This window comes from Candidatus Nitrososphaera gargensis Ga9.2 (assembly GCF_000303155.1).
Classification (GTDB): domain Archaea; phylum Thermoproteota; class Nitrososphaeria; order Nitrososphaerales; family Nitrososphaeraceae; genus Nitrososphaera; species Nitrososphaera gargensis.
This window is the reverse complement of sequence record NC_018719.1, coordinates 2257415-2481382: the sequence shown is the minus strand read 5'-3', so window position 1 is coordinate 2481382 and position 223968 is coordinate 2257415. Positions and strand designations below refer to the sequence as shown.

General features: G+C 48.0%; 269 protein-coding genes, 5 tRNA genes and 9 pseudogenes (2 of these 283 only partly in view). 149 read left to right on the top strand and 134 right to left on the bottom strand.

Going from position 1 to position 223968, the window contains the following annotated elements; all coding sequences use genetic code 11:
- Positions 1 to 199, top strand: the 3' portion of a protein-coding gene (locus NGAR_RS14845; protein ID WP_148681560.1) for a hypothetical protein. The gene continues 41 nt to the left of window position 1, outside the view; the window shows 199 of its 240 coding nt (coding positions 42-240); its start codon lies off the left edge, out of view; its stop codon occupies positions 197 to 199.
- Between the two features lie 396 nt (positions 200 to 595).
- On the top strand, positions 596 to 1018 hold the full coding sequence (locus tag NGAR_RS14840; protein ID WP_148681559.1) for a hypothetical protein: 423 nt from the start codon (positions 596 to 598) through the stop codon (positions 1016 to 1018).
- Positions 1019 to 1128: 110 nt separating this feature from the next.
- Here the strand turns inward: NGAR_RS14840 and NGAR_RS14835 are convergent, their stop codons facing one another.
- Positions 1129 to 1437, bottom strand: a complete 309-nt coding sequence (locus NGAR_RS14835; RefSeq protein ID WP_015020610.1) for a hypothetical protein — start codon at positions 1435 to 1437, stop codon at positions 1129 to 1131.
- Between the two features lie 729 nt (positions 1438 to 2166).
- Between NGAR_RS14835 and NGAR_RS14830 the strand changes: the two genes are divergently transcribed.
- The 4 genes from NGAR_RS14830 (at position 2167) to NGAR_RS14825 (ending at position 4055) form a co-directional block, all read left to right on the top strand.
- Positions 2167 to 2418, top strand: a complete 252-nt coding sequence (locus tag NGAR_RS14830) for a hypothetical protein (protein WP_148681558.1) — start codon at positions 2167 to 2169, stop codon at positions 2416 to 2418.
- 614 nt (positions 2419 to 3032) lie between these two features.
- The gene (locus NGAR_RS17955; RefSeq protein WP_187147547.1) at positions 3033 to 3194 is read left to right on the top strand and encodes a hypothetical protein; all 162 of its coding nucleotides are present in this window, start codon (positions 3033 to 3035) and stop codon (positions 3192 to 3194) included.
- Between the two features lie 422 nt (positions 3195 to 3616).
- Positions 3617 to 3787, top strand: coding sequence for a hypothetical protein (locus tag NGAR_RS17950; RefSeq protein WP_015020608.1), 171 nt, complete (start codon positions 3617 to 3619; stop codon positions 3785 to 3787).
- On the top strand, positions 3777 to 4055 hold the full coding sequence (locus tag NGAR_RS14825; RefSeq protein WP_015020607.1) for a hypothetical protein: 279 nt from the start codon (positions 3777 to 3779) through the stop codon (positions 4053 to 4055). The genes NGAR_RS17950 and NGAR_RS14825 overlap by 11 nt, the downstream gene beginning before the upstream one ends.
- A gap of 7 nt (positions 4056 to 4062) precedes the next feature.
- Here NGAR_RS14825 and NGAR_RS18575 read toward each other — a convergent pair.
- Positions 4063 to 4191: pseudogene (locus NGAR_RS18575) on the bottom strand (dodecin domain-containing protein); the annotation flags it as partial.
- A gap of 15 nt (positions 4192 to 4206) precedes the next feature.
- On the bottom strand, positions 4207 to 4308 hold the full coding sequence (locus NGAR_RS18570) for a dodecin family protein (RefSeq protein WP_228369209.1): 102 nt from the start codon (positions 4306 to 4308) through the stop codon (positions 4207 to 4209).
- Positions 4309 to 4623: 315 nt separating this feature from the next.
- On the opposite strand from NGAR_RS18570, the gene NGAR_RS14815 reads away from it, so the two are divergent.
- Positions 4624 to 4830, top strand: coding sequence for a hypothetical protein (locus tag NGAR_RS14815; RefSeq protein WP_148681557.1), 207 nt, complete (start codon positions 4624 to 4626; stop codon positions 4828 to 4830).
- An 84-nt stretch (positions 4831 to 4914) separates the two neighbouring features.
- Here the strand turns inward: NGAR_RS14815 and thiC are convergent, their stop codons facing one another.
- From thiC to NGAR_RS14795, 4 genes and pseudogenes are all read right to left on the bottom strand, one after another.
- A complete protein-coding gene (thiC, locus tag NGAR_RS14810; RefSeq protein WP_015020606.1) occupies positions 4915 to 6252 on the bottom strand; it encodes a phosphomethylpyrimidine synthase ThiC in 1338 nt (445 codons plus the stop codon).
- Between the two features lie 135 nt (positions 6253 to 6387).
- Entirely contained in the window at positions 6388 to 6573 is a 186-nt protein-coding gene (locus NGAR_RS14805) for a hypothetical protein (RefSeq protein WP_015020605.1), read from the bottom strand.
- Between the two features lie 309 nt (positions 6574 to 6882).
- Positions 6883 to 7194 (bottom strand): annotated as a pseudogene (locus NGAR_RS14800) (HEPN domain-containing protein); the annotation flags it as partial.
- A gap of 76 nt (positions 7195 to 7270) precedes the next feature.
- Positions 7271 to 7888: a nucleotidyltransferase domain-containing protein gene (locus tag NGAR_RS14795; protein WP_228369208.1), complete on the bottom strand. Its 618-nt coding sequence runs from the start codon at positions 7886 to 7888 to the stop codon at positions 7271 to 7273.
- Positions 7889 to 8273: 385 nt separating this feature from the next.
- On the opposite strand from NGAR_RS14795, the gene NGAR_RS14790 reads away from it, so the two are divergent.
- Together NGAR_RS14790 and NGAR_RS14785 are read left to right on the top strand one after the other, a co-directional pair.
- On the top strand, positions 8274 to 8828 hold the full coding sequence (locus NGAR_RS14790) for a histidine kinase (RefSeq protein WP_148681555.1): 555 nt from the start codon (positions 8274 to 8276) through the stop codon (positions 8826 to 8828).
- Between the two features lie 109 nt (positions 8829 to 8937).
- Positions 8938 to 9303 carry a hypothetical protein gene (locus NGAR_RS14785; RefSeq protein WP_015020601.1) on the top strand — a complete coding sequence of 122 codons (366 nt, stop codon included), beginning with the start codon at positions 8938 to 8940 and terminating at the stop codon, positions 9301 to 9303.
- A gap of 2 nt (positions 9304 to 9305) precedes the next feature.
- Here the strand turns inward: NGAR_RS14785 and NGAR_RS14780 are convergent, their stop codons facing one another.
- Complete coding sequence (locus NGAR_RS14780) at positions 9306 to 10184, bottom strand: ParB/RepB/Spo0J family partition protein (protein WP_015020600.1); 879 nt, start codon at positions 10182 to 10184, stop codon at positions 9306 to 9308.
- A gap of 139 nt (positions 10185 to 10323) precedes the next feature.
- Between NGAR_RS14780 and NGAR_RS18975 the strand changes: the two genes are divergently transcribed.
- Together NGAR_RS18975 and NGAR_RS14775 are read left to right on the top strand one after the other, a co-directional pair.
- A complete protein-coding gene (locus NGAR_RS18975; protein WP_266190300.1) occupies positions 10324 to 10458 on the top strand; it encodes a hypothetical protein in 135 nt (44 codons plus the stop codon).
- 94 nt (positions 10459 to 10552) lie between these two features.
- Complete coding sequence (locus NGAR_RS14775) at positions 10553 to 11383, top strand: SHOCT domain-containing protein (protein WP_015020598.1); 831 nt, start codon at positions 10553 to 10555, stop codon at positions 11381 to 11383.
- A 37-nt stretch (positions 11384 to 11420) separates the two neighbouring features.
- Here the strand turns inward: NGAR_RS14775 and NGAR_RS14770 are convergent, their stop codons facing one another.
- Positions 11421 to 11912 (bottom strand): cyanase, encoded by a 492-nt coding sequence (locus NGAR_RS14770; RefSeq protein ID WP_015020597.1) that lies wholly within the window; start codon positions 11910 to 11912, stop codon positions 11421 to 11423.
- Positions 11913 to 12168: 256 nt separating this feature from the next.
- Between NGAR_RS14770 and NGAR_RS14765 the strand changes: the two genes are divergently transcribed.
- The gene (locus NGAR_RS14765) at positions 12169 to 13110 is read left to right on the top strand and encodes a lamin tail domain-containing protein (protein WP_148681553.1); all 942 of its coding nucleotides are present in this window, start codon (positions 12169 to 12171) and stop codon (positions 13108 to 13110) included.
- A gap of 107 nt (positions 13111 to 13217) precedes the next feature.
- Here the strand turns inward: NGAR_RS14765 and NGAR_RS17940 are convergent, their stop codons facing one another.
- Positions 13218 to 13436: a hypothetical protein gene (locus tag NGAR_RS17940; RefSeq protein ID WP_187147544.1), complete on the bottom strand. Its 219-nt coding sequence runs from the start codon at positions 13434 to 13436 to the stop codon at positions 13218 to 13220.
- Positions 13437 to 13443: 7 nt separating this feature from the next.
- On the opposite strand from NGAR_RS17940, the gene NGAR_RS14760 reads away from it, so the two are divergent.
- A complete protein-coding gene (locus NGAR_RS14760; RefSeq protein ID WP_015020594.1) occupies positions 13444 to 14511 on the top strand; it encodes a formate/nitrite transporter family protein in 1068 nt (355 codons plus the stop codon).
- 21 nt (positions 14512 to 14532) lie between these two features.
- Complete coding sequence (locus NGAR_RS14755; RefSeq protein WP_015020593.1) at positions 14533 to 14973, top strand: hypothetical protein; 441 nt, start codon at positions 14533 to 14535, stop codon at positions 14971 to 14973.
- Between the two features lie 73 nt (positions 14974 to 15046).
- On the opposite strand, the gene NGAR_RS14750 is transcribed toward NGAR_RS14755, so the two are convergent.
- The 10 genes from NGAR_RS14750 to NGAR_RS14705 form a co-directional block, all read right to left on the bottom strand.
- Positions 15047 to 15295, bottom strand: coding sequence for an Lrp/AsnC family transcriptional regulator (locus NGAR_RS14750; RefSeq protein ID WP_015020592.1), 249 nt, complete (start codon positions 15293 to 15295; stop codon positions 15047 to 15049).
- A gap of 185 nt (positions 15296 to 15480) precedes the next feature.
- A complete protein-coding gene (locus NGAR_RS14745) occupies positions 15481 to 16983 on the bottom strand; it encodes a carboxypeptidase M32 (protein WP_015020591.1) in 1503 nt (500 codons plus the stop codon).
- Positions 16984 to 17205: 222 nt separating this feature from the next.
- Positions 17206 to 17505, bottom strand: a complete 300-nt coding sequence (locus NGAR_RS14740; protein ID WP_015020590.1) for a hypothetical protein — start codon at positions 17503 to 17505, stop codon at positions 17206 to 17208.
- Positions 17506 to 17520: 15 nt separating this feature from the next.
- Entirely contained in the window at positions 17521 to 17973 is a 453-nt protein-coding gene (locus NGAR_RS14735) for an AAA-associated domain-containing protein (RefSeq protein WP_148681551.1), read from the bottom strand.
- Between the two features lies 1 nt (position 17974).
- Positions 17975 to 18529, bottom strand: a complete 555-nt coding sequence (locus tag NGAR_RS14730; protein WP_015020588.1) for a hypothetical protein — start codon at positions 18527 to 18529, stop codon at positions 17975 to 17977.
- Positions 18530 to 18670: 141 nt separating this feature from the next.
- On the bottom strand, positions 18671 to 20017 hold the full coding sequence (locus tag NGAR_RS14725; RefSeq protein ID WP_015020587.1) for a hypothetical protein: 1347 nt from the start codon (positions 20015 to 20017) through the stop codon (positions 18671 to 18673).
- A gap of 150 nt (positions 20018 to 20167) precedes the next feature.
- Positions 20168 to 20782, bottom strand: coding sequence for a Cdc6/Cdc18 family protein (locus NGAR_RS14720; RefSeq protein ID WP_015020586.1), 615 nt, complete (start codon positions 20780 to 20782; stop codon positions 20168 to 20170).
- 163 nt (positions 20783 to 20945) lie between these two features.
- Entirely contained in the window at positions 20946 to 22481 is a 1536-nt protein-coding gene (gene guaA / locus NGAR_RS14715; protein WP_015020585.1) for a glutamine-hydrolyzing GMP synthase, read from the bottom strand.
- 362 nt (positions 22482 to 22843) lie between these two features.
- Complete coding sequence (locus NGAR_RS14710) at positions 22844 to 23488, bottom strand: hypothetical protein (protein ID WP_015020584.1); 645 nt, start codon at positions 23486 to 23488, stop codon at positions 22844 to 22846.
- A 241-nt stretch (positions 23489 to 23729) separates the two neighbouring features.
- Entirely contained in the window at positions 23730 to 25010 is a 1281-nt protein-coding gene (locus NGAR_RS14705) for a hemolysin family protein (protein ID WP_015020583.1), read from the bottom strand.
- A 324-nt stretch (positions 25011 to 25334) separates the two neighbouring features.
- Between NGAR_RS14705 and NGAR_RS14700 the strand changes: the two genes are divergently transcribed.
- Both NGAR_RS14700 and NGAR_RS14695 read left to right on the top strand, forming a co-directional pair.
- A complete protein-coding gene (locus tag NGAR_RS14700) occupies positions 25335 to 26477 on the top strand; it encodes a ring-cleaving dioxygenase (RefSeq protein ID WP_148681550.1) in 1143 nt (380 codons plus the stop codon).
- Positions 26478 to 26479: 2 nt separating this feature from the next.
- Complete coding sequence (locus tag NGAR_RS14695; RefSeq protein ID WP_015020581.1) at positions 26480 to 27145, top strand: alpha/beta hydrolase; 666 nt, start codon at positions 26480 to 26482, stop codon at positions 27143 to 27145.
- Between the two features lie 45 nt (positions 27146 to 27190).
- On the opposite strand, the gene NGAR_RS14690 is transcribed toward NGAR_RS14695, so the two are convergent.
- From NGAR_RS14690 to NGAR_RS14670, 6 genes are all read right to left on the bottom strand, one after another.
- On the bottom strand, positions 27191 to 27529 hold the full coding sequence (locus NGAR_RS14690) for an antibiotic biosynthesis monooxygenase family protein (protein ID WP_015020580.1): 339 nt from the start codon (positions 27527 to 27529) through the stop codon (positions 27191 to 27193).
- A gap of 1194 nt (positions 27530 to 28723) precedes the next feature.
- A complete protein-coding gene (locus tag NGAR_RS18970) occupies positions 28724 to 28921 on the bottom strand; it encodes a DUF892 family protein (RefSeq protein ID WP_015020577.1) in 198 nt (65 codons plus the stop codon).
- Complete coding sequence (locus NGAR_RS14680) at positions 28918 to 29304, bottom strand: DUF892 family protein (RefSeq protein ID WP_187147543.1); 387 nt, start codon at positions 29302 to 29304, stop codon at positions 28918 to 28920. The genes NGAR_RS18970 and NGAR_RS14680 overlap by 4 nt, the downstream gene beginning before the upstream one ends.
- Positions 29298 to 29444, bottom strand: coding sequence for a hypothetical protein (locus NGAR_RS17935; RefSeq protein WP_187147542.1), 147 nt, complete (start codon positions 29442 to 29444; stop codon positions 29298 to 29300). The genes NGAR_RS14680 and NGAR_RS17935 overlap by 7 nt, the downstream gene beginning before the upstream one ends.
- Positions 29445 to 30161: 717 nt before the next feature.
- Positions 30162 to 31502, bottom strand: a complete 1341-nt coding sequence (locus NGAR_RS14675; protein WP_187147541.1) for an ATP-binding protein — start codon at positions 31500 to 31502, stop codon at positions 30162 to 30164.
- A 1497-nt stretch (positions 31503 to 32999) separates the two neighbouring features.
- Positions 33000 to 33233 carry a winged helix-turn-helix domain-containing protein gene (locus tag NGAR_RS14670; RefSeq protein WP_228369369.1) on the bottom strand — a complete coding sequence of 78 codons (234 nt, stop codon included), beginning with the start codon at positions 33231 to 33233 and terminating at the stop codon, positions 33000 to 33002.
- 631 nt (positions 33234 to 33864) lie between these two features.
- On the opposite strand from NGAR_RS14670, the gene NGAR_RS14665 reads away from it, so the two are divergent.
- From NGAR_RS14665 to NGAR_RS14650, 4 genes are all read left to right on the top strand, one after another.
- Positions 33865 to 34530, top strand: a complete 666-nt coding sequence (locus NGAR_RS14665; RefSeq protein WP_015020572.1) for a hypothetical protein — start codon at positions 33865 to 33867, stop codon at positions 34528 to 34530.
- A gap of 48 nt (positions 34531 to 34578) precedes the next feature.
- The gene (locus tag NGAR_RS14660; RefSeq protein WP_015017779.1) at positions 34579 to 35796 is read left to right on the top strand and encodes a hypothetical protein; all 1218 of its coding nucleotides are present in this window, start codon (positions 34579 to 34581) and stop codon (positions 35794 to 35796) included.
- 92 nt (positions 35797 to 35888) lie between these two features.
- Complete coding sequence (locus tag NGAR_RS14655) at positions 35889 to 36434, top strand: hypothetical protein (RefSeq protein WP_015020571.1); 546 nt, start codon at positions 35889 to 35891, stop codon at positions 36432 to 36434.
- Between the two features lie 706 nt (positions 36435 to 37140).
- Entirely contained in the window at positions 37141 to 37566 is a 426-nt protein-coding gene (locus NGAR_RS14650) for a hypothetical protein (RefSeq protein ID WP_015020569.1), read from the top strand.
- A gap of 831 nt (positions 37567 to 38397) precedes the next feature.
- Here the strand turns inward: NGAR_RS14650 and NGAR_RS17930 are convergent.
- Together NGAR_RS17930 and NGAR_RS14645 are read right to left on the bottom strand one after the other, a co-directional pair.
- Positions 38398 to 38559, bottom strand: a complete 162-nt coding sequence (locus tag NGAR_RS17930; RefSeq protein WP_187147539.1) for a hypothetical protein — start codon at positions 38557 to 38559, stop codon at positions 38398 to 38400.
- A complete protein-coding gene (locus NGAR_RS14645; RefSeq protein ID WP_015020568.1) occupies positions 38556 to 39293 on the bottom strand; it encodes a 6-hydroxymethylpterin diphosphokinase MptE-like protein in 738 nt (245 codons plus the stop codon). Before NGAR_RS14645 ends, NGAR_RS17930 begins: the two co-directional genes overlap by 4 nt.
- Positions 39294 to 39388: 95 nt before the next feature.
- Between NGAR_RS14645 and NGAR_RS14640 the strand changes: the two genes are divergently transcribed.
- Positions 39389 to 39997 carry a hypothetical protein gene (locus tag NGAR_RS14640; RefSeq protein ID WP_015020567.1) on the top strand — a complete coding sequence of 203 codons (609 nt, stop codon included), beginning with the start codon at positions 39389 to 39391 and terminating at the stop codon, positions 39995 to 39997.
- Between the two features lie 89 nt (positions 39998 to 40086).
- Here NGAR_RS14640 and NGAR_RS14635 read toward each other — a convergent pair whose 3' ends face one another.
- Entirely contained in the window at positions 40087 to 40755 is a 669-nt protein-coding gene (locus NGAR_RS14635) for a hypothetical protein (RefSeq protein ID WP_015020566.1), read from the bottom strand.
- 284 nt (positions 40756 to 41039) lie between these two features.
- Here NGAR_RS14635 and NGAR_RS14630 point away from each other — a divergent pair, with 284 nt between their 5' ends.
- The 3 genes from NGAR_RS14630 (at position 41040) to NGAR_RS14620 (ending at position 45363) form a co-directional block, all read left to right on the top strand.
- Positions 41040 to 43391: a valine--tRNA ligase gene (locus tag NGAR_RS14630; RefSeq protein ID WP_015020565.1), complete on the top strand. Its 2352-nt coding sequence runs from the start codon at positions 41040 to 41042 to the stop codon at positions 43389 to 43391.
- Positions 43388 to 44398, top strand: a complete 1011-nt coding sequence (locus NGAR_RS14625; protein WP_015020564.1) for a zinc-binding dehydrogenase — start codon at positions 43388 to 43390, stop codon at positions 44396 to 44398. Before NGAR_RS14630 ends, NGAR_RS14625 begins: the two co-directional genes overlap by 4 nt.
- 131 nt (positions 44399 to 44529) lie before the next feature.
- Positions 44530 to 45363, top strand: a complete 834-nt coding sequence (locus NGAR_RS14620; RefSeq protein WP_015020563.1) for a VOC family protein — start codon at positions 44530 to 44532, stop codon at positions 45361 to 45363.
- Between the two features lie 81 nt (positions 45364 to 45444).
- Here the strand turns inward: NGAR_RS14620 and NGAR_RS17925 are convergent, their stop codons facing one another.
- Together NGAR_RS17925 and NGAR_RS17920 are read right to left on the bottom strand one after the other, a co-directional pair.
- Positions 45445 to 45591, bottom strand: coding sequence for a C2H2-type zinc finger protein (locus NGAR_RS17925; protein WP_187147538.1), 147 nt, complete (start codon positions 45589 to 45591; stop codon positions 45445 to 45447).
- A 54-nt stretch (positions 45592 to 45645) separates the two neighbouring features.
- Positions 45646 to 45789, bottom strand: coding sequence for a hypothetical protein (locus NGAR_RS17920; RefSeq protein WP_187147537.1), 144 nt, complete (start codon positions 45787 to 45789; stop codon positions 45646 to 45648).
- Between the two features lie 206 nt (positions 45790 to 45995).
- Here NGAR_RS17920 and NGAR_RS14615 point away from each other — a divergent pair, with 206 nt between their 5' ends.
- On the top strand, positions 45996 to 46178 hold the full coding sequence (locus tag NGAR_RS14615; RefSeq protein WP_015020562.1) for a hypothetical protein: 183 nt from the start codon (positions 45996 to 45998) through the stop codon (positions 46176 to 46178).
- Positions 46179 to 46271: 93 nt separating this feature from the next.
- Here the strand turns inward: NGAR_RS14615 and NGAR_RS18965 are convergent, their stop codons facing one another.
- Positions 46272 to 46397, bottom strand: a complete 126-nt coding sequence (locus NGAR_RS18965) for a hypothetical protein (protein ID WP_266190299.1) — start codon at positions 46395 to 46397, stop codon at positions 46272 to 46274.
- A 287-nt stretch (positions 46398 to 46684) separates the two neighbouring features.
- Here NGAR_RS18965 and NGAR_RS17915 point away from each other — a divergent pair, with 287 nt between their 5' ends.
- Positions 46685 to 46849: a hypothetical protein gene (locus NGAR_RS17915; protein WP_015020560.1), complete on the top strand. Its 165-nt coding sequence runs from the start codon at positions 46685 to 46687 to the stop codon at positions 46847 to 46849.
- Between the two features lie 7 nt (positions 46850 to 46856).
- Here NGAR_RS17915 and NGAR_RS14610 read toward each other — a convergent pair whose 3' ends face one another.
- Complete coding sequence (locus tag NGAR_RS14610; RefSeq protein WP_015020559.1) at positions 46857 to 47219, bottom strand: DUF6659 family protein; 363 nt, start codon at positions 47217 to 47219, stop codon at positions 46857 to 46859.
- Between the two features lie 430 nt (positions 47220 to 47649).
- On the opposite strand from NGAR_RS14610, the gene NGAR_RS17910 reads away from it, so the two are divergent.
- Together NGAR_RS17910 and NGAR_RS14605 are read left to right on the top strand one after the other, a co-directional pair.
- On the top strand, positions 47650 to 47808 hold the full coding sequence (locus NGAR_RS17910) for a hypothetical protein (RefSeq protein ID WP_015020557.1): 159 nt from the start codon (positions 47650 to 47652) through the stop codon (positions 47806 to 47808).
- Between the two features lie 523 nt (positions 47809 to 48331).
- Entirely contained in the window at positions 48332 to 48637 is a 306-nt protein-coding gene (locus NGAR_RS14605) for a hypothetical protein (protein WP_148681546.1), read from the top strand.
- 4 nt (positions 48638 to 48641) lie between these two features.
- Here NGAR_RS14605 and NGAR_RS17905 read toward each other — a convergent pair whose 3' ends face one another.
- On the bottom strand, positions 48642 to 48800 hold the full coding sequence (locus tag NGAR_RS17905) for a hypothetical protein (RefSeq protein ID WP_187147536.1): 159 nt from the start codon (positions 48798 to 48800) through the stop codon (positions 48642 to 48644).
- A gap of 92 nt (positions 48801 to 48892) precedes the next feature.
- Positions 48893 to 49536, bottom strand: a pseudogene (locus NGAR_RS14600) (DUF1326 domain-containing protein).
- 82 nt (positions 49537 to 49618) lie between these two features.
- On the opposite strand from NGAR_RS14600, the gene NGAR_RS14595 reads away from it, so the two are divergent.
- From NGAR_RS14595 to NGAR_RS14580, 6 genes are all read left to right on the top strand, one after another.
- Positions 49619 to 50392, top strand: a complete 774-nt coding sequence (locus NGAR_RS14595) for an FprA family A-type flavoprotein (protein ID WP_148681545.1) — start codon at positions 49619 to 49621, stop codon at positions 50390 to 50392.
- Positions 50393 to 50457: 65 nt separating this feature from the next.
- On the top strand, positions 50458 to 50643 hold the full coding sequence (locus tag NGAR_RS18565; RefSeq protein WP_015020553.1) for a hypothetical protein: 186 nt from the start codon (positions 50458 to 50460) through the stop codon (positions 50641 to 50643).
- A gap of 177 nt (positions 50644 to 50820) precedes the next feature.
- Positions 50821 to 51051: a hypothetical protein gene (locus NGAR_RS18560; RefSeq protein WP_228369207.1), complete on the top strand. Its 231-nt coding sequence runs from the start codon at positions 50821 to 50823 to the stop codon at positions 51049 to 51051.
- Between the two features lie 116 nt (positions 51052 to 51167).
- On the top strand, positions 51168 to 51359 hold the full coding sequence (locus NGAR_RS18555) for a hypothetical protein (protein WP_228369206.1): 192 nt from the start codon (positions 51168 to 51170) through the stop codon (positions 51357 to 51359).
- 204 nt (positions 51360 to 51563) lie between these two features.
- On the top strand, positions 51564 to 51767 hold the full coding sequence (locus NGAR_RS14585; protein WP_148681544.1) for a hypothetical protein: 204 nt from the start codon (positions 51564 to 51566) through the stop codon (positions 51765 to 51767).
- 472 nt (positions 51768 to 52239) lie between these two features.
- Complete coding sequence (locus tag NGAR_RS14580; protein WP_015020550.1) at positions 52240 to 53427, top strand: site-2 protease family protein; 1188 nt, start codon at positions 52240 to 52242, stop codon at positions 53425 to 53427.
- Positions 53428 to 53453: 26 nt separating this feature from the next.
- Here NGAR_RS14580 and NGAR_RS14575 read toward each other — a convergent pair whose 3' ends face one another.
- Positions 53454 to 53987 (bottom strand): Dps family protein, encoded by a 534-nt coding sequence (locus NGAR_RS14575; protein WP_148681543.1) that lies wholly within the window; start codon positions 53985 to 53987, stop codon positions 53454 to 53456.
- A 259-nt stretch (positions 53988 to 54246) separates the two neighbouring features.
- Here NGAR_RS14575 and NGAR_RS18960 point away from each other — a divergent pair, with 259 nt between their 5' ends.
- The 4 genes from NGAR_RS18960 (at position 54247) to NGAR_RS14565 (ending at position 55768) form a co-directional block, all read left to right on the top strand.
- On the top strand, positions 54247 to 54369 hold the full coding sequence (locus NGAR_RS18960; RefSeq protein ID WP_266190298.1) for a hypothetical protein: 123 nt from the start codon (positions 54247 to 54249) through the stop codon (positions 54367 to 54369).
- A 129-nt stretch (positions 54370 to 54498) separates the two neighbouring features.
- Complete coding sequence (locus NGAR_RS17900; protein WP_015020548.1) at positions 54499 to 54660, top strand: hypothetical protein; 162 nt, start codon at positions 54499 to 54501, stop codon at positions 54658 to 54660.
- A gap of 43 nt (positions 54661 to 54703) precedes the next feature.
- Complete coding sequence (locus NGAR_RS14570) at positions 54704 to 55108, top strand: DUF4760 domain-containing protein (RefSeq protein WP_015020547.1); 405 nt, start codon at positions 54704 to 54706, stop codon at positions 55106 to 55108.
- 81 nt (positions 55109 to 55189) lie between these two features.
- Positions 55190 to 55768: a YciE/YciF ferroxidase family protein gene (locus NGAR_RS14565; RefSeq protein WP_015020546.1), complete on the top strand. Its 579-nt coding sequence runs from the start codon at positions 55190 to 55192 to the stop codon at positions 55766 to 55768.
- An 8-nt stretch (positions 55769 to 55776) separates the two neighbouring features.
- Here the strand turns inward: NGAR_RS14565 and NGAR_RS14560 are convergent, their stop codons facing one another.
- Complete coding sequence (locus NGAR_RS14560; RefSeq protein WP_015020545.1) at positions 55777 to 56901, bottom strand: zinc-dependent alcohol dehydrogenase; 1125 nt, start codon at positions 56899 to 56901, stop codon at positions 55777 to 55779.
- A 142-nt stretch (positions 56902 to 57043) separates the two neighbouring features.
- Here NGAR_RS14560 and NGAR_RS14555 point away from each other — a divergent pair, with 142 nt between their 5' ends.
- Positions 57044 to 57364: a hypothetical protein gene (locus tag NGAR_RS14555; protein ID WP_148681542.1), complete on the top strand. Its 321-nt coding sequence runs from the start codon at positions 57044 to 57046 to the stop codon at positions 57362 to 57364.
- Here NGAR_RS14555 and NGAR_RS18955 read toward each other — a convergent pair.
- Positions 57361 to 57483, bottom strand: a complete 123-nt coding sequence (locus tag NGAR_RS18955) for a hypothetical protein (RefSeq protein ID WP_266190296.1) — start codon at positions 57481 to 57483, stop codon at positions 57361 to 57363. The genes NGAR_RS14555 and NGAR_RS18955 overlap by 4 nt on opposite strands.
- Positions 57484 to 57574: 91 nt before the next feature.
- Between NGAR_RS18955 and NGAR_RS14550 the strand changes: the two genes are divergently transcribed.
- Positions 57575 to 58087: a hypothetical protein gene (locus NGAR_RS14550; RefSeq protein WP_015020543.1), complete on the top strand. Its 513-nt coding sequence runs from the start codon at positions 57575 to 57577 to the stop codon at positions 58085 to 58087.
- Here the strand turns inward: NGAR_RS14550 and NGAR_RS14545 are convergent.
- The gene (locus NGAR_RS14545; RefSeq protein WP_148681541.1) at positions 58077 to 58658 is read right to left on the bottom strand and encodes a pyruvoyl-dependent arginine decarboxylase; all 582 of its coding nucleotides are present in this window, start codon (positions 58656 to 58658) and stop codon (positions 58077 to 58079) included. The genes NGAR_RS14550 and NGAR_RS14545 overlap by 11 nt on opposite strands.
- A gap of 109 nt (positions 58659 to 58767) precedes the next feature.
- Here NGAR_RS14545 and NGAR_RS14540 point away from each other — a divergent pair, with 109 nt between their 5' ends.
- The 3 genes from NGAR_RS14540 (at position 58768) to guaB (ending at position 62014) form a co-directional block, all read left to right on the top strand.
- Positions 58768 to 59601 carry an alpha/beta fold hydrolase gene (locus NGAR_RS14540; protein ID WP_015020541.1) on the top strand — a complete coding sequence of 278 codons (834 nt, stop codon included), beginning with the start codon at positions 58768 to 58770 and terminating at the stop codon, positions 59599 to 59601.
- Positions 59602 to 59692: 91 nt separating this feature from the next.
- Positions 59693 to 60532, top strand: a complete 840-nt coding sequence (folP, locus tag NGAR_RS14535) for a dihydropteroate synthase (protein WP_015020540.1) — start codon at positions 59693 to 59695, stop codon at positions 60530 to 60532.
- Positions 60533 to 60580: 48 nt separating this feature from the next.
- Positions 60581 to 62014: an IMP dehydrogenase gene (guaB, locus tag NGAR_RS14530; RefSeq protein WP_015020539.1), complete on the top strand. Its 1434-nt coding sequence runs from the start codon at positions 60581 to 60583 to the stop codon at positions 62012 to 62014.
- Positions 62015 to 62028: 14 nt separating this feature from the next.
- On the opposite strand, the gene NGAR_RS14525 is transcribed toward guaB, so the two are convergent.
- On the bottom strand, positions 62029 to 62238 hold the full coding sequence (locus NGAR_RS14525) for a hypothetical protein (RefSeq protein ID WP_228369205.1): 210 nt from the start codon (positions 62236 to 62238) through the stop codon (positions 62029 to 62031).
- A gap of 341 nt (positions 62239 to 62579) precedes the next feature.
- On the opposite strand from NGAR_RS14525, the gene NGAR_RS14520 reads away from it, so the two are divergent.
- The 3 genes from NGAR_RS14520 (at position 62580) to NGAR_RS14510 (ending at position 65960) form a co-directional block, all read left to right on the top strand.
- Positions 62580 to 64967, top strand: coding sequence for a sialidase family protein (locus NGAR_RS14520; RefSeq protein WP_015020537.1), 2388 nt, complete (start codon positions 62580 to 62582; stop codon positions 64965 to 64967).
- Positions 64968 to 65008: 41 nt separating this feature from the next.
- On the top strand, positions 65009 to 65461 hold the full coding sequence (locus NGAR_RS14515; RefSeq protein WP_015020536.1) for a hypothetical protein: 453 nt from the start codon (positions 65009 to 65011) through the stop codon (positions 65459 to 65461).
- Positions 65462 to 65594: 133 nt separating this feature from the next.
- Complete coding sequence (locus tag NGAR_RS14510) at positions 65595 to 65960, top strand: hypothetical protein (RefSeq protein ID WP_015020535.1); 366 nt, start codon at positions 65595 to 65597, stop codon at positions 65958 to 65960.
- Between the two features lie 38 nt (positions 65961 to 65998).
- Here the strand turns inward: NGAR_RS14510 and NGAR_RS14505 are convergent, their stop codons facing one another.
- The 3 genes from NGAR_RS14505 to NGAR_RS14495 form a co-directional block, all read right to left on the bottom strand.
- Complete coding sequence (locus tag NGAR_RS14505; protein ID WP_015020534.1) at positions 65999 to 66742, bottom strand: cupredoxin domain-containing protein; 744 nt, start codon at positions 66740 to 66742, stop codon at positions 65999 to 66001.
- A gap of 139 nt (positions 66743 to 66881) precedes the next feature.
- Positions 66882 to 67724, bottom strand: a complete 843-nt coding sequence (gene pheA / locus NGAR_RS14500) for a prephenate dehydratase (protein ID WP_015020533.1) — start codon at positions 67722 to 67724, stop codon at positions 66882 to 66884.
- A gap of 5 nt (positions 67725 to 67729) precedes the next feature.
- Positions 67730 to 68332, bottom strand: coding sequence for an exosome complex RNA-binding protein Csl4 (locus tag NGAR_RS14495; protein ID WP_015020532.1), 603 nt, complete (start codon positions 68330 to 68332; stop codon positions 67730 to 67732).
- Between the two features lie 154 nt (positions 68333 to 68486).
- Between NGAR_RS14495 and NGAR_RS14490 the strand changes: the two genes are divergently transcribed.
- The 3 genes from NGAR_RS14490 to NGAR_RS14480 all read left to right on the top strand — a co-directional run bounded on the left by NGAR_RS14490 (position 68487) and on the right by NGAR_RS14480 (position 72470).
- Complete coding sequence (locus tag NGAR_RS14490; RefSeq protein ID WP_015020531.1) at positions 68487 to 70652, top strand: CDC48 family AAA ATPase; 2166 nt, start codon at positions 68487 to 68489, stop codon at positions 70650 to 70652.
- A gap of 105 nt (positions 70653 to 70757) precedes the next feature.
- Positions 70758 to 72110, top strand: coding sequence for a diaminopimelate decarboxylase family protein (locus NGAR_RS14485; protein ID WP_015020530.1), 1353 nt, complete (start codon positions 70758 to 70760; stop codon positions 72108 to 72110).
- A 75-nt stretch (positions 72111 to 72185) separates the two neighbouring features.
- Positions 72186 to 72470 (top strand): acylphosphatase, encoded by a 285-nt coding sequence (locus NGAR_RS14480; RefSeq protein ID WP_015020529.1) that lies wholly within the window; start codon positions 72186 to 72188, stop codon positions 72468 to 72470.
- Here the strand turns inward: NGAR_RS14480 and NGAR_RS14475 are convergent.
- From NGAR_RS14475 to NGAR_RS14465, 3 genes are read right to left on the bottom strand one after another with little or no spacing between them, the layout of a single operon-like run.
- Positions 72464 to 72790: a hypothetical protein gene (locus NGAR_RS14475; protein WP_015020528.1), complete on the bottom strand. Its 327-nt coding sequence runs from the start codon at positions 72788 to 72790 to the stop codon at positions 72464 to 72466. The genes NGAR_RS14480 and NGAR_RS14475 overlap by 7 nt on opposite strands.
- A 32-nt stretch (positions 72791 to 72822) precedes the next feature.
- Complete coding sequence (locus NGAR_RS14470) at positions 72823 to 73110, bottom strand: hypothetical protein (RefSeq protein ID WP_015020527.1); 288 nt, start codon at positions 73108 to 73110, stop codon at positions 72823 to 72825.
- A gap of 56 nt (positions 73111 to 73166) precedes the next feature.
- A complete protein-coding gene (locus NGAR_RS14465) occupies positions 73167 to 73550 on the bottom strand; it encodes a plastocyanin/azurin family copper-binding protein (RefSeq protein WP_228369204.1) in 384 nt (127 codons plus the stop codon).
- Positions 73551 to 73841: 291 nt separating this feature from the next.
- On the opposite strand from NGAR_RS14465, the gene NGAR_RS14460 reads away from it, so the two are divergent.
- Both NGAR_RS14460 and NGAR_RS14455 read left to right on the top strand, forming a co-directional pair.
- The gene (locus NGAR_RS14460) at positions 73842 to 74102 is read left to right on the top strand and encodes a hypothetical protein (protein WP_228369203.1); all 261 of its coding nucleotides are present in this window, start codon (positions 73842 to 73844) and stop codon (positions 74100 to 74102) included.
- Between the two features lie 44 nt (positions 74103 to 74146).
- Positions 74147 to 74512, top strand: coding sequence for a flagellar type III secretion system protein FlhB (locus NGAR_RS14455; protein ID WP_015020524.1), 366 nt, complete (start codon positions 74147 to 74149; stop codon positions 74510 to 74512).
- A 2-nt stretch (positions 74513 to 74514) separates the two neighbouring features.
- Here the strand turns inward: NGAR_RS14455 and hisF are convergent, their stop codons facing one another.
- The 4 genes from hisF to NGAR_RS14435 are packed head-to-tail and all read right to left on the bottom strand — an operon-like array spanning position 74515 to position 77239.
- Positions 74515 to 75321 (bottom strand): imidazole glycerol phosphate synthase subunit HisF, encoded by an 807-nt coding sequence (gene hisF, locus NGAR_RS14450; protein ID WP_015020523.1) that lies wholly within the window; start codon positions 75319 to 75321, stop codon positions 74515 to 74517.
- Positions 75318 to 76019: a 1-(5-phosphoribosyl)-5-[(5-phosphoribosylamino)methylideneamino]imidazole-4-carboxamide isomerase gene (gene hisA, locus NGAR_RS14445; protein WP_015020522.1), complete on the bottom strand. Its 702-nt coding sequence runs from the start codon at positions 76017 to 76019 to the stop codon at positions 75318 to 75320. The genes hisF and hisA overlap by 4 nt, the downstream gene beginning before the upstream one ends.
- Positions 76016 to 76645, bottom strand: a complete 630-nt coding sequence (hisH, locus tag NGAR_RS14440) for an imidazole glycerol phosphate synthase subunit HisH (protein WP_015020521.1) — start codon at positions 76643 to 76645, stop codon at positions 76016 to 76018. The genes hisA and hisH overlap by 4 nt, the downstream gene beginning before the upstream one ends.
- A 3-nt stretch (positions 76646 to 76648) precedes the next feature.
- Positions 76649 to 77239, bottom strand: coding sequence for an imidazoleglycerol-phosphate dehydratase (locus NGAR_RS14435; RefSeq protein ID WP_015020520.1), 591 nt, complete (start codon positions 77237 to 77239; stop codon positions 76649 to 76651).
- Between the two features lie 120 nt (positions 77240 to 77359).
- Between NGAR_RS14435 and hsp20 (NGAR_RS14430) the strand changes: the two genes are divergently transcribed.
- Positions 77360 to 77980, top strand: coding sequence for an archaeal heat shock protein Hsp20 (gene hsp20 / locus NGAR_RS14430; protein ID WP_228369202.1), 621 nt, complete (start codon positions 77360 to 77362; stop codon positions 77978 to 77980).
- A 60-nt stretch (positions 77981 to 78040) separates the two neighbouring features.
- Here hsp20 (NGAR_RS14430) and NGAR_RS14425 read toward each other — a convergent pair whose 3' ends face one another.
- The 6 genes from NGAR_RS14425 to NGAR_RS14400 are packed head-to-tail and all read right to left on the bottom strand — an operon-like array spanning position 78041 to position 84621.
- Positions 78041 to 78979, bottom strand: coding sequence for an HAD family hydrolase (locus tag NGAR_RS14425; protein WP_148681539.1), 939 nt, complete (start codon positions 78977 to 78979; stop codon positions 78041 to 78043).
- A 1-nt stretch (position 78980) separates the two neighbouring features.
- Complete coding sequence (gene hisC, locus NGAR_RS14420; protein WP_148681538.1) at positions 78981 to 80066, bottom strand: histidinol-phosphate transaminase; 1086 nt, start codon at positions 80064 to 80066, stop codon at positions 78981 to 78983.
- A complete protein-coding gene (gene hisD / locus NGAR_RS14415) occupies positions 80050 to 81342 on the bottom strand; it encodes a histidinol dehydrogenase (protein WP_015020516.1) in 1293 nt (430 codons plus the stop codon). The genes hisC and hisD overlap by 17 nt, the downstream gene beginning before the upstream one ends.
- Before the next feature lies 1 nt (position 81343).
- Positions 81344 to 82321: an ATP phosphoribosyltransferase gene (gene hisG, locus NGAR_RS14410; RefSeq protein ID WP_015020515.1), complete on the bottom strand. Its 978-nt coding sequence runs from the start codon at positions 82319 to 82321 to the stop codon at positions 81344 to 81346.
- A 40-nt stretch (positions 82322 to 82361) separates the two neighbouring features.
- The gene (locus NGAR_RS14405) at positions 82362 to 83495 is read right to left on the bottom strand and encodes a hydroxymethylglutaryl-CoA reductase, degradative (protein ID WP_015020514.1); all 1134 of its coding nucleotides are present in this window, start codon (positions 83493 to 83495) and stop codon (positions 82362 to 82364) included.
- A 10-nt stretch (positions 83496 to 83505) separates the two neighbouring features.
- Positions 83506 to 84621 carry a PQQ-dependent sugar dehydrogenase gene (locus tag NGAR_RS14400; protein ID WP_015020513.1) on the bottom strand — a complete coding sequence of 372 codons (1116 nt, stop codon included), beginning with the start codon at positions 84619 to 84621 and terminating at the stop codon, positions 83506 to 83508.
- A 101-nt stretch (positions 84622 to 84722) separates the two neighbouring features.
- Here NGAR_RS14400 and NGAR_RS14395 point away from each other — a divergent pair, with 101 nt between their 5' ends.
- On the top strand, positions 84723 to 85820 hold the full coding sequence (locus NGAR_RS14395; RefSeq protein ID WP_148681537.1) for a CBS domain-containing protein: 1098 nt from the start codon (positions 84723 to 84725) through the stop codon (positions 85818 to 85820).
- Between the two features lie 14 nt (positions 85821 to 85834).
- On the opposite strand, the gene NGAR_RS14390 is transcribed toward NGAR_RS14395, so the two are convergent.
- The 3 genes from NGAR_RS14390 to NGAR_RS14380 all read right to left on the bottom strand — a co-directional run bounded on the left by NGAR_RS14390 (position 85835) and on the right by NGAR_RS14380 (position 86870).
- A tRNA-Ser gene (locus NGAR_RS14390) sits at positions 85835 to 85945 on the bottom strand.
- A gap of 115 nt (positions 85946 to 86060) precedes the next feature.
- On the bottom strand, positions 86061 to 86261 hold the full coding sequence (locus NGAR_RS14385; protein WP_148681536.1) for a hypothetical protein: 201 nt from the start codon (positions 86259 to 86261) through the stop codon (positions 86061 to 86063).
- Between the two features lie 162 nt (positions 86262 to 86423).
- Positions 86424 to 86870, bottom strand: a complete 447-nt coding sequence (locus NGAR_RS14380) for a CBS domain-containing protein (RefSeq protein ID WP_015020511.1) — start codon at positions 86868 to 86870, stop codon at positions 86424 to 86426.
- A gap of 114 nt (positions 86871 to 86984) precedes the next feature.
- Between NGAR_RS14380 and NGAR_RS14375 the strand changes: the two genes are divergently transcribed.
- From NGAR_RS14375 to NGAR_RS14365, 4 genes are all read left to right on the top strand, one after another.
- Entirely contained in the window at positions 86985 to 87116 is a 132-nt protein-coding gene (locus NGAR_RS14375; RefSeq protein WP_148681534.1) for a hypothetical protein, read from the top strand.
- 64 nt (positions 87117 to 87180) lie between these two features.
- On the top strand, positions 87181 to 87387 hold the full coding sequence (locus NGAR_RS14370) for a C2H2-type zinc finger protein (protein ID WP_015020510.1): 207 nt from the start codon (positions 87181 to 87183) through the stop codon (positions 87385 to 87387).
- Between the two features lie 152 nt (positions 87388 to 87539).
- On the top strand, positions 87540 to 87677 hold the full coding sequence (locus tag NGAR_RS17895) for a hypothetical protein (protein ID WP_187147535.1): 138 nt from the start codon (positions 87540 to 87542) through the stop codon (positions 87675 to 87677).
- A gap of 90 nt (positions 87678 to 87767) precedes the next feature.
- Positions 87768 to 88106: a hypothetical protein gene (locus NGAR_RS14365; protein WP_148681533.1), complete on the top strand. Its 339-nt coding sequence runs from the start codon at positions 87768 to 87770 to the stop codon at positions 88104 to 88106.
- A 676-nt stretch (positions 88107 to 88782) separates the two neighbouring features.
- Here the strand turns inward: NGAR_RS14365 and NGAR_RS14360 are convergent.
- A complete protein-coding gene (locus NGAR_RS14360; RefSeq protein ID WP_015020508.1) occupies positions 88783 to 90978 on the bottom strand; it encodes a CDC48 family AAA ATPase in 2196 nt (731 codons plus the stop codon).
- A gap of 278 nt (positions 90979 to 91256) precedes the next feature.
- On the opposite strand from NGAR_RS14360, the gene NGAR_RS17890 reads away from it, so the two are divergent.
- The 3 genes from NGAR_RS17890 to NGAR_RS14350 all read left to right on the top strand — a co-directional run bounded on the left by NGAR_RS17890 (position 91257) and on the right by NGAR_RS14350 (position 92444).
- Positions 91257 to 91427 (top strand): hypothetical protein, encoded by a 171-nt coding sequence (locus NGAR_RS17890; protein ID WP_015020507.1) that lies wholly within the window; start codon positions 91257 to 91259, stop codon positions 91425 to 91427.
- A gap of 185 nt (positions 91428 to 91612) precedes the next feature.
- Complete coding sequence (locus NGAR_RS14355) at positions 91613 to 91882, top strand: hypothetical protein (protein WP_015020506.1); 270 nt, start codon at positions 91613 to 91615, stop codon at positions 91880 to 91882.
- 7 nt (positions 91883 to 91889) lie between these two features.
- Complete coding sequence (locus NGAR_RS14350; RefSeq protein WP_015020505.1) at positions 91890 to 92444, top strand: hypothetical protein; 555 nt, start codon at positions 91890 to 91892, stop codon at positions 92442 to 92444.
- Here NGAR_RS14350 and NGAR_RS14345 read toward each other — a convergent pair.
- The 5 genes from NGAR_RS14345 to NGAR_RS14325 form a co-directional block, all read right to left on the bottom strand.
- Positions 92433 to 93008 carry a hypothetical protein gene (locus NGAR_RS14345; RefSeq protein WP_148681532.1) on the bottom strand — a complete coding sequence of 192 codons (576 nt, stop codon included), beginning with the start codon at positions 93006 to 93008 and terminating at the stop codon, positions 92433 to 92435. The genes NGAR_RS14350 and NGAR_RS14345 overlap by 12 nt on opposite strands.
- A 67-nt stretch (positions 93009 to 93075) precedes the next feature.
- The gene (locus tag NGAR_RS19140; RefSeq protein WP_015020503.1) at positions 93076 to 93612 is read right to left on the bottom strand and encodes a 4Fe-4S dicluster domain-containing protein; all 537 of its coding nucleotides are present in this window, start codon (positions 93610 to 93612) and stop codon (positions 93076 to 93078) included.
- 278 nt (positions 93613 to 93890) lie between these two features.
- Positions 93891 to 95075 carry an ArsA family ATPase gene (locus tag NGAR_RS14335; RefSeq protein WP_187147534.1) on the bottom strand — a complete coding sequence of 395 codons (1185 nt, stop codon included), beginning with the start codon at positions 95073 to 95075 and terminating at the stop codon, positions 93891 to 93893.
- 132 nt (positions 95076 to 95207) lie between these two features.
- Positions 95208 to 96434: an ammonium transporter gene (locus NGAR_RS14330; protein WP_015020501.1), complete on the bottom strand. Its 1227-nt coding sequence runs from the start codon at positions 96432 to 96434 to the stop codon at positions 95208 to 95210.
- 74 nt (positions 96435 to 96508) lie between these two features.
- Positions 96509 to 97666 carry a DegT/DnrJ/EryC1/StrS family aminotransferase gene (locus NGAR_RS14325; RefSeq protein ID WP_015020500.1) on the bottom strand — a complete coding sequence of 386 codons (1158 nt, stop codon included), beginning with the start codon at positions 97664 to 97666 and terminating at the stop codon, positions 96509 to 96511.
- 276 nt (positions 97667 to 97942) lie between these two features.
- Between NGAR_RS14325 and agl3 the strand changes: the two genes are divergently transcribed.
- The 8 genes from agl3 (at position 97943) to NGAR_RS14285 (ending at position 105043) form a co-directional block, all read left to right on the top strand.
- Positions 97943 to 99145, top strand: a complete 1203-nt coding sequence (agl3, locus tag NGAR_RS14320) for a UDP-sulfoquinovose synthase (RefSeq protein ID WP_015020499.1) — start codon at positions 97943 to 97945, stop codon at positions 99143 to 99145.
- Between the two features lie 33 nt (positions 99146 to 99178).
- Positions 99179 to 99919: a polysaccharide deacetylase family protein gene (locus NGAR_RS14315; protein ID WP_015020498.1), complete on the top strand. Its 741-nt coding sequence runs from the start codon at positions 99179 to 99181 to the stop codon at positions 99917 to 99919.
- A 1-nt stretch (position 99920) separates the two neighbouring features.
- Complete coding sequence (locus tag NGAR_RS14310) at positions 99921 to 101324, top strand: glycosyltransferase family 2 protein (protein ID WP_148681530.1); 1404 nt, start codon at positions 99921 to 99923, stop codon at positions 101322 to 101324.
- An 898-nt stretch (positions 101325 to 102222) separates the two neighbouring features.
- Positions 102223 to 102645 (top strand): hypothetical protein, encoded by a 423-nt coding sequence (locus tag NGAR_RS14305; protein ID WP_015020496.1) that lies wholly within the window; start codon positions 102223 to 102225, stop codon positions 102643 to 102645.
- Complete coding sequence (locus tag NGAR_RS14300) at positions 102642 to 102944, top strand: hypothetical protein (protein ID WP_015020495.1); 303 nt, start codon at positions 102642 to 102644, stop codon at positions 102942 to 102944. Before NGAR_RS14305 ends, NGAR_RS14300 begins: the two co-directional genes overlap by 4 nt.
- A gap of 23 nt (positions 102945 to 102967) precedes the next feature.
- Entirely contained in the window at positions 102968 to 103243 is a 276-nt protein-coding gene (locus tag NGAR_RS14295) for a hypothetical protein (protein WP_228369200.1), read from the top strand.
- A gap of 273 nt (positions 103244 to 103516) precedes the next feature.
- A complete protein-coding gene (locus NGAR_RS14290) occupies positions 103517 to 104581 on the top strand; it encodes a site-specific DNA-methyltransferase (protein WP_015020493.1) in 1065 nt (354 codons plus the stop codon).
- Positions 104582 to 104608: 27 nt separating this feature from the next.
- Positions 104609 to 105043, top strand: coding sequence for a translation initiation factor IF-2 subunit beta (locus NGAR_RS14285; RefSeq protein ID WP_015020492.1), 435 nt, complete (start codon positions 104609 to 104611; stop codon positions 105041 to 105043).
- Between the two features lie 233 nt (positions 105044 to 105276).
- Here the strand turns inward: NGAR_RS14285 and NGAR_RS14280 are convergent, their stop codons facing one another.
- From NGAR_RS14280 to NGAR_RS14270, 3 genes are all read right to left on the bottom strand, one after another.
- On the bottom strand, positions 105277 to 105582 hold the full coding sequence (locus NGAR_RS14280) for a DUF6438 domain-containing protein (protein ID WP_228369368.1): 306 nt from the start codon (positions 105580 to 105582) through the stop codon (positions 105277 to 105279).
- 37 nt (positions 105583 to 105619) lie between these two features.
- Positions 105620 to 105835, bottom strand: coding sequence for a hypothetical protein (locus NGAR_RS14275; RefSeq protein ID WP_015020490.1), 216 nt, complete (start codon positions 105833 to 105835; stop codon positions 105620 to 105622).
- Between the two features lie 71 nt (positions 105836 to 105906).
- Positions 105907 to 106407: a hypothetical protein gene (locus tag NGAR_RS14270; protein WP_015020489.1), complete on the bottom strand. Its 501-nt coding sequence runs from the start codon at positions 106405 to 106407 to the stop codon at positions 105907 to 105909.
- Positions 106408 to 106621: 214 nt separating this feature from the next.
- On the opposite strand from NGAR_RS14270, the gene NGAR_RS14265 reads away from it, so the two are divergent.
- Positions 106622 to 106828, top strand: a complete 207-nt coding sequence (locus tag NGAR_RS14265; protein ID WP_015020488.1) for a hypothetical protein — start codon at positions 106622 to 106624, stop codon at positions 106826 to 106828.
- Positions 106829 to 106857: 29 nt separating this feature from the next.
- On the opposite strand, the gene trxA is transcribed toward NGAR_RS14265, so the two are convergent.
- The gene (gene trxA / locus NGAR_RS14260; protein WP_015020487.1) at positions 106858 to 107298 is read right to left on the bottom strand and encodes a thioredoxin; all 441 of its coding nucleotides are present in this window, start codon (positions 107296 to 107298) and stop codon (positions 106858 to 106860) included.
- Positions 107299 to 107384: 86 nt separating this feature from the next.
- Between trxA and NGAR_RS14255 the strand changes: the two genes are divergently transcribed.
- From NGAR_RS14255 to NGAR_RS14235, 5 genes are all read left to right on the top strand, one after another.
- Complete coding sequence (locus NGAR_RS14255) at positions 107385 to 107990, top strand: nucleotide exchange factor GrpE (protein WP_015020486.1); 606 nt, start codon at positions 107385 to 107387, stop codon at positions 107988 to 107990.
- Between the two features lies 1 nt (position 107991).
- Positions 107992 to 109863, top strand: a complete 1872-nt coding sequence (gene dnaK, locus NGAR_RS14250; RefSeq protein WP_015020485.1) for a molecular chaperone DnaK — start codon at positions 107992 to 107994, stop codon at positions 109861 to 109863.
- A gap of 47 nt (positions 109864 to 109910) precedes the next feature.
- Positions 109911 to 111023 (top strand): molecular chaperone DnaJ, encoded by a 1113-nt coding sequence (gene dnaJ, locus NGAR_RS14245; RefSeq protein WP_015020484.1) that lies wholly within the window; start codon positions 109911 to 109913, stop codon positions 111021 to 111023.
- A gap of 43 nt (positions 111024 to 111066) precedes the next feature.
- The gene (gene hsp20, locus NGAR_RS14240; protein ID WP_148681526.1) at positions 111067 to 111654 is read left to right on the top strand and encodes an archaeal heat shock protein Hsp20; all 588 of its coding nucleotides are present in this window, start codon (positions 111067 to 111069) and stop codon (positions 111652 to 111654) included.
- A gap of 45 nt (positions 111655 to 111699) precedes the next feature.
- Positions 111700 to 111822: transfer RNA gene (locus NGAR_RS14235), tRNA-Leu, on the top strand.
- A gap of 402 nt (positions 111823 to 112224) precedes the next feature.
- Here NGAR_RS14235 and NGAR_RS14230 read toward each other — a convergent pair.
- The 3 genes from NGAR_RS14230 to NGAR_RS14220 all read right to left on the bottom strand — a co-directional run bounded on the left by NGAR_RS14230 (position 112225) and on the right by NGAR_RS14220 (position 117857).
- A complete protein-coding gene (locus NGAR_RS14230; RefSeq protein ID WP_015020482.1) occupies positions 112225 to 113382 on the bottom strand; it encodes a glycosyltransferase in 1158 nt (385 codons plus the stop codon).
- A gap of 246 nt (positions 113383 to 113628) precedes the next feature.
- On the bottom strand, positions 113629 to 114843 hold the full coding sequence (locus NGAR_RS14225; protein ID WP_228369199.1) for a glycosyltransferase family protein: 1215 nt from the start codon (positions 114841 to 114843) through the stop codon (positions 113629 to 113631).
- A gap of 161 nt (positions 114844 to 115004) precedes the next feature.
- Positions 115005 to 117857 carry an autotransporter outer membrane beta-barrel domain-containing protein gene (locus NGAR_RS14220; protein WP_148681524.1) on the bottom strand — a complete coding sequence of 951 codons (2853 nt, stop codon included), beginning with the start codon at positions 117855 to 117857 and terminating at the stop codon, positions 115005 to 115007.
- A 305-nt stretch (positions 117858 to 118162) separates the two neighbouring features.
- On the opposite strand from NGAR_RS14220, the gene NGAR_RS14215 reads away from it, so the two are divergent.
- Both NGAR_RS14215 and NGAR_RS14210 read left to right on the top strand, forming a co-directional pair.
- The gene (locus tag NGAR_RS14215; RefSeq protein WP_015020479.1) at positions 118163 to 118399 is read left to right on the top strand and encodes a hypothetical protein; all 237 of its coding nucleotides are present in this window, start codon (positions 118163 to 118165) and stop codon (positions 118397 to 118399) included.
- 96 nt (positions 118400 to 118495) lie between these two features.
- Positions 118496 to 118759 (top strand): winged helix-turn-helix domain-containing protein, encoded by a 264-nt coding sequence (locus NGAR_RS14210; protein WP_148681523.1) that lies wholly within the window; start codon positions 118496 to 118498, stop codon positions 118757 to 118759.
- A 193-nt stretch (positions 118760 to 118952) separates the two neighbouring features.
- On the opposite strand, the gene NGAR_RS14205 is transcribed toward NGAR_RS14210, so the two are convergent.
- Positions 118953 to 119330, bottom strand: a complete 378-nt coding sequence (locus tag NGAR_RS14205; RefSeq protein ID WP_148681522.1) for a hypothetical protein — start codon at positions 119328 to 119330, stop codon at positions 118953 to 118955.
- 484 nt (positions 119331 to 119814) lie between these two features.
- Here NGAR_RS14205 and NGAR_RS14200 point away from each other — a divergent pair, with 484 nt between their 5' ends.
- The 3 genes from NGAR_RS14200 (at position 119815) to NGAR_RS14190 (ending at position 120913) form a co-directional block, all read left to right on the top strand.
- Positions 119815 to 120171: a hypothetical protein gene (locus tag NGAR_RS14200; protein ID WP_015020476.1), complete on the top strand. Its 357-nt coding sequence runs from the start codon at positions 119815 to 119817 to the stop codon at positions 120169 to 120171.
- 180 nt (positions 120172 to 120351) lie between these two features.
- A complete protein-coding gene (locus NGAR_RS14195; protein ID WP_015020475.1) occupies positions 120352 to 120606 on the top strand; it encodes a hypothetical protein in 255 nt (84 codons plus the stop codon).
- 121 nt (positions 120607 to 120727) lie between these two features.
- Entirely contained in the window at positions 120728 to 120913 is a 186-nt protein-coding gene (locus NGAR_RS14190) for a hypothetical protein (RefSeq protein ID WP_148681521.1), read from the top strand.
- Here NGAR_RS14190 and NGAR_RS14185 read toward each other — a convergent pair.
- Complete coding sequence (locus NGAR_RS14185) at positions 120906 to 121151, bottom strand: hypothetical protein (RefSeq protein WP_148681520.1); 246 nt, start codon at positions 121149 to 121151, stop codon at positions 120906 to 120908. The two genes, NGAR_RS14190 and NGAR_RS14185, sit on opposite strands and share 8 nt — an antisense overlap.
- A gap of 67 nt (positions 121152 to 121218) precedes the next feature.
- Between NGAR_RS14185 and NGAR_RS14180 the strand changes: the two genes are divergently transcribed.
- Positions 121219 to 121554 carry a hypothetical protein gene (locus tag NGAR_RS14180; protein ID WP_148681519.1) on the top strand — a complete coding sequence of 112 codons (336 nt, stop codon included), beginning with the start codon at positions 121219 to 121221 and terminating at the stop codon, positions 121552 to 121554.
- A gap of 4 nt (positions 121555 to 121558) precedes the next feature.
- Here NGAR_RS14180 and NGAR_RS14175 read toward each other — a convergent pair whose 3' ends face one another.
- From NGAR_RS14175 to NGAR_RS14155, 6 genes and pseudogenes are all read right to left on the bottom strand, one after another.
- Positions 121559 to 122596, bottom strand: coding sequence for a carbohydrate kinase family protein (locus NGAR_RS14175; protein ID WP_015020471.1), 1038 nt, complete (start codon positions 122594 to 122596; stop codon positions 121559 to 121561).
- A gap of 193 nt (positions 122597 to 122789) precedes the next feature.
- Positions 122790 to 123104, bottom strand: coding sequence for a 50S ribosomal protein P1 (gene rpl12p / locus NGAR_RS14170; RefSeq protein ID WP_015020470.1), 315 nt, complete (start codon positions 123102 to 123104; stop codon positions 122790 to 122792).
- 52 nt (positions 123105 to 123156) lie between these two features.
- Positions 123157 to 123863: pseudogene (locus NGAR_RS19470) on the bottom strand (DNA alkylation repair protein).
- A 39-nt stretch (positions 123864 to 123902) separates the two neighbouring features.
- Positions 123903 to 124004, bottom strand: a tRNA-Ala gene (locus NGAR_RS14160).
- Between the two features lie 35 nt (positions 124005 to 124039).
- Positions 124040 to 124201 carry a hypothetical protein gene (locus NGAR_RS17885; RefSeq protein ID WP_228369198.1) on the bottom strand — a complete coding sequence of 54 codons (162 nt, stop codon included), beginning with the start codon at positions 124199 to 124201 and terminating at the stop codon, positions 124040 to 124042.
- A gap of 63 nt (positions 124202 to 124264) precedes the next feature.
- Complete coding sequence (locus tag NGAR_RS14155) at positions 124265 to 124573, bottom strand: translation initiation factor aIF-1A (protein WP_148681518.1); 309 nt, start codon at positions 124571 to 124573, stop codon at positions 124265 to 124267.
- Positions 124574 to 124657: 84 nt separating this feature from the next.
- Here NGAR_RS14155 and NGAR_RS14150 point away from each other — a divergent pair.
- Positions 124658 to 124731 (top strand) — tRNA-Ile (locus NGAR_RS14150).
- Positions 124732 to 124802: 71 nt separating this feature from the next.
- Here the strand turns inward: NGAR_RS14150 and NGAR_RS17880 are convergent.
- The gene (locus NGAR_RS17880; RefSeq protein WP_187147532.1) at positions 124803 to 124958 is read right to left on the bottom strand and encodes a hypothetical protein; all 156 of its coding nucleotides are present in this window, start codon (positions 124956 to 124958) and stop codon (positions 124803 to 124805) included.
- On the bottom strand, positions 124924 to 125115 hold the full coding sequence (locus NGAR_RS19465) for a ferritin family protein (RefSeq protein WP_015020465.1): 192 nt from the start codon (positions 125113 to 125115) through the stop codon (positions 124924 to 124926). Before NGAR_RS19465 ends, NGAR_RS17880 begins: the two co-directional genes overlap by 35 nt.
- A gap of 671 nt (positions 125116 to 125786) precedes the next feature.
- Between NGAR_RS19465 and NGAR_RS14140 the strand changes: the two genes are divergently transcribed.
- Positions 125787 to 126329, top strand: coding sequence for a hypothetical protein (locus NGAR_RS14140; RefSeq protein WP_015020463.1), 543 nt, complete (start codon positions 125787 to 125789; stop codon positions 126327 to 126329).
- Between the two features lie 31 nt (positions 126330 to 126360).
- On the opposite strand, the gene NGAR_RS14135 is transcribed toward NGAR_RS14140, so the two are convergent.
- Genes NGAR_RS14135 through NGAR_RS14125 form a run of 3 tightly spaced genes read right to left on the bottom strand, consistent with a single transcriptional unit; the run spans position 126361 to position 128399 of the window.
- Positions 126361 to 126921, bottom strand: coding sequence for a low molecular weight phosphatase family protein (locus NGAR_RS14135; RefSeq protein WP_228369197.1), 561 nt, complete (start codon positions 126919 to 126921; stop codon positions 126361 to 126363).
- Positions 126922 to 126935: 14 nt separating this feature from the next.
- A complete protein-coding gene (locus NGAR_RS14130; protein WP_015020461.1) occupies positions 126936 to 127331 on the bottom strand; it encodes a carbonic anhydrase in 396 nt (131 codons plus the stop codon).
- Positions 127332 to 127349: 18 nt separating this feature from the next.
- Positions 127350 to 128399, bottom strand: coding sequence for a zinc-binding dehydrogenase (locus NGAR_RS14125; protein ID WP_015020460.1), 1050 nt, complete (start codon positions 128397 to 128399; stop codon positions 127350 to 127352).
- Between the two features lie 837 nt (positions 128400 to 129236).
- Here NGAR_RS14125 and NGAR_RS14115 point away from each other — a divergent pair.
- A pseudogene (locus NGAR_RS14115) lies at positions 129237 to 129908 on the top strand (manganese catalase family protein); the annotation flags it as partial.
- A 314-nt stretch (positions 129909 to 130222) separates the two neighbouring features.
- On the opposite strand, the gene NGAR_RS14110 reads toward NGAR_RS14115, so the two are convergent.
- Positions 130223 to 130480 (bottom strand): hypothetical protein, encoded by a 258-nt coding sequence (locus NGAR_RS14110; protein ID WP_015020457.1) that lies wholly within the window; start codon positions 130478 to 130480, stop codon positions 130223 to 130225.
- Positions 130481 to 130534: 54 nt separating this feature from the next.
- The gene (locus NGAR_RS14105; protein ID WP_148681516.1) at positions 130535 to 130720 is read right to left on the bottom strand and encodes a hypothetical protein; all 186 of its coding nucleotides are present in this window, start codon (positions 130718 to 130720) and stop codon (positions 130535 to 130537) included.
- Positions 130721 to 130955: 235 nt separating this feature from the next.
- Between NGAR_RS14105 and NGAR_RS14100 the strand changes: the two genes are divergently transcribed.
- Together NGAR_RS14100 and NGAR_RS14095 are read left to right on the top strand one after the other, a co-directional pair.
- On the top strand, positions 130956 to 131165 hold the full coding sequence (locus NGAR_RS14100) for a dodecin family protein (RefSeq protein WP_015020456.1): 210 nt from the start codon (positions 130956 to 130958) through the stop codon (positions 131163 to 131165).
- 50 nt (positions 131166 to 131215) lie between these two features.
- Positions 131216 to 131674, top strand: coding sequence for a hypothetical protein (locus tag NGAR_RS14095; RefSeq protein ID WP_015020455.1), 459 nt, complete (start codon positions 131216 to 131218; stop codon positions 131672 to 131674).
- A gap of 15 nt (positions 131675 to 131689) precedes the next feature.
- Here NGAR_RS14095 and NGAR_RS14090 read toward each other — a convergent pair whose 3' ends face one another.
- Complete coding sequence (locus tag NGAR_RS14090) at positions 131690 to 132598, bottom strand: helix-turn-helix transcriptional regulator (RefSeq protein WP_015020454.1); 909 nt, start codon at positions 132596 to 132598, stop codon at positions 131690 to 131692.
- Between the two features lie 133 nt (positions 132599 to 132731).
- Between NGAR_RS14090 and NGAR_RS14085 the strand changes: the two genes are divergently transcribed.
- A complete protein-coding gene (locus tag NGAR_RS14085) occupies positions 132732 to 135161 on the top strand; it encodes a spermine/spermidine synthase domain-containing protein (protein ID WP_148681515.1) in 2430 nt (809 codons plus the stop codon).
- A 3-nt stretch (positions 135162 to 135164) separates the two neighbouring features.
- Here NGAR_RS14085 and NGAR_RS14080 read toward each other — a convergent pair whose 3' ends face one another.
- On the bottom strand, positions 135165 to 135857 hold the full coding sequence (locus NGAR_RS14080; protein WP_015020452.1) for an ACT domain-containing protein: 693 nt from the start codon (positions 135855 to 135857) through the stop codon (positions 135165 to 135167).
- Positions 135858 to 135933: 76 nt separating this feature from the next.
- On the opposite strand from NGAR_RS14080, the gene NGAR_RS14075 reads away from it, so the two are divergent.
- From NGAR_RS14075 to NGAR_RS14025, 12 genes are all read left to right on the top strand, one after another.
- Positions 135934 to 137169: an argininosuccinate synthase gene (locus tag NGAR_RS14075; protein ID WP_015020451.1), complete on the top strand. Its 1236-nt coding sequence runs from the start codon at positions 135934 to 135936 to the stop codon at positions 137167 to 137169.
- Entirely contained in the window at positions 137166 to 137345 is a 180-nt protein-coding gene (lysW/argW, locus tag NGAR_RS14070) for an alpha-aminoadipate/glutamate carrier protein LysW (protein ID WP_015020450.1), read from the top strand. The genes NGAR_RS14075 and lysW/argW overlap by 4 nt, the downstream gene beginning before the upstream one ends.
- Complete coding sequence (gene lysX, locus NGAR_RS14065; RefSeq protein ID WP_015020449.1) at positions 137345 to 138208, top strand: lysine biosynthesis protein LysX; 864 nt, start codon at positions 137345 to 137347, stop codon at positions 138206 to 138208. Before lysW/argW ends, lysX begins: the two co-directional genes overlap by 1 nt.
- A 130-nt stretch (positions 138209 to 138338) precedes the next feature.
- On the top strand, positions 138339 to 139391 hold the full coding sequence (gene argC, locus NGAR_RS14060; RefSeq protein WP_015020448.1) for an N-acetyl-gamma-glutamyl-phosphate reductase: 1053 nt from the start codon (positions 138339 to 138341) through the stop codon (positions 139389 to 139391).
- Positions 139388 to 140191: a [LysW]-aminoadipate/[LysW]-glutamate kinase gene (locus NGAR_RS14055; protein ID WP_015020447.1), complete on the top strand. Its 804-nt coding sequence runs from the start codon at positions 139388 to 139390 to the stop codon at positions 140189 to 140191. Before argC ends, NGAR_RS14055 begins: the two co-directional genes overlap by 4 nt.
- Positions 140188 to 141372, top strand: a complete 1185-nt coding sequence (locus NGAR_RS14050; RefSeq protein ID WP_015020446.1) for an aspartate aminotransferase family protein — start codon at positions 140188 to 140190, stop codon at positions 141370 to 141372. Before NGAR_RS14055 ends, NGAR_RS14050 begins: the two co-directional genes overlap by 4 nt.
- Positions 141359 to 141787 carry an HTH-type transcriptional regulator LysM gene (lysM, locus tag NGAR_RS14045; protein WP_015020445.1) on the top strand — a complete coding sequence of 143 codons (429 nt, stop codon included), beginning with the start codon at positions 141359 to 141361 and terminating at the stop codon, positions 141785 to 141787. The genes NGAR_RS14050 and lysM overlap by 14 nt, the downstream gene beginning before the upstream one ends.
- Before the next feature lie 110 nt (positions 141788 to 141897).
- Positions 141898 to 142617: a hypothetical protein gene (locus NGAR_RS14040; RefSeq protein ID WP_015020444.1), complete on the top strand. Its 720-nt coding sequence runs from the start codon at positions 141898 to 141900 to the stop codon at positions 142615 to 142617.
- A gap of 171 nt (positions 142618 to 142788) precedes the next feature.
- Complete coding sequence (locus NGAR_RS18935) at positions 142789 to 142917, top strand: MFS transporter (RefSeq protein WP_148681514.1); 129 nt, start codon at positions 142789 to 142791, stop codon at positions 142915 to 142917.
- Entirely contained in the window at positions 142896 to 143165 is a 270-nt protein-coding gene (locus NGAR_RS14030) for an MFS transporter (RefSeq protein ID WP_015020443.1), read from the top strand. Before NGAR_RS18935 ends, NGAR_RS14030 begins: the two co-directional genes overlap by 22 nt.
- A 64-nt stretch (positions 143166 to 143229) precedes the next feature.
- Positions 143230 to 143400: a hypothetical protein gene (locus NGAR_RS17875; protein WP_015020442.1), complete on the top strand. Its 171-nt coding sequence runs from the start codon at positions 143230 to 143232 to the stop codon at positions 143398 to 143400.
- 37 nt (positions 143401 to 143437) lie between these two features.
- Positions 143438 to 143824: a DUF6659 family protein gene (locus NGAR_RS14025; RefSeq protein WP_015020441.1), complete on the top strand. Its 387-nt coding sequence runs from the start codon at positions 143438 to 143440 to the stop codon at positions 143822 to 143824.
- Here the strand turns inward: NGAR_RS14025 and NGAR_RS14020 are convergent.
- Positions 143817 to 144866 (bottom strand): tyrosine--tRNA ligase, encoded by a 1050-nt coding sequence (locus NGAR_RS14020; RefSeq protein ID WP_015020440.1) that lies wholly within the window; start codon positions 144864 to 144866, stop codon positions 143817 to 143819. The two genes, NGAR_RS14025 and NGAR_RS14020, sit on opposite strands and share 8 nt — an antisense overlap.
- A 108-nt stretch (positions 144867 to 144974) precedes the next feature.
- Here NGAR_RS14020 and NGAR_RS14015 point away from each other — a divergent pair, with 108 nt between their 5' ends.
- Together NGAR_RS14015 and NGAR_RS14010 are read left to right on the top strand one after the other, a co-directional pair.
- Positions 144975 to 145700 carry a hypothetical protein gene (locus NGAR_RS14015; protein ID WP_148681513.1) on the top strand — a complete coding sequence of 242 codons (726 nt, stop codon included), beginning with the start codon at positions 144975 to 144977 and terminating at the stop codon, positions 145698 to 145700.
- A 54-nt stretch (positions 145701 to 145754) separates the two neighbouring features.
- Entirely contained in the window at positions 145755 to 146876 is a 1122-nt protein-coding gene (locus NGAR_RS14010; RefSeq protein WP_015020438.1) for a hypothetical protein, read from the top strand.
- Here NGAR_RS14010 and NGAR_RS14005 read toward each other — a convergent pair.
- Positions 146873 to 147574 (bottom strand): M48 family metallopeptidase, encoded by a 702-nt coding sequence (locus NGAR_RS14005; protein ID WP_015020437.1) that lies wholly within the window; start codon positions 147572 to 147574, stop codon positions 146873 to 146875. The two genes, NGAR_RS14010 and NGAR_RS14005, sit on opposite strands and share 4 nt — an antisense overlap.
- A 298-nt stretch (positions 147575 to 147872) precedes the next feature.
- Here NGAR_RS14005 and NGAR_RS14000 point away from each other — a divergent pair, with 298 nt between their 5' ends.
- From NGAR_RS14000 to NGAR_RS13980, 5 genes are all read left to right on the top strand, one after another.
- Positions 147873 to 148742 carry an MBL fold metallo-hydrolase gene (locus tag NGAR_RS14000; protein WP_187147531.1) on the top strand — a complete coding sequence of 290 codons (870 nt, stop codon included), beginning with the start codon at positions 147873 to 147875 and terminating at the stop codon, positions 148740 to 148742.
- 122 nt (positions 148743 to 148864) lie between these two features.
- Positions 148865 to 149149 (top strand): DUF1697 domain-containing protein, encoded by a 285-nt coding sequence (locus tag NGAR_RS19460; protein ID WP_148681510.1) that lies wholly within the window; start codon positions 148865 to 148867, stop codon positions 149147 to 149149.
- Positions 149119 to 149466, top strand: coding sequence for a hypothetical protein (locus NGAR_RS13990; protein WP_015020435.1), 348 nt, complete (start codon positions 149119 to 149121; stop codon positions 149464 to 149466). The genes NGAR_RS19460 and NGAR_RS13990 overlap by 31 nt, the downstream gene beginning before the upstream one ends.
- A gap of 65 nt (positions 149467 to 149531) precedes the next feature.
- Positions 149532 to 149789: a hypothetical protein gene (locus NGAR_RS13985; RefSeq protein ID WP_015020434.1), complete on the top strand. Its 258-nt coding sequence runs from the start codon at positions 149532 to 149534 to the stop codon at positions 149787 to 149789.
- 69 nt (positions 149790 to 149858) lie between these two features.
- Positions 149859 to 150404 (top strand): hypothetical protein, encoded by a 546-nt coding sequence (locus NGAR_RS13980; RefSeq protein WP_015020433.1) that lies wholly within the window; start codon positions 149859 to 149861, stop codon positions 150402 to 150404.
- 4 nt (positions 150405 to 150408) lie between these two features.
- Here NGAR_RS13980 and NGAR_RS13975 read toward each other — a convergent pair whose 3' ends face one another.
- The 4 genes from NGAR_RS13975 to NGAR_RS17870 all read right to left on the bottom strand — a co-directional run bounded on the left by NGAR_RS13975 (position 150409) and on the right by NGAR_RS17870 (position 154660).
- Positions 150409 to 151215 (bottom strand): MEDS domain-containing protein, encoded by an 807-nt coding sequence (locus NGAR_RS13975; protein WP_148681508.1) that lies wholly within the window; start codon positions 151213 to 151215, stop codon positions 150409 to 150411.
- 65 nt (positions 151216 to 151280) lie between these two features.
- The gene (locus NGAR_RS13970; protein ID WP_015020431.1) at positions 151281 to 152387 is read right to left on the bottom strand and encodes a DNA topoisomerase IV subunit A; all 1107 of its coding nucleotides are present in this window, start codon (positions 152385 to 152387) and stop codon (positions 151281 to 151283) included.
- Positions 152374 to 154419: a DNA topoisomerase VI subunit B gene (locus NGAR_RS13965; protein WP_015020430.1), complete on the bottom strand. Its 2046-nt coding sequence runs from the start codon at positions 154417 to 154419 to the stop codon at positions 152374 to 152376. The genes NGAR_RS13970 and NGAR_RS13965 overlap by 14 nt, the downstream gene beginning before the upstream one ends.
- Positions 154420 to 154498: 79 nt before the next feature.
- Positions 154499 to 154660: a hypothetical protein gene (locus NGAR_RS17870; RefSeq protein WP_015020429.1), complete on the bottom strand. Its 162-nt coding sequence runs from the start codon at positions 154658 to 154660 to the stop codon at positions 154499 to 154501.
- A 76-nt stretch (positions 154661 to 154736) separates the two neighbouring features.
- Here NGAR_RS17870 and NGAR_RS13960 point away from each other — a divergent pair, with 76 nt between their 5' ends.
- A complete protein-coding gene (locus NGAR_RS13960) occupies positions 154737 to 155045 on the top strand; it encodes a SemiSWEET family sugar transporter (RefSeq protein WP_228369195.1) in 309 nt (102 codons plus the stop codon).
- Here NGAR_RS13960 and NGAR_RS13955 read toward each other — a convergent pair.
- Positions 155042 to 155236, bottom strand: a complete 195-nt coding sequence (locus tag NGAR_RS13955; protein WP_015020427.1) for a hypothetical protein — start codon at positions 155234 to 155236, stop codon at positions 155042 to 155044. The two genes, NGAR_RS13960 and NGAR_RS13955, sit on opposite strands and share 4 nt — an antisense overlap.
- Before the next feature lie 71 nt (positions 155237 to 155307).
- Here NGAR_RS13955 and NGAR_RS13950 point away from each other — a divergent pair, with 71 nt between their 5' ends.
- Genes NGAR_RS13950 through NGAR_RS13940 form a run of 3 tightly spaced genes read left to right on the top strand, consistent with a single transcriptional unit; the run spans position 155308 to position 157153 of the window.
- A complete protein-coding gene (locus NGAR_RS13950; RefSeq protein ID WP_015020426.1) occupies positions 155308 to 155682 on the top strand; it encodes a phosphomannose isomerase type II C-terminal cupin domain in 375 nt (124 codons plus the stop codon).
- 35 nt (positions 155683 to 155717) lie between these two features.
- Complete coding sequence (locus tag NGAR_RS13945; RefSeq protein ID WP_015020425.1) at positions 155718 to 155933, top strand: hypothetical protein; 216 nt, start codon at positions 155718 to 155720, stop codon at positions 155931 to 155933.
- A gap of 38 nt (positions 155934 to 155971) precedes the next feature.
- A complete protein-coding gene (locus tag NGAR_RS13940; protein WP_148681506.1) occupies positions 155972 to 157153 on the top strand; it encodes a dihydroorotate dehydrogenase in 1182 nt (393 codons plus the stop codon).
- Positions 157154 to 157197: 44 nt separating this feature from the next.
- Here the strand turns inward: NGAR_RS13940 and NGAR_RS13935 are convergent, their stop codons facing one another.
- On the bottom strand, positions 157198 to 158004 hold the full coding sequence (locus NGAR_RS13935; protein WP_015020423.1) for an MEDS domain-containing protein: 807 nt from the start codon (positions 158002 to 158004) through the stop codon (positions 157198 to 157200).
- A gap of 653 nt (positions 158005 to 158657) precedes the next feature.
- Here NGAR_RS13935 and NGAR_RS13930 point away from each other — a divergent pair.
- Positions 158658 to 159527, top strand: coding sequence for a UbiA prenyltransferase family protein (locus NGAR_RS13930; RefSeq protein WP_323444725.1), 870 nt, complete (start codon positions 158658 to 158660; stop codon positions 159525 to 159527).
- Between the two features lie 13 nt (positions 159528 to 159540).
- Here NGAR_RS13930 and NGAR_RS13925 read toward each other — a convergent pair whose 3' ends face one another.
- Entirely contained in the window at positions 159541 to 160440 is a 900-nt protein-coding gene (locus tag NGAR_RS13925; RefSeq protein WP_148681505.1) for a hypothetical protein, read from the bottom strand.
- Positions 160441 to 160913: 473 nt separating this feature from the next.
- On the opposite strand from NGAR_RS13925, the gene NGAR_RS13920 reads away from it, so the two are divergent.
- The 8 genes and pseudogenes from NGAR_RS13920 to NGAR_RS13895 all read left to right on the top strand — a co-directional run bounded on the left by NGAR_RS13920 (position 160914) and on the right by NGAR_RS13895 (position 165761).
- Positions 160914 to 162596 (top strand): B12-binding domain-containing radical SAM protein, encoded by a 1683-nt coding sequence (locus NGAR_RS13920; protein WP_228369194.1) that lies wholly within the window; start codon positions 160914 to 160916, stop codon positions 162594 to 162596.
- Positions 162590 to 162796 (top strand): NAD(P)-binding domain-containing protein, encoded by a 207-nt coding sequence (locus NGAR_RS19135; protein WP_323444724.1) that lies wholly within the window; start codon positions 162590 to 162592, stop codon positions 162794 to 162796. Before NGAR_RS13920 ends, NGAR_RS19135 begins: the two co-directional genes overlap by 7 nt.
- A 250-nt stretch (positions 162797 to 163046) precedes the next feature.
- A complete protein-coding gene (locus NGAR_RS13910) occupies positions 163047 to 163289 on the top strand; it encodes an NAD(P)-binding domain-containing protein (RefSeq protein ID WP_015020418.1) in 243 nt (80 codons plus the stop codon).
- A gap of 191 nt (positions 163290 to 163480) precedes the next feature.
- Positions 163481 to 164560, top strand: coding sequence for a cell division protein FtsZ (gene ftsZ, locus NGAR_RS13905; protein ID WP_228369193.1), 1080 nt, complete (start codon positions 163481 to 163483; stop codon positions 164558 to 164560).
- A gap of 124 nt (positions 164561 to 164684) precedes the next feature.
- Entirely contained in the window at positions 164685 to 164852 is a 168-nt protein-coding gene (locus NGAR_RS17865) for a hypothetical protein (protein ID WP_015020416.1), read from the top strand.
- Positions 164849 to 164899 (top strand): annotated as a pseudogene (locus tag NGAR_RS19455) (hypothetical protein); the annotation flags it as partial. The gene NGAR_RS17865 and the pseudogene NGAR_RS19455, both read left to right, overlap by 4 nt.
- 11 nt (positions 164900 to 164910) lie before the next feature.
- Positions 164911 to 165228, top strand: coding sequence for a type VI secretion system tube protein Hcp (locus NGAR_RS13900; RefSeq protein ID WP_266190282.1), 318 nt, complete (start codon positions 164911 to 164913; stop codon positions 165226 to 165228).
- A 227-nt stretch (positions 165229 to 165455) separates the two neighbouring features.
- Complete coding sequence (locus tag NGAR_RS13895; RefSeq protein WP_148681503.1) at positions 165456 to 165761, top strand: hypothetical protein; 306 nt, start codon at positions 165456 to 165458, stop codon at positions 165759 to 165761.
- Here NGAR_RS13895 and NGAR_RS13890 read toward each other — a convergent pair.
- Positions 165758 to 166381 (bottom strand): HD domain-containing protein, encoded by a 624-nt coding sequence (locus NGAR_RS13890; RefSeq protein ID WP_015020413.1) that lies wholly within the window; start codon positions 166379 to 166381, stop codon positions 165758 to 165760. The genes NGAR_RS13895 and NGAR_RS13890 overlap by 4 nt on opposite strands.
- A gap of 1191 nt (positions 166382 to 167572) precedes the next feature.
- Here NGAR_RS13890 and NGAR_RS13885 point away from each other — a divergent pair.
- Complete coding sequence (locus NGAR_RS13885) at positions 167573 to 167767, top strand: hypothetical protein (protein WP_148681501.1); 195 nt, start codon at positions 167573 to 167575, stop codon at positions 167765 to 167767.
- A 539-nt stretch (positions 167768 to 168306) separates the two neighbouring features.
- Here the strand turns inward: NGAR_RS13885 and NGAR_RS18550 are convergent.
- The gene (locus NGAR_RS18550; RefSeq protein WP_015020409.1) at positions 168307 to 168699 is read right to left on the bottom strand and encodes a hypothetical protein; all 393 of its coding nucleotides are present in this window, start codon (positions 168697 to 168699) and stop codon (positions 168307 to 168309) included.
- A 108-nt stretch (positions 168700 to 168807) separates the two neighbouring features.
- Here NGAR_RS18550 and NGAR_RS13875 point away from each other — a divergent pair, with 108 nt between their 5' ends.
- Positions 168808 to 169173: a hypothetical protein gene (locus tag NGAR_RS13875; RefSeq protein ID WP_015020408.1), complete on the top strand. Its 366-nt coding sequence runs from the start codon at positions 168808 to 168810 to the stop codon at positions 169171 to 169173.
- A 10-nt stretch (positions 169174 to 169183) separates the two neighbouring features.
- On the opposite strand, the gene NGAR_RS13870 is transcribed toward NGAR_RS13875, so the two are convergent.
- Together NGAR_RS13870 and NGAR_RS13865 are read right to left on the bottom strand one after the other, a co-directional pair.
- Positions 169184 to 169417, bottom strand: a complete 234-nt coding sequence (locus NGAR_RS13870) for a hypothetical protein (RefSeq protein ID WP_015020407.1) — start codon at positions 169415 to 169417, stop codon at positions 169184 to 169186.
- Positions 169404 to 169781: a hypothetical protein gene (locus NGAR_RS13865; protein ID WP_015020406.1), complete on the bottom strand. Its 378-nt coding sequence runs from the start codon at positions 169779 to 169781 to the stop codon at positions 169404 to 169406. The genes NGAR_RS13870 and NGAR_RS13865 overlap by 14 nt, the downstream gene beginning before the upstream one ends.
- A gap of 276 nt (positions 169782 to 170057) precedes the next feature.
- Here NGAR_RS13865 and NGAR_RS13860 point away from each other — a divergent pair, with 276 nt between their 5' ends.
- The 5 genes from NGAR_RS13860 (at position 170058) to NGAR_RS13840 (ending at position 175583) form a co-directional block, all read left to right on the top strand.
- Complete coding sequence (locus tag NGAR_RS13860; RefSeq protein WP_015020405.1) at positions 170058 to 170876, top strand: DUF72 domain-containing protein; 819 nt, start codon at positions 170058 to 170060, stop codon at positions 170874 to 170876.
- A gap of 436 nt (positions 170877 to 171312) precedes the next feature.
- The gene (locus tag NGAR_RS13855) at positions 171313 to 171642 is read left to right on the top strand and encodes a winged helix-turn-helix domain-containing protein (RefSeq protein WP_015020404.1); all 330 of its coding nucleotides are present in this window, start codon (positions 171313 to 171315) and stop codon (positions 171640 to 171642) included.
- A gap of 424 nt (positions 171643 to 172066) precedes the next feature.
- The gene (locus NGAR_RS13850; RefSeq protein WP_015020403.1) at positions 172067 to 173854 is read left to right on the top strand and encodes a hypothetical protein; all 1788 of its coding nucleotides are present in this window, start codon (positions 172067 to 172069) and stop codon (positions 173852 to 173854) included.
- 47 nt (positions 173855 to 173901) lie between these two features.
- A complete protein-coding gene (locus tag NGAR_RS13845) occupies positions 173902 to 174837 on the top strand; it encodes a hypothetical protein (protein WP_148681500.1) in 936 nt (311 codons plus the stop codon).
- Positions 174798 to 175583, top strand: coding sequence for a hypothetical protein (locus NGAR_RS13840; protein WP_228369192.1), 786 nt, complete (start codon positions 174798 to 174800; stop codon positions 175581 to 175583). The genes NGAR_RS13845 and NGAR_RS13840 overlap by 40 nt, the downstream gene beginning before the upstream one ends.
- 57 nt (positions 175584 to 175640) lie before the next feature.
- On the opposite strand, the gene NGAR_RS13835 is transcribed toward NGAR_RS13840, so the two are convergent.
- The gene (locus NGAR_RS13835; protein WP_015020400.1) at positions 175641 to 176162 is read right to left on the bottom strand and encodes an ATPase AAA; all 522 of its coding nucleotides are present in this window, start codon (positions 176160 to 176162) and stop codon (positions 175641 to 175643) included.
- A 55-nt stretch (positions 176163 to 176217) separates the two neighbouring features.
- On the opposite strand from NGAR_RS13835, the pseudogene NGAR_RS19450 reads away from it, so the two are divergent.
- A pseudogene (locus NGAR_RS19450) lies at positions 176218 to 176349 on the top strand (zinc ribbon domain-containing protein); the annotation flags it as partial.
- A gap of 98 nt (positions 176350 to 176447) precedes the next feature.
- On the opposite strand, the gene NGAR_RS13825 reads toward NGAR_RS19450, so the two are convergent.
- Positions 176448 to 178790 carry an amino acid permease gene (locus tag NGAR_RS13825; protein WP_148681499.1) on the bottom strand — a complete coding sequence of 781 codons (2343 nt, stop codon included), beginning with the start codon at positions 178788 to 178790 and terminating at the stop codon, positions 176448 to 176450.
- A 113-nt stretch (positions 178791 to 178903) separates the two neighbouring features.
- On the opposite strand from NGAR_RS13825, the gene NGAR_RS13820 reads away from it, so the two are divergent.
- A complete protein-coding gene (locus NGAR_RS13820; RefSeq protein WP_148681498.1) occupies positions 178904 to 180001 on the top strand; it encodes a Clp1/GlmU family protein in 1098 nt (365 codons plus the stop codon).
- On the opposite strand, the gene NGAR_RS13815 is transcribed toward NGAR_RS13820, so the two are convergent.
- Both NGAR_RS13815 and NGAR_RS13810 read right to left on the bottom strand, forming a co-directional pair.
- The gene (locus NGAR_RS13815; protein ID WP_148681497.1) at positions 179988 to 180644 is read right to left on the bottom strand and encodes a 7-cyano-7-deazaguanine synthase; all 657 of its coding nucleotides are present in this window, start codon (positions 180642 to 180644) and stop codon (positions 179988 to 179990) included. The two genes, NGAR_RS13820 and NGAR_RS13815, sit on opposite strands and share 14 nt — an antisense overlap.
- On the bottom strand, positions 180645 to 181472 hold the full coding sequence (locus NGAR_RS13810; protein ID WP_015020396.1) for a 6-carboxytetrahydropterin synthase: 828 nt from the start codon (positions 181470 to 181472) through the stop codon (positions 180645 to 180647).
- A gap of 224 nt (positions 181473 to 181696) precedes the next feature.
- On the opposite strand from NGAR_RS13810, the gene NGAR_RS13805 reads away from it, so the two are divergent.
- A complete protein-coding gene (locus NGAR_RS13805) occupies positions 181697 to 181933 on the top strand; it encodes a helix-turn-helix domain-containing protein (RefSeq protein ID WP_015020395.1) in 237 nt (78 codons plus the stop codon).
- 551 nt (positions 181934 to 182484) lie between these two features.
- Here NGAR_RS13805 and NGAR_RS19445 read toward each other — a convergent pair.
- The 6 genes and pseudogenes from NGAR_RS19445 to vapB all read right to left on the bottom strand — a co-directional run bounded on the left by NGAR_RS19445 (position 182485) and on the right by vapB (position 184252).
- A complete protein-coding gene (locus NGAR_RS19445) occupies positions 182485 to 182574 on the bottom strand; it encodes a CRISPR-associated endonuclease Cas2 (RefSeq protein ID WP_407637209.1) in 90 nt (29 codons plus the stop codon).
- A 170-nt stretch (positions 182575 to 182744) separates the two neighbouring features.
- A complete protein-coding gene (locus NGAR_RS18930; protein WP_015020394.1) occupies positions 182745 to 182885 on the bottom strand; it encodes a CRISPR-associated endonuclease Cas1 in 141 nt (46 codons plus the stop codon).
- 11 nt (positions 182886 to 182896) lie between these two features.
- Positions 182897 to 183031, bottom strand: coding sequence for a hypothetical protein (locus NGAR_RS19440; RefSeq protein ID WP_407637208.1), 135 nt, complete (start codon positions 183029 to 183031; stop codon positions 182897 to 182899).
- Between the two features lie 47 nt (positions 183032 to 183078).
- A pseudogene (locus NGAR_RS18925) lies at positions 183079 to 183458 on the bottom strand (CRISPR-associated endonuclease Cas1).
- 135 nt (positions 183459 to 183593) lie between these two features.
- The gene (locus tag NGAR_RS13790; protein WP_228369367.1) at positions 183594 to 184007 is read right to left on the bottom strand and encodes a type II toxin-antitoxin system VapC family toxin; all 414 of its coding nucleotides are present in this window, start codon (positions 184005 to 184007) and stop codon (positions 183594 to 183596) included.
- A gap of 14 nt (positions 184008 to 184021) precedes the next feature.
- A complete protein-coding gene (gene vapB, locus NGAR_RS13785) occupies positions 184022 to 184252 on the bottom strand; it encodes a type II toxin-antitoxin system VapB family antitoxin (RefSeq protein ID WP_015020391.1) in 231 nt (76 codons plus the stop codon).
- Between the two features lie 240 nt (positions 184253 to 184492).
- Here vapB and NGAR_RS13780 point away from each other — a divergent pair, with 240 nt between their 5' ends.
- Together NGAR_RS13780 and NGAR_RS13775 are read left to right on the top strand one after the other, a co-directional pair.
- Complete coding sequence (locus NGAR_RS13780; protein WP_228369191.1) at positions 184493 to 185242, top strand: asparagine synthase C-terminal domain-containing protein; 750 nt, start codon at positions 184493 to 184495, stop codon at positions 185240 to 185242.
- An 87-nt stretch (positions 185243 to 185329) separates the two neighbouring features.
- Positions 185330 to 185722 carry a hypothetical protein gene (locus NGAR_RS13775; protein WP_148681496.1) on the top strand — a complete coding sequence of 131 codons (393 nt, stop codon included), beginning with the start codon at positions 185330 to 185332 and terminating at the stop codon, positions 185720 to 185722.
- Between the two features lie 181 nt (positions 185723 to 185903).
- Here the strand turns inward: NGAR_RS13775 and NGAR_RS13770 are convergent, their stop codons facing one another.
- The 3 genes from NGAR_RS13770 to NGAR_RS13760 are packed head-to-tail and all read right to left on the bottom strand — an operon-like array spanning position 185904 to position 189706.
- Entirely contained in the window at positions 185904 to 187463 is a 1560-nt protein-coding gene (locus NGAR_RS13770) for a type II secretion system F family protein (RefSeq protein ID WP_015020388.1), read from the bottom strand.
- Positions 187463 to 189130 (bottom strand): type II/IV secretion system ATPase subunit, encoded by a 1668-nt coding sequence (locus NGAR_RS13765; RefSeq protein WP_015020387.1) that lies wholly within the window; start codon positions 189128 to 189130, stop codon positions 187463 to 187465. Before NGAR_RS13765 ends, NGAR_RS13770 begins: the two co-directional genes overlap by 1 nt.
- A 36-nt stretch (positions 189131 to 189166) precedes the next feature.
- Positions 189167 to 189706: a hypothetical protein gene (locus NGAR_RS13760; protein WP_015020386.1), complete on the bottom strand. Its 540-nt coding sequence runs from the start codon at positions 189704 to 189706 to the stop codon at positions 189167 to 189169.
- 138 nt (positions 189707 to 189844) lie between these two features.
- On the opposite strand from NGAR_RS13760, the gene NGAR_RS13755 reads away from it, so the two are divergent.
- Positions 189845 to 190354, top strand: a complete 510-nt coding sequence (locus NGAR_RS13755; RefSeq protein WP_015020385.1) for a hypothetical protein — start codon at positions 189845 to 189847, stop codon at positions 190352 to 190354.
- 2 nt (positions 190355 to 190356) lie between these two features.
- Entirely contained in the window at positions 190357 to 191028 is a 672-nt protein-coding gene (locus tag NGAR_RS13750; RefSeq protein ID WP_015020384.1) for a hypothetical protein, read from the top strand.
- Positions 191029 to 191300: 272 nt separating this feature from the next.
- Here NGAR_RS13750 and NGAR_RS13745 read toward each other — a convergent pair whose 3' ends face one another.
- Positions 191301 to 191507, bottom strand: a complete 207-nt coding sequence (locus NGAR_RS13745; protein ID WP_015020383.1) for a hypothetical protein — start codon at positions 191505 to 191507, stop codon at positions 191301 to 191303.
- A gap of 162 nt (positions 191508 to 191669) precedes the next feature.
- Positions 191670 to 192317, bottom strand: a complete 648-nt coding sequence (locus tag NGAR_RS13740) for a hypothetical protein (RefSeq protein ID WP_015020382.1) — start codon at positions 192315 to 192317, stop codon at positions 191670 to 191672.
- A gap of 103 nt (positions 192318 to 192420) precedes the next feature.
- Between NGAR_RS13740 and NGAR_RS13735 the strand changes: the two genes are divergently transcribed.
- The 4 genes from NGAR_RS13735 to NGAR_RS13720 all read left to right on the top strand — a co-directional run bounded on the left by NGAR_RS13735 (position 192421) and on the right by NGAR_RS13720 (position 197068).
- Positions 192421 to 193488 (top strand): AAA family ATPase, encoded by a 1068-nt coding sequence (locus tag NGAR_RS13735; RefSeq protein ID WP_015020381.1) that lies wholly within the window; start codon positions 192421 to 192423, stop codon positions 193486 to 193488.
- Positions 193488 to 195242 carry a vWA domain-containing protein gene (locus NGAR_RS13730; RefSeq protein ID WP_015020380.1) on the top strand — a complete coding sequence of 585 codons (1755 nt, stop codon included), beginning with the start codon at positions 193488 to 193490 and terminating at the stop codon, positions 195240 to 195242. Before NGAR_RS13735 ends, NGAR_RS13730 begins: the two co-directional genes overlap by 1 nt.
- A 212-nt stretch (positions 195243 to 195454) precedes the next feature.
- Entirely contained in the window at positions 195455 to 196276 is an 822-nt protein-coding gene (locus NGAR_RS13725) for a TrmB family transcriptional regulator (RefSeq protein ID WP_015020379.1), read from the top strand.
- 21 nt (positions 196277 to 196297) lie between these two features.
- The gene (locus NGAR_RS13720) at positions 196298 to 197068 is read left to right on the top strand and encodes a hypothetical protein (RefSeq protein ID WP_148681494.1); all 771 of its coding nucleotides are present in this window, start codon (positions 196298 to 196300) and stop codon (positions 197066 to 197068) included.
- A 114-nt stretch (positions 197069 to 197182) separates the two neighbouring features.
- Here NGAR_RS13720 and NGAR_RS17860 read toward each other — a convergent pair whose 3' ends face one another.
- Entirely contained in the window at positions 197183 to 197359 is a 177-nt protein-coding gene (locus NGAR_RS17860) for a hypothetical protein (protein ID WP_187147526.1), read from the bottom strand.
- A gap of 490 nt (positions 197360 to 197849) precedes the next feature.
- Here NGAR_RS17860 and NGAR_RS13715 point away from each other — a divergent pair, with 490 nt between their 5' ends.
- The gene (locus NGAR_RS13715; RefSeq protein WP_015020376.1) at positions 197850 to 198227 is read left to right on the top strand and encodes a hypothetical protein; all 378 of its coding nucleotides are present in this window, start codon (positions 197850 to 197852) and stop codon (positions 198225 to 198227) included.
- A 29-nt stretch (positions 198228 to 198256) separates the two neighbouring features.
- On the opposite strand, the gene NGAR_RS17855 is transcribed toward NGAR_RS13715, so the two are convergent.
- Entirely contained in the window at positions 198257 to 198412 is a 156-nt protein-coding gene (locus tag NGAR_RS17855; protein WP_015020375.1) for a hypothetical protein, read from the bottom strand.
- 334 nt (positions 198413 to 198746) lie between these two features.
- Between NGAR_RS17855 and NGAR_RS13710 the strand changes: the two genes are divergently transcribed.
- From NGAR_RS13710 to NGAR_RS13690, 6 genes are all read left to right on the top strand, one after another.
- Positions 198747 to 198830, top strand: a tRNA-Ser gene (locus tag NGAR_RS13710).
- 124 nt (positions 198831 to 198954) lie between these two features.
- The gene (locus tag NGAR_RS13705; protein WP_015020374.1) at positions 198955 to 200319 is read left to right on the top strand and encodes a tyrosine-type recombinase/integrase; all 1365 of its coding nucleotides are present in this window, start codon (positions 198955 to 198957) and stop codon (positions 200317 to 200319) included.
- Between the two features lie 109 nt (positions 200320 to 200428).
- On the top strand, positions 200429 to 201421 hold the full coding sequence (locus tag NGAR_RS13700) for a hypothetical protein (RefSeq protein ID WP_015020373.1): 993 nt from the start codon (positions 200429 to 200431) through the stop codon (positions 201419 to 201421).
- 148 nt (positions 201422 to 201569) lie between these two features.
- Complete coding sequence (locus NGAR_RS17850) at positions 201570 to 201707, top strand: hypothetical protein (RefSeq protein ID WP_187147525.1); 138 nt, start codon at positions 201570 to 201572, stop codon at positions 201705 to 201707.
- A gap of 156 nt (positions 201708 to 201863) precedes the next feature.
- On the top strand, positions 201864 to 203447 hold the full coding sequence (locus tag NGAR_RS13695) for a helix-turn-helix domain-containing protein (protein ID WP_015020371.1): 1584 nt from the start codon (positions 201864 to 201866) through the stop codon (positions 203445 to 203447).
- A 56-nt stretch (positions 203448 to 203503) separates the two neighbouring features.
- Positions 203504 to 204112, top strand: a complete 609-nt coding sequence (locus NGAR_RS13690; protein ID WP_015020370.1) for a DUF4349 domain-containing protein — start codon at positions 203504 to 203506, stop codon at positions 204110 to 204112.
- Between the two features lie 337 nt (positions 204113 to 204449).
- Here NGAR_RS13690 and NGAR_RS13685 read toward each other — a convergent pair whose 3' ends face one another.
- From NGAR_RS13685 to NGAR_RS13655, 7 genes are all read right to left on the bottom strand, one after another.
- The gene (locus NGAR_RS13685; RefSeq protein WP_015020368.1) at positions 204450 to 207554 is read right to left on the bottom strand and encodes a type I restriction endonuclease subunit R; all 3105 of its coding nucleotides are present in this window, start codon (positions 207552 to 207554) and stop codon (positions 204450 to 204452) included.
- 1 nt (position 207555) lies between these two features.
- The gene (locus tag NGAR_RS13680) at positions 207556 to 208866 is read right to left on the bottom strand and encodes a restriction endonuclease subunit S (protein WP_015020367.1); all 1311 of its coding nucleotides are present in this window, start codon (positions 208864 to 208866) and stop codon (positions 207556 to 207558) included.
- The gene (locus NGAR_RS13675; protein WP_015020366.1) at positions 208863 to 210401 is read right to left on the bottom strand and encodes a class I SAM-dependent DNA methyltransferase; all 1539 of its coding nucleotides are present in this window, start codon (positions 210399 to 210401) and stop codon (positions 208863 to 208865) included. Before NGAR_RS13675 ends, NGAR_RS13680 begins: the two co-directional genes overlap by 4 nt.
- A gap of 100 nt (positions 210402 to 210501) precedes the next feature.
- Positions 210502 to 211626 (bottom strand): HEPN domain-containing protein, encoded by a 1125-nt coding sequence (locus tag NGAR_RS13670; protein WP_148681492.1) that lies wholly within the window; start codon positions 211624 to 211626, stop codon positions 210502 to 210504.
- An 82-nt stretch (positions 211627 to 211708) separates the two neighbouring features.
- The gene (locus tag NGAR_RS13665; protein ID WP_187147524.1) at positions 211709 to 212896 is read right to left on the bottom strand and encodes an AlbA family DNA-binding domain-containing protein; all 1188 of its coding nucleotides are present in this window, start codon (positions 212894 to 212896) and stop codon (positions 211709 to 211711) included.
- A 357-nt stretch (positions 212897 to 213253) separates the two neighbouring features.
- Positions 213254 to 214318, bottom strand: a complete 1065-nt coding sequence (locus tag NGAR_RS13660; RefSeq protein WP_015020363.1) for a hypothetical protein — start codon at positions 214316 to 214318, stop codon at positions 213254 to 213256.
- Positions 214319 to 214324: 6 nt separating this feature from the next.
- Positions 214325 to 215212, bottom strand: a complete 888-nt coding sequence (locus NGAR_RS13655) for a helix-turn-helix transcriptional regulator (RefSeq protein ID WP_015020362.1) — start codon at positions 215210 to 215212, stop codon at positions 214325 to 214327.
- Between the two features lie 167 nt (positions 215213 to 215379).
- Between NGAR_RS13655 and NGAR_RS13650 the strand changes: the two genes are divergently transcribed.
- The 3 genes from NGAR_RS13650 to NGAR_RS13640 all read left to right on the top strand — a co-directional run bounded on the left by NGAR_RS13650 (position 215380) and on the right by NGAR_RS13640 (position 217395).
- Positions 215380 to 215583: a hypothetical protein gene (locus NGAR_RS13650; protein WP_148681491.1), complete on the top strand. Its 204-nt coding sequence runs from the start codon at positions 215380 to 215382 to the stop codon at positions 215581 to 215583.
- Between the two features lie 81 nt (positions 215584 to 215664).
- Complete coding sequence (locus NGAR_RS13645; protein ID WP_015020361.1) at positions 215665 to 216399, top strand: class I SAM-dependent methyltransferase; 735 nt, start codon at positions 215665 to 215667, stop codon at positions 216397 to 216399.
- A gap of 342 nt (positions 216400 to 216741) precedes the next feature.
- A complete protein-coding gene (locus NGAR_RS13640; RefSeq protein ID WP_015020360.1) occupies positions 216742 to 217395 on the top strand; it encodes a hypothetical protein in 654 nt (217 codons plus the stop codon).
- A gap of 285 nt (positions 217396 to 217680) precedes the next feature.
- Here NGAR_RS13640 and NGAR_RS13635 read toward each other — a convergent pair whose 3' ends face one another.
- The 4 genes from NGAR_RS13635 to NGAR_RS13620 all read right to left on the bottom strand — a co-directional run bounded on the left by NGAR_RS13635 (position 217681) and on the right by NGAR_RS13620 (position 219941).
- Positions 217681 to 218361, bottom strand: a complete 681-nt coding sequence (locus tag NGAR_RS13635) for a hypothetical protein (protein WP_148681490.1) — start codon at positions 218359 to 218361, stop codon at positions 217681 to 217683.
- A 167-nt stretch (positions 218362 to 218528) separates the two neighbouring features.
- A complete protein-coding gene (locus NGAR_RS13630) occupies positions 218529 to 218738 on the bottom strand; it encodes a hypothetical protein (protein ID WP_015020358.1) in 210 nt (69 codons plus the stop codon).
- 81 nt (positions 218739 to 218819) lie between these two features.
- On the bottom strand, positions 218820 to 219302 hold the full coding sequence (locus NGAR_RS13625) for a hypothetical protein (RefSeq protein ID WP_148681489.1): 483 nt from the start codon (positions 219300 to 219302) through the stop codon (positions 218820 to 218822).
- An 84-nt stretch (positions 219303 to 219386) separates the two neighbouring features.
- Positions 219387 to 219941, bottom strand: coding sequence for a hypothetical protein (locus NGAR_RS13620; RefSeq protein ID WP_148681488.1), 555 nt, complete (start codon positions 219939 to 219941; stop codon positions 219387 to 219389).
- 108 nt (positions 219942 to 220049) lie between these two features.
- Between NGAR_RS13620 and NGAR_RS13615 the strand changes: the two genes are divergently transcribed.
- Positions 220050 to 220535 (top strand): MarR family winged helix-turn-helix transcriptional regulator, encoded by a 486-nt coding sequence (locus NGAR_RS13615; RefSeq protein ID WP_015020355.1) that lies wholly within the window; start codon positions 220050 to 220052, stop codon positions 220533 to 220535.
- A 12-nt stretch (positions 220536 to 220547) separates the two neighbouring features.
- On the opposite strand, the gene NGAR_RS13610 is transcribed toward NGAR_RS13615, so the two are convergent.
- The 4 genes and pseudogenes from NGAR_RS13610 to NGAR_RS17845 all read right to left on the bottom strand — a co-directional run bounded on the left by NGAR_RS13610 (position 220548) and on the right by NGAR_RS17845 (position 222567).
- Positions 220548 to 221267, bottom strand: a complete 720-nt coding sequence (locus tag NGAR_RS13610) for a hypothetical protein (RefSeq protein WP_148681487.1) — start codon at positions 221265 to 221267, stop codon at positions 220548 to 220550.
- 81 nt (positions 221268 to 221348) lie between these two features.
- A pseudogene (locus NGAR_RS18920) lies at positions 221349 to 221867 on the bottom strand (SIMPL domain-containing protein); the annotation flags it as partial.
- Between the two features lie 31 nt (positions 221868 to 221898).
- A complete protein-coding gene (locus NGAR_RS18915; RefSeq protein WP_015020352.1) occupies positions 221899 to 222348 on the bottom strand; it encodes an SIMPL domain-containing protein in 450 nt (149 codons plus the stop codon).
- Positions 222349 to 222411: 63 nt separating this feature from the next.
- Positions 222412 to 222567: a hypothetical protein gene (locus NGAR_RS17845; RefSeq protein ID WP_187147523.1), complete on the bottom strand. Its 156-nt coding sequence runs from the start codon at positions 222565 to 222567 to the stop codon at positions 222412 to 222414.
- A gap of 476 nt (positions 222568 to 223043) precedes the next feature.
- Between NGAR_RS17845 and NGAR_RS13595 the strand changes: the two genes are divergently transcribed.
- Together NGAR_RS13595 and NGAR_RS19130 are read left to right on the top strand one after the other, a co-directional pair.
- Positions 223044 to 223325, top strand: a complete 282-nt coding sequence (locus tag NGAR_RS13595; protein ID WP_015020351.1) for a hypothetical protein — start codon at positions 223044 to 223046, stop codon at positions 223323 to 223325.
- 117 nt (positions 223326 to 223442) lie between these two features.
- Positions 223443 to 223968, top strand: partial view of a 4Fe-4S dicluster domain-containing protein gene (locus NGAR_RS19130; RefSeq protein WP_015020350.1) — the 5' portion only. It continues 14 nt past the right edge of the window; only the first 526 of its 540 coding nucleotides appear in the window; it begins with the start codon at positions 223443 to 223445; the stop codon falls past the right edge of the window.

The window sequence follows — 223968 nt, the reverse complement described above, 5'->3', positions numbered from 1 at the left end:
ACCACAAATGCCGACAGAATGGGCTACATTCGTCCACAACATAGTGACTCAGCTGACCCAAGAAAACGTAGCATTGACATACGATCTAAACAATGTAAAGATAGCAGTTCCTGGATCTCCCAATGATAACGGAGCAGAGAAGGCACAATGGGTGATTGATGGCAGCATTACAGTTAGAGGAACTAGGGGCTCAAGGTAGCCCTTGTATTAGATGCGACCGTCATTCTTCTACATTATTTTTTCATAAGTTGTATCTTAGCATTTGGCAGGTTCTAAGAATAAGTAAGCATTGAACGCTGCTGTCTCAGGTTGCAAGTCTCTGGCGTTATGAATAGTAGCCTTTCTGAATATGGCATTGTAGTATTGCAAGTGGTATTGGAAGCAAACTTTGCTGCCCGAAGTGATTTAAGAAGCCTCTTCGCTATTGACAAACCTGATGGTATACTCTCCAGTTGAAGATGATAGGCTGTCTCGTTTCCTATCAGACAGGCCAAAATTCAAGCTCTATGCCGCAACCCAGCATCTAAACAATCTAAAGTCGATTGAAGCAAGGCATGAAAGTTTGGTTGCTCCTAAGGCTCGGATACCGGCCGAAATGGAGATCGACAGTTTTTTGGATAAGATGCTTGGAGCAGTAGACTCTCTTTTCGTCCAAATTAATGAAAAACTTGATCTTGGAATACCGATTGACCAGCTAGATTTTGGCCATGTGCAGAGTGCGCTGTCAGCAAAAACAAAAAGGATCGACCTTTTGTCAGATCTTGACAAGGCTAGGCAGTACGGCAACTGGTACCGGCAACTAATTGAGTTGAGAAATTCCTCTATGCGTGAGTCTTTATCAAAGCTAGTCATAGTAGGGCCAGACTCCATGAAGGCGTACTTCAAGAAAAATTCCAAGGATCCGGACAATTCTCCTCCCATGGAATTGGAAGTTATACCATATTTTGAGCAGTGCTTATCCAGTATGGAGCGGTTGATTGAAATGATTAGAAACAGTGACCCTAGATTCTCCGAGTAGGACATTTTTTAAGATACTAAAGTCAACGGGCGATGATCGATAACCAGATTTTTGCCAGTACCCACCCACAAAGTTGACACTGCCGTCATGGCAGTACTTGATTTGTCAGCCTAAGCTCTCGAGCTGAAGTGCATCTGCTCTGCGCATATCGCAAAACCGACATGAGCGCAGTCATTCGTTCTGCACTCATTGCAAATAGGAACCCCTTCCACAATTCCAACACTCACATCTTTTTGCAGAACGTTGTCATGCAAGACAACCTCTCTGTTCTGGTCAAATTTCTTCATAGTGATAGGGACAGCGGGCGAGTCTTTTCCTTCAAAATTGAGCCACAGTCCAAATGCAATCACCCCTTCGTCTACATTGTTGTTTCTTACTACCAGAGTGCTGCTTGAAACTGGTTGCGTTGATTTTCTCATATTGAACACACCCGCACGGCCATACGACGATACATTATGTCGCTTGTTAAACATGGTGTGAGATTATTCTAACCTCTGTGTAAGCTGTCGCAAGATCAATTAATCAACGTATGCAATATGCGATCTTGGCGCCTTTATATGCCAATATTGAATGAAAAACATAGAAGCGCAGTAATTTCAAAAATTTCGCATGATTTTGTCTGCCGCATTTTATATAGATGTCAGTTTCACATTGTTGGTCAATTATCGATGCTCCTTAAATGATGGCTACTAGTTTGGTTGTAGTGTTCAGTTCACAATTGCCTTGATTCTATGCTGACACTAGGAGCCTTTCTTCGATCATGTCTAGAGCCTTCCGAACATAGGCATTGGTGATAAGCGAAGGCATATCCAACCTCATATCATTAGGCAGGGAATCATTGAGCTGTTGAAGCATCCTTAATCGTTTTTCTGTATTGGGTTCATTTCTGATGGCAGAAACGCGATTTAGTAATAGCTTTGATTTGTTGTAGCTCATAACATCCTCTATCCAGTGATCACATAAAAGTCCGTATGGAGCTGTCTTATAGAATATCAAACCGGCGATGCTCTAGTACATAGAATTGCGAACTTCATAAACCTTGGAGGATAATACTTGAGACCTGAAGCAAAACTATAAAGCCGGTTGTTTTGGCATTAATGCCGAAGACTATCTCGCTGTTGTGATGGTTTTTGACTGGAGGAATCAAAATGGAAACTACAACTACTGTAAAAGGAAAGTCGAGTTCGACTAGGATTTCAAGGAATGTGCAATTTACCTTATGCGGCTCTTGCTATTGGTGTGCATCATACCTTGATGGAAGAGGAATAGAAAAATGCCCTGCTTGCGGTGAACAAAGAGTAGAGCTAATGCCTTTAGCTGGGAATGAAATGTACACATTTGACTATGAAGAGAAGCGGGGAGTAACCGTAGACTTTCTTCCTCTAAAGATAGCTGCCTAAGAGTCCTTCCATCTTTTATTGGAAAGATCCGGGGAATGTTAACTATCGTCACTCTATGATGACTTGAACATTTACGCTATCCTAGTCTTTTTTGTCCCACCGGCTGAGTTGGCACTGCCTAGACCGATAATCTTCTTCGATTTTTGCATGACAGCGAATAGCGTTAAGTCTGTTCTTCTCTAAAATATCCGCACTCACAGATCAATACTTTAGCACAACGCCCTGTATCTGCTACACTCAGTTTGACCAGATAATTGGCTTGCGTCAGCAGCCTGTTACACCTTGGACATATCTCGGACAGCATCCCAAGAGCAATATCTCTTGCCGAATCGGCTAATTAAGGAACGTGGACGATTGTTATGGGGAATATCGAGTGAGAAAAGCAGGCACTGTTATCTATTCGTCAGTTCATATATCGTTTCAATATTACACGGGCCGATGATAAATTATCATGCAGTTGTCAGAACTTGATAAATGTGCCTGTATGTCAACACTTCATACATCCTAAAGCGGTTCTTGCGAAAGTATCAGACAATAACATACAAGTGTTAATTGGATGCCAGCACTGATGTTGTTATGAATTGCAGTCAAGACAGTTACCGTGCGGATGCCACTTGAAGTGGGATGAGAAAGAGACGAGGGTTCTCGTCTGTGTGTTCCATCAGCTTCAATATGTGGTCTGGCGCGGAACAGACGTCGACTTCATCAGGAGGATAGCAACTCCCTCCATAAACAGGTTAGATATCGATGAGATCAATGCGATAAGACTACCTTGAATGGAATGATTATTGCGATGGGTGAGCCATATTCTGCGAATCTTGATCAACTAAATGTTATGACAAATCAAATTACATAACCACTTTGCTCTATGCTTTATTCGCCAAAGCTCTTTTGCTTCAGACGACAAAAGAGATCATCGACCATGCAAATATATCCGAAAGTTGTATCTGTGCTAGGATCCGAACCGCCAGCCAGTCCCTTTGCTGAAGCTTCCTTTATGCGTAGATTTTGCTGTCGGATGTAAATCGGAATTCCGATCTAGTTGTATCCTGTTTGCAATAGTTAGAAATCTGATAGGAATGCCTACCTCTTTTCATTCGATCTAATCTAGCTAGATACGTAGGAATAATAGTTCTCTATCAAAGGTGTACAATGTTTTCATTAAAAGCGTATATCTAACTTTGTTGTATAATTAACAATGAGGGAGAGCAATACGATCCTCATCGAAAGAGAAATCAGAGAAGAAGAAACCGAAGGAGTTCCTGTCTGCGGCCATAATCTTTCCAGGCCTGTAATTGACCGGGTCAGATACATCGAAGAAATCCATTACAAGATTGGAAGCAGGGAATACATCGAAAATGAGGACTAGCAATAACGAAACCTCTAGTGGAGCTGCTGCTATTGAAACGGAAGATCGAGACATAGAACTAGAGAACATTATTGGCAATCTTTTGATAGCAGAATATCAGGTAGATAAACTCCGCAATAGGCTGGTCGATAAGATTAGCCCCTCTTACTCTAGTGCAGGAGCAAAAGATCATTCTGCATATAGCTTCAAGATTGGCAGCAAGTGGTACCGTGTTTCTATAAAGGTGGAGGAGCAGAGGCTTGCGCTTGAAACAGCGGGAAAAGAATAAGAATCCTTCATCTATTTACTCCTAATGATAGTTTAACGCACGCCTTGTATCTGGTAATTCTGCCTGTGTCAGGGTCTACATCTGCAGTCATGCCTTGAACCTTTATCCTATGGATGTTATGTATCGTCTTTTTAGCTTCCTCTAATGCAACTCAAGCTGCAGCCTCCCAGCCTTCATTTGACGTGCCAATTATTTCTATAACTGTAGCGACTCGAGATGATGTCGTTTCTGGCTCCTCTCTTGTTGTTGCCATAGCCGAAGCAGCTGATAACATAACAATACACACTTCTGCCTGCTCGTAGAAAAACGAATAGGCAATCAAGCAAAGAACAAAAGCTTAATAGCATTTGGATAATAACTTGATATGACAGTGGCGCGATAAAACAACTTCAATAAATACAACTTGTTGCATATTTACACAAGCCTATGGCCCAAGTGTCAGACGAGAAGAGGGCAATACTTGAACTAAGACATCGCTAAGTGGTCAGACATTCAAGAAGAAAAGAAAGCTGCTATAAAACGACTGTCAGCGCACGGTGAGAACGCTATTTCTGCACTGCAAGAAATTTTGGATGTTACGGTCTATGATGAAATAAAAGCTGTCTGCATAGAAGCGATCAAAGCAGCTAAGGTTTTGCTTCTTCAAATATTACTAGCCATAGCAGTAGTACTAAAAAAAGACAAAGAGGAGGAAAAGGCGAAGAAAAGGGGAGTAGCAATAGTACAGTCCGCCTGGCTGACCTGCCCCCTTGAATTATTTCTCCCTGCTGTATAGTCTAGAGCAAAACAGAGAGATCTGATTGCAGCCATAAAACAAGAAGAGGGCTAGTCAGGTTACTAGATTTTGATTGCTTCATTATTATTTGACTTTTGCTTGTGTGTTATCCTTATCCTTATCCTTCGGCTTCCTCCGCTGCGGCAGCATTATATATACATAGGCAGAGCCACACATGGTACATGGAACATTATTGCCCTCATGCTGCCCGGAGCTTCTATAGTGAATTCTTGCCGCTTCTTCTGGGTTGATTGATAGCGCTATCTGCTTCTCCCAGTTCAACGTGCGCCTAGCTTCAGTGATATCTCTGTCCCACTTGATTGCCTTGTCTCTTATCTTTACCAAATCGCCAGCGTGTGCAGCTATTCTGTAGGCAATCAATCCCTCTTTCACCTCTTCAGCCGTTGGCAGCCCCAAGTGTTCTGCTGGCGTCAAATAGCACAGCAGGTCAACGCCTTCAGCTGCTGAAACAGCTGCGCCTATGGCGCTTGCGATATGGTCGTATCCAGCCGCAACGTCTGTGACTAGCGGGCCCAACACATAGTATGGGATATCGCCAATCAGAGATTTCGCCAATCTCACGTTTGCAGCAACTTCATTTAGAGGTACATGTCCCGGACCCTCGATCATTACTTGGACATCTTTGTCATGAGCACGCTTTGCCAGCCTTGCTACGTTTATCATCTCTGCAACTTGCAATTCATCATGCGAATCCAGTATAGAGCCAGGTCTCAACGCGTCACCCAGACTGAATGTAACATCGTATTTCCTTGCAATTTCGCACAGATAATCAAAGTGCTCATAGTATGGGTTCTCTTTATCGTATTTGAGCATCCAAGCGGCTGTTATTGTTCCTCCTTTTGATACAATGCCGCCATGCCTCCGCTCTTCTAGCATACGCTTTGCCAGTTCTTTTGTGATGCCTGAATGAATTGTTGTATAGTCAACACCATCTTTTGCATTCTTTTCAAACGCATTTAGAAAGTCATCCTCTGTAATATTGAGGGGATTTTTGTACTTTTCAACTCCATGACAGTATGCCTGATAAACTGGCACAGTGCCAAAAGTTATCGGCGCAGCTTCTAGCAATGTCTGACGGATAAGGTTGAGATTGCCGCCATCAGACAAATCCATGATAGTGTCAGCGCCATACTTTACGGCAACTTTGGCCTTTGAGACCTCCTCGTCTAGGTTCTGGTGTAATGTAGATGTCCCGATATTGACATTGACCTTTGTACGAAGGCCCTTGCCAATTCCTGTAACTTTGATCTTCTGCTTTCTTGCATTATTCCTTGGGATAATGATAGAGCCGTTTGCAACCCTCTGAACTATTACACTTACATCAATATCTTCTTGTTTTGCAACATCAATCATCTCCTCTGTAGCGATCCCACGCCTTGCAGAACCCATTTGGGTAGGCATTTTTGTATCGCTAGACAGATGCAAAGTCTACCCTTAAAAGAGTAGCTCTTAAGGTGTCTTATGAGAAAATCGAGTCTGTATAACATAGAAGAGAGAGCCAAGAAGTTTTGGTACTGTAAGCAGGCACATCGTGGCTTATCCCAGAGACGATCCTTTGCGATACTCGGCCAGGAACGCGTCTTTGATGCTCTTGACCAAGCCGTGCAATTCTTTGTTGTCGTTGAACTCGTTCACCTGCACACTGGTCAAGCCCAGAGATTCCAGCTCGCTTATGAGGTAACTTTGCTCATGCGCCTTCTCATTTAGAATATCTCTGGCCATGGTTCCCCGATACAAATTGGGACGATATAGAAGATATGGTGCTGACCACCAGAAGAATCTTCTATCGCTTCAGGCGAGCTCGTGTATTTTGTGAAATTTTGAATCCTGACGAATATGACACCGGAGTTCTTGTAACTTGGCGGGACATGAATAGAAGCATATGCAGGGAATTCGAGCCTATGTCCCTTCAAGTTACCCGAACTGGCTTGGGCATACCGGGAATGCCTGAATCAGCTTTGTCATGCAATAATCTGGTCAGCGCTTGATATAAATGGACATCCTGTAGGCGAAAATAGTTTATTTTTACTGTCATTCTAATCCTTTCAGTTTCTCTTTTGCTTTGCCAATTATGCGTTCAGCCCACTTTACTGCTTTTTCCGCCTCCTCATTGCCCATCAAATCAGGTTGGTACTCGGACGCATTTTTCAGATTCCGCAGAGATGTGAACTGCTTTTGAACATCTTGGTATTCGCTGGCATTAAAAATGCCTTTTAGTAACGATAGTACGTCGGTATGGGCGCCCGAGGCCCTTTTGCCGAAATATGACGTGGTTAGGGCGTCAAGCACATTGATTGTGGCGTGAATGGCATTCATCGCAGCGCTATCATATCTGCCCTCTCGGCAATTTTTGCTAAATACAGCGAGTCCTCAGCTTTTTTCAAGTAGTTCTTGGCCTTCTTTTGATCTACTGGACGAGTCATTTGTTTTCAATGATCATCTCCTTTAGGTCCCTGCCTGCAACGACAACATAACTATTAAGAATCGAATTTATCAGCCGGTCGTTTTTCTTGCTTGTCAGTTCCGTTCCATTCATTATTATAGGCGAAAGGCGGCTGTTGAAAACCAATGAAATTTCGTCTCCAGCCTTCGACACAATGGAGCTTGCAGCCTCAAAGTCATTGGAAATGACAAGCAGATCAACGTCGCTGTCTTTGCGTTCTCTACCGATGGCAACACTGCCAAACAGAACTGCAGACATTATGCTTTTATCAGTCATCAGATGCCTCTTGAGTATAGAAACAAGTTCATGAAGCGTATCCTCTTCGGCCTTCACCGTTGGCCTTAGGATCCTGTTCAGGATGTAGCTCTTGTCATTTAGCGATATGAGGTATGATCTGCCAACTGGCTGAATTGTCAGTATGCCAAACTTCTCTAGCTCTTGGACTGCCAGAGCGGCTTCGCTTGGTGAAACGCCGGCTACCTCGGCAAGCTTGCGTACCGTAAAGATCTTGTCGGGGTATTTGACAAGAGCTCGAATCAGGCGTATTGAAACCTTGCTACCAAGCAATGGCTCGAGATAGGTGTGAAGTTGCATGTCCTGACAGGCGAACATATGTATGGTATATCGGGCATCTAAACATATTTCAGGACATGCCACGAGCGAGGGTAACAAGCCGTTGGTGGCTTGGGCGGCTCGGAGCGAGTGCGAGACCATTTAAGAGTCGAATTGGCAGAGGACAGGAATAAAGGCCCGTTCTTGAAAGCCATAATGATGCATGGAGTCGAAATGGAACGAACATGCACACCATCCTATCTGTGCGGTGTGCGGAGAGGAATTTGCATCTGCCGAGCAACTAGGCAGGCATGTTGATCAGGTGCACAGGGAAAAATAGACAAATGGAATGGAGGTCGTCCAGACAAAGGTTTCCCAAATTAGCCCTCTATCGGTATCGACTCGCTATATAGGCGTAAATAGATGCTTGTACAAAGTGACATCGATGTCCAGCGAGGCCGAGGAAATAAATGAAGTTATCCTCTCTTGTCTTATTGAAAATGCGAGAATGTCTTCGCAAGAGATCCATAAGAGGCTGAAGTCTCGTGGCATCAACAGGACGCCACGGGCTGTACTGGAACGCATCAGCAAGCTTGAAAAAGAGGGGAGAATAGCTGGCTACACGCTTAAACCCCAGCCAAAGAACTTTGAAGGCTTTGTCATCAGGTTGATTTTAATCTCATTCAAAACGTCTTCAGTTTTCAACGAAAGGGTAGCCATGTTTACAAGCTACCTTCAAAATGCACCCTTTGCTGCCTTTGCAGGTAGAACAAGGGGAGAATACGATTGGATAAACATCAAGATATTTCCAAATACAAAAATAGCAAACCAAGAGAGCGATATGTACAGGACAGTCTTTGGAGACATTATTGAGAAGTATACAGCATTTGATGTCACCGTGGTAAAGGCACCCAGGTTCATTCAGGCGACAAACTACTCAATTGACAACTTTTACGAGTTCTGCCAAAAGTGGATGAAATAACCCAGTTCCTTTAAGGAAGAATCCCGATAGGCAAAATGCGGAAACAGAAGCGGGTGCTTCCTGAAGAGTAAAACCTATTATATTCTGCTTCTAATGTAATGTACATAGAATGCAGAGTCAGAAGGCGAGAGAGTATGTGGCTCTTTCGGACAATTTGTTTTCTGTAAACGACAAAGTTCAGTATGTTGCTATTGCAAATGTTTTAGGTGAAATAATTGACATTTACCATAACAATGGTGCGAACAGCCCCTCAGTTCTCTCAAAAGGGAGGCTTTCAGAGGATCTCCGCAAGATCACGCTAGCCACGAACGTGTTAACTTTTGAAAATATCAGACTGATGGTTCTCGATACAGCTAGCTCAAAGGCACTCATTATCAATCTGGCCGAGGACACCATAATAGTGGGGATGAGCAAAGACGGGGTGCTGCCAGATTTGGCCCGCGTCTTGAGCTGCATCTCTAGACTGGGCTTTTAAGGTCACGCTTTCTTTAGAAGAGATATCTTCTTCAGGTCGTCATCGATCATCGAGTGAAGCTTTAGCCTAAACTGCATTAACTCGCTTACAACTTCGGCCCTTTCTTCAGAGCGCAACTTGCCGTTGGCCTCCTCTATTATCATGTCAAGCCTTGCAAGAGACATACGGAGAACCAACAGTGCCCTTTTCAACAGTTTAATTTCTGCCGATTTGGAGCCGTCTTTTGTTTCCTTGGCAGCAATTCCGTCATCCATGGTTCCATCAAAACCAAAAATCTGTTCTACCTTTGCACCATTCTTTATCTGTCGCCTTATTTCCCTTACTGCATGAACAGAAAGGCCGCCGTTCATGATTTCTTCAGCAATCAACTTCTGCTTATCCTCTCCGATGTTGACCAATTCCAGAGCGTGTGAGGGCTTTAGTTTTTTCTGCGCTACTTGTTCCATAATCTCTTTTGGCAACCTAAGAAGCTGAATCCTGCTGGAAATATACTGCTCGCTTTTCGATATGACACGACCCAATTGGGACACTCCTCCCCAGCCATAATCAAGAATATACGCCTTGAATGCTTCAGCCTCTTCGATAGGATCCATGGTCATCCGGTGCATGTTTTCAATCAATTGAATTTCAAATGCATCTTTGTCTGATAAGGCACGAATCCTAGCAGGTATTACTCTCCACCTTAACAGCTTGCAAGCTTGGTATCGCCTGTGACCTGCCACTATTTCAAATCCAGAATCCACTGGTCTGACCGTTATAGGTTGGATCAGACCATGCTGGCGTATGCTATCTGCCAGTTCCTTGATCGCCTGTCTATCAAACGAAGAATTGCATGTGCGCACCTGAATTGCTGCCGGTCTAATGCCGCGCAACTCGAGCATCTCCTCAATAACCTGATCATTAGACATGGCGAAGATTGTAGATGGATGGAACTATATAAGTAAATTAATTATTTCTTTAAAAACTTTGTTAGCAGAATAGTATTAAATTCCTTGGAAGATGGAATTTTTGATGCGCAGTTTGATACCAAAGAACATAAAGGACAATGCAGCCAACAAAGTGGAGCCGCAATCAACAAGAAAAAGAAAGTATGTCACGGCGGCTTTCTTTGCATCAGTAACCCTTATCCTGTACCTGCTCGGCTGGGTCCTTTGAGACATGATTTGTGATTATTCTGAGAAGGCACACTCGCAGCAGCGCTAGCAAGAACTTTTGAAGGCTTATAAATTAACATTAGCACAATTCATTGATGGGAGAAGCTATTGGGCAATCTGCTCAGGACCACGAAGTTCTGTGGGAGGGCATTGTAAAGATAGACCCCAGCATTTCTGCACATATGCCCGAAGCCATAGAAGCAGGAGGTAGCCTGAAACTTTTCACTATAACAGACACTTCTTTTCCCTACGGCGACAACGCCCAGCTTGACAATCATGATCTGCTTGCTGACTTTCCAAATGAGATCTCTGTCTACGTAGTGGGGGGAAAAATGCTGGAATACATGAAATGCTCGGTGATCAAGCAATATCAGTTTTCCAAAGTGCAAAAAAGTTCCTATTTCAAAAGGAAAAAACAAGACACCAACGACAATTATTCTGCCAAGAAAATTGTTGCAAAAAAAGGCTTCCTACTGTCTCCAGTAGATGCCCCTGCTAGTCAGCATCCTGTCGGCTGCCTAGCTTCTGTCAAGGTAAGTAACGAATACGGTGAATCTCTTATTTTTGAAAAAACTGGCTTGGTCATCTTTGCATCCGGCTCAAAGACTTCTGAAATAACGTTCACGAACCAAAAAAGGTCTGTTACAGTGGTGTTTGTGGCTTCAAATGAAAAACCCTTCCTTGCATACATGCGGTCAAAACCGCTGCTGGTCAAGCTGCTGTGCGACAGCAATGGGATAAAAACAGAAAAGATTTTGCAGGAAGAAGGCCAAGACATGCCAAGCCGGCAGAAGGTTGAAGATCCGTTGAAAATCCTCAAGGTAAGACTAGCGAAAGGCGAAATATCGGCTGAAGAGTACAACAAACTGAGAAAGTTGATTGCAGACGATGAAGAAAAGGTAGGCCAAGGTTCAAACTGGATTTAGCAGTAAGAAAAAATGAAAAAAGAGAGGCGGCACGGATCTAGAATTCTTTGTACTCTAGATATTTGCCATCAAGCGTTATCCTGCAGCGCGGCTCTCCGTGGCTCCCGGTAATTTTTTCCATCTTTATTGAAAAGTCGATGGCGCTCATAATTCCGTCACCGCCTCTTCCTGTCTTGTCTGAGAAAAGCTCGTTGAACATTTCCCTCATTGCATCGCCATATACACCAATTATTTCCAAGAGCCTGTAGTTGAACGGGTCGATTGTGGCCGGAAAATTTCTTCTATTAGGGTAGACAGCAAGTTCTTTCCTTGCAGCTCCGTCAAGTCCTAGCAGGCTAGTTACCTTGTCAATGTCTGCGTGGTTAAGTTTCTGCTGTCCGTGCAATGCGGCGGCAACGAACATCGGGTCTTTTCCAATTGTCTCTGCAAGCTTTGTGTAGTTGAGACCCTTCTCCCTCATCTTCGATCTGACGGCTGCCAATATAGCCTCTCTTTCACTTTGTGGTGGAACCAATTCTGTCGTAGTCATGCCATATCCACTTCACCAGGTGCTCACATTAAGTATTATTGCAAAAAAGTGATTTAAATAGCAAAAACAAAAACCATGTGCGCGAATTTACCCGGCAATTAACCCGATGTCTGGTAGAATGATGAGCTTCGTGGCAAAATTATGTTGTTAAATACATAACGTCAAAAGCAAGTAATTCCGTATGAAGAATGCCTTGTGGCCAAAGAGATGGCAGCTGCCACTACTATTGGCGGTAGCTAGCTTGTCATTTCATCTATTGTCTTTTACATCTGTTGTAAATGCAAATGATCAAGCAAACTCATCTCCCATTATCATTAATGAGGTAGAGATCGACGCTCCCTCTAATGCTGATGACCCATTAGCTTGGGTTGAGCTTTTGAATACAGGCGGTACCCCAGTTCCCCTCTCTAGACTAAATCTAACGATCATTACTGGGGATAAAGAAGGCGACAATGTGACCCACGTGTCGCTCAAGCCTGACAATGGCGATCCCACCATGCCTGCCCATAGCCATCATGTTGTCCCTGTGCGAACCAATCTGGATCACTATTTGGTCGGACTGCAGCTTTTTGAAGATGGAGTGTTGCTAGACGAAGTACAAGGGCTAAACGATGCCCTTGCTGACGATCGAACGTGGCAAAGGTATCCTGACGGCGAGGATACCGGGTCCTTTGAGGACTGGGTTTTTGCAGAATCTACCAAGGGAGAGGATAATGGGAATCTGGGAAAGGCAATTGCTGAATGCTATTTGAATCCATTGTGCATGAGCCTTGACACGCCGGCGCATAAGTCACATGTACTGAACGTAGACGAAACTGCCTTTACTGTCGACACCTTTTCTACATCCTCAGTTACCGGGATGGATCTGGATCAAGAGGAAAAGAAACTTGTAGTGAGATTGTCAAAATCAAGTGAAGAATCAGACCTCTCATTTATTCATATTAGCTTTCCAAAAACACTCCTAAGTGGCGATTTTATAGTCAATATTGACCAGGGGGAATCGCAACAGCCATTTTTTGCCGTGGAAAATAACACGCATTCTAGGTTGATAATAGAATTTGGGCCAGGAGATAGGACCGTGGAAATTGTTGGCACCAATGTAGCCCCAGAGTTTGGCGGTGCCTCCATATTGCTGGCCATCGCTTCAACAACGTTAGCTTTGATCATAGTAGCAAGGCGATACCTTGCAGTAAAATAGCGAACACCGCCCTAACGCTAGTGCGTGAATTGAACCGGCGCGCCCATGAATTTCCAATATAAGCTATAATGGAACAATTAAGGATATGAAGTGCACAGGAAAGATTGCTATCTGATGAGTTCATCGTCAGATGGTAAAGTGTCAGCTCCGGGATTCGGTATTCCCTCCGGTCCGGCTGAAGGGGCATCACCACCTTCCACATCTTCAAATCCGTTGCCGGGACATTCTTCAATGAACCCTCCACCACCGTCTTCGCCGCCTGCCCAGGTTGTTCCGCCATCGCCAGAAGCAGAGACGCCGCCTTCCCCTCGGCTTTTGGCAGGCATCTTTGGTTTGCCAGACACGCTAAAGACACTGAGCAACCTGGGCGTTGCAAAATGCAAGGTGAATCCTGCCCAAGGCATTCTAATGGGCTGGCAGGCCATGAGCTATCTTGCGTTTGCTGCATTGTTTGCCTTTGTGATCATGGCTGCTGTTGCGCCGGATCTGTCGCCTGGACTGGGCAGATTCCTCATGTTCGTTGTCTTTCCCGGAACGTCGCTGGTAGCTGTAATCATCCTGGGAGCCAATCTTGTGACTGGAGACTACATGACCTCGGGCATATCTCTGATGACAGGTCAGGCCAAATGGAGAGAAGTATTTTACCAGTGGAGCATCACGCATGCCGGTCACTGGATATCCGGAGTGGTCATTGGGTGGATGATAATTGTAGGGGCTCTCATGTTGGCAGGCCCGGGTTATGGCGAGGCTTTTACAAACTTCCTTGTAAACGTAGGAAATCTAAAGGTCAACGTTTTGACGTGGGACCAGCTGTTCTGGAGGGCGATATTTGCCAACTGGATGGTGACTATGGCTGTATGGGGAGCATTCAGGACGCAGGAGGTTATCGCAAAGATTCTGTTGATATCGTTCCCATTGGGCACGTTCTTTGCCACAGGGTTTGAACACAGCATCGTAAACCACTGGGTACTGTCTGCTGCAATATGGCAAGGCGCGGACTATACATGGGGTCAGGCCATGTGGAACAACCTAGTCCCAGTTACCCTTGGCAACATCATTGGTGCGACATTCTTTATGGGCATGGTTTACTGGTACACAGGGGGCATGCAAAAGTGGCTTGCAGCAGATAAGTGGAGGCAACCCCATGGCACCTACCGCGATTTGGCAAGGGCATTCAAAGATGCGATAACACTGATGATAGCGTTTACGGCTATCATGCCTGCTGCCATAGGTGCGATCCTGCTCTTTGGTCTTGAGCCGGCCATGGGGATACAACCTGGGACCAACAATCCAAACTGGATAGAGCCAATAATAGTCATAGGCTGGTTCGTTGGAATTTCGCTGATAGTGAAATGGTTCCTCTGGCCAAGGAGGCCGTGGTACAAGATCCCTGCGACCTAGGTGCGAATGGGATGATGCCATTTGGCGGGCCACAGAAATCAAAGACACGGCAAGAGAAAGAAAAAGAAGGCTGCAGAAGCAAACCCAACAAAGAATGGAGCACGGGTTGGATACCATTCAGAAGCCGCAAACCCGCCGGAATTGATCAGTGAAACAGGGGCAAATGAAGGGATGGAAATTGGTTACCATTCAGAAGTGGCAAATACAAGCAAAACAGAAGAAGATGTCGCTGGCATGCAAGTTGGCTATCACTCCGAGCGCGCAAATCCCCAAAGGCCCAATCAAAATGACGGCATGAAGATTGGCTACCACTCGGAAGTGGCAAATCCTCCAAGAGAAGGGCAAGATGGGATGAATATAGGCTACCATTCAGAAGCAGTCAACATTGGCTCTCATAGCAAGCGATTGCATGGTGCCAAAGGCTCTTTGGAAGAGAGAGCTGATGATGCAAGCAACCGGTAGTAGAAGAAGATAAAACATCTTGAGCAGGAAGGACATGATGCTACAGGATTTTCATGTCATTGCCTTATTGCTTTTAGGCAGAAGCTTCATGGGCGCTGTATACTATGTTCGTAATAGCAGACATTACCCCGCTGACACTCTTTATGCTCGCAATTATGGCTTGCAATTTTGTTTCGTCATCTGCTGACACCTTCACTATCAAGTCATAGACGCCAGTCGTAGAATAGACTTCAAGAACGCCCTGCACCTCTCTTAATGCTCTCCCGATGGATGCAGAGTGCTGGTGTTGCGCACAATCAACAAATACGAAGGCAAGCGTCATGCATGAGAATTTTTGGCATGCTATTAAAGACTTGTTACTTTATCAATGTTTTATTTAAGGTGCAAATGACATGGCAATACGTGGTTCTAGAGGGCGGCGCTTGCTCCTGCTTCTTTTCCCAGCCAAACATCGCATGCTAAGAGACTGCTCATATTTTTACCCACAGCTATCTTTTTTCAAGCCATTTAAGACCCAAGGTATTTGGTCTCTAAATAGGTCACGAAGTAATCTGGATTATATTCTTCATTGAAGGTATTCTTAAGAAGCATTTTTGGTGCATAAACAGATCCGTGTTGATGTATTTTTAGTCTTAACCATTCTTTGATGGGCTCAAAATCTCCCTTCCTGATGTTTTCCTCGTAATTCTTCAGGTCTTTGCGCAGCTTTGCAGCAATGATCGCAGAAACCAAATTCCCTAAAGTGTAAGTAGGGAAATAGCCAAAGAGGCCACTGCTCCAATGAGTATCTTGAAGTACGCCCTGCGAGTCCTCGGTTGGTCTCACTCCAAGCAGCTGCTCCATTCTATCGTTCCAGAATCCAGGAATTTCAGAGATGTTTAGCTCATCTCCAAATATTTTCTTCTCTATCTCGTACCTTATTGCTATATGGAGATTGTAAGTAACTTCGTCGGCGTCGACTCGTATGTAATCAGGCTTGACATTATTGAAATACAGGTACAGGTCCCCATCTGTAGCTTGGTTTGCAAAACTTACTTGCTTTCTAATCAAGGGAGCTATCAATTGAACAAAAGGCCGGCTTCTGCCTACAATGTTCTCCCAAAACCTTGACTGAGATTCATGAAGTCCTAGCGAAGATCCACCTTCAACAGGAGTGACAGAGAATGACTGATCGCACTGCAGATGGTACAAGGCATGACCGGCTTCATGGATAGTACTAGATATCGACCTTTTGAAATCAGTTCCCTCATATCGAGTAGTTATTCTGACGTCATTGAGACCCATAGCTTCAGTAAAAGGATGGGTGGATACATCCATTCTGAAACGTTCCATATCATATTGCAGGAGATTCAAAAGTTCACGATTGAGCTCATCAACTTTTTGAACGTCATATTTTGATTTTCCAAGGTTGCTCTCCTTGCAAAACGGGCTGCCTGAATCTACGAGCTTTTTCAATATTTTCTGAATTTGCGGAGTCAGCACTCCGAATACCTTGTCCAAATCATCTACTGTAAGCTCTTCTTCAAATGTATCCAAAAGCACGTCATATGGATGCTTTTCATAGCCTATCTTGTCAGCGACTTGCTTCTTTATTTCTATCATCTTTTTGAGATAGGGCTCATACATCTTGAAATCAGATTTTTCTCTCGCCTGCCTCCAGACCATGTTGCCCCTTATTCTTTCCAAAGACTCTGCTTCGGTCAACTCTTTTGGTATCTTTAACTGCCTGGTTATGTCCCTGTCAAGCACTCGTACGATTCCCTTCTCTACATCGTTAAGGCCATCCTGCTGTTTCTTTGCTAATTCGACAAGATCAACAAAATCTTTGCTTAGCAAAAGCTGCTTATGCAGCAGGTGAAGTTGAGAATCGGCCACTCCTCTTTCTTCAGTGCCTTTCCTGGGCATATAGGTCTCAAAGTCCCAGCCCATTAGAGAAGTGGCGTGATTTATGGACCATACAGGTTTGTAAGCATCGAGAATCTGGTTTATGACAGGGTTATTGGATTTCATGTCGCCACACACTTTTCAGGGATTCAAGCAGATCAGTCTATTAATCATTGCTGGGCATATCTGATATGATGTTTTGGAAGTGATATCACAGAAAACACAGATTTTATTCTTCAAGCAACCATATAACGACGTTCTACTCTGAAACAAGCTTGTAATGGTGGGGTGCTGCTAACTTGTCGTCTGTTCAAGGATATATGAGACAAATGCTCAGCCGACGGTAAGTTAACAGTGCCTATCCGCAAGCTCTTGTATCCCCTTGCAAGGCGTCATGTCTACGCCCTTATCCGTGTCGATGCGTCGCAAGACATCTTCAAAAGCCTGTCCCGCTTCACCCACTGATGTTCTCGGATCCGCCTTATGCTTTGCAATGGCCGACACAAAGAGCTCTACCTCATCGTGCTTCAGGAAGCCGAAGACGTCTGTCCCGAGTTTGTTGGATATGTAGAGCCGCGCGGTCACATCGTTCTGCATCGCCTCCAAGAGACTCCTCATGCTTTCGCCCGGCAGCCCCTCTGCAGGCACCTTAAGGACTATGTTTCATTCTGATTCCTCGATTATACCAGCATACCTTCCCCATTCCAAGAACATGTTCTCTATGTTGTCCTTACCGTTGTTAATCGCATATATCACGCCAACCTTTCTCGCAGCGACCTCAGGATTATTGCCCTTTGAGAGAAGCGAGATGAAAATTATGATTGGCTCATAACGCTGGAGATACTTTCTGAAGATGATGCGTTTTTGTTCCTCGTCAGCCTTTGCCACATTCTCTACGTCTGGTGCCAGCGAATATGTGCCGCTTGACTCTACCGGCATGCCAAATTGGGTCGCGATGTCCACGGCTCGACGCGCATATTCGACTGAAACGCCTACATACTCCGCAGCGTCCTTCACGCTCAGACCAGAATGTGAGCATCCTTCGACGACCTCCATAATCACCTTTGCAGTGACTTTCTGTACCCTGTATTCCTGTGCAGTCTGCGCTTTGGTCACTTTAGCCACCCACAGAATTGACGTTCGTGTCTACGGTCTTGCCGTTGGCCTTGACAAAGTCCCTCAGTGCCTCTACCTCTACGACGTAAGTATCGCCACCGATTCTCACCTGAGCCATCTGCTTGCTGTCATCGACGACCATGTTAGTTCCTGTAGATTGCCTTGACGCTATGTCAGGATTTAGAGTATACCTGCCATCATCGCCAGGAATCAGGATTTTGGATATGTTCAGGAGCTGAATCAGATTCTTCAACGGCTTCTCCACCTTCTCCCTATCGGGGAGCTTGGACGTCAAGCCGAGCGTGTTAAGGATCTCGTCTTCGCTCAGTGACTTTTTCAGTCTGAAGGCAACAGCCAGACTTGATACAAACCACGAGCTGCCTATTGCGTCTCTGAACAGTTTCCAGCCGTCATCATCAGAGCCCCATTCCATCTTTTGCACTATTGCTGTCAAGGTTTGTGATGGCTTACTTTTCCCATCTTGGTCCTCAAGCATGCCGAGGCTCTTCCAGAACTTCAGGCATTCGCTCACGTTTGACAGGCTCGCGTTTACCACGGACGCAATGTCCTTGTACGAAGCGCCTGTGCCGTGCTTCTCATAATAAAAGACTTAGCCCTTGATGACTTCAATCTGTTTTTCCATCTTCAGATTTTTGACCGGGTAGGACTATTTCCTGAATTGTCTTCAATTGCTCCGTCATAGCGACACCTCCATTGCTTCGAGCTTCATGCGCTCCTTGATCTTCTGCCGTACGAAGTCCAGATTTGTTTTGAATATGGACGGGTTGTTTGATGCGATTGCAAGCTCGTAATTGGTCTTGAGCATGTCAATAAGCATGCCCAGATCAGGATGATCCTGCAACAACAGTTTCAGGCCAGCGACCTTGTCAGAGAAAGACTTGCTCCTGTCATCCTCGGCCAACGCTTCTAAGGCGCCCAGATGTCGCCCGATTTCGAAGATAGGCAGGTAGTCGATCTTTTCGGTCTTTGGCTGGCTTACCTCGGCAGCCACAATAGTCGCGGCCTCGTCGCTCTTGACCCTGTATAACCCTCTCTGACTTTTTACCGCAAGGTTGGCGGCATTGAGCCATGTCAAAAACTTCTTCCCATAGATTTCCTTTGTGTCTGGCGACCAATCCCTTTTGAGATGGAATGTCAGAATCCCGCCTATGTCATTGGCTGTGAGGTCCCTGTCAGCAGATGCCATTTTGCGAATGACATCAGCATAATGGCTGCCATAGAGGCATGCCCTGAATATGTCAGATTTCTTGTCTGCTGACAGAGTGGGGTCCAGAAGCTTCCTTCCAGTCTCGGTAATGCGATACGATCCGCTCAGATCCTTCTCCACGAGACCCAAAGCCCCGCAAATGGCCAAGTGGGCCCACAATGACCGATCTCCAGTGCCCAACTTCTGAGATAGCTCCGAGAGCTTTGCCCTCTCGTAGCCGTTCAGCACAGTCAACAGACTGATCATCGGGTTATACCCTATCTCTGGCGGATAGATGTCTGACTTCGCCTTCTTTGTCACGGCATTTAGCGACAGAACGCCGTTGCCAAAGTAGCCATACCCGGCGAACGAAATGATCGAAGCACAACTGTTTCCAAATGCGCGGTATGTCCTCACATCTTTCCAGTTCTTCTTGAACCGATCCATCAGCGCGCGGCCTATCTCTTCGCCTGAGATTTCAGAGCGCGCCTCTAGCAGTGACTTTACAAATTTCAAAACTTCAGACTTGCCGACAGCGGCTTTGATTATCTGCTTTGCCTTCTCTTCCTCATTTGAAGCCATTGCCTGCGCAAAGACCATACCTTCGCTAGTTAGTACGATTTTTCCATTTACTGTCTCTGATAACCCCGGAAGACCCATGGCTAGGCTCACGTCATTGATGTTGCTCACTTTGCAGTCTATCAGGGTAGCGAGCTCTGATATTCCTATTTCCCGGGCATGTGCCTTGTATAATGCTTGAACTGTTTCAATGACCCTGTCCACGCCCACATAGGGGATAATTGTCCTAGAATCATTGTCTTCATCCACTTCGCTCATAGTTCATGTTATGTTCACCTCTAGCTTAAAGACTTCTGGCAAATGGAGGTGACAGGGATGTAAATGCTATATGAGGCTAAGCTTGGGTCATTTAATACGCCTCTTGGTTGCGAGCTATCATTTTTACATTGGGTTTGCACATCCTTCTGACTATGAAACTGCCTCGTAGCGTTTCCAGCGCCCGGAACCTTCCTCCTTTACAAGCCCGAGTTGTATCATGCGCTGCATGTGGCGGCGATACGCTCGGTCAACCAGAGGCTTTGGAGTAGACCTGCGATATTCTTTGTATAGATCGGCAGACGTGATCCGGATTCTCTTTTTCATGATGTCGTATAGCACTCGCTGATGCTCGTTCAACTTCAATAGATACGACACGCGAAGTCTCCTTGCTCCCTTCAACGACGTTTTCACATCGTCCAGCGTTATGTTGTCTGCACTTCGTGCCTCGGCGTTTTTTGCAGACGCCTTCAGCATCAACAACCCCACTCTGGCGTCGCCTTCGGCCATGACAGAGACTGCCCTGATCAAATGAGGCTCAATCCTCCTTGGCCTGAGCGCAAACGATACGCGCTGATTGATGATGTCATACAACTCCTCTTTGGAATAGGGCTTAAACTCCACTTCGTTCAGAATCAAACTTGACTTTATTCTGCCGTCCAGATCCCAGTTGATGAAGCTGTGGTTAGATATCATGAGCAGGCCGAAGCCGTATCTCGCCAGAGTGTATAGTACCTGGGGCTGTCTTATCTGGTCTACTTCATCCAAGAAGCATTAGTATGCATCCTCTTTATTGATACCAACATCCTTGCGAGTTCGTATATGCAGATTCGCGCTCATGCACTATCATGCCGAGCTGCAAAAATACTTGGAGGATTTTGTGTTCTATACACTTGCAAAAAGATTAGAATAAAAATATTAAACAAGATCCCTACTGCGGCTCTATCGTTGCCGGCGGCTTGCTTGACACAGCATAAGTGACCCATGTTGCACCCTCAACTTCATTTGTTATCCTGCTGCTCATTCGCTCAATCAACTCATAGGGCAGGCGCGACCAGTCTGCAGTCATTGCGTCTACCGACTCTACAACCCTTATCATTATAATGTGCCCATATACCCGTTCGTCGCCTAATACTCCGACAGCCCTGTCGTCGCCCACAGCTGCATATGCCTGCCACACCTTATCATACCATCCTGCAGCCTTTAGCTCGTCTTCCACTATCTTGCTTGCATGCTTGCAAATCCTAGTTTTTTCAGGAGTGATCTCGCCTATTATCCTGACAGCCAACCCTGGCCCAGGGAATGGGTGCCTCTTTAGCAAGTCATCTGGAACCCCAAGCAGCCTGGCGACTTTCCTCACTTCGTCCTTGTACAAATATCTCAATGGCTCTATCACCTTGAGGTCAAGCCACTTTGGCAGCCCTCCTACGTTGTGGTGTGTCTTTATCACAGCAGCAGGCCCCTTTGAAACCCCACTTTCAATCACGTCCGGATACAGCGTGCCCTGTGCAAGCCACTGAAACGGCCCATTCTTTTTTACAACATCAACAAACACGTTGGCAAACTCTTCACCAATTATCTTGCGCTTTTTCTCTGGGTCTGTCACACCTTTCAGTTTGCCAAGGAACTGCTTTTCTGCATTGATGTAAATGAGATCGATATCCATCTGGTCTTTGAACAGCTTCACTACATCCTTTTCCTCGTCCTGCCGCAGCAATCCGTGGTTGATAAACACACAGCGCAGTTGGTCGCCTATCGCCTTGTGCATGAGTGCTGCCACTGTAGTCGAGTCAATGCCACCGCTTACCGCTGCCAGCACCTTCTCCTTGCCTACCTGGTTGCGAATGTCTTTGATTGTTGACTCGATAAAGCTCTCCATGTCCCACTCTGGTTTCGCACCGCTTATCTCCTGAGCAAAGTTCCTCAATATCTGAACGCCCCGCTCGGTGTGCACTACCTCAGGGTGGAACTGGATTCCATAGAACTTTTTCTCCTTGTTGCCAATTGCTGCTGAGTGCGAGTTCTCTGTATGAGCAAGCACCTTGAACCCTTCTGGCAGCTTTTCTGCCGCATCACCGTGGCTCATCCAGCAATTGATGCTACTCTGGCCCAAGTTCTTGAACAGGTCTGCCTTGTCATCAATGACAAGCCCTGCCCTGCCATACTCGCGGCTATTCGCTCGCTTTACCTTGCCTCCAAAATTGTCAACAAGCACTTGGTGCCCATAGCAAATGCCAAGGATTGGCTTGCCCATCTGGAATATCTGCTTGTCAGGCTTGGGCGCGTCCTTTGCATAGACGCTTGCCGGCCCACCAGAGAAAATGATCCCTTTTGGGTCTATCTCCTTGATTACCTTTGCAGGTGTGTTGTATGGCAATAATTCACAATACACGTTGGCTTCGCGGATTCGCCGGCAGATAAGGTGGCTGTACTGCGATCCAAAATCCAGAACCACTATCTTGTCCATTCGTATCTGCTAAGTTTAGAATTAATGGGCTTTATTAGGTACTAGCCTCATTCTTTTCTATAGAAGCCATCAATCGATGAGGACTGCGCGCAAAGCAGAGGACGGAAGTGGAATACTTGATGCCAAGTAGTCTGCTGTGGGCGGGTTTTAGGGCGCGTTGCGTGATCAGCGTAAAAAACTCAAAGGGCAATGGTCAAGCTCAACCGGTGCATTGCTCCGAAGGGCCGTGATATGTTCTACGGTTCAAAAGGCTTTTGGCAGGTGAAGCAATGATGCGGAACGTGGGACTGAAGCTAATCCGCAGAGTAGATGCCAAGAAGTCAAGGAGTCAACGGACACTTTGACAGAACCTCGATCTTCTTCTATTTTCCGCCGCTCTTTTCCAGCATCCTTGTAAATACCCATGTAGAAGTGTTGAATATTTCCTGCAGGCGATCTTTATCGCGGTAGTTGTTTATCACGATACGTTTGATTTCGCCGTTGTCCTCATCAACTTTGTAATTGAGGGCATTAGGCTCCTTTATGCCCTGGCTGGCATCCTTGTTCTTCATCCCATCGAGTATCCTGTTTAGGAAGAATGACCGGAAAGGTGGTGTGTTGACATTTAGGTTGACGTTAGGTGCTGGCACAAGCACAACTGCGTTTGGCGACACCTCTGCGTTTGCAAGCCAGAAATCGTCCTTGGCTCGCTTGAGTGGCCTGATATCTCTGTTGTCAGACGATTTGAGCGTCGGGGCTACTGCCTGCTGCCTTGGTGATGATGGTGACTGCCTGGTTTGCTGTACCTGTGCTGTAGTGGCTGTAGGTCCTCCTCCTCCTGCTGCCGTGGCAAAGCCAATGCTAGCTGCTGCCTTGAAGCTTCCTTGCTTTAGCAGGTTGTCAATGATGGCCAAAGTCGTGCGCAAGCGCTCGACTTCCTCCTGCTTGTCTTCTATCTGCTTGATCAGCCACTCGCGTATGTCTGCCGCGCGCCTGATATCGTCCTCGGAATAGCCTGATGATGACATTATGTTATAGCATGCCCTCTACAACATAAAAGATATAATAGCTTTTAGTCTGGGCGGAAACTTCTGTAGAACATATCCGTCTCACCTCAAGCAGGTGAGCTTTTACTATCTTTTTGTGATATTGTCAGAAGGTTTAAGGTTCAATTTCTTTCACGCTCCATAATGTTACGACGGGACATCATATATATACAGAAGTCACAAAAGCATCATGAAAAAAGCCTTTTAGCTCAGCCTTCTTCTTTTATTTTCGTGTCTCTTCATCTTCTTCTTCGCTTACCTTGCGTACGGTAATTCTTAATGGAACGTTCTTTCCTATTTCTTCTACAGCAATTATCACGTTCCCTATAGTAGCTTTATCGCCTTCCCTTGGTATCCTTTGCAGGTGCTCATGCAGCAACCCGCTTATAGTAGAGTAATCCTTGCCCTTTGGCAGGTTGACGTTGAGCGCTTCGTTAACATCGTCAATTTCCACATCTCCCTGAAGAACCACAGTCTGCCTATCCACTTTTCTCAACATCTGGAGTTCAATGTCCTTTTCATCTGTTATCTCACCTACAAGCTCTTCAATAACATCTTCCAGAGTCACAAGCCCCTCAGTGCTACCAAATTCATCGACCACTATTGCGATCTGAAGGTGCCTTGCCTGAAACTCTTTCAATAACTTGCTTATCGGCATATCCTTGGAGACAAAAAGTGGTTTTCTTGCAATGTCCTTTAGCATCATGTAGCTTGTCTTTGTTTCAACAACTTTTAGGACATCCCTTGTGTGAACAATGCCCAATACATTGTCCTTGTTATTTTCATCAACTATTGGAATTCTGGAAAATCCGCTATTGTTTATCAATGGTAATGCGTCCCAAATCAGCAACCGCGCACTTAGCACAAACATGGCATTTCTGGGGGTCATTATGGCTCTTACCGCGGTATCATGGAACTCTAGAACCTCCTTCATCATTTCACGCTCTTCTTTCATGAGCACCTTCTCCTCGACACCAATATCCAAAATGGCGCGTACCTCTGCCTCACTCAATCTCTTGGGCTTTTCTTCAATTTTGACAGCTCTGAACATCCCTTTTGTTATCAGTTCCAAAAGAATTACCAGAGGATATAGAATATACTGTATTGCCAGAATAACGCGCGCAAATGTGAGCGATATCTTTTCTGCATGCGCGTAGCAATATGCCTTTGGAGTAATATCACCAAATACAAGCAGGATAAATGTCATTATTCCTGTTGCAATACCCAGTCCCAGACTACCAAATGTGCCAATTGCAACATCTGTTGCTACAGCTGCTGCTCCTATGTTAGCCAAATTAACTCCAAGCAAAATCGTAATGAGCATCCTCTTTGGATTGGACTTGAGTTTTGCAAGGGAGTTTGCACCGGACCTCTTTTCGTTTACCAATCGCCTTAGCTGTCCCCTTTCTAGGGAGACAAGTGCAACTTCAAGGCCGCTGAAAAAAGCAGATAATGCGACCAACGCTCCTAAGGCTGGGATAGCAAACTGTAGCTCTACTACCATACTTTATTAAATTTCATCAAAATGTTACGGGCTTGGCAGTAAAAAAGGCTCTGGTGGCTGTTGTTAAGTTATAGGTCAAAGCCGATGAAGCCTAAGGAGGCTCTCTCTTTTCTAACGATTGAATCTCTCTGTTACAGTTTTTATCTGAATATTCTTCTTCTGCTGCTGTTATGTTATTACTATTACCGCGATTTAATTCCCATTTCATTTGTGTGTGTCTTTTGAGTCTCTACTATTTTTGTCCCTATCTTCTTAATTGTTCAACTACAGTCTTCAGCCTCGATTAAACCTGTATATATAAGGTCATCCCAGGTGCAAACGTATATGGCGGCCAGTAGAGTAACAAAAAAGGATCAAAAGAAAAAGGGCGCCGCAACAGCAGCAACGGGAGGCGGAGTTCTTGGCATCCATCACATCACTGCAATCACAAGAAATGCCCAGCGCAACATTGACTTTTACTCTGGCACCCTAGGTCTAAGGCCAGTGAAAATTACAGTTAATTTTGACGATCCAACTTCATATCATCTCTATTACGGCGACTATATGGGCCATCCAGGAACCTTGCTGACATTCTTTGTGTGGCCGGATATACACAAGGGAACTCGTGGAACAGGACAGGTTACCACAGTTGCATTTCTTATTCCACCAAAATCACTGGAATACTGGGTAGATAGACTTCGTCGCAATGGCGTCTCAGTTGTAGGCCCATCTACGCGCTTTAATGACGCCGAGCAATTCATCTCTTTTCATGACCCGGATGGGATGATGCTAGAGCTGGTCGCTCCTTCAAGTGTTTCATCGTATGTTCATTCAAAGAAAAAAATTCAGAACGAAGACGTCTCCGCAATTAATTATTACAACGTCTGGAAAGAAGGGCCAGTCGATGCGCAGCATGCGCTAAGGGCTTTTCATTCAGCTGCCATCTCAGAAGAAGGGTACGAGCATACTGCCTCACTCCTGACAGATACTATGAAGTTTCAGCTTGTAGCAAAAGATGAGAGGGAAGGGCGCTTTCGTTTCAAGGCTATAAACAACAGAAAACTAGGCGAGGTTCCAGAGGCAATAGGCTCAGTAGTTGACGTGGTATGCCAGCCAGATATCACAAGGGGCATTGTAGGGATAGGCAGCGTGCATCACATTGCCTGGCGGGCTTCTGATGATAGCCACCAGCTTGACTTGCGCCGACGTATCATCAAGCAGGCTCACCTTGATCCAACACCCGTAATTGATCGCAAGTATTTTCATTCTGTTTACTTTCGTGAGCCGGGAGGTGTTCTTTTTGAGATTGCCACCGATCCGCCTGGAATGACGATAGACCAAAAGCCTGAGGAGCTAGGAACAAAGTTAACGTTGCCAGAATGGTACGAGCCTCTTCGCAGTAAGTTAGAGCAGGAGGTGCTTCCTCCTGTAAATCTGCCGCCAAGAAATATGACGAAGCAGCATAAAGAAGAGAGTAGCGTTGCATAGCAATGGCACCTCCAGAAATCCCGCGAAGGCTTGGTTTTGTTCATCGGTATGTGCCGCCAGCCAAGGGGACTGCTGCCAGAAAACAAACAACAACTACTCTGCTTCTTTTGCATGGAACCGGAGGAAATGAAGATGACATGTTGCCTTTAGGACAAGCACTTGATCCAGATGCTGCATTGCTAAGCCCAAGGGGCAAAATACTTGAGGCCGGCATGACGCCACGCTTCTTTCGCCGGCTAGCTGAAGGCGTATTTGACATCGACGATCTGAAGTACCGAACACACGAGCTGGCAGATTTTGTTGAAGCGGCTTCATGTGCCTATGGTTTTGATGAAGGCAACGTGTTGGCAGTAGGGTATTCCAATGGTGCGAACATTGCGGCAAGTACACTTTTGCTCAGACCAAAGACGCTATCAGGCGCAATACTTTTCAGGGCAATGGTGCCCCTTGTTCCTGACAAGCTGCCAGACCTCTCTGGCAAGCGCATTTTCATGTCATCTGGGTTGCGCGACCCCATAGTTCCAAGACAGGAAGCAGAAAAGCTATCAAAGCTGTTTGAGCAATCTGGTGCTACTATTGTTACCTTGAAGTGGCAAAAAAACGCCGGTCATGAGCTAACAGATGACGACATACAGTCAGCCAGACAGTGGTTGCTGCAACAGCATTAGTGTTTATGAATCATCTTCAGCAGCAGGTGTAAATAATAATAATGATCATGATAATAATACTGCTGCCGACAGAGTATAATCGGATCTCTCTGGCATTGTTTCAAATAGTGGCTTTACTCGCTCAACAAGGTCGGCTAATAATTTGTTATCTGGAGAGTAGAATTTATCCATCTCCTCCTTTGTTTCCCAGAATGTAAGAACAATTGACTCATTTGGATTGCTTATACTTTGAAGTATCATGTGCCCTTTCATTTCTCTCCCTGCTTGGACCTTTGCTGCTATTATATCGCGGAAAAATTCAATGAATATGCTAGTACCCTTTTCTCTGTCTAGAGAAGATTTAAAATATACAATATTTTTCTTGACGTATCTGATATTTGGCATTTATCAGCCAATAATAATAGATTTACAGGGCACTGTAAATTTAACGGATCTCACTTCCTGTTTTATTTTTAGAGTATTTTGTAATGCTCTATTTTGAGCTGTATGGAAGTTAGCTAGCTATCTAGCTTGTTTAGCTGATGTGGATCAAATGTTTGGAGCTTTAGAAGTCTTAAGCTTTTTCATATCAATCATATATGAAAAATATGTTCAAAGTGATGAGTCTTATGGCTGCAGGAGTAGTTTTGATGAGTTTTTGGCCTCTATTCTCCCAGCATCACCGAGATTCCAACACTTCAATTGCCAGCGGTCAATTGGGTCCTAGTAGGAGTCATCATGATGGCAGCAAGCGTGGCTACTTTAAGTTCAGCATTTGTAGTTAGTAGGTTGAGTCAAAGAAGGATGATGATAATAATGATCCAACCATCTGTTTTCGCCGCGCAAAAACCGACAGAAAAATCAATTGTAATAGTTCTTTTGATTTTCAAGCATTGAAAGCAGTATTGAAAAATTTTGACAAGCAAATGACGAATACTATTCTCTATTAAGGGTTATTATTTGATGGATAGCAAAAACGCGGAACACAAATCAAGAGAAGTAAAGAATCAAAAGATCAGCTGGCTATCATAACCTGCAATGGTGGCATTTTCCATAATGAAATGGAAATAAGCATTTGTTGTTGGAACTGGTGATGTCACAATTGTAAATAAATCCGCAACGAGTGCATTGATGCCCATGGCATTGGTGGTGGTGCCGCTCCTCTGGTTGGGACAGCAATTTTTTACATACACACAAGCATGGCAGGATTATTTATTCTAATGAGAAAAATCTGTTACGACGATAGACTGAATCTCTTTCTTTATTGTTCTATTATCATCTGTTTGATTGCAGGAAGGCCATAGATTCTAACAAACTTGATGCACCATCTGATTCCATCGGCTTGCTGTCAAAGACTCCAGTATCAGTCAAGAAATCAACATCGCCCTTGTCAAGTCCTACTGTCATTCTATATGCTTTTTGTGCCCATAAACCAAAATTAGTAGAGGTGCATTATTGCACTAAGTTCTGCAAGAGCCTGCCGCATTATTATTATCATCAATCGCGCATTAATAATGAAAGACTACTTTCTATAAATTTACGCTGTAGTTGCAGCAGACGGGGACCTTTCTCTTCTAACTTCCTCTTCACTCTTTCCTGTTAATGATGCTTCAATCTTTTTGACCAATGATAATCAAGTATTGATGGAGAATTATCCATTAGCCATTGTGCCATTCTCTCTTCTTCACGTAGTGTCTGCTTTAGAGGAGATATGATAGCATCATCCTTAATTCCGAACCACTCGGCAGTTTTTATTATCATTTTGTAGGATACCACTTCAGCATCCTCTATTATCATATCATTTTTGTCTTCATTAGCTCCATTTCCTCAAATGTTAGTCTACTACCTGTGTCAGTACCACCGCCGGTAGCAGCTTCCTTTACCGTCTCTCTTACTGTGTCTTTCACAGTTTTAGCTGTCAATGAGGTCGCTGGAGGAACCAGGCTTGGCAAATGACCTTTGGAATCCGTTGGAGTTCCGCTCAAGTTTCTGATAAGCTGTTGAAGCCTACGCTGATGCTCGTATGTTTCATCTAAATGGTTTGCAAGTCGCTTTCTTACATCTTCTATTGGTGTTTCTCTTATTCTATTTTGCAGACGTTCTGTAGCAGCATTTTCAGCCTTTATTTTCGAAGATATGGCGTCTAGTATCTCCTTTTTATCTGGGAATATGATCACCACTGCATGTCCTTCAAAGCCTTTGGAATGTTGCCATAGATGTTCGAGGAACCAAGTTCGAAGTTTATTGCAACATTTGCTGATGGTATCTGTATGTCTGGCCCTACTTTCTCTGCTCTACAGACAAAGCCTTTCTCTGCCAATTGCTGTATTAGCTAATGGACATAGAACTCATGCTTAATTGATGGCTTGCTTCCTGCCAGTTGGTAAAGCACCTTAGGACGACCGAGGCCGAGCTGACGTTCAGCTTCTCAATGACCTCTTTATTAACCTTCAAACTATTTCGCTGTACCTGTCCTCGTCCCAACCAAGCATTAAGCGAGGCTCTGTCACAGAAAGGGAAGGCAGACAGGGCATCACATGGCTAGGGGATATGAGTTAATTTATAGCATTTGAGAAGGTCTCCGATCTTATAGATTATGAATTGTTCTGTCCAACCAAGATATCAAGAAGACCGATGCATGCTATCATGCAGCTGATTTCAATATTCTAGAAAAGAGTCAGCGGGATAAATTAATACAGCGTCATTTCAAAAGCATCTTTGTGAAGCAAGACGGGTTTCTATAAGAGCGACAAACTCCTAACCTGAAGCACCTAGCATCCATAATGAAGCAGGCTTCGAAAACTCTCGAAGCAGAACTATATAATCTATTATATATTGAAAAGAAGAAGGATGGAAAAGCCTTGGTTCTTATTTTACTGTCGATGATGAAAAGGATATTTTAAAGCTTGCCGGGAAGTCGGCTTTGTTTAAAAAGTCAACAATCCATGCTTGGATAGCTGTTTGATTGCATGACTTTGTTTAAAAAGTAATAACTCATAAAAACAAAGCCCTGGAAGTCTGGAGGACTCTCTTTTGCTTACGACAGGGTTTTAAAACCAGTAACATTCTCTTGAGAACTTGCGTAGCTGGCGGCTTTGTCGTCTTTAGCAGAGGAAATTTCTTCCTCGGGTATTTCAGGAAGGAGGTCTGTCGGCAATGTAAATGTAAAGATGGCGCCCCCTTTTTCTTTATTTTGAGTGGCCCATATCCTACCGCCATGCGCTTCGACAATCTTCTTGGATACAAAGAGTCCAAGACCTGTCCCACCGTTAGACTTGGATGCGAATTTCTCGAATAGGCGGTCCATTATTTCGGGGTCTATCCCCTTCCCTGAATCTTGCACTTGGATCATAACCTCACCTTTGAAAACCGAAGCAGAAATACCGACTTCACCGGATTCAGTAAACTTGACAGCGTTGTCAATCAGGTTATAAAGGGTTTGCCATATCTTTGGTCCGTCGCAGTAAATCTTAGTTCCATTCTCACTACTACTCCCACTACTGCTACTATCGGCTATATCCAATTTGGAATCAAAGATTATTCTCACGTCGTCTCTTTCTCCTAGGTACTTTTTCTCTATGTCCGCTATTACCGTGTTAACAAGCTTTTCTAGGTCAACCTCCTCTAAATTTAGAGATAGAACTCCGCTTTCTATCCTGCTTACCTGTAAAATATCCTCGGATAGTTTCATTAATTTTGACGCATTACGTATTACCAAGGACGCGCTGGAAAATAACTCTTCGAAATCTTCTTTCCTGAACTTGTCTTTGTGCTTCATTAATCCTTGCTGAATCAGATCCGCACCATTAAGAATAGGCATTATAGGGTTTCGCAGTTCATGCGCGGCAATATTCACAAACTCGCCTTTTATCCTCTCTGCATCTCGACTCTTCTCATAAAGGTATGTTTCTCTCCACAAGCTTTCAAAAATTGAAGCGCACGGCACCACTGTTGCCTTGCTGTTAGAATATAGAGCAAGCCCTATTGCCTGACTGAATATTCTTCTTGCATCATCCTTTGTTTCTACTACCAGCAAGACCTTTTTGTCAACAATGATCATGTTAAGCTTTGTTTCTGTGGGAGTTTCAATCCTTCTAATGACAACCCCGCTCGACCTCAATTCATCCAGTTTGTCTTTTATAAAGTCGTCTTCTGGAGATAGAATTCTAATTTGTACACCACGTTTAACTGCTTTCTTTAATTCATCCACAATACCGATCTCGCGTTCCCGGTGAATTGTGTTTACAGTTGGGAATGTTAGAAGAATTTCAGACCTTGCGATCCTGACTAGATTAAGGTAGTGCCGTTTTACCCTGTCAGGCGTAGATAAGACCTGAATTGTCTCATGCTCTGAAGCCGCAAACCCTGCTTCTGCCAAAAAAGAAGTCATGAAACTTCGCTTGTATTATTACTATTAAACAGTAAGATAGACTCTTCTAGGAGATTGTTTTAACTTGATTCTGCCCGCTAAATGAACTATATCTACTTGCCAAGTTCAAACATGAGTTGAATATATGTACTGCGCAATGAACTCATTTCTAAATTCTAACGTGTATTTCTTGCCACCTTTTTCAGTCATTACCTTCTTGCGAAGAAAGCTTCCTACAGGGGGTCTCTATTCAGAGCTCTGCTAAATGCTGATTATGATGATGATAATATGCAAACAAATGCCTGTGCCTGAAAGTCGGGAAACAAGAAACCTGAAGATCATCGGCCAACAATAACAAAACATTGCAGAGCTGGTCCGCAGGGAAAAAAGAGAGGAACTCTGGAGGAAGTACAAAGCATGAAGCCCGTGTTTTTTGGCTGCAAAAATACTGTGGGGTGTCAGGCACAGCGTAATGCCCGTTTTCCTCGGAAATAATGACGAAACTAGGTGTGTGGCACACCTGTGTATAAACCATGCAACAGAGATCAGCTGATAAAAATGGTCACCGCTAGCGATGGATTATTATTTCCATTCCAGGAGAAGAAGGAAAAAAGGGTAGTAGCAGCTGTTCAGCTGCCGTTTCGGAGATGAACCCTTGAACTCTGGTTCTAGTAATAGTGGTGGTATTTTTTGCCTACCTGTTGTGGCGCTGTTCATTATTATGGTTATGCAAGCAGGCGATCTTTGTGCAAATTCCTTTTATCCAGAGGGAGCCGCCGTCATCATCTTTTATCCATCTCTTTAACCTAGGCTACACATACACACACTATCTTTAGAAGCACATAGACGACAAACCGCAAAAGCTAGTCATTAACACCAAGGGCGGGCAATGCAACCCTGCGACGACCACATTATTATCTACCTCTCAGCTCGCTATCGGCGAAATTCATATAGAGTAAGAGCAAAAGGCCCTACTCACTACCAGTGAAGACCTTCTTCTTCTTTTTAATTTGAAGCAGCTTTCAGGCCTCTTGTGACACGCGGTTGCTGGTCTTTCTTGGGCTTAGATTGGCTAAACCCTAAGCGACTGCATTAGCAGCCACCTTGTCTACTATCGGTATGATGATTTTAAAGAGTTTATTTTTGACCAAAATGCAAGCAAGCCCTACTTGCCGTCAAACAATGTCTGTTAAGCACTAGAACTGACGGCTTTCGGGCTTGATTGGTATTTACGGCCTTGCAGGTACAACTACGCTCGCCCTGCGTGGTTGCATATCATTCTTCAACACCATTATTTTAAAGAGTTTATTTTCCTTTTTATCAAGAGAAGCAATTTGTGTAGTAATAATAAACCAAGCCCTACTTGCCATAAATGCACCTCTGGCTTTCAGGCTTGGTTTGGTGACGCATTACCCAGCAACCACACACATGGTGTGGATGTATGGTTGCTTGTTTGGCTTCAAAAGCAAAATTTTAAAGAGTTTTGTTAACCAAGACACACACATGCTATATTTGTAGCTGTGTGCTTAAACTATTTTGCATCGTATCAAGCCATTTTCGACCCTTTTGTGTAATACGGTAAAGCTTTGTGCCGGGCTCTCTTGCCAGCAATTCTTCGTTGATAAGCTCTTGAATTACTGCCTTTGCGACATCAGCCGTGGTAAAGGCCTTATGCATGATTTGCAGCATTGTAATTGGGCTTGCCACAGCTCGCAATACTGCTACTACTTTGAGCCGAATTTTGGTTCTAGCAATAGTAGATCCTCTTGTCGATGTTGGAATTTTAAAGAATTTATATTATATTATAAAGAAACAGTCCTTACCTGCTTGCTGGCGGCACATCATTCGCGGCAGCAGCTTTTGGGCCGACTGTATGTATACATATGGTCTGAACTGGTGCACAACCACCTGACGATTATGAAGAAGATGTAGCTCATCATGTATTTACACGACGAAGATAGATAAAAAAAATCAAATCAAATGCAAGCGTAATCTGATAGTTGTGGTAGCAGTTATCAAGCACAAACCCCTCAAAGCGATGTCTGCATTTTTGTCGTAGGAGTACCTGACCCTATAGAGAGAGATGCTTGGCTGCGCTATTCGCAGAGCTTGATTGTGTGAAAATAGGGGAAGAGGAGGTGATCATCAGTGGTATATACAAAAGGTCAGAGATAGCTCTGTTGGTAGATTTGGTGTCCCTCTTTTTGGCAAGTATGGATCGTTGATTGGAGCTTCAGAGGAAGTAAACTAGAACAAGCAGTTTTTCAGCAACTTGCACACGCGGCGCAACGCTGCATTGACAATATGTTACCAGATTTGAGAATCAAATTATATACTTTTTTAAATTTTTAGTTATGTACCATATATAACAATGGCAAAACAGTTAGTTCCGCTTTCAGACCGCAGCAGCGCTTTCTTTCTGCTTGCCTCTGCTCTCCTTATTGGCACTTTTGTGCCTATAGCCGATATTATTATTATGCTAGATGAATCCGCTGTTGCCATCAAGAAAGTATACGCTCAGACAGACGACCTCTGGTACGTGGGAGAAGGCGTCAAGCAGGGTATGTGGGTAAAGTACAGAATTGAAGAGCTTGACACCAACAATGGCAGACCATATGAAATGACAATTCACTTTAGAGAGCAGCAGCAAGATGGAGAATGGATTGCACCGGTTTATGTTGTGTTTCAAGGAAAGGTGTTGCAAGGTACTCTTAGGCTTGGAAACAATTTGGCTGCTTTAGGTGGGTCTGACATTCCTGAAGCAATGGAACCATTCATAGATGGATACCGAGGATCAATTCAATGGCTTGAATCATTTACCCAGCAATCAAGCCCGCTATCACTCAGGCAGCCATCCTGGGGCAAGATAGCCGCAATAGGTGGTGAGGAAGTAAGGCCACTAGGAGAAGAGCAGGTGACCGTGGCAGGTGGTACTTTTGATGCCACCGTTATTGGATGGCACAGGGGCCAAGTAGATAATAGAATATCAGTACTTGGCAATAACGAGTTTGTGAGCAGCTTTTTAGTCGATTGTTGAAGGGCGTCCCTGGCAACAGCTAAAGCTGCCACCAGAGACGCATGGTTTGTGAGAACCCTGCCAATCCAGTGCGGTACATTTACCCAAGAACCTACCGACAAACATTTTTTGACACATGAGAGAGTACTTGGTAATGCAGTAAACGTACTGCTGCCAGTCTTCAGGCCAGCCGATTTCAGAAAAAGGCGGTATTCAGTAGTCGATATAGCAAATTCTGTGGTCTATGCCTGTACCGGTGGGACATCCATAACACAAGCCTGCTGTACTCTGGCCAGCACCCCGTCCAGGAGGGATGTCCAGTACCACGTGTCCAAGATTGACATTTCGTGGATTCAGTCGGCCGCCAACAGGCTGCTGCAGAAAAGGGTGGCGGAGACCCTGCACAATCGAGCTGTCGACATAGCCATCGACATGACAGACGTTCCCTACCACGGCGAGCCTGAGAATGAGGGGGATGTCAGACGCGGCAGGGCCAGGAGCGGCACGACCCACTTTTTCACGTACGCCAGCGCCTACGTGATGCTCCATGGAAGGAGGTTCACCTTGGCCACCAGGTACATCCGGGAGGGGGAAGCACTGGTTGGAGTAGTCAGGTACCTGCTTGCAGAGGTACAGAAGGCGAGCATCGTGATAAAATGCCTGTTCCTTGACAAGGGGTTCTTTACAGCAGCTGTAATGAGCTACCTCAATTCCATGCGTATCCCGTACATCATAGCCGCTTTTCCAAGAGGCAGGAAAGGCGGCACGTTATCCAGACTGACCCGGAAAAGAAGGGATAGTTTCGTCGTACCGGACTGCGAAATGACAGATTCTGCCACCGGCGAGAAATGCACATTCAGGCTGTATGCCGTTGCCAAATACCGGAAGAAAAGGTACAGGAAGAAACGCGGCGTCCAGTACATGTACTATGCCGCAGGCCTTGTCAATATCCCGGTAGGGCGGATGTTTGACGAGTACCGGAGGAGATTTGGCATAGAATCGTCATACAGGGCGATGGGAAAGAGCAGGGCCAGGACGTCATCCAGGAGTCCAGCACTGCGCTTCCTCTATGTTCTGGCATCGCTTGTTATACAGAATGAGTGGGTGTACATCAAGTGGCAGTACCTCAGCAAGGCGACGCGCGGAAGGTACGGGAGAAGATACGATGCAGAATTTACGTACTTTCATATGCTGCTTTTTCTGCGGCTGGGACTGGAGCAGAAATACGGCGCGGTGTACTCGGTACAGATCAAAAACAGCAGGTCAGTTATAATTGATGGTGGCTAATTGCCAGGTACTGAATATGGATTGTTAATGAATTTCCATATCCTGTAAGAGCAGAAACATATGCAGATATTACCACAGGCCAGCCGCCTATTTTGTTTAGGTTTGAGCTGCTAGACACAGGGACAGGCCAGCCGCCAGTTCCAGAAGGAGAGGCATTTGTACCTACTCCTCCACTTAGCCAGACCACAGGAAGAGGCACCTATATTGTAAAGCTAGATTGGTCTCCGGAAGCCATTGAGCCGGGACAGCAAGTGACATTTGAAGTCACTTTTGAGGATAACACAGGCTTTCCACTAAATAGGGTAAACTATGACTTGATAGTGCAAAATGCGAACGGCAGCACGATTGAAGAGTTTACAGTGCAGAATACAGATGCTACAGGAACTGGAACGCACCAAATAATATTTGAGAATGCAGGATCAATTAGTGTAGCAGTAGTTATCAATACAGTTGAAGGCAGGCAACCTGGAGGAGGACAATTTATCGAGCGAGCTGACTTTAACGTTGTTGCTGTGCCTGAATTTCCGATGGGAGGGATAACTACTACCACCATCATCTCTGCTACAGCCATAGGTCTTGTGGTTATTGTATTGCGATTAAAGGCAAACAGAAATGCCCAAGGATATCCTGTAATGTAGCAAAAAATAGATGGAGGAGGTGCGGTGTGCTGTCACGTTTTCGTCAGAACAGAGATCTGATCCGACGATAAGTTGGATCATATTTTGGAAGCTCATGTAGCCGCATGCAAGCAATTATGCATGTATGCATGCTGATCCTAGTTTACTTTTCGAGCTTGCTTTCGAAAGAAAATTGTCCTTCTGAGCCTGCCAAACTTGTTGCTTGCGCCGTGCAGTTTTATTGAACTGTTGCAGTGGATACAGACCTTCCTCCTTTTTGAAATTGTTAGATCTGTCAGCGGATATGTTCTTCGACAGCTCAAACACCAGAAATAAAGCAGACCTCTTGCTTGATGGAGGTCTAATGCGTCAAAATCCAAACCCTCGTTTGTACAAACCTCTTTGGCAATTTTTACCAGTGAAGGGCTACAATCAGTAAGAGTTTTTGGAACCATTATAGTATTATTATTGAAAGCATGTAGATAAATCTAATTGTGCTGATACATCTAATCATTAAAGTAAATAATATTGTTTATTACATCGATAGGCAGAGAATGTTATTGATATCAAAATGCGAGCGGTTTACATAGTAGACAAAGTTTCGATTGCCAAAGTGCTTGTTGACCCAATGAGGAGGGCGATATTGAACCTGCTCAGAGAAAAGCCAATGACATAGGCCCAACTTGCACAGGAGCTTGGTTTATCAAATGCCTCTTTGAATTATCATATGAAAATTCTCCATCATAACAAGCTTGTAGATGTGACAAAGAGTATTGCAGAGGAGCATGGGATTATTCAAAAGTTCTTTTCTTCGGCAGCGTATCTCTTTGTATACGATTTAGACGCCATGCCTAAGGATGTGGCTCGTTATTTTTATCCAATCAGCCTAGAAAGAGCAAGAACGCTCGTTTCTGTCATCATGGCTGATACTCAATCTCCATCATCATTTTCTTCTGCAAAGGGAAGCTTGAACCGTGGCGATATCGATGAGATATCAGCTGTCCTGTCAAGATTGCTTGTCTTGGTGGCAAAGCAGTATTCTCGCCAGAGGGCTTCATATGGGGATGAGTCAATCGTATACGAAATATACACAAAAGTATTCAATCTTTTCCTAAAGCAACTAGAGCTTCCTGCAGGTAATAAAAGCGGCTAATAAAGAGGTAATTGGCACAAATCAAATAACACTTTTCATAAATAAATAAAAACCGGGGCAAAAAGATGTCTATAATAACTCTTTAAAATAATGGTCGCTGTCTCGTCTTCTTCCGTAAGATAGCACATACAAACCAGTCGGGACATCATCAACAACAGCTTAAGTCGGCAGCAGAATACCTGTAAGCTGGACCTAGAAGATATCCTGAGCCATTTTTTATCCAGCAGCTAGTGACGAACTTGCCTTTCATTTAGAAATCTCCTTTTGTGTTTTGATGGTCTAGGAGACAGCCTCAACCTGTGATGACAGCATGGGCACATGTTTCCCTCTACATACATGAAGAGGCTGCAGTGTTGGCACCTTTTTTGCCCTGAAAGGTAGTGAAGGTTGTCAGACGAATTTGTTGCACGAAATTGCTCGCATATTCCCTTACAGGCCAATATTGTTTCCTCCTTTTCTAACCGCTTTGATATTATGTACAGGTTTTATCTGAATTGCAGGATTTTAAAGAGTTATTATCGGTCCTAATCGGCAGTTTCAGTTTCAGCATCATGACAGGCAAGCCCTACTTGCTGGTGGCATTATTCGCAACAGCAGCTTTCGGGCTTGGCGACGTGTGTGTATGATTTCTTCGGCTACGTTCACAGCCATGATGGCGGTTGGCTGCATCGCTATTTTGAAAGCCATTATTTTAAAGAGTTTTTATCTTGATTAAGAAGCATCCTGAGGTGGAGATGCAAGCCCTAATCACTGGACAATCGCTGGCAACTTGACAAAGAAAGAAAAGTACTGTTGTTGTCTGCACATCAAACTTTTACTCCCGGGATACTGTCAGCGACGCCTTCGCCGATTCAGGCTCATCAATATGACTACAGCGCCGCCCCACGCAATGGCTGCCGGAATGTATAGCTGAAAGAACCATGCCACGCCACCTAGCACGGCAAGACCCATGCCCGCGATGCCCTTGGCCTGCCTCCTGCGCCTAGGATTCATGCCTTGTTGGCTGCAAGCGGTGCAAATCCTCTGATGGGCTTTTTGGATATATCTGCTAGCTCGGAGCGGGATTGCTTGGCAAGCATCTCAAGCAGGCGTTTGCCAGCCTCCATCTTTTGCTTCTTAAGCTCGGCGTCCTTGCCCTTTTTCTTTGAATACTTGCCGATGCTCTCTCCAAAGTCCATTCCTACAAGGACTATTTTCTTGGCGCCAAACTCCTCTGCCAGAAACACACCTCTGTCGCCATCGGTAAAGCCGCCAAAATTATAGACGTTTTCAACTGGCATAACCTGCGTGGACCCGACTAGCTTTTTGAATTTCGGAACTAGCTTTTTGAGCATGGCCGTGTTATCGCCGTGGGCGTGCACCACCATAATTGCGCCGCCCTTTTCTGCCTTTTGCAAAGATGCTGCGTCGCCGTCAAGGTCGGTGACAACAATGTCTGGCTTTATCTTGTTTTCAATCAAAAACTGCACAGCGCCGTCAGCAGCTATCTTCACAGACTTCTTATTCTTCTTGATAAACTTTAGCGTTTTTTCATCCTCTAGGCTTGGGCCGGCCCCTACCACAATGATGTTCTTGCCCTTGATCTTTTTCTGTAGCACCTTTGGGTCAAGCGCCTTGCTCTTTATCATCTCTGATAGGATTCTTGCAGCCTCCTGATCTTTTTCGGTGCTGTATCCAAATTCTGCGCGGATTCCTTGGTAATACGGGAACCAGTCGGCGAACTTCACAGGAAGAGGGTGCGTGGACGTTGCTATTAATATCTTCTGCCATGAGGGGTAGTGGACTACCTTTAATTATGCGGCGCCAGCATAGTGGGCATGGGATGGTTTGGCTTGGCACGAGGGGCTTTGCATTGAAAAAAAGCACCCATCGTCGCCAGCGCATCGAGCTTCAGCACAAGACACTCGTCTTTATGGCAAGCATGATTGCCAAAGCGTTCCTGATGGCCATGGTTTCAAGCCAGGTCTTTTGCAGAAGCATCGACCCAACCATCGTTTTCATGCAATGTGGGCCAAATGCGGCATTTATGGGCGGCAGCGTGGCGGCGGTAGCGCTCATGGGAATTGTCTTTGGCTACTATATCGTCCGGCTCAAATCATTCAATGACATATTTCCCCAAGTCATGAAGGCTGACTTTATCGTAACGGCAATGTACCTTGGCGTGGCGTTTTTCGCTCCAGATACAATTGCGGCCAGAGTCATGATGTGGCTCTTTGGAATGTGGATAATTGGCATGGTGCTTGCGCCCTTTAGCAAAGAAAGGACTTTGTTCAAAAAGATAACCGAGTACGGGTCAATTGCAGCGCTTGGTGGATTCCTTGCCTTGCAGGTTATTCCAGTTCCTATTTTTGAAGGCTATGACTCGTCATCCACGATTGGCATGATTCTCAGTAGCGTCCTTGCACCATTTGGCGGTGGAAGGGGGAAGTAAAGGCAAAAAATTTCAGCCTATAATTATTTTGTTGACAAGACATCATATTACCAATATATTCAAACACAAAGCAATACACTACTAGTTTGTTAGGTAGCGTTTGATTCAAAGAATGGAAATTCTGCAATTTTCTTGTGGGATGTTGCTGTCTTGTGATCCTCTGCGTCATCTGCATAAATAAAGACAGAGCGGCATGCCTCGCAAACATAGAACCTATCAATGATCGTTTTCTTTTGTTCTTTTACAACGGCCTGATCTGACATGATGCGCATGCTGTCAAGACTATCGTGTCTTCTTCCCATTTCGAGCTGGTCAATCCTTTCCTCGGCAGGAATTGCATTATCCCATAATGTCTGAAATACATATCGCTCTTGCTTCAGCATCTTGCCCATACTGCTGTAAAATCCCTGCGTGATTGGATTCCTAGGCGAAATATCGTGGGAGGCAATAAACTCGCTATCGTTCATTATGAAATTGCCCCTTATTCGGTCCAAATGGCGCAATTCATCCACCAAACCCAACTGCCTCTTGCAATAAGAAATGTTATCGTTGGTTATCTCTGTGATATATCGAAACTTTACTCCCCTTTTTCTGGCGGCACGTTTTGGAATCTGGAATACTTCATTATCTGTTGTTATTGTGAACACATAGGCGTTGAAAAAACCAAGAACTTCTGTTTTTGCGTTTTCAAGCAGCTTTACTACTCTATCAAACATTTGTTTCTGGTTCCATATTATTAATACAGAATCTTGGCTCATGGCTCGTTCCTACTGCTCCGTCTTGAACGGAGGCATGCATAGAGCCAACGGAGATATTGCATATACGGGTTCAGAAGTAGAATACCATGCGATAGATATGGTTTAGATTTATGGCATGAGAGGGCCTCTACTGAAATTGAGCGAGCGAGCACACAAATCTTGGACAAGAAAAATATTCATCTATAGATGACTGATGCTGTGTTTCATGACCTTAAATATACCGTAATTTTGCGGGCTAAGTATTATTAACGGTAACCGGCTAGACATGACGAAGAAGCAGGACAATGGAACCAAAAATCCAGTCAACGTCATGGAACCCACAGATAGAGAAGACCATCCTCAAGAAATGGGAAGAGCAGGATATCTACCGCTTTGAGATAAACGACAAAAAGCCTGCGTTTGTTATTGATACGCCGCCTCCGTATCCTTCCGGCCGCCCATGGCACATCGGCGCAGCAGCGCACTATGCCCAGATTGACATGATTGCGCGCACTGCCCGGATGAACGGCAAAAATGTGCTGTTCCCAATAGGCATTGATCGAAACGGCCTGCCAGTTGAAATTTACACAGAGAAAAAGCACAAGGTGCGTATGCGCCAAATGGACAGGGAAAAGTTCCTCGAGCTCTGCAGGATGGCTCTGGACGATCTGGAAGCTGAAATGATCCAGATAATGAAGGGTATGGGGCTCTCTGGGAATTTCAAAGAGCACTACAGAACCGACTCTGACAGCTACCGCGCGCTGACCCAGAGCACTTTTATCGAGCTGTGGAATCGGGGTCTTGTCTATCTCGCAAATAGACCCAACAACTACTGCCCGGACTGTGGCACCACAATAGCCGATGCCGAGATAATCTATGACGAGATCCCGACAAAGCTGGTCTACATGAAGTTCAAAATCAAAGAGACTGGCAGCAACATCATTATCGCATCGACAAGACCAGAGCTGCTCTTTGCATGCCAGGCAGTGATCGTAAACCCGGAGGACAACAGATACAAAAGTCTGCAGGGCGCACACGCCATCTTGCCGCTGTTCAACCGTGAAGTGCAGATAATGCCGCACCACTCTGTCAAGCCAGAGTTTGGCTCTGGCGCTGTGATGGTCTGCAGCTACGGCGACCAGAACGACGTGCAGGTCTTCCGCGAGCTTGGCTTGAAGGAAATAGTCGCACTGAACGAGAACGGCTTTACTACCGATGCGGCAGGCCCGTATGCCGGCCTTAGAATAAACCAAGCAAGGACAAAGATAATTGAAGATTTGAAGAATTCTGGATTGATGGAAAAGGAGGAGAGCATCATGCACCGGACCCCATTGTGCGAGCGGAGCAAGACTCCAATCGAAATAATCCCATTACACGACTATTACGTCAAGCAGCTTGACTTGGTGCCGCAGCTGCGCGAGCTCGCGCACAAACTAAAGTTCCACCCGGAGATGCACCGGCAGGTACTGCTCAACTGGCTTGACTCGATTGCAATCGACTGGCCGGTGTCAAGGCGCCGGTTTTACGGCACTGAGATCCCAATATGGTACTGCAATTCATGCAAGGCGCCGAACCTGCCGCCGCCCGGCAAATACTACCGGCCATGGAAGGAGAAGCCGCCATTTGACAAATGTGAGAAGTGCGGCGGCACAGAGTTCATCGGCGAGGATCGCACCTTTGACACGTGGATGGACTCGAGCATCAGCCCGCTCTATGTCACGAAATATGGCAAGGACAAGAAAATGTTTGAATACGCTTATCCAACCGCAATCAGACCACAGGCAAAGGACATTATACGCACGTGGCTTCACTATACGATGCTCCGGTGCGTGCAGCTGACCGGCAGGATGCCGTGGAATGAGGCTTGGATAATGGGCTACGGGGTCGATGAAAAAGGGGAAAAGATGAGCAAAAGCAAGGGCAACGTAATAGACCCTTTCCCAGTCATACAGAAATACGGAGCCGATACGTTCCGGTTCTGGTCAGCAAGCGAGGCGAATTTGGGCTATGACTTCCGCTGCTCGGAGCAGAGGATAGCAGGCTCTCAAAAGTTTCTTTCCAAGATGTGGAACCTTGGAAGGTTCCTGTCGTCGTTTGAAGTAGTGGAGCAGCAGCCAGAGGAGGAGCTGGAAGCCACTGACAGATGGATGCTTGCAGAGCTTGCCCGGCTGGTTGATGAGTGCAAGAAGGGCTATGACGAGTACAACTTTTTCATCCCTGCAAACGCTATCCGTGACTTTACATGGAACCTCTTTGCGGCGCACTATGTAGAGATGGTGAAGGGACGCGCCTATGCCACTGGCCAGAACGACGCGGCCAAGAAGTCCGCGCTCTATACCCTGCACAGGTGCTTCTCTACTATCCTGCTCCTGATGGCCCCGATAACGCCCTTTATCTCCGAAGAGCTCTGGACAAAGATTTACTCTCCGGCGAGCATACACCTCCAGCCGATGTTCCGAGAAGAAAAGGCAGACGACGATATGGCAAAATTCACAAAGCAGATAACTGATTTCAATTCGATGGTCTGGAACAAAAAGAAAGAGACGATAAAAGAAGATGGCAAGCCGCTCTCGCTCAAGGACCCAATAAGTATCCAAGTGCCACCAGAGCTGGCGCCGTTTGCTAAGGACTTGAAGGAAATGCACAACCTGATATGAAGGCGGTAGCGTTTTACGAGCACGGGGGTCTAGACGTTTTGCAGTACAGAGATTTTCCAGATCCCGTGGCTGCGGGCAAGGACACCGTAGTAGTTGATGTCGAGTACTGCGGCGTGAACCACCTTGACATCTGGACAAGGATGGGCATAGCCGGCAAAAAGATCAAGCTGCCGCACATTTGTGGCTGCGACATAGTCGGCACTGTCAAGGGCCAGCGAGTGATGGTCTACCCCGGTGCTTCATGCAGAAAATGCCCGCAGTGCAAGGCCGGGCGCGAGACGCTCTGCAGCGAGTTTGCGATCATTGGCGGCATGAGCGATTGGAACGGAGGCTATGCGGAAAAGGTCGCAGTGCCGGCAAGAAATGTGATAAAATTGCCACCCGTATTAAAGAGCGAGACAGCAGCCACCCTCGCAGTGTCGTACCTTGTGGCTTGGAACATGCTCAAGGCAAACGGTGCCGGCCGAGGCAAAACAATTCTTGTTTATGGCGCAACAAGCGGAGTTGGGATGGCAACTATACAGCTTGCAAAGGCGCTTGGTGCAAAAAAGGTCATAACGACAGTGTCTGGCAAAGAAAAGCATGATTTTGCCAAAAAGCTGGGCGCTCATCACGTCATCGACAGGTCGAACCAGAATATTGCCGAAGAGGTAAAAAGGATCGCGCCAGCAGGAGTTGATATCGTCATTGATCACGTGGGCGCGGCGACTTGGCCCACCAGCATTTCTATGCTCAAGCAGGGCGGCAGGATGGCAGTATGTGGCATGACGTCTGGCAATGACGCGACAGTCCCTGTGAGGATGTTTTACAGCAAGCAGATAGTGATGACAGGCGCGCTCTTGGGAACGCGGGCGCAGCTGCAAGAGCTGATAAAGTTTGTAGTCAGGAACAAGATCCAGCCAGTGATCGATTCTATCTTTCCGCTGCAAGACGCCAGAGAAGCGCAGAGCAAGATGGAAGCCGGCCTCCATGCAGGCAAAATCATCCTTGATTGCAAACCAGCTTGATTGATATCTTGCGAAAAGACTGCCAGGCTTATTAGGCAATCCAGCGTAATAAAGATCAGCACTATGGATAACAATGATAATACGATTTCTGCACGCCCTGATTTTAGCATCCATCCAACCACGAGAATTGGCTGAGCCTGAATGTTTCCGATATCGACAGGTCGCTTGACTTCTACCAAAGGATTCTTGGGTTCAAGATGGTGGACAGGTCTTCTAATGAAAGGGCGTTCCTTTCCGTGGAGAGACATTCGTCACACCTTGTAGAACTCTGGCATGCAAAGGCCGGCAGGTCTGATACCAGACGGGCAGGGCTGTACCACTTTGCAATATTGCTTCCAGAGAGAAAGTATCTGGCTGACATGTTTCAACATCTGAGCGAAAGGGGAGGCGAGGTACGATTTGACGGCTTTGCTGACCATCTGGTGTCAGAGTCGATCTATATTCGTGATCCTGACGACATTGGCATAGAAGTCTATTGCGACAGGCCCTCCTCACAGTGGAAATGGTATGAAGATAGGGTAAGGATGGCAACAGAAAGGCTAGACACGGAAAACCTGCTGAGAGAGTCGACAGCTTCAGGATGGAAAGCGATGCCTGCCAAGACGGTCATCGGTCACGTCCACCTTCACGTTCGGAACCTCGCAAAGGCTATGAAGTTCTATCGCGAGGCCCTTGGGCTGAATTTTACGGCTACTTATCCTAGCGCTTACTTTTTCGCCGCAGGCAAGTACCACCACCATGTTGCAACAAACATCTGGCTTGGAACCAGCATTCAGCCAGCTTCGCCAGAGCATGCCGGATTGAACCATTTTGGAATCGAACTGCCAAGCAAGGAAGAATATGAAAAGACAGCAGGGCGGCTGGAACAATACAAGAGCGAGGAGATGCCACAACAACATGGACAACCGGAATCTGTTTTCCTGCGCGACATGGATGGCATAACTATCCGGCTTTATGCTAGATAGCACAGAGTCTTTTTGGGAGCACAGGCTTTATGCTCGGCGCTTTCCAGCAATAAGTGAATGATTTTTCCAACCAGTTGAAAACTACTGCTGGCTGCTGCCTACGGGCGGAGCGGCGTCGCGATGCATTCTTCTCCTGTGCTCCTCCATCGATTCCAGATCCTTGAACTTTTCATTGCAGATATCGCACTGGAAGGATTTTGCCCGGCGTATTCCAAAGAATCCTCGCACATCTTATAGTGGCGGTACTGGTTTTAAAAATTTGTGGATCGTCTGAATGGATTATTACTCGTAGATCGGCTTGCCTTCCGACGTGTACCTCTTGACCCTCTTGCCTGTTGACGACGACGGAGACTGGCTCGATTCCTTTTTGTCCTTGGCCTCAGGCTGCTCCTCTTTCTTTTTCTTAAACCTGTCTAGAAATCCCATTGAGAGTGTATAGCGTGAGCATCCTATATAACCTCGATGCCATTGATGCTTGTATACTACTATCTATCTCTAATACTCTTGTACGAGATCTTGAGATTGGTATGCGCATTTCCCAATATCTTAAGATTTTCTGCTCAGTGTATGGAGGATTTTATGACGACTCTAGTTTTATTACATATAGGCGATAACTAGCCTTCCTAGCAACCATGGCATGCAATTCATGCGGACACCCAAATGATGCGCACCAGTACGTTACCTCTTCGCTGTTTTACTGTAGCGAGTGCAAGGTTCTGGAATCGCACATCGCTTTTTCTCAGGAGCAGGCAAAGGGCAATCCCCCAAAGTCTGATGATGTCCTGTCAGACGTGTACAATGCCTTCAGGAAATAGGCTATTGATGCAAAAACAGAGAGTGCTTCTTTGAAAAATAAGAAGGCTGGCGTAACACCAGCAGTTTCAACTACAAACTAGGGCTAGAAAAGATCAGGTTCTCTTTTGTTGCTTCCGTCTGGCTTCTTTTGTGCTTTTGCGCTGCTTCTTGCCTGCGCTGATCGAATTACTACTTGATGATGATATTATTGCAGGCGCGGGCTCTGGCTCTCTTGGCATATGGACTTTCTTGTGATCCTCCAGATTGTTTTCAAACAGGAAAGGAGCCTGGCACATGTCGCATCTTAAGACCTTTAGCTGATGCATCAGCACCAGACATCGTACTTATGTGGCTTAAGCTTAGGCATGTAAATTCAAATGACAGACATGTTATATCTGTCTCCACAATTTGGGAAAAGTGAGCGCCAGATACCCAGTTTTATCATGGCGATCGCAACTCTTTTGCTGACGGTCAGTGGAGCTACATAACTTCTAATATTAATAACAGGTAACATGATAAAAAGGGTGTGTCGATCCCTGTACCGGGGTACTGCGCCAACTGCGGCGGCCTGATAAAGATGCTGGTAAGGCTGACCCGCCGAGGAGTTCCTAGCAGGCTACCACTGTTCTGCTCTGAAGAGTGCGCAAGAGAATACCTGCTAAGAGGCGAGGCAAACTCCCTCCGATGGTAGAAGTGCTTTATCCTTTGCCCAGAAGCTTCATCGTGTCGTCTGCAATGTCCATGGCTGTGTGGGACTCGATGTTTGGCTCGAGCGTCACGAGCAGAATCTTGTCCTCCATGTAGAAGGTCAATATCGATATCTTTTCGCGCTCGACATAGGCGAACCTTGCTCTGCCCATAGCGTCGTCGAAGCGTTCCCTCATCGACTTGCGCAGCGCAGTCTGGGTGAGGAAGAGCTCCTCATCTGTCTCGCTCACTATCGAGTCGATGCCGTTTCGCATGCCTCCTGCTATGGGGGAGCCCGTGCTGTCGATCACACCAGCGTACCTGATGCCGTCGTTAAGCGCAAACACCTGCATGCAAAGCTTCTCAAAATCCATACTATTATTTTGGTATCATCTCTGTTGTTTATAGAGTTTTTATTTGCATATATGATGCCTGCGTTTCCAGCGGAGCACATGTATGTACGTGTGTAGAGAAAAAATGATGCAGCATTAGCATTTTTACGCACAAAAAATGCTACAATTTCCGTAGATGCATACATGTACGTTTTCGGTGGAAAAATGGTGCAGTCTGCAAAACATACGTGTACATGCGCGCTTCTAATCCAGAAAGCAATTAGTTCTTTTATAGTAGTATCTATCTGCTAGATGGCGCCGCTGCTGCCTGCCCTTTTTTGCATGCTAAAGGAGAAGAGAATTACAGAAGAGTCAGCTAAATCAAGAATTGGTAGATTTACGAAGATACTATTGGTAGGTAAGATGGGTGTGCACCCGATAAATCCTATTGTGCGCTGTATAGAGGGCATATATGTCTGAAGCTAAAGGCAAGTTCACGTGTGAAGCGTGCGGCGCGTCATTCTACCTGCATGAAGATCTGGTAAGGCACAATGCCAACGTCCACGGCGCGGCTATAGGCACCCAGCTGAGGCAGAGCGAGGAAATACAAAAGCAGAGGGAACACGAATAACCAGTTGAAAAGCAGCATTAGCCATGGTGCCCTAGCTATGGTATATGAGTGCAGAGAGGAAGAACCCTTGGAAGCGCGACTAGGCGCTGAACGATGCGGCCTCCGGCCAGCTCGGGGAGAGCCTAGACCAGATCCTTTTCCATATGCAGAATAGGATCCACGTAAAGAAGCAGCCCACAGGAAATCAAGATAGATCTGGCATTTTTTCTTCTATTTGTTTAACCATTTCTGCATTTTCGATTGATACTCTGCAATAATTGTGGCTATGAGTAACATCCTCAATACTTTCACACTTGTTGCAAATCCATGTAATGTACTCTTTGCATACTGTACAGTGCGAAGTTGGTATTAGATACGCACCACAAGATCTGCAGCAAGTCCTAGTCATTTGACTTTATTTTGCATGACGAGCGTTTGAACATTCTTGTGCATCATTGTTGATAGTTTGCATGGTTGTTTATTACTCAATTACGCTGACTAGCGAAGCGAATTGCTTTAACTCATGCTGCTATCATATTTTGTGATGGCACTATATTTAGTCAGGGCAAAACCACGAAAAGACCTGATGAAAAGCCTGCGGCAGGAGCTCGACTCTGGCAGTATATCGAGGCTGAAGCCCTTTGGAGAGGAGCTGCACCACGGGCTGGACAACGCAAGGGCCGACGGCAGCTATGCATACTGGGTCGAAGAGGACTATTGCTCGCCACCATTGGCGATGGAAAGGGCAAGCATGCTTGACCGATATTTCGACGAAATCACAGTCGATCCCGTCGGCTCAGAGGACGAAGGATGGAACAAAATAAAGGACAAGCCAAGCATCTGGCAATAACATTTCAGCTGAGCTGTAGGACATAGTCGCTGTCGTATTCGCTAGTCATGATATCTGTCCAGCACCTTCTGCAAAAGAAGGTATCATTTACCAGCAGCTGCTCAAACGTAGCGTCTGACGGATCAAATTCTGATGAACACATCACGCAATAATAATTTGCCATTAAACGTTCAACAACTATGGTTCTTGCTTATCAATCTGGCGCAGGTTTGTTCTGTATGATTCAGAAATAATAACTAACTTTGTAAATTCTCCTCACGGCCCGGCCCAATTAAACGGGATGTGCTTGCTTGACTTGCCCTCCCAATCCCACTTGAAACCCATTGTGTTCACATCGTTGCTTGATACCCTGCCCCACGTCGCGACGGTGCCCTGCCCAACCTCGCTACCCAGGGCGTTGTGCAGCTGGACCCGCTTGCCCGGAGGCGTCATAGGCCCGGTCAGCGCTTCGGCTCTTGCGGCAACCCTTCCTGGGATTTCCGCACTCCAATAAGCAAGGTCCTTTGCTATCTCAAACTTGACAGGGACAAACTCGATTCCCCGAATATCTCCGACGAGCCTTGCAAATTCTGCCATGAAGCCCCTGCCTTTCCCAGGAATATCATCTGCAGAGCCTCCCGCTGCTTTTCGTTACCTCGCTCGTCAAAAAAGAAGGCTGCTGCGGCATCCTTCGCTTCGTCAGCCCAAATGTTGCCCTTAAAGCCGCCTACCATTAGCACGTTCAACCCATTAAGAGGCGTTTCACCATAGTTACCGTTATTGATGTGATATGCAAGCACGCCTTCGCATTTGCCGTTGGTCGGGGTCTGCGCAAATATGCATGGGCACGGGACGTCGCAGCTGCAAACATTAAACCAGTCGCCAGAAACCTTCCAGTCTGGAATAATAGTCGCCGCCATGCAATGTAATGCATGCAGTTTTATTTACGCTTTCGCCGTAGCGCAGAAATACTACTGGGTGCGCTATAGCCGTGTATATAGCATGCCTGAAGTCAGCAGGACTTTTTACTTTCCGAAAACCGCCAAGACAGAGATTCACGAGATCAAGGACGGGATATACCGGATATCCGGCTTTGTGAACGAGTATGGCATAAGCTTCAGCCAGTTCCTTGTCAACGACGAGCAGCCGACGCTCATCCACACCGGCCCCATTGGAATGTACAAACAGATAGAGGAGAAGGTCAAGGAGGTTATACCTCTTGAAAAGCTGAGCTATGTCGCGTTCCTGCACTTTGAGAGCGACGAGTGGGGCGGCATGGAATTCCTGAAGGCTCCAAAGGCAAAACTTGTGTGCAGCGACCTGAGCTCAAAGCTGAACCTGACAGGCTGGTACAACATGCCTGCTGACCACATTTCGTTCTGGGACAACGAAACTTTGAGCACCGGCAGGCGGAAATTCAAGTTCATAATGACACCGCACGTGCACCACTGGGACAGCATGATGATCTTTGAAGAGACCACAAAATCGCTCTTTACGTCTGACCTGTTCATCCAGCCGGGCGATAACAAGCCAGTGAGCTCTGACGACCTGTCGGAGAGCATGGTCAAATTGTACCAGGCAGTCGGCATCTTTGCAAGCGAGCAGCCAGTAAGGCAGACGGTGCAGAGGCTGGCAAGGCTCAAGCCAGAGATGGTCTATCCGATGCACGGCTCTTGCTTTGACAGCTCGATGTTTCCAAAATATGAAGATGCGCTGATGAAGAACCAGTTCGCGTTTACAAACATGCTTCTTGGGCAAAAGCTAGAGGTCAGCTGATGATCGTAAATGAAAGTTCTGGTAAGGCCTAGCTAGGAGACGATCTGGACGAAGCATGCAGGATCATGAGGCTGGCGTTTGGGACCTTCCTCGGCTTGCCTGACCCTGTGAAATTCATGGGAGATGCCAGCTACGTCGACACGAGGTACAGGGTCGACCCGCCGGCAGCGCTGACAGCTGAAGTTGACTGCAGGATCGTAGGATCCAATTTTGCGCTGGACTGGGGAGCATGGGAGTTTTTGGGCCGCTGACCATCCACCCTGAATACTGGGATAAGAGTGTCGCGAGAGGGCTGCTCGACCACACGATGAAGATCTTTGAAAGATGGGGGAACAAGGCGCATCGGGATCTTTACGTTTGCGCAGAGCACCAAGCACGTCCGCCTCTACCAAAAGTACGGGCTGTGACCCAGGTGTCTGACCGCGGTCATGTCCAAGCAGGTCGGAAAAGTGGAGGAAGATGCAGGTCTTTTTCAGGAAATCAATTATTCAAAGCTGAATCCTGAAGGGCAAAATGATATGCTGCAGGAATGTGCAAAGTTGACCGGCTCAATAATGGAGGGAGTTGAACCTGAGAAAAGAGATCACTTCTGTCGAGAGGCAAAAGACTCGGTGACACGATCCTGCTCAAGGATGCCAGTGGGCTGGTGGCAGCAATAGCGATATGCCACTGCAGGCCAGGGACAGAGGCGGAAAGCGGAAAACTGCTACGTAAAGTTCGGTGCTATCAGGCCCTCGCCAGACACTGCCAAGGTCTTTGGCAGCCTCTTGGATGCGTGCGAGCGCTACGCCAGATCGCAGAACGCCTCGCGCCTTGTAGCTGGCGTCAACACTGGCCGGCACATGCCTACAAAAAGATGATCGAGCGGGGCTTTCGCACCGACATGCAGGGCGTTGCGATGCAGAGGCCAAACGAGCTGGGCTACAACCTGCCAGATATTTCTTACCTGATCGACGACTGGAGGTAATAATAAAATCGGTAAATACGATAGAGCACGGTAAATCCGCATATGAATGCATCTTGCAGGAGCACGAGTGCAAGGTGTGCGGCGTGGTGCTCAGCTCGGCCGACCAGCTGTCCGAGCATGTTGTTGATACGCATGACAAAGACAGGACGCAGCAGCAACAGCAAGAGCTATAACCCGTATAGCCTTTGGCGCGCACTGGTATCCATGAGCGAACCAGAAACTGTCGCATCAGACTTTATATGCTATGTGTGCGGCGCAGTCTTTACGACAGAGCAGGACCGCCGGCAGCATCTGGAAAAGGAGCTGGCCGGCAAGGCTCACGACGAAACCACGAGCAAAGATATCGAGATAGCCAAAGAACAGACCGAACTGAGCGAAACCCGCCGGCAGCCATATGAATACCCATAATAGTTCTATTATTAGGCAGAAAGCCCAATTGCTGCCATGGCTAGAGGGAAAAAGTCCAGATCGATACAGGGTCAGAGGAAGACCAAATCTGCAAAAGTGACGCAGCATCGCCGCAAGGGCTAGCTCTTCACAAGAGCACAAGCGCGAAAAAAGTGCGCCCACAAAGAAGCGAAAGGGTGGCAGATGCGACCCGCTCCTAGGCCGTTTCTGTGAACTGTCTCTTTTGTTCCCTGCGCGATTCTTCTTCCATATTTTTCCTAATCTTGTAAAGGTTCTCGTCAACCTGCTCTGCCCCAAAGTCTGGCCCGGAATAGACCGTGCCCTAAGTTCTATCTTGCTCTACCTTGTGGACTCCATTCTTTGCCTTCCTCTTGCCGGTGCGCCTCATTAGATAAAAATGCACCAGATCGTTAAAAAAGGATCATACTATAAGGCATAGAATGCAACTCTGATCGGCGATTTGTCGTTTCAGGTGGCACGCGTTAGAGGAATACCGGTAAGACTGCACTTTACTATGGTTATAGCATTCTTGCTGATTGCCTGGACGCTAGCCGGCGGCCTGATGCAGGTGTATGTGCCCGGACTGACGGCTGCGCAATACTGGCTGATGGGGGCTGCAGGCGCGGTGGTGCTGTTTTTCTCTGTCTTTCTCCACGAGCTGATGCACTCGATAGTCGCCATGCGCTATGGGATCAAGGTCAGGCAGATTACTCTCTTTATCTTTGGTGGCGTTTCAGAAATAACCGAAGAGACCCGGGATTTTAGGAAGGAATTCAATATTGCAATAGCGGGGCCGGTGACCAGCTTTGCAGTAGCCAGCGTGCTTGCCACAATCTGGTGGCCGATATCGTCATTCATTACGGACGCCAGCCCGCTCGCGCTTCCAAAGCAGATGGCAGAAGGCGTCCTGCTCTACGGTGCCATAGTCAATGCCCTTGTCGGCGGGTTCAACCTGATCCCTGCCTTTCCGCTCGATGGCGGCAGAGTGCTCCGCGCTGCCCTCATCAGGCAAAAGAGGAGCTACGATGACGCGACAAGGATTGCAGCAAGGGTGGGCGTCGCCATATCGTACGGGTTCATGGGACTCGGGTTCTTTATCATGCTGGCCGGCTCGTTTATCAGCGGCATCTGGCTCTTGCTGATAGGCTGGTTCCTGAACAGCGGTGCGCAGTCATATCTGGTGCAGCACGAGCTGTCGTCGGCGCTGTCAGGCGTGAGGCTGAGGGACATCATGAACACACGCGTGATAACCGTAAGGGAAGACATTGCCGTGGACCAGCTGCTGAGGGACTACTTTGGAGCATACATGAAAAGCGCGTTTCCAGTGGTGGACGCATCTGGCCGGCTCTTGGGAATGGTCATGCTAAAGAGCGTGACCGGGGTCGCAGACGAAAGGAGGCAGCACATCAGGGCCGGCGACATCATGATCCCGGCCGGCGACCTTGCCGTCATGGCGCCAGACAGGAGGGCAGACGAAGCCCTGCAGCAGATGACCCGTACGCGCGTCGGCAAGGTGTTTGTATGCGATGCCGGCGGCAGACTGCTTGGGCTCGTGAGCAAGACCGACATCATGAACGTTGCAAGCGAAAGGGAGGAGTACAGGAAGGAGCTGGGAGCGCAGCGCCGGCCGGCGGCAGACTCGACAACCGAAGCAGCGTGACAAAGAAAAGAAAAAGGAAAGAAGGGTCAGAGGACGTCCTTGCCTTCAAGGTGCGCCCTCAGCATCCACGCCATCTTTTCATGCTTTTGCACGGCTTCGAGGAAAAAGTCGTTGGTAGCCATGTCGTCGTATTGCTCGTCGGCCTCGTCCGCGTTCTTCCTCAGGGTCTTGATTATCGTTTCGTGATCTTTGAGCAGGTTCGATATCATTGTCTGCGGATCGGGGTACTGACCAGGCTGCTCGCTTATGCTTGAATGCCGGGCAAACTCCTCCAAGGTTCCAAGGGACTTGCCGCCAAGCTGCCTTGTCCTTTCTGCTATCTCGTCTACCATCTCGTCTAGAATCTCATACTGCTCTTCAAAGAACTTGTGCAGCTGCGAAAAGCGTGGGCCTATCACGTTCCAATGATAGTTCCTGGTCTTTGTATACAGCACGTACTCATCAGACAGCCGCATGTTAAGCGTTTCAACCAGCTTTTTGCGGGCGTCATCCTTTACCCCGATGTCCACCTTGACATCCTTTTCCATTATCGCTGTTTCAGTGCTACTTTTTGACGCCATACTGACACTAGCGCACGAAATTATTTATGCGATTCATAACAACATTCTTTCCCTAGATTAGCCCAAACAGCACCCTGAGCAGTATCAGGAGGACAATAATCCCAAGGACTATCCATATGATTGTCCATATCATGCATGACTGGCGCGCTAAAAAGAAAATAAACCCTATGAATGTCTTTTATCAGTTCAGACCAGTTACAAATCAAGAAGTAAGATTCTCTACAATTGCTTTAAGTCATGTTTCAGGATATAGGCTACAATGTCTGAAAGAGAATACAAGGAAAAGGTCAAGCACGACGACGATGAATTCAAAATCGAGCGCGAAGCAAAAGACGAGTTTGGCAATAAGGTAAAGGAAAAGCACGAAATCAAGACAGACTAGGCGCGCAGCAGAAAAAGAATAAGACGCGCCTCTCAGGGCTTATCGTCATCATATTATTGAGAGAGGCGCCGCGCCATTTTTGTCAACGGGATCACATATATTGCAAGATTGCATCATGAAGAGCGCAATATGACCGCCGAGCCAAAGCCTCTGGTCAAGTGCCAACTCTGCTTCGAAGACATTGACCCGGCGCTGCGCGAGCACCACCTGAAGGAGGTGCACAAGATATCTGCGGCAGCCATAGGCGACAGCAAGCCCCTGACGCACTGGTTCAAGCCCGTTACAAAGTAAGCTGGACAGTTTTATTACGTTTAGACACCAACTTGTAGTATATATGGCTAAGAGGACGACTGCGCAGGACATAGACATCTTGTTCCGGCTTGCAGAGCTCTACAACACCGACTATGACTTTCAGTCGATAGAGTGGTTCTGGGGCCGGTTCCATGAAAGGACGATAGAGGAGTTCACAAGCAAGTACGCACACGGAAGCCGCGAGTACCAGTTCTTTGAGCGGTTCACAAGCAAGTTCGAGCTTGCCGGCCTACTGGTCGAAAAAGGCTTTCTCAACGAAGACCTGTTCTTTGACCGGTACGGGTCGCTGCAGGCAGAGTGGAACAAGTGCAAGCCCATAGTCTACGGCTTGCGAGAAAAGTGGAACGAGCCGCGGCACCGCGAAAATTTTGAGCTTTTGGCCGAGCGGGGCAAAAAATGGCAGGACAAGCATCCGCCCAAAGTGTGAAGAGGACAAGTTTTACAGCATCGAATTATGCAATATCTCTGACCAACCCTTAAAGCAGATGCAGAGACACGTGTAGCATATATGATAAATTCGGCTTTGAACGACAAGCTTATGCAGTTTTTCAACGAGGCCCTTGCGATGGAGCATGCTGCAGAAGACCGTATACATGCAAGGGTAAACGAGACACCAGTGGAGCAGACCCGCCAGCAATTGCAGTACCACCTTGAGGAGACACGCCAGCAGCAGGGCAGGCTCAGGGAGCTCGTCACAAACATGGGCGGCAGCCCCACCACAGCCAATGCCAGCCTGCCATCTATCAAGCCGGCCACTGCCGACACCATAACCGGCATGGTAAAAGAGACTGCCAAGTCGGTGGCAAGTGAAGAGAGCAGGCAGACACTTGACGCAGAAAAGGAGCTGATGAGGATAAAGGAGGATGCGATAATCGAGAACGCCGAGATCGTGTCGTACAAACTATTGATGGAAATGACCGACAAGGCCGGCCTGAAAGACGCGTCGGCAAAGCTGCAGCAGAGCCTTCAGGAGGAAGTAGCGATGGCCAACTTTATAGCTTGCAACGCGCCGCTCATCCTGTCGCTCCTCTGGCCAAAGCTAGAAGCGCCAGCTCACGGCAAGCAGGAAAGGATAGCCAAAGTCTGAGCTTAAGCTTAGGGCGTCAGCACTATTTTTGTGGCCTCTCCCTTTTTGTCAAATATGTCATAGGCTCGCTTTGCCTCGTCCAGTTTCATCCTGTGGCTTATCAGCTGGGTAGGGTCTATTCTGCCCACTTCGATCAGGTGCAATAGCTGCTCGTTGTACAGCTTGACAGGGCACTGGCCCATCTTGATCTGGAGCTCGCGCTGGAAGAACTGGCCAAACGGAAAGTTTGCAAACTCGGTCATGTATACTCCTGGTATCCCGACAGTGGAAAACTTGTGCGCCACCTGCACTATCCAGTTTATCACCTGCAGCGAGTTCTGCGGTATGTATGCCGGGTTAGAGCTTGCGTCGTGGCTGTGGTGCCCTACCGCTTCATAGCCAACCGCGTCTATGCACACTGCTCCCTTGCCCATAGCCTCCTTCTTGATGCGCTCCACTGGGTCTTCCTTGTCAAAGTTTATCGGCTCGGCCCCTATCTTGGCCACCTTGTCCAACCTTGTTGGCCAGTGGTCGACCACGAACACCCTTGCAGCCCCTCTCAGGAGCGAGCTCATTGCGGAAAAGTAGCCGACTGGCCCGGCACCAAACACAGCAACGTCGTCACCCGGCTGGACGTTGGCAATGTCTGCCCCGAAATATCCTGTAGCCAGCACGTCTGTCAGAAACAGTGCCTGATCATCACTCACATTATCCGGGATCTTTAACGGGTCGGTGTTGGCATAAGGGACTCTGACGTACTCAGCCTGACCACCGTCGTAGCCTCCCATCATCTGGCCGTAGCCATACACTGCGCCAAGCTCGCCCTTTGGGTTCGACCTGTCACACTGGGACCAGAACTGGTGCCGGCAGAACCAGCAGCGGCCACAGCTGATGTTGAACGGTATGACCACCCTGTCGCCTGCCTTTACTTCGTCGACGCTGTCACCCACCTGTTCGACGACGCCGGCAAACTCGTGGCCAAGCGTCTGCCCCGGCTCCATCCCCTTGACATTTCCGTGGTAAAGGTGCAGGTCAGAGCCGCAGATGGTGGTTCTGGTCACCTTGAGAACGATATCTTCCTGATGCTCTATCTTTGGTTTGGGTTTGTCGTCAACCCTCACGTCCATCGGGCCATGATAAACAACAGCCTTCATACATGTTCTGGGAAATACCATTTCTTAAAACAGTTGGTAACATAATATCTGCAATGGTTTACAAGATTCAAGTCTGGCATCCTTTTTCAGAAACATTATTCTTCAAAGCGTGATTTATTACGCAGGCAATGCTGTACAGGGCATGCAACAACCATCAGATGGCATTGACGTGCTACCGCCGGAAAAGATAGCCTTCATTGCCTACAATGTGGGCATGTTTGAATCAGTACAAAAGTTCGGTGCCCTCATAACGTCCGGCAAGATAACCGGAGGGATGGACCCAGCCAAGGTGGCAGAGCTACTTGAGAATACCCCGGCGTTTTACGATTCAGAGATGATAGCGCAGCTCGTCAACGGCATGCTGGCGCAGAGCTCGGGCATGACGGTCGGCAGGGTGACAGCAGCTCAGGTCGACAACGTCATCAGGCAGCTAAAGGCTGCCGGCGTCCGGCTGAGCCGCTAGGAAGAGTACTGGTCTTCGCCGCCAAGCGACTCTAGGTACGCGGCGTGGCACGCCTTGCACTGGTTCCCGACAAACTCGCTTTCATCAAACTCTTCTTTGCATGTATTGCATCTTTTCATTTTCGAAACGGGCAGGTGCGGCGGCTACTGATAATCGTTTGCCTAAAATTGTACTAGAGCAGGAACCCAAAATGGTTAAGGCGTTTGTCGATTGGCAATAGCTGTGGGCTTTGTAACGTGGGTGGCGATCATTGCAATAGTGCTCGTTGCCATCGGGCTTGGAGTGGGCGTTTTTTTCTCTGGGCTGATAAGGGGTGCCGAAATAGTCGGGGAGAGAATTAGCGAGAGCGCTGTTGTCAGGGAGGCGCAAGATTTTGTAGAAGACAGGGTTGACGCTGGAAGCAGCGACAGGATCTTAGTGGTGACCACCGACGAGGCAACGTACGACGCCGGCGAGCCGGTGACGATCACGGTCAAGAACATCGGCGACAGGACGCTCGCCTTTCCAGACACGTCTCTTGGCCTAGAGATAGTGCATGCGGGCAGCGGCCAGAAATACAACGTGCCCTCGGCCAAGATGATAACCGAGCTTGCGCCAGGCGAGTCAAAAGAGATAACATGGGACGAAGAAGGCGCGCCAGCAGGCGACTATATCGCCACCGTGCACACTACGCCGGAAGAGGAGGACGTCTCTGCTCAGGTCAGATTTATGATCACAGGATGAGAACTGCCGCGCTGACGACCGTGGTCCAGAGGCCGTCCTTGTTGCCCTCTGCCGACTGGGTAAAGTTCTGCGTCCTGTAGATCTTACCTGACAGCTTCCATTGCTCCTCCCTTTCGTTCCACGTGAGGCTCGGGTCGTTTGGTAGCCCGAACGTTGTCGCGAGCATCTCCATTGCCATATCCTCCGCGTAGTCGCCAGCCTTTTGCGCAGTTTCGCCTGTAGGATGGTGCTCTGACAAGTACCCGTGCTGGCTTTCGTCAGCCGGCCTTGCAAGTCCTATAGACGCGGCGATCAGCCTGTTGGGCTCGTTAGTGGCGGCCCTTGCCATTATAGCAAACACTACCTGCCCGGGCCGCAAATACTTCCTCCCCTCCTGCCTGCTCACTATCTTGCAGCGGGGTGGCAGTATGCTTGACACAGACACCAAGTTGAGGTCAGCGATCTCTGCATCTCTCAATGCAAGCTCAAAGCTTGTAAGATAGTCCTTGTGCATGCCCTTGCCCTTTGTGAAGAACATCATTTTTGGGACGTAAAATGCAAGGTTTGCATTAGCAAGATCCTGTCGTTCCATATGCATAGCATTGGCGGACAAGGCAGATTAGGGTTATAACAAATCGACTAGATCTGCTTCCAGAATTCTTAATTAGCCTGCAGGATTGATCGATATCCTGTAATATCATATGCCTTTTCTATCCTCGCCTTCCAATTCTGTCAGTACATACTACGAAGATCACGGCGACGCCCGCTCGTATCCGCTCGTCCTGATACATCCCATAGGGGGGAACATCCTGATCTGGGACTATGAGATCCAGCTGCTCTTAAAGAGCGGGTTCAGGGTAATCGCATACGAGCTCAGAGGGCACCACAGGACTAACATGGGCAAAACCGGGGCGTATACCATGCAGGACCTTATTGATGACCTCCGCCGGCTGTTGGAACACCTGAATATAGGCAAGTGCACCATCATCGGCCATTCTATAGGCGGCATAATCTCTTCAATGTATGCAGCTCAACATCCCGGAAAAGTTGACGCCATAATCATGATCAATGGCTCTCCCAAAAAGTTTCAAGAAAAAGATCTAGAGAAGCACTTTAGGACGCGCGAGGTTGCGATCACGCAAGGGATGAAAGCTCTGGCAGAGCATAAACTCGTAAGCCTTGACGAAGCAAGAGACCTGTTTGCAGACAAGAGGCACGCAGATTTCTTCAGGGAAGTTTTCACAAAAACCTCTGTTGAAGGATTCGTGGCGGCCACGGTCGCACTGTACACCATACCCGGAAATGTAGTGCAGGGTCTACGCGCTTCGGGCTGCAAGGTGTTTGCCATTGTGGGTAGCGACGATGATGTGTTTATGCGCCTCATAAAGGAAACAAAGGAAGAGATACCTGAAATGGAATTGAGGGTCCTGCAGGGGAGCGACCACTGGGTCGTCATAGAAAAGCCAAAAGAAATGTATGACATCCTGATGGGATTTCTGGCAATTGTGACAAAGGATGTAAAGCCTGTTGGGTAGTGCAAAGCCAGAACACCGCCTGCTGCAGCCAAGCTAGCTACATGCAGCAGAGACTACTAGTTTAATATCTTCTATCCCGTAGAGTTGGGCGTTGAAGATCGGGCAGGTGCAAATAGGTAAGAAGCTTGCGCCCAAGGTGCTTGGCATAATCAATGCAAGCCCCGAGTCGTTCTACAAGGGCTCGGTCAAGACTAGCGAGCAAGAGATCGCCACCGCTGCAAGGCAGATGCAGGAACACGGCGCAAGCATCATCGACGTAGGAGCCATGTCCACCGCGCCATACCTTGAAACGGTGATCCCAATCGACGAGGAAATACGCAGGATGAAGAAGGCTATCAGGGCAGTGAAGAGCGCGTGCGACCTGCCCGTCTCTGCAGACACGCCCCGCGCAGCCGTCGCAGAAGAGGCGGTGGCGGCCGGCGCTGACGCGATAAATGACGTGACCGGCCTGAAATATGATGAGAAGATGTCCGACGTCATGACAAAGGCAGGCGTGCCGGCGATTATTGGCGCCTACAGCAAGGCCCCTGCTACAGGCAGGCTTGCAGGCACAGTAAAGGCATTGAAGGAAAGCCTTGTCATTGCAAAGCAAGCCGGCATAAAGGACGTGATAGTCGACCCGTCGATAGGGTTTTTCAGGGAGGAAGGCAAGAACCCATTCTTTACCAAGATGACGGACGTTCCATGGTATGCCCGGGATATCGAAGTCCTGTCGAACTTGGATAAGCTTGCCGCGCTCGGGCCAGTGTGCGTCTCTGTGTCCAGAAAGTCGTTCATCGGGCACCTGCTTAATGTGCAGGCAGAGGACCGCCTTGTACCATCTATAATATGCGAGGCAGTGGCAGTCCTCAACGGGGCAAGCATTATAAGAACTCACAATGTCCGAGAAACTGTGCGAGCGCTGACGATGCTACAATTGTTGAAGCCCTGATGGCAAACGCTTATAATCCTACAAGGCGACTAGACAGCAAGGGAATAGTTGGACATTAGAGAAGGTCTGACATTTGACGATGTACTTCTCGTTCCTAAACGGTCGCCCATAGTTTCCAGATCCCAGACTGACCTGCGCACGAAACTTTCACGCAACATCACGCTCAACATACCTATCATCAGCGCCAACATGGACACCGTCACAGAATCGGGAATGGCTATAGCCCTTGCAAGGGAAGGCGGAATCGGCATCATCCACCGCTTCATGACAATCGAGGATCAGGTAGACGAGATCCTCAAGGTCAAGCGCTCCGAATCAGTCATGATAGAGCAGCCGTACACCATCAAGCCAGACGTGACCGTCGCGGAGGCGAAAAAGGCGATGGCCGAGTACGGCGTTTCAGGGCTCTTGGTCGAAGAAGGGGGCAAGCTCGCCGGCATCATTACAAGACGCGACATCACTTTTGAAAACAACAACCGGCGCAAGGTGTCCGAGCTGATGACAAAAGAAGTCATTACGGCCAAGGCCGGGCTGACGATAGATCAGGCCAAGGAGATCCTGCACAAGCAGCGGATTGAAAAGCTGCCAGTGATAGACGACAAGCGCAGGATAGTCGGGCTCATCACCAGCAAGGACATTTTAAAGATGGAGCAGTATCCGCACGCATCAAAGGACAAGAAGGGCAGGCTGCTAGTCGGGGCGGCAGTTGGCGTCAAGGGCGACTATCTAGAGCGCGCCGAGGCGCTGCTTGAGGCAGGCGCGGACGTCCTAGTAGTGGACATTGCCCACGGCCACAGCGATAATGCTATCAACACCGTCCACATGATCAAGAAGGCGTTCCCAAGCTGCGAGCTTATTGCAGGAAATGTCGCGACGGGCGAGGGGGCAAGGGATCTTATCAAAGCCGGTGTGGACGCAGTCAAGGTAGGCGTAGGATCAGGCTCGATATGTATAACAAGGGTGGTCACAGGCTCAGGCGTGCCGCAGCTGACGGCGGTCATTGACAGCGTGAGTGTCGCCCGCGATTATGATATCCCGGTAATTTCCGATGGCGGCATCCGCAACTCTGGCGACATCACCAAGGCTCTTGCGGCAGGCGCGTCGTCTGTCATGGTAGGCAGCCTCTTTGGCGGCACGGACGAAAGCCCTGGCAAGACGCTTGTCAAGAACGGCAAGAAATTCAAGATGTACAGGGGCATGGCGTCGTTCTACGCATCGCTCGGCAGGAAATACCGCGAGGAAGGCCCGCAGGTAGTAGACTCTGACGACCTGAACGACTATGTGCCAGAAGGCGTCGAGGCGATGGTGCCATACAAGGGGAGCGTCGTCGAGATTGTAAGGCAGCTGGCCGGCGGGCTTCGCTCTGGGCTCTCTTACTGCGGCGCCAAGACGATAGCGGAGATGCAAAAGAACGCCGAGTTCATCAGGATGACGTCAGCCGGCTACACCGAGAGCCAGCCGCATGATGTCGACGTGATGTAATAGCAGAAGACGGATCACAGCACAATGTACTTGCCGATCAGCTTTAGCACCTTGCGCATAATGTCCTGAAAGTTCCTTGCGCTAGTGTCAACGGTTACCAGCACAAGGTCATTGTCGGCAAGTGGCATCGACGCCAGTATGACTTTTTCATAAAACATGACTACGCACTGCGCCCTGCCAAGCTTTTCTTCCAGTACCGTTCTGGTCCTGTGGCGTATGGACACAAACAGCACGCACTTATCAGCTCTTCTCTGGTTAGAGAGGGCTGCAGATCAGCCCTTGCCTCTGAATCGACAATGTACCCAAACCCCTCGACAATGGCGTAAAAGCGAATGGATTTGTCTAGCCGGAGGATCCTCTTTGGGATGCTAGAGTACAGAGCTTTTAGCTCTATTATTTATTAATCGTCTAACATGCGGATGAATTTAAGATTTCAGGATGAGATTATAGCTAAAGCAGGCCGAGCTGTCCCAGACAAATGCGAGAAATTTCTTCTAGAGCAAAGACATATTTTCTTTATTGGAACTCGATATCTCGTAAATATCGAGCCGGCGTCTGGTTTGCGGTGAGCAGGAAAAAAGGAGCTGCCGTCGCGGTAATTATTGTGGTCGTCGCAGCCATAGGAGGATTTGCGGCATATTCTGCCATGCCAAGGCAGCAGGAGGATGCCGGCCCCGAGCCAGTCTTGACTACCATAGACAGACGGAACGAATCGGACAGCGACAGCAGCACTACTACCATAGCTGAAAATGCCAGCGGCCAGCAGCCACAACAACAACAGCAGAATAACAACACCGGCACCGTTATTGCAAACAATACTGTAGTGATAAACAAGCCGGTCTACCGCAACAATACAATAATCTACCAGCCAGTCACGATAAACTTGGAGAATTACCGCACCACTATCAACCACCACATCGAGCTTGAAAATGATGATGACAGTGCCACCAAGCCGGCGGACAAGAGCCACAGCATAACGATCCGCGCAAAGAGGATCCAGTCTGAAGGCTGGAGCGAAAAGTTCACTGACGACGGAGTCGGCATGTTCACGGCAGTCTATGACATCAACGGCAACATCATAAAGACAGGCTATGCGGACGAGCGGGGCTTTACGGTAAGCGGGCTTGAAGACAAGCTCTATTTCGTCTACCCTGCAGACTGTAACGACTGTGGCAACTCAAAGAAGAATGACATCGTGTTCATGCAGTGGGAGGACGGAAGCAAGAATAGGCCGCGGCTAGTGCCGGCGGACTCGAACGTTACCGCAAGCTATGGGCTGGTCGTGCCGGAAAGGCCAAAGCAGGTGCCGCTCATCCCGCCCGGCGAAACCGGGACTGCAGCCGAGCCGGAAATGACGCTTAAGGCGCACAACTCGACGTACATCTATGGATGGGTGCAGGTCAGCGTGCAGCTGAAGAACAAGGTGGAGAGCTATGATGAAATACTGGTCAGCATCTATGCACCAGATGGCACGCTGCAGGACAGCTTTAGCTACCCCGAGCAGCAGGGCTTTTTCGCATCAAGAGAAACAGGCGAGGGCGACTACAGAATAGTTGTGACGTACGAGTACGACAAAGGCACGGCAAGAGCCGAGATCACGCATCCTATCAAATTTGCAACTCCCAAATTTGTCAACCTCTCAGCGACAGAGGACAATAACACCGGCACCATGCGCGTGGATGGTATGCTGGAGGGAGGGCTTGCAGGAGAAAACATAACCATAGCGCTCAATGACCCTGACGATCAGACAATTAAAAAATACGCTATGAGCTTTGGCACAAGGCCGATCTTTACGCTCTTTATACCCGGTGAAGAAGCAAGAGCTATCTTCAACGAGACTGGCAACTACACCTTTGTCGTGACGCACCTGCCGACTGGCGTGCAAGGCAGCGTCACCCTGTCTCACAATAACAACGCCAACGAAACTGAAGAAGCCAGCACCACTCCCATGAACGTGAGCGGCAACGCCGGCAGGTCCGAGCGCGCCGACATGGCGGTGCAAGGCAGCGATGTCTATGTGGTGTGGCAGGACGATACTTCTGGCCATCATGAAATCATGTTTGCAAAGAGCAGCGACTCCGGCGCGACATTCAGCGAGCCAGTCGCCATAGGCAGGTCAGAGCAGGGCGGGTCCTCGCTTGTGCCAGACATTGTAGTCTCGGGCAACAGTGTCTACGTTGTGTGGGCCGACTATAACTCTCAGAACCAGTCAGCGATAGCACTCAGATCAAGCAATGACAGCGGCAAGACCTTTGGTGATACGTTGATACTTGGTGGCAACTATACCGGCGAAAACTCGGATCCACATGTAGCAATATTCAAGGGCAATATCTATGTGCTATGGGTTGCTGCAGGCGCAGTAGAAGGGTCTGCCGGCGACCTCATGCTTGCCCGCAGCTCTGATGGAGTTGAGTTTGAGGCGGCAGTTGTCGGCAGCAACGCCACCAATCCCGCGATGACCAGCTCTGACAGCGCCCTGTACCTGGCATGGCAACAACAACTGTCGGGCAACGCCACTGAAGGAAGAGGGGAAGGCGTGAACGTTTTTGCCTCAAGCTCTGACGGCACCAATTTTGAAACAGCTGAGATGTTGCCGGAAATGACGATACAGACGATGGCCGCGTCAGCCGATGCGGTCTACATCGCAGGCGTTACAAATAATAACACGGTAACGATTGCCCGGAGCAACGGTAGCGCCAGCTTTGGCGATGCCCTGGAGATTGGCAACGGCGCTTCGTCCCATGTGGCCGCATCAGGCGCCGGCGTCTACGTGGCATGGGTGCAGGACGGCAAGGTATTACTTGCGTCAAGCTCTGACGGAGGGGAAACATTTGAAGTGGCAAGCGTAGTAGGCGACGACGAGGGCTCTTGGCCCAAGGTTGCAGCAGACGGCAACGTCTACATGGCGTGGACAGAGGGCTCGGACATTATGGTTGTTGTTGCTGCAAAGTAGAGGCCGGTAAAGCGCTATATAGCGCCGCGCTGGGACTCTGTATGTTGGCTGGCAAGATGTTCTATGCCGCAATTGCGGCAGGGATAGCGTTCATTGCAATAGGCGCGGCGTCCAGCATCTACTCTGGCACAGTGATAGACGTGCCGCTCGATGGCACGGTCAGGCCGGGGGCACAGGACATCATAACGCCTGACATGAACGTTGGGAACACTGCCAGCTTCACTGTGAGCGGTTCGATGTATAACATTACCATTCGAGAGCCTGATGGGCAGGTGATAAGATCGGAAGGCAACGCCCGATCTGGCAGCTACGACTTGACCGCGTCAAAAGCTGGCGAATATAGGATCGAGATCGTGAATGTCGGTGATACCGACCTCACGATCACGGGGCACGCACAGACAAAGTCAAACCCGCTCGGGCTGAGTGGCGCGCTAATGCTCGTAATTACGGGCGTGATAGTGATAGGCCTTGGCCTGCGCTTCAGAAAGCACTAGGTTGTTATTATCGGTTCATCATTGGGCGCATGACTCTCCATGTGTCATGGGACACAAAGGCAATAGCGCCATTACTCGTCAGCCAACTAGCTAGCTGGTTTGAAAATCTATTTAAGTAGATGGCAGCGATCATTTGACAAAGAAAATGGCCAAGGCATCACGATCCGCAGTCAAGACGCTCACCCTAGTAAAGAGCAGGGACATCGTAGTCGACAAGCTGCTCAAGCCGTGCGAAGAAGGCAATCATTCCAAATGCACTGGCTGGGCGGTGCTCAGGAGGGAAGTTTCGCCGATCGATGCAAACTACTTTCTTAAATGCACCTGCGCATGCCACCACCAAAAGAAGAAGGAGCGGAAAAAGGTTGTCAGAAAGCAACAGCACCAGCAGATCAGGAAAAAGCTGCTGAAAAAGAAGATAAAGAAAAAGGCGAAAAAGAAGCAGCAAAAAGCAGTAGTAGCTAGGAAAAGCAAAAGGAGCAAGAAGGCAAGGCGCCGCTAGTAGTCCTTTGCCTCTTGGCGCATGAGAGAAAGGTTATGTCAGCTCACGCTAACCGTTCCAACCATATTTGGGTGGAGGGTGCAAAAGTAGGGGTATTCGCCTGCTTCTTCAAATGTGAAGCTAAAGCTCGCACCCTGCTGCAGAATGCCAGAGTCAAAGGTGCCATCCGGCGTTGCATTCTGCCCTGATGTTGCCGTGTGCGGGACGGAATCATCATTGGTCCAAGTCACGGCGCTGCCTGCACTGATCTGAGCAGGATTTGGATTGTATGCATCATTTGTTTTGCTCGACGCGCCTTGCACTATGGATACTGCAGCAGTACCGCCGGCTGGCGCAGCCGCGGTAGCGTTGCCAGTGGCGGCCGTCTGGTTCGTCTGGTTGCCTGGCGCAGCAGAAGTTTGATTGCCGATGCCTGTTGCATTGCCTGCTGCCGTCTGGTTTCCTACTATAGTAGTAGTCTGGTTGCTGCCAGTAGCGTTGGAAGAAGTTGCTAAAGAAGTTGCATTGTCCGTCGCATTTTCCAAACCACGCAATGAAGGAGGAGTTTCAAGCTGTGCAGCGGTGAGCGTTTCCTCTGGTGGCAATCCGTACTGTTCCCTCAAGCTGGCCTGCTGCTCCTGCATTACCTCTGCTGAATAGTCTGGATCAACTCCAATCGCCATCCACGCGATAATAACCAGAAGAAGGGATATTCCCATCGCCAGTATTGCTAATCCGACAGTCTTCATGTCCGGGCTATAGCCGCCTTTCTGAGCATCATCCTTTTTGGGCTCGGGTGCCATGCGATTGCAGCTTCAGCTGTGATAACATTGTATAAGAGAAGTTCCGTCAATTGTCACATCCGTTGTATCAAGAGGCATTCTCAAAAGCAAAAAGGAATTGTATCATTGCAGTCGATCGATATCAGGGAAGAATAGGCGCTTAGCGAAAATCCGCCTTTCTGTACGAGCCCAGTATCTTGACATACGACGTCTTTGGCTTTATTGACCTGAGTGCCTCCTGCACCGACTTGTCTTGGACGTGGCCTTCAAAGTCCACGTAAAAGTTGTACTCCCACGGTGTCTCTTTTGTCGGGCGCGATTCTATCTTGGTCAGGTTTATCCCGCGGACAGCAAACTCGCCAATTATCCCAAAGAGCGCACCGGGGACGTGCTTTACTGAAAATATTATGGACGTCTTGTAGTGGTGATAGTACTTGCCCGCCTTGGCGTCGCCCTTACCGCTGACCTTCTTGGGCGATAGCACGAGGAATCTTGTATAGTTGTTCTTTCTGTCTTCAATGCCTTCGTCTAGGATCTGCATGTCGTACAGCTCTGCAGCCCTCCTGCTTGCGATTGCCGCAGAGTCTATCATCTTGTTTTCCTTTATCATCTTGACTGCGCCAGCGGTGTCGTAGGCTGGAACAGGCTCAAGCTTTTTCTTCTGCACGTATCCTCTGCACTGGGCAAGCGCCTGCGGGTGCGAGTAGACATGTTTGATCTTTTTTGCGCCCTTGTTTGCGATAAGGCAGTGCCTGACGCGCTGGTAGACCTCACCTATCACGCTCATCTTTGTCTGGAGCAAGAGATCGTAAATTTCGTTGACGCTTCCCTCTATCGAGTTTTCCACCGGCACGACGACATAGTCGGCGCTGCCGCTGTTTTCTGCCGCGTCAAAGACGTCCTGAAAAGATTTTTTTGGAGCCAGCCTTGCCTTTGGAAAATACTGGAGAGCGGCCATTTCACCATAAGCTCCCCGCTCACCTTGGAAGGCAACTCTGGCCATGACTATTACTTGCCTGCTTTGAGTACCAGCCGGAACGACTCTTTGCCGTAATCGTGCGCAAGCTTGCGGTTCTCAAAAGCGCCGCACTCGACGCATTTTATCGTGCTCTCGCTGGTGCGGACAGTGTCGCCGCCGCATATGAAGCACAGTGCATACAGCAATCCGTACTCTTTTTCTGTAAGCGTGAGGTGTATCGTGGAATTGAGCAGGCTGATCACCCTGCCCCTCACAATGTCGCCGTTGTGGAATGTCGCGCGCCTGTCGCCTCTTCTCTCGACATCGGCGCGGCTTCCTATCCTTGCAGACGCGATCGCGGAGAAACCCGCCTCGGACCACTTGTCGTTTATGTACAACACTTTGATCGATACCATGCTGCTGAACATCATCTCGACGTATCCCACGATGATGTCGCCCACCTTGGGGAGCATCGGGGAGTTCTTTTGCTCAATCTTGACAATCCTGCGTTTTAGATCGTAAACTGTTGTGCCGACTGTTGCAGAGCGCACCGTCCCGTCGGGAGTCATGTAGGTGTTCTTGCCTCCCTCAAATTCCTCAATTGACGCGACGCGCTCACCTGGCAGCGTCAGCTTATTGTCTTCTCTACTCATTCAATAATTGGAATCCGAAGGAAAGTTATAACTGTTTAGCGAGTAGATTTTTAGAAATTTTTTGCAATTTGCTGGCAAACCTGTGCGTTTGTAGTATTAGATTCTGGGCGAAAGATAATAAAGGTATAAAGAGCAGTAATTACAAGGTGTTAATGTGAGCCAGAATACCTTATCCCTAAAGGTACTTGAGGCGTATACCAGGGACGTCGGTCGCGGCGTAGCAAGGATAGACTATGACTCGATGGACTCACTGGGAGCGTCCACTGGAGATGTTATTGAAATTAGAGGCAAGCGCCGGACCGTTGCAAAATGTTTGCCACTTTACCCTTCAGACGAAGGCAAGGGCATCATTCGCGTTGACGGCCTTGTCAGGAACAACGCAGGCATTGCAATAGGTGACACTGTAATTGTAAAGAAGATCAAGGCAGTTCCAGCTGAAAAGGTAATAGTTGCACCGCTTGAAGCGATACCGCCAATCGATGAGCGCTACCTCGCAGACGCACTGGAAAGCGTGCCGCTCATCAAGGGCGACAATGTGATGGTCCCTTACTTCGGCGGCAGGCTGACGTTCCAAGTCATCGGAGTGACGCCGGCAGCTGACGCTGTACTGGTAACCCAAAAGACAATATTCCACATTGCTGAGAAAGGTGAGACCCTGAGAGGAGTCCCGCAGGTAACATACGAAGACATTGGCGGCCTAAAGGAAGAGATTCAAAAAGTCAGAGAAATGATAGAGCTTCCGCTGCGCCATCCAGAGATATTTGAAAAACTGGGAATTGAAGCTCCAAAAGGCGTACTGCTGTACGGTCCCCCAGGCACTGGCAAGACATTATTGGCAAAAGCAGTAGCTAACGAGAGCAATGCTCACTTTATCAGCATATCTGGACCAGAAATAATGAGCAAGTTTTACGGAGAATCGGAAGCTAGGCTCAGAGAGATATTCAAGGAGGCAAAGGAAAAGGCTCCTTCAATCATATTCATAGACGAAATTGATTCTATTGCTCCCAAGAGGGAAGAAGTAACAGGAGAAGTTGAAAGAAGGGTAGTTTCACAGCTTCTGTCATTGATGGATGGTTTGGAAGCAAGGGGTAAGGTCATTGTAATTGCAGCTACTAACAGGCCAAACGCAATCGACCCAGCTCTTAGGAGGCCCGGACGCTTTGACAGGGAGATCGAGATCAAGGTACCAGACAAGCGCGGCCGCTTGGAGATATTGCAGATACATACACGCAACATGCCACTCGACACCGATGTCGATCAGGACAAGATTGCTGCAGTGACGCACGGTTTTGTGGGCGCAGACTTGGAGTACCTTTGCAAAGAGGCTGCAATGAAGTGCTTGAGGCGCGTACTGCCAGAGCTCAATCTGGAAGATGAAAAGCTCTCGCCCGAAGTGCTCAACAAGCTGGTTGTCACCATGAGCGACTTTGAAAACGCGGTCAAGGAAGTCATGCCATCTGCCATGAGAGAAGTCTACCTAGAATCACCCGACATCCCTTGGTCTGCTATCGGCGGCCTCGAAGAGGTCAAGCGCGAGCTGCAGGAAGCAGTCGAGTGGCCATTGAGATATCCAGACCTTTACACAAAGCTTGGACACACGATGCCAAAGGGCGTGTTGATGCATGGGCCGTCAGGAACAGGCAAGACGCTACTCGCAAAAGCTGTTGCCACAGAGTCAGAGGCCAACTTTATCAGCGTAAGAGGGCCGGAACTCTTGTCAAAATGGGTCGGAGAGTCAGAGCGCGGCATCAGGGAGATATTCCGCAGGGCAAGGCAGGCAGCGCCGTGCGTCGTGTTCTTTGACGAGATCGACTCGATCGCTCCAACAAGGGGGATGGGAGGCGACAGCATGGTCACAGAACGCGTAGTGTCGCAATTGCTGACAGAGCTGGACGGCATTCAGGCGCTTTCAGGAGTTGTAGTAATCGCCGCAACAAACAGGGCAGACATGATTGATCCTGCGCTCTTGCGCCCCGGCAGATTCGACAAGATTGTGTTCGTCCCTATGCCAGACAAGGCAGCAAGGCAGAGAATCTTGGAAATCCACGCAAAGGGCAAGCCGATGGGCCCAGACGTGGACTTTGCCAAGGTTGCCGAGCTCACAGAAGGCTTTAGCGGTGCAGACACAAGCGCAGTCGCCAACACGGCAGTGTCGCTTGTGCTGCATGAGTACCTCGCGAAATATCCTACGCCGGAAGAAGCGGCCAAGCACGCGTCAGAAGCGCACGTGATGCTCCGCCACTTTGAAGAAGCGGTAAGGAAGATCAAGACACAGAGGGAGGGCAAGCCGACAGAAAAAGCGGTCCCGTATTACCGCTAACTCTTTTCCTTTCTTTCTTCTTTTTGTTGTCTGAAATTTTCCGGACATACTGCTGGGCAAATGTTTTTAAGCAATTGGTTTTATGATAACCCTAACTAAAAGAAATTGGCTGAAAATTCCCAAGTCCAACTCGTACAAAAGCCCATTGCAGCCGCTCTAAACCGCTTTGTCAAACCCGTTGACATCAGCAAACTGGTCGAACAGTACGGCACGCCGCTCTATCTGGTAGACGAAGACACGCTGCACGCAAAGGCCCGGGAACTGCACAGCGCTTATTCAAAGTTCAAGGGCCCTGTCAAGGTAGCATACTCGATCAAGGCCAACTTTACGCCGGCAATCATCAAGGCCTTCATGAAGGATGGCGTTACCTTCGACCTGACGTCGCTAGGCGAGCTCCACTTTATCAAACAGTGCCGAGCAGACCCTGAGAACGTCATCTACACAAGCGTGACAGAGGAGCCAGAAGAGTACGTCGAAGTGCTTCAGAGCGGGGTTAGAAGGGTTGTCGTCAGTTCTTTTAACGGGATGACAAACCTTGCAAAAGCTGCAAGCAAGGTAGGAGGAGCAAGACCGCTGACAATGATACGCGTGAACCCCGAAGTCGGCGTCAAGGCCGAAGTTCGCGCGTCATACAGAAACGGCAAGTTCGGAGTCCCATTCAACGGCGGCACCATCGACAGCGCCGCCAAGATGGTCAAGCACCTGATGGGGAGCGACCTACTAAAGTTTGAAGGATTCCACTTCCATCTCGGGTCGCAGATCACCGACTTTTCGTGCTATACCCACGCGCTGGACAAGATGGACGCGTTCATGACCAAGATGAAGAAGGAGCACCCTGCCTTCCAGGTCAACACGTTTGACATTGGCGGCGGGACGCCGGTGTTCTACAACGACCCTGTTCCGACGCCGGCGCAGATGGCCGAGAACCACGTCGGCAAGCTGAACCAGCTTGCAGAGACGCACGGCACCTTCACCCTCATGATCGAAAGCGGCCGCTTCCTCGTGGCAGAGTCGTCCATGCTAGTATCGAGGATAGTGAACACAAAGGAGTACAACGAGCACAAGATAGTGATAGTCGATGCGGGCTACCACATCCTGCTCGATGCTGCCCTGCTCAAGCAGGAATACCCGCAGGAGGTCGTGCCGTTGGTGAACAGCAAGGACAGGACGACCGCGCTGGCGCCGGTGGCAGTAAAGAACACACACCTTGCAGGAAGGCTGTGCGACACGTACGACGTGTTTCCACTTTCAAAGGTGTCTGATCTGAACGAGTCAGAGGTGGGCAGGTACATCTCGTTCTACAACGTGGGCGCATACTCGGTCGTGTTCAACATGCCTTTCCACTGTCAGACAAAGCCGCCAATAGTAATGAAGGATAGCGACGGCAAGTTCAGGCTCGTGAGGAAGGGAACGACGTACGAGCACCTCTTCCGCGAAGAAGGCGGAGATCTGACCTAGTAGTAGAGTCTTTCCGCCATTTTTACGGCGGGAACAACATTTTTTAAATCAATAATAATATAGCATCACTGCCAAGTGAGTGACAAAAAGACCCGCGCCCATGTCCTTGTAAGCGGCAAGGTTCAGGGCGTCTACTTTAGGCAGAACACAAAGCAGGTGGCCACACAACACAAGGTCGCAGGCTGGGTGCGTAACCTGCCAGATGGCAGGGTGGAAGCAATCCTTGAAGGCGACGAGGCAGCAGTTAACGAAGTGATCAAGTGGTGCCACGTCGGCCCGCCAAAGGCAAGCGTACAGGATGTCAACGTGAAATTTGAAAAATACACTGGCGAGTTTGCTGGCTTTGACATCAGCTACTGAATCTTGCTGTACGCATCAGCTATCTGCTTTTTCACACTTTCGGCGTCCTGTGTAGTCCTGATAGTTGCAGTTACCGGTGGCGCGGCCCTGCCATACCTTATCGAGAGCACAAGCGAGTCGCCGGCCGGCTCGATGTCAAGGAACGTCCGAAAGTTCATCGTCTTGGCATAGACCACCCTGTGCGGCCTCACCTCTTCAATAACGTTGGTGCCAAGCGATCTTGTAAAGTTGCGCAGGTCGACCATTATCGTTCTTGCCGGCTCTTTCAACCTTTCGAGGTGGCTTTCAAATGGGGTGCGGCCGGGTTGCTCGCTGAACATTCTCTCATCCTTTGGTGTGGCAAGGGTTATTATTATTTTAAACTAATCGATGACTTTTTTGTTGCTGTTATCACGCTTTTTGCTATTCCAAGTGCAAGCACTATCAGGGCAAAGATAAAGCCGATGGCAGGCCCCAGAAAGTAAACAACGGTCAAGTTCCTTGTGACTATCAGCCCGTCTATAGTAAGGATCAATCCACTGATAACCAGCAAGGCAGACACAAGAACTGATTTTTGCCTTACTACGACTGTAAATGCTGCTATCGACAGAATCAGCCAGCTTGTAGCGAAAATAAAAGTCCTTGTTTCCTGCCTTGGCATGATCCCTTCGCCAAAAACATAGATCCAGCCCAGCTATCGCCAGATCTTGTGCTACTTTAAGCTTCTGGCTCGCCATCTTGTGTCACAACCATGACTGTGCCTACCATGTTAGGATGGATGTCGCAAAAGTACGGATATTCGCCCTCTTCGTCGAAGGTATAGCTGAACGATTGCCCTTCGAATAAAACGTCGGAATTAAAAATGCCATCGTTCGAGGTCGCAGTGTATATATTAGAGTCGTCATTCACCCATGTTACGGTTTCTCCGACCTTGACCTCGACAGGGTTCAGGTTGTATGAATTGCTTCCTGCGTTGTCGATTATGCTCACTACTACTGTTCCATTGCCAGGGATAGGCGCAGGATCTTGTACAGAGTCTCTGGGCCCTTTACCTCCAATATCGCCGACGTTCAAGTTCTCCGATAGAACCTGAGTAGCCACAATGGCACTGGCTATGACGAATGATGCAATCACTATGGCTATTGAGAGTATTACGCTTTTCCAGACTATATAGGAATGATGATCCGATTTTTGTTTTAACCCTTGTTTACCTGTCCTACGTAACTGAGTTACCTGAATGCTTATTTGTCCAACCGATAGTTAATTACTGGCTGGAAAATGATGGCAGCAGCTACTGTTCTGGTCAGACAACAATAACATACATGCCTATGGCGATTGAGTCAAATTGGTACATGCGCATCGAGAGAGGATTTACATTAGGAAGGCATCATATTGAAACTAAGTGATTATGGAGAGCTCAACCAGAGCCAATTGATGAGCTACTGCGGCCTTAACAACGTCAAGCACAAACCCATTATCGACGAGCTGGTAGAAAAGGGCCTGATAATCAGGTTCGAAGAGTCATGGGGCGAGCAGAACAGGATAATCAAGTATAGGGTTTCGGAGAAAGGAAAAGAGAGATCGCCAGAGCAATATTCGAGCCATATGAACTATTGTTTCCAAGGGGAGAGGAAAAGATATGAGTACAGGTAACACAGTTACTGCCCTCTTTATAATGGAGAGGAGGGAATGGATTGATGAGCGACATGAACAATAGCGGCAAGAAGGGAGCAACACATGAGAACCTTCTTGGGATATTAGATAATGTCATTCACCAGCTGGATTTCACGAAAAAGATGGTGATCATAATGATACTTTCGTTCATTACCATCATACCAATATCCGCTATAATTATCGGCGTGCTGACAAGAGGCGAAGCTGGAGTCGCACTGCCCATTATTGCAGCTGCAGTTTTTCTCGTATGGCTTGGAGTGGGCATCAGGCAGTTGATAGTATTTTCAAAGTGGACCCAAAAGTATCACCTGTACAAAGAACTGCAAAAGAGGCTTGACGAAAGGCTGAATTTTGAGCGTGACGAAGGTGCAAGAGAAAAGCAGCGATAAAGCTATATCCTGATCCTGACACCGCTTCTCTTCAAGTATTTCTTTACCTTGTCAACGGTCGACTTTTTGTAGTGGAATATTGAGGCAGCAAGCGCGGCGTCGACATCTGCCTTGTCGAATACATCGAGCATGTGGCGCGCGCTCCCGCAGCCGCCGGATGCAATCACCGGCACCCTGACTGATTTGCAGATCGCCTTTGTCAGCGCAATGTCATAGCCGTTCTCCGTGCCGTCGGCGTCAATGCTGGTGAGCAATATCTCGCCGGCCCCGCGCCTTTCGACCTCTTTCGCCCACTCTATCGCATCAAGGCCCGTTCCTTCCTTGCCGCCATAGATCCTCACTTCAAACCAGAACTTTTTGTTGCCTCTTTCCTTGAATATCGTCTTGCCTTTCTCGACACTATAGTTTCTCTTGGCGTCGATCGCCACCACGATGCACTGCTTGCCAAAGATAGACATCAGCTGCGTTATCAGCTCCGGGTTCTTTACCGCGGCAGTATTTATCGAAACCTTGTCGGCGCCTGAAAGTAGGATGTCCCGTGCATCTTCGAGTTTTTTGATGCCGCCACCTACCGTGAAGGGAATATCTATCACGCTTGCCACATTTCTGACCACGCCTTTCATCGTGTCCCTGCCCTGCTGCGACGCCGTGATGTCAAGGAACACCAGCTCGTCGGCCCCCTGCTCGCTGTATTTCTTGGCAAGCTCTACAGGGTCGCCGGCGTCCTTGACCTCTGTAAAGTGCACGCCCTTGACCACCCTGCCGTTGTCCACGTCAAGGCACGGGATTATCCTCTTTGCGAGCGTCATGCCAGCGCCTTCACCTTCTCAATGCTCACCCTGCCGTCGTACATCGCCTTGCCAAGTATCACGGAACTGCAGCCGGCGCTCCTGACCTTCACGATGTCCTCAAGGCTTGCGATCCCTCCGCTTGCGATTATCCTTGCAGACTTGGCGGCCTCAGCCAGAATCCTGACATCGGGGCCCTCCAGCGTGCCGTCGCGCTCGATGCTTGTAAGCAGGAATTCGTCTATGCTCATCTCTGAAAACCGGGATATCGCGTCTGCGACTGTGATCCCTGTTGACTCCTTCCACCCTTTTACCATCACCTTGCCGTCGATCTGGTCTATTGACACGACAACCCTGCCGGGGTTCTTTTTGGCCAGCCTTTTCACAGTCTCCGGCTCGCTGTACGCCATTGTGCCGATCACCACCCTTGACGCCTTGGCCAGCATCTCTTCTGCTTTTTCAATAGTCCTGATGCCGCCGGCTACCTGTACCGGGATCTTGACTGCAGTAGCAATGCTTGCTACAAGCTCGAAGTTGCTACTGCCGCTGGCAAACGCCGCGTCAAGGTCGACGATGTGCAGCATGTCGGCCCCCTCCGCCTCCCATTTTTTGGCGGTTTCAACAGGGTCGCTACTGTAGACCGTCTTGTTTGCAGGGTCTCCCTTGACGAGCCTGACCACGCTCCCTCCCATGATGTCGACAGCGGCTATGACCTTCATTTTGCCTCTTTTTTGTCGTCGCACATTTCAATAAAATTCCTGAGCATTAGCGCGCCGACGTCGCCTGACTTTTCTGGGTGGAACTGCACGCCTATCAGGTTGCCCTTTTCAACGACCGCCGGGACGCTCACCCCGTAGTCGGAGGTGGCCACAACCAGACTGCGGTTCTTTGGCACGGCCCTATACGAGTGCACGAAATACACCCACGAGTTGTCCCTGACGCCCTTTAGAAATTTGCTGTCGCCCTTTATTATCTGCAGGTTGTTCCAGCCCATGTGAGGGATCTTGACCTTGCCCTTTGGAAGCATCATGACGTCGCCGTCCAGTATCTTCAACCCTTCGAGTTTGCCTTCTTCGCTCCTCTCAAAGAGCATCTCCATTCCAAGGCAGATGCCCATCACCGGTTTGCCTTCTTCGATCGCCTTATCTAGGTGCTCTGCACTGCCCTCTATTGACTTTATCGCCGGGTCAAAGTTGCCCACGCCAGGCAGCACCAGACCGTCGAATTTTTCCAAATCCTTGAGGTCGTAGATTATCTTGACGCTTTCTGCCCCGTTGCGCTCAAGGGCCGATTTCAGGCTGAAGAGGTTGCCTGCGCCGTAGTCGAATATCGCTATCTTGGCCAAAAACTACATTGCCCCCTTTGTGCTTGGCACGCCCTTCCTCCTGCTGTCGATGCCAGTCGCCATCCGGAGCGCTACTGCAAACGCCTTGAGCGCGGCTTCGACCTTGTGGTGGTCGTTGTCGCCATATTGCACGATCATGTGTGTGCATGCGTTCAGGTTCTGGACAAGTGACCTTACAAAGTGCTCAAGGTCTTCTCTGGGCATGCCTTCGATGCTGTCGCGCGTAAGTTTCAATTCTACCTTGTGGTACTGGCGCTTTACTAGGTCAATTGATACGTATGCAAGCGCTTCGTCCATTGGAATGAGCGCATAGCCAAACCTCATAATTTTTGCCCTGTCGCCAAGCGCCTTGTCTATCGTCTGCGCCAGCGCAATGGCGACATCCTCTGCAAGGTGGTGCACTATGCCGTCGTTTGACTTGCCGTTGAGCATGATGTCTATCATGGCGTGCTTGCCTATCGAAGTGATGAGGTGATCAATGAACGAGAGGCCAGTCCTGACGCTTGTCTTGCCAGTGCCGTCGATGTTGACCTGCACGGTGACTGCGGTCTCTTTTGTGACCCTCTCAATTCTCGCCTTCCTTGCGGCAGCCAAGGTGTGTGTTAAACTCCTTTTACTTTATTTAAACTCTTAAGAGTCTAGCAGATTTTTTTGGTGTAATGCTTAATTCCGATATTGTGTCCATTCGATCATGAAGAAGGAGGTCATAGTTAGATGACCATGAGAGACCGCGACATAGACGACTGGTTCAGGAGGTTCATGGGCTCTAGGAGGTGGAGCCCTTGGGGCGCGTCAACAACAGGAAGCATGTTCAGAGAGTTTGAAGACATGCGGAGGGACATAGAAAGGATGTTCGAAGAGACAATTCAGGACATCGGGCGCGTGCCAAAAGAGCTCGTAAGGGAGTATGAAACGCCCAGCGGCAAGGTAAGGGAAGTGGGGCCGCTGGTCTATGGCTACACTGCCACCATTGGGCCCGACGGCAAGCCCAAGATAAGAGAGTTTGGCAACGTCAGGCCGTCACTTGGTGCGGCCGCGACTCCGATGCTAAGTTCCGAGCTAGAGCCGCTTGCCGATGTGATAACGTCTGACAAGGAGGTAAAAGTGACAATCGATATGCCCGGCGTGTCAAAGCAGGATATCAAGATAAGCGCTTACGATAGCACTGTAGAGGTCTCCACTGTAGAAAACGCCAAGAGGAGGTACTACAAGGTGGTAGAGCTTCCGCCGGAAACAGATATTGAAACAGCCAAGTCTACCTTTACCAACGGAATACTGGAAATAACTTTCAACAAAAAGGCCAAGCCAAAGGGTAGGGAAATCAAGGTAGAGTAATACGCCCCAGTGTGATTGCAATAGCCGTATGTGATTCCGATAGCAGACTATATGCCGCCGCTATGCTTTCCCTATCGCATTTATGATACGGATCAGCTGGCTCACGCTCTTTGCAACCGCCTCAACGCCTTCCTGCCTGAACTGCGCTACCGTTCTGGCGGGGTTGGGGCTGTTGCCATAGATGCCGACAAACGCTATTTTCACACCTGCTTCTTTCTCAGCGCGTCTTGCCATTAGCAGGTCCTCGGCAGAGTCGCCCGCATAGATGGCAGTTTTTGCATTCATGACTTTCATCGCGCGCTTGATCGCATAGGGGTTTGGCTTGGCGTACTCGCGCTTCTCATCCTCCAAAAAAACGCAAGCGTCAAGGTTGAAATATTTCATCACCGGCCTGAGCGAATATTCTGCCGCAAGTCGGCTCCTGCCTGACACTATTGCAAGGTTGCCTCTGAACATTTCATGCAGCTTTTTCATCGTCTTTATGCTCACATCGATCCTGTCGTTTTTGATAAATGGCTTACCGCCGGCCCAGTACTTGGGCTCCAAGCTGTTCTGCTTTCTGAACAGCTCCGGCCCATAAAAGAGCTCATCAAACACCCTTGCAAGCATGCTGTCCTTGACAGGCGCCGGGTAGTTCAACAGCTTTTTCCATTTCTCTATATCATAGTTTGCAAGGAACTTTTCCACCGACACGTATCCGCCCTCGTCGGCGTTGCCTGCCACCTTCATCAGGAACTTCCTGCCTTCTGCAACGCTCTTTGGCTGGCTGGCAAGCATCGCAAGCGTTATCGCATAGGTCGTGTCGGTGTCATTGTTAAAGCCGCCACTCTGCCTGAACTTTAGTATGATCTGGTCGGTGACAAGACCGCGGAAGGATCTTCTGTCTGTTATCGATTTTAGCATGTATTCTACGGTCTTTTTGATGGCCGCGTTGTAGGACTTGCGTATGTCTACAAGCACGCCGTCTATGTCAAAGAGCACACAATCAAACGACAACATATTATTGCAGCGACCCTTCTTCTATGCACTGGAGGAACTTGTCGTTCATTTCCCGTGTGCCTATCGTCACCCTCATGCAGCCTCTGTGGCCGGCTATGCTGCCAAGCTCCTTGACAACAACGCCGCTGCTTTTGAGCACCTTTGAAATCCGCTGGTAGTTCTTGCCTGCTTCGATAAAGAGAAAGTTGGCGTCTGATGGAAATACCTTGATGCTATCCACCTTGGCAAGCTTGGCAAGTACCCTGCCGCGCTCGTTCCTTACCGCGTTTACCGTCTGCCTGATGTGGTCTGCGCGTGCAAGCACGCTTGACGCGATGGCAAGTGATAGTGTGCTTATCGGGTAGGGAGACTGGATGGTCGACCTGAACGTGCGCACAAACTTTTCATTTGCCACCATATAGCCAACCCTTGCGCCTGCCAGCCCGAACGCCTTTGAAAGCGTGCGCAGCACGATTATGTTGTCGCGTTTTGTCGCATAGGTTGACAACGAGTAGTCGGCGAAATCGACATATGCCTCGTCGACAAGCACCAGCTTGTCCTCAAGCGAGTCAATGATGTCTATTGCCTCTTGCCTGCCTATCTGGTTGCCTGTCGGGTTGTTTGGCGAGCAGATATAGATAAGATCGGATTTTCTTGCGCTCCTTACAAACTCCTTTTTGTCAAGAGTAAAGTCTTGATCAAGCGGCACCTTGTCAACCTTGATGCCGTGGAGCTCACACCTGTTGATGAAATACGAAAACGTGGGTGAAAACACCGTCGCCCGCCTGCTGCCAAGCGTCGACAGCAAAAGCTCGATTATCTGGTCCGACCCGCTGCCAGCCGCCACGCATTTTACGCTGACGCCGGCATATTTCGCAAGCTGTGAATAAAGCTCGTCCAGCTGGTCAAGCGGGTATTCCCTCAAGTCTACCTGCCGTGCCGCTTCGGCCGCAATGCCCGCCACAAAATCTCTGTCCAGCGCGAAATTTTCATTCGAGTCCAGCTTGATCGCGCCCTGCACCTTTTCTGGCTTGGTGTAGTGGCCAAGCTTGGCGATCCTCCTTATGCTGTCGTCAAACCGACTGCTACTATTATTCTTCTTCATCATCCTCTGTCCTCGCCCTCACCGCCTCGTAGTGGTTCAGGAGCCCCTCTGCGACCGCCATTTCCTTGACCGACCTGTCTACCTTTGCAAGCCCAGCCTTGCTAACCTTGACCTTGTTTACAATTTTTATAAAGTCGAGCACTGACAGCGATGCGCGCGACTTGCCAAACCCGAGGGTCGGGAGCACATGGTTGGAGCCAAGCGAGTAGTCGCTTGCAGACGACGGCGCGTACTGCCCTATCAGCACGAGCCCTGCAGAATCTATCTTTTTTGCAACCGCATCGGCGTTCTTGCACATTATCTCTAGGTGCTCTGGCGCAAACTCGTTCACAAACTCGATGCACTCGCTTTCGTTCTTGCAGACGGCGATAAACCCATTATTCTCCAAGCTGGACTTTACAATGTCTGACCGGGTGATCTTTTCGACCAGCGATTGTACTTGAGCATGCACCTGTGACGCCAGCTTTTCAGACGTTGTCACCAAGCCGCAGATCGTGTCGGTGCTGTGTTCTGACTGCGAGATTAGGTCGACTGCCACAAGCCGCGGGTCTGCTGTCGTGTCGGCGTATATCAGCAGCTCTGTCGGGCCGGCCACCATGTCTGTTGAAACATTGCCAGAAGCGATTAGTTTTGCAGCCGTCACAAACATGCCGCCGGGGCCTACTATCTTGCTCACCGGTTTTATCGACTGCGTGCCGTAGGCAAGCGCGGCTATCCCCTGCGCGCCACCCGCCTTGTAGAATTCATCAACTCCACAAATGTCTGCTGCGACCAGCGTCAGTGGGTCGATGGTGCCATCCTTCATTGGGGGCGACACCGCGACGATCCTCTTTACGCCGGCTGCCTTGGCAGGCACCGCGCACATGACAACCGTGCTTGGGTAGCGTGCCTTTCCGCCGGGTATGTAGCACCCGACGCTTGCGACTGGCTTTACCATGCGATTTATCCTTACGCCTTCTGCCGACACCGCGATTCCCTTCAGCTGCTTAAGCACCGCCAGCTCGCTCTTTGCCAATCGCTCTTTCATGAGCCTGACTGCCCTGACCTGCTCTTTTGTGACCTGCCTGTATGCATGCTTTATCTCATGCTCGCCCACCTTGAGCGAGTCAAGCCTTACACCATCAAATTTCGCGGTATAGTCAAGAACAGCCGAGTCGCCGTGCTCTGCCACACTTTTCATTATCGCCATCGCGTCTGCAAAAAGCGAGTCCGGGATTGCGGTTGCCTTGCGCAGCCGCGCGGCCCCAATAGCTGGCTCGGCGACATTGATTATCTTCATCTCAGGAATATCCGTCCAAGTTTATCTCATCAAGAGGCAGTATCTGCTTTGGCTCCAGCACCACCAGCCCCTGCGCCAGCTTTCTCATCTTGGGCACTATCCTGATAAACTCGTTCTTGTCGATTACCGTGTTGACGCCGAACCAGCCGTCTTCCGAAAGCGGGCTGACAGTCGGCCTCTTGAGGGCCGGCAATTCCTTCAGCAGTTTTGGAAGGTTCTCCTTCTTGACATTGACAAAAATGTGCAGTTTTTTCCGTCCGTCGACTACGCCTCTTAAAAGCGCTATCATGTCGGCTATTTTTTCCCTCTTGGTCTGATCCTTGAGGGATTTCTTGTTTGCCACAAGCACTGCGGTCGATTCTGCAACTGTGTCGATTATCTTCAGGTTGTTCTGGGCAAGGGTGGTGCCTGTCTCTGTAATGTCAAAGATAGCGTCGACGTCCTCTGGCGGTTTGGCCTCTGTCGCGCCAAACGAGAGGAATATCTCGACCTTCTTGTTCTCACCCACCCTCAGCCAAGGAGTTATTATCATGGGATCAGCATTGCCGTACGCCTTTTTGTACGCGGCGTTTGACTTAAGGTGCATCGAGGTCGTTGTAAGGTATTCGGAGGACACCCTCAACGTCCTGCCCGTCTTGGCAAAATCTGCAATCATCTCATCCAGACTCTTGTAAGGGAAACTTGATGGGACAGCGATCACCTGCTTGACGCGCCCGATCTCGAGGTCGAGCAAAACCTCAACATCAGCCTTTGCCTCAAGTATCCAGTCCCTGCCAGTGATGCCTACGTCGTAAAAGCCTTCCTGAACGTAGGTAGGAATCTCTTGTGGCCTCAATATCTTGACGTCGATCTCGGGGTCCCCCAACTTGACCCGATATGTACGCCCCCGGCCGCTCACGTGCTGCCACGCCTGCTCCAGCAGCTTGAACGTGACTTCTTCAATGCTTCCCTTTGGGACTGCAAATTTCACTGTAGGCATTGATAGTAGCTATCAGCAAGGCGTTTTGCATGATATATATCTACTTGCTAAATTTCCTGCTGTGCAGCCTCATGTGGCCTGCCTGAATCCCCTCTGCCGATAGCGCCCTGATTGCAGCCAGGTTCTGCGCGAGGCCGGCTGCAGCCATCGCCATAGCCAGCTCTTTGGCGCTCTTTGCTCCAAGAATCTGGAGCGCAAGTTTTGCAGTCGGGTGGGCGTTGACCACGCCGCCAACTATGCCCACTGCCAACGGCAGCTCGATCTCGCCGGCAAGGTTGCCTTCCCTTGTCCTGCGCCACCTTGTTAATGAGCGGTAGGTGCCGTCCCTTGCAGCATAGGCGTGGGCCCCGGCTTCAATCGCTCTGAAATCCTGCCCTGTTGCAAGCGCGACCGCGTCGATCCCATTCATAATACCCTTGTTGTGCGTGACTGCACGGTAAACATCAGAATGTGCAAGCGCGTAAGCGTACAATATCCGCCTTACGATCTCGCTTCCGCCAAGCTCTTCTTTATCAAAGACTGCTTTGCACCTGGCCATCCTTTTCGTAGCATAATTTGACAAAATCTTTAACACGACTTCGCCGCCAGCAATTTCAGCGACTGTTGGCGCTATCGCTTCGCACATTGTGTTTATCGCGTTTGCGCCCATTGCGTCCTTGGTGTCGACTATAAGCTCTACAAGCAGCATGCTGCCCATCTTGTTTGGGCTGGTGTCGCGCACCTGTCGCACCTTAAGGTCGATAGCAATAACCGACCTGCTCTTTGAATTGGCAATAGCCAGCAGCTGCTTTTTGCTCTTCAATATTTTCTTCTGCATCGCAGCTCTGCCAGCGCCGACAACCTGCACTTGCCCTATCATGAGCGACTCGTCAGCCTCGGCGGTGAACCCTCCATTTATTTTCGCAATCCTGGCAGCCTTGCTGGCGGCCGCGATCACCGACGGCTCCTCTATGGCCATCGGGATCATGTACTCCCTGCCGTTTATGACGAAATTTGTTGCAATGCCCATGGGCACGGACATTACCCCGATCGCGTTCTCTACCATCCTGTCTGCGTCCTCGAAGGCAAGCGGCCTAAGCATCGTCTCAATGTCAGATATTCCTGTGGCTTTTCTCACATATTCGAGGCGCTCGTCCCTGTCCATTTCATAGAACTTTTTTTTATTATTGTCCATTACAGCCACGCTACTGTGGGTTGGTGATCCTTAAAATCTTGTCATCGCCCTGTTCCGGTATAGCCCTGCCGTCCCTGTTGCTCGTGGCGACGTACAGCGTGCCGTCCGGCGCTTCAACCACATCGCGGATCCTGCCGTAGCCTGTAAGGATATTCCTTTCAGAATCCAACGGGAGCTCTACTAATCGGAGCTGCTGCGCCTTCAGCGCCGCCAGCACAATGTCGCTCTGGTAGCCCAGCCTGTCAGAGCTTGGAATCACGATCCCGCCCGGCGCTATCGCAGGGGTAAAGCACACGACCGGCTCTTCGAAGCGCTCGGCATTGCAGTCCTCGATGGGCCAGCCGTAGTTGGCGCCCGGCCTGATAATGTTTATCTCATCATTGCCCTGATCCCCGTGCTCGCTTGCGTACAGCTCGCCTGTCTCCGGATGCCATGCCAGACCCTGTATGTTGCGGTGGCCGTACGAGTACACGGGCGAGCCTTCAAACGGGTTGTCCTCCGGTATTGTGCCATCCGGGTTCAGCCGCAGGATCTTGCCGGCAAGCGACCTGCCGTCCTGCGCAAGCTCGGGCTGCCGCGCATCGCCTGTCGCGATGTATAGTTTGCCGTCAGGGCCGAACTTGATCCTGCCGCCGTCGTTCCTGTCTGCCGCCGGGATGCCGTCGATTATGACCTTGGACTCGATGATCTGGTTGTCCCTTTCAGTGAGCATCAGCACCTTGTTCAAGATGCTTGAGCCGTTGGAATACGTGTGGTAGATGTAGAGCAGGTGGTTCTCTGTAAAGTTGGGGTGGAGCGCCAGCCCTAAGAGCCCGGATTCTTCGTTCTGTTCCACATTGATAAACGCCACAGGGTCTTCAAGCAGCGTGCCGTTCTCGATCACCCTTATCCTGCCTGCCCTTTCGGTGAAAAAGATCCTGCCGTCCTCGGCAACGTCCAGCGCCCAGGGCACCTCTAGGTTCTCTGCAAGCACCTGCACGCCCGAGCTGGTGCTGTTGCCGCCGCTGTTCCGCCTAGGCTCTGGTATCGGAAGCGTGGTCTGCGACGGCGCAAAAAAGGCAGTCGTCACTGCTGCAATGACTACAGCGGCCACTGCCACCACGACGAGCCGCCGCTCCTTTTCCATGGATAGCCTGAAGCAAAAGACGCATTATAACTTAACCTATTGCTGCCAGCAGCAAAAAGTGAACGGTTAAAATAGTAAGGTCGAGATCTTCCTATTAGGGCATGAAAGTATCAGAAATAATGGTGACAGATGTTTTTAAGCTCAGTTCTGAAGACACGGTCGCAAGGGCGCTCAACATGATGGCCGACAAGTCGATAAACCAGATACCAGTGGTTGATGATGACGGCAAGTACCTTGGCATGATATTTGCAAAGCAGCTTCTCAACTCTAGCGCGCAGCCTTCTTCGAAGGTGAAGAGCTATATTGTCAACACGTCGATGGTTGGCCCTAATCAGGACGTTGAAAAGGCGGCGCAACTTGTCATAGGGAGCGGGAACCGCGCCCTGCCTGTCGTGGAAAATGGCAGGCTTGTTGGCATCGTGAGCGAGACCGACCTTGTGTCTACTGCAGACTTTGGGCACGCCATCGTCGACGAGGTCATGTCCGGCGCCATAGTCATTGAAGAAGAAACCTCGCTTGCCGACGCAGTCTCGAAAATGAGGAGGTACAACATCTCTCGGTTGCCCGTGATAAACACAAAGGGAGTGCTGCGCGGGATGCTCAGCATAATCGACGTGGCTAGGATAATCGCCACCCCGAGGGAGCGCACGAGCAAGTCTGCGGCGATATCTGGCGGAACCGCGGCAATAAAGGATGTCAAGGTAAGGGACATCATGAGGAGGACCGTCTCAGTAGAGCCGGGCACCAAGCTCAACTCCCTTGCAGACCACTTCAAGCGCAATGAGGAAGTGGTTGTAGCTGGCGACGGCAGGCCGATGGGCATAGTCACGCCCAAGGATGCACTTGAGCTCGTGCTGCCAAAGAAGACCAGCGAGCCTATGATACACATGGCGCACCTTGAAGACGGGCAGGATCGCACAGAGATACAGGAGCAGCTGGCCCGCTTTTTGAAAAAGATCCAGGGTAAGCTGGGCGACGTGCGATCAGTGGTGGTCTATGCGGACAAGCACAAGACCCGCAAGTACTCGCTTCGGACGCGGCTTATCACGTCAAGGGGTGTGATAGACGCCAAGGCTGTGGGCTATGACCCACTGAGCGCATCGAAAGAGCTCATTGCTCGGCTCGATAGGAGGATCAAGTCGGAGCATAGCCAGCGGGTAAAGTACAAGCAACACCGCGAGTCAGCAAGAAGAATGTAAAAAATGTAAAAAGGCGCGGATGAGGAGATTCGAACTCCTGATCGCCCGAGGGCGAATCGGCTCTCAAGGCCGACGCATTATTGTGTCCTCCTTTGCAAAGGAGAAGACCACTCTGCCACATCCGCGCTGCCACTTTTGTTCGAGTTCCTACTATTATACGTTAATTAATTATCTTGGCAATAATGCTGCCGACCGATGGCGCCTTGGCAGTATTAAGTACTATAAAGTGCATCCAGATAATCAATGATAGATGACCATTCCTCTTGATGTGAAGTAGACGTCAACGGGCAGGAGGTCAGGGCCAGAATAGCTCATAAGGGCAGAGGAAAATTCAGGATCGAAGATGGCGTAGGCGGTCACTACAAGGGAAAAGTGATAGACGCTTCTGACATCATTAGCTGCAACGTCGATAGAACGCCACCATAAATAACGACTCAGCATGAAGTGTCCTTCAGATACTTTTTCGCCACCTCGGGGTGATCGCGCTTGTAGTGTGCGGCGAGCGCTTCCATAGTAGCGAAAGCAGATCTGCACTCATCGCAGGCGTATTCTGGCATGGCTGATAACAATAACTGCCCTAAATAGGAGTTAATGATTTCAAAATCAGACACCAATTGCGTCTTGGGCTTCTTTCTGGCTTGGCGCAATCCTAACAAGCGACTTCAGCGACGCTACCGCCAGCAAGTCGCCAGCCTCGTTTATCACCGGGAGCCGCGTAATCTTTTTGCTCCTCATGAGCGAGATCGCGTCCTCTATGGATGAGTCCCTGTCGATTGTCACAAGCGGCGTGCTCATTATCCTGCTTAGGACTGTCTTGAATGGGCTCTTGTTCAGGGCAATTACGCGGTGGAGCATGTCCCTCGCAGTAATGATCCCCACGGCGCGCCGGGTATTTGACGCGCGGTCATTGCGGGTGACTATGATGCTGCAAACATCTCTTTCATACATTGCCTTTGCAGCTTCCGCAATCAGCGTGTTCTCGTCCAGAGTGACAAAATCCTTCTCGGCAAAATCTATTACCTTCTTAGAAGCGAACCTGCCTCTTGCCATTATTATACAACATAGATATAGCAGCATGAAATTTCAACGTATCATTCTAAACGACGAGCCATGACTGTCATAAGATGGGGGCAGCCATAAATCCAATATTGTCCCACAGTCTCCATGCCAGAAAGGCAGCAGGAAAATGGCTTCAGGTGTGACCTATGCGGGATGAGTTTCAGCTCTGATAGCCAACTGAATGCACACAAGGTGAGCGACCACGCTGTCGCAGGCGGGGAACTGACAACAAGATAGCAGAGGAAAAAAGCCTCTTCGCGACAATTGTACTTCTAAATACTATAGAGTACCAAGCGTACCCGTGGTAGATACAACAGAGACGATCAGCTGCCCCATATGCGATATACCTTTTGATACCAGAGACGAGCTTGAACGTCATAGCAGAAAGACTCATGCTACCATTACCACAAAGGAAGCGACACCAAAAGGCAGTACACCTGCCATGGAGGAGAGGGTGCAATCTCGGACTGAGGAGAAGGGAAAGGGAGAAACTCCAGAGCAAACCTGATTCTATTATTCTTGGGTTTTCGCCATGTTGTACAGCGTTTGAATATTCTACGGCACTTTTGGGCTATGCAAGAATGTAATTGCATGCAACAAAACATGACCGGTAAAATGCACCATATAGCTTAATTCTATCGGCATCCTCTCCCAGTTCCGATGGTCAAAGAAGACCTTGACTATGTTATTGATGCCCAGCTGCAAAAGGTCAAAGCAGGTTCTCGCATAGGCATGGACGCCCTGGCCAACTCGGACAGGTATGGCTCCGAGAAGACTAAAGAGCTACTAAAGTTGTGAATCCGAGGCGATATCTGCTCGGCAACATATGCGTTTGGATAAAAACTCATTACAAGGAGAGGCACATACAACACATTATCGTCAACGCCTATGGCTGGCAGTAGTATTATTACACTCGTCATAGCCGGTCTTGCAGCCGGGATTGCGTTCATGATATTATTTGCCACCTTTGGAAATAACATTGTAGCCATCAGCGATAATGGCATATCCAACGGTGTGCAGATATTATCAGATGGCGATGACGACAACAACGGCCAAGTAGTGCCTGACAACTTCAAGATTACGTACTCTTATGGTATTGGGCTTGACTATACACTTACGGTGGACGATACCGCTGTCGGACTGTTCACCGTCAAGAACTGCTATTCGATAATGCCGACCCAGCATGCAACCCTTGCCCTTTCGCAGCAAGAGCTGGAGTTTATCTGAAAGGCAATTGAAGAGAACGATTTCTTTTCTCTGAATGACCTAACCGAAGAGTGTCCGCCTTTAGCCATCATCCCGTGCAGGTTAATCGCTCCAGAAGACAAGACAGAGCTGCAAATCACTTCAAATGGTGAAACCAACAAGGTAGAGTTTCGCCAGAATTATGAACTCAACCACAATATGGCAGAGCTGAAAAGGTTCAAGGCAATAGTTTCAGCGATAGACGAGGTACTCTCGCACTACAAGAACATGCCAAGGTCGGATTGCGCCTATGCATAGGCATAGCTTCTTCGTTGACGGGGGTAGTAGGTAGCGCTCAATGGGATTGACTCAGTACTGCCATGGGATCATAAATTGCATCGTAGAACGGCTCTCTGTACATGTTTCCTGTCAGTGTCCTGAGAGCCTTGGTAAAGACCGTGTCGCAACCGCCCGAGCGGGCGTCGGGTGGCGGCTGGTAGTCTGGTTCATAGTCTACGATAAAACATTCAGTGTTGAAACTTGACGCCAGCCACGATACGAAAGAAACAGCAACAATAAAGGGGATCCCTATTTCTCCTTCCTGTGGACGCTTGGCATCGCATTTGCAGCATGGTATGTCGTGCGCCGTCAGTTGCTGCTCCGCGGATCAGTTACTATCCGCAAAAAGGCAGATACATCGGAATAGTTTCTGTATTTCCTACGTGTAGAGTGACAGCGAGGTCTTTTCTTCCGGCTTCATTTCCTTCTGTGTCCTTATCTTCTTCACTGCCTCCTCAAAGTGGCGCATAGTCACGTCAGCTTCTGACGCGTGCTTTCCAGCTTCTTCTGGCGTCGGGTACTTTGCAAGGTACTCGTGCAGCACAAGCGACACAGCAGCGTTGGCCACCGCGGCAATGTCGGCGCCACTGAACCCATCGGTGATGTCAGCAATCCTGTCAAGGTCGACGTTTTCGGCCAAGGGCTTGCCTTCTGAATGGATCTGGAGTATCTTCCTTCTTGTCTCCCTGTCCGGGTTTGGCACGAACACTATTCTGTCAAACCTGCCGGGGCGCAGGAGCGCCGGGTCAACCATATCCGGCCTGTTTGTAGCCGCCAGGACGACCACGCCGTGAAGGGAAGATATACCGTCCATTTCAGTCAGGATTTGCGATACGACCTTGTCCGATATTCCGCTGGTGCTTCCTCCTTCTCCCATCATACCTCCACGTATGGGAGCTATGGCATCTATTTCGTCAAAGAATATCACACATGGGGAAGCCTGCCTTGCCCTCTTGAACACCTCTCTGATGCCGCGCTCTGACTCTCCGACCCATTTTGACAAGAGTTCCGGCCCTTTGATGCTGATAAAGTTGGCCTCTGACTCTGTGGCAACAGCTTTTGCGAGTAGCGTCTTGCCTGTTCCTGACGGCCCGTGGATAAGAATCCCTTTTGGAACCGTGTGTCCTATCTTTGCATAAAGCTCCGGGTACTTCATGGGCCATTCCACCGCTTCCTGCAGCTCGCGCTTGACCTGTTCAAGGCCGCCAATGTCGCTCCAGCTCACATCGGGGGACTCCAAGAAGACCTCTCTCATCGCAGACGGCATCACGTCCTTTATCGCGCCTTCAAAGTCGCCCTGAGTTATGATCAGCTTTTCAAGGTCTTCTGGGGGAATCTTTTCCCGCTCCAGATCAAGGTCTGGCAGCACCCTTCTCAGGCACTTCATTGCGGCCTCTTTGCAAAGGTACTCCAGATCGGCCCCCACAAAACCGTGGGTGACTGATGATATCTTTGGCAGGTTGACATCAGATTCTAGAGGCATGTTCCTCGTGTGGATTTGCAATATTTCAAGGCGCCCGAATTTATCAGGTACCTTGATCTCGATCTCTCTGTCGAACCTGCCCGGCCTCCTTAGTGCAGGATCAACCGCGTTAGGTCTGTTTGTGGCGGCGATGACGACGACTTTGCCCCTTGCTTCCAAACCATCCATCAATGACAGAAGCTGTGAAACTACCCTTCTTTCAACTTCTCCTGTTACTTCTTCCCTCTTGGGAGCAATAGAGTCGATCTCATCGATAAACATTATAGTTGGAGCCCTATCACGCGCTTCTTTGAATATCTCTCTGAGCCTAGCTTCCGATTCTCCGTAAAACTTGCTCATTATTTCTGGTCCAGATATGCTGATAAAGTGAGCATTGCTCTCGTTAGCTACTGCTTTTGCCAATAATGTCTTGCCAGTGCCTGGGGGACCGTACAGCAGTACGCCTTTTGGAGCTTCAATTCCCAGTTTTTCAAATATCTCTGGATGGCGCAGCGGAAGCTCTATCATTTCTCTGACTTTTTGAATCTCTTCCTTTAGGCCGCCAATGTCTTCGTATGTTACCTGGGGAAGGCCTCTGGCTGCTTGGGTTCTCTCTACTATCGAGAATTTGGTTTTTTGCGTAACAATAGCAGCATTTTCTGGACCAATAGCAGGAGTTATGCTGCCAATTTCAAACGTCAGCCTTCCTCCAAAGTAGGGAATCATGACATTGTCGCCCTTTACGACAGAAGTGCCTTCGAGCGCGTCGGTAAGATACCTCTCGTCGATCGGCGGGATCGGCTCGAGAGGGGCCGCAGTAACTCTTTCAGCTTGGATTGTCTTTGCCTTTTTCACGGTTACATTGTCGCCTATCGCAGTGCCTGCGTTGTTCCTGACAAGGCCATCAATCCTGATGATGCCTTTTTGCTCGTCCGATGGGTAAAGCGGAAGGATCTTTGCCACCGTCCTGCGTTTGCCCTTGATCTCAATGATGTCACCTGTCCTGACGCCAAGCGAGTCCATGGTGTCATAGTCGATTCTGGCGATCCCCCTGCCCACGTCTCTGGTATACGATTCCAGTACCTTGAGCGAAACTGTGCCATGCGGGCTCATTATTTGTTGTACCCCACAGCAAATATTGCCAAGAATTGCTAATGAATGTTAAGACAGAAGGAGCGGGTCCTTTTGCTTTTTACTTGTACAAAAATTCCAAATTTTTCAAGCGTTGTAAAACAATATGATAATAATGCTGGTCGGTCTATGTTACATAATGTATCAAAGGTCTGGCTGGCATTCCTTGGTCTGGCAATAGCTGTCCTTGTAGTAGGGATGGTTATAGCGGTCAATGCCCGCGAAAACCGCATCCTTCGTACGAGGAACTTCCTGACTAGGTGTTGACCAACAACACAGAAGACCTGCCAGAGGTCAAGGCTTTTCTTGCAAAATATCCTGATGCAGATGCCCATACCGATAGAAGCGGCAGGCTGGTAGTGGACTATAGGCAGGATTATCTTGAAGTCATGCTTAACAGAATCGGCACAGAATACTATCCTTACATATAACTGCGGATATTATAAGTCCCTGAGGGTATACCGGAAGAAATGTTTGTAGGTTGTTATAATACCAATGATAAATGGATAGTAGAACGCAACGACGATAACGTCATCTCCTTTCTGCAAACGGAAACATGCTTCAGTTAGCGTTGCGACCGATTTTTATACCTGAAACGTGAATAAAACGATGACATATGAAAGGCGAACAGAAACTAAAGTCGATTTCTGTACTTGTGCCACTGGAGAGGGTGCAGGCCAGCCTTTCTGAAATCGGGTTCCTGCTTGATGACACCGTCACGATTGTTGCTGACGGCAAGTTCTGGAACAAGATGCTGTACGTCAAGGGCGACGAGACGATAAGCGTCTCTGAAGAGATCGGCGACGCCTACCCAAAGGACCCGATCATTACCATCTGTGGTTCAAAGATGACGATCTCCCAGGTAGTCAAGGGTGTTGGTGGTTAGTAAGTATATGCCGCTGTACGAATGCAACGAGCACCAGTTTGTTGAAAACATCCGGCGCCTGCTAGAGTCGAAGGAAAAGTTTCTTGTCAACCGCAAGATAACGCTCCATGACGACGCAAGGTACGGGCCGGCCACCATGCCGGATTCCGAATTCAAGCGTTATGAAACGATATGCACGAGAAAGTCTGCCAATTCCACCGTCTATGCAAAAGTGCCGTTTGTCGACAGCTTCCACGGAGGCAGGATGTACGATGAGGGCGAAAATCTGCATGCAGCAAGCGCGCTGATGTTTCCAAGGATGTCTGTTCCCTACTACAGGGTGGAATACTCTGTAAATGTGTGGGGCGGGACCTACTTTTTCGCGTTCGACGCGCTGTTCAACCCAGAGATAGTGATCGAAAAGCGGACGGGCAGAAAGTTTGGCAAGTCAGGGGCGCTGGTGCACGTTCTGCGCTACAACCCGCCGGAAGAGCGGGTGCTTGCAATCAACCTGCCAAAAGAAGTGATGGTGTTTGATGTCAAGCACATGGTAAGAGTCATCGATCATTCTTCAAACTTTTAGCATCCACTTGAAAAAGGGCTCTAGCGAGCTTTTGAACGGCAGCGACTGCCTGTCTTTTACGTTAAAGCCGAGCAGGAGCATCCTCCCTTCAAGTCTGTTCTTGAGGGACGCCGACAGCTGCTCGCCCTTGAATGGATGGAAGAGCTCGAAAAAGAACCCTTGCTTATGGTACGCGACATGCTGCGCAAAGCAGTCAGATAGTATAGCCGGGTCACCGGCAACTCGGCTATCCAAATCTGCCTGGGCGCCGCTATCGACCACTATTTGGAGCGATCTCTTGGTATAGTTCTCCCGCGTGAATCTGGCATCCATCTTTTGGGGCGTGGCAGCGTAGAGCCGGATGTCCCTTGCCACCTGCTCGACGGTCGTCTTGGCAATGTCGGTTGCAGCCTTGACCTCGGATTCTGGAACCCCATAGTCCTTGCCAAAAAGGTAGAATGCCGCCATCAACTCGTCCTTTCTTATGAATGGGAAATCTACTTTTGCCGCCATGAACTGCTTTATGCGGAATGAAATGTCGGGCGGCATGAATATGCCCATGTACGAGTCAGAGACTACAGGCAACTCTGCTATCCAATAGTAGCATATGCGAGAGATATAAAACAAGAGAAAAGAAGAGGAAGAGTGTTAGTTAGTGCGCATGAGGTGGTGGTGCGCTTCCCTTTGCCAAAGCTTCGTTGAACGTTCCTGAAGCCTTTTCATGGAACTCTAGATTCGACTGGTCTACCTTGACAGCCTGTGGCGGGCAGACAGAGACGCATGCCATGCACCATATGCAATCATGTTCCCTTATTGGGTCTGCCTTGTCTGTGTAGTCCTTGCGCTCTTCTTTGACAGAGCTGCCAGTGCCAGCAAATACTTGGTTGTGTGCGTCCTTTGCTGGGACATCGTGCTCGGTCCTGTACCACTGGAATACTTGCACTGGACAGGCTTCGATGCACGCGCCGTCAGCGACACAAGCGTCCCAATCCACTGCGACCATCGTGCCGCTAACACCAAGCGGGACCAGCTCCTCTCCCCTGTGCTCATAAGCTGCCTTGACCTCTTCGTTTTCAGCAGCTTCTTTGGCAGCTCCCGGACCCCACCTATAGTGGAAGTGCTCGCCATCTGCGTGCTTGATCTTGCCTATCACCTGATGATTCCTTGGAAAGTCTGGATCTATTGGCATTCTTTCTCAAAACTAATCAAGTCATATATTATATAAACTCTTTTTTCTTGGGCTCCTGCAAGTCGCGAGACAATAACGCGCCCAAACATGACAGTACAGCATTGGTGCAGCGTTTAATAGTGATGCATTACCGGCAATAATAATCACCGGGCATGGAGCCTTCCGTATTTCTCGCAGTTTTCCCGTATGCTTTTCTCGCTAGCTTTCCTGTATTTGGCATCATCCTTGTGACAAAGTGGGAGCTTGATGACCGCCGAAAGAGCAGGCGGTAGTAGCGCCTATGTGACCTTTTCAAAGAGCACGTTAAGCTCGTGGTTCATGAGCTTGGCTTTTGCAAGCTTCATCCCGGCAGTTGCAACGGGCAGCGGGACAATGTTGGCTACCTGCCCCACAGGCGTCCTGACGGTTATTGTGAGCTGGTCGCCGTAGCGCTCGATGGAAAAGTCGTCCTTCTCTGTGAACGGCACCTGCACTGTCATGTTGATGGCAGCGCCCTCGTTTACAAAGAGGTACGGCTTGCCCCTGTAGAATATCTTGGCCGGGTCGTCACTGCCAAAGAGCACCTCGCCGTGTTTTCTCAGCATTTCGACGCCGCGAAGCTCTGTGCCGTAGAGCTGCACCTCCTTTACGGGCAGCGGGTAAAAGTTGGCCTTGGCGTCTTCCACCTTTGATCGCTGATAGCTGGCCCACTTTGCATAGTATTCATCGGACGAGCCGGCCATTATCTTGTTCACCACCGCCATGTCGACGTTGATGCCGTAGAGACTTGCAGACATGAGCGCCCTCTTGGCGTTTTCTATGCTGAATGTGTCAGGGTTTGCGACGAGCCTGATGCTTGCGGTGTCATTGTCCCTTATGATCTTGGCAAGCTCGTCAAGCCTATCCAGAAAATCCATCTCGCTCTTTATCACGTCCCTGCTTGGGGCGGGTATCTTGGCTACTGGCTGGAACACCTTTGCAAAGCCAGAAAAGAGGCCGGCAAGGCCCGTCAGCTTGCGCCCAATACTTCCGACCAGCTTGGGGAAGTACAGGTAGCGTAGCGCTTCGCCGGAGGCCGGCATATCAAGCACCACTGCGTCAAACGACTTTGTGCGCTCGATCTCTTCTATCTTGAGCAATGAAAACAACTGCGTCATGCCCGGCAGCATTGCAATCTCGTAAGCGAGCGTCTCGTCGATCCCCTTTGCAGAGAATATCGACGCCATGTACGACAGTATCGGGTCGTACTGCTTGCTCATTTCGGTCACCGGGTCTATCTGCAGCGCAGCAAGGTTTGGGAGCACCTGCTTCTGATCGTAACTGCCGCTGATGTCTTGCATCATCAAGGCGTCGCTTAGCGTGTGCGCCGGGTCTGCCGAGATCACAATCGTCCTATAGCCCCGCTCGGCCATATTGATCGCAGTCGCGCACGAAGTCACTGTCTTGCCCGTGCCACCCTTGCCAGTGTAGATAATGAGCCTCAACGATGGAAAAAGAAGTGTACAAGCCAATAAAAGAGTTTGGCAATTATCCTAAATGATCTATATCAGACAGATCAGTCAGAATTTTTGCCCTGACATGCGTGTATGAGATTCTATGATCACAGAAAAGATTTTTTAGCTGACGTACGCCCGCTCTGCGTGCTGCGTAACGTCGAGCCCGATGTCCTCCTCTTCTTCCCTGACCTTTAGCCCTATCGTGGCGTTTATTACCTTCATAATGACCACTGTCCCGCCAAATCCAAGAGCAGCTGCCACTGCCACGCCAAGCGCCTGGATTGCAAGCTGCATCGGGTTGCCGTACAGCAGCCCGTCCGGCCCGGCAGGGTTTATGAGCGTGCTTGCGACAAGGCCTATTGCCAGAGAGCCGACGATGCCTGTCACGCCGTGCACAGAGCTGACGTCAAGCGCATCGTCTATCTTCCAGTGCTCCTTGAGGAGCAGGATGGCATAATATGACGCGAGGCCCAGCGCGATTCCCAGAATGAATGAGTTTTGCGCGCTGATAAAGCCGGCAGCTGGGGTCACGCCTGCAAGCCCGGCAATTGCGCCGTTAATGACCGCGGTTGTTGAAGGCTTGCCCGACCTCTTCCACGAGAGCAAGATCCAGACCATTGCCGATGTGGCAGAACCTATGTGGGTCACAAGCAGCGTGTTGGCTGCGAGCGCGCCTGACGCAAGAACGCTCCCGGCGTTAAAGCCGAACCAGCCGATCCAGAGCAGAGTCGCGCCAATGACTGCGAGGGGAATGTTGTGGGGTACCATGATGTCTGGCCCGAAATTCTTCCTGCGCCCAAGCACCAGCGCGGCCGCAAGCGAGCCGAGGCCCGCGCTCGTATGGATGACGATGCCGCCCGCAAAGTCGAACACGCCCATGTCTGCAAGCCAACCTCTTCCCCAGATCCAATGCGCAAGCGGGTAGTAGACTAAGATGCTCCACGCGATAATGAACACGAAAAATGAGCTCCACTTCATGCGCTCTGCAAACGCGCCGGTGATCAAAAGCGGGGTAATGACTGCAAACATCATCTGGTATGATGCAAACGTCACGCCAGGGATAGTGGGCGCATAGTCAAGGCTGTCGTTAAAGGGCACGTTGTTAAAGAACAACCAGTCAAGTCCTCCGATAAAGCCGCCCTGCGACGGGGCGAAAACAAGAGTGAAACCAATTACGAACCAGAGGATTGAAAGGATTGCGAGGCCGGAAAAAGTCTGCATGATTACTGACAGCGAATTTTTGGCCCTTATCAAACCAGCTTCAAAAAATCCGAGCGCCGGTGTCATCATCATGACAAGGCCGGTGGAGATTAACATCCACGTAGTGTCTCCCGTATCGATCGGCATTTCCGACCCTTAGTAGGTCAACATATAATATAAAAAGGCTACGAAAATTATGTTATTATCCTATTCTACGACTATTATGATATATTGCTCTTCTCAAGCACCGCCTTCAGGCTGCTGGCAATGTGGTCAATGTCAGCCTCACTCACATATGGATGCACTGGCAGGGAAAGCACGTGGTCCGCGCACCAGTCAGTCGCCCGCAAGCTTGTCTTGGGCGCCACCTGCATGTAGTAGGGCGTCTTGTGCGCCGGCGGGTTGTAATAGATGGTCGCGCCGATGTTGTCCTTGACGAGCGCATTCTTTATCCTGTCGCGGCTGCCGTTCTGAAATGCTACTGTATAGAGGTACCAGTTGAATTTCTTGTCGGCAGTCTCCTCCGGGATCTTTATTCCGTGCTTTTTGGCAGACGGGAACAAAAGCTTGCTCATCAGCTCTGCGTTGCGCCTCCTGATCTGGAGCATCTTGTCAAGCTTTTGCATCTGCACTTTTGCAACAGCCGCGCTCAGTTCTGGCAGGCGCAGGTTCAGCCCTAGGACTCTGGTGTCGTAGCCCTCCACCATGCCATGGTTCCTTATCATCTTGAGCCTGTCTGCCAGCTCGTCGCTGTCTGTTGCGACCGCGCCACCCTCACCGGCAGTCAGCACCTTGCTTGCATACATCGAGAAGCAGCCCATCACTCCAAACGTGCCGGTCTGTTTCTTTTTGTAGGTCGAGCCAAGCGACTGGCACGCGTCCTCCACGACATCAAGGGCGTGTTTGTCTGCCAGCTCGCCTATCTCGTCCATGTCGGATGGGTGGCCGTAGAGGTGCACCGGGATCACCACTTTGGCTCTTTTCGTGATTTTTTTCTTCAGGTCAGAAACGTCGATGGTATAGTCATCCTTCTTGACGTCGACAAACACGGGTCTGCCGCCGGCCGCTACAACGGCGTTGGCGGTGGCTACAAAAGTAAACGATGGGATGAGCACTTCGTCGCCCTGCTTTATGCCAGCGGCCATCAGCGCGGCATGGAGCGCGGCAGTGCCCGAGTTGACAGATACCACGTGCTTGGCCTTCAGGTAGCTCTTCATCTGAGATTCAAAGTCGCGCACGCGCCTGCCGCCGTCGCGGGCTGCAGTCGTGAGCGCGTTTTCTTCAAGCACGCTTGCCACTTCGCGCTTTTCTTCTTCGCCTATCCAGGGCTTATTTATTGGGATCATGTTTGAAGATACAGTGTGGGTGGTCAATGCCATATCATATAGCATTTTTGTTTATAATGGGTCCTATCGCCTAGAAGCAAAAATCGTAATGATTAAAAGCAAAGGCTGGTTTATCCATGATAATTTCAGTTCAGCGCCTGTAAAGGTGTAAAAATTCGGTACAAAATGCGCCTGAGCGTCTAGTCTATGCTGTTCCCATTATATGGACTTTATATTACTTTGTCCCCATTAATAGAGCGCCAATCTAGTATTTTTCTATATATTGCCATTGCATAATGGCTTTTAATATTTAAAGAATCTTCTAGTAAGATGAACGGAAAAAAAGTCCTGATCGTTGGCATCGACGGTTACATTGGCTGGAGCTTGGCGATGCACCTCGCAACAAGGGGGCACAGCGTTGCAGGAATTGACAATTACTCTCGAAGAAGAAATGTTGCAAAAGTTGGATCAGTATCGGCTACTCCAATCCGCGAAATGGATGAGAGGATACACGTCTTTAATATGGCATATCCAGACGCCAGGGGCGCTATCGCCTTTAAAGAAGGAGACTTGCTGGACTATAGCTTTGCAAGGGACTACATCAAGTGGTTCAAGCCAGACACCATAGTCCACCTAGGGGAACAGCCCTCCGCCCCGTTCAGCATGGTTGACAGAGAGCACGCCGTATATACGCAACATAACAACGTGATTGGAAACCTCAACCTGCTCTACGCGATCAAAGAAGTTGTTCCTGACTGCCACCTGCTAAAGCTTGGAACGATGGGCGAATACGGATATGATACCGAGCTTGAAATCCCGGAAGGATTCTTTGAAATTGAATACAAAGGGAAAAAGGCAACAATCCCGTTCCCGAGAATGGCCGGCAGCTGGTACCACTGGAGCAAAGTGCACGACTCGAACAACATAATGTTTGCGTGCAGGCTCTGGGGCCTGAGATCTACGGATGTCATGCAGGGGATAGTCTATGGCACAAGGACAAAGCAGATGATTTTGGATGAGCTGCTGACAAGGTTCGACTTTGACGAATGCTTTGGCACGGCCATAAACAGGTTCTGCGCGCAAGCTGCCATCGGCCACAAGCTTACTCCGTATGGCAAAGGCGGCCAGACAAGAGGATACTTGGCGCTGACGGATTCCATACAGTGCCTCACGATAGCGACAGAGAACCCACCAGAGAAGGGCGAATACCGGGTGTTCAACCAGCTGGACACGGTCTACAAGATCAACGATCTCGCAAAGACGGTCCAGCAAGTAGCCGGCAAGAAAGGAATGGATGTTGAAATCGAGCCGGTGGATAATCCAAGGGTCGAGAAGGAAGAGCACCATTACAAGGTCAAGGCAGAGAAGCTCAGGAATCTAGGGTTCAGGCCGACTAGGACGCTGGAAGAAGAAGTGGACATTATGCTCACCGATCTGATGCGGTTCAAGAAGAGGATACTTGCAAAGAAAGAAGTGATAATGCCAAAGCCATACTGGAAACAAGTAAGCCAACCTCCAATCCTTACACGGTAGGATCACCGACATGCGACACAGCAGGTAGATTGCATGACAAGGACTTTCGTAGGTGGGATATTTGCCACAGTGGCAGTTCTAGTCGTTGGCGTGGCCATCGCTCTGCCGCCGTTCTTGCAGCCACCCCGGGGTCCTCCAGTCATGCTTGCTTTCAGCATCATAAATGAAAATAATGACGTTCCATACTGGTGCTCAGAAGTATCCGACATTCTGAAGAAGAACAATCTGGATGCCGTGGTATTCTTCTCAGGGATAATCGCCGAAAATCATCCGCAATGTGTAGCCTCATTTGGCGAGAATGTCGACATCGGAAGCAGCACATACAACTATGGGAACCTCACTGCAATAGCAGATTATTCGGAACAGCTCAAGGAAATACTGGACGGCAAAAATGCAGTTGACCTCGCAGGAGATCTCAACTCCAAATCGTTCCGAGCGCCGTATGGCAGCACGGATGAAAATATTTACTCGCTCTTGGCCCGTTCTGAAATACTCGCTGATTTCTCCTATACTGATCGCTATCACAAATACCATGAGGGCAACTTCATCTGGTTCAGGGTTACTGTTTACAACGCGTCGTCAATTTCTGGGGCATTCATCCGAGACTTGCAGTATGACGAAAATGACAGGCCAATCCAAATTGACATAGATAACACTGTACCGCTGAGCAAGGTCCAAGAAATCGTTGACGCACTAAAAGACAAGCGGGCAAATTTCCTCAATGCATCAGAGCTGACCGGCATCGAACTAACTGTGAGAGGAGGCAGACAATAGCTTGCAAGTACAGGATCTACAGAAGTTCGAAAATACCCAGACCATCGATGAGAATGGAAGAATTGTAGTAAAAAAGTACGCCAAGGCATTGCGGTTTCTTTTCTTGAGCGGTCTTGTGTCATTCCTTGTGATAGGAGGGTACAGTACACTTGATTTGAACAATCCCTTCATGATTTATTCAACTATAGTTCCTATCCACTCTGTCCTTATCCTGATAGTTGCTTGGGGTGTATACAGGGACCCTGCAAAAGGGCAGGTGAGCAACGATCTGGTATCTGTAGTAATACCGATCTATAACCAAAAATCCATGATTAGACTCGTAATTGATTCGATATTTCAGTCTACATACCAGAACATAGAGGTCATAGCAGTGAATGACGGAAGCAAAGACGGAACAAAGGAAGTCTTGGACGAGCTTGCACATAAATACCCTAAGCTCAAAGTTCTTCACAAAAAGAACGCAGGGAAAAGAAAAGCTATCGGAACGGGCTTTATGATGTCAAGGGGCAAGTATGTTGTGTTTATTGACTCCGACAGCATTGTCCATCGAAACGCAGTAGAACAATTCGTAAAGACATTCAACAGCGACAAACAGATTGGAGCAGTCGTAGGAAATGCAAAAGTCTGGAATGCAAGCAAAAACATCATGACAAAACTACAGTCGGTCTGGTATGATGTACAATTCAACATACATAAAACTTGCGAGAGCACGTTTGGCCTTGTCATTTGCTGCTCCGGTTGCTTGTGTGCCTACAGGCGCGAAGCAATAAGCGAGTTTATTCCACGCTGGACTAATGCCAAGGTCATCATAGGCGACGATAGAGAACTGACATCATTCGTGACGGCAAAGCCATGGTCAAAGCCTGAACTGCTTTCCCATTTTGCACAAACAAACTTGGACAGGGCATCAAGATATGACGATGCCGAAGACCGGGTTCTTACCGCGCAAACGCTTGTGCAATGGAAGGCAGTATATGTCGCATCAGCAGTAGTATTTACCGACGTTCCTGAAAAATTCAAGGGATTCATAAAGCAGCAAGTTAGGTGGAAGAGGGGTTACCTTCGGGCCCAGTTCTTTGTAAGCTCGTTCTTCTGGCACAATAACCCGCTCATGGTGTTCATATTCTATCTTGAATTTATGGCATCACTCACCATGCCACTGATCATATTCACTGTACTTGTGTACGAACCTTTCTTTAGAGGCGAATACATGTTCAGCATCTTTTTTGCGGCATCACACCTAGTAACTGGACTAATCGAAGCGCTGGATTCAAAGTTTAGAAACCCCAATGATTCTGTCTGGAAATACAAGCCGATGATGAATGTGCTGTCAACAACGGTACTATCGTGGCTGGTAATCTATTCCTGGCTTACACTGAAGACTGATAAGTGGGGAACTAGATAGATGATTCGTCTTGCAGCTTCTTCCTTCGAGATTGTGTGCAATTCTGATCAGCTTTACCCAAATTCAAAACAACAGCTATTATCCGGTTATGTGTGTGTAGACAACAACAATTCAACATCCTTCCAAGTGTTAAGAGATCTGTGCTTCAGAGAAGCAGTTGACGAGGTTGTCATCGTTTGCCGCGGTTATGCTTTTTCATTGATGGGAGTATCGTTTAGCGACAACAATTTGCACTGCTAGGTGCATCTCACACTTTCAAATTTCAAGCCAAAGACGTACATTTGGAAGGACTGTTTGGTCAATAACAATTCCACAATCTAGAAAATTCTTCTATATTTTCACTACAACAGGATAATATAGACATTTCTATTCAGAAGTAATAATACTATGGCAAGCTCGATGGTTTTTTGCAGGCTATGCAAGATACCTCTTGCTCATAAAGAACAATTCATAGGCCATCACGTGATCTCCCACGAATTCAGCACCAAAGACGCTGAACATGCATGGCGTCTGACCACCGAAGATCCCATTTTCCATTCGAGAAGAGGAGGTTTCTCTCGCAGATGATGCTGTGCATGAAATGCTATCGCAAAATCGGAATAGCGTACAATGAATTGTGCTATAGTTGCTATAGGCGGATCCGAAGAATACCTGCGAACAAAATCTTGGAGAGGAGCAACCTTGTCAATGATTAAGCGCTGCATTTATTGTGGTGCCTCAGTAACCATCACAAACAAGGAGGAAGACTCTTTTCGATCTCGCGGCATTAATCTGATCATGTTGCGTGTTTCATGCTCATCCTGCAGTGACCAGAAAATACAGCCCATGCAATCAGAGGACAGTTGATCGGCCACATGATCCACAGCTACGAAATGAAGTATGAGAAGCTGGATGCAATATGGCAATCGATCCTGTAAAGGTTAAGGCCGCAGACTTTATCAATGATGGCGGCACGATAAAGGCAATAAACGGCACAACAAGTACTGTAGACAGTTCTAGCACCTCGGCGGCAACGGTTATCCAGTATGCTATAGATAACCTGCCTACCACTGGCGGCAGAATTCACATGAAATCTGGTACCTATACCATAACTTCTACGATAACCGTCAATAAGGCAGGAATAGGTATCCAAGGTGAGGGTGACGGAACACTACTACAATGCAATGGCTCGGCTGTAAGTCCGATGTTTGCTATGGCAGACACTACAAAGAGATCGTTTAACAATTTTGAAAATTTCAGAATGCAAAGTACATCGCTGGGTAATGGCTTGGCATTCAATACCTCGTATTTCACTAGGTCCGTTTTTCAGGCTTTAGAGTGAACGATTTTAATCAAGGCTTTCTACAGACTACCAGCACCAATTATAATATTTTTAAAGATATTCACATAAACGTTAGGGGTGTTGGTGGTTTTGATATATCACTTGAGACAGATTGCAACGATAATCTTTTGGAATTTGTAAGAGTTCAGTCAAGCGATGATGGCAATGTAACAGGTTTCCTTATGAAGGGCTTTAGTAATACTTTGATGAAATGTACTGTAGAAGGCGGAACCACCGACCCTTCAATAGGGCTTGATGTTGCTGCCATAACACATGACACTGTATGCATTGGATGCTAGAAGCAAATAAGACAAATCTTAGTTTGGCATCAGGTGTAGAAGGCTTCGGTTTCCTAGGTGGCAATATATCAAATGGTGTTATTGCCAATATTACAAACAATGGTGCAATAAAACCATTCTTTGCAACCAGACTGAACTTTGAACCATACGCAAGAATCCCTATAGATACCAAAGCGGGTGCACTAACTACCGCAGATGTCCCACAAGGCACTTTTGCAGTAATACATGACACGACTGGTGGAACGTACAAGCTTTATGCTAACATATCTGGAACACTTCGTTCTGTTGGTTTAGTCTAACAAATATCAAGCGTTTAGTTCTCTTATTCAAAGAGTTCATGCTATGGCGCTATACGAAATCGCAAGAGTCCGTTAAATCTCTGGATTCAACGACTAAGATTCTGTAAAATCTTCGTCAGATATGTAATCCTTAAGGTAAGAAACCCTCTGACGATAATTGACAGGGCTATACTGAATTAATACTTTTAAGTTAATTAATGTTCATGTATCGCTTCAGGTAGCAAGAGCTTGCTATCCGATCTGGATAATAACAAGTATTATAATCTCAAAGTTATGGCACAGAGGACTCGGCTCGCCCTAAAGCCGCACGATTCAGACCTGAAAAAGAACCTTCTCTTCCACTGCGACAACCTTGACTGCATCAATTACCTGCAAAAGCATGGCTTTGAAAGCAAGATCGATCTTGTCTACATCGACCCACCTTTTCTTAGCGGCGAGCGCTACTTCCGCCGCGTCGACAACGACAGCAACCTTGCGTTTGAAGACCTCTGGAAGCAGAGCAAGTACCTTGAGATGATGCACAAGCGCCTTGCCGAGATCCGCAAACTCTTGTCAAAGGACGGCTCCATTTTCGTTCATCTGGACTGGCACGCCGTCCACTATGTCAAGGTCATGATGGATCGCATCTTTGGCCCTGAAAACTTTAGGAATGAAATTATTGTAAAGCGCGGCAGGAGGAAGAACCTCCAGTACCAGTTCGAGTCGATAGACAGGATGCACACCGCCTACGACTCGATACTATGGTATTCCAAGTCGGCAGAGACAAAGTTCGCCCCGCCGCTTGCAAAGCACCATTCAAAGGCAAAGTGGATGGGGTTCTGGAGCAACGTCAATAGGCCGACCATGCGCTACGAGATCTTTGGCGTCAGGCTGGTAAGGGGGCAGTGGAAGTGGGCAAAAGAGAGGGCGCTAAAAGCAGTTGAGAACTATCGCCTGTACGAGCAGAAATTCTCCAGCATGATGACGCTTGAAGAATACTGGGAATCGACCGGCAAAAAACTGGAATTTGTGCGCAAGCGACCGGGCGTGAAATATGCCGAGTACTGGATACCGCCCAAGACGCACAGGATAATCGACAATGTCTGGCTAGACATACAGGCGTACAACTACTCCACCGGCTATGGCACTGAAAAGCACGCCCAGCTTTTGGAGCGCATAATAGGCCAGTTCTCAAAGGAGGACGGCCTTGTAGCAGACTTTTTCTGCGGCTCAGGCACGACACTTGCCATCGCTCAAAAGCTGGGCCGTCGCTGGATCGGCTGCGACTCGTCGCCGGCTGCAATCGCAGTCACCAAAAAGCGCCTTGGCAGCGGCTTTAGCATCGTCAACATTAATTAAACAGAAGTGCTACCGATCTACCAATATATGACCAAGGCGCAGTCTGCCGAGTATGAAAGCCTGCTAAAGAGGCTGCAGGACAAGCTGGGCGGCACTGCCAAGAAGGCAAGGTCAAGGCTTGAAATCCCGACCCCGCAGATAATCTGGGTCGGCAAGAACACTATCTTCCGTAACTTTATGGATTTTCCAAAAGCGCTGCGCAGAGACCCGGAAAAGTTGCTACTGTATCTTAACAAAGAGCTGGCGTCTGCCGGATACATTGCCGGCGAGCGGGTGATATTCCTTGGGCGCAAGACCCCGTCCTCATTTGGCGCGCTGATCGACCGCTACATCAAGGACTATGTCCAGTGCCCTGTATGTGGAAGCCCCGACACGCACACGGAAAAGAGCAAGCCAAAAGTAGCATTCCTCATCTGCGAAGCGTGCGGCGCAAAGTCATCGATAAAGGGCAATTACGCCTAGGCTATAATAATCATATACATCCTGCATCTGGCGAAACCGTCTACTGGTCTGATGGACATTTTACCCACCTGTCAGAATTGACAACACTGTCTATCCGATCTTCCCGATTCCTGAGCTGTGCCAGTCCATAGAGGGGTCTATTACTTTCTTGTATATGCTACCAAGCTTGATTGATATAGTTATGACTGCACGTCGCCGCAGTGGCAATCATACTCATCCTTCATGGAAAAGTATCATACATTATGAAAGTAATCGACAAGTTCCTTTACCTCTTGTTGAGGTATTGACGAAGTCTGGCGGCCGGTTACTGCTACCCAGCGATGACCTTCATAGACAACCGCGCCATTTCCGTAAATCGTCAAAGAATAGTCTGGGCACGTCCCGTAGCATACCGTCCGCTCTAAAGTGATTATTGCAGAGTCATGATCTTTATGCAATGGAATGATGATATTGTTGCCTGCGAAAAATGCAAACAAGATTACAAACGCAGTTCCGACTGCAAGACCAGCCGTTACCGGTGCTGCCAATCGTTCAGCCACAGCCAAATTGACACAAGCCCACCTTTGAAGTTTTTCTCTAGGTTTTTCCAGTCGACAGAAAATCATAATTGTACAGGTCCTTTATCCACGCCTTGATAACAGACGTGTCATTTTGACACGACGCCTTGACCTGCACGTTCATCTCGTGGAACTCGGCCACCTTTTTCTTGATTGCGTGGTTCCTTCCCGCTACGTGCTGCTCGACGGCTGAAGTGCTGATGATTTCGTCGCAGATGTTGCACCTGATCTCCATATATATGCATACAATTGCATTGAACCAGCATTATCTACTGCAATACCAAACCGGCTTGGCGCATTCGTCAGCTATTTTTGATCCGGAGGAGCCGGGTCGCGTATCGTATCAAGCACGTATTTTAGCTCTGGGTCGCTTGTCAATTTTTCCAAGAACCCTCTGACTATCTGCCTGGTGGTGCGCTCTGCTGCGCCTTCTCCTCTATGCTGCACATTTACGACATGGTCGTAGACGAACGGGTGGATGTACAGAGAGCACACGTCGGCGATCCAGCTGAACAGAGTATCCGTAGTCTTGTCTTCTAGCATCGCCTGCCGCTTTTGCTCAAACATCCTCCCGATGACGCGCACGTTGTAGAGGTACATCTTTTTCCCAGTCTTTTGGTCGACACCGGTGAAAAGCACGGAATCGCGATCGTCGTAGATCAGGCCGTAAGAGACGTTGAATGGCATCTTGACGTGTTTTGATTTGGGGGCGTACTCGAAGAGCTCATCCATCAGCGCCTTGAGGAGCGCATAAAATCGTTCGATGCTCTTTTGCTTTTCTTCGTCCCTCTTCTTTTTCAGGCCCACCTCAGGAACTAGGTACTCGCGGGTTAAAAATTGACCGTGTCTGAGAAGGGCCAAATTTTTGTAAAATATGTGAGATGAACCGTCTCAAATACTAAATTTTCATAATTTTCGCCTCATAGCTTGCCCTGTGTCAACTGTTTTCACTACAGAATTCGAGAAAGTTGACTAATGGTGCTAAGTATCAACTAGGAATTATCTCAGCATGACAGCCATAATGTCACTCCACAACGAAACCGCAAGCAGAGGCAACTTCACAACCGGCCAGAGCTGGGGCGCACTGAGGAAGGCATGGAAGGGATATAGGATCGCAAAAGTCCAAGGCGACAACGCTAAGATGAGGGAATATGCGACCAAGATCCGCAAGCTCCAGGGCGAACTGGGAATCAGCGTTGCTTCGTTCCCGCACTTAGGCATCCACTAAGTGCGCGCTCTTTTTCTTTTTATTATTATCTATCCGTAAATCGAGCTGCTGTTGTTTGACAATTGTTGTTTTAGTTTCATCTCAATCTGGCCCTTTGGCATTGCACCAATCATCATATCGACCACCTTGCCGTTCTTAAATATGATCATAGTCGGGATGCTTTGGATCCCAAAGGAAGCCGCGATCATCTGGTTCTCATCGACATTGACCTTGCCAAATGCCACCCTGCCAGAGTATTCTCTTGCCAGCTGCTCGATGGTGGGCGAGACCATCCTGCACGGACCACACCAAGGGGCCCAAAAGTCTACTAGCATGAGGGGATACTTTTCAACCTCGCTCTTGAAGTTAGAGTCAGTTAGCACTATTGGCTCTGAGAGGGCAGACATCATTGCCTTTATGGCTGCCACCTTTTGCAGCTCGGCCATCTTTCTCTGCTTGATCGCCTCAAGCTCATCGTCTGAATTGCTCATGTACTGAGAAATTACACGGCAATGGCTATATTCATTCCTTACGAGGCGATACGTAATTATTGTCTGATTGACTTTTGAGACATGTCTTGGAAAAGGACGAGACTCTAGAGCAACAACAGCCTCATGATGACGAAAAGCCTGTAGAGCAGGACTTGGAAGCGTTGAGGTCAGAGCTCCAGTCGGTCAAGGAGGAATTGAGAAAGGCAAAGGAATCCTCAGATGACAGCCTCAACAAGCTAAAGTATCTCATAGCCGATTTTGACAACTACCGCAAGCAGATGGAAAAGCAGGCCGCCACAAAGGTCGAGACTGCCAAGGCCGAACTGCTGCTTAAATTTCTCAACATACGCGACGACTACTTGAGGGCGCTGTCGGTCGCAAAGCAGGCCAAGACCGAGACTGTCGTCATTGAGGGGCTGGAGGGGATATTGAAGAACATCGACTCACTCCTTGCCTCGGAAGGCGTGAGGGAGATAGAGACGGTGGGCACGCCCTTTGATCCCAACGTGCACGACGCCATCGCCTATTCGGCACGTGACGACATAGAAGAGAACACCGTGACTGCCGAGATCCGGAAGGGCTACATGCTCAACTCCAAAGTGCTCAGGCCAAGCCTAGTCGAAATCGCCAAGAAGATAGTTAAAAATAGTGTTTCTGACACTACAAAGGAAGACACAGGTGATATAACATAATATGGGCAAGATAATAGGCATTGATCTTGGAACTAGCAATTCGGCGGCCGCAGTCATGATAGGCGGCAAGCCGACAATAATACAGGCTGCAGAAGGTACATCGATAGGCGGCAAGGCGTTCCCGTCGGTGGTGGGATTCACCAAGGACGGCCAGCTTATCGTAGGCGAGCCGGCGCGCCGGCAGATGATATCGAACCCTGAAGGGACCGTCATTGCAGCAAAGCGCAAGATGGGGACCGATTTCAAATTCAGGGTGTTTGGCAAGGAGTACACCCCGCAGCAGATATCATCGTTCATTCTACAAAAGATCAAGCGCGACGCAGAGGCATTCCTTGGCGAAACTGTCGACAGGGCAGTGATCACGGTTCCAGCGTATTTCAACGACAACCAGCGGCAGGCGACCAAGGACGCAGGCGAGATCGCCGGCCTGCAGGTGGTCAGGATAATCAACGAGCCGACTGCCGCGTCGCTTGCGTACGGCCTTGACAAGGCAAACAAGGACCTAAAGATCATGGTCTTCGACCTTGGCGGAGGGACGCTTGATGTCACAATAATGGAGATGGGCGGCGGCGTGTTCCAGGTAAAAAGCACTTCTGGCGACACGCAGCTTGGCGGCACAGATATGGACAACACACTTGTCGAATATGTCGTAAATGAATTCAAGAAGCAATCCGGCCTTGATGTCAGAAACGATAAGGCGGCCATGATGAGGATCAGGGAGGCCGCAGAAAAGGCCAAGATAGAGCTTTCAAATGTGGTTACCACAGAGATCAACCTGCCCTTCCTCGCGTATGACCCGCAGTCCGGGCCCAAGAACCTGATACTGCAATTAACAAGGGCAAAGCTTGAAGAATTGCTCAAGCCGATAATCGAGCGGTGCAGGCAGCCGATGCTGCAGGCCATGCAGGACGCCAAACTGACGGCGGCAGACGTGGACAAGATAATCCTGATCGGCGGGCCAACGAGGATGCCGATGGTGAGGCAGTTCGTGGCGTCGGTCATGGGCAAGGAACCGGAGCGGGGCATCGACCCGATGGAGGCGGTAGCGATGGGCGCTGCCGTGCAGGGCGCGATTATCGCCGGCGACGTTTCTACCGACATACTGCTTGTGGATGTGACTCCGCTGACGCTTGGAGTAGAGGTGCTCGGCGGACTGAAAGAGCCGCTGATTGAGCGCAACACTACGATCCCGACCAAGAAGAGCAAGGTGTTCACCACTGCAGCCGACTACCAGACGGCGGTGACTATACATGTGGTGCAGGGCGAACGGCCTATGGCAAGCGACTGCGTGTCGCTTGGCATGTTCAACCTGTCAGGCATACCGCCGGCTCCAAGGGGAGTGCCCCAGATAGAAGTGACGTTTGACATTGACGCAAACGGCATACTGAACGTTGCGGCAAAGGACATAGCGACCCAGAAGGAAGCCAAGATAACGATAACCGCTAACAACAAGCTGTCAAAGGACGAGATCGAAAAACTAAAGCGCGAATCAGAGCAGTTCGCCGAGGCCGACAAGAAAAAGAAGGAGGAGGCCGAAGTGCGCAACGAGGCGGATAACCTCATCTACGCCGCAGACAAGCTGGTCAAGCAGGACCTCAAGGACAAGGTAAGGCCAGATCAGGCAGAAAGGGTGAACAAGCTTTCGCAGGAACTGCGCGACGCGATTTCAAGCAACAACGTTGACACAATCAAGGCCAAGATACAGGAATTGAAAAATGTGCTGGCAGAGATCAGCACAGCGGCATACCAGAGCGCCGGCGCAACGCCGTCTGGCACAGCAGCTGGTCCACAGGCGGGCGCCGGAGGAGCCGGCTTTGCAGGCGGCGCTGGTGGCAGTGGTGGAAGCGCCGCAGGGCCAAACCCCAATCCGTGACACTAATTGAACCTACTATTACTACTACAGCACGGTGATGAAAAGCAGTGAGCAGCAAGCGTGACTATTACGAAGTTCTAGGAGTACAAAAGGGCGCTAGCAAGGAAGAGATCAAGAACGCTTATCGAAAGCTGGCACTGCAGTACCACCCGGATAGGAACAAGGACAAGGCTGCGGAGGAAAAGTTCAAAGAGATATCCGAAGCCTACGCCGTGCTCTCTGATGACGAGAAGCGCAAGCGCTACGACACGTATGGCCACGTCGGGCAAGAAGAAGTGTTCCGCGGCTCCGAGGCGAACTTTGACGAGATATTCCGGGATATGGGGTTTGGCGGATTCCGGGATATATTTGAGCAGTTCTTTGGCGGCGCAAGGCGCGGCGGCTTTTTTGGCGAGGACCTGTTTGGCTTTGGTGGCCGGCGCAAGGGCCGTGACATTATCTACGACATGGAGCTCACGCTTGAAGACGTGCTCAGGGGCAGGAAGGAAGAAGTTGATGTGCCGAGGATGGGCCGGTGCGGCGAGTGCGGTGGCACCGGAGCCGCGCCGGGTACAAAGCCGCGCAAGTGCACTGTATGCGACGGTCAGGGCCAGACAAGGCGCGTCTACAGCCAGAACCGGTTTTCCACATTTGTCACAATGGAGCCATGCAGGACATGCCAAGGCCGCGGCCAGATTGTAGAGCGGCCATGCGGAAACTGCCAGGGAGCGGGCATGGCAAGGCAGGTGAAAAAGATCAAGCTGGAAATCCCGCCGGGGGTAGAGGATGGCATGGCATTTCAGATGCGTGGCGAAGGCGAGATTTCCGACTCGGGAATACCCGGTGACCTTGTGGTCAGGCTCCACGTCCAGCCAGACCCGCGATTTGAAAGGCTTGAAGACGGCCACTTGCTTTACAACCTTGATGTCAAGTTTACCGACCTTGCGCTTGGCACCGAGCTCAAGGTGCCAACGATCGAAGGTCATGAGAAACTAAAGATCCCGCAGGGCACGGCAGCAAACGCAATACTCAAAGTAAAGGGCAAGGGCCTCCCGCGCTACGGCAGGTCTGGCAGGGGCGACCAGCTGGTCAAGATAAACGTCAAAGTGCCGACCAAACTCAACGACAGACTAAAGTCGCTTCTCAAGGAGCTCGACAGAGAGCTTGATGATGACATCTAAAACCATACTTTAAAATATAATTTCCACCCATTTTTTTACCTATATGTCGTCACCATTTGATGAATGGTTTGGCAAAAGAAGGCGCATCGGATCATGGTTCCCAGACATCGATGAGATGATGAGGGAAATGGACAGGATGATGCAGGAGGCGTTCAAGAACTTTGAGCAGCAGGTTCCAAAGAATCTGGTGAAGGAGCGCAAGCTAGACGACGGCTCTGTGGTCCGCGAAATGGGCCCAATAGTTTACGGTTATTCTGTCAAGATTGGGCCGGACGGCAAGCCCGAGGTTCGCAAGTTCGGCAACATCGACGCTTTCCCCAACCTGCTTGGCGGAGGGCTGTCGGTCAAGGAAGAGCGCGAGCCGTTGGTTGATGTTATCAGGGGCAAGGACGAGCTCAGGGTAGTTGCCGAGGTGCCCGGCGTCAGCAAGGAAAACCTGCGCGTGACGGCAGATGAAAACTCGGTCACGATCGAGTCGGTTACGGGACAGCCCCGCTACCACAAACGCGTCGAGCTGCCAGACATGGTAGACCCCAAGGCCGCGAAATCGACGTACAAGAACGGCATCCTCGAAATCTCATTCAGGCTCAAAGGTAGAAGCGGCTCTGGCGTCTCCATCAACATCGAATAGCGGCGCAAAACGATATTATATTCGCCAGACAGCAAACGAGCGTGGGCGGGGGTCGCCAAGCCCGGTCAACGGCGTGAGATCAAATTCTGACACGATGCTCAGATGTTGCAGTCTGACTGGGACACCTCATTCCTTAGGGATTCGTGGGTTCAAATCCCACCCCCCGCACCTTTTTACTAATAAATCTTCATAAAGTTTAGCCTGAAAACCATTTCATCTTGACAATCTGAACCGTAGTTCTTTCAAAGATAAACAACTCGTTTAACGGAATAAAGCGTGAGTATTGGATAGAATACCGAACGTGATGATGTATTCAAGATGTGAGAAGAGGATATGATAAGACAGTCTGTTCCTTGGCTATTTGCCCTGGTTGAGGGATCTGTGCCAGCGTTGGATACTCCATAATTTTTTCAAAATCATATACCTTTCATTAAGAATAACAGCTAGGTTGCTACTTGGTAGCACAAGAAGAGGCCGATTAGAGTCTTAAGGAAATTTTGGTTTGACCAGACCAAACCTCCATCATTTCACTTGTTGCAGTTCTTGTGTTGCAACTCTTATCTTTAGAGGCTATGCTTCAGTCGCCGTATGCCTCAATCTCTCTGAAGGCCTTACTCCCAATTCTTGCTCAACAATTTTTTTCATGCTCATCTTAAAGGTATTGTCTGAAAACAAATCCGCGATATCGCTTACCCGCTTACGGTCTGAGAACGATGCATCAAGTGCAGATTGAATTGTCGCATAAGCAGTGTCAATTCCGTCATACTGATATTCCTCTGGAACAATTTCAGCGCACCCGCCATAGTCTGGAACAACAGGAATCAAACCTGCAGACATTGCCTCGACTATTGAGATTCCAAAATGTTCTCCACGCATTGTATGCAAGTACACTTTTGATTTGAACATCTCCTCTATGATTGCATTGAAACTAGCATTTGGCTTAAACTCAATCAAGTCTTCAATACCCAAAGATCTTGACATCTGAACTAGATGGTCAAAGTAATAACGATTTGACGGAATCAGACTGCCTATTATTGTTGTTTTGGTATGCAGTTTCTTGGCTAAGATCAAAGCGTTTTCAATTGACTTTTCGGGCGTGAATCTGCATAGGACCAGAATCTTGTCCTCTCTTTTGTCTGACATCAATGCTTTCTTGAACGACTTGGTATCTGCACTTGGATAAACTATTGTTGGCTCAATATCTGGATACAGACGTGTTATTGCGTTTTTGCTAAATTTCGAGTTCGTGAGCACTCTTCCTCTGACATGGGCTGGTTTGCTCAGATATCTTGTCATTCGCTCATAAGGAGCAAAATAAGATCGCCACAGCAACGAATTCGTGTATCTAGAAGCTCCTCCGTCCATCGATAAGGCTATGGTGGGATAATGGCAGTATGATATCAACGGACATCTATTCGTAATATGGTAGGGAAGCAAATCTCCGTGTGTGCTGATAAGAAGATCCACGTTTGTTAAGGCCGCTGGAATAAGTGTAAGCATACGTTGGTAAATGCCAAATGCTCTTATCTGTGCCGGAAACAACGCTTTTATCCTGTCGACATGAATATCTTTATTGTATGTTGTCTTTAGTTTCTCCAAGTTAGGTCTTTGGCAGATGATGAGGATAACGTAGAAACCCATGTCCTTGAGAAGCTCTATAGTATTGATTGCAAGCCTGCCACTTCCGCCTTTGCCATCAAGACTATGATGAACTACTCCAATGTTCAATTGTTCGCTATCCGAAATAATCCAAACATAATAAGAGATCTGGCGGATTAGCCAGTTTGGTTGTTACTGCTTTCTTTTAAATATTTTAGATACCTGCTTAAATTCTGAGCGCTCTATTCACAAGTTTTCTTCAACGCTTTGCTGCTTTGCAACTTTATGGTTATCATGGCGAGACAACCAAAATTACATCATCAACAATCGGCTTTCTTGTCGTCTTTGCAAAAATGTATGAATTGATCATAAAAGCTAAGTTGAAAGAGTGGCTGAACGCTTAGAGATATTCTTCGAGTAAACCTCTATGTGACGATCGGCGATATTTCTCCATTGAAGTTTGGGACCAAACTGCTCAATGCTTCTTCTGTACTGAGAATAGTTTTCATCAAGATAATGAATTGCGTCGCTAAAGGATTTAGCATCCCTTTTGCATACTATGCCTAATCCCATGTCAGCAAATTCTTTAAAAAACTCAAGCTCGCTTGCTACAAAGGGCAGGCCATGCGCCAAAGCGTCAAACATCACGCCAGAAATGGAAACCAGCTTGTATGGAAATATTATGGCGTTACAGGCAAAAAAGAGCATTGAAAGGATCCTGTCGTCTAAATACCCAAGGTTTAGGTTAATCGCATTTTTAACTTGCATGGGATGCTCATTACCTCGTTCATGTCGATCCTGCTTTATCACTAGCTTCCAATCCTTTGGAAGAACCAAATTGTCTAGTATGTCAAAGCCCTTGTAGAATCCTGCATATCCAAACGCAAGTAAGAGCATCTCTTTTGCAGGCAATCCAAACTCTTTTCTGAACTCTTCCCTTTTCATGCTGGAAAGCGGAAAATAATCAGCGTTGGTGAGAATGGCAGGCTCTGCCCCGTGATAAATCACTGTCCCTCGTCCAACTATATCGTGAATTGTCCTTGCCGGGCTGATTATTCCGCCAGATAATTGGACGATTTTCAATAGCAGCCTGTATCGTTGTTCCATTATCTGGCTTCTTATCGCTGCACGTAATGGTAGTGGAAGAAAGCGGAGTTTGCCCGCCTTTCTTTCAGCTCTTTGGCGTATGTACTTGTGATATTCCTTGTACGGATATACCGTATGAATCGTGGTTACCGTAGGGAATGGAGATGCTCGATAAAATTTGTCAAGAGTTGTTCCAAATAACGTGTTTTGTATCATGTGAAATGGTGTATCTATTTCGTATAACCCGCGTTCGTATTGGATATTGATAATATCTGGCTTCAGTCTAAAGGCTAGTTCAAGCAAGCGATCAGAATTTTCTTTGTCACCTTTTCGGATTAGCGGATAGATTGTTGTTGTATTGTTGCCATCTTTGAAATTGTCGTCAATATCTCCTTTTTGTGCTACCTTGTTGTTAACAGCTATATTCGTAGCTACAGCCACCTCCACTTTTTTGGCAAGTGCTTGAACAAGACTGTGAGTATATCTACTAACCCCGCCTTTCATCGGCGGATATTCTCCTGATACCATCAAAACCCTCACGTTTGACCGCCTACTCTATATACGATATTGATTTATTTCCAATATCACTTCTTTCTAATAGAACTAATTTCTGAAGTAAGAGGCAAGATGAGAAAAAGGTCATCTCTTGCACCTTCTCTAGCCGCCTATGTACTTGTGCTATTGCCGCCAGTAGTAATCGTGGCCTCTTGGCTTTGATCCTGCCCGTCGCTCTGCGCGAGATTATTTTCATTAGCTACTTCAATGCCTGCGTTAACCTGATTCCCTAACGCCCCCTGATCGACTGTCGTTTCGTTGTTTTCTCCGCTATAATTAGTTGCCAGTTGCACGCCAGTCTGCTCGATGCCATTTTCAACGGTTGAGGTGCTATTGTCGTCGCCTGCCGGCATATCGCTGTCGCTGGCAATTGCGGCGTCCTGTTCCTGCGCCTGCCCGTTTGCCTGCTCTCCATCATTTGTGTCATGGACTGATGCAGCAGTATCAATCTGGTACCCTTCGGCGTCCTGATTCACGTTGATAGTGCTATTGTTCTGATTGTAATTGGATGCATCTTGCAAGCCTGATTGCTGCACTATGGTGGTTGTATTTGAGGTGGTGGCTGCTGTTGGATCGCTGCTAATGTTATTATCCGCTGAAGAAGCTGTATCGTTGCCAGAAGAAGTATTGTCTGCAGTTTCTGTTTCTTCCTCTGCCAATGCTGTATCGTTATTATTATCACCAGTGTCATCGGCCGCATCTAAAGGAGCATCAGATGTCTGGTTGCCAGTGGCTATCAAGCTGCTACTACTGGTGCTATTGTCGCTGTTATTGCCGCTATCGCCAAATTCCTCCGCCAGCTTGTCCTGATAATTATCAAGCGTCCAGCCGGTGGTATCATTGACAAAGAATACCTGCTGAACGACTTGCAGGTTATCGTTATCTATGAACAGGTTTTCGCCGTATTGCTCTGCATGATTGATAATTGTATTTGTGAAAACGCTGCCGCCAACTGCTTGGCTGCTGTTGTTGCCAGTGCTTATTGTGTTAGCGATTGTTATGCCGGGTTGCTGGCCTGCAAGCTGTTGTATGGTTGAAACCTGTTCAGCTTTTTGGATTATCGAGAGCTGTATGTCGCTACTGCTCCTTACCACTGTCGGCGCATATACATCTGCTTCACAGGAAGCAGGGACAATGATTGCCTGATTGATGTTGATGACGTTGTTGTCAAGAGCTATGTTACTGGCGCCCTGTATTGAGAGCTGTGTGATATAGTTCTTCTGCAAATATGAATATTGCCCGGCATTGTCTGCAGCGCTTCTTCCCTGGCCTGCCGTGCTGCCATCAGTTGTAAATTTGATTTTGCTTTTCTGGACGATGTCCTGATCTATCAACTGTGAGATTCTGTTCCTGTCATCCATTGTGATAGGCGCATAGACATTGGCGCTGCAATACTTTGGAATTATGATGGTTTGCTGTATCTGGATTACATCCGAGTCAGAGTATATGTTGTACGCCTCTTGCAGTGCGGCTGATAGGACAAGGTTTGTTGTGTTGGTGGCTCTGACCCCGCCGCTCCCATCAACGCCATCGCCATCTACTTCTCCAACGGTTTGGCAGTGTTCTATCTCTGCTTCTTGAACTATGTTCTGCCTGATCGATTGCATGACTTCGTTATCATTTCTGATGTCAACACTCATGATAACATTCTGGCTCGCATTTGTCGCGCCAATGATCCTCTGGGTTATGGTGATGACATCGTCGTTAATAATTGCGTTGTTTGCAGTCTGGATAGATGTCTGCAATATGGTGTTTGTATGGGAGGCATCATTTGGGGATTCAAATGAGAAGTCGTCTGTAGTGCAGACCTCTTTCGGCCCGTCATCTGATGGAGAAGTGGTAGTTGGTGGTTGCTCTCCACCTCCCCCCGAGCCGTTATTATCATTATTGCCATTATTATCAGGCCCCTGGTGATCATTGGAAACATTGTCGTTGCTGTTGGTCATATCGGTGCTAGTAGTGGTAGACCTGTTGCTTGATTGAACTGAACCTTCTACAATAGATTCTTGAATTGATTCGATGCTTGTGTGCGTAGTTGTCGTCGACGTGTATTGTTTGGCAACTACCTGTATTGGAACTATTGCTCTGGCTGGCTGGCGCTTTGCGTCATTATTATCATCATCATCATCCTTTAGCTGTTCCTCCGCCATGAAAACATACTTGCCGGGTTGAATGTTATTGTGCAATGACACACGCAACTGAAAAGAGCCATTGCTGGCGGCAACCACTGCCTTGCCGTCAGGTTTTGCATATGCGTCAGGAACAACGGCAAAGTCGAACGATTCTGACCTGAACGTTTTGCCGGTTTCTGGTAACGTCACAACGATTTCGCAATTCTGGTAGTCGCCCGCAGGAAGAGACGCGTTTACAAATTGTCTTGAAGAGCCGTTTACGGTTCCGCTGCCAAGTGAGATGATCAAAGGATCCTCGCGCATGGAGGAACCGGGCATGCTTTTGCATTGAAGATCGGCAGAGTAGTTTTGCGCTCCTTCAGAGGGGGCTTTGATGACCAGAGTGACTGTTCCATTACTATCTTGTATGGAATTATTATTGTCGTGGGCGAATTTCTTCATCACAGAGGCTTTGCCCACTGCAGGTTGAGCCAGTGCTATATCGGATCGTGTGAGCAGCAAACCAGCGGTCTGATTTTGCTTGTCGCCGTTTTCCTTGAAAATCAAAAGCTTTTCATCAAATGCCTGTATGCTAACTGTCGAATTTGCAAAGTTTGTACCCTTGATGGTAATGCTGCCTCCCTGTGCTACCTTGGGTTTGTCTACTGACAGCTTGGGCTTTTCAACTTCGATCTCATAGACGTAATTAATGATATAATTCCCGCTAGTTCTCCTGATATCATTGTTGCCAACATCAGAAGCAAGCGCTCTGGCAATGGACAGCGGCGAGAATATTGTAGCTACAATAACGATCGCTAAGAGAATTGCGACTACCGAAAAATTTTGTGGCAATATCAATTCCGAACACAAGCATGCACATTTAGGATAAATGAAGTTTCTAGAATTCAATAGAATAATTCAAACAGTAGAATTTTGGTTTATATAATTATTACATTCTAATGTGATAATATGCTTAAATAATATGTTGTACAATTCTAGACGTATCGGCTGCTCGTTAAATTTACGAGTATCTAGATTGAATTTTTCTTATAGAAGGGCATATAGGAAATATTCAGGGAAAGCTTAAAGAATTTAATCTACACGACGCTTATGTATTGCGATTTAATAAACCACCTTATCAGCCTGATAATGCGTTATTGCAGGATACTACTACCAATAACTACTATGCCCATGACGTGCTATACGTCTTGGACACTGTCACAATAGATTCACAATACCGCTTTACGATAACAAAGAAAATCCGGAATTTCTTTCCAGTGCAGCCGGGAGATATTTTCGCTTTGTTTGAACACACCAAGGCCAACACTCTGATCATGAAGCTCCAGCGTGAAAATTTGATCGCAGGGGCATGGGAAATTAGGGTCATCCCCTAGCTTAAGTTAGGTGATGTTATACTAATATTTTCTAGAATTCGGCGTAGAAAGACCTATATGCTTACTGAAAGACACTCTATAATGGTGTTCTAGTTGATGCAGTATAGAACTCAAATAGATATAATAGGTCAAATATTGGAAGCTATCGCTAACAACAGTTTGAGCAAGCCACAGATAATGCACAGAGTCTACCTTAGCTACGTGCAGGCGACAGACTATCTTTCACTCTTGACAGAGAGGCGCCTGGTAGAATACGATGCATATACGCAAACATACAACATAACTGAAAGAGGACAGCGTTTTCTTAGAAAGTACAATCAAATCGGCGAAGTAATCGGGAAAATGCAGATCCGAATATAGACAGGATATCAATAGAGCTGCGGTTTGCATTGAACTTGATGGCTCTAACGCAATCTTCTATTGAGCAGATCGCGTTTTTGCTCCAAGTTTCCTTTGCTACGACTTGATCAAAACTGGCTACTTTAATCACTGTATAGCAATTTTATAAAATATCAAAAAGAAAAAAGAGGGCCGAGCTAGTCGGCATCAGCGCTTAACAGGCCGCAAACACTGCACATACGGCCGTTTGCGAAGTGGTGGTAGTCCTCGATGAGACGTGAATGTTGTTTGCGCTTTGTGTGGAAGACTGGCCTATGAAGTTGCCTGAGGTCGAGGTCTGACTGTTGTCCTGACTTGTTACGCCAACTTGGACAGAACCAACAGCAAGCTGGTTTGTTGACGCTTGTGGGCGGTTGACGCCTTGATTAGTTGTCGTCGTTGCCTTTGCCCACTGTTTTGAGAGTTGGACATTGCCTTGGTTGACATTGTCGTTGCTATTTATGATGGTGCTCTGGTTCAGTGCAAATGCCGGAACAGCTGCACTGACCACCATAAGACTTGCGGCCATTAGGCCGATAGGTAGAGTTCTCATGTCGAAGGGGTGGTGAAATTATTGTCTTTAAAGGATTAGAATTATTGTCTTTTAATAAAACACAAAATTAGCACCATGATTTTCAGCTCAGTTAATCTGGAATAGCAGAAACTTTATGGATATCGGCATAGTGATACTAGTCTGTTTTCCATTTTTCACTAATTAGACTTGTGTGCCATGTTCTCCACAAGGGAATGCCTAAATGTGTACACCGTCCCATAGTACTGATAAGCACCTCATGACTATTCTGCAAATGCTTGAACGCACTTGTTACCCGATATTATTTTGAATTACAACTGTACATTTTTGGGACAAGAGTCATCCTTGACGGGTTTGGGGAATCATTCTATTGCAATTCAACAAGATATTGCAAATTTACAATGAGTTTTTGCCAAAATCAAAAAATTAAAAGCAACAATAAAAGATTTAGCGAAAGACAAAATGGTGTATCCCTTATTTCCAATGTTTTTACAACCACCTTGACATGATCAGAAACACCCTGACATCGACTTCGTTGTTAGGCATGGTAGCCGCGTTTGGTGTGATGGGAATAGTGCCAGCTGCCTTTGCTATCACGCCAAGCTCTATAGTGCAAGACACAATCAACAACAATGTCCAAGTCTCAACCCAACTTAACGTACAGGTGAACACCCCTGTCGCAGTTAGCAACAACATTGCAGCAGGAGTAGCCGTTGCCACCGGCTCCGGTTCCGCGAACCTTATACAGTCAATATCAAGCAGCATAAGCCAAAGTGCCACACAGAATGGAGCAAACGGAAACGTCCAGATCAATGTTCCAACCATAAACCAGAACATCCAATTCGGCAACCTATTGCCCTAACCGCATGAAAGATGAAGAAGGTGGGGATGGCAGGATAGCAACAGTTGCTATCCCCATCTCCTTCTTATTATTATGTTTAAATGTGAAAAATCAGTTTCATGATGACTACAACATGTAATACAGTAATAATGCCGGACCTCTAATTTTTATATCCGGTGCCGCGTCAACCATGATAATAATATGAGCTCTGTTGCAGTTGAATACTATAACAGAAAGTTTGGCGAAAACAGATCAGCAGCCTTCATTCATCTTGTGAGGGAAATAGGCGAGATCGCGTTTGCCATGGAAAAGAACAATGTCGAGCACGCCAAGATAGAGATTACAGAATCCGCGGCCCTGCTCTACTACCTAGCAACGAAATACAGCCTTGACATCGACGCCAATATAAAGGCCGTCTACAGCAAAAAGCTGGAAATGCTCAAGACCAAAACATGATGATACGATCATCACGCTCCGCGGCGACCTTGACGAAATCATTGCGATACTGGACGAAACCTTCAAGGTCCCGGCGTTCAAGAGCAACTACGACGAAGCGTTTGGTGGAATAGCCGGCACATTGTATCGCTACGGCATTGTTGAAAACCTTCGCAACCTGAGGTTCCGTTTCATTCTGTGTATGCAAGAATTCTTTGACGGAATCCCTCAGGACCAGTGGCGCGTCAAGGATCCTGCGTTTATCAAGCAGTCAGAGGATTTCGCCATAGCCAAGTTCCGCGAGTGGGTCATAGAGCAGGTCACCTGACCGCCTTCTTACTCTTGGCGACCCACTGCTCATACATCTTTATCAGCTCGTCAACGTCGCCCGCGTTTTCAGAGTACGTGACGATTACTGCGAACCTGCCCTTGCCGTCGTGGCCCCTTGCATAGTAGCCCCAGAATGTGTCGGGCAGCCTCTCAAAGTTTGACCTGTTGTTTGATACGCCCATCAGGTTCTTGGCCACAGTGTCAACTACCCTGACTGCGTCCTCTGCTTCTATCATATAGTTGATGATGACACCATTGTCATTTAAAATGCCTGCCATGGTTCAAATAGGATCTTTGCGTATATTGATACACATAGATATGAAAGCAAGATGCGGCCACCACGAGAGCAACTCTTATGCTGAGGCACACCACGGGCTATGCAGGAAATGCCACTCCAACTTTGCCTACATTGTAGAGCTTGAGGAAAAGTACGGCGAGGACGCGCTAGTGGAATACTGGTACTCGCAGATACTTGCCAACCTGTCAGATTCAAAGGATGCCGGCTGCCTTATTGACCACCTGATCGATTTTTACCAGCGCAAGCTGGCCGAGGTCCCTTCAAGGCAGCGCTACATAACAAAGATGCTCTACATGCTCCGATCGGTCAAGGACCCGTTTGACGCAAGCAAGCTGGTCTGATTGATCACTGCACCCTTTCTACTAGCTCAAAGACCTTGTTCATGGCCGGAGGCTCACCCTGCGGATCCCTGATGTAGAGCGAGGCGCAGCAGTTTGCAAACAGCAGTCGCTCCTGCGGGTCAAGGCCGGCAAGGTAGCCGATAATGTCTGCAGCATCCCATGAGTCGCCGGCGCCGGTGATCGTCTTTGCATCGACCTTGATTGCGTGCACGAACGTGCTCTCCCTGCCGTTGGACCAGGCCGCGCCGATCTTGGAATGCAGGTCAATGCTGATGCCCACCTTCCCTGCGATCTTTTTGGCCGCGCCCTTGACCTCGTCCGCGCTGTAGTTTGAGCCCAGTAGGTGCCCGAGGCCGAGCGCGTCTGCAAGCGAGTTGCACTCGTTCTCATTGATGCTGAGGCAATCGGTCATGCTTGCAAGCTTTTCAAGCGAGCTCGCAAAGTCCTGCTTCCTTGTATCAATATCGGCAGGGTCGATAAAGTGGAACGCGCTTGGCGAGTTCCTGAACGCAAATTCAGTCAGCTCGGTCCCTTTTTGGTTGCTGGCCCAGTTTGTGACTATGACGCCGTCGGCATTCTTCAAAATGGCCCTGTCAGCCTCGGAGCCCAGCCTTTCTGGGCCGAAATTTGCGTTGTCGCCAATGTCACTCATCATCACGTTCACCAGGGTGTCTTCGTGGGGAAACTCAAACGCAGTAGTGAGACCGTTCTTACCGCTGGTTATCCTGAGGGTCACCTTGTCGCCAAATTGCGAAAACGCCTGTCTTATCATCGCGGCGCCTATCTCGTCCGCCACGGTGAACAACGCTACCTTTACTCCCAGCTTGGCAAGGCAGTAGGCGACGTTGACAGCGTTGCCGCCCTTGACGTCGGCCGTCGGTACGCCTCTGACGCTACCGCCTCCTCTTGCAGCCTTTTTGCCCAGCGCGTCGAAAAACTTCTCTTTTGACTCAAGCCGGATTATGCGGTCAACGAAAAAGTCCGGCATTACGACTATAGACCCGACGATGCTCAGCTGCCTCAGCTTTTCAATTATCGCCACAACAGGTGTTCTGAAAGCCTGCGCCGTATTTGGGTATTTTGGGTTCTATCGATGCATGCTCTCAAGTAATAATCATTTAGCAGTAAAGTCACAACTGGATTGGAAACGCACATGTGTATAGTTGGCGATTTTTTGCTTGTGCGTAAAAAGAAGATGTAATAAAAACTGGCTAAAGCCAGTATATATAGGTGCTTTAGCCGAACAGGGAAGATAGCCCTTCGAGTGCCTCTTCCTCTTTCTTCTCTTCCTTCTTTTCTTCCGCCTTGGCTGCGGCTGCTCCTCCGCCTGCTGCCGGCGCTGCGCCCGCTGTTGGAGCGGCTGCTGCAACTGCGACCGGGGCTGCCTTCAGAGCCTCTTCAATATTCACTTCGCTCAATGCCGCTACCAGAGCCTTCACCCTTACGTCATCAGGGGCAACGCCAGCGGCCTTGACAACATTCTTAACACTATCCTCGGTGATATTCTGCTTTAACTTGTGTAGCAGTAAAGCGGCGTATACGTATTCCATGATAGGATGCATCCCCCCAACACCATATTTGAACCTAACGCCTATCTTGCGATCACATATTCATGTAGCGGCGCTTCTTCCTTTCTGGAAACCTTTCAATGGCGTAGCGGAGCATCGTCCAGGGCATGGTCATGTAGTGCCTGTTAAGGAAAACTTCCTCTGCTGCGGCGTCCCTCTTGCCGACTTCGCGCAGCATCCAGCTGGCGGCCTTGTGGATGAGGTCGTAATCGTCGTGTAAAAGCATCTCTGCAATCTTTAGAGTATCGTTAAACTCTCCGTTCCTGATAAAGTAAAATGTTGAAATGATCGCTATTCTCCTCTCCCACACACTGCCAGACTTGGCGAGCCTGTACAGCAACTGCCTATCTTTGTCTATCAGGTGCGCCCCGAGCATTCGGTGCAGAGAGGTCGACAAGGTCCCAGTTGTTCACTTGCTTCAAGGTGAACCCGATGATCTTTTCTCTTCTTCTTTCTCTGCCAGATGCACTACTATCGCCATATTTCCGAGCAAGGATCAAGAGCGCGACGAGCCGCTCCTCATGAACGCTTGAGCAGCGCCTTTACCTCTTCCAGTGGGAGCTGGCTGAACTTCCTGGCTACCTCTCTTGACTTGGGCACAACGACTCCAAGGAAAACGTCGCCTTCGCCGTACTGGCCCTGTCCTGCCTTGAAAAACCGCTGCAACACTGCGGCTTTTTCCGGATCAGCCAAGCTCTGCAGTTCTTTCTGACACCTTTTGCCTGCATTATCATCATCCAAGCAGAGCAGTATATCACGGATACGTATTTGAAAATGTAGTGGACCGGGTGGGATTTGAACCCACGACCACCTACGTCTCCTCTGCTGCCATTGCCAGCCAGCATGCAAGGCAGGTATTCTACCGGACTAAACTACCGGCCCACGAACTGTAGCCGAGATTTTGATAATTTAAGTGTTCAATAAGAATGACTTTCAACCTTGTGCTGCCGGAGGTGCTTCCATGCGCCAAATTTTTTGCCGCATTTTTCGCAGGAATACTGCATGCGCCCCTGCATCCCCTTTTCAGAGGCCCTGCCGTCTGCCACGTTGTAGCGGACGAGCCTCTTTGCTATCCTCACCAAGCGATTGTGGTTGCAGACAGGCTCTATATTGATATTTGTATTCTCATTTATTAAAAACCACTAATCTAGGCCTTGCAACAAGCCATCTGCCTTCATCTTTTCTGCGTGTGCAGAGATATAGCGCCATATAATGTCTGCCCTATCGGACTTGAAGTCCCACGGAGCTATCAGCACTAGGTCACCGTCCCTTATCCACATCCTACGCTTTATCTTGCCTCGAATCCTGCAGGTTCTCACCTTGCCGTCGGTGCACTTGACAATAATGTTGTCACCTCCGACTAGTTTTATGACCCTGCCTAGAAGTTCGCCCTCCTGAGGCATGACCATCTCCTTCAACTCTGATTCAGAAAGTACCTTTTTCTTGCCTATTTTGGATCAAAACTACTCTAGAATAATAGGGTTAAAAGTGTACCGGTGCTGACACTTAAATAACGCTAGCAATTTTGATTGAACGGGCCGTTAGCTCAGCTTGGTGGAGCGTTCGACTGATAATCGAAAGGTCGAGGGTTCAAATCCCTTACGGCCCATAACATTTTTCTATAACATAATTTTCAATAGACATTGAGCCATCGGAGCTCCAAAGTTATGAAAAAAGGATTTATGGTATTCTATTATTTTCCTTCCGAGCCCTTATCATCCATGCCATCTTTTCATGCTGCTCAACCAAGCCAATTAGAAAGTCATTAGTCGCGATGTCGTTGTACTTTTCATCGACTGTATCAGCATTGCTCTTGTGCTGCGGATAATTTTTCATGGTCGGCAAACAGGTTTGATAACATTTTATTTGCGTCTGGATATTGATTTGGATGTTCCTTTATCTCGCTCAATTGCTTGAACTCTTCAAGAGTGGCAATCGCCTTGCTGCCTAGCTGCGCCGCCCTTTCGGCTATATCGTCAACTATTACGTCCAATTCACCATATTGTACTTTGAAAAACTCATAAGCTGATGAAATCGCGGACCTGTTACGTTCCAGTGATAGTCCCTAGTCTTGAGTGTTTAGTTCGCCTTACAGTCACACCTTCTCGACTCAATTTCATGGATTGCGTGATGCTGGTTTTGACCAAGCAATTACTCCTTGACAAATAAGCAAATAGTTTGCACTGCAAACATGAAATCAATAAGCAAATGCCATTTTGATAATGGTATGGGAATAGTAAAATGTGTCGACAGCGGGCAAGTATGCAGCGGCTGCGGAACCGGCCTTTTAGCAGACGAAATCTGCAGGTTTTGCAGAATGAACGTCTCTCTAATGTATGAAGGGCGCGGCAGAATGGAAGGCTCTGTGCATGGTCATGAAGGGCAGCGAGGTGAATGCGCATGAAGTTCTGCACACAATGCGAGACGTTCTACAATGACCTATCATTTACGACGGTCAATGGGAAACTGGTCTGCTTTCATTGTTACCATAAGCAAAGACTAAAGGACCGGAACAGCAGCGCAGGCAAGATCTTGGTTCAACAATAGGTCTCGATTGCACCTGTGTTTATTTCTTGCAATGTCACCGAAATTCATGTAAATAGCACAACACCTTTATCCTGATGTCATTTCCCCTATCTGCAGGGCTGACGAAATCTGACAAGCTTGTCCGAAGAAAGACGGAAGACAGAGACCATCGCTTTCAGGCTTGACACCACTCTCATTGAGAAGCTGCGCAAAGAGGCCTCACAGAAAGAAATAAGCCTGAACACAATGGCCAGCCAGATCTTTCGGCAGCACGTTGACTGGCATTCAAATGCTGCAAAGGCAGGCTTTATCACAGTCAGAAAAGGCCTCATTCTCAGATTGCTAGAAATTGCCACAGAGGAGCAGCTTGTCAAGATAGCCGAGTATATCGCAAAAAAAGAAACCAAGAACTTTGTGCTAATGCTCAGAAATGAATACAATATAACATCGGCACTTGATGTAGTTGAAACGTGGATAAGGATTGCAGGCTATCCATATAGGCATGACGCCAATTATTCCAAGCATTCATACACTATCCAGCATGAAATGGGCAAAAAGTGGTCCATGTACTTGGCAGAGCAATATCGCTTTCTCTTTGAAGACTTTGGATTGAAAAAAGTGAAATTCGATATTACAGATTCTGTATTATCGTTTTCCGTAGATACTGATGAAGCGCTGTGACGCACGAAAACTAATCAAGATATCAGCAACCCTAAGGCTTCGCTGAAAATTGACTGCCAGGCAATTGAGCATTTCTATCAACCCCATATCTGAATACGTTATCATAGCGCATTCTCAAGATCACAGTGTTTTTCGTGTTTATCGAATGTATTTCTGATTTAGGAATGTCAAACCTGTACATGTAATGTCCAAAAACAATTATCTTATTCTTTGTTTCACTAATGATATGCCCTACATGTTCCTTGTCCATAGTAACGACACTCTTGTAACTGAGCGATGGAATTATCTGGTGTTCCTTTTCGCCTTCAGATGAAAGCTGGTATACGCCATCTTCAAGATCCTTTCTAGACCTTGGCAGAGATTCTCTTCTACTTCTTTTGTATCTCCTTGCGATCTCGTACAATGGCAGGCCAATCATTATGCGTTCGCTGCTGTCAGATTGTATCTCTGTCTTTAGAATATCATATCTGTCGTCACCCAGACCAAACACAACTATTCTATCTTCAGTCTCCCTGACGACATGGCCTATCATAGGACAATCGAGAGACATTACCTCTCTATAAAAATAGGAGGAGGATTTGTTATCCATCATATAATTATCTCTCATCACGTTAGTAAAATCTGACTGACTTGCTCAATCTGCCACTCGTCGTTGACATACAGCCCAATGATTCGCGTAGGCAGCCCCCAGGATTGCACTTTCTCAACCGCTCTGCGTATGTGCATATAGTGGCGCTCCTTATCCACAGGGTTGCCCGCGCAATCGTGGTGCCCAACGACTGCAATCACCTTAGAGTTGTGCCTCTCTACAGAGATTGAAACGGCTCTTCTGGCAAGCTCTACTTCCACTGCACGCTCTTGGCTGGAAAACATTCCATCTGCACCCGGAAATGTAATCATATCAACGCCGTCAACGTCATGGTTTTGTACCATGTAATCTATTACACGTTGTTGGGTTCTTCCATCAATGCAGTTGATCGCTGTTCCAAATTTGAAACTCATTTTGCTTTCTAAACCACCTCACAGTTTCTGCGGAGTCGTCACTATCTTGCCAAACAGTTGCGAGTCTGCCATCTTGATGTGTCCCTCAACCATGTTGCTGAATGGGAGGATTGTATCAATCACCGGCTTTATCTTGCCCTTGCTGACCCATCCTATTACCTGCTCCAGCCCAGCCTTTGTTCCTTGTGTGGCTCCAAGAAGGTTGATGCCTCTGAAGAACAGATATCTCAAATCGATTGTTGAGTCATAGCCTGTTGTAGCACCTGTTGAAACCAGAGTGCCACCCATCTTCAATAACCCTACTTCCTGAGGAAATACGGTTTTGCCAATGTGTTCATAGATTATATCAACGCCTTCCTTGTTTGTGATTTCTCGCACTTTTTTATGCCACCCTTCTTCGCGGTGATTTACGACATGGTCGGCTCCAAGCTCGATGCACTTGTCCATTTTTTCTTTATTGCCTGCAGTAGCGATAACATCGCAATTGAACAACTTGGCAATTTGTATGCCAGCTATTCCCATCCCGCTTCCCCCTCCCATTATCAATACAGTCTGGCCGGGTTCTATCTTTGCCCTTGTCACCAGCATGTGCCATGCAGTCATTCCAACCATAGAAATCGCGGCCGCATCATTGAATGAAACATTATCGGGCAACTTTACAACATTTACTTCAGGGAGGTGTGTGTACTGCGCAAAGCCTCCCCACAGAGGACCTGTCTGAAATCCCCAGACAAGCCGCGAACTGCAATCGTACTCCCGACCGGAGGTGCACTCATAACATACCCTGCAAGTAAGATTTGGGTGCGAAACGACTCTATCCCCAACATTTATCTTGGTAACGTCTTCGCCAACTTCAACTACTGTCCCGGCAACATCGCTTCCAGAAATGTGAGGGAGAGGGATCTTGATTGGCTCGCCCCATATGCCCCATAGGTCGTTGTAATTGTATGCTGAGGCCTCAACTTTTATTAGAACCTCATTGGGTTTTAGTGTTGGTATTTCGACATCTTCAATCCTAACTACTTTTTTTGGATCCTTATCGTGTTCCCTGTATACTGCTGCTTTCAAACTATCGGAAGCGTGCTTTGACCCGGAATTAAGAGGGACGTTTGCAATGTATGGCAGAGTAAACTACTGTTTATCGGACAGCGAAGCTCTTTGATGCCTTATCCTTCTTAGGATGGCCTTTGATTTTCCGCTACGGGGGTGCGTCCTTAGCCTTACGCTGCAGCAAGGACACCTTATTGAAGTGCAATAGATATAGACGCTACAGACACTGCATCTCTTCAAGCCCGACGCATATGCGGTATCAGAGAAAGAACGTCTTATTGCAATCCGATTACAAAGCATCCTACAAGCCAAATAAGACGCCGCGTAGAGCGATTAATGCGTTGATAATAACTTTGTGTTTGCTTTGTATTGCAATAACCTTTGGCACTTGCTTCTCAACAGTAAGAAACTGGATGTGATTATAGTCAACCTTTGTTGTTGAAAGACTAAAATCTTTATGTGCATGATAGCAAGTTCATCGTGAGTTCAATTTTTAGAACCTCTATGAGTATGGAAACCTGCGTATTAAGACCAAAAACTATATAGCTAACGTGTTGGCCCAATGAACTGAAAACCCTCTGTATTGACATGATATCACGGCGGGAACCTTACGGCCCACTAACTACTACTATTATACAGGCACCGATTTTTTAGATATGCATGTAATAGGAGGAGTTGTTACGTAGATAATAATTCTGACTGTTGATTTGCTTACTTTCTGGAGTGGCTAGTTCTGCAGCGCTTAAGAAGCATGATGCCCTGCTAAAGTCAATGTTTCTATCAGTCAATAGGTTGCCTCATCCGATACCTCAAGCAGACAAGCCAGATCCAAGGGCAGCTTAGGCGCTCCAAGAGGGGCTAGGTGGTCAATTTGGAGAAATGCGTACAATGATGCAATACTCTTTTCAAAATATGAACTTCAGAGGAGACGCCAAGCCGTATCAGGATCTTTTAAGAAGCATGGCAGCAGAAGGGCTTTGTGTAAAAAGTAGTAATCCACAAATCCATGATCATGCATTCAAACAGCTATCCGAACGTGAACCCATGACTTTTTAAACAAAGCCCAGTAGAAGAGATGGGCCACATAGAGCAGGTTGCCAATACATCAATATGCTGCTTGAAGGCGTGTCTCCGACAAGCCAGCAGCCAAATGACCTGCCCTTGTCAGTTGCACTGGATTCACCAAACATACATCATTTTCTAGTTGCGGCGCAAAGCGCAAGACCTGTAAATGCTGCAGGAAACCCTTGGACGGCCAGCTACGTGTATGACAGCGACAACCTTATGCTTGAAGCCACGGGGAGGCTGCAAAAATGCAGGCTGTATGAAATGAGCAACAACAAAGCATACAGGTCCACCGTGTCCTACCTGATAGTACGGGATCTATCGCATGAAAAGGTATTTGCAAAGGCGCTTGAATCCCTAGGGGTCAGCTGGAGCAAGGCATTGCCTATTCCTAGGATTGACACCTCAGGCATGCCTGAGGTTAGAGACTTGGAAAGAAAGAATTTGCACAACCAGATGTAGACTTTTACAAATAATGGTGAGATAAGCGAGATCGGCAAGATATTCAAAGGTGACTCACCTTTTGATGATGGTGGTACGTTAGAGGTAATTGAGGGATTTCCATCGGGAGCAGATATCCCATCCTTCGCCGAAAACCTGCAAGAGTTTGCCCCGGGGCTAGATACCGAATTGAAGCTGGCTCAGGGAATAAAGGCAACAATGGGAGCTACTGCGTAGGGTTCCAAGTTATCGGCACATCCCAAAAAGTAAGTAACTGTAGCTGAAAAGAAAAAAGGAGAAGGAGAATGATTGTTGGCGCCTCTACTGCTGTGCTGTTACGGCATCATCTGGGTTTCTGTATCATCACTCTCCCTAGCGGTGCTATTCATTTCCGTATCGTCTGTCATGGCTGTTGCATTGCCCATCGCCGCCGCTGTCTCTGTGTCCGTGGCATTGGCTGTCCACGTCACGTTGCCTCCCAGTATCATTTCAATCTCTTCCAGGGCTAAGACGATGTGTCCCATCGCCGCCTGCGTGTCGTCCTCCTCTAGTGCGCTGTTGGCGTTGTCGATATGCGTTCTCAGCTGAGTCATGTTAACTGGCGTGGGTATGCTTGAAATCGTGGTTTCGTTGCCAAGACCTCCTTCCTAGCTTATAGTAAAGTTGCCGGCCTCTGTAGTGTTTTCCTGCCTCCGCATGTCGTCCGTAGCATTTGGCGGCACGACACCTCCTCCTGCCTGCCCGGACGCTCCGTTCTGCTGTACTACTACCGCAAACATCATGCCTGCTGCCAGTACCGCGCCGATAAAGAGGAAACCGTATCTTCGTTCCATGCCAGTCAACCTTTTCTCTTCAATTATAGGAGTTTGCAGTGCGATTTCTGATCACAGAATTCCAATTAATTCTAGCACTTCAAATATGGTTACTAGATTCAGACATATCCTCTACATAATGCAGCATGCAAACTGCCACCCACTTCTTTTCTGGCTATGCATGTTCACTTGAACTATTATTCTATGTGTTTTTTCGGTACTGCGTAAATAAAAAATCGCATCAGAGGGTGCATATATGTCATCTGTAGCCAAAATCATTGAGGTTATTGGCGTCTCAAGCAAAGGATGGGAGGATGCCGCGCAGACTGCCATAAACGAGGCCAAAAAGACGGTGCACGGGATACACGGCATAAAGATTCAGGACATGACTGCCGACATAGACAATGCAGGCAATATAGTGAGATACAAGACCACTGTCAAGATATCCTTTGGAGTGGAACGCTAAAACAAGCAAAAGCTCGCAGCCCTTAAATCCTAACGCAATGTAGTGTAACAATGTTGCTCGGGCAGCTTTTGCTTCAGACCGGGGCCGAGATCGCGATAATTGCCGCCGCAGTCATTGTCGGCCTAATCGCACTATGGATAATCGTCACAATCCCAGTGTGGATAGCGGCCAAGATCCTCACACTGGGTAGGGCCAAGTTTACCCGCGCCATGCTTGTGACCGCGGTGGGCCCTATAGTTTACGCCATAGTGTTTTTCATTTCCGTCGCGGTGCTGACTGTTGCGCTTGGCGACCCGACGATACCTGCCATCATAGCATTCATCCTTGCATTCATTGCGTGGATAGGTGTGTTCAAGAAAGGCTTTGAGACCGGCTGGATCCGAGCCCTTGCCATAGCAATACTTGCAACGATAGTGTTTGCAATCATTGGAGTGATAATCACGCTGATAATGCAGGCGATAGTGCCGGGAGCTCCACCCATAACCCCGATCCCGCTCCAGCAGGCATAGCCACTACTACTGCTGCTACCTGACAGCGCTGTTGTATTCGCGCTCGGCCCACTGGACCAGTGACAGGAGATCCTTTGCGACGTGGTCAGAGTTCTCCTCTGCTACCGCCTGCAGTTCCGGCGTGGCAAGGACTGCTACCCGGAGCTCGCCCTTGAGCCTGCCTCTCATTGCCTTGGCTGTGGACGAGAGGAACCGGAGCGACCCCTCGCCGGACGAAAATATGCAGACAAGCATCAGGCCGCGCTTAGCGCCCCAAACACGCAAAATATAGCGCTGAAAGTCGATATCAAAGAAGGGATCGATCTGCTCCTCTACATCGCCTATGTAAAGCGCGTCCCACCCAAGCACCGAAAAAGCCACAGCTGCGCTCTTGGCCACGTGCACCTTGTCGTCAGAGCCGGCAACAGCAAGCATGTTGGCGTTTGCCTTTTGCTCAGACGGCCTGACATTGAACTTTACCAGATCTATCAGCTCCATCATCAGGTTGAGCAGGAACGCCCTCTCGGTCTTGTCAACTCTGCCCCTGCTGTATAGCTCACCTATGGTGTTTGTAGCCGGCAGGATAACGTCAGTCAGTACCCTCACCTGATCAATGTCTGAATTAAGCACGCTCAGCAGTATCCTGCGCGCCTGCTCCTCCTCGCCGGCCATGACAGCGCTTATCAGCTTTTGCTGCACTTGGATGTAGTTCACGGGAAACTCAATATCGGCGACACCAGTCTCAAGGAACCATACGTTCACGTTGCCTGTCTTTTTCTTTTTCACAAGTCCCATCGCGTGCATGATGTCAAGGTATTTCGTGATCGTCATCCTGTTGATGCCTGTCCTGTCCGCCAGCTCTATGCCGGACAGGCCCGTGCCGGCGCCCTGCAAAATGTCGACTATTTTGCGCTTGACCTCTTCGAGCGTATAACGCCGGTACACATGAGCTTTTCACAACTTGCACGAAATAAACTTTGCATACATATATTGCACTAGAAGATTTCGCTACTTCCAAGCTAGATGTGAAATGTTCGTAAACGCATATCCAGCATGTTGACTTTTGTATACAGGCTATTTGAAACCCTTCCTTATCTTTCTGCTTGTAGTCCTGTTTTTTGCCTCCCTCAGCACTATACTGTTCGAGCTTGCGCTGACTAGGGTCTTTTCCATCATCCTCTGGTATGACTATGCATTCATGGCGATCTCTGTGGCGTTCTTTGGCCTCGGGATAGGCTCGCTTGTAATACACATCCAAAAGGACAGCGCCAAGTGGAAGAGCATATATGAAAGGAAGGAGCAGCTGTCGTCTAGGATAATCTACTTTGCAGTCGCGTACGCCATTTCGGTACCTGTGTTTGTCTTCCTGATATCAGCGATCCCGCCAAGCACTTCCAACATACACCTCTTTTACTTGGTGTCGTCTGTCCCATTCTTTTTCGCCGGGTCGGTAATGGCGCTGGTGTTTTACGCAATGCCGCAAAAGATAAGCAAGCTGTACTTTGCAGATTTGGTAGGTGCCGCGGCAGCCACGCTTCTCTTGGACCCTCTTATGAGGGGGTTTGGAGCGGAATACGTGATCCTCCTGACGGCCCCCATGGTTGCAGGGTCGGCCATAGCAGGAGCGCTTGCGCTCAAGGGCCTTCCAAGTGGGATCGCAGTAATAACAGATAGGCTCAAGATGCTTGCAGGCATCGTCCTTGCGGCGACTCTGCTGGTGCCGATAGCGGGGAATGCATCGGCCTTTGACGCGTTTGAAGTGCGTCCTGGCAGCAACAAGGGACTGTACTACCAGCTCAAGAACCCAGAAAGGTTTGAGCACCTCTCAAAAGAGTGGAACTCTTTTTCGCGCATCGATGTTACACGGGAAACCAAGGTGAATAGCACTCTCAACAACTATGATTCGACAGAAGACTCCCGAGAGCTTGCCGCGATCATTATTGATGCGGATGCCGGCACGCCGATATTTCGCTGGAATGGCTCGCAAAGTGATCTCCTCTGGATGCAGAAATACATGGACTACTTGCCATACGAGATAGATAAAGTGGAAAGCACGCTCGTCATCGGGGGAGGGGGAGGCGAAGACATTCTGGTGGCGCTGGCGGGCGGCTCGGAGCAAGTTACCGTTGTCGAGCTGAACCCCCTGATAGTCTCTGCTGCAAAGCGGTTTGCAGATCCGGCAGGCAGCCCGTACGAGCGCGACAACGTTCAATTGTTCATAGATGATGGCCGGCGCTTTATCAGCTCGACAGAAGAGAAATACGACGCGATAATGATCAAGCTGGTGGATTCCTGGGCTGCGCAACTTGCGGGCGGCTACGCGCTTTCCGAGAACTACCTTTACACCACAGAAGCATTCCAGCAGTACCTGCGTCACCTGAACGAAGATGGCATGCTTGTCATGATAAGGTGGAATTTTGAGCTGCCGCGGCTGATGCCGCTTATGGCCGATTCTCTTATGAAGGAGACAGGTAAGAGCAGGGAAGAGGTAAGCAAGCATGTCATGGTAGTTGAAGACAGGCCGGGGCTTTTCTTTGGGCGGACCGATGACGCGCAAACATACTACCCCGTTCTGGTTGTAGTCAAGCCAACGCCATTTACAGATGCCCAGATCGACCTGACAAGGGAAAAGGCAGAGCAAGGCCGCGCTGACATTATCATGCTGTCTGATGAGTACATAGAACCTCCATATGACAAGCTCTTTTCAAGCGAAGGCTACAACGACTATTTCGCTCAAGTCTCAAACCCCAAGGTCCCGACGGACGACTCACCATTCTACTTTGCAAGGGAACCGGTGCCGCAGCAGATGATAGTCCTGCTTGAGACCGTGCTTGGCATCTCTGCCGGGCTATCAGTCCTGCTTATGTGGAACGCCAGAAAGAAAAAGGCAAGGATGGATGCCACGTCCGGGTCCCACGTCCTCTTTGCGGTATTTATAGGCCTTGGCTTTATGATTCTAGAGATTACCTTTATCCAAAAGTTCCTATTGTTGCTTGGGACCCCCATAATGGCCCTGACAGTCATACTGTTCTCCATCCTTTTGTCAAGCGGGATAGGCGCATACCTGAGCGGCAGACTGTTTGGCGGCAGACCGTATAGGGCGGTGTTTGTTTCGGTGCCAATCTTGGCAGGCATGATCCTGTTCAACTTTTACTTTTTGCAAGGGATCATAGATTCGAGCATAACAATGGATCTCACAGCCAGAGCCGCGCTCACTGTGGCGCTCTTGTTCCCCGCCGGCCTCCTGATGGGCTTCCAGTTCCCGTCGCTTATCAGCATGGCTTCGCTTGTGAAAAACAAGGAAGACAACACCACCTTGCTGTGGGGTGTCAACGTTATTGCCTCGATAATAGGGACGGTCCTTGCTGCCACGCTTGCAATGATCGTGGGATTTAGCGGGAACCTACTGATCGGGCTTGGATTATACGCAGGAGCGGCAGTCTCTGCTCTGTTTGCGCTGCTCAGCATAAAACGCGCTCAGGTTGCCGTGATGGGGGACAGGCAGTAATAATCACCTGTGCTTCTTTTTTGGCATCTTTCTAGAGCCTGATATCAGATCAGTAAGCGCATTGAACGCCTTGCCTACCTGCTCCATCTTGACAAGAACGATTGTATCAGTATAGCAGCTGACGGTGTCTTCGATGTTGATATGGCGGCGGGCGAGCTGGTTATAGAACGCAATTGCACACCCCGGCGTCTTGATTATCTCTTCGGGGCTATGCACAATGATCGCGGCCAGGTCGTCTTCGATCTCTAGAATGTCGTCGTGGGCGAACATCGCCTTGACCTCGTCAAGGAGCGCGTCATCAAACACGAGCGTGATCGACATGATGCTCTCTGATACGCTGATAAAGTTGCCAACGTTTTGTGTCATGGCCTTTGCGACCTTCTCGATCGTCTTTTTGCTCTTTTCGGCCGAGACCTTGGCTACGTCGGTCCTGACGCTTATCGTGCTGCCCGCCAGTATGGACGCTATCGGCTTTTCCGGCACGTCATAGTCGCGCCTTGACCTCTTGAGCGCGGTGACTATGCTCTCGATGCTCGTGTTCTTACCGCCAAGCAGCTGGTCTACATGTGGCTTGATTAGCCGGGCAAGCGCACTTATGTTGCAGTAGTCGCGCTGGAGCGAGTCTTGGAACGACAGGTCGTTGTTGACGACCTCTTTGACTGCGTTCGTTATCGATTTTTCATTGTTGACCAGCATTGGTCATTATCACCCTGATTTAGGTCATTCCTGACCAAAAAATATAAATGTAGTGCTTGAAACGCAACGCATGTAATTGGGAAATAGCGGCAAGGTTGTTCTGGCCTACTCGGGGGGCTTGGACACTTCTGTATGCATAAGGTATCTACAGACTCTGCACAAGCTTGATGTAATAACAGTCACGGTTGACTGCGGCCAGGAGGACGACTTTAAAGAGATCGAAAAGAAAGCCAAGGCAATAGGGGCAATAAAGCATATCTACATAGACGCCCGCGAAGAATTTGCTCATGATTACGTTGTTCCAAGCATCAAGGCCAACGGCCTGTACCAGGGCAAGTACCCGCTTGCCACCGCACTTGCGCGCCCGCTGATCGCCGCAAAGGTAGTCGAAGTTGCAAACAGAGAAGGAGTGACTGCCATAGCGCATGGCTGCACAGGCAAGGGCAACGACCAGATAAGGTTCGACGTTACGATGCGTGCGCTGAATCCAAAACTAAAGATAATCGCGCCTATCCGGGACATGAACCTGACCCGCGACGTTGAGATGAAATTTGCAAAGGAACAGAACATCCCTATAAGCGCCGAGGCCAAGAAATATAGCATCGACCTAAACCTCTGGGGCAGGGCTGTTGAAGGCGGCAACATAGAGGATGCCGACTTTGAGCCGCCAGAAGAGGCGTTCCAGTACATCAACTTCCAGAACGACAAGGCCGGATACGTCGAGATTGAATTTGAGAAGGGCGTGCCGGTAGCCGCCGACGGCAAGCGCATGCCCCTCATTGACCTGATACAATACGTCAACGACAAGGCCGGCGCGCACGGCGTTGGAATCGTCGATCACATCGAAGACCGTGTAGTCGGCATCAAGTCAAGGGAGGTCTATGAAGCGCCGGCAGCAGTCACGATAATCGAAGCCCATAAAGATTTGGAAAAGATGGTGCTGACAAAGCACGAACTTGCATTCAAGCGGATGGTCGACGATCAGTGGAGCTGGCTTGCATACTCTGGGCTGTGGCAGGATCCACTGCGCAATGACTTGGATAAGTTTATAGATGCGACTCAGGTCCGAGTTTCCGGAAAAGTCAAGCTGAAGATGCAAAAAGGGTCTCTCCGGGTGGTTGGCAGGGAATCGAAATATTCACTATACAAAAATGACTTGGCGACTTATGCCGCCGGGTCGACCTTTGACCAGAGCCTGGCAAAGGGATTCGTTGAGCTGTGGGGCCTGCAGTCTATCATCGCAAACTCGGTGGCTGCAGATGCAACAACTTCTTCAGACAAGAAACAACAACAAAAAGGAGGAAAAAAATGAAATCAAAAGTTGAATGCCAAGAATGTGGAGCCGACATCAGCGTTCCAGAAGACGCGGTAGTAGGGGAAATAGTGACATGCCCCGACTGCGGCGGCGACTACGAGATCGCCTCAAAGAGTGGCGACAAGGTGGAGCTGAAGCCGGCTGAAACAGTAGGCGAAGACTGGGGACAATAATGGTGGTAGAGCTCTCTATTATTTATGATAAGGTGCGCTTTGAAGAGAAGGTTCTGTACGAGAAAGCGCAGAGCAAGGGTGTAAAGGCGCAGATAGTGGATGCCAAGACGGTGACAGTAAGCACGGACAGCAAAAAGAAGGATTTTACCTTCGGCGACGTCATTATGCAGAGGAGCGTGAGCCACTACCGGGGGCTGTACCTCACTGCCTGCCTTGAGCACTTGGGCTTTAACATAATAAACAAGTTCAAAGTGGCTGAGACCTGCGGCAATAAGCTGATAACTTCGCTCGTGCTGGCAGAGAACAACATCCCGACCCCTAGAACGCAGTTTGCGTTCAGCGCCGAAGGCGCGCTTGAAACAATACGCAAGGCCGGCTTTCCACTGGTGCTCAAGCCGATCGTGGGCTCGTGGGGCAGGGGAGTATTCCCGCTGCGCGACGAAGAGACCGCCGGCATGATTGTGGAAATGAGAGAAGAGGACGACAGCCCACTTGCCCGTATCTATTATGTCCAAGAAATGATTGACAGGCCGCCGAGGGACATCAGATGCATAGTGGTGGGCAACAGGGTAGTCACCGCGATCTACCGCTATTCTGCTGAAAATGAGTTTCGCACAAATGTCGCCCGCGGAGGTAAGGCCGAGCTTGCGCCGATAACAAAAGAGCTTGAGGATCTGGCGATAAAAGCTGCAAAAGCTGTCGGCGGCGGCATCTTGGGCGTGGACATGATGGAGGATAAAAAGCGTGGGCTAATTGTTCACGAAGTGAATAACACAGTCGAGTTCCATGGCGCCGCCAGCGTATCAAAGACCGACATCCCCGGTGCAATGATAGACTATGCTGTCAAGCTTGCCAAGAAGTGATGACCAAAATTGGTCAATATTGACCTGCATTAGGTCATATCTGACCAAAAAATATAAATGAGGATTTTTGAGGCGAAAATTCTATAAAATGCACAGTTTTGTTGCAATAAAGGAGAAGAACTGCTAGATGATGAAAGTTGGAGTAGTTGGCGCTTCTGGATATGTAGGAGGAGAGCTGCTTCGGCTGCTGGTCACTCACCCAAAGGTGGAGGTGAACATGGTCACGTCGCGGCAAAAGGCCGGCGAGTACGTGCACCGCGTCCACCCAAGCTTGAAGGGATTCATTGACATTACCTTCTCGCCGATGGACACGGAAAAGCTGGCAAACTCGTGCGACCTCGTGTTCACGTCGGTGCCGCACGGCAAGGCAAACAAGATAGTCAAGGACCTCTACGACAGGGGGATGAAGGTAATCGACCTATCGGCTGATTTTAGGCTAAAGAACCCAAAGGACTATGTCAGGTGGTACGGCTGGGAGCATCCTTTTCCCGACATGCTGAGCAAGTCTGTTTATGGCGTGCCAGAGCTCCACCGCGAAGAGATCAAGAAGGCGCAACTGGTGTCGTGCCCCGGCTGCATGGCAGTGACATCGCTCCTTGCGCTCAAGCCGCTGATTGAAAACAACCTTATTGACACCGACCACGTCGTAGTGGACAGCAAGATTGGCTCGTCAGGCGCAGGCCAGAAGGCCAACGCCGGCACCCACCATGCCATGCGCTATGGTGTCGTCAGGCCGTACAAGCCGGCAAAGCACAGGCACACCGGCGAAATAGAGCAAGAGCTGTCAATGATAGCGAAAAAGCAGATCAAGGTGAGCATGAGCCCCCACGCAGTCAACATCGTAAGAGGCATACTGACTACGAACCATACGTTCCTGAAGAGGCAGGTAGAAGAGCTTGAGCTGTGGAAGATGTATCGCAACTCGTACAAGGGCGAACCATTCGTGCGCCTGATCCGCGACAAGAAGGGACTTTACAAGTTCCCTGATCCCAAGTTCGTGGTAGGCTCTAACTTCTGCGATGTGGGCTTTGACATTGACGAGTACAACCAGAGGATAGTGGCACTTTCTGCTTCTGACAACCTCATGAAGGGCGCTGCCGGCTCTGCAATACAGGTCATGAACGTAATGTCCGGCTATGACGAAACTGAAGGGCTGAAATACACTCCGCTGACACCGGTATGATAGTCATCAAGATAGGCGGAAGCGTAGTCGACGGGCTGCACCCCTCGACCCTTGCAGACATCAAGGCAATCACTGAAAAGGACAAGCTTGTCTTTGTGCACGGCGGCGGCAAGGAGGTGACCGCGACTGCGACAAAGCTGGGCAAGGAGCAAAAGTTCATAGTGTCGCCAGGCGGAGTGCGCAGCAGGTATACTGACAAAGAGACTGCAGACATTTACACAATGGTCATGTCAGGCAAGATAAACAAGGCAATCACAGGCATGCTCCTGCGCCAAGGCATCAAGGCTGTAGGGATCGCCGGGATTGATGGCGGCATATTGAAAGCCGAGCGCAAGAAAAAGTTGCTGATAATAAATGAAAAAGGGAGAAAGATGATGATTGACGGCGGCTATACAGGCAAGATAAATGCAGTCGACCCGGCGCTGGTACACAACTTGGTTGACAACGGCTTCGTGCCGGTAGTGTCGCCAATCGCGCTGAGCGAAGAATACGATTTCCTGAATGTCGACGGTGACAGGGCGGCGGCATACGTCGCAGGCGGCGTCAAGGCAGACAAGGTGATATTCATCACAAACGTCAACGGGCTGATACTCAACGAAAAGCTGGTGACCGCAATGACTCTGGAGCAGGCAAAGGCGGCTCTGCCCAAGATAGGTTTTGGCATGGAAAAGAAAGTGCTTGCCTGCACAGAGGCGCTTGAGATGGGTGTCAAGGAAGCGATAATTGCCTCCGGCCAGGTTGAAAACCCCATCTCTTCGGCCATTGCTCACAATAACTGCACGGTGATAACTCCAAAATGAACGGCGAAGATCAGCACCTGGCAGCACTTTACCAGAGGTTCCCGGTGAACCTTGCAAGGGGCAAGGGCGCACGAGTGTGGGACACCGCGGGCAAGGAATACATTGACTGCATGGGAGGCTATGGCGTCGCACTCGTCGGCCACTGCAACGACAGAGTGGTGGCTGCGATCAAAAAGCAGGCAGATATGCTCATTACCGCCCACATGTCTGTATACAATGACACTCGGCTAAAGTTCATGGACAAGATGTCGACTGTGGTGCCGCCAGGATTGACCAAAATGTTCTTTACAAACAGTGGCGCCGAATCTGTGGAAGGCGCGCTCAAGTTTGCTCGCAAATATACGGGCAAGCATGGCGTAATAGCAATGAATGGCGCGTACCACGGCAAGACGTTTGGCGCGCTTTCTGTAACCTACAATGAAAAGTATCGCAAATCATTCATGCCGCTCTTGGACGGAGTCAAGTTCGTTCCCTACAGCGACCCAGGCAAGCTGGAAGAAGCCATCGACGACACAATCGGAACTGTGATTCTGGAACCGATACAGGGTGAGACTGGCATCATTGTGCCGCCAGACGACCTACTGCCAAAGATAAGAGAGATCTGCAACAGGCGCAATCTCGTCCTGATATTTGACGAAATCCAGGCAGGCCTTGGCAGGACAGGCAAGATGTGGGCAGGGCAGAACTGGAACACTACGCCGGACATCATGTGCCTTGCAAAAGGGATCGCTGGCGGAATACCGATGGGTCTTATACTGGCAAAGCGGGAGATAATGGAAGCGACAAAGCTTGGCGAGCATTCGTCAACCTTTGGCGGGAGCCCGATAGCGTGCGCTGCAGGCACTGCGACGCTTGAAGCGCTGACCGAAGACAAGCTTGTTGAAAACGCCGCCAAGATGGGCAGGCACTGGAGAGAGGGCCTGAATCGGCTGAAAGAGAAGCACAAGATAATCCGCGAGGTGAGAGGCCTTGGCATGATGATCGGGGTAGAGCTTCGCTTCGAGGTAAAGGATGTGCTCTTTGACGGAATTCGCAACGGACTGCTTATGTTGTACTCGGGAAGGAACATTATAAGACTCCTTCCGCCACTTGTAATGGATGAAACGACGGTTTCCCGCGCAGTTGATATAATGGACGCTGTATTAACTAGCGAGGAAAAGAGAAGGAATGTCATCAGCTAACATCGATGAGACAGATGAGAAGATACTCCACATCATGCAGGCAGATTCCCGCAAAGCATTTGTCGAGATCGCAAATGAAATAGGGCTTTCAGAATCGGCCGTACGCCGGAGGGTCAAGAATCTGGTGGACAGCGGGGTCATCAAGCGCTTTACGATCGAGCTTGGCGCAAGTGACAAGACAAGCGCCATAACGCTGATTTCCGTGGCTTCGACCGCGGATACCTCGGCCGTGTCCAACAGGCTCATGAAGCTTGGCGGCGTCGAAGTGGTCTACGAAATAACAGGCCAGTACGACATTGCTGCGATAATTGCGGCTCCATCTATAGCCGAGATAAACAAGTGCATAGATGATATCCGCAAGATAGAGGGCGTGTCTGATACCAACACCGTAATCATACTAAAGACAATGCGCTAGTCTCTCTCTTCTTTTTGTTTTTAGGCAGAATCTTATGTCAGTCTTTAACGTTATTTCATTTCGTCAATAATTTTGGAACCTGCTAAATAGCATATTTTGCAAGAGCACGCATGAGGCTTGATAAAAGCGCGCAAACCTTTAGCATCGTAGCTCTGTTGGTAGCAGCGGTGGCGGTTCTACCACTTGCAAGCTCGCCCGCATCAGCACAGATGGCACATCCAGACAACAACAGCAGCTATGGCCTTGGTGATACAATAACGTCTGCAGACAGCAATGGCACTGGCAAGTCATTTCTGGCCGTATTTGGAGCAAGCTTGGTAGAAGGGGCAAAGGTGACAGGAGTGGTGGTGGAGAGCGAAGATGAGGTCTCGGTGACAGTTGCAAATGAAAACGAGACTGGAAGATCAGACCCAGTTACGATAGTTGCATTCGCTGGCAAGATAGACATGATGTCTTTAATGATGCATTCGATGATGAATGGTAGTGGTGGCAGCTATGGCGACGATAGCTTTGGAACAACAAACAGTGGCGGTGGGCTGGACTACTCTGGCCGCGATCCGCTCAGCGATTTTGCTATGGAGGACCCTGGTGTACATGATGACCTCGGCAGTTCAAAGAGTTCCACGGAATTGTTCAAGAACATAAAAACAGGAAGCAGCGTCATTCAGGAGGACTGGACCTCGCCCCAGACTGTAACTGTGACGCTTGTCAATAATGGCACAGACTCAACAACGGTGCCTGACAAGTCAGATACGACATTTGTGCTTGTGCTGGTCTTCCCATACACAGAAGAAGCAACAGGGACAACAACAGGAGAAGGTCAGGAGTAAAACCCCTCCTCTCCATCCATTTTCTTTTCCCCGCTTTTAATTAGGCAAGTGCACTAGAATCTACCTACTGGACCAAGAATTTTGGAGCATTTGAAGATAAGGACAAGGCAGCAAGCCCGGTAAAGATTCCAGCTTCTGCGTGGAAGGTGCTCGCCGTCCAACCTGATAATCATGGTAGTCGGGTTCTCCATGTTCATGGTGTTCCAGATGGTGCCGGTGCTTGTCCGAAACCCTGTGCCGCTTGGCTTTGGAGGCGAGACGCGGCGACCGCCGGCTATGTGCAGCTCCAGTTTGCAATAGTGCTTTTGGTGTTTGGGCCCACCTCGGAATTCATTGTGCACAAGATGGGCTCCATCAAACCGATAATCATAGTTACCTCTGTAACGGCGACAGGGTTCCTCTTCCTGCTTGCGTTCCATGGAAGCTGGATGGCAGTCGCGGCTGGCCTTGCAGTGCTGTTAACCGGGCTGTCCCTCACAAACGTCGGGGCGCTGAACGTGACCCTGCTTGCCACGCCTGCAGAGTTTACCGCATATCGCTTAGGATGAATACGCTCCTGAGAATTGTCGGGAGCTCGATAGGTCCCGCCCTTGCAGGAGTGTACATGCAGATGTGTACCAATCGACGATAGAGGTGGTGGCCGGCAAGCCACTGGCGTACCCGTCAACGCAGGCTTTTAGCATCATAGTCCTTACTGCAGCGATGCTGGCAGTGGTGTCGATCGCGCTATCAGTGTACCTGAAGCGGCGGCTGAGCAGCATGTCGATACCAAACCTCGTATAAGGTAGTTCATATATTACCTGCTTTCTAAAATTATCTGATGTCCAGACCGCAGGCAGACCCGGAGACTAGGAAGTACAAGGAAAAGTGCAACAGCATCCTTGCAATATCGCCGCGCATACGCTACGCCGGCATTATGAACAGGTTTGGCCGCACGCTGGCCGGCGGCCTGCGCAAGGGAGTAGTGCCCCTGCTCAAGCAGGACGAAGCAAGGAACGAATACTTTATCGAGGCTACAAGGAACCAGCTCCGCAAGAACTTTGAAAGGTCGATAGGCAAGACGGAATATACTTTTACAGAAAACGAGAAGGTCAAGATACTGACTATTGCAAGCGAGGAGCACTTTTACTACATCACAATGGAGAAGGACACGCCTGCAAACGAAGTGGCAAGAATAATTGAAGAGGCAAGGAAGCTGGTCAGATAATAGCCGGCTCTCTTCCCTTAAAGTGCCGGTAGACCGGCTCGATTATCTTATTGACGTAGGTCGCAGTCGCGTTTTTCAGGTCCATCGGGTGTATCTTTTTCGCCACAAAATCGCGCTCTACGTCCTTGTAGCTCGTATATGTCATATTGCCCCCATATTTTGCAGGCCGCTCTATCACGAACTCGTCAAACTGATGGAAGACAATGTAGCGCACCAGCTCCAAGATAGGGTTACCCTCGGCCACTCCCACCGGGCAGAACGCCTTTGAAATCTTGTCCCTGATCGTCTTTTCATCGTCGTGGATGAGTATCCCGCTTGCCGGCTTGCTCTTGCTCATCTTGCTCGATATCCTTGCGTCCTCCGCAGCGTTCTCGTCAAGGCCCGCCCTGACAGGCTCCGAGAGGCCCGGCAGCAGGTGATGGTGCACTACCACTGGCACCTTCCAGCCAAGCTTTGGGAATATCTCGCGGACCAGCATGTGGATCTTGCGCTGGTCCATGCCGGCGTGCACGATGTCAAGGTCGAGCGCCTTGATGTCGACTGACTGCATGGGCGGGTATAGCAGTTGCGATAGGTCAAGGTTCTTCTCTGCCTCGCTCCTCCCCATGATCGTAAGCGATCGCATGGTCCTTGCAAGCGTCATGTGCTTGCTAAAGCGCACAAAGTCTTCCCAGTAGCTGTCCGTCTGCCTGTAAAGGTCGCTTCCAAGGACGACATTGACACCGGGGCAAAAGAACTTGAATGCCTCTGCATAGTACTGCGAGACTTTTTTTATCCTGTCCCAGTCACCGCCCAGCTTGTCGTTGATGTAGGTGTGCCAGTCGGCAAGAAAAACGGTCGAGTGGATGCCGGCCTTGATAAAGTCGTTTATCTTGAATCCTGTCAGCACCAGGCTGCCAAGGTGGAGCACGCCGGATATTTCCAAGCCGATGTAGTGCTTTGGGTGGGCCTTTGATTCAAGCAGAGCCCTGAGTTCGTCTGCTGTCACGACCTCCTCGGTCGGCTCCCGCGTTACAAGTGCAAGCCGCTCTTCGATATCCATATCTTGCTGTATATGGGGAATGCCGAGCCAACAGTTCTATAAACTTTGTACTGCACTTATTGAACAATTATCGCTGTTCTTTATATTGTATTTTGGGCGATGGTATATGTGATAATAGTAAGGCACCTCGCGCTGGCCGCGCCATTGGCATTGATAATCGTTTTGTCTGTTGTTCAGCCGGCATTTGCGCAAGAGGATGATGATAATAATCTGACAGAGCCGCGTGGAGCGCTAAAGAGTAATGCGACAGAAGGCAGTCTCTTAAACGCGACTAGAAGCGATGAGCCTGTCCTTGAGCAAACTTCGGAAAAGGGCATTTACCTTGTGGAGATCAGATGGCCGCAGGACCCTGTGTCGGTTTTCCAGCGCATACTGCAGATAGAAATAGCATTCCTCAACGCCAGCTCTCCCCGACCAACCGCAGAGAACTTTCCACAGACAGAGACCAACACGACTGGTCAGAGCACTCCGGGCGCAAGCGGTTTTACAGACCCGCGCATGATAGAGACTACGCTTCCAGTTGAGAGTTATGACATTGCGATCTATGCAGCAGATGATGGTAGGGAGCTATGGAAAAAGATGGATCAGCCGGGGCTCGGCGGCCGGGGGACACAGAGAATCGACCTTGAAGGCAACTACACCGGCCCTGTTACGATCAACATAACGGACATCCGGCCGGGCTGGAGCGCCGGCGGCACCACAACGGCAGAGGAGCTTACAGACTCGGTTTCGTTCACCGCTACAATCGTGCCAGAATTCTCGGTTGCTGCATCATTGATTCTGGCAGGGAGCGTAGCCGCAGGCATTGCTGCAGCGCGGCTGAGGAAAATATGAGTTATGTAAGATTGGTCTGCAACCGATAAATTGCATGTGCCAAAGTCATGGATAATGAGTAATCATGATATCATTTCGTGGGATAGCGCCATAGGCAGGAAGGTCAAATCAAGCGACGACAAGGACCTTGGCAAGGTGCAGAGCATAACCCGCGACTATATCCAGACAAAGGAAGGAACGGTCTCGAAGAATTACTATTTTATACCAAAGTACTACTTGAGCGGGTACGACGGTGACAAGCTGTGGGTGTCGCTTACAAGGGACGAGGTAAAGTCCAAGTTTGAAAGAGAAAATGCGCCCGAGCCGTCAGAATGGGAGACCCCGGAATACGCAAAACGCAGGACAGTCGTCATGGAGAAGTATCCTGAATTTGCGACAAGCATCCCTGCAAACATGGTCCAGATGCCGTGGGACAAGATAATAGACAAGAAGGTAAAGTCAAGCGACAGGAAAGATCTAGGAGATGTCGAGAGCGTTTCAAGCGACTACATCGAAGTCAAGGAAGGCCTGGTGAGCAAAAAGCACTACTATATACCAAAATTCTATATCCAAGGATTTGACGGCGACAGCCTTTACGCTTCGCTTACAAAGAATGAGATCAAGGATCGATTCGAGCGCGACAGCCCTCCGCCGCCTTCAGAGTTCCAGAGCGCGGACTATCAGGAGAGGATGCGCAGAGTCGAGGCCGATTACCCGCAGTTCCTGCACGGCGTGCCTTGGATGGCAAAAGAGCCGTCGACAGAGATCCCTGTCGACTATTCCGGCACGACGTACAACATCCCATGGGACCAGCTGATACACCAGCACGTCAGGACTACAGACAACGTGGAGATAGGCTACGTGGAGCGGATCGGAAATGAGTTTGTCGTGGTGAGGGAGGGCGTATCGGATGTCCACATCTATTACATCCCCAAGGCGTACATCCGCGACTACGATGGTAGCCAGCTCTGGATAGATGCGCCAAGCGGCCTCGTCAGGTCAAAGTTTGAGAGGGAGCCCGAGCCCTCGGTGGAGGAGCTGCGGACCCTTGCCAGAGATGCGCCACGCTACAGGAAGAGGACAGTAGAGCCACAGGCGCAGCGCACAACAACAGCAGAGCCGGGGAGCGTCAAGGTGGAAACAGAAGTGGATCTGGAAGAGGCTGGCAGGACAAAAACAGCAACAGAGGGAGCCTAGCCTATCTTTATTACTGGCGCATAGCTGGTAAGCCACTCTTTGTGCTTTTTGTAATCAGGGTCTGCTTCTTTTACCAGCTGCCAGAACCTGATTGAATGATCCATCTCTATCAGGTGCATGAGCTCGTGGATTATGACGTAGTCAATGACTTCACGCGGGGCCGCTGCCAGGAGCAGGTTAAAGTTCAGGTTGCCCTTTTTTGAGCAGCTGGCCCACCTGGACCTCTGGCTCTTTATCGATACCTTGTTGTACTGCAGGTTCAGCCTTGCAGCAAGCGCCGGCAATCGCTCGGATATTATCTTACCCGTCTGCTCCTTGTACCATTCCTGCATCTCTTCCTTGTACTTTCGCCTGTCCGTTACGTGGAAGGTTATCACCTTCATTGCATCAGAGACGACTGCCGACCGCTGCCTATCCCTTACAATGTGGAAGCGATACTTGCTTCCAAGGAAATAGATCGTGCCCGGCTCGTGCCCTCCACCGCAGCGCTCCTTCAGCCTGATGTAGTACCTCGATGTCTTGATAATCCAGTCCCTCTTTGCAGAAACAAAACTCTCAAGCTCTTCGACGCGGTAGTCCGGCGGGACGATCGCCTGCACGCCATTTATGCCGGAAACAAGCCTGAGTCTCTTTGCCCTTTTGCTTGTCAAAACGTCGATCTTGATTGCACCGCCGGCATGGTCAAGCGATAAAATCAAACATACATCCAACTTTGGCAGTAGTTAAAGAATTTTGTGGGGTTCTGCTAAAGTTCCACTTCAGAAAGCGGGTTCAGTAGGATTACGCTAGAAAAATAGGATTCGGTCAATAACTGCTGGCTTGCAAACTGACATATGCAACCAGATAATGCAGCAGCCATCAAAGCTTTTATTCGCTCAGCTTGCACTCTCTCATAGCATGCGACTTCTCCCTGTCAGCAAGATGTCGATTACTCTTCTAATGGATAACGTTACTGACAGGTTGCTTGCCAGCTCGCCGCATGCGCATCGGCCGCCATTGGGCAGGGATGGAAAATTTCTTCCTGCACCACTAGCAGAACACGGGTTCTCTGCTCTGATAGAAATTCAATATGGTGGAGAAGACGGAGGATCGGTTCAGCAGCAGAAGACTTACCTATTTGATACAGGAACGAGTGAAAACGGCGTCATCTTCAACTCTGATCTGTTTGGAATAGACCTCTTGAAGATTGACGCCATTGTATTGAGCCACGGGCACTTTGATCATTTTACAGGACTTCAAAGCGTGTTAAAACGAATTTCAAGACCTGTCAGGCTGTATGCACATCCTGATGCCTTCCTAAGGCGCTGGGATATTTTTCCAGACGGGACCCGCCTGATCAATCCTGTCCTAGATGAGGCGGCTCTAAAGGAATACGGGTCAATCATACATAAAAACGAAGGACCGACTGGCCTTCCAGATGAAAAAGATCCCCGTCTTATTATTAGCGGCCAGATTCCGCGAGAAACAAGCTATGAGAAAGGTTTTCCGCCACAGTATGCAGAAGTGGAGGGAAAAGGTTTGGTTCATGACCCATTAGTCAAAGATGATCAGGCGCTCATTGCAAAAGTTAAAGGAAAGGGGCTGGTTGTTGTCAGCGGTTGCGGCCATGCAGGAATAATCAACACAATAAACTATGCCCGGAGGCTGGGTGGTACCGAAAAGATTCATGCGGTCCTCGGCGGCTTCCACTTATCAGGCCGGCTACAGGAGGAAGCAATCGAACCAACCTTGAAGGATTTGCAGAGTGCTGATCCCGACTATATTGTGCCTTGCCATTGTACCGGATGGAAAGCCGTAAACACGATAATCCAGAGGATGCCTGAAAAATTTATCCCGCCAAGTGTCGGAACCCGGTTTGTCTTTTAAAATGTCGTATCTGCGAACACCATATATTAGACAGAAGCCCGTGGGACAGCTACAACCATCCCATTCTTTCTTCTGCTCATATCATAGAGCATAATATAAAGACATCCAGACCAATATTGGCCGTGAGCAGCAAAGCAGATGCATATCATCAGTGCCTTGCACTGCTGCGCGGCATTAACATGGGCGGGAATAACATTATCCGGATGACCGATTTAGTAGCGTGTTTTGAGCAGAAGGTAGGATTTACAAATGTGACGTCCTATATCCAAAGCGGCAATATTCTGTTTAGGGCCGCCGATGAACAGAACAGGACAAGACTGATGACCAATAAGATTGAAAGAGTCCTGTCTGATAACATTTCATTACAATTCACAAGTTGTTTGTCGTCCTCACGCACGAACAACTGAAAAGTGTGGTAGAGGGCGCTCCACCTCTGTTCGGCAAGGATGCGGCACGATACCGATATGATGTAGTCTTTTTGAAAGAAGAACCCCTTACGACAAAAGTTGCCATGAAAAGCGTGGCTGTCAAAGATGGTATTGATCGTGCATATGAAGGAGAGGGTATGCTCTATTTTTCGCGCCTTATGGCAAAGGCAGCACAAAGCCGCTTGATGAAAAATATTCGCACTTCCTATTCACCAGAAAATGACCATGCGAAACTGCAATACCACTACAAAGCCGCTCGCTCTGATGGACAAGAGGGCGGCGACGGTCAAAAATGAAGAACAACAACACTAGAGAGAAGAAGAGATAAAATGCCATTTGCAGAAATAGATCTCTCCTACAGATGCCACGGAGTACCCAGATCAAGGCCGCCGAGCTGGCCGGCAGGTTGGCCGCGCTTGACGTCGACGAAGGCATAAGGATAGAGAAGAAGAATAATGATAATGCCGGCGACGAAAAAATATTTGTCAATAGGAACGCTTCTGGCATGTTTATCGTGCAGCATGGCAGCGACTTCCAGTACCTTGAATCTGCAAGGCAGGTTGTCAGCGTCATAAAGTCAAGGTTTGGCAGCAAAAAATACACTATATGGGCTTACTAAATAGAAGATTCTACACTAACATTGCGTATAGACCATTTTAATAAAATAGAATCGAGTTCTGCATTATATATGGTGTCCGGCAAGTATTTCAACAAGGGCGTAAAGGCGCTGGATTCCCCACACGTCGGCCACGTTGTAAGGGAGACTTCAGACAAGATTGTGGTATTTGGCGGAGGCGATGACAGATACGACATCCCAAAATCGACGATCAGGTTTGCGGCAGGCAACGTGCTGATAGACCTGCCTTTTTATGAAATAGTAAGGAAATACAAGGTTGACAGGAAAGACCCGCTGCCGGCAGACAGTGCTCCTTCTATAGACCTGCCAGAGCCAGTCGACCTTGCGACCTACGAAGGCAAGTATCCCAAGTCGCTCTTTAACAAGGGCGTGAGGACGCAGGACGAAGAGCATGTCGGCCACGTGATGAGGGAGACTGACGACAAGATTGTAGTCTGGGGCCACTACGACTGGCGTTTTGACGTCCCCAAGTCAAAGATAATTGCTGTTGGAAGAAACGTCATCCTCGGGATGGACTACTCTGACGTGTTCAAGTACAGCGTCGATAGAAACGCGCCGCTGCCAACGGGCGAGTCAGTAGAAACTCTGGCCGAATGATCTCTTAGCTAAACGCGACAGATTTTCTGACCTCGTCCTTTACGTATCTCATAGTGGCGTCTGCAGCCTTTTTCCCCATTATCCTTTCCAGCATGTCTTCCAAGATCTGGGGTCTGGATATGATGTGGCTGTCGTTTATCCTGTAGCAGAGCTTCATTGTCTTGAAAATAAGGTCGGATAGCTCGTGCCCAAGCGCCCTATCAAGGCCGCTGCGTGCTAGCTCGATGAACTTGGATGGGTGCCATTCTCTGTAACGATTGTTTGTGTGGATGGTCGAGTGGTGGGCGTTCAAAATTGCGACCAGATCTCCAAACGACAGTCTGGAGAAAGCGTTTGCGCTGTAGCAGCAGATGGCTTCAAGAGGAATGTGAAACTTTTTGCCTACTATCGTTTCGTAGTTGACAAGCTTGCAAGGGTCTACATGGTGCTCAAAAAAGGTCTCGGCGCTTCCAATCGCAAGGATCCCGTCAGAATTCGATCTCTTTTTCACTTTTAGCATCAGAGAGTGCCACGAGTCCAAGATAGCCTGACCTTCAAGGTTGTTGGTCTTTTCTACCGAGTACATCACGTTTCTGTCGACTATTGTCAGCGCGCCGGATTCAACAAGCGTCTCAACATCGATGCGCCGGCTCATGTGCCTGACCGTCTCGGCCACATCATTTTCAACAGCGTAAATGACTGCATAATTTCGGGAAGCATACTTACTGACGATATCATATAGTGCCGGGTAACCAGTATCTTCGCTTCCCTCTATGAGGCAAAGAGAGTGGATGCGCTCCATAAGAGGCTCATAAGGCAACGAACCTTCCATGAATTATAAACGTTTGTAAAAGATTGTATTGTAAGATAATTACATAAAACCGTAATTTTATGATATTATATGACTCCAGCTTCGCGCAGCTTGCGAGGCAGGTAGACCTCTGCAAGGTACTTGAAGCCGTGCTTGAAGAACGCGTCCAGCTCGCACTTTTCCTTCTTCTTCAGGAACAGATCAAGCTCCTTCTGCCATTGCTTGTCTTGGAACCATGGCTTTTTCTTCATGTCATTTGCGCGGTTAAGGTCGTCATCTGATGCTGCAAGCCTTGCGACCTCTGGTATGTTGTATTCGTAAATGTCAGAGAACATCATTCCGAGCACCTTTGCATCGGGCGTCACGAGCCTGTCGCTGTCATAGCTGAGCGATTCACTGCCGATCTTGTAGCGGAGCGCTATGCCAAGGCCCCATGGGTCGGCATCTGCAAACACGACTACGGGCTTTTTCCACTCCTCATTGAGCGCCTTGACCATCATTCTGGTCGCCCTGTCCGGCTCGCCCGAACCGGTCATTAGGATCGCGTTGTATTTCTGAATAAACCCGGATTTGCGGATGTTGTTGAGCACCGTATCTTTCTCCACGACCATGACAAAGTCAGCCTTGACCTTCACTATTTCCACATCGCGTATATTGGTCGGTATGAGCTGCGAAGTGGCCCTGCTGCCAAGGTTGCAGTCAATGACGTCGCCCCCTACCCGGAGCGTGATTGGCCCAGAGATCATGCCCTTTGGCTTTGAGGTGACGGAGAACTCTTCCCTTGGGACTCCTGTCAAGAGTTCGATCGCCTTGATGGCATCGTCAGAGTCCTCCTGACCCGTCCAGAACTTTTGCTTGTTCTTTTCGTCGCCCACCGTGCTCAGGGTTGCGTAATACATACCCCTGATCGTGCTCTCCATTTCTTCGTCCAACAGCTTGCGCACCGCATTTGCCATCACGAGATACTGGGTAAAGGTGGGAATCTTTTTAGTGCTGTCCGGGCTTATGCCGACTGTCTTGTCGCCTATCGTGAGCATCCTCTTTTCGTCAGACCACACGGTGTTGTCATAGCCGACCTTTGGGACGTTTAGAACGGGCATCATCTTTTGTACCATAAGGTCAGTGCTAACGTCCTTCATTATTGTCTTGATCTTTTTGATGACTTCTTGGTGGCGCTTGTCAGTTGCTGGCATTTGCTTTCTTCCTCCTTACTTCTCCTCCTTTTAGCGGCTTGTTATTGTCTTTAATAACTGTGTCAAGAGTTGCTTGCTTGTCATCATCCTTCTGCAGAGTTTCAGGCACTTTTTCCTTTCTGGCCTTTGGCTTTGAGAGCTTGCCCTTTTTCCTCGCCGTATTGATTGCGATCTGATCCTTGTCTGGCTTGATCAGCTCGCCGTCTATCTCCACTGCTTCTTCCGCCTCTTCTTCGATGCGCTCAGTAGTGATCTTGTCTTCTTTTTCTGCGGTAGTAGTACTACTAGGGGTATTATTGACCAGCTGCTCGATCCTGACGTGCTTTTCTGCAAGCTCTGTGAACGCCTGCTCAAGCTTGACAGGATCAACCTTGATCGATTCAGAAATAGCGCTTACTATAAGCGGGATGTAATACTTGTACAGGTTCAGCCTGCTCTGGGCCTCCTTCATGCGCAGCTCTTTTCTGATCTGCGCGCTCACCTTCCGATACAGCTCTGACAGGCAGTATTTCATGTATTTTTTCAGCTCACCTTCCGACGCAATGCTCTCCTTGCCTGCAGTCTTGTACGGTATCTTGGTCGAGCAGATGTGGAAGAATATGTGCAGCGGCAAGAGCTCGACTGCCCTGTCAGATTTCACTTCTGGGTTTGCGAACTGCTCCTTGGCCTCCTTTTTTGTGATGCCCATCTTGTTTATCTCTACCTCAGAGACCACTTCCCTCGCCACATCAGAGCCCTCGTCGTACAGCAGAGGGATCTTGTTTGCAAACCTGTATAGCTTGAACGACGGAATGTCGCCACCATACGCAATGCCGCATTCCACTATCGTTGGGCGGTTGTTGATGACGCATGTGCGGGAAGCATAGGCAGTAAGCGACGGTTTTAGTACCTTGACTGTAATCTGCGGCTTTTGGACCTCGGGTGCGCCAGAGCCTTCTGCTGCAGGGACGACTTCCTTTGTGGTGACTATGGTGTATTCAGAGGTCATGCCGGTGGTCAGGATCTCCTCGCCGATCGGGCTCAGGTGATCGGTGTTTGCCTGCTGGAAGGGCATATGCTTGCACACCTTGACTATCTCGATAAGCTCGTTCTCGCTATACTTGTCTGCCGGCTTGTTCTCCAGTCCTGCCTTGGCAATGATATCCTTGGCTTTTTCGCTCGACATCTTTTGGAACGAGGCTGCAAGCACCCCTTGAAGGGTGGTCTTGTTGTTCATGAAATTCATTATCGCCTTTTTGAGTGTCTGGAGGTCCATGTCCGCTGGGTGGGGCAAGACTTCCTTTGCAGGCTGCGGCATCACTTCGGTCCTTCGATCGAACGTGACCTTGCCCTCGTCAGTTTCATATTCGATAATAGCATAAGGGTTGACGATGCTCGTCTGGCTGATGTATTCGTTGATCTTGGCCTTTATGTTATTCCTTGTGATCGGGGAAAGTTTTGCATGGAGCACCGCCTCGACCCTGAACCCCGAGTCCCCGACGATCCTGCTCTCTTCGCCCTTGGCTGGCCTTTTGGCAAGGACGATCGGCTTGTTCGTGCTGATGTCTGTTCGCAGTTCAAAATAATACTCTGATCCTTCTTCGTGCGATTTTGACCAGACCTTGAGTGGATGAATGGTGTCTTTGGTAGAAAAAGCAGCTATCATTTTGAGGCCGACGCCGAACAGGCCACGCTGCTGCTTTTCAACGTACTTGCCCGACGTCAGGAACGAGCAAACCGCCACCGGCACCTTGTCTAAAGGCACCCCAATGCCATTGTCTTCGCAGGTTATGGTCCACAGATCGTTTGCCTGATCGCTCATCTTGAGCGACAGCGATATCTTTGGCAGGATGTGGCCAGTTTCGCAAGAGTCAAGCGAATTTTCAATTAGCTCCCTTACAGCCATGTACAGGATGCGTTCGGTGGTAAAGCCTGCCAGCGCAGAGTTGTCGACAAAGAATTCCGATTCGGCCTTTTTGTCGTACCTGACCTTTCCTTTTGTCAGCGGCTTTTGCTGCGCAGCTGCAACCTCAACAGTAGCCTTTTGCTTCAAAGACGTCGAGACTATTTCGCTAACTCAATTTAACTTTTTACGATAAATTTTTTGACTCAGTACTAAAAAGTTAAGCCAGCTAGTCTATGTGAGAGCCGTACGGCGTCGTCGCGCTCTTTAGCTCCTTTATAGTAAAGTTCGGGGATTCAAGTAAAAGCCGCTTTTTGCCCTTCTGTATGACTATGAAATCCGAGCCAGAGCCCACGACCGTACCATCAACCAAGTCTTTCAGCTGGGTCATGGCAGATGCTATGCTGGCGTGATTATAATAACTATAGCAGAGTTTTAATACCAATCCCAGAAAAGCCAGAATAGTAATGGTTTTTCCCCTGCTTGGACAGGTGACTATAGACTTGATGATATCCATGATAGGCGTGGCGGCAGCAGCACTTACAACATCCAGCTTTTTGCCCCAAATAGTCCGGGCGTACAGGACCAAGAGCATGGGGGATGTCTCGCGGTACCTCATGAGCATGTTTGCGACAGGCACTGTGCTCTGGATGGTCTATGGCATATTCAAGGAGGATCTTGTAATAATCGGGGCAAACGCCACCGCCACAGCGTTTAACATAATTCTGCTTTACATGAAGGTTGTCTACAAGGCCAAGCCTGCCAAAGTGGCCTAGATGTAGCTATCGTGCGTGAACTGGTAGGGGTTGTTTCTCTGGTTCTGGTTCACAACTGCGATCGTGTTTCTGACAAGCTGGTACATGCTGTCATGGCAGGGGCACACACATATCTTGGTCAAGTCCGCCTCCTTGATGATGCCCTTGCACGATCCGTGCTCGTTGTTGATGCAATTGTTCGACTTGGACACGAATAATTTTTGCATGAACTGTATTTATATTGAATGGAAAACGTTAAATTGTTTCTTGGCTATTTCTTTTCATGAACATTTATTCTGAAAGCAGGCCGTGGGGCAGGTTTGAAAAGTTTCATGAAAACAAGCCCTGCACAGTCAAGCTGATCTATGTCAATGCAAATTCCCGGCTCAGCCTTCAGTACCACAACAAGCGATCCGAGTTCTGGAAGGTGATCAAGGGCACCGCAATGGTCGAGCTGAACGACAGGAACACAGTTCTCAAAGAAGGCGAGACCATTTCTATTCCAAAGCAAGCAAGACACCGCGTTAGCGCGCTTGACAGCGAATGCGTGATACTTGAAATCGCATACGGCAAGTTCGATGAAAACGACATTGTACGCATCGAAGATGACTACAACAGGGCAGCGATGCCAGCCAAGACGCGGGTAGCGACTGCCTAGAGTTGATATATCTCTATGATGGCACATAATCTACCTTGGTAGAGCTGAAAATACTAAAGGGCAAAAAGAACGAGGGCCTGTCCGTTTATCTGGCGAAAAAGAGCATTACGATAAACTCGGAAGGCGACGTGCCGGTGCTTGAAGTCACCAACGAGTACGGCAACTCGGTCAGGTACGAGATTTCAGACAGCTACCGCTTTGATAACCTACATGCAAACCTCTGGCAGTTCATCAAGGACAGCCAGCATTAAGCCTATATAGGAAAGTGGAATAGCGGCAGTAGACAACAGTGCAACTTGTAGATACCTTCAAGGCAAGTTTGGACCCCTCTATCTTTAGGCTTTATCGCAGGTACCTTTACTCGCGATACAAGGCAACAGACGAGCTTGCGCAGGCAGAAGTGGTGCACGAAAAGGCAAAGGAGCGCCTGCTCAAGATGACGGACAAGTTCCGGCAGAACGCGTCCTATTTTGATCCCGGCGACCAACTGGCAGTTGAAATTGGCAATTACAAACTGAAAGGCCCCGTTGGCCTTGCGGCCGGCTTTGACAAGAACTGCGACGTGTTAGAGCCAACATCGTACGTCTTTGGCTTTCTCAACCCCGGCAGCGTGCTGAAAAACCCACGCGCGGGCAACCCGCAGCGGCCAAAGAGCGAGGGCACCATCAGGATTGCTGTAGACGATGAAAGAGAGGCGATAATAAACGCGCAAGGATATCCGCACAAGGGGCTCGACTACACCCTCAGAAACCTGAAAAAGTTCAGCGAGGGTCGGAGGGGCAACGCCAAGATCCTGCTCAATTTTTCCGGCATAACCGACACCTATACCGAAGACGCGGTGCTCGATTCGTGCAAGGAAATCCTGACAAGGACTGCGCCTTATGTTGATTTTGGCTTTGAAGAAAACAGGACGTCTCCAAACACGGATTTTAACAAAGTGCTGCAGACGCCCGAATTCACGAAAAAGATGATCGATCTGATGAACGCGCATATGCCGGGCAAGGTAAAGGCGTCCAAGATATCGCCATACACCAGGCTGCCGCCATCAGACGAAGAAACACAAGCCAAGCTCAAGTCGATCAAGGTATTTTACGAAAACGGCGGGCAGGTCGTCACGCTAGGCAACACAAGGCCGGTCGATACAAAGACTGCCAAGATCACCAAGAATTTTGCAAGGGGAGTCGCCGGCGAAAGCGGCAGGCCGCTATTGCCGTATATGCTCAAGCTGGTACAGGATGTACACAGGGCATTCCCGGATCTTGCAATCATTGCATGTGGTGGCATCTTCTCCGGCGAAGATGCCTGGAAGGCGTACGAAAGCGGGGCGACGCTGGTCTCGCTCTATACCGTCCTGACCTTCTACGGCTTTGGCGTCGTCAGGGACATACACGACACACTGAAAAAGAAGCTGGGCAAAGAGGAGACATTGCAGAGTTTTATGGAAAAGAGAGACTCTCGCGTCACCCGCTAGTTTCCCAGATCACCCTGAACAAATTGTTACTATTCTAATTTCTGTTAACCGGCGGAAAAAGCAACTCTGCTCCTGATCTCGTCAAGAATTACTCTTATGGCTATATCGGCTTTGCCTCCTAGAACTCTTCTTAACTTCTCTTCAAACACCTCTGGCTGCGATATTATGGAATCCTCGTCAATCCTGTAGATCCATTTTAGACTTGTGAATATCAGCTGGGCCGCACCTTGCCCAAGTGCTCTATTCAATCCTTCGGCTATCAATTCAATAATTATTTCAGGATGCCATTCACAGTAATGCCAGTTGCTGTGAATCGTATAGCTATAGAGTCCTAGAACAGAAATTGTCTTGCCAAGCGATAGGCTTTCAAACGATCTTGAATCGTAGCAGCATATAATCTCAATACGGCCTTTATGGCAGATCTTGCTGGGGATTAGTCTCTCATATGTGAGCTCTCCGACATCATCGCATTTTTCATGAACAGGTAAGTCGTTCACTGAATATATGATGACAATTCTGCTGTGCTTGGATATCGTTTTTTGCATGATTGAACGCAGAGATCTCAGGATCTCACATGCGCTTGATGTTAAATTTCCTGATCGACAAAAGACTAGTTTTGGATCGATCAAGATTAGAGCCCTTCTTTCAATATATTCTTCAATATCCAAGCCCGTTTTGGCCTTCATTTTCTGGATTGCCTTGGCTTGATTGGAAGTGATATAGATAACAGCATATCCTTTGGACAAATAATCAATCATATGATCATAAAGGACAGGATTCACTGAAGCATCATCAGCGGCGCTACGGGAAATGCCGCCATCAATTACAAGAAGGGAATAGTCGAGGCTCATGACAAAAAATTCTAAAATTCTGGTATATATGTGGCAAGTTCCTATATTTAGGAATTATGTCTATATGATCTCCGTGATATAGGCATAATGATGGTTGTTTTATAGGCCAAAGATTACTATTGCAGATCGTCTAACTCGCTACCATTATCTATGATCTTGAGGCTTGTGTGACCTGTTTCTTGTAAATGATTTGCTGCTTCATTGGAGAAAAAGAAGATTTTATCACATTCTTGACATATGTGAATCATTAGTTTCTCCATTATGGAATCAATATCCACTTTGGGGTATAAAAAATCTTGGGTAACATTATAATGATATTGCATCCTTGCCATCAGTTTAGTCAGGATTTGGCCTAGTGCTATAAAAATTTACTATATTATTATTTAATAACAGCAAATATATTCTATATTATATTAATTTATCTAATTGAAATCTTATAAGGATTTTAAAAATATATCTTCTATATTTGAAATATCTCTTTATATGACTACTTACTCTTAAAAAGAATCTTTTGCATCATTCCATGAGTCTTTTTGTGGTTTCCAATTTCGGCAAAAAGAGAGGCGAAAAGTCCTGTTCATGGATCAAGCCATAAGTCAAACCTAAACAATAATTGTTCGCTGGGACGACAGCTCCACCCTATTGTAGGTCTTGTGCTCGTCTATGCAAAGCTTTTCCTTGGTTATGTAAAGGCGCGCTCTAATGTTTACATATTCCCAGTGGCATCACTCATATCACTACTTATAGGATCACATGGAAATCCCGATCCTCTAATTGCGCTTTTAGCAGCAACCTCCTGCTACCTTTGCGCCCTTGCGACTTATGTGTACAACGATATTACCGATGTACAGGTGGACAAGATCAATAGGACAAATAGACCATCAATCACCCGAAGCAATATCAAGGGCGAGCTCGTTAAGCTGGTGACCATTCTGTATGCTTGCTCACTGGCGCTAGCAGTATTCATAAACATTCCTGCCTTCCTCATAGTAACCACCTGCACCATAATGGGAATCATCTATTCCCATCCAAAGCTAAACCTTAAAGAAAAATTTCCTTTCAAGACTGTGTTAACTGCAATGGGAGCAGGATTATCTTCACTCTATGGTGGGGTGGCCATTCAGGCTGGTATCTTTTCCCTGCCGGTGATCTATGCTTCGCTTTCATTTTTTGCGTTTTTCTTCATCTTGGGCCCTCTTGGCGACATAGGAGATTTGAGAGGCGACAGAGTCGTAGGAAGAAGAACATTTCCCATCGTCATTGGAATGGCTCCAACTCTGGCGATGATGTTCTCTGTGCCGGCAGCGATAATAGCATCAATAACCATCCTATATTGTCTCTATAGCGGCAGCATAAATATGGTAGGGTTCATGACTGTTATTGCTACATGTTTTACCACCTTGGCACTGCTCTTCATCATATGCAAAAAACTGGATCAGGTTTCCCAGATCAGATCGACTAGACACAGGATGAGAATTCTTCACGTTTCTTTGCAACTGTCGCTTCTGCTGTCATTCCTGTAGTAGCTACCGCGCGTCATCTGCTGCTTTTTTCTGGAACGTTGTCGGAGGCTTGAAGCCATAGTTTATCGTAAAAATCCATAAGCTGCTTGCATATGCCTTCATCATTTGTGTAAAGCGCCCCGGTGAATTTTTGTGGGCTGCTTGAGTCCACAAGTTCTACGCCTGCTTCTTTGCCATCTATCAACATCATGCTGAATGGAACACTGGTAACGCGTCTATTCACGCTGCTCGGATACCACGGGTCTTTTACGACGTTCATCCGTTCTGCAGCGTTCTTGTCTAGCATTTGCAGCCCCTTTTTTTCCATCTCCAGATAATGCGTCACCATGCCCACATCGGCCAGTATCCTTACATCAACTCTGGATTTTGCCTTGAGAAGAATAGTGTTTATCAGCGTTTCATTGTAAAATCGAGTAGCAAACACGATTGTGTTCCGAGCAAGATCTACACAGCGGGCTATTTTTGAAGCGGACGCCTCGTAAGACCAGAAAATCTCGATCTTTGGTGGAGAGATCGTTCCGTTACGGCTAACGCTGCTACTTGCGGCGTTCATGATCTTGGCGACAAAATTGTCGATGTCATAGTCAGAGAATCTGCCAGCGTGCTTTAGGATCTCGATCATTTCCAGCTGTTTTGTATCCTTGATCCGCTCGAAGAGCGACAGCACATATTCCTGATAAATGATTCTCCCAAGAACAGTATGAGAATATCTGTTACCATACCTGCTAACAAGGCCCGCGTCAACAAGCTGTCTTAGCCTTGTATAGTACATTTTCCTTGATAGCCCCACCTTTTGTGGCGCGGATGATTCTGCCTCAATGCCATCCTTTGCAAGAAGAAAAAGGTTCAGGCTCTCCTTTTTGGATATGGCCCGAAATAACTTTGATACCTTGTCTGCTGGCTGCTGGTCCAATTCCAATGGCAAATTAGCTACTAATAATGAGAGAGCGTTCTCTATAACGTTTTGGATATTTGCAACCTTTGACAAAAATTTACCTAAAGTAGATACAAATATAACAATCCAATGAGCGTGTGCTATCATTAAACAGTATTTGTAACCCAATAGTCGCAGATTCAAAATATATCTGCAAACTTAAAAGCCGATAAGCGCGAAATCTGTCCAAGAAATGAATGATTGGTTTTTTATTGTCATGAAATAAAGAAAATGAAAAAGTACGTCAATTAGCCGCAAGCTCGTTGAAACAACGGTCTCTGGATGCATGCAAATGAACCAATCGCGCATAGCCAAGCTTCTTCAAATCCTAACACAAACCGCCCCAAAATATTGGAAACCTTTTAATGCATCTGTAATCATTTTCTCTTAAAAAGGGATTTAGAGCGTTGGGAAGGTATCCTAAGGTTGTTCTTACTGCAGATCGCACATTGATGTCGCCCTACAGGGGGATTTCGCTTGCCTCATTCTTTGGGTGCGCTCCGGCCCTCGACTTTAACAGGGACCACAACTCATTCTGGTACCATGTGCTTGGCAATCAGGTGACCCCGAGGATGCTGTTTGACTTTATCTGCAACCCCATTGATCACACCAACGGCCATGCCAATTATGCTCCTTACGGCCTGAGGAAGGTCGAGGCCGCGCTTTTGAGGGACGGCTATAGCCGCGAGGATGTGATCGTCGCCCACCCCGATCACGTCGAGAAGTTCATCGGGCCCGAGACAGAGGTCGTCGGGACGTACGAGATGGATCCGCTTGGCATGGGGCCGGTTACCATGACGTTCACATACGGCCGCAAGCACATGTCATATGACGAGTTTTACAATCGCGACTTACACCATAGGATAAACGCTGCCAAGGCGAGAACCGGAAGCAAGGCCAAGGTCGTCGCCGGCGCTTCAGGCACGTGGCAGTACAACTATGACCCAGCCAAGATCGAGGAATATGGCCTCTATGGCATCGTAGAGGGCGAACTCGGTGGCATCGGACCCGAGATCGACGGCGCGGCAGGCGCGTTCTTTGACGCGCTCATCGCAGGCGAGTTTGACACGGCCAACCCGTTCAAAAAGAGCCAGTTTAAAGTTGAGATTAAAGAGTTTGTCAGAAACGACAGGACTCTCCACGGCAGGTTCATCCACTACTGGAACGAACCCTCGGTGGACGAGATTCCAAACATCGTTAACCCGAGCATGCACGGCATGATCGAGGTCATGCGCGGCTGCGGCCGTGGCTGCAAGTTCTGCGACGTGACCCTGAGGCCGCTGAGGTATTACCCTGTTGAGAAGGTGCAGAAGGAGATCGAGGTGAACATGAAGTACGGTGGCCTGAAGAACGCTTGGGTTCACAGCGACGACATTTTCGTCTACGGCCTCAACCCAAGGACAACAAAGAACATGCAGCCAAACAGGGAGGCGATAGAGGAGCTGTTCAAGGGCATCATGGCGACAGGCATCGAGCACACGAACCCGACACATGGGACACTTGCCGGTGCAATTGCAGACGAGAGGCTCATCCCCAACGTCTCAAAGATAATCAAGTCCGGTCCTAACAACCACATCGGCATCCAGTGCGGCTTTGAGACAGGCAGCATAAGGCTCATCGGCAAGTATGCCGACAGAAAGCTCTCGCCGTACAGGCCAGACGAGTGGCACTGGGTGGTCAAGAACGGCATCAAGACGCTCAATGAGAACTACTGGGTGCCCGCGTTCACGCTCATCATGGGGCTTGACAACGACGAGACACCAGAGGACAGCTGGGAGACAATCCGGCTTATCCACGAGATTGAGATGGAGCAGCCAGACAGCAAGTTTACGACGACTCCTCTCACGTTTGTGCCTATAGGCCTGCTTGAAAAGTCGGACTTTTATGATATTGGCAACACAATGGATCCGGCAAAGCTGGGCGTCATGTACAAGACCTGGCAGCACAACTTCAAGTACGGCATCCAGAAATTCATGAGCAAAGTAGGGCGCGACAACCCGATAAAGAACTGGTTCTTTACGCAGCTGGCTTCGACCCTTGGCGGCGTTCCACTGTCGGCCATGGAAAGGTTTGCGAGAAGAAAGGGACCAGAGCACGAGCGGGTCATTGAAAAGATAAAGGCGAACTACTGGTAATAACTTTTTTAGACGCAGCCGCCTTTACACACATACATACAACAGCAGGATATGAAAGTAGGCATCTTGGGTCTGGGGACATGGGGCTCAAGCTTACCGACAGTTTTGTCGCAACTGGGCGCACGATCAAGATAGGGACGCGCAAGCCGGATAAAGTCGCATCATGGGCAGGCCAAGCACGACAGCAGCAGGGCATCTGATGGAAGCTCTGCAGAGGCTGCCTCATTTGGAGAAATCCTCATGCTTGCAATTCTGTGAGAAGGGACTCCGAGCGCATTGCAGATGGCCGGCCTGAAGAATTTTTCAGGCAAGGTTGTGATCTACGTTACCAACCCACTTGATTTTTCAAAAGGCGTGCCGCCGGGGTTGGCCGTAGGCTAAACTGATTCTGGAGGCGAAACTGTGCAGCGCCTGCTGCCTGAAGCCTGAGTTGTCAAGGCGTTCAACATAGTGGGCAACGCGCAGATGTTCCGGCTTGACTTTCCGGGCGGGCCGCTGACCATGTTCATATGCGGAAACGACAAGTGCGCCAAAAAGTCGGTGACAGAAATCCTTGACATGTTTGGCTGGGAAACCGTCGACATCGGCGGGATAGAAGGATCGCGCCTGCTAGAGCCGCTTGCAATGCTGTGGATAACGTATTTTTTCAAAACGGGCATCGGTAACCAGGCCTTCAAACTGCTGCATAAATGAGATCCTGTGCGCCGCAGGTTCATCCCCTGTCGGCAAAAGTGCCGTATTTAACGAGTTGCCAGAAGCCGGCAGATACGTACAGAAGAAATCGGCTGCAAAAAACGGGAAATTTGGTTGTTAGTATTTAAGCGACGTCATTAATTCCTTCTACTAGCTACTGTTTATACCCGCAGTTACTTGTAATGGCTTCTATGAGTCATTTAATTCCAAACAACGTAACGCCGGAATCAGTAATGGAGCAAGAGACTATTCGCGCAGCAATGGAAATGGCAAAACCAACGGTTTGCGTAATCGGGGCAGGGGGCGCAGGCAGCAACATTGTCTCATGGATCAAGAGCAAAGGGATCTCGGGAGGCAAGCTGATTGCTGTTAACACAGACGCGGCACATTTGGGTATCAGCAAGGCTGACAGGAGGATCCTGATAGGTCCGAAACTGACACAGGGCAGGGGCTGTGGAGGCTATCCTGAGAAGGGCATGCAAGCAACTCGTGAGAGCATGTCGGAAATCACAAGGGAAGTGCAGGGGTCGAATATCATTTTTCTGTGCGCAGGCCTTGGAGGCGGAACAGGTACAGGCGCAATCCAGATTCTCGCAGACGAGCTGAAGAGAGCAACTGGCGCGTTGGTTGTAGGCGTCGTCACGCTGCCGTTCGCAGTTGAGCGTTTTAGGTACTCGATGGCAAAGGAAGCGTTGCTCAGCCTGCAGAGGTCATGCGACACAGTCGTTGCCATTGACAACAACAGGCTGACGAGAGTAGCAGGCAACCTGCCGCTGCAGCAAGCACTGGGCGTTGCCAACGAGCTGGTCGGCCAGTTCATCAAGGGAACGACAGAAACCATAACCACGGCATCTCTCATCAACATCGACTTTGCAGACCTCACCGCAATCATGGAAGGCAGGGGATTGGCCGCAATTGGCGTTGGCTTCAACGACGGCATTGACAGGATCGAGCAGGCGACAAGGATGGCGCTTGACACTCAGCTCTTGGACGTCAAGGACATGTCTATGGCTCACGGTGCACTCGTGCACGTAACTGGTGGCGACGACATTACTCTCGAAGAGGTCACAAGGGCAGGAGAACTGGTCACGAGGTCATTGCCACAGGACGTCAGAATCGTGTGGGGAGCAAGAGTCGACCCAGCGATGAAAGGCAAGGCACGCGTGATGGTCGTTCTCACAGGCGTGGAAAGCACCTTTGGTGAAGTACCCAAAGTCGCCCAGGCGCCGGTGCAGGAAGAAAAGAAGAAACGTTTCCTTGGAATGTTCTAAGGGGAAGCCAAAATCTTCCTTTTTCTTTTTACAGTCAAGAATGTTCTAGAATCTCTCTCCATATATCTTATCTGCATACCGGCGCTACCGCGGGAAGCATGACAAGGAAAAGACAATCCAGCTAGTGGCTATTGCTGCTGCCATCCTGCTCGGATCGGTAGCTGCGGTCTCTGGCCTTGGAAAGGCGACAACAGAAATAGCGTCCACAGATGACGACCAGCGCGATGTTCTGGCAGATATTTTCGCGCTGCAGTATGCAGATGCGGCACAGGTCGACTACTTCCTAAGATAGATGGAATCAATAGCGAGTCGACAGACAACAAGCACAAAAACGAAATCGACATTCTATCTTGGAGCTGGGGAGTGAGCAACACCGGGTCACACCTAGTTCAGGCGGTGGCGGCGGTGCAGGCAAGGCTACCTTTTCTGATCTGAATATTATGAAGACGCTTGACAAGTCTTTGCCCAAGCTCTTTGAAGCAGTCGCAAGCGGCGAGCACATAAGGGAAGTCAAATTCTCCGGCACTACAGACACGACCAACAAGAAGACAAGAGGGGACTACTTCATAATTACGTTGACGGACGTGATTGTGACTCGTACCAGCAGAGCGGATCAGGTGGAGACAGCAGACCCACGGAAAGCATCAGCTTCAACTTTGCAAAGATAAAGGTGGAATACAGGCAGCAAAGAGCTGACGGAAGTCTGGGCGATCCGGTCACTGCAGAATGGGACATGAAGAAGAACGCGACAGCGTAGTAACGGCGCCACCTATCCTTTTCTTTTTTATCTTCAAACGCAAAATTTCTATCTAAACTATGCCTGATAGCATATGGGAACTGCCCGCTCTTGCATATGTTATATTATATATTGTGTGAATTCATAATTACTGATATAATGCCAGACTATTTTGAGATAGACAGGCTGGTAGAGGACCTTGCCAAGATATATTCCACCGCATGCGCAACTTCGTGGTTCAAGGTAACGGGCAACAAGCGCCCTACAAAAGAAGAGTTTCGGAGCAAGGTCGTCGAGTTCATGAAGCATTTTGAGTACACGCTTGGCACCTTTCCTCAGACACCGGCGGCGGATCAATTCAGGGAGCACGCAAGAAAGAGCCTTGAAGGCGAGATCGCCCACGTGCTTGCCGGCGAGAACAAGGACGTAGAAAAGCGCTACAAGTACTACGTCGACTACAGCTAGAAGATCTCTTTTTGCATCTGCCCGATGAACAGCTCCATGAACTTGGCCCGCTCCTGTGCAATTTCTTGGGCAGTCTTTGTGTGCATCGATTTTTTCAGCTTGAGCAGCTTTGTCTGGAAATGATCAAGCGTCCACTCCCTGTCGTTTAGCTCTCTCTTGGTTTTCCAGAACGGATCGCTTGGGTTGTAGAATGCCCTGTTCTCTGTCCCGCCAACACTGAACGTCCGTGCGATTCCTATCGCGCCAAGCGCGTCCAGCCTGTCGGCGTCCTGCAGTATCTTACCTTCCAGAGTTGAAGGGACGAGCCTCTTTGAGTAGCTGTGTGTCCTTATGCAGTAGCATATCTTGTCGATCTTGTCATGCGGGTACCCGTATCTCTGCAGCCACTTTTCTGCTAGGTCGGCGCTGTCGTCTGCCGATTTTGATGTCTTGGCGCTTCCCTTAGGATACACGACCAGATCATGAAGGAGAGCCGCTGGAAGCAGTATTGTCAGGTCAGCGCCCTCGCAGCGGCCTATAATCTCGGCGTTCTTGTAGACACGCATTATGTGCTGGAAGTCGTGCGCCGGGTCGCGCCCCTCGAGTGCCTTCTTTACTCTCTTTTTGATTTTGTCCAGCATTATAATCTGTTGACCGGTGTTTTGATTGCACTATAATAAAAGTAGCTTGGAGAGAATACCACCAAAATCTGGCGCGCGGATCCAACGAGATTTTTGTCATTACGTGGTAATTCTATTAAAGCTCATTTACGAACAACAAGCTTACTGCAGTGCACTCGACAGCGTGCCTAGACTTCCTCCATCCTGCAATAATATTTCATATAGGCCACAGAGTGATAGATCACAGAAAATGGCATTGACGCACGATCCGATCCACAAAGGTATAATGATCCTAAGGAGCGCTGTACCTCATTATTTTAACTACTTGTAGCTTATCAACTACTACTCTTAGGGCAAATATGGGATAGGGGCTAAAGAATGACCAGAAAATTCGCGATGATAGATTATTAGTAGTAATGTAATTCCTGCAGGTCACAGATATGAACGCTATAAAGTCTGTGGGCAAGTTTGTAACGGCAACAACAAACAATATTCCCTATAATTTGGGGATGTCATTTTGGCAGTTGCATACCACCACCTACTTCCAAATAGTTGCATAGTTATACGAAGGTCACAGAGGCGGAAACAATAATGCAGGACGGCTGCGTGTTCTGTCGTGGCTGAGACATGCATAGCAGCAATACGTGGTCGTTTTTGACGAATTGCCATCTCCGATCATAATGGACAGAATAGTATGCTGCTAACAAGGGAATATTCTAGAAAAGCAGGATCTAAAGCAGGAGACAAAAAGCAGGCAGGAATATATGCAGCTGGCAGTCAGGCAGTAGTCCAGCTTCAGCCTCATTTGACAAATGCAGAGTGTATGTGTGTATAAGGCAGGAGATGGAAGAGAGACAGCAGTAGTAGTAACAAGAAGCAGAGTGTTGGAGCAAAGAAATATGCAGATGTAGTAAAAAAAGAAGGTGATGACTCGCAGTGCCTATACCAATCCCTCTAAATGATCAGATACCAAAATATTGGTAGTAGCAATGGTATACGACAAGCGTACGTTTCAAAATCAGCTTTTGATGTACACATTCTTAAAGAACCATCCAAATGCAGACCCGTCGTTAATCGACCGAATGATTGGGAGTATGATGAGGCAGAGAACTTTATGTATCGGCATCATCCTTAGCAAATGATAAAAGAGCCAAAAAAGTGATTTGCTTATAGCGTTAACAACAGCGGCATCTACTACTACTGCATATGCACATGGCTGACCTGACAGATAGGCAGCACTACTGTAAGTATTGCAGCAAGGAATTCAAGCCAGAGAGGTCTACCAGAAGGTATTGCTCTGATGGTTGTAGAATCAAGATGTGGTATAAAAGGAACGGACGCAGCAGGAGAAACAGAAAAAGCAGCAGCTCTGGCAGAAAGGCAAAGCAGAAAAAGCAGGCGGAATAGCCGCAATTGACAGAGGGGAGACATACATGCAGTTTATGCAGTAAAGATGCAGCAGTACCAAGTAAGAAAGCAGAGTGAATGCAATCAAGAAACGGAACCACTGCATTCCAAGTTGTCGTTTCTAAAGGAAAATGATACACACCTTAGATGGTTATATCATGCAAATGTTCCCGTAAATATCACCTAGATATCTGGGTTATATCTAGTGATATTCATTATTGATAGTAGAGTCCCCCTATATACTGCCATGCCAATGCTGCTATAGACAGGTAGACAGTGTTATATTGCCATGCTCGTATATCAAAGGGCGCTTCCTCCTTTGAAGAAAGGCAGGTACTATCAAGACTGAATATATTATTATATCAACGAATTGGAAATGCAGATGCCAGCGGTTTAAGCAGTAATCATCGCTACTTGTCGATTAGACGATCTGCCCTTATTTTGCGAGTTGAGATCAAACGTTCCGTAGCTGAAGCAGAAGAAGCCGAATAGGCAGTTATGTGCTGATCTCCACACATTCCTTCTGACAGAGTGTAAATCTATAACCATTTAGGAGTAGGACAGGTGATCTCTAGATCTGCGGCTCCGTTCTTTCCTGCCAACATTCCAGACAAAAGTTGCCTTCTTCTTGAAAGATAAATGCTTCTTGGCCACACATATCGCAAGTTATCGCTATATCCTCTGGTAAAAGCAAGAGTGCTGCAAAATTGTCGATAATTTCTAACATTGTCGCGCTCCTCTTCTAGTACTTTTTCTGTACCTAAGTCGTCTATTGCAGCATGGACAACGTATCCCTTCAACATCAAAATATTTGGTGCATTCCGTACAGTATCTAAGGCCCAATGCATATGGGCTTGGAGATGGAAAGCAAGGGTATGCCAGTTTTTCACATAAATTTTTGCAAGGCAATGCCAGAAGCTCAGAACGACCAATTATAACAGAGCTGGCACTTTAGGGGGAGGGAGGGCAACATGTTCCAACATGTGGGCACGTGCCATATACTATATAAATTTCCCATGTCATAACATGTACTACGCGACATGGTCAAACGCGGCGGCAAAGAAGTGGTAACGGTTGAAATCTTTAAGGAAACATATGATGTCATGAAGGCCAATGCTGAAAAGAAGCGTTGGAACACAAAGGACTACATCAATATGGTGTTGATGGAGGTCATTGAAAGGGACAGATTCCTCCAATCTTATGCTCCTTCGCTGTCCAAGATAGGCTACGAGCACAACATCTTGTTCATCAGAGACGCCAAGAAAAGCAAGACTGCCGAGATATACCTGAGGGACCGAGCCCTTTACTGCAACGTTTGCGATTCCAAGGACTGCGTCCACATCCATTACGCCTTGGCGCTTCCAGAAACGGCCAAGCTGTTCCTTCGCAAGCCCATCAGAAAATAGAGCTATATAGCTACGCATTGGCGTGAAGGCAGAGGAGGGACGACTGTTCCCTCGCGACTCTGTACAGCTCGTCTGCCTCTTCATCGAACGCCTCTATGCGATACTCATCGCCATTAGCAAACGAGACCTGCACGACGCAGTAAGATATCCCGTTTTGCATGTGCCCTGACTTTGCAGAGATCTGGCTCACGGCTGGCGACAGCAACAGCTGCTGGAAGGCATCTATGCTGTTACGATACACCATTCCTTCTTTTTCCCTCCAGCGAGATCCACAGCATAAAGGCGATCTTTTTCCTCAGCCTGCCGTACTTGCCGGCGCTGGTGAACTGTATCAAGTTGCCGCACTTGCTGCAGCGCACTCTCTTTGGGTGTGCAAGGTTCAGATGGTACAGCGGCAAGAGCTTGCATATGGGGCACCTGTAGTGAGTGAGGAACAGCCTTTGTATGGGCTCAAGCCCCTTGTAGTTTATGCCCTCTATCATGCAGAGTTGCTCGGCCTTTTGGCTCAACAGCAGGTCCGGCGATGCGCTGATGCCATCGAGCAGCATTGCCCATGCCTCCCTTTCGTCAGTGTATCCGATCTGCCTCCCTTCAAAGTAAGACGACATATGCATCAATTGACGGCACCGTGTGCTATAGGACTTGATAAAATGCAGTTCTTCCTTCTAGACAAGGCTTGTAGGCAGTACCGTTGTCATACTATTGTTAAAACACATTTTATAGTAATCATAATTGTACAACCATGACCTTATGCAATATTCATATAATAGTGAATATATCATAGAAATTCCAATATTCTTATGAATATGTGCAACTTTATCGATCGCAGCAAGAAAGAATCTGGATTGATCTAGTTATTATCCTGCTGATCTAATCGTGTATTATTGACGATACTGTCAGGCACATGCGGCTGGAGCTACCAAGAGTGGGTTGGCGCATTCTACCCAAACAACAGGGTTGCCAAACTACCCTTTTACTCCCGCATTTTCAATTCCGTGGAGGTCGACTCGTCGTTTTACAGGGCTCCTTCAAAGTCGATGGTTGCCGGGTGGATAAAAGCGACGGGCCCGGATTTCAAGTTCTCACTCAAGATCCCCAAGTCGGTAACTCATGACAAGCGGCTGGCAGGAGCAGAAAAAGAGTTTCTTGACTTTGTGGAACTGGTGGAACCGATGGCAAGAGTGGGCAAGCTGGGCTGCCTGCTGGTACAGCTTCCGCCTGACTTTACGTTCAAGGAACGTGGCAGTCTTGAGTCGTTTCTGAGCCTCCTTCCAAGGGATATTCATTTTACAGTCGAGTTCCGGCATGAGTCGTGGAACAGGAAAGAGACATGGGAACTCTTGGAAAAATACAATGTCGCAAACACAGTGACAGACTCGCCGATCGAATTTCTATCAAGGCCAGTTGTTACAGCCACAACGCATTCATACGTTCGGTGGCACGGTCGGGGCAAGTCGATATGGTACGACTATACCTACTCGGAAGAGGAGTTGCGCCCATGGCTTACCAAACTGCAGGTCATGGAAGAAAGAGTCCCTGTGGTCTATGCCTACTTTAACAACCACTACCACGCCAGCGCGCCGACCAACCTGCTGCAGCTGCTGGAGATGAGGGGAGAAGACATGACAGACGCCCAGAAGAAGGTCAAGGCAAGGGCAGAGCGCCACGAGCACAGAAAGGCTGTCAAGATAACAGACTTTTAGCGAGATAAAGAGTATGGATAATACGCACCTTTTGACAATAGGGGAGAAACATAATTTTGCTCTTCAATTTTTAGACTTAGATTCTTTCGTATTTGGTTTGGCTAGTATATGCATGGGAACATCAATTGTATTATAGCTCAAGTTATATCCTTCATTGTCGAACGGTGTTTATCGGTTTTGTTCAATTTGCAGATATGCTGGATTATGAACAATAGATAAGACCTGATAACTTAACTGTGCCCTGAAAGGACGCCGTTTCCGCAATGGTAGAATTTGAATTAGAAAAGAGACTCAAGGAAACCAGATCAGCTTATGCCATAGAAGAAAGCTATTACTGATTAAATCAGAAAATAGCTGCAGTGCCTTACATAAGCTATTTTATATACGAATATCCATCTAAGGAAAATACAGTCGATGAGGTTGACACAGCGACCATATGGAAATTATTGACAAGGATTCTGCTAATGCTAGGTCTGCCCATGCAGACACAGACAGACCCCCTCCTGATGCACAGAGTATGAAGTTGTACCACGGCAACATCGATTGGGATGTCGCAAAAAGGTTATTACACATGATTTACCTCCATGGTCCAATCAAAAAGACCCGCCTTGCCATGAAAACAGCAGTAAATTCTTCTACCTGCACAAGATACGTTACATGGCTAATAGAGATTGGTTGGGTCGCCACGAATAATTTTGATGAATTTAGCCTGACAGAAGCCGGCCTAGCAATATACAAGCGCATCAAATGGCAAGACTATGTCTGAGCAATGTACAAATTTTCTAGTGATTTCTTGCATATTGCATGATACCTACCATACGCTCAGCCTTATTAGCAAAAGTAGCTAGCTAGCCTTCTAATGGCAAAAGAAGAAAGGTCGAGTGTAATAAATCGGAAGTTAATTCTTGCATTTGTATGCATGGCTTTGTTAGCATTCTCTCTACCTTCAAGCTTAATTAGTATGAATGCATCTGATCAGAATTCGCAATCACAAGATACCTCGTCTAGTTCTAACGAGCAAAACCAAGATGATGGTAACACCAATAGTACGTCATCTTCGGGGCTTCATCTGGTGGTGACTCACAAACACCTACTGAAAATCCCGAAGCTATATCAAACAGCACTACTGCACCTCCAGATGAGTCACCGATTGAGAATGCCAGTCTGCCTCTCCTGAAAATCAACAACAATTGCCGTCACAAAATACTACCTCTGCAGATGCTGTTGCGTCAAATGCTACCATTACTGCCACAGATACATCACCCGGAGCTGCAACTGCACTAGTAACAATATCCGGCGAGCCTCTTGTACATACTGATGGGAAGATAGTAAGATCTTTCTCCTATCCTCTCTTAAAATTCAATGGAGAAACCGCTGCAGAGCTTGCAGTTACAATAACTTGGGATACAGATGGCACTACCAAAGTTGAAGATAATAGGGGATATAGCTATACCATAAGCATTCCTGAATCCCAAGACGTTTTCTCACTTTGGTACAACAGCACTCACGTGGACCAAAGGGTGGTTGGACCAGAATTGCAGTATGACGTTTACTGGACTGTTGTGGAAGGTGAAAATGGCTATGTTGATAAGTACAAGTACACTATTGCAGGAACTAGCATCAATGGTAGCCTAATTTCATTTGGAGTTGATGGTGGCAAGTATGATAAAATAGAACATGATAGATTTTTTGTTGAACAACCAGCTTCTGTTGATAATATTGATGCATTAACTTTAGACCCTGCGTTGGATTGTACTGCACCAGCTAATGATATCCAAGACGATAATCTCAATCGTGAAGGAACGAACGTAGTGGAGGATGGACTGGAGCTTGATTGGAAGGATGCAATTGCCTCAGGTCACAATGTGTATGTTGACTCTGCAAAATCTTCTATCAGTATACCTGTTGGAAAACTGTTTGTCATCGATCCAACAGTAGTTAGTAGTGCGACTAATAGTATGTCACCATTTGGTAATTCTACGTTCGAAGGAGAAACGAGGATAGTAACAATTGGCGGTAGGCTGAACGTATTCTACTACGATGGGTCTAACATAGTGTATAGAACTCCAAATGATGGAGGAAAAACTTGGAGTACTCCAATATCAACAGGATCAGGAGCACTCGCATCAGATAGGTACAGATGGTCAATCATAACTACAGTTTACTCTAATACAACTTACGCCTCTTTGTTGTACTGGACGCCTGCAGGGAGCAACATGAACTTCTATGCGCTAAGGGGTGCAGCAAACGGGGCGGATATAAGCTGGAGCAGCCCTATTCTATTGGGCTATACCTCCTCCAATTCTGGAACGTGTGGCAGCGGTGGTGCTTGTGCTGCCGTTGCAGTTGCCACAGATACGAATGGATACATATATGCCGCATTTGGGTATCTGTCAGGAGGTTCAACAACTTACTCTTACCAAATTATGAGATCAGCCGATGGCGGTCTGACTTGGTCTGTTTCGCTGCCTCAGGTAAATAATATCAGCTCCAATAGATTTGCAATGGCACTAACCATGCTTAATTCGAGCAAAATGCTGTTTGCTTATACAACATCAAGCAGCTCAAATATTTTTTACAGGGTATACGGCGGTTCCGCGTGGGGTTCTGAGCAGACCTTGTCTGGTACGGATCTGACTGGCGCAACGTTTAAGCACCTATCTGCTGCAACTGATAGCTCACTTTCAGCGTACTTAGCGTATACTAATGTGACTAGTACTAATGGTGGAATATTAAAGGTTGCAAGATTCAATGCTACAGGTCATTTTGAGCTTATAGAAACTGCTGATAGTACATTACGGAACAGGCTTCCTAACATCATGTTTAGAGATAACGGGTTCACTGACGGAGACCTAGATATCTATTCTTTAGCTGACGGCAAGTTTATGATACTCGAAAGAGAAGCGGATCGAACTGGGAACAACCATTCAATCCTTTTGGAACAGCGTTCACCTCACCTGACCAACTTACGGCACTGAATTCGATCGACCAGATGAATTATGCTCTTTGGACCGAAGGCAGCTCTGTGCCATACATACTAAAGTTTGCCATACTTCAATACGGAACTCTAACTACAACTAGCAATCAGAATTCTCCTACAAAAACTGATTATTACCAAAGAGAAAAACGGATCATCGAAAGTGGAGATATGGTCAAATTTGCTTTCTATTATGATGGTTCCAACATCTTGTACAGGAATTCGATTGACGATGACAAGACTTGGAGCGGAACAGCTGTCTCAACAGGTTCAGGCGTACTTGCTTCAGACACCTTTAGATGGACTGTAATAGCTACAACATATCAGGATAACGAGTATGCAGTACTACTATACTGGACCCCTGCCGGTTCGAACATGAATTTCTACGTGTTGAGAGGACAAATAGCTAATGAAACAATTACTTGGAGTAGCCCCATACTGCTAGGTTATACATTCGCAAACTCTGCAGCGTGTGGCAGTGGCGGCGCATGCGCTGCAGTTGCGGCTGCAACTGATATTGATGGCAAAATCTATGCAGCATTTAGCTATGGATCAGGAGGTTCATCCACCTATTCATATCAGATCATGAGATCTGTTGACGGAGGGCTCAACTGGGCAGTTTCGCTGGCGCAGATAGATAATGTAAGTACTGAAAGACCTGTCATGTCGATTACTGGACTTAATGGAAGTAAAATGCTATTTGTGTATGCGCTCTACGAGAGTTCAGACCTAAAGTACAGAGTCTTTGATGGAACTAATTGGGGTTCGGCTCAGAGTGCAAGCGGAACTGACATGGGCGTTAATACTGTAAAGCAAATCTCGGCTGCTACGATGAATAGCACACGAACTGCATATGTGGCTTATCTTTCAGGCGGTAATTCTGGTACTATGCATGTGGAAAGATTCTCAAATCTGACGGAACCTTCAACGGAACGGAGACAGCTGTGGGCTCTGGCAGTCACAGTCTGCCATCCATCACCATAACTTCTGATGAGAACATACACATCTATTGCAGTATGGACAATGTGATATACGAGACCATTAAGAATGCCACAGGCTGGCAGGCGCCAACGACACCTTATGGCCAAGTATTCTCTTCTCCTGATGAACTTACTGTTCAAACCGCTGGTCTCTTGTCAACAGGAGCATTATGGAAGGAGGGCTCTTCTGCTCCCTATGATCTAAAGTATGGTGGAACCTCTCAAGCTTATCGCAAGACTTGCACTTGGGAGGTTAGGACTGGAAGTGGTGAGAGCTGTCAAGGGGGCAAGATATGGTTTAAAAAGGCTTTTGTAGCAAGAACCCCTGGCGGCAGTTCAAGTACAAACAAAATAGTGAACAGGCACTGGTGTTACTTCAACAACCAACAAACCCAAACCAACAGGTTCGAGTGCGCGACGACTTATGTCACCTTCAAGGTACCTTTCGGCTTCAATAGTACTAAGGGAAAGAATTATTTCATCGAATCCATTGACTGGAAGCTTTACTCTCCAACGTATAGTAATTCACAAAATAATAATGATGATCCGAGCTGGACGAAACACAAATTCGTCGGTGGGGGTTTCAGTACCTACAAGACATTCGTTTGGACACCAAATAACGTTCCAATGTATAAGCATGGAGGCGGTCATGAACCGATTTTGATAACGGTGAAGGCAAATTATCACTGTCTGCCTAACCCACCTATATCAGTGACAATAATCTTGGATATGACAAAGGGATACAAATAGACCTACTCTACAAACTAAGGACCAATCCTAGCCTGAGCAGAATTAACTCCAACCGCTTCAGGCTTGTGATATTTCGATGTTTGTCATCGGGTCAGAATCAATGAACATGACGGACAAACTTGCGGGAAGTATCGACTTCACACGGTATACGGCAGTTTTTTTCCTACCCAATAGAGGAATAGATACCAAGTCGTTTCGATGTACTTTGGTATTTGCCAGTATGTTTGCAATATATCTGCCATCGAGATTTGCAGGCGCGCCATGAAGAGGAACGAGAATTAGCTTTTTGTACCTGTTATCTTCAACATCCGCCTTACTTACACTGACTGTATCTCCGATAACCGCACCGAGCTTAGCTCTGATGATTGAATCCATCCTGACAATCTGCCTGTTGTGATCCTTGATATATAGAGGCAAGCATCTTGCAATGAAGTTCTTGCGTCTAGTGGCAATAATCTTAACCAGATCTCCAGTGGCTGCGCTAATTGAATTCATAGAGTCATAATCTATTCTGATCCTGCTTTTCCCAGTGTCTACGCGATACTCCCTTTCCACAGTAAGCGTGACAGACTTGATCATCCTTCCGATGAATATACCATACTTAAAGATAAATAAGAATTATGGGACATCGTAGAAATGCTCTGGCTGCAGAAATATTGTCAAAAAAGACCTATCCGAACGTATGCATGAATGTCCAAACTGCAAGTTGGTCTTGGACAGAGATCACAATGCAGCATTGAACATTCTCAAATTGGATCTAGACTAGACCTATGCTGAGACAAAGCCTCTACTTGTCAAACAGTAGATAAGCAAGTTTCAGTCGAGGAAGCAAGAAGCCCATGTTTTCAAACGTGGGTAGTTCACCTACTTCCGGAGCGCTCTCATTAGCAGAGACTTGGCCCTGTGCACGCCGGGGATCGTAAAGCCTCTTGCGATTATCACGGGGCAGTTGAACTGATCCAAGAGCGCGAGAAAGTCAGGATTGTTAAAGACGGAAAAGCCGCCCACTGTTGCTCCCATCACCACAAGGTCGGGCTGGAACGAGCTTGCTGCCGACAGCATGATATCGGCCGACTTTGAGCTGCTCTCTGTCAGCTGCACTTCTTTGAGCTCGACTCCAAGCTGGCTAAGATAGTCCTGCTGCATCGTAACGCTGCTCCTTTCGCCCCCGCCGCCCCTGTTGATTGAAAGCAGGCCCACTTTGAAGCGCCCCGAGTGCTCAAGCCAGCTCGTGGCCTTGAGCACCACGTCTGAATGCTCCCCGCCGTCGTAGACCACTACCATGTTCTTCTTTTCTCCTGCAGGGATTGCCTGTGACTTTAGATCTGCGTCTATGCGCACATGCTCCGGCTCGAGCTCCAGCGCGTCGTTCTCTGCCCTTATCGCCAGCACCTTGCAGGTCATCAGGGTCAGCAGCTTCCTGTCGCGCCGGAGCGTTTCAAAATCGGTGACAAGCACGTCTATCTTTTGCTCCTCTATTGTAGCCAGAATCGCCTCGGTTGCATCGTGGGAGACCCTGACTAGATAGTGGTTTGGTATGTTCTCCTTATCAAGCATCTTTTCCAGCGGCTCAAACGACCTCTTGGCGGCGTCGGCAAAGGCCACGCCGGCAGAAAGCGGAGTCTGGTGCGGCACCGTTATCACACGCAGGATGTTCACCTCGCCGGCAGTCTCCTTGGCTATCCTTATGGCATACTTGATGAGCCTGTCAGGGTTTTCTGGCGTGTAAGGGATCAGAATTCTATAGTCCTGCCTCTTCAAGTCTCCCTCGGAAGTCACCAGCGGAGCGTAGTGCTGTATCTCCCTCTTGAAGGTATACATGCGATAGAGCGCAAAGCCTACCAAGATCCAGAGTACAGTTATGCCCCAGCTGAGCGGCTGGGTGACGAGCAGGTACAGCGCAAGACCGAGCTTCAGGAAGATTCCAATGATTGGAATCGCCGGGAATAGCGGCGTCTTGAAACCGTACGACAGCTTGTCGCCGTATATCCTACGTATGGTTATCACTGCAATGTTGACCTGCGTAAACAAGAGGAGAAAGATGACGCCTGCAGCAACTGCAATGTCGGCAAGCGGAAGCGCGTATGCCACAAACGCCATGATTACTCCTGAAATTATTATTGCGACGTGCGGCGTCCTGTTTACAGGATGAATCGAACTTAGTTTATGCGGCAGGTTGTAGTGCCTGCCCATTGCAAAGGCCACCCTAGCTGAGGAAAACGTGGTGGCGTTCAGCGCGGCCAGGGTTGATACCATGCCGCCGCCAAGCACTATAAAGACTCCATAGGGCAGGAACATCTCGGCCGCCCTCATGATGCCAAGCTCGCCGTTTTCGCCTATGAACTGCCACGACGCGATGCCTTCGGGGAATATGGATCCTATCGAGACAAAAGCCACAAGGCAGTACAAGGTAACCACGATTGCAAGCGAGATGAATATCGCCCTGGGTATGTTCTTCTTTGGGTTCTTGACTTCTTCTCCTGTCTGGACTATGATCTCGTATCCTTCAAATGCGATGAAGGTAAGGCCCATGGCAGCGACAAGGCCGGCCACGCCAGTTGGCATAAAGTCTGCAAAATTGGTTGTCCAGTCCGGGTTGTTGTACATCGTCCAAAATCCGGCACCTATCAAGGCGAAAATGGTGCCAAGCTGAATAAGCGTAACTATGGTGCCGGCCTTGCCTGTCTCCGAAGTGCCCTTGATGTTGATGTATGTAAATGCTGCAATGGAAACGACGGCTATCACCTTGTCAAACGGGATGATTCCAAGAAGAGGCTCTTCAGAAAGTACACCGGCCACCTCAGGACCGAGCAGGTAGTACATAAATGCCCCAAAGCCGACCGCATATAGGCTCCCTGCTATGATGTGGGCAAACCATGCCATCCATCCGCTGATAAAGGCGTTTGGACGCGGAAGCCCCTCCCTTATCCACAGGTACCCTCCGCCCGCCTCGGGCATGGCCGAGCCAAGTTCGGCGTACGCCATTGCGGTAAAGAGCGTTATTATGGCGTTGAGTATGAAGGCAATAATCACGGCGTCCCCTGCTAGACCTATGGCTGGGCCGGTAAGCACGAATATGGCTCCGCCTATCATCCCGGCGATGCCTACCATTATGATATCCATGAGGCTCAGGGTGCGCACAAGTTGATGCTGATGTTGATGTTCAGCCGGTGGGCGCTGAGGCTCAGAGCCTGCAGAGGCCGACAAATTTAACGTAGAGTCTATTGCTAGAGAAATAAACGTTTAGCATTGTTTTTCCGGTTAATTCGCCATGCGCTTCAGAAGAATTATTTGTGATATGAGATTGATATTACATCACAGTGTCGACGACCGCCGCCAAGGTCCGCATGATCAAGGGTCCTGCTACTGTAACAGTTGACGGGGCATGCGACGTACTTGGAAGTGATGTGTCAGGCAAGACGATCACGGTCAGGGCAGGCAAGGCGCTCCCCTTTGAACCCCGCGGGCGGTGCAGGCTGCGCGCGCGGCTTGGCCGCGGTGGGAGCATGTGGCTGGCCGATCCTGCCAAGGCAGGAGTCTCGCTCTGGCGAGGCATTACCCAGGAACTGACTGACTTGGTAGGCAACAAAAAAACCACGGTGATGCTTGTCGGAGAAACTGACACAGGCAAGTCCACCCTTTCTGTATACCTTGCAAACGTAATGCTCAATCGCGGGCTTGTGCCATGCATTGTAGACGGCGACATTGGTCAGGGCGACCTTGCGCCGCCCACAAGCATCGGGGCTGCGGTTCTACCCCGACAGGTTACCGATCTGAGAGATGTCGATGCCAGCCTGTTCGAATTTGTAGGGAGCACTTCGCCAGCAGGGTTTGACCGTTTCGTGGCAAAAAAGCTGAGATCCATTCTTGACAGGGTCGGCCCGCTTGGCGACACTTGCATCGTCAACACCGACGGCTACGCAAGTGATGGTGGCATCCAATACAAGCTAATGATTGCAAGTGAACTGCAGCCTGACGCCATAGTGTGCATTGGAGATAATCCGGAATTGCTGGGCGCGTTCCAAGGCGGACCATGGCAGGTTCTGCATGCCACGCCAAGCGGCCAAGCATCAAAGTCAAGATACGAGCGGGCAAGCCGCCGGCTGGATCAATTCCTTAGATATGTTGGCAGCGGATCGCATGCCGTAGAGCTGTCGCGCATCAAATTCGTATACATGGACAGGCTGTTTTCGCCGTCAGAGATACTGCGGCCTCCAATAGTACAGCTAGAGCCAGAGAACCTGAAGAGGATGTTCGTCGGTCTTGGCTCTGCCGGCCAGATAGTCGGGTTTGGCATTATCACAGGCATCACCCCGCACAGCATATTTGTCCAGACAGATGTCGGCTCCTTTGACAGAATCTATCTTGGCAACATCCGGCTGAGCAGGGACAGAGCTGTCGAGGTCAGGATCGCCTGAACGCCGGGTCCTTGAGGCCAAGAGAACTGAAGGCATCGAGCCTCTGTTTGCAGGCATAGCACCGGCCGCAATGAACGCTGCCTTCCCTGTGGCAGCTCCATGTCTGCTCTATCGGGACCTTTAGTTTGATGGCGAGCTTGATTATTTCTTTCCTGGTCATCTCTGACAGCGGGAGCAGTATCTTGTATGCCCTGCCGTTGCATAGGAGGCATCCTTCCTTGAAAAGCGCGTTTAATTTTTCAATATAGTCTATGGATGCGTCCTTGAAGAACTTGACATCGTGCAGGTTGTGTCCGCCAATCATGCGCTTTGCTCCAAGATATTCTGCATAATGGGCAGCTATCGAATAGAATATGAGGTTCCTCGCTGGCACGTATGACGACCACAGGGCATCTGGATCCTGCTTTTTCAGCCGGCCATTGTAAAAGTCGGACGCCTCTTTCACGAATGGCAGGTCTATCTGTATCAATTCCGTCACGCCGGCGCCCTTGGCCAACCTGACCGCCGCGCGCTTTTCCTGCTCGAGCCTGCCAAAGTAGTTGAACGTTATGGCCGACACGTCAGAAAATTTTCGTTTTGCCCAGTAAAGGCATGTGGCAGAATCTAGGCCGCCGGAAAGCATTACCAGAGCCTTATCGTCCATCTAGTCCTCTTTCTTTACTCCGGCAATAATGTGGGCGCCCTTGTTGACTCCCTCGTAAATGTATACGCCAAGAGCTTGCACATTCTGGGGCATCTTGGGCGCAAGTAGCCTGATTATCTCAGAGGACAGGTTTTCTACCGTCGCCTCGCCGGAGAGCATGTACGTGGTCGATTTTGGCAGCTGCAGGCTAAAGTAGCCTTTTGGACCATCAAATGCCACATAATAGTGCACGTCGTCCTCCTTCTGAAGGTATTTCCTGTTGATAAAGAACTTGTGATCTATTGCGTTGAGCGTTTCCTTGATTATCCTCTTTGCCTCCCCAAAATCGATGACCAAGTTGTTCTTCATGCTGCCGATTATCTCCACCATCACGGTAGATGTGTGGCCGTGCAGCACCGAGCACTTTTCCACCAGTGGCAGAATGTGCGCATAGTCAAAGGCAAGCGATGGGTCTTCGATAAAGATCGAGCCAGTCTGCAGATGGTCTTCTGTGCTGTCATAAAAAAAGAGCGAGTCCATCTCGCTTATCTTGCTTGCATACTTTGAATGGCCGACTGCTATTATGTCCAAGTCTGGCAGGCGATCGCGCACTTGCTTGAACTTGGCAGCATCGTCTTCCGAATCTATGACTTCGATGTATTTACTGCCTGCCTTGAAGTCAATCTTTACGGACTTGCCCTCGGGAAGTTTCACGCTTGCATCATACTGGTAATCATGACCTAAAAACGACAGCATTTTTGCAACGGATAATTCTGATCTGCTCCTGAGCAGTCTGCCCCTTTCTATATACCGCAGGTCGTTGTCGAGAACGACCCTTTCATTGGTCATTAGGTCTGACACAGAGTTTGACCTGTAGCTTATATAAATGATAAGTGGGAAACACGCGTGATTTAGCTGAGCGAGCTATCGATAGGTATCTTAGCAAACAAAGGGCAACAAACCAAATAAACTTCATGCTGTGTACAGATAGGTCGATTTTTGTTTTCCACACAGATAATCACTCTCTCTCACCAAGGTGCCTTACATGTTAATTAACAGCCTCTACAAACTAGATGCTCAACTACAAGTTCCGTCTCTATCCAGTTATGGAACAGGAGCAGAGGCTTGTGAAAGTTCTAGAAATTAATCGCATTATGTACAACTACTTTATCCTCAATAACTTTCGCAGCAGAAATGACATGAACTTTGCTCTAACAGAGCTAAAGGAGCAGCAGCCAATACTCAGAAATTATTATAGCAAAATGCTTCGGATGATAAGCACAACGGTTGCAGCCGCGTGGATGGTCTAGAGGAATTGAAAAAGAGAGGTTGTGAAGCTGGCAAGGGTAATCTCAAATTGTTGAAAGAAGGTGATTGTAACTCATTCACTTATAACCAATCAGGCTTTAGGATGGAACAGGATGTAGGTGGTAAATGTATACTCTGTGGCTTGCCAAGCTGGGCCGCATAGAGATAAGGATACACAGAAGACCCATCAATATCAAACAGGTTACAGTCGTAAGGCAAGCTGGCAAATGGTGTGCAGTCATAGGCGGAACATGCACTATATGTTTTCAATCCTATAATAGTTCGATTCAAACTTTGAAGCTACAAACGAAACGCTTGCCGATTACCTCTTTTCAATCCTATAATAGTTCGATTCAAACCTAGACATGTCTCATATGCTTGTCGAATTACTATTTTTCGGGTCAACCTTCAATGCTGGCTATAAAACATTATCAGTTGTACCTTTTTCCCTTTCCCGTACTGTCCTTTTAAGCCATGCAGGATTGTTTGCTGTGAATACAATTATGGAATCCTGCTCTTTGCCGATTACCTGGGAAAGAAGAATGCGCAGTTCTTAGAGTTTTCCAAATGTTATTTGACCTTCAAACACGGAATTCTGAACCCATATCAGGCATTTTTTCAGTATACGTCTTACTGCATCAATCTGCTCTATTTTTTCACATCATATACTATTGTCACATACACTTACTTGATCCTCAACCCTCTGTATTTCTTTTCGCCAAGTAGATGCTTGAAGCATTCTATTCTTACAAGGCACTGGTAGCTTATATTCCGTTTCAGTCTGGCATTGTTGATGGTGGTATTCAGCTTTTTCTAGTATTCAGACAGGAAGGTTAGCCTGCCCTGCTCATTGAGATAACAATAGTTAAGCTCTTCTACAAAGTGCTCATCCTTTATGATCCTGTTATTTATCAGGCTGAATATCACTCTGTCAACAATAATCGGCTTGAACACTTCGCTTATGTCTAGTGCAAGCGAGAACCTTCTTTCTCCCGGCTGGTGCAGACAGCTTCCGTTGAAGTCAGTTGGATGTGATAGATCTCAGTCAGAACGGTAGCATACATCAAGGAATTCCCAAACGATATCGGGCTGTTGAGCATGTTATGTGAAGGAATCTTTGTCCGTTTCTCAAACTCAAAGCCAGACCTCAAAAATTAGCCAAAAGAGGAATAATGGATATCTTGTGACCTTCCCTCGATGCCCATGAGTTCGAATATATTTGAGACTTTTTCAATGGCAGCATACTCGTCTTTAATTTGTCTATGAATTGCGCTACGTCCTTCTTGTTCTTCCTGCAGTGCTCCAAGTTTGCCAGTATGTTGTGTATCGCCGTGCCAACAAATTCCTTTGCTATTGCCAACCGCTTTTGAGGATCAAGGTAGTGCTCCACCTGCTTGACTATAAGAAAGCCAGACAGCAATTTTTCCCTTGGGTAAAAACTGCCAAATAATAGCCATAATAATTGTAGAAGTACAGAGGGATGCCGTGCTGGTTCAAAAACACGATCAGTTTTGTATTCAGGTCGATTTCGCCAAATAGGTGTATGCAGTAGATGTCATTGATTGGCAGCGACTTTTTCCTTCTATGCTCTCAAATTCTTCTGTGTTTTCGCTCCTGCGCAGCCTACCGCTCTTGAAGATATAGTAATCGCGCAGGTAGGCATCATTGCTCCTGACAATCTTTCAGATGCATGGCATTTGAATTCCCTCTTGCTTTGGAAATGAGTTTAACATCTGCTGACAGCAATGTCATATGTCTGTCTATGGATAGCTGAATATACAGCGCGTCATAGTAGGAAATAGAGAGATCCCTTGCCAACTTCATTGCTTTTGACGCCATCGCAGGATCCAATCTTGTAAATTCAATATCCATTTCCATCAGGTCATTCATTGCCTGCATGCAGTCAGCGGTGCTCAAAGCCTTGTTTTTCCAGATGGAATTTCCCACTTCGTACAGGAGGTGTTCCGGTGCGCAAAGATGTATTCTGCCGTTGATGAAGGACTGCAGGACCAGCAGGGCCTTATCAGTAAGGGCTTCGTTGTTGTACCACTTTGCAATCACGCTTGCATCTATCACTATCTTATTGCCTGTCAAGCGTCCCGGTCCTCTCGGATAGACTTGACAGAGTCAAACTCGCCGTACCTTGTCTTGCTCCTTATGGCGTCCATAGACCTTGCCGCCTTTTTTCGCTTTGTCTCTTTTATCTTACTCTCAATGGCAGCCCTGATATAATCGGGCCAGTCAACAACGTCGTCTATATCTTTCATCTGTTCTTTTACCTCCTTGGGTATCCTTATGCTGAGGTTGCTTGTATTGCTCATGTGTATGTAATACGGTTAGGCACTACTTAAGTGTAATGCCTAAATGTAGTACAATATATGCGTGCTAACTCCAGCGGAGCTCCCTATATGCACAGCTTTTGCAAATGATTTCCACTCTGCTTCAGGCGGTTTGTCATAATTAATTAGTTGTCTTTCAAATGCTTGTTGGCCATCTCGCATATGCAGAGATTTGCATTTATCTGGGCACATGAGAACAAGCAAGCAGTAGTATTGGTATTGTTGTCTGACCTGAAGCAGGCCCTTTATGAGGCAGTATCGAGAAGCGTGCCCGAAGCTAAAATAGCGGTAGCTTTCTCAGGAGGAGTCGACAGCTCACTTCTTGCCAAAATATGTCAGGACCTCGCCAAGCAAGTCACGCTAGTGACCGTCGGCTTTTCCGGCTCCCATGACATTGGATTTGCAAAAGGCATTGCTTCCAAAATGGGCATAGAATGCAGGACGCTAGAGATCGATTACCGCGATTTTCAGGAAAACCTGCGACGCATCATGCAGACCATAAATTGCGGAAATACATCCCACATTGAAAACTGCATAGCATATTTCTACATCTGCAAGCTCGCAAAGCAAAACGGCCTAGACATAGTCCTCAGCGCGAATGGGTGCGACGAGCTGTTCTGCGGCTATGATGGGTATCGCAGAGCTTACAGCGGCGGGGAAGCCGCGATAATGAAGTTGATGGACGAAAAAATTGCCAACGAATTCACTCTCATGGCAGAGGTTGCGACAGTGGCCGGCCAGTTTGGCGTGGCTGTCAGGCAGCCCTTTCTGTCCAACAAGTTCATAGAATTTGCAAAGGCAATACCAGTGGGTCAAAAGATCAAGGGGCCGGACGATATGACAAGGAAGCACATCCTGCGTCAAGCAGCTCTTTCAATAGGAGTGCCTGAAGAGTCGGCGACAAAACCCAAGAAGGCGCTCCAGTACGGATCGCTGATCCACAAGTATTTCAAGAAGGCAAGAAACACTTGAGAGAATGTTATGTTGTACATGATAATTACACACTAACGCATAACAAAACCGCTCTCTCAACTAGAAGATAGAATGGGACCAGCAAAGATGTCTGATCTCCTGGATGCCATTTCAGATGATGCATCACTTGAGCTGTTCAAGCTCGTCGCCCTTACAAATGGCCCAAGCAACGTCCTACGGAGCAATATGAAGATAACCCGCAAGCAGTATTATTCGAGGCTGTTCAAGCTGGTAGAGTGCGGCCTGGTAAAAAGGAAGGACAACAAATACTTCCTTACGACACTTGGCAAGGTGATGTACGACGCGCAGGCGACAATTGAAAACGCGCTAAACAACTACTGGAAGATTAAGGCTGTTGATTCTCTTGAAATTGCTGAAGGCATTCCTGCAGAGGAGCAAAAGAAATTGATCGAGACTCTGATCCACGATCAGGGGATAAAGAGCATACTTACAAACAATACAACCACATATTCCCAATAGGCTACGGAAAGACTATCCGCAGCTCCGTTGCATATTATTAGTGGCTTTCCTCTAGTGTTGCTACTCAGTCGCTTTTGCTGCAACACAGTTGCCATTGAAAGAGCTGACAGCAACTTATCTTGAATTTGCTTCTTGCTGGCAGTCTCCTTCAAAATGACATCCTCCTTATCATGGAGGACCATTATTGTCCTGTTTGACTTGTCTGGGGAGGACTTAGGAATGCCGATGGGCTCAGGTTGAATTCCTGAGTCACCACAGTAGCGAGAAGCGATATCAGGAGCAACATTACTGCATACTTGAATCCCGTTGCGAAAGAGCCGCTTGATATCTTGCCCATGAGGAACCCTGACATCCATGACTGAGCAGCGATTCCTATTGCAAGCATCTGGGTCGAGCTAAGTTCGCCGCTATTCTGGGGCTCTACGGCCGGCGTAGCCGGAGTAGCGCCCAGTGCCAAAACGCTGCCGCTTATTTCGTTGAACGTCTGGGCTACCATGAGTGTCGTAATAGATGTTAGCGCGGTAACCATGAATGCTATGAAGAAGTAGGGCTTGAGCATGCTGGTTTTTTCTTTATCGATGTTATACGACGACTCGCTGGATTGAGCAAGTATCTCAAGCGATGTCGTGTAGCCTCCACCGCTCTCTATAGCTTCTATGAGTATCCTGAAGTGTATGAGAGCTGAAAACGACTTGACAGAGCTGGCCAAGTTTTCGTAGATCTTGCGCAGTGGAACTCCCCATTCAAGCTGGTTTGCAAATGACTTGACGACACTTTGAAATACTGAATCCCGCATTCTTTGCGATGCATAGACAATGCATTTCTCTGGCGAAAGCCCTGCCTTCCTTGACTCGGCGACATCCCTCAGGTAGCTTGGAAGGTCTGCTTCCATGCCTTTCATGTTCTTTTCCATCTTCATGGCTTTGTATGCAGGCCATGCAGATGCGGCTATCAGAAAGATCGGCAAGGCATAGGCCGGATCTATTGCCTTCTGCAAGACTCCTGTTGCTGTAAGTGCAACAAATGCAACAATGGCTGCCAGCGAAAAGTAGATGCCCTTTGTCAGAAGTTCCTTTGCTCCTACCAATGTGGTAAAGACTACCTTGTCCATTACGTAAAGTATGGCAAAGGAGATTCCTGGCAACATTACAAAGACTATAAAATATGAGAATACGGGAGACGATGGTAATGATACAGGCAGCGCAGCGCCTCCACCTGACGATGTAGACGACATGGCAACCAGCACGACATACAAGCTGAGCCCGATTACCTGCATGATCATGTAGGCGTCTACAAGTCCTCCAATCTTGGCTACCGACTGCCTTGCAACTGCGACTTCATATTCGAAGATAGACTTCATCTTGCTCTGCAAGAAACTGGCAATGTCTCCGCCATTTCTTACGGTTGAAACATACCCCATGAGCAAGTCGCGATACTGCCTAGATGCAGAAACATTGGCCCTTTTCTCCATGGCAGTGAGTGGGTCCTCGCCAAGGATGTGCACTTGGCCGATAATGTTTCTCGCCTCTCTCATGATGTATGGCAGCAGCCTGTAGCGGGCAAGCTTTGAGAAGCTGCCAAACGGGGTTATGCCGCTGGCCGCCATTATGGTAATGAGAGTTATGACATAGGGGAGCTCGCGGTCAAGCCTTTCTCCTAGCCTCTTGTCAGGCTTGGGTTTTTTAGCATTCTTCTTGTTTTTTTGATCCTTTTGCTGCAAAGACTTGAATATTGATGACATCAAGAGCTCTCCACCTTTTTCATCAAGCGCTCTGGCTCTTGGTTGAACATTCCTATTACTTTGCTGATGCTTCTATAGTCTCTGGTGCCGCGGTTAACAAGCCACGTGAGTATTGTCTTTCTTTTGCTTAACTCGTTAGCAACATCTTGCATATCAAGACCTGTGTCTTCTGCTATCTTTGGCAGCTGGTAGCTATTCTTTAGGCTGTCAAGGTACCCGTCATACTGCGGGTCCCATGAAAAGACGCTTTTTGGAGTTGACGAAGGCAGAATTTCTGTTACTTCGGTCACCCTTCTTGCCATCATTCTTGTAGCTGCTTTGCCGCTGATCTGTTCTGATTTCAGCTTGACACGCTTGATATTGATGATGCAGTTCATGAGCGGCACGTATGACTGCGGTATGTCCATAGGCTTTTGCATGAGCCTCCTTATTGCTGCAGCAGAGTCGTCAGCGTGCATTGTGGCCATGCCACCGTGACCTGTCGCCAAAGCCTGAAACAGCACATATGCCTCTTCGCCTCTGATCTCACCTACCAGAATGTAGTCTGGACGGTGACGCATGCCGGATTTCAGCAGATCGAATAGGCTGACTTCGCCTTGGCTCTCAAGTCCAAAGCTTGCCCTTGAAACAAGGCTGAACCAGTTCTCGTGTGGGATGTTGATTTCAGCGGTATCCTCTACCGAAAATATCTTGTATGACGGGTTTATCAGGCCGGTGACGGCGTTAAGTATGGTGGTCTTGCCCCCACCTGTGGAACCGATGACCATCAGCGACTTTTTGTTATCAAGCAAGAACCAGATGTAGGCCGCAATATCGATATCGAGCGTATCGGAGTTGATCAGATCGACAATCGTGATCGGGTCTTCGCGGAACTTTCTAATGGTAAAGCTGCTACCCATAGTGGTGACTTCTTTTTTGTAGAGCGCCGCAAGACGGTGGTTGCCTGGCAGCGACGCGTCAACTATCGGGTGGGCGGCGCTGATGTGCTTGCCGGCCCGGTGAACCATCTTCATTACAAAGCCATCCAGAAATTCAGAGTCACGGAAGACGATATTGGTACGCAGGCCTTCGTAGCGCCTGTGGTAGACGTATATCGGCTTGTTGGGACCACCACATGTAATGTCCTCTATGAACGGGTCGTGGAAGAGCGGGTCTATCGGGCCAAAACCGAGGATGTCTCGCTTTAGGTAGTATTTGACCTTCTCGAGCATCACCGGCTGTGCCTTGCCGCCCATGAAATGCTCTTTCAGGAGCCTTGTGACTTCCGCGGTAAAGCTTGCCTCAAGGTTATCGAGCAGACGCGGGGAATCGATCTGCTTTTCAAGAAGCTCTTTGATGCTATAATAGATCTTGATCTCTTCTTCATTGAGTTGAAGCTCGTCAACGTTATAGATGATATCAGAAAATTCGCTATTTTGTAAAATGGAAACGTAGCAGAAAGGCGGAACCAACGCGTAGCGCTGTATGTTCTTGTACCCTTCCGGAACCTTGCCAAGCGACGCATCGCTCCTAGAAATAGAATCGATGTATTTTGCTACCTTGTCCAGCTGAGCATTGAGCCCGGTTTCTTCAAAGCTGGATTCCTTAAAAGCTGTAATGAAATCGTCGTCTTCTTTCTTTTTGTTTTCGTTTGAAAGTTTTATTTTAAATGACCTTAGTGCGGTCATGGTGGATCAAAAAAGAAAAGTGGGTTGTCCACTCTTTTAGCCGGTGACCACTTGTACTTGTTGTACTGCTGTTGCCTGTCCAGCTTGTACTTGTAGCGAGTAGGTGTTACCAGCATCAATTGCCTCTATGTTTCCGGCTTCATTCAGGTATACAATTGCTGCCTCGCCTTGGTCAAGTGAGATTGAGCCACTGGTCATAGTTGTTGCAGTGCCGCCAAGGGTTACATTGTCTTCTGTGTGATCAACTGGCAGTTCTGTCTGCAATGTAGTCTGGTTAGAGTTGATAGTATGGTACCAATTTGAGGTTGGAACCGAGACTCCTCTTAGGCTTATGGAGTTGATGGTTATGGCCTTGCTACCTGTGTTCTGTACAACAAATGCTGTGGTCGCGTCGCCTGTGCTTGTGACCCAACTGTGGACGTTGGAGATCTTTATGGATTCGGACTGTGTATTGGTCTGAAACATACTTCCCCCGAAGAAAATCACGCCTGCGCCCAGTACGACTGAGGCAATCAGGATGATGAGGGTTGTAATTACGTTTCCAATACCCCTGCGCTTCTGGAATTTGAATTCCATATTGGTTTTGGTAACAGGTAGGTCTCGATAATAGAACTACGGTGTATTCTCAAGCTACAAAATTGTTCTTGAGATGTAGTACTGATTCCTTACATACAAACCATCATAGCCTCATAGATGTGCTTTTAAACATCATATATGCCAGAAACTGTGCAGCGCGAAGAGATATTAGAAGAAGGCGATTTAAAGGGCAAGAGCGCTGCACTTTTGGCCGACATTGATTCTATGATAGATCAAACGTTGCAGATTTACGAGCTGACTTCAAAGGAAGGCGAAATCATTGCATCTATCGGCTCTTCAATCTCGGTCCTGCTCAGCACCCTCAAGCTTTCGGTGGCTTTGTCACCGAATATCTTTCAGAATGACTTTCCGGCGATAAAGAGCGCGGTCCTCAACGCTAACGCCGAGATAATAATAATGCAGGCCAACGGCAACATCGTGACCAAGAAATTCAGCGATCTAGACAGTAGCCAGGCGGTCAGCGTTATCAAAGAGATCATCCCAAAGATCAACCAGAGCGCCGAGGCAAAGAAGGCCGATGTTACGGAAAAGATAGTGCTAATGAAGAAGGTGGCCAAGCAGTTCCAGAGGGTAAAGAGCATGCCAAGCGCGCCCAGCAACTCCAAGGAGGAGGATGATGAAGAATAATAATGTCCTCGCCGATAGCCACCCAGATACTGTCGTTTGAAAACTTTGGGGCACTTGAAAATCATCTGCGCTCCCTGAAGAACCGGTACAACGACCTGATAAAGAAGTATGAAGAAACGCTCGGCTTTATATTGAGAGACACCAAGCCGACAAGCGCAAAGAGTCAGAAGGTGCAAGAAAAGTGGGCGCTTGAAATGCAGCGCGCCATGGCTGCCACCACCACTGCGGCAGCGGCGGCAGCAAAAAGCGCAAAAGGAACCCCGCTCGCCAAGAAGGAAGAAAGCAAGCCCAAGCTGCTATTTGGCAATGGCAAGGACAAGGAAAAAGACAAGGAGAGGCTGGGCGATGACTCTGGTGAATGGATCCCACTCGATCCTATGTCGCTCTTTATTGGAAAAAAGAACAGGGGCCTAGCAGAGATCTACTTTGACACGATCAACATCCTCCGGGAGAATGTTTCCAAGATCAACACTGCGCTTTCAGTCTGCAGTGCGCTCAAGGCAAAGGCCGCCACGGCAGGCAGCACTTCACTTGTCGTTTCCTTTGTAAACGATATACCTACCAAGGTGATGCTCAAACCACTGCGTGACGATGGATCGAAAAAGTACACGATGGCGTTCAGCTTTGCGGTTCCAAGCATGCCACCAGCAGCCAAGTCGCATATCATACAATAGCCATCCCTAGAGTCTATGGCCGCCTTCAAGGTTGCGCAAGCTCAACCCCCAAAATTAGTTCTTTAATGGCAAAAATACAAGACAACTAATCAATGTCAACTATCGACAGCTCAACAAGCTGGTAAGATAGATAATTTTTCGCCCAGAACATTCAGGTTAACGCTTGGAATATTCCAAAAATGGAATAATTTGGAATACTGTACATTCCAACCTGAGACTCCATTCCAAGCAAGCGTGGGAGGTAGAATATACTCTATCTCTGTAGTATCATTTTATCTGTTCAATTTGCTGGCTACAGCAGCTGAACCAAATATGGCAATGCCTCCGACAATCGTGACAAACCCGATGGCTTTCCAGTTGATATCTGACAGCTGAAAGAAAGGCAAGGCAAATTTTGACAGGTCCATATTTGTAAGTAAATAGATGCCAAATGTCATCAAGAAAATCCCGCCTACTATCAGGACAATGACCTTGAACATACCCTTTCTGATATGGCAGGAAGGGATAAGAGCTGCCAAGCTCAGAACATTTGATATTTTGATTCAGAATGGAATTCCGCTCTATGGTCTGCTAGCATTACTAGCAAAGATAACCCATATGCCATTCTTGACTGGAAACACGCACATGCGCACTGCGAGTAATCACTTGGCGAAAGCAGCCTTGGCTGCATCGTCGCCGGTAGAAGGCTGCTGCAGTGGCTTTTTAACCTTAGCCATTGCCGGCTTGGGTGCTTCAACTTCGGCAGCTGTAGGCACTGGCTTGACTCCCTCAGCCGCCGGCTTTTCAGGCGCCTTAGGTTTTTCTTCTGGCTTTGGAAGCGCCTCTGCCTCCTGATGCACCTGTATTGGCTCGCTTGAAACCATTTCTGTGAGAAGAGCTATGGACTGCGGGTAGGATGATGTCGTCATGCCTGCAAGCATAAAGACAACAGGATAGAGCCTCTGGTATATTATATCGAGGATCTTGGGGATCCTAGAGTCCTTATGAGCCTCCATTATGGCTTCAAAATCTGCCGTGCTTCCCATGATGTTGCAGACGCCGCGGAATTCGTATGTGACAGAGCCCTTGACATCGTTAAGTGTAAGCAAAAACGAAACTGTAAGGCGGTTATCCTTCCTTGACTCTTCGTCAATCTTGGCATAAACCTGAAAATTGCTTGGTATCATGGTTGTTGTTATTGCTGCCACCTGCGCCTGCCTCTCTTCTTCAACCGGGTTGCGCTTTCTGGAAGCAAATATGCTGTAAAGTGTCACTTCTACTTGTGGGCCTGATGGCGGTATCGACGACAAGACATCCTAGAGTGATCACCTAGTGTGAAAAAGCGCTATGCATGTAACTTGCAGCTACACACGAAGCGATTTTTATTTTTGAGGTGGCAGATAGCCTCAAGTTATGGACTATTTAGGGAAGGATGCCCATGCAGACGGTGTCGGTAACAACAAGGTGACTACCCGGCTCAGGACGTTCAACCAGCAGTCCAAGATCACGCTCCAGATATCCCGGCTAAAGTCCTACGAGTCCCCTCTCAAAAAGAAATACGATGTCGAGAAGTATGATCTCACTTCAAACTATGTCTTTCCCGACAGCATGTCGGAGCTTATCCCAAAGCATACCCCAGAATACATCGATCACGGTCAGCGCTACGTTGAGCGCATAATGCGCGCCCTATACTACTTCAAGCAGTGTGCGCTCATTGGTCCTAGCGGAACGGGCAAGACCCATATCGTTTATGCCGTGGCAGAGATAGCCGGCCTCCCGCTCTGGGAAATAAACTGTGGTCTCCAGACCACATCTTTTGACCTCTTTGGCAGGTACATCGGGCTTGGAAAAGAAAACTGGGTTGACGGCCAGATAGTATCGTGGTGCAGACACGGCGGCATACTCTATCTGGACGAGGCCAACATGATGAAGCAGGACGTCGCCACTAGGCTCAACCCGCTCCTTGATACCAGAGGCCACATTGTGCTCAATGAAAAGGATAACGAGATCATCCCTAGGCACCCTCTCAGCTATGTGATTATCAGCATGAACCCGTTCTCCGTTGAATTCGCTGGCACAAAGCCGCTCAACGCAGCGTTCCGCAGACGGATGAGCGTGTGGATCAACTTTGACTACCTGAGCACTGGATCAAAAGTCAATGAAAGCGAAATAGATCTTATTCAGGAAAGGGGTGGAGTGACCAGAGAAATAGCTATGCAGATGGTAAAGGCAGCGGCACAGCTGCGTGCCAACTACAAGAAAGGCGACCTTCCATACGGACCCTCAGTTGGTGACCTTATCAACTGGGCCAAGCTGGTGGCAGATGGTCTTGATATCCACACAGCCGCAGAAGAGACCATTGTCTCTACGACGAGCGACGACATTGCCACACAAGAATCGGTCAGGAGGATAATCAAGCTAGCCGGCGGCCACCAGCTCCTCAGACCTAGCATCCAGAGTGCAGAGACGCTTGACGACTGATGAATTCGTTTTATTCCACGCTATATGGCAAGTTTGCCGACCTTCAGGTGGACCAGTCGTTTAGCGCCAGATTTGCCTACCCTGCCAAGGGTCTGAGACCTTCGCTGAAGATAGGCAAAGGCATTTTGGACTGCACGGTAAGGATACCCCAAATACGTGCTGCAAAAGGCACCATTTCTTACGGCCCATTTCTCTTCAAGGACAGCGAATTTGGTCAGGCGGCGGCAATCAGGCTAGCCGTGGCATCAACTTGCCTGCTGAGCGGCAAGTCGGTCTTTTACTGGCTGTACCGTGATTACTTGGGTGAATGGCTTGCTTCAAAGGAGGACAAAATCAGGGCCGGCTATATAGTAAATGTAATCCTTGACATGCTGGCAAGACAGAGGATCCGGCAGGTCGAGGGCGAGGACTTTTACGCTGATACAATGCGGCATGCAGACCTGCTTGTGTCTGCGCTGCTACCCCGGCATCCGAAGAACTTTGGCATCCTGACACAGGCTACTCTTGCCTCCTTCCTCTTGAACATTTCAGCAGCCTATGCTCCTACTGCCATCGTAAAGACGGCAAAGAACTTTATTTCAAAACTGAACGCCTTTGCATTTGACCCATCAAGGCTAGTTGATATCATAAGAGATCGCATATCAAGCAACAATAACACTGTAGAGATCAGCAGAGCCGAATCGGGGTGGGATCATATCGCCAAGCTGGCAGACACGCTCTATGCGATCATCGACAAAATCCCGGGCAAGTGGCATAGCGTATACCTTCCATACTCAAATGTTCTGGCTGTTGGCAACCTGGAATCAATATCAATATTTGAAAGCAAAATTATAACAGAAAAAGAGTTTACTGTAATCAAGCGACGTGCCATGAACGGCAGTAGTAATAATAATCACGCCGGCGACGATACAGTATGGCAGGAGATATTTTTTGAGCTGTTAAGAGAGGAAAAGCGAAATGAAAAAACGCTGTCCCGGCTATCGCGTGCCACAAAGAACCTAAATTTCAGCACTGTTGGCTTTCCAACAAGCGACTATGTCAGCTATTACAGCCTGTATAATGAGCTGGGACCGCAGATCAGAAGGGTAATCGAACGTGTGAGCCTGATAAAGAATGCTCTTGACGAGAATGCATTTGAAGAGAGCGGAAGTATTGACCTGCAGGTTGCCATTCAGGCTGTTGCGAGTGAAACAAGAAGAAATGACATATTCATCAAGGATGAGAACCTGCTCAAGAACGAGTCATGGACCATACTGATAGATTCCAGCCTGAGCCTAAGCGGCTCAAGCAGACAGCTCAAGGCAGTGTCGATATGCCTTGGAGAAACGGCAAATCAGGTGATGGGTTCCTCCAATCCGTGGGCAATGTTTGCATTTTCAGACGAGTTTTATTGTATCAAGGATTTTACTGAGCCTTACGACAGCCAGGTGAAGGCAAGAATAGGTGGCTTGGCCCAGAATGGGCTTTCACACATTCCTGATGCCATTAGATCATGTCGTGCACTGATCGGGGAACATAGCAAAGACAGGAACTACCTCATCTTAGTCTCAGACGGAATACCATCGGGCTATCTTGGAATAGAAGCCGAGTTTACGGCTTCTGTAAAAGAGCTCGGCAAGTATGGCATTAACCTTGCGGCCATAGGAATGGGGGGTAGCGCCATCAAAAAGGCAATACGCAATGCCAGAACTATAGATACGCCGGCCGATATAGTAAAGGAGTTCATAGAGATCTACCAAAACCTATCGCTCTAGTTTTTGCCCAATACTGGCAACAGATTATGCCGCATCATGGCAACTGTTCCGTCCTGGGGGAATGACAAGTGCCTAAGATGTAAAATTTTGATAATGTGTTATAAGAATTATAACAGGTGCTATACTTTTCAACAAAACTATATGTCATTGTTTCTACATACACAAGCTACTTTATATACTGCCAATAGAATGTTCTAGCTCCCTGATCTAGAATGGCTGCAAAAATGGACGAATTCAAAGTAACGAACCCTGGTTTGGACATAGAAAATAGCCTGACGGCTGAGCTGCAAAAGCTGGACCTTACACTGAATGAAGCGAGGATACTTTTATTCCTTATGACCCATGGAAACTCGACAGCAAGCGATGTTTCCCGCCATACAGGGATCCAGCGCACTGAAACTTATAACTATATTTCAACGCTCCTTGCAAAGGGAGTCGTCTTTTCGACCTTTGACAGGCCGCAGAAATACTATGCCTTGCCGATCAACGAAGTCATAGACTGCCTTGTGCAGACAAAGCAGAACGCCCTGCAGTCGATAGCGGAGAAAAAGAAGGACTACCAGGAAATGGTCGAGGCCATACTGAGCAACACAGTTATCCCCGAATCGGACAAGAAAGAAAGCTACCAGATAGTGATGGGCGAAAACTCGATCAACGCCAAGATAAAGAGGATGCTTGCCGAAGCCAAGGAAGAGGTCACTGTTCTTGTGACAGACAGGAACCTTGTCAATATGTACCATGCCGAAATAACGGATCAGCTGATCCAGCTGACCAGCAAGGGAGTCCGGGTCAAGCTCAGGACGCCATGCAAGAATGCAAACGACTACATCAGCACAGAAGATGGCGAGAAGGCTCCGATTTCGCTAAAGACGACCGCCAAGGTTGTCCCGGTGAACTTTGTCCTCGTCGACAACAAGGACATCATACTGCTGCTTGAAAGCAACTCGTTCAAAAAGTCAGAGCTGTGCGGCTTTTACACCAACAACCTCTCTATGATCTCGGTCTTTACGTTCATCTTTGATAACCTTATATAAGCGACTGGGGTAGCTGGCCATGTGTCCGGCAACTCTATAGAGAGGTTATTGGACAAGATCGACGCGGACATCTCTGCCTTTTTGATATTTGCCGGCGTGCTGGACAACAATGCTAAGCTGCTTTCCTTTCGGAGGGGCAAAGCCAGCTTTTCCCTGCCGATAGAGAGGCATGACACGCTTGACGTCCAGCTGTCCCTGATGTTCTCGCTCATACGCCAGCTAGAGGACATCTCCGGCCCACACAAGTTCACTGTGACGCGCTTTGCAAGGCACGACATCTTTTTGTTCGGCACGGCCGATATGCATGTATTCGTGATAACCTCGCCCACTTCGGAGGGACAGGTCGCAAAGACGCTGTCAGAGCTGGTCGCCACCATGAGCGATAGCGAGCTCCCTATGGCAGCGCCCAACCTTGTAGGAGGGGGCAAGAAGGATCAGACCATGACAGCAGCCGCCACCACCACCACCATGGCATCGGTCCGCCACAATAATAATAACGACGGCGAGCTCAATGGCATCGACAGGCAGCAACACAAGCTTTCACTGGCAACCGCCGCCAAGCCCCGGCCCGAGGCAATCGCGATGCTTCAGGGCTACCTCATGGCCCTTGAAGCGGACTGCATCATACAGGATGATGCCAATGGGTATTACAAGGTAAAGGCAGGCGAGAGCGACAGGCTCACCTGGTCGGTGCTTGAGAAGGTAAGCCACACGTTCAAGGACAGGATCGAAATACATCACGTCGGCCTAGACACCGACGGCAAGGTCCTTGTCAGGATCTCGCTAAAGTAAGGGCGCGCGCATGTATATGCGCATGTATGCGTTTCAGTTCAGAAAATAATTAGTTCTTTTATATACTATTAAATGTCTGCTAGGATGACGCGGCGATGACTGATACTAGAGTTACTACTCTTCTTCTCCCTCTCCCTCCTCAATCAATATGGTCTCAAATGCTACCCTTTTCTGTGCAGCTGGACTGCAGCTAAATGCAGCTAAGTATATTATTTGGGATTCATTATCGCCCTTGGAATTTCTCCTCTCCCTCGATCGTACAACATTAAGAGTCAAGTAGTAAGGAGTCATGACTAATAGTCCTTACTCCTAGTCAAAAGATACTCTACACCAAAAGCCGTAAAGATGAGCCTTTTATTTGCAGCCAGACATAATACAACTGTAGGTAATGGCAGTCCAAACAACTTGTAAGTTCTGTTCTTATCAATGGCCATGTAAGGGAAACAAGGCTAGGGCCACCTGTCCATGTTGTAAACGGAAGAACCGGGTCAACTCCATTCTAGCTTCAGAAGGTCCCAGGCCACAAGTTCAAGTCCTACATTCTAATCAAGTTCAGCAGGAGAAAAAGGATGATGAATTGAAGAACAACCCACCGCAGGTTCCTACTAGTCCGAAATTGCCCCAAGTATCGAATGAAGTTGCTCCTGACGCTCAGTCAGAACTGTCAAAACCGGAACATCCAGTAGAAAGCCAACAACCATTGACGAATGAGCAAATTGACAAGATAATAATGAAATTGGCTGAGCGAATCAGGAAGTCGAAAGAGAAGTAGACTTGGAATATGGACTTTGAAAAAATAATTGCCCATTCTCCAAACCCGGAAGCCGCTATAAGAGCTGCTTACAAGCTGGAATTGTGCGAAGAAATGATTCGACTCACAAATGAACTAGAGCGTGATATAGCAAAGTTGAACACAAGAGAAAAGCTGGCGTTCTATGAGATGATTGGGAGCAAGGAGATGGTAGAATTCTTACAGGAAAAACTCTGGAACAAGGAGGTGGATGCACAACTTAATTTGTATATGCTGATTGAGGAAAGAAAACGCCATGGGCTAAAAGTTGACCCTGATATTGAGAAATGGCTACGTTATGATCCTCATGAACTTCTTGAGCGAAGGAAAAGAGAGCTGGGTCTGAGTGGGAATCCTATGTACCAATAAGGCTATTTGAGCGAGTTCTGCAACCTTCTCTAGCGCATTGCTTCCAGTATAGCTATTTGAGCGTCATGTGGCATTTTCTCCCATGGAAAGCCTATCTTCACCATCCCTATCAGCATTTCAACGGTTAGCCACTTGTTCTCTACCCATGGGGCAAACGTGTTCTTGAAGCGTTTTTCTCGACTCATGCCTATGACGTATCTAGTATCTCACTCCACAAAAGCTTTAAGCAGAAAATGAAGAATCCATCGACAATGCAATCAACCACCTTCCACTCTGAAATTCGGCCGGCCCTGTTGACGAGATTGACTGGTTAGTGGGTAATCTTCAAGTTTCTATGGACTATGAGAGGCAGATGCGTTCTAGAATTAGGAAGAATCTAGACATATTCCAGCGTGAAGAACTGCCACTACTGGTGGAAAGAGGCTTTACAGAGCCGAAAGGAACCGTGACAACCTGCTGTCACGCCAATGACGCTGCGGATAGTATAAATTGGCACAGCTTAAATGAGATTAGCGGGCTGCGGGGGTCGCCTAGCCTGGCAGGGCGTGGGATTGCTAATCCCATGTCCGAAAGGACACGTGGGTTCGAATCCCACTCCCCGCGCTCTACTTTTGGAGTCATCCAAAATAGTTCTCTTTAGCGCCTGTGGGTATTCACCTTCTGAACAAGAATGCAGGCCACCCGGAGCCAAGCAAACGACAGACAACGACAAAAGGAGGAACCGACTATGGCTTTAACCGAACAGCTGCCGCCCTCCCAGCTCGAAAAGACCATAGTGCTTTTGACGGCTAACCTTGAACGCTACTGCAGAAGTCTCTTTCTGAAACTTGCAAACACCAACAGCGAAAACGCCCAGATACTGGCCGATTTTATCACAGCCGAGCAGAACGAGATAAACATCAAAGACTCGACCAAGGAATGGAAGATCAAGATAATCTTCCAGCTCTCTGCGTTCCATGAACATGCCAAGTCCTTCAAGGACATGACAAAAGATGATATCTTGGCTTATCTGAACAAGCTTCGCAAGCCCGAGTCTGAGGACCCAACCCACAAGTGGATTGGCACATACAACAACCGCCAGATGCTCCTGAACAAGTTCTTCCGGTGGCTGTACAACCCTGACGAGCCAGACCACAGGCAGAGGATAACCCCGCCATGTATGAGAGGGGTCAAGAGGCTTCCACGGAAGGAAAAGTCACCCTACAAGCCCTCAGACATTTGGACAAACGAAGAGCATGCTGTCTTTTTGAAATACTGTCCAATGAAGAGGGATAGATGCTACCATGCTATAGCCTATGACACCTCTGCCAGGCCCCATGAACTACTGCGGCTAAAGATAAAAGACATCAAGTTCAAGCTGTCGCCGGATGGGATCCAGTATGCGGAGATTCTGGTTTCAGGCAAGACGAGGCCAAGGACGCTGCCACTAATATCGTCCATCCCCTACATCAAGGAATGGCTGCAGGAACATCCACTCCGAAACAATCCTGAAGCTGCGCTCTTTTTGTCACTTGGAGACTCGAACTATGGCAGGCCAATCACCAGAGATGGGCTATGGTGGCACTTTGCCAAACACTACAGGACAAAATACTTTCCAAGGTTGTTAGAAGAACCTTCAGTGCCAGCAACTGACAAAGAGCACATCAAGAGTATGATTGCCAAGCCATGGAACCTCTACATATTCAGGCACTCGGCGCTGACGCAAAAGTCGCAGATCCTGAAAGAAACCACGCTGCGAGACCACGCTGGCTGGACGATGTCAAGCAAGATGCCGCAGGTATACCTGCATTATTTTGGGACCGAATCGTCAAACTCGCTCCTTGAAGCATACGGGATAATCAAGCACTCGCAAAAGCAGATAGAGATACTAAAGTCAAAGGCATGTCCAAACTGCAACGAGCCAAACAAGCCCGACGAGAGGTTCTGTTTCAAGTGCAAGATGGTGCTGACCTACGATGCATACAAGGACACGCTTGACCAAGAACAAGCAAAGGAAGAACGCCTAAAAGTAGTCCAAGACCAGCTGCAAGCGCTATACCGCCAGTTATACAGGGAGGGCCTCATCAAGGAACAGCCTAGGGAAAGTGGATAATCTGTCCACTTTCTATACCCCCTCCCCTTCTGGTGCTTCATTCATTATATACTCCTTCTAGAAATGAAGGAACAAAGGCAAAACCTGCCTGAATGGGAAGTACAGTTGGATGAAACGTAGCAAGGAATGGAAAAGGATGATTCTGGACACAGTCATAAGGATAAGCCCAACATTAGAGAATCGGGTAGGTGCTAGGTCGTGGTGTTACATACTTGAAAATGAGGGTGTGATAACAAAGGGAGATTTTGATGATGCTGAGAAATTCATAACTGAGTGTAGAAAAAATGGTAAACTCCCCGTAGATTTCACTGCCGAATATAATGAGCGAATATTTGAAGGGGTAGAAGAGCCTGAACAGGTAACTGTTGAGGATTATTTTGTTGAGATGGTAAGAAATGTCTGGAATAACGCACACAATTGGTATAGTCCTGATTGGTGGGAAGGAGAGAAATATTATCTCCAGCTCCTAGTAGAGAAGCTTGACCTTAAGAACTTGTTCATGCCTATTTGCAAAGAGTATCATATCCCGGTCGCTAACGGCAAAGGCTGGTCCGACATAAACCAGCGATATGATTTGATCAAGCGATGCATGTGGGCAGAATCTAGGGGATTAACTCCAATAATTCTTTATGCTGGCGATTTCGACCCCTATGGCAAGCATATCTCTGACACGCTTATTGAAAATATACATCAATTAGATGGTCTTCTTGACATAAACGGTAATCGAATAAATATTAGCATGCATAGGAATCAGATAAAGCGGTTTTGCCTTAACAAGGACTTTATTGACAGACACAATTTAACTTGGATTGATAACCTCCTATCAGGGTCAGGCAAGGATATGAGCAAACCCAACAAAAATGGCAAAATCAAGCGCTTCATTCAGGAGTGGATAGATACGGTCGGTAAGCGAAAGTGTGAAGCGGAAGCTGCGATGAAGGTTCCCAAGGAAGCAAGACAGTTATTTGAGCAAAATATACAAGGTTATTTGGGGCGGAACGCTAAAGAAAGGTTCGAATCCAAGCGAGCGGAAATTGAGAAAAGATTGCTGGCATTTAAGGAGCGCAAGGGAATAGCCAACTTTCCAGACACCTTGGCATAGTTTGAAAAAAGTTATTCTAGATTAGGTTTTTGGCGATGCTAGCCGCAATTACGACAATTGCAGAACATGTGCAGCCGTGATTGGCGTAATATCCCCTCCGTAAAGGAAGAATTAGTTCTCATATTCTAGTCTCTACCCTCTGTCTACCATGACCGCCGTAAAATCAATCAAGGTCACAGAGGAGACCTACCGCAAGCTGGTTAGGCTTGGAACATTGGAAGACTCGTTTGATTCTGTAATTTCTAAACTCATCTCGAATGCTGAGGGGCGAGACGCTGATGAGTAGTATGGAAAGGAGCCAATTCCAGACAGAGATAATTCACAAATGCCTGACATCATCCTGCTCTGAATGTACGGGCTTTTACGTTTCAGATGTACTTGCAAGACGATTCATTTGCAAGTGCTGCTGTCATAGTTCACTTTCAGTGGGAATGGAAGGCAAATGACTCAATCTAGTGATGCACAAGCCAACTTTGAAGCCTATCTCCAATACCTATCCTATAATGACGACAGGCTATTGATCAATGGAGAAAGCAAGTATCCAATCCTACTACCGCAGCGTGTTAGCAAAGAATCAATTGAAAATGCGGTCTATGAATATTGCCAAAAGTACAACATTGACTATGTATCTACTGAAAATGTCAACAAATGGTCAATTGCAATGGTCAAGGAGTACCATCTGCAAAGACTTAAGCCAAAGGGTAAGGTAGAGAAGACAACAACAGCTCAAGAATCAAAAGAACAGCCAATAGTTCTGACAGATGATCTTACGAGGGAGGTTACATTCCAAGAAGTTTCAGCAATCTTGTCGACATCAATAAAGAAGGATGAAGCGGCCAAATTGATTACATTCTGCGGCATGCTGCTTGCGCAATCAAACGAAGACCAGCTCAATCTTGGCTTTCAGTCCGAATCCTCGGCAGGCAAATCATACATTCCAATAGAAGTAGCAAGCTATTTTCCCAAAGAAGAGGTGGAGATTCTGGCCTCCGCAAGCCCTACAGCGTTCTATCATGACGGCAAATGGGATAATGAGAAAAAGGTGCTATTCAGGGACCTAGAGCACAAGAACCTGATCTTCCTCGACCAGCCGCACTTTCAACTGCTGGAAAAGCTGCGGCCACTTCTAAGCAAGGACATGAAAGAGCTTTACTACAAAATAACTGACAAGAACCAAAGGCAAGGCCTCCGGACAAAAAATGTCATTATCAGAGGCTTTCCGTCTGTATTCTTTTGCACTACCAGAACAGATCCAGACGAGCAGGAAAAGACCCGCATGATACTGTTGAGCCCATCAACAGATCAAGAAAAGCTCAGAGAATCGCTAGAGCTGGTATCGCTTAAAAAGAGCAACCCAGAGGAGTATCGCAAGCGCATACAACATGATCCGCGCCGCAGCTGGCTTGTTGACCGGATAAAGGCAATCAGACAGTGGGGTATAAGGGAGGTTCTGGTTCCAAACGATGGAAAGGATGTGTATGAGAGGTTCATGAAGGAACATGCTTACCTTCTTCCGCGGCACCAGCGCGACTTTCCTAGGATATTCAGCTTCATCAAGGCCCATGCGCTCCTTAATTGCTTCAAAAGGGAGAAGGTGCTCAACGGCCATGCAGACAAGCCGGTGGCCATAATTGCAAATCAGGCAGACATTGACGCTGGCTTTGAACTCTACAAAGAAATAGAGCAATCAAACGAGCTTGGCCTATCGCCCTATATCTTCAAGATTTACAGGGAAGTGATTCAACCTCTGCTAAATCCACAGGTAGGGCTAAGTCGGAAGGAAATAAGGTCAAAGTACTATACCGTATTCCACAAGACGCTTGCAGCAAAGCTTGAAGAATCTGTTATTATGCAACTGGAAGGGGCAGGTCTAATAGAGCAGTCGCCTGACCCAGAAGATAAGCGCAAAATGCTAGTCTACCCCACTGTGTCAGGGAATATATCTTCTGATAGAAAATGTATCCCCCAAGACAGTGGGGCAACACCTTTAGAGCAATATCCAAGGGAGGTCCAGCCTGCAACTTGACGATCTGTGAGAAGCATGGCCATTGGAATTCTTATGTTGACTGCTTTCAATGTCTAATGGAGTCTAAAGGTACTGCCTTTGATATCACAAGCGATTTTATCGAAGAGCAAAGAAAAGCCGCCGATAAGATCCAAGGGACCAACATAGTAAAACCTAGTAAGTTTTCGCCCTATACAAGGGCAGAAAGGGAAAAGCGTCGAAAGGAGGTAGCTAGGCTTCATTTTGAGAAGGGGATGCCCGGCATAAGGATAGCCGAAGCAATGAAGGTTGACAAGAACACAATCTATGCTGACCTAAAAGCAATCTATCGAGAGCTGGCCCGGCCTGGGTACAGCACTGCAGAGGCGTATGACAGATTCTATGTGAGGCTTGAAATGCAGCGTGCCAGGCTTGAAGAGTATCTTTCAAAAGAAAGTGATGTCCAGACAAAATTGATGATAGAGCGCCAGCTTACAGACATAGAAAGCAGGCTGCTAAAGGCTGATGAACGAATTTACGACAACGCTAACAAGATTCGTAACGAAGTGGCAGAACACATCAACAAGTATTGCGAAGAAAACAAGCTCGATTACCGCGTTCTGAATTTACAGGAATTGCTTAAAGTGTCATCGGAGGGCTGGAACTCGTTCATGACTGTTCTGAGAAAGGAAAGGATAATCAAATAATGAAGATGGCAAATATTAGATTCGACGATCCTGAAGACCTAGGTCGCCCAAGTCGCGTATTCATTGAACTCATGATGCGACTAGAACTTCTAGATTATGCGAGGAGGTATTTTGAGAGAAAAGGCGACTCCTCGTCGCTGAAAAGAGCTGGAGAGATTCGCAAGTTCTATAAACAAACTATTTGCGATAGCGTCTACATAGTTAGATCAATTATCCCAGACGAGCTAATGCATGAACATTCAAAGCTATTCTGTAAAAGAATTCGAAAGGAACGCGACTGAAGAATTAAGGCTGTGACAGTGAACAGTTTTTTATATAATTTGGCTCAATGCACCGATCAGCCTGATACCCAGTTTTTGGCGACTAATTCAGCCTGACGCAACACTGTTTCTGTAGCCTTCTTTTCCTTGTCCGGCGGATAGCCGTATTTCCTCAAAATCTTTTTGACGTTCAGACGTATAGCAGCCTGCACGCTCTCCCTCTGCGTCCAGTCAATTGTTACGCTGTTGCGTATCATCTGCGTCAACTCTACAGCAATCTTTCTCAATGTTTCATCCCCAAGAATCTTTACTGCACTATCGTTTACTTCGAGCGCATCATAGAATGCCAGCTCGTCTTCGCTCATGTTCTGCTCCTTGGCTCTGTTCTTTTCTGCTCTGACTTTCTTTGCCAACTCGATCAACTCTTCAATTACCTGCGCTGCCTCAACGTTTCTGTTGGTGTATTTCTTTATGGTCTTGTCCAGCATTTCCATGAACGATTTTGCCTGCACAAGGTTTCTCTTGGACATGAACCTGATTTCGTCATTAAGCAGCTTTTTGAGAGCTTCAAAAGCCAAGTTCTTTTGTGGCATATCTTTTACTTCAGCAAGAAAACCATCTGACAGGATAGATAGCTCTGGCTTTTGTATGCCTGCTGCTTCAAAAATATCTATGATTCTATCCGATATCACAGCCTTTGAAAGAATCTGCTTTATTGCGCTGTCAAATTTTTCCTCCTGGCTTTCCTTTCCGGTTTCAGTTGTCTTTGCAATTGCGGATTTTATAGCCTGGAACAACCCTACTTCTTCTTTTATCTTCATTGCCCTGTCATGTGGAACTGCCAGTGAGAATGCCTTTAGAAGCGCTGTAACTTCTCTGGCGTATCTTTCCTTTTTGCCAGGCTCTTTGAGGATATGCTCCATTGCCTGAGGAATAAAGGAAATCCTTTCACTTGGTTTGAGCTCAAAGAACTTTCTGTAGTTAAAGCCGTGGAACATGTCTTTTACAACTTCGTATTTTTCAACCATCATCATTACCGCCTTTTCTTGGTCAAAGGCCGGCTTGCCCTTGCCACCACTGGCAGTATAGTCCATCAATGCTTTCTTTAATTCTGCTCCAACCCCCATGTAATCAACAATTAGTCCACCCTCTTTTCCCGGATAGACGCGGTTAACCCTTGCTATGGCCTGCATCAATGTATGGCCTTTCATTGGTTTGTCAAGATACATTGTATGAAGCGACGGCGCGTCGTAGCCGGTCAGAAACATGTCCCTTACAATGATTAGCCTCAGCTCATGTTTTGGGTCCTTGAAGTTATCTCCAATCCTCTTTCGACGGATTTTGTTTCTAATGTGCTCTTGCCATTCCTTTGGGTCTGAAGCAGAGCCAGTCATGACCACTTTGATTGCTCCCTTTTCATCATCGCTATTCTTCCATTCGGGCCGAAGCTCTACTATCTCGTTGTAAAGTTCAACACAAATTCTTCTAGACATGCAGACTATCATGCCTTTTCCTTCAAGCACAGATGTCCTCTTTTCAAAGTGGTCGACAATGTCCTTTGCAATCCTCTTTATCCTCATTGGTGCGCCTGCTACCTTTTCGACCCTTGCCCATTTGCTCTTCAGTTTTTCCTTGCCTTCGACTTCTTCGCCTTCTGTCACTTCTTCAAACTCGCTGTCTATCTTCGGCCTTTCCTCAGGCTTGAGCTCTAGTTTGGCAAGTCTGCTTTCATAGTATATTCTTACAGTGGCTCCATCATTTACAGCCTGTTCTATATCATAAGTGTCAACATACTTGCCAAAGACAGCCGGAGTCGATCTGTCTGCCTTTTCTATAGGTGTTCCTGTAAAGCCTATGAACGAAGCATTGGGCAAGGCGTCCCTGAGGTATTTTGCATAGCCATAAGTTATCAGAGTCTTGTCATCCTTGTTCAGTATTTTTGCAGCAAAGCCATACTGGCTTCTGTGTGCTTCGTCGGCAATAACAACAATGTTATCTCTTTCTGACAATACGGGATACTTCTCTCTGTTGTCTTCCTCTGGCAAGAATTTCTGTATGGTGGTAAAGACAATGCCGCCCGATGAAACCTTGAGCAAGTCTTGCAACTCTTTTCTTGAGTTGGCCTGCTGCGGCTCCTGTCGTATGATGTCCTGGCATCTGCTAAAAGTGCCAAAAAGCTGATCATCTAGGTCATTTCTGTCTGTTAGAACAACAACCGTAGGATTGTCAAGCTCCCTTACCAGCTTGCCAGTATAAAAGACCATGGTTAGCGACTTTCCAGAGCCTTGGGTATGCCAGACAATGCCTGCTTTTTTATTCCCTTTCCTAGCCTTGATCGTAGATTCTAAGGCCTTGTTTACAGCCCAGTACTGATGGTATGCCGCCAGCTTTTTGCTAACGCTCTTGTCTTTTTCAAAGACGATAAAGTTTCTAACTATGTCTAGGAACCTTTGCTTGTTGCACATGCCTCTGATAAGGACTTCGATTTCAGTCAATCCTTTTCTTGGCGCTCCGCCGTCAATGGTCTTCCATTGAGCGAATCTTTCGCGTTCAGATGTTAAAGTTCCAGCCCTTGCTTCAATACCGTCGCTTATGACTAGAATTTCATTATACTTGAATAGCGAAGGAAGTTGTTCCTTGTATGTCTGAAGTTGATCGTAGGCTGTCCATATAGTGGCATTTTCGTCAGCCAAGTTCTTTAGTTCAATAACCAGCAACGGTATTCCGTTGACAAAGAGTATGACATCCGGTCTACGCTCGATATTGTTTTCGACGACTGTGAACTGGTTGACTGCCAAAAACTCGTTGTTCTCTGGATCCTCAAAATCAAAGAGCCATATCTTTTTGTAGGTTTCTCCCTCTAGTGTCTGCACTGGAATATCTATTCCATCGACTAGCATTTTGTGAAAACTCTCATTGTTTGCTATCAGCTTTTGGCTTTCGCTTCTTAGGACTTGCTTGATTGCTTGGTCTAATGCATCAATTGGAGCCGATGGGTTGATTTTCCTTAGGGAGTCAGTGAGCCTATCGACAAGGACAACATCCTTGTAATCAGCCCTTAGTGCTGACGAGCCACCGGGAAGACAATCTTCATTGTCGCCTCTGATAATTTTGTAGCCCATACTTTCTAAAATGGCCAAGACGTTTTCCTCAACGTCTGCTTCGCTTATCGCTTTTGGCATTTCATTGAGCCTCCACAGGGACTCGGATTTTTCCAGACATTAGTTTTGGGAGTAGCGAATCCCGTATATTCTGGAGTGTATAAGAATGACGAATGTTCGTGGACATGTGTGAATAAATCATTCTCGCATATCCATCGAAACGACTTAGAAGGGATTTTGGAGGAACAAGGATTCCCATTGTACGAAAATTGGATTTACTTATCTCTCTAAAAGTAGTTCCATTCGCTCTATTCTCAATCTTCTCCATATTGAATTTGCACCAATTGAGCATGAAATAACTTGAAAGTGACTGGGTACAAACCATTGCAATGATTCCTTGATTCACGGCAGTGGCGATATCTGAAATTGCGAGATAGCCTATGGGTGCACGAGATGACATGAGCAAGGTTCCGCGTGGATATTTTCGTGAGCCAATAGCGTCTAACCCTTTAGTGGTTATCTTCCTTTGCGTATCTACTAAAATTGGTGATGTCAGCGAGGACATATCCTTGGGTGTTGCCCAATTTATGTCCCCTCCATCCCAGTATGAGGATTCAGACGTACTTGGAGTGCTTCCTCCGCCAACTTCAATTTCATGACCTATTGATGATATCCTCCATCCTTTAGGTATGGTTCCTATATCGGAGTTGATCATTTCCCCTCCAGACGATTTATACGGCTTGCCTTCCTCGTTTGGAAATTCAAAGTCGATGAACCAGTGCTTGAAGATCGCTCTGCCCATTTCTTCAAGGGTTTTGTTCATCTGCTGGTTCAGCTCGATTTTGGAGTCAAGATCGGATAGAATTCTAACAATAGAGTGCTGCTCATGAAGCGGCGGAATCCCCAATTTCAATTCATTGAATGTTTTTGTTGTAATTGTATCAAAAATGGTACCATATGACGCTGATTGTATTTTATCAACGGAATCCTTGAGTTTGTAATACAAAAATAAAGGAATAGTTTGTTTCTTTGCGACTAGACCATAACAAGTTTGATTGAATGACATTGGTTCACCCAATAAGGCTAGTTTTCCAACTGTTCCTCTTGATGTTATCACCAAAGTATCTTTAGGAAATATCTTTGCATTACTATTTTCGATGCCTGTATTTGTAATCGTTCTTTCAGTATTGCAAATATATCTTGATCTACAATTTGAAACATCCTTTGCAGATGCCCATTTTATTTCTCCATTCCAATACTCTCCAACTTCCGTTTTTGGAGTACCCCCGATGTATATGTCTGCTAGATCACTTACACTTGCAACTTCCCATTCTTCGGGAATCTTTCCTATCTCTGTTTCTTTGAATTTCGTTTTTGTCTTTTCCTTCATCATATTCTATACCCTATGCTTGCCAGATTCTTCTTTATCTCCTCGTCAAGCCTCCTGCCTTCTTCCATCTGCTTTGCCAGCTCAGACGTCAGCCGGTTCATCTTTTCTTCAAACTCTTCATCGTCTTCCTCCTCTTCTTCCGCGCCCACATACCTGCCAGGAGTCAAAATCCACTGTTGCTTTCTTACTTCTTCAAGAGTGGCGGACTTGCAAAAGCCGGGAATGTCTTCATACTTTTTGTCCTTCAGCTCACCCCTCCATGCGTGATAAGTGTCTGAAATCTTCTTGATATCCTCGTCGGTCAGCTCCCTGTGCCTCCTGTCGATCATCACGCCCATCATGCGGGCGTCAATGAAAAGTATCTGTCCATTTCTGGCTCTGAATTTGTGGTTCCCTTTATTGCGCGACAGAAACCAAAGACAAGCAGGAATCATTGTGTTGTAGAACAATTGCGACGGCAGAGCAACCATGCAGTCAACTAGGTCAGCTTCTATGATGTTCTTGCGGATTTCTCCCTCGCCAGAGGTATTTGAAGACATCGAACCGTTGGCCAGAACAAAGCCAGCAACACCTGCCGGAGAAAGGTGATGTATGAAATGCTGCACCCATGCAAAGTTCGCATTATTTTTCGGAGGCACGCCAAACTTCCACCTTGCATCTTCCTGCAGGTGCTCTCCTCCCCAGTCGCTGTCATTGAAAGGAGGGTTTGCCAAGATAAAGTCTGCTCGTAGATCCTTGAACTGGTCGTCGCGGAAAGAATCGCCCCACTCTATTTTGGTTGCATCAATTCCCCTTATTGCCAGGTTCATCTTGCACAGCCGCCATGTAGTCTGGTTACTTTCCTGACCGTAGATAGAAATGTCGCCTATCCTGCCGCCATGTGCTTCAATGAACTTCTCGCTTTGCACAAACATTCCTCCAGAGCCGCAGCATGGGTCGAAAATCCTTCCCTTGAATGGCTCCAGCATCTCCACCAAAAGTTTGACTATGCTTCTTGGTGTATAGAACTGGCCGCCCTTCTTGCCTTCTGCGTCTGCGAATTGGCCAAGAAAGTATTCATAGACTCTGCCAAGGACATCCTTGCTTCTATTCTCTTTATCGCCAAGGCCTATCGTGCCAATGAGGTCTATAAGCTCGCCCAGCCTCTGCTTGTTCAGCCCAGGCCTTGAGTAATTCTTTAGAAGGACGCCTTTGAGTGACCTGTTGTCCCTTTCGATAAGGTCCATCGCTTCATCAATCAGCTTGCCGATTTCTGGTTTCTTGGCATTCTTTTGCAGGTAATCCCATCTAGCTTCCTTTGGAACCCAGAACGCTCGCCTAGCCAAGTATTCGTCAATGTCTTCAGGGTCAGACGTCTTGTCCTTCTTTACCTCTTCATAGACCTCGTTAAAGGCGTCTGAGATATACTTTAGAAATATCAATCCAAGGACGACATGCTTGTATTCGGCAGCATCCATGTTGCTCCTGAGCTTGTCAGCAGCAAGCCAGAGTTTCTGCTCAAAGCCTAAGTCGCCGCTATTTCCATTTGTTGTCTTCATTTCAATCAGCGTGAGGACTATAGAGACGATTATCGCACAATTATAAAAATTCGACCTTACTGATTATAGGTGGATATAAGGTTACCACGATTCAGTTAGTTCATGTCTTCATTGTTTTCAAGATTAACTTTATTGTCTGACACGCTTTATCACATTCATCGATAAGGATATTCGCCTTTTCCCGGCGCTCAAGATAGATGTCTTCAGATGTTCTTGCATCGATTGGTTGAAGGTATCTTCCAAATTCTTCGTGAGGAAACATGAACAACATAACATAAGCTATTGAAGCGATATACCCCATCCATATCAAATTAATTCGAAAGAAGGGAAACAGCATCCTTGCGCCCTTTATATTGGCGACCTTGGTGTCATACCTCAGCTTCTGAACTTGTTTGATCACGCCTTCTGGAGAAAAAAGCCTGATTAGAATAGGCCACATTCCCTGTTCTCGTACCAAGTCTTCAATTGCCGCATCATATGCTCCAGAATTTCTGTCGTGCATGAAAAGAAAAACAAGATCAGGCGGTAGGCCGGCTTTTTTCAAGATATCCTGCGCTCTCCCTTTTGCGTAGATCAAATGTCGTTCGTTACCTGTTTTCTCTAATACAAGTGTTAACTTCGCAACCAGATTCTTGACAAATTGTACGCTTGACAATTGGAAATTGGTAGAGGTCCCTCCCGGTTGGCCTGCAGCTCTCAGTTTTGATATGAAGTCCTTGATCTTTTGATCCTCGATGTCCATTTGCAATGAAAGCTTCCACAGCTCTTTCTTTCTGTGAAGAGCCTCTTTAGAATCGACCTTTGATCCCTTTGGATCAACATAATCTACAAACTCCCTCACTGTCTTGGCGGCATCAACAATATCATTTAGTGATTGGTCAAAATCTAAATTGCCCGTTTTTGCAACTTTTTTCGCCTGCGATTCTATGAATCCAAATGATGTGTAGATTAATTCCGCGACGGGAAAGTGGGTGTGTACTGGATCTCCCACTCGAGACCTATCTCTGACAAAGACAATTTCTGATTTGCTGTCACTTGATTCTTTTAATCGCAAGTACCTCTCAAGTTCAAACTTGAACATGCAAGCTTTGACAGCCATCTCCAATGCCTGTTGTGCATGATAAAGGGATAATCCAACATAGTTCTTGTCGAGCTGATTTCTGAGCAAATGGGCAACTTCCATGTTCTTTTCTGAGTTTAGCCAGAATTGCTCCCACCGTTCCATGATATTAAGACGGAAGGTGGCAACTAAAAAATGCAATTAGCAGAAATAGACCAAAGCTATACCTGTTCATGAGGTGATTTGACTACAGCCATGGGCTTCTGTTATTGTTGTTGCCTCTTCTTGCGTAGATCTCGTCAAGTTCAGCCGGTGTAATTGCTCTATCCGATGCCCCATGCCTTATCAATATTCCTTTGTCTCTTAGATAGTAGGGCTTGCTCTGACCGCTGTAGATTGTAATCGCTATGACTACCTGTTTCTTATCATCTAGCGTTTGACCCTCTAATTCAACTCGTTGAACACTGAATTTGATATTGCTAGGCTGTATGTTGCTTCGAATTCTGCTTGCCAGCTTGTCTCTAAGTTTGTCCACATCTTCATTATATCCAACAATCTTGCCGTAATTATCGACACCTAAAAGAATCATTCCGCCTTCAGCATTTGCAAATGAGACTACTGGCTCTAGGAAATCCTCACCCGCTGTTTGCTTGAACTCGATCTTCTCATTCTCGCCTCGTTGTATTAATTCAATGATTTGGTTAGAAGGCATTTCAACAATTACATCCTCATTATACTGCGTCCAATCGAGGTGATGCTCCCTAAGATCCAGTACGTCATCCCTATTATCCAATATACAAGCAGTAACTATGTCAGGTTCAAAGTCAACTTCTGTGCTAACAACTGACGATGAAAGTGACAGATCTTCAGACTGGTAAGATTGCCGTCCCTTAGCTAGATAGATCTTTGCCACCAGATTTTCAAGCGGTGCAGATTTTGATTCCACTGTTAAAGATACCTTCTTGCCAGAGATTACAAGCCTGTCAATTCTAGCCTTAAAGTCTGGCACCACTACGATCATCTGGTACATGTTTGAATGATGACCAATGCTAGAGGAAAGGTCAAGAAATTCAGTGATTCCCACATACATATCAGGATAGAGTGGAAGCCCTCTTTTTGCCAGTACCTGATAGCTTGCGTTAATTTGAAATTCGGGGATCTTGAAAGTAGCATACAGACACGGCCACTGGTGATATCCCCATGCATACTGTGATTTGCTATTTAGAAGGTAACAATCTGCATTTTGAGTAAACGACAGCTTTGGCCGCTTATCAGGAGGGTCAAAACTATTCTCAGAAGCGATTGAACTGAGCATTGATAGTACAGAATCCATATTGAGCTTGTAAGAACACATGACAAAATCCCCATAGTCATTAGTAGATTCATTTCTTTCGTGGGCAGCATCATCCTTGTAAGATAGTTCTAATTTTGCCATAAGTGGTCTTGGTATTCCCTGTACATTGATATAACAAACTTTCAGGATAGCTCCGCCATACTCTGAACGTCTGCCAATGATGTAATCGGAAACAAACTTGGCAATGATAGAAGTCGAACCATACATACTCTTGCGATACGAAGAAGTCAAGGATCAAGATCTGTGGAAAGTCCTATTAATATTCACTCGTTATTAGTCGCTAGTTATTGTCATATTCTAGCCGGAAACTCTAGTAGCGAGATTTGCCCCTAGACTTTGCAGTAGCAGGATGATCCTGTATGCTTTGCAAAAAGTAACTCGTCAATGTCTGGAGTGCCTGGTCAACTTTGGAAGAGCGGATGGTTTGTGTAGTCAGTCTTACACTTTTTGCCTGATCTTTTGAACCAGTTCAGATGAATTATTGATGAGCTCTAAGTAGCCAATCTTAGTTGCAAGCATCGATGTTTGAGCCCCTCTTTCAAACTGATCCTTCGCTTTTCTTTCTGATTTGAGCCAATCCAACATGTTATCAGAACTATCAAGTATTTCCATAACGCTATAGTTTTCGCTAGCAGAGATTTGTCTGATATATTCTAGTATTTCATCAAGGTTAGCACTCTCCCAATATCTCAGATCGCTGATAGCTTTGATAAATTCCGGTATAGCAAATTCCAATTCAGCATCGGTATATCGTTTCCCTAATCTGAAAATCTTGCTTGCGATAGTGTGTTCTATTACTGTGACTTTGGCTTCAACAGGAGTCAGTCCTGCCTCCGGATTTACTAGCGGTTCTACAACGGTTGCTTTAGATGGGAATTTGGGATCGCCGCTTTCTGAAAAACCTATCTCGATCCTTACGTCTTCTATCTTGCCAAATTTGCCTCCATACATGCTCTTGAGCTTCATTACTTCTTTATCGGTCAATCCGTTCATTTCCTTTCTAAGATATTCGTGGGCATCCCTTCCTATGGTAAGTGCATGTACGCTCCGTTTCAGAGAGAGCATGTTAGGAAAGTGATCCTTTTCCCTATCAAAGTAAATGAGGCCTACCTCAAACTTTTTTCCATTGATCTCTATGGGCGTAACCTTGCCACTTTTCCGGAGACTGTCGTTAATAGGTTCAATGATCTTGGTCATTACTTCTTGTTTTGTTCTGGCAGGAAATTGTAATTGTGTATCTACATCAAATGAAAAACGAGGAGAATCACACAGCTGTATCCAATTCAGAAGTGTTCCCCCACCAAATGAAAGTTCATCGTTAGCCATGGTTGCAAGAATCGAAAAGGTATCAAATGTAAGTATATCCCTCTCAACCATTGAAACAAGTGGCCCTGTAAGATGTGCCCTCCAACCTTTTTTCTCTGCTATCTGCTTGTAGCTTTGAATATTCATGATTTTCGGATCTGCTTGAAAGAGGAATCGAAAGATCTGAATCTTGCTCAACTTGGGTTACTTTTGAAAGTTTGGTAAGGCATTATTTAACATCTGAATTTGTTCTGGCCGGTATGTCTCATTAGGAAAAAGTGTAGGTAGGATCTGGGCCTTTAAATCACTTGAAAAGAATCCATCTATATCATTCCGAATAGCACGTTTTTGAAACTCCTTAGATGAATAATCTTTCAAGAACCTATCTTTTAGACTTAGAGCTCTATAAGCTCTTGAAGCGCCTCTAATATCTGACAATTTATTCAGTTTCTTTATGTCTATAGAAGAGGTTCTGGCTAGCAATACTCTGATTACTTCTGTGTCTTTAACTGTTTGATAGTATTCAAGCCCGTCAGCCATTGCTTGTTCTATAGAAGCAATTGAAGCACCTGTGTTTGCATCAAACTTGTATTCTCTACCCCACAACGACTCTTTCTTGACAATTACCTTTCCTTCTTTAGTTTCCTTAGCGATGTTTTCCAGAAAGTCAACGGCTTTGGTATTGTTCTTATCTACAATTACCAGCAGGTAATTGGGAACATAAAATACATCATAAGATACCTTAAGTCCTAGTGGCAGTGATATGTAATAATCCGTCATCCTAAGGTTTTTTGCTATCTTTTCTACAACACTATTGCTTTCCATTCGCTGAAGATTATCGAGTATTAATGATCTTAGTCCTTGTGCAATGGGATTATCATTGTAAACATACCCATTCTGTCCTTCGCCTATTTTTACAGGCTTTAGAATATCTGCTCGAGCCAACCGTTTGCATTCTTCGGAAATGGTCCTCTGCGTATATCCAGATACTTTAGCCAAAGCATATGCTGATACAGGCCTAGTATCATCTTTAGCTAGTTCCTCTAGAATGAGCTTCCTTGCTCCAGAACTTAGGATTTCTAACAGAGCCATTTCTACAGCCAGTATATGGGAGACCTACCTTAAAAAGCTATACTCATAGTATATGTTTTTATGGGCACTCTCTAGGACCTAATAGAATTAGGCCTTTATAAGGCTTCGACATTTTCGGCGGAACATTTCGCGCTGTAGTAAAACTTGCCTCATTGTTATAATAGAACATGGGCCTAAAGCATCAGCTCGCAGCGCTTGCTATCATAGTGGTGGGATTGCTGGTGGGAACTCTAGCAGTGCTTAACCCAAACGTACAAGGAGTATTCATGGCCTTGATCCAATGGAACATGCTGGTGACCATTCTTGGGCTTGCATCCGGTTTGGCAGCTGTCATGTTAACGGTAAGCTACCTAGCTAACAAAAAAGAATAGAAGGAAAAACTATGGCATCCCACCGATAGCTGGGACTATCTTTTATAGTTCGTTCGTGTAATTTGTGAGTAACCAAGTCGATTGTTCGATAAGAATTGGAAGCCCACCTTAACCTATCCAGAGAGATATGAGGAGATAGGAGTAGTTGATCATGTTCTTGAATATCTGCGAGCCTCAAACAAAAGAGATATTGTCATTGTGGACATAGGGTGCTCCACTGCGGTGGCTACAAAGCAACTGAAAAATATGTTAGATAATAGTGGAATAAAGAACCGTACTATTGGAATTGATTTATCTCAAACAGTAAGGGAAGAAGCAATGCAGAATGTAGATCTTTTCCTTAACCAAGACGTTATGTATGTTGACTCTACCCTCTATCCCGCGGATATAGTGATATGTTGTAATATGATCTTTTACCTAAATCATCTTAAGAAGGCAGAGGTTATCAGCAAGTGCTCCCAGTTTATGAAAGACGATTCTGTATTGATTACCAACACCCCTTTATTTGAGCAGCCATCTGACTATGCACAACTGAAGCTGTTTTTGAGGGACTATGTTCCAGTCATGCTCACAATTTTTTATAATCCTAAAAGATTCTATGGACGCTATAAGGAGACCGAAAGCATTAGAGTAAAGAGGAGAATGTTTTCCTTTCATGGCAAGAATGAAGCGGTGGCCTATGCAGGAAGAATCATAACAAGTTGGGAAAACCTTCCCCTAGGTCAAAAATTTGGATGGTACATTGAAATGGCTCGTGCTCAGTTCCTAACAAAAGTAAGGCGATTAAAGCCAAGAAGTAAGAAGCGCAAATTCTAATTCATTTGTGGCACTATAATCAAACTTCATGTAGCGTCCGTCATCACCTGTAATTATGAAAACATGATAGAAGATTAGCAAATTCAAACAGCCGGAGAATATTCGATGCCAAAGACGAAAGCCCGTTTCCAAGAGGAAGAAGATACTTCAAGTAGTATGTTATTTTTGTTATGATTGTTATTTGAAAGCCTTTTGCATGAACGAACTCGACGTAATGGCTTTGGCCTCAGGTTATTTGCGAAAAGCTCGGGAATATCCTGAAAGGTATCATTCAGCATCATCGAGTTTGCTAAAAGAGCTTGCTTATCAGCCTTCTTTGCTTAGCATTCGGTCCTACGGCTTATGACAAAAGCATGCATCATAGACGGCTGCAAGAATAAAGGGACGATAGCAAGGAAAGTTGGCATATTCAAAGAGTTGGATGACTTTACAACTGTTGCCTACGTTTGTTCAGCTCACAAGAAGCGACTAAAGTCGGGAGACTCGCTTTTGCGCTTCAATTTCAAAGATTATAGCAAACTCTTGCTGAAAGATAGTAATAAAAAAGCTAGCGAAACCATAGATTACATAGTAGAGCAAGCGGCCTTGGACGACCGCCTCCAGTCTGTTCAGTTGACAATCGATGCTGCAACACACTATGCCAGGCTTGCAGATGCTAAATTTCTATTCGGCTTTTATTATGCAGCTTTGTTTATCTATTCTTCCTTCAAAGGATTTGACACCAATGTGGTTCGTCAAAAAAGGGTCAAAGAGATAAGAGCAAAGATGAGTCTGAAAGAACCGTATCCCGAAAGAGAACATCCAAGTATTGCCAATGAGCCAACGGACATTTGCAAGTGCGGACACCAAGAGATAATGCACGAATTTGGCCAGCCTCGCGGCGAATGTTACACTTGTCTATGTCCAAGATACGAATATGAACAACGACTTAGCTATACCGAAGTTTCTGACCTGGGAACCTTGCTTTACAGGGAACTCAAAAAGATAAAGGAATAGTGCGTACGCGATGCTACTTCAAGAATCATTCAGGAAAGCTGTCCAATAACATGGTTTTTATTCTTGGATGTCGTAACGGCAGCATAACCAAAAGTTTTAAAGCTAAGCACACTGTATTACGCTTGTGAACACCGAACTACCGAATGAATGTTCGAATCCCACTCCCCGCGCTTATCCTGATTTCAATCATTTTTTACCTGCAGTACAAAGTCAACAGTAATGATGTTTCCTCTGTGCTGAAACTGTCCCCATGTTTTATACAGACCCTGCGATGGAAAGTTGGTCCTAAAAACCACTTTTGGCCCGCCGCGCCATCCTGCATCCACCTCCTCGATAGGATGGACATGGAGAAACCTCTGCATCAGAACTGATGATCACACAATGCCCGCCTGCTGCCATGAGAGGCTCAAGATCAGTAATTGGTCTGCCCTGCGAGTCTGAAAGCTCGAACATGATTTCGGTATCCTTGCCTGCATTGATCCTTTCAGGAACCTTTAGCTGGACCCGATAATGTTTCTGTCCGCCTGCCGCTACAATGTCCTTGGCAAAATTCCTGTCTGCCACAATAGGAATAGGCTGACGAGCTGGCTTGCCGTCAACATTGAGGTCAAACTTTTTTATCAACTGCCCCGCGCCTTTCGGCTTAACATCAACCCACATCCTGTATCTTCCAGCTGCAGGAAAAGTATGAGTAATGGCAAACACCTTCTCCCTATCATTGAACTTTGGATGTACGTGTGCAAAATAGGAAAGGTCATCGCTCACCACAACTAGGTGCATCAGCTTGTCGTGGATAATTTCGAACTGTCCGACTCTGCCGCCTGTCTGCTGCTCAGTTACGATCATGCTTAATTCGGATGACTTACTAGACTGCAGGTTTGCAGGGTCTGTCCACAGGCCGATATCATATCCTCCGCCTTGCGAATGTCCCACATGTGCGTCAGAATGATGCGAGCCTTTTTGCATTACTAAAGTTGTGCAGTTCTTGATAGATAAAGGGTGTATCTTACAATTGTAAAAAAAAACAAAATGTGTACATGCTCTGTCTAGAATAGATTTTGTTCCAGATGGATACACAGATGTACCTGTATACAAAGAACTGTGTCAAAATGCTATTTGCTAATTGCCGTGTTTTACGTCATCTCTCTTAAGAGACTGCTCCGGTAGTACTTCATTTTCTTGAATAGCTTCTTTCTTCTTCTTGAATCGTCAGAGGAAAAAAGGTGATACCATAACATCCCAGCAGTAATAAATCCCAGTATCCCTGCCGCTGCCGTAAGAGCAGCAAGGTCAGCGCTACTATTATTGTTGTTGTGCAGTCTGTTGCTGCTGTCATGGGGCATACCTTTCTATTTGCACCTTATCCACGATATGATCTAGCCATCATCTTCTTTTTATGCAGTTCTCTTTTTCCATTATTATCATCAAGCAGTAGTAGTGGCCTCTCCTTCGCCTTTTGTCAATTTCTCTCTGGCCTTTTCTGCTGCAACTCGAGTGTCTTCCTTCACCGTTTCAGCTGCCTTTGCAACTCCGGCTGCTGTTTCAGGAGCCGCCTGTCTTGCCTCTTCAGATATTTCACTCACAGTCTGTACTGTGTCCTTTGCAGTCCTTGTAGTCTCGTCGACAGCGGTAGCAGTATCCCTAATAATGCCGCGTTCTTTCAACTCTCTTGCCGTTTGGTTAATCTCCTTTGATGCGTCACGTGCTGCTATCGTCGCCTCCTTGACCGCATCTGTTAATTCTTCTATGGCACCGCTTTCGCGCATGAACCTTACAGTCTCCTTCATCCTAACTGACTCTTCTCTGATTCTTCTGGCTATATCCTTGAGAGTTTGGGCGACCTGCTCTTTGCTCATCATTGCCCTTCGTGCCTGTGCCCCATTTCCCATTGAGGAAGCACTTGTCATATATCAATAATAGATAACTTTACTTAAATAAGATGAGAATAGTTTCTACAACTTCTTAATTTTGTTAAGAAAAGGAAGGGGTTATTATCTAGTGGTAGTAGTTGTTGCCACTGCCGTCCTGGCCGATGTAATGCCCTTTGCCACTCCAAGCCCAAGAATCGCAAGCCCAACGACGACTCCAATAATTGGACCCGGAATGGCAAAGTTCATGTTCGCTAGAGGCAGTATCATAAGGATAATACCGCTTGCTGCCAGCAACCCCGCCACTACGAATGACCTCTGCTTCCACGATATGACAAAGGCAGCTGCTGCAAGTGGAATGATGCCTATGAGCGTCACTGCCGCAAGCCCCGCTGCCGCCATTCCCGCTGGGCTGCCTAGCATGTTATTTCCTAAAATCCCTCGGTTCATTTCCTGCATCTGCGACTCTGACTCTGGCATTGCTTGTGACTGTGAATCCGGCGCTGAGCCGCCGTGCAGCTGTGCCATCGACGAGTGGCCCCCGACTATTCCTTGCACAAGTGACATGAACAGATTGTGGGCTGGCTCCGCATAGGGCGTCTGCAGCAACACTTGAGCACCTAGAACATAAGTCAAGACCAGCGCAAGTGTTGCAGCAGCCAGCCCAACTGATAACATGCATCTGAAGTTTCTCCTGCTGGGTTTAACTCGTTGGCTCATTATCTTAGCCACTAAGATAATTATAAACTAATATATTTATCTGTTTCTCTATCTTGATTACTAGTTATGAAAGAGCGAGAGCAGACTATCCAAGCTATAATTGAGAAGCTTGGCGAAATGTCCGCTGAAACAGTAATGTTCCATCAGGGCGTAGCAGATGTACTCGGCCTTCACATTACTGACCATAAATGCCTGGGTCTTGTCCACCGCTTTGGAGCTATGCCTGCTGGCAGGCTTGCTGAGCTGACTGGCCTGACCACTGGCGCAGTAACAGGAATTATCGACCGCTTGGAACAAGCCGGCTATGTAAAAAGAACAGACGATCCAAAGGATAGGCGCCGGACTATCGTCGAGCCTGTCAGGAACAAGAAACTGGAAAGGAAAATTGAAACGATCTTTGTGCCTCTCCACAAAAGGATGCACAAGCTCTTATCTTCCTACTCTGACAGCGAACTAGATTTTCTTCTTACCGCAACTACAGAACTCATAGCTCAGACACGCGAAGAATCAAGAAGATTACGAGCCGGCGGCAAGGATGAGCATAGAGAATAAGATCAATCTGCCTCACGAGGTATTTTGGACTACTCTAATCGGTATTGATTCAACTGGTCTTATCGGCTCGCCGGAAGAAGCCAGATCTTCGGGAGCTACCGAGAACAGCAACAGGGCATACTCGCCGGGGCTTGCGGGGTTCCAGTAGAGCTCCAGTTCAACGCTGCCGTTTGCGCCAATGTCGCCGTGGAACGTGGCAGCCTGCTGGTACAACAACTGGTCCTGCTCTTCAAAAGTTGCCGAGCTATCGTTCTTGCTGCCTATGCCCATTGTTATAAGGTGGCTTGGCAATGGAGCGTCGTTGGCATTGACGAAGCTGGACTTGATGAACACCGGCCTGTGCATTTCAAACTGCATCTCTGGCACGACGTCGCCAATCGCCTCCCCGGTGATCCCGTCTGATGCTGTGATTGATGCCAGCGTTAGTAGTGCCGGCGATGTTGTTGCCTTTTGCTGTTGCATCATCATGCTGGCATTGTCGCCCTCAGCAGATGGTGGCATTCCATCATCTTCTGCTTGTGTTCTCTCTGCCGCCATGCCTTGGTCTCCTCCAGACTTGTGCTGCACGAGAAGCGATGACGGCTCTGAACTTAGCAAGCCGGCATCTTCTTCTCTGCCGCCAGTTTCAACAGCAGCATTGTTGTTGCTGACAAATGAAAGCGCAAAGACAAACCCGATGGCAGCTGCAATGCCAATCCCTGCCATGCCATAAGTTGGAAACTTGGTCATCACTAACTCCGCGGATCTTTCCTATATTTTTGCATATGCCAAAAAAGAGTTAGAGGATGGACTCCCCATCCAGTATTGCCACGGCTACATTCCATCCACTACCTCGATGTGTGCATCGTGCATCTGGCCGTTGACGTCCCGCACGCTAAACTCCACATGGTATTCGTTTTCGCTGATGTGAACTACCTGATCCATGTGTACATTAAGCTTGTCCTTGATCTGGATGCCAAGCTCGGGCAGTTTCGATAGGAGGAACTCCATCGCTGGCTCTGTCAAGCCAAATGAGCCGCCGCCATCATCCTCGCTGCCTCCTGATGATACTGCTGCGCCGCTCATGTAAAAGACGATGTTGACGGTCATGGATGATACCTGCTGTTCGCCCGGCAGGATTGGAGTTGCCACCGGCTCTGCAGCAGCGATGCCTCGGCTGAACACCGGGAAGTAGACGTAGTTGAGGTTGATAGACTGGATTCTATAGATGCTCATTCCTACCGCTTCGGCTGTGACCTCTGCTCTGTGTCTTGCATTGGCGATTGCGTCGACAATCAGGCTGTCGCGTATTTCTTCCTGCCTTTCAGCAGAGATGAAGAAGTACACTCCGTTGACGTTGTTTGCTCAAGCTTCAATTGCTGTATCAAATTACTTCTCCGGCATCCACGTCGCCATCTGCGTCAAGCGTAATAACAGTGACTGTGTTGACTGCCTTGTAGCTGACCATTTCGCCGCTTACATAGCACTCCGGCGGAACTGGGTTGCCCGGCAGCACCATACATGCGTTTACAGGATCGCTGCGTGAATACACCGGATAGACATTGTACTGCCTTGTGCTGATCTCGTCTTCTGCTGTGCCAAGGTTCCTTAGCGCGGCAATGACTGCTGCGATCAAGTCTGCATTATTTGACGCCGCTTCCCCGGCAATCGTGCCGTTCGTTTCAACTCCCACAGTTACTGAGAACTTGTCTGGCCGCACTTTGGTTATAGCCGTGCCAGAGGTGGAAACCGTCAACGTTCCAAATGGTGCTGAAATCAGCTCACTGGTGTTTGTGCTACTTGTCGGCTCTGCCACGACTGTATTATCATCCACGTAATGGACTACCGACTTTACCTTATCGCAGTCAATGTCATCTATGCTGGTTACGGTTCTTTCCTATCCACCGTTGCTGCTGCCGGTCTGCGCTACTGCCAAGTTTAGCATCTGGCTTCCAATCAAACCGGAAGCCAAGAGCCCAAAAGCAAGTATGCCTGCCAGCGTCACGAACCTGACGTTCTTCTTACTATTATTGTTATTATTATCTGCTGACATTTCTTGTTGCCTTAGTTTAGGACTGTAATATACGTAAAACTACATTTCAGAACGCCAAAACACAGCCAAAAACTAGACGGATGACGAGTTGTAGTAGCACGAGCTGTCGCACAATAATAATAAAAGTCGCCTTCAGTTTTTGAAGCTGGACACAGCCTGTCACGGCTAGCGTTCAAATTACTCTGTTGTGCCTTGAACTAAATGATAAAGGAAGGAACCAGCTCCTTGGAAACGCCAAGTTTGTGTGAAGTATCTCGCCTTGACAGCCACACCTATATGAGGAGCTGGTCCCGCCGGTCTGGCTGTCGTCAAACAGTTGACCCCCATAGGTCATTAGCCCTTGTCAAAACTGTTTTTGATTAATCATAAACTGATTAGAGTGGACACCCGCCGGGGCGATTATTCTGCCAGCCTGTGCGCAATATGAACTCCTGCCCAGCACAATTAATCTTCAAACTCATCAATCTATAGTATCGATGGCAATTCCAGATACTACAAGAATTGATCTAGCAACGTACGAAGGTAAGTACCCGACTTCGCTTTTTAACAAAGGGGTCAGGACTCAAGATGAAGAGCACGTGGGGCACGTGATAAAGGAGACAGGTACCCGGATAATCGTTGACGGCCACTTTGACTATAGGTTCGTAGTTCCAAAGGAAAAGATAATCGCCGTGGGCCGCAACGTGATCCTTGGCATGCGCTTCAATGATGTGTTTGCATACAGGGTAAGCAGGAACGATCCTCTGCCTGAGGATTAGCTTCTCCATCTCTCTATTTTTACCGCCCTGTCTGGGGAGCCTTTATGCAACAATGAGCGCAGTTGATTGCTATGTACACTACAACCATTATAGACCCTGTTGTACAGATCTCTCTCTATGCCGATCGATCCCGAGTTTCCGAGAAAGCATGAAGTAATTGGCAAGCACCAGCATGCAGATGGCGAGCATTTTCATTTTGTATGGGGCCCGGGGAGGTCCGACGCAGAGACCTCTACCAACGAAGAGGTACAGGCAGCGTACAAGGCCCGGGGTGAGGAGTACATGCCGCTTGGAGTGCACGGCACGATGGTGGCAGTCGACTGGGACTCGTGCATAGCTGACGGCGCGTGCATCGAAGCCTGCCCCGTGCAGGTGTTCCAGTGGTATAGGACCGAGCAGGACGTGCCGGCAATACAGATGCAGAACGCCACTAGTGCGGGAACGGGCAGCACTGTCAAGGAAGAGCGCAAGGACTACACCGACAAGTCTGATCCTATAAGGGAGCACGACTGCATATGGTGCATGGCATGCGTCTCTGTATGTCCTCCCCAAGCAATTAAGGTAGACCAGTCGAATCTAGAGTTCCATGAAAAGGCTTCAGGAACGTTCAACGAAGCTTTGGCAAAGGGAAGCGCACCACCAC

Coding starts and splice junctions, on each gene's coding strand:
- NGAR_RS14100 (WP_015020456.1), top strand. CDS start 130,956: ATGTCATCTGTAGCCAAAATCATTGAGGTTATTGGCGTCTCAAGCAAA.
- NGAR_RS14305 (WP_015020496.1), top strand. CDS start 102,223: ATGGCAATCGATCCTGTAAAGGTTAAGGCCGCAGACTTTATCAATGAT.
- NGAR_RS14665 (WP_015020572.1), top strand. CDS start 33,865: ATGGCAAAACAGTTAGTTCCGCTTTCAGACCGCAGCAGCGCTTTCTTT.
- NGAR_RS14455 (WP_015020524.1), top strand. CDS start 74,147: ATGAGCGACATGAACAATAGCGGCAAGAAGGGAGCAACACATGAGAAC.
- NGAR_RS14355 (WP_015020506.1), top strand. CDS start 91,613: ATGAAAGGCGAACAGAAACTAAAGTCGATTTCTGTACTTGTGCCACTG.
- NGAR_RS14610 (WP_015020559.1), bottom strand. CDS start 47,219: ATGGATTTTGAGAAGCTTTGCATGCAGGTGTTTGCGCTTAACGACGGC.
- NGAR_RS14380 (WP_015020511.1), bottom strand. CDS start 86,870: ATGGCAAGAGGCAGGTTCGCTTCTAAGAAGGTAATAGATTTTGCCGAG.
- NGAR_RS17910 (WP_015020557.1), top strand. CDS start 47,650: ATGTCTGAAGCTAAAGGCAAGTTCACGTGTGAAGCGTGCGGCGCGTCA.
- NGAR_RS17855 (WP_015020375.1), bottom strand. CDS start 198,412: ATGAGTCGAGAAAAACGCTTCAAGAACACGTTTGCCCCATGGGTAGAG.
- NGAR_RS13665 (WP_187147524.1), bottom strand. CDS start 212,896: ATGGCAAAATTAGAACTATCTTACAAGGATGATGCTGCCCACGAAAGA.
- vapB (WP_015020391.1), bottom strand. CDS start 184,252: ATGAGCAATACAAGCAACCTCAGCATAAGGATACCCAAGGAGGTAAAA.
- NGAR_RS13715 (WP_015020376.1), top strand. CDS start 197,850: ATGGACTTTGAAAAAATAATTGCCCATTCTCCAAACCCGGAAGCCGCT.
- NGAR_RS13815 (WP_148681497.1), bottom strand. CDS start 180,644: ATGGACGATAAGGCTCTGGTAATGCTTTCCGGCGGCCTAGATTCTGCC.
- NGAR_RS13960 (WP_228369195.1), top strand. CDS start 154,737: ATGGTTTTTCCCCTGCTTGGACAGGTGACTATAGACTTGATGATATCC.
- NGAR_RS14325 (WP_015020500.1), bottom strand. CDS start 97,666: ATGGCATTGACCACCCACACTGTATCTTCAAACATGATCCCAATAAAT.
- NGAR_RS14605 (WP_148681546.1), top strand. CDS start 48,332: ATGGCACTATATTTAGTCAGGGCAAAACCACGAAAAGACCTGATGAAA.
- NGAR_RS17930 (WP_187147539.1), bottom strand. CDS start 38,559: ATGAATCCTAGGCGCAGGAGGCAGGCCAAGGGCATCGCGGGCATGGGT.
- NGAR_RS14195 (WP_015020475.1), top strand. CDS start 120,352: ATGAGCTCTGTTGCAGTTGAATACTATAACAGAAAGTTTGGCGAAAAC.
- ftsZ (WP_228369193.1), top strand. CDS start 163,481: ATGAGTCATTTAATTCCAAACAACGTAACGCCGGAATCAGTAATGGAG.
- NGAR_RS13875 (WP_015020408.1), top strand. CDS start 168,808: ATGGTCAAACGCGGCGGCAAAGAAGTGGTAACGGTTGAAATCTTTAAG.
- NGAR_RS13760 (WP_015020386.1), bottom strand. CDS start 189,706: ATGGAATTCAAATTCCAGAAGCGCAGGGGTATTGGAAACGTAATTACA.
- NGAR_RS14200 (WP_015020476.1), top strand. CDS start 119,815: ATGATCAGAAACACCCTGACATCGACTTCGTTGTTAGGCATGGTAGCC.
- NGAR_RS14705 (WP_015020583.1), bottom strand. CDS start 25,010: ATGGTAGTAGAGCTACAGTTTGCTATCCCAGCCTTAGGAGCGTTGGTC.
- NGAR_RS13620 (WP_148681488.1), bottom strand. CDS start 219,941: ATGTTATCAGTTGGGCTGGCTGCTGCAACACTTGCGCTGGTCTTGACT.
- NGAR_RS14375 (WP_148681534.1), top strand. CDS start 86,985: ATGCCAGAAAGGCAGCAGGAAAATGGCTTCAGGTGTGACCTATGCGGG.
- NGAR_RS14105 (WP_148681516.1), bottom strand. CDS start 130,720: ATGGAACGAAGATACGGTTTCCTCTTTATCGGCGCGGTACTGGCAGCA.
- NGAR_RS14275 (WP_015020490.1), bottom strand. CDS start 105,835: ATGGAGATCAGGTGCAACATCTGCGACGAAATCATCAGCACTTCAGCC.
- NGAR_RS14360 (WP_015020508.1), bottom strand. CDS start 90,978: ATGAGCCCGCATGGCACAGTTTCGCTCAAGGTACTGGAATCGTATACC.
- NGAR_RS14785 (WP_015020601.1), top strand. CDS start 8,938: ATGCAGAGTCAGAAGGCGAGAGAGTATGTGGCTCTTTCGGACAATTTG.
- NGAR_RS17920 (WP_187147537.1), bottom strand. CDS start 45,789: ATGGGATTTCTAGACAGGTTTAAGAAAAAGAAAGAGGAGCAGCCTGAG.
- dnaK (WP_015020485.1), top strand. CDS start 107,992: ATGGGCAAGATAATAGGCATTGATCTTGGAACTAGCAATTCGGCGGCC.
- NGAR_RS14505 (WP_015020534.1), bottom strand. CDS start 66,742: ATGGCACCCGAGCCCAAAAAGGATGATGCTCAGAAAGGCGGCTATAGC.
- NGAR_RS13640 (WP_015020360.1), top strand. CDS start 216,742: ATGACAAAAGCATGCATCATAGACGGCTGCAAGAATAAAGGGACGATA.
- NGAR_RS14365 (WP_148681533.1), top strand. CDS start 87,768: ATGGCTGGCAGTAGTATTATTACACTCGTCATAGCCGGTCTTGCAGCC.
- trxA (WP_015020487.1), bottom strand. CDS start 107,298: ATGAGCAATTCAGACGATGAGCTTGAGGCGATCAAGCAGAGAAAGATG.
- agl3 (WP_015020499.1), top strand. CDS start 97,943: ATGAACGGAAAAAAAGTCCTGATCGTTGGCATCGACGGTTACATTGGC.
- NGAR_RS13755 (WP_015020385.1), top strand. CDS start 189,845: ATGCCAGAAACTGTGCAGCGCGAAGAGATATTAGAAGAAGGCGATTTA.
- NGAR_RS14805 (WP_015020605.1), bottom strand. CDS start 6,573: ATGGCCAGAGATATTCTAAATGAGAAGGCGCATGAGCAAAGTTACCTC.
- NGAR_RS13980 (WP_015020433.1), top strand. CDS start 149,859: ATGGTGTCCGGCAAGTATTTCAACAAGGGCGTAAAGGCGCTGGATTCC.
- NGAR_RS13690 (WP_015020370.1), top strand. CDS start 203,504: ATGGAGTCTAAAGGTACTGCCTTTGATATCACAAGCGATTTTATCGAA.
- NGAR_RS14395 (WP_148681537.1), top strand. CDS start 84,723: ATGAAAGTATCAGAAATAATGGTGACAGATGTTTTTAAGCTCAGTTCT.
- hsp20 (WP_228369202.1), top strand. CDS start 77,360: ATGACCATGAGAGACCGCGACATAGACGACTGGTTCAGGAGGTTCATG.
- NGAR_RS13775 (WP_148681496.1), top strand. CDS start 185,330: ATGTCTGATCTCCTGGATGCCATTTCAGATGATGCATCACTTGAGCTG.
- NGAR_RS13695 (WP_015020371.1), top strand. CDS start 201,864: ATGACTCAATCTAGTGATGCACAAGCCAACTTTGAAGCCTATCTCCAA.
- NGAR_RS14780 (WP_015020600.1), bottom strand. CDS start 10,184: ATGCTCGAGTTGCGCGGCATTAGACCGGCAGCAATTCAGGTGCGCACA.
- NGAR_RS13655 (WP_015020362.1), bottom strand. CDS start 215,212: ATGGCTCTGTTAGAAATCCTAAGTTCTGGAGCAAGGAAGCTCATTCTA.
- NGAR_RS14130 (WP_015020461.1), bottom strand. CDS start 127,331: ATGAGTTTCAAATTTGGAACAGCGATCAACTGCATTGATGGAAGAACC.
- hisA (WP_015020522.1), bottom strand. CDS start 76,019: ATGAAGGTCATAGCCGCTGTCGACATCATGGGAGGGAGCGTGGTCAGG.
- NGAR_RS14025 (WP_015020441.1), top strand. CDS start 143,438: ATGTCCAGACCGCAGGCAGACCCGGAGACTAGGAAGTACAAGGAAAAG.
- NGAR_RS14225 (WP_228369199.1), bottom strand. CDS start 114,843: ATGAAAGGCGGGGTTAGTAGATATACTCACAGTCTTGTTCAAGCACTT.
- NGAR_RS19440 (WP_407637208.1), bottom strand. CDS start 183,031: ATGCTCAACAGCCCGATATCGTTTGGGAATTCCTTGATGTATGCTACC.
- NGAR_RS13765 (WP_015020387.1), bottom strand. CDS start 189,130: ATGACCGCACTAAGGTCATTTAAAATAAAACTTTCAAACGAAAACAAA.
- NGAR_RS13700 (WP_015020373.1), top strand. CDS start 200,429: ATGAAACGTAGCAAGGAATGGAAAAGGATGATTCTGGACACAGTCATA.
- NGAR_RS13685 (WP_015020368.1), bottom strand. CDS start 207,554: ATGCCAAAAGCGATAAGCGAAGCAGACGTTGAGGAAAACGTCTTGGCC.
- NGAR_RS14640 (WP_015020567.1), top strand. CDS start 39,389: ATGGTTTGGCTTGGCACGAGGGGCTTTGCATTGAAAAAAAGCACCCAT.
- NGAR_RS13735 (WP_015020381.1), top strand. CDS start 192,421: ATGGACTATTTAGGGAAGGATGCCCATGCAGACGGTGTCGGTAACAAC.
- NGAR_RS14020 (WP_015020440.1), bottom strand. CDS start 144,866: ATGGATATCGAAGAGCGGCTTGCACTTGTAACGCGGGAGCCGACCGAG.
- NGAR_RS19140 (WP_015020503.1), bottom strand. CDS start 93,612: ATGCCAATAGATCCAGACTTTCCAAGGAATCATCAGGTGATAGGCAAG.
- NGAR_RS18970 (WP_015020577.1), bottom strand. CDS start 28,921: ATGATAATAGAGGATGCTGAAGTGGTATCCTACAAAATGATAATAAAA.
- NGAR_RS14315 (WP_015020498.1), top strand. CDS start 99,179: ATGACAAGGACTTTCGTAGGTGGGATATTTGCCACAGTGGCAGTTCTA.
- NGAR_RS14695 (WP_015020581.1), top strand. CDS start 26,480: ATGGCACCTCCAGAAATCCCGCGAAGGCTTGGTTTTGTTCATCGGTAT.
- hsp20 (WP_148681526.1), top strand. CDS start 111,067: ATGTCGTCACCATTTGATGAATGGTTTGGCAAAAGAAGGCGCATCGGA.
- NGAR_RS14050 (WP_015020446.1), top strand. CDS start 140,188: ATGAACGGCGAAGATCAGCACCTGGCAGCACTTTACCAGAGGTTCCCG.
- NGAR_RS18965 (WP_266190299.1), bottom strand. CDS start 46,397: ATGCCAAGAGAGCCAGAGCCCGCGCCTGCAATAATATCATCATCAAGT.
- NGAR_RS14795 (WP_228369208.1), bottom strand. CDS start 7,888: ATGCAACTTCACACCTATCTCGAGCCATTGCTTGGTAGCAAGGTTTCA.
- NGAR_RS14830 (WP_148681558.1), top strand. CDS start 2,167: ATGGAAACTACAACTACTGTAAAAGGAAAGTCGAGTTCGACTAGGATT.
- NGAR_RS13865 (WP_015020406.1), bottom strand. CDS start 169,781: ATGTCGTCTTACTTTGAAGGGAGGCAGATCGGATACACTGACGAAAGG.
- NGAR_RS14055 (WP_015020447.1), top strand. CDS start 139,388: ATGATAGTCATCAAGATAGGCGGAAGCGTAGTCGACGGGCTGCACCCC.
- NGAR_RS17880 (WP_187147532.1), bottom strand. CDS start 124,958: ATGAAAAATTATCCGCAGCACAAGAGCAATGCTGATACAGTCGATGAA.
- NGAR_RS14040 (WP_015020444.1), top strand. CDS start 141,898: ATGAGGCTTGATAAAAGCGCGCAAACCTTTAGCATCGTAGCTCTGTTG.
- NGAR_RS14565 (WP_015020546.1), top strand. CDS start 55,190: ATGATAAATTCGGCTTTGAACGACAAGCTTATGCAGTTTTTCAACGAG.
- NGAR_RS14330 (WP_015020501.1), bottom strand. CDS start 96,434: ATGCCGATCGATACGGGAGACACTACGTGGATGTTAATCTCCACCGGC.
- NGAR_RS17845 (WP_187147523.1), bottom strand. CDS start 222,567: ATGTCAGCAGATAATAATAACAATAATAGTAAGAAGAACGTCAGGTTC.
- NGAR_RS14470 (WP_015020527.1), bottom strand. CDS start 73,110: ATGCCAAGGCAGGAAACAAGGACTTTTATTTTCGCTACAAGCTGGCTG.
- NGAR_RS13950 (WP_015020426.1), top strand. CDS start 155,308: ATGAACATTTATTCTGAAAGCAGGCCGTGGGGCAGGTTTGAAAAGTTT.
- hisD (WP_015020516.1), bottom strand. CDS start 81,342: ATGAAGATAATCAATGTCGCCGAGCCAGCTATTGGGGCCGCGCGGCTG.
- NGAR_RS13985 (WP_015020434.1), top strand. CDS start 149,532: ATGCCACGGAGTACCCAGATCAAGGCCGCCGAGCTGGCCGGCAGGTTG.
- guaA (WP_015020585.1), bottom strand. CDS start 22,481: ATGGACAAGATAGTGGTTCTGGATTTTGGATCGCAGTACAGCCACCTT.
- NGAR_RS18935 (WP_148681514.1), top strand. CDS start 142,789: ATGGTAGTCGGGTTCTCCATGTTCATGGTGTTCCAGATGGTGCCGGTG.
- NGAR_RS14745 (WP_015020591.1), bottom strand. CDS start 16,983: ATGAAATCCAATAACCCTGTCATAAACCAGATTCTCGATGCTTACAAA.
- NGAR_RS17900 (WP_015020548.1), top strand. CDS start 54,499: ATGACCGCCGAGCCAAAGCCTCTGGTCAAGTGCCAACTCTGCTTCGAA.
- NGAR_RS14560 (WP_015020545.1), bottom strand. CDS start 56,901: ATGAAGGCTGTTGTTTATCATGGCCCGATGGACGTGAGGGTTGACGAC.
- pheA (WP_015020533.1), bottom strand. CDS start 67,724: ATGGCCAGAGTTGCCTTCCAAGGTGAGCGGGGAGCTTATGGTGAAATG.
- thiC (WP_015020606.1), bottom strand. CDS start 6,252: ATGCCTACCCAAATGGGTTCTGCAAGGCGTGGGATCGCTACAGAGGAG.
- NGAR_RS14205 (WP_148681522.1), bottom strand. CDS start 119,330: ATGAGAACTCTACCTATCGGCCTAATGGCCGCAAGTCTTATGGTGGTC.
- NGAR_RS13895 (WP_148681503.1), top strand. CDS start 165,456: ATGCCAGACTATTTTGAGATAGACAGGCTGGTAGAGGACCTTGCCAAG.
- NGAR_RS14825 (WP_015020607.1), top strand. CDS start 3,777: ATGAGGACTAGCAATAACGAAACCTCTAGTGGAGCTGCTGCTATTGAA.
- NGAR_RS13770 (WP_015020388.1), bottom strand. CDS start 187,463: ATGTCATCAATATTCAAGTCTTTGCAGCAAAAGGATCAAAAAAACAAG.
- NGAR_RS14840 (WP_148681559.1), top strand. CDS start 596: ATGGAGATCGACAGTTTTTTGGATAAGATGCTTGGAGCAGTAGACTCT.
- NGAR_RS14625 (WP_015020564.1), top strand. CDS start 43,388: ATGAAGGCGGTAGCGTTTTACGAGCACGGGGGTCTAGACGTTTTGCAG.
- NGAR_RS13625 (WP_148681489.1), bottom strand. CDS start 219,302: ATGACAAGTGCTTCCTCAATGGGAAATGGGGCACAGGCACGAAGGGCA.
- NGAR_RS17950 (WP_015020608.1), top strand. CDS start 3,617: ATGAGGGAGAGCAATACGATCCTCATCGAAAGAGAAATCAGAGAAGAA.
- NGAR_RS14010 (WP_015020438.1), top strand. CDS start 145,755: ATGAGTAATCATGATATCATTTCGTGGGATAGCGCCATAGGCAGGAAG.
- NGAR_RS14750 (WP_015020592.1), bottom strand. CDS start 15,295: ATGACGCTTGCCTTCGTATTTGTTGATTGTGCGCAACACCAGCACTCT.
- NGAR_RS14495 (WP_015020532.1), bottom strand. CDS start 68,332: ATGAGTAGAGAAGACAATAAGCTGACGCTGCCAGGTGAGCGCGTCGCG.
- NGAR_RS13630 (WP_015020358.1), bottom strand. CDS start 218,738: ATGCCCCATGACAGCAGCAACAGACTGCACAACAACAATAATAGTAGC.
- lysX (WP_015020449.1), top strand. CDS start 137,345: ATGGTGGTAGAGCTCTCTATTATTTATGATAAGGTGCGCTTTGAAGAG.
- NGAR_RS14595 (WP_148681545.1), top strand. CDS start 49,619: ATGCCTGAAGTCAGCAGGACTTTTTACTTTCCGAAAACCGCCAAGACA.
- NGAR_RS13935 (WP_015020423.1), bottom strand. CDS start 158,004: ATGAGCCTCGACTATTCCCTTCTTGTAATTGATGGCGGCATTTCCCGT.
- NGAR_RS13920 (WP_228369194.1), top strand. CDS start 160,914: ATGTCGCCCTACAGGGGGATTTCGCTTGCCTCATTCTTTGGGTGCGCT.
- NGAR_RS13810 (WP_015020396.1), bottom strand. CDS start 181,472: ATGACCAATGAAAGGGTCGTTCTCGACAACGACCTGCGGTATATAGAA.
- NGAR_RS14290 (WP_015020493.1), top strand. CDS start 103,517: ATGGCACAGAGGACTCGGCTCGCCCTAAAGCCGCACGATTCAGACCTG.
- NGAR_RS14265 (WP_015020488.1), top strand. CDS start 106,622: ATGTCACTCCACAACGAAACCGCAAGCAGAGGCAACTTCACAACCGGC.
- NGAR_RS13635 (WP_148681490.1), bottom strand. CDS start 218,361: ATGCAAAAAGGCTCGCATCATTCTGACGCACATGTGGGACATTCGCAA.
- NGAR_RS14425 (WP_148681539.1), bottom strand. CDS start 78,979: ATGTTGTCGTTTGATTGTGTGCTCTTTGACATAGACGGCGTGCTTGTA.
- NGAR_RS17850 (WP_187147525.1), top strand. CDS start 201,570: ATGACCGCCGTAAAATCAATCAAGGTCACAGAGGAGACCTACCGCAAG.
- NGAR_RS14185 (WP_148681520.1), bottom strand. CDS start 121,151: ATGATAGAAGCAGAGGACGCAGTCAGGGTAGTTGACACTGTGGCCAAG.
- NGAR_RS14080 (WP_015020452.1), bottom strand. CDS start 135,857: ATGCTGGTCAACAATGAAAAATCGATAACGAACGCAGTCAAAGAGGTC.
- NGAR_RS14135 (WP_228369197.1), bottom strand. CDS start 126,921: ATGATGGATAACAAATCCTCCTCCTATTTTTATAGAGAGGTAATGTCT.
- NGAR_RS14585 (WP_148681544.1), top strand. CDS start 51,564: ATGAGCGAACCAGAAACTGTCGCATCAGACTTTATATGCTATGTGTGC.
- NGAR_RS14615 (WP_015020562.1), top strand. CDS start 45,996: ATGGCATGCAATTCATGCGGACACCCAAATGATGCGCACCAGTACGTT.
- lysM (WP_015020445.1), top strand. CDS start 141,359: ATGTCATCAGCTAACATCGATGAGACAGATGAGAAGATACTCCACATC.
- NGAR_RS18955 (WP_266190296.1), bottom strand. CDS start 57,483: ATGAAAAGATGCAATACATGCAAAGAAGAGTTTGATGAAAGCGAGTTT.
- NGAR_RS14095 (WP_015020455.1), top strand. CDS start 131,216: ATGTTGCTCGGGCAGCTTTTGCTTCAGACCGGGGCCGAGATCGCGATA.
- NGAR_RS13675 (WP_015020366.1), bottom strand. CDS start 210,401: ATGAAGACAACAAATGGAAATAGCGGCGACTTAGGCTTTGAGCAGAAA.
- NGAR_RS14285 (WP_015020492.1), top strand. CDS start 104,609: ATGACCAAGGCGCAGTCTGCCGAGTATGAAAGCCTGCTAAAGAGGCTG.
- NGAR_RS14475 (WP_015020528.1), bottom strand. CDS start 72,790: ATGTTCAGCGAGCAACCCGGCCGCACCCCATTTGAAAGCCACCTCGAA.
- NGAR_RS14545 (WP_148681541.1), bottom strand. CDS start 58,658: ATGGAACGACAGGATCTTGCTAATGCAAACCTTGCATTTTACGTCCCA.
- NGAR_RS17940 (WP_187147544.1), bottom strand. CDS start 13,436: ATGCCTGCCAAAAGCCGAGGGGAAGGCGGCGTCTCTGCTTCTGGCGAT.
- hisG (WP_015020515.1), bottom strand. CDS start 82,321: ATGCCTACAGTGAAATTTGCAGTCCCAAAGGGAAGCATTGAAGAAGTC.
- NGAR_RS14405 (WP_015020514.1), bottom strand. CDS start 83,495: ATGGACAATAATAAAAAAAAGTTCTATGAAATGGACAGGGACGAGCGC.
- hisF (WP_015020523.1), bottom strand. CDS start 75,321: ATGACGCTCGCAAAGAGGATAATCCCGTGCCTTGACGTGGACAACGGC.
- NGAR_RS14110 (WP_015020457.1), bottom strand. CDS start 130,480: ATGACTCAGCTGAGAACGCATATCGACAACGCCAACAGCGCACTAGAG.
- hisC (WP_148681538.1), bottom strand. CDS start 80,066: ATGATGAAGAAGAATAATAGTAGCAGTCGGTTTGACGACAGCATAAGG.
- NGAR_RS14570 (WP_015020547.1), top strand. CDS start 54,704: ATGGCTAAGAGGACGACTGCGCAGGACATAGACATCTTGTTCCGGCTT.
- NGAR_RS13670 (WP_148681492.1), bottom strand. CDS start 211,626: ATGGAACGGTGGGAGCAATTCTGGCTAAACTCAGAAAAGAACATGGAA.
- NGAR_RS14775 (WP_015020598.1), top strand. CDS start 10,553: ATGGGAGAAGCTATTGGGCAATCTGCTCAGGACCACGAAGTTCTGTGG.
- NGAR_RS17860 (WP_187147526.1), bottom strand. CDS start 197,359: ATGACTCCTTACTACTTGACTCTTAATGTTGTACGATCGAGGGAGAGG.
- NGAR_RS17895 (WP_187147535.1), top strand. CDS start 87,540: ATGGTCAAAGAAGACCTTGACTATGTTATTGATGCCCAGCTGCAAAAG.
- NGAR_RS18960 (WP_266190298.1), top strand. CDS start 54,247: ATGTCTGAAAGAGAATACAAGGAAAAGGTCAAGCACGACGACGATGAA.
- NGAR_RS13725 (WP_015020379.1), top strand. CDS start 195,455: ATGGCTGCAAAAATGGACGAATTCAAAGTAACGAACCCTGGTTTGGAC.
- NGAR_RS14725 (WP_015020587.1), bottom strand. CDS start 20,017: ATGAGCGAAGTGGATGAAGACAATGATTCTAGGACAATTATCCCCTAT.
- NGAR_RS14710 (WP_015020584.1), bottom strand. CDS start 23,488: ATGTCATCATCAGGCTATTCCGAGGACGATATCAGGCGCGCGGCAGAC.
- NGAR_RS13890 (WP_015020413.1), bottom strand. CDS start 166,381: ATGCTGGACAAAATCAAAAAGAGAGTAAAGAAGGCACTCGAGGGGCGC.
- NGAR_RS13745 (WP_015020383.1), bottom strand. CDS start 191,507: ATGTTCAAGGTCATTGTCCTGATAGTAGGCGGGATTTTCTTGATGACA.
- NGAR_RS13615 (WP_015020355.1), top strand. CDS start 220,050: ATGAAAGAGCGAGAGCAGACTATCCAAGCTATAATTGAGAAGCTTGGC.
- NGAR_RS14690 (WP_015020580.1), bottom strand. CDS start 27,529: ATGCCAAATATCAGATACGTCAAGAAAAATATTGTATATTTTAAATCT.
- NGAR_RS13835 (WP_015020400.1), bottom strand. CDS start 176,162: ATGATCAAGTCTGTCACGCTTACTGTGGAAAGGGAGTATCGCGTAGAC.
- NGAR_RS13730 (WP_015020380.1), top strand. CDS start 193,488: ATGAATTCGTTTTATTCCACGCTATATGGCAAGTTTGCCGACCTTCAG.
- NGAR_RS14385 (WP_148681536.1), bottom strand. CDS start 86,261: ATGCTGAGTCGTTATTTATGGTGGCGTTCTATCGACGTTGCAGCTAAT.
- NGAR_RS18560 (WP_228369207.1), top strand. CDS start 50,821: ATGTCCAAGCAGGTCGGAAAAGTGGAGGAAGATGCAGGTCTTTTTCAG.
- NGAR_RS14555 (WP_148681542.1), top strand. CDS start 57,044: ATGCAACAACCATCAGATGGCATTGACGTGCTACCGCCGGAAAAGATA.
- rpl12p (WP_015020470.1), bottom strand. CDS start 123,104: ATGGAATACGTATACGCCGCTTTACTGCTACACAAGTTAAAGCAGAAT.
- NGAR_RS14400 (WP_015020513.1), bottom strand. CDS start 84,621: ATGGAAAAGGAGCGGCGGCTCGTCGTGGTGGCAGTGGCCGCTGTAGTC.
- NGAR_RS14650 (WP_015020569.1), top strand. CDS start 37,141: ATGAAAATTCTCCATCATAACAAGCTTGTAGATGTGACAAAGAGTATT.
- NGAR_RS13855 (WP_015020404.1), top strand. CDS start 171,313: ATGGAAATTATTGACAAGGATTCTGCTAATGCTAGGTCTGCCCATGCA.
- NGAR_RS13750 (WP_015020384.1), top strand. CDS start 190,357: ATGTCCTCGCCGATAGCCACCCAGATACTGTCGTTTGAAAACTTTGGG.
- NGAR_RS13970 (WP_015020431.1), bottom strand. CDS start 152,387: ATGCCAGCAACTGACAAGCGCCACCAAGAAGTCATCAAAAAGATCAAG.
- NGAR_RS14700 (WP_148681550.1), top strand. CDS start 25,335: ATGGCGGCCAGTAGAGTAACAAAAAAGGATCAAAAGAAAAAGGGCGCC.
- NGAR_RS13885 (WP_148681501.1), top strand. CDS start 167,573: ATGGCTGACCTGACAGATAGGCAGCACTACTGTAAGTATTGCAGCAAG.
- NGAR_RS13650 (WP_148681491.1), top strand. CDS start 215,380: ATGGGCCTAAAGCATCAGCTCGCAGCGCTTGCTATCATAGTGGTGGGA.
- lysW/argW (WP_015020450.1), top strand. CDS start 137,166: ATGAAATCAAAAGTTGAATGCCAAGAATGTGGAGCCGACATCAGCGTT.
- NGAR_RS14630 (WP_015020565.1), top strand. CDS start 41,040: ATGGAACCAAAAATCCAGTCAACGTCATGGAACCCACAGATAGAGAAG.
- NGAR_RS13595 (WP_015020351.1), top strand. CDS start 223,044: ATGGCAATTCCAGATACTACAAGAATTGATCTAGCAACGTACGAAGGT.
- NGAR_RS13680 (WP_015020367.1), bottom strand. CDS start 208,866: ATGATGAAGGAAAAGACAAAAACGAAATTCAAAGAAACAGAGATAGGA.
- NGAR_RS13975 (WP_148681508.1), bottom strand. CDS start 151,215: ATGGAAGGTTCGTTGCCTTATGAGCCTCTTATGGAGCGCATCCACTCT.
- NGAR_RS17870 (WP_015020429.1), bottom strand. CDS start 154,660: ATGACCCAGCTGAAAGACTTGGTTGATGGTACGGTCGTGGGCTCTGGC.
- NGAR_RS18570 (WP_228369209.1), bottom strand. CDS start 4,308: ATGGCAACAACAAGAGAGGAGCCAGAAACGACATCATCTCGAGTCGCT.
- NGAR_RS14575 (WP_148681543.1), bottom strand. CDS start 53,987: ATGGCGTCAAAAAGTAGCACTGAAACAGCGATAATGGAAAAGGATGTC.
- NGAR_RS14770 (WP_015020597.1), bottom strand. CDS start 11,912: ATGACTACGACAGAATTGGTTCCACCACAAAGTGAAAGAGAGGCTATA.
- NGAR_RS13870 (WP_015020407.1), bottom strand. CDS start 169,417: ATGGTGTATCGTAACAGCATAGATGCCTTCCAGCAGCTGTTGCTGTCG.
- NGAR_RS13805 (WP_015020395.1), top strand. CDS start 181,697: ATGCTCAACTACAAGTTCCGTCTCTATCCAGTTATGGAACAGGAGCAG.
- NGAR_RS14835 (WP_015020610.1), bottom strand. CDS start 1,437: ATGAGAAAATCAACGCAACCAGTTTCAAGCAGCACTCTGGTAGTAAGA.
- NGAR_RS13705 (WP_015020374.1), top strand. CDS start 198,955: ATGGCTTTAACCGAACAGCTGCCGCCCTCCCAGCTCGAAAAGACCATA.
- NGAR_RS14210 (WP_148681523.1), top strand. CDS start 118,496: ATGCAGTATAGAACTCAAATAGATATAATAGGTCAAATATTGGAAGCT.
- argC (WP_015020448.1), top strand. CDS start 138,339: ATGAAAGTTGGAGTAGTTGGCGCTTCTGGATATGTAGGAGGAGAGCTG.
- NGAR_RS14515 (WP_015020536.1), top strand. CDS start 65,009: ATGTTGGCTGGCAAGATGTTCTATGCCGCAATTGCGGCAGGGATAGCG.
- NGAR_RS17905 (WP_187147536.1), bottom strand. CDS start 48,800: ATGGCAAATTATTATTGCGTGATGTGTTCATCAGAATTTGATCCGTCA.
- NGAR_RS14540 (WP_015020541.1), top strand. CDS start 58,768: ATGCCTTTTCTATCCTCGCCTTCCAATTCTGTCAGTACATACTACGAA.
- NGAR_RS18565 (WP_015020553.1), top strand. CDS start 50,458: ATGAGGCTGGCGTTTGGGACCTTCCTCGGCTTGCCTGACCCTGTGAAA.
- NGAR_RS14635 (WP_015020566.1), bottom strand. CDS start 40,755: ATGAGCCAAGATTCTGTATTAATAATATGGAACCAGAAACAAATGTTT.
- NGAR_RS14350 (WP_015020505.1), top strand. CDS start 91,890: ATGCCGCTGTACGAATGCAACGAGCACCAGTTTGTTGAAAACATCCGG.